Origin of the sequence: Proteus sp. NMG38-2 (genome assembly GCF_020640995.1) — a bacterium.
Taxonomy (GTDB): Bacteria; Pseudomonadota; Gammaproteobacteria; order Enterobacterales; family Enterobacteriaceae; genus Proteus.
Genome location: NZ_CP085481.1, coordinates 1,326,444 through 1,557,129, shown reverse-complemented (window position 1 = coordinate 1,557,129; position 230,686 = coordinate 1,326,444). Strand labels below are relative to the sequence as shown.

203 protein-coding genes, 3 tRNA genes, 6 pseudogenes and 1 other annotated feature (2 of these 213 only partly in view) are annotated in these 230,686 nt (G+C 36.5%); of the genes and pseudogenes, 89 read left to right on the top strand and 123 right to left on the bottom strand.

What is annotated here, in order from left to right; all coding sequences use genetic code 11:
* The 5 genes from LG402_RS07280 to yieE form a co-directional block, all read right to left on the bottom strand.
* Positions 1-432: the beginning of a ligand-gated channel protein gene (locus tag LG402_RS07280; protein WP_166540630.1), read on the bottom strand. Its footprint begins 1,563 nt before the window's first position; only the first 432 of its 1,995 coding nucleotides appear in the window; it begins with the start codon at positions 430-432; the stop codon falls past the left edge of the window.
* Positions 433-598: 166 nt separating this feature from the next.
* Positions 599-1,381, bottom strand: coding sequence for an ABC transporter ATP-binding protein (locus LG402_RS07275; protein ID WP_166540631.1), 783 nt, complete (start codon positions 1,379-1,381; stop codon positions 599-601).
* On the bottom strand, positions 1,381-2,388 hold the full coding sequence (locus tag LG402_RS07270; RefSeq protein ID WP_409076910.1) for a FecCD family ABC transporter permease: 1,008 nt from the start codon (positions 2,386-2,388) through the stop codon (positions 1,381-1,383). The genes LG402_RS07275 and LG402_RS07270 overlap by 1 nt, the downstream gene beginning before the upstream one ends.
* Before the next feature lie 565 nt (positions 2,389-2,953).
* Positions 2,954-4,444, bottom strand: coding sequence for an amino acid permease (locus tag LG402_RS07265; protein ID WP_166540633.1), 1,491 nt, complete (start codon positions 4,442-4,444; stop codon positions 2,954-2,956).
* 118 nt (positions 4,445-4,562) lie between these two features.
* Positions 4,563-5,456, bottom strand: a complete 894-nt coding sequence (yieE, locus tag LG402_RS07260) for a DNA-binding transcriptional regulator YeiE (RefSeq protein ID WP_109408888.1) — start codon at positions 5,454-5,456, stop codon at positions 4,563-4,565.
* A 184-nt stretch (positions 5,457-5,640) separates the two neighbouring features.
* Between yieE and LG402_RS07255 the strand changes: the two genes are divergently transcribed.
* Together LG402_RS07255 and nfo are read left to right on the top strand one after the other, a co-directional pair.
* Entirely contained in the window at positions 5,641-6,735 is a 1,095-nt protein-coding gene (locus tag LG402_RS07255; protein ID WP_227336697.1) for a YeiH family protein, read from the top strand.
* Between the two features lie 168 nt (positions 6,736-6,903).
* Positions 6,904-7,746, top strand: a complete 843-nt coding sequence (nfo, locus tag LG402_RS07250; protein WP_166540635.1) for a deoxyribonuclease IV — start codon at positions 6,904-6,906, stop codon at positions 7,744-7,746.
* 46 nt (positions 7,747-7,792) lie between these two features.
* Here nfo and fruK read toward each other — a convergent pair whose 3' ends face one another.
* Positions 7,793-8,731 (bottom strand): 1-phosphofructokinase, encoded by a 939-nt coding sequence (gene fruK, locus LG402_RS07245; RefSeq protein ID WP_227336696.1) that lies wholly within the window; start codon positions 8,729-8,731, stop codon positions 7,793-7,795.
* A gap of 186 nt (positions 8,732-8,917) precedes the next feature.
* Here fruK and LG402_RS07240 point away from each other — a divergent pair, with 186 nt between their 5' ends.
* The 3 genes from LG402_RS07240 to yeiP all read left to right on the top strand — a co-directional run bounded on the left by LG402_RS07240 (position 8,918) and on the right by yeiP (position 11,577).
* Entirely contained in the window at positions 8,918-9,334 is a 417-nt protein-coding gene (locus LG402_RS07240) for a nucleotide triphosphate diphosphatase NUDT15 (protein WP_109408884.1), read from the top strand.
* A 286-nt stretch (positions 9,335-9,620) separates the two neighbouring features.
* Positions 9,621-10,862, top strand: a complete 1,242-nt coding sequence (gene mtr / locus LG402_RS07235) for a tryptophan permease (RefSeq protein WP_109408883.1) — start codon at positions 9,621-9,623, stop codon at positions 10,860-10,862.
* 142 nt (positions 10,863-11,004) lie between these two features.
* Positions 11,005-11,577, top strand: coding sequence for an elongation factor P-like protein YeiP (gene yeiP, locus LG402_RS07230; protein WP_072069938.1), 573 nt, complete (start codon positions 11,005-11,007; stop codon positions 11,575-11,577).
* A gap of 139 nt (positions 11,578-11,716) precedes the next feature.
* Here the strand turns inward: yeiP and LG402_RS07225 are convergent, their stop codons facing one another.
* Entirely contained in the window at positions 11,717-12,046 is a 330-nt protein-coding gene (locus LG402_RS07225; RefSeq protein WP_109408882.1) for a hypothetical protein, read from the bottom strand.
* 266 nt (positions 12,047-12,312) lie between these two features.
* Positions 12,313-12,624 carry a hypothetical protein gene (locus LG402_RS07220; RefSeq protein ID WP_227336695.1) on the bottom strand — a complete coding sequence of 104 codons (312 nt, stop codon included), beginning with the start codon at positions 12,622-12,624 and terminating at the stop codon, positions 12,313-12,315.
* A 346-nt stretch (positions 12,625-12,970) separates the two neighbouring features.
* Here LG402_RS07220 and LG402_RS07215 point away from each other — a divergent pair, with 346 nt between their 5' ends.
* Complete coding sequence (locus LG402_RS07215) at positions 12,971-13,678, top strand: phosphatase PAP2 family protein (RefSeq protein WP_166540637.1); 708 nt, start codon at positions 12,971-12,973, stop codon at positions 13,676-13,678.
* A 365-nt stretch (positions 13,679-14,043) separates the two neighbouring features.
* Complete coding sequence (gene mepS / locus LG402_RS07210; protein WP_166540638.1) at positions 14,044-14,658, top strand: bifunctional murein DD-endopeptidase/murein LD-carboxypeptidase; 615 nt, start codon at positions 14,044-14,046, stop codon at positions 14,656-14,658.
* 124 nt (positions 14,659-14,782) lie between these two features.
* On the opposite strand, the gene LG402_RS07205 is transcribed toward mepS, so the two are convergent.
* From LG402_RS07205 to rsuA, 3 genes are all read right to left on the bottom strand, one after another.
* Positions 14,783-15,130, bottom strand: coding sequence for a YejG family protein (locus LG402_RS07205; RefSeq protein WP_072069943.1), 348 nt, complete (start codon positions 15,128-15,130; stop codon positions 14,783-14,785).
* 508 nt (positions 15,131-15,638) lie between these two features.
* A complete protein-coding gene (locus LG402_RS07200; protein ID WP_109408879.1) occupies positions 15,639-16,823 on the bottom strand; it encodes a Bcr/CflA family multidrug efflux MFS transporter in 1,185 nt (394 codons plus the stop codon).
* A gap of 37 nt (positions 16,824-16,860) precedes the next feature.
* Positions 16,861-17,565, bottom strand: a complete 705-nt coding sequence (gene rsuA, locus LG402_RS07195) for a 16S rRNA pseudouridine(516) synthase RsuA (protein ID WP_109408878.1) — start codon at positions 17,563-17,565, stop codon at positions 16,861-16,863.
* Positions 17,566-17,758: 193 nt separating this feature from the next.
* Between rsuA and LG402_RS07190 the strand changes: the two genes are divergently transcribed.
* Positions 17,759-19,522, top strand: a complete 1,764-nt coding sequence (locus tag LG402_RS07190; RefSeq protein WP_227336694.1) for a DEAD/DEAH box helicase — start codon at positions 17,759-17,761, stop codon at positions 19,520-19,522.
* A gap of 144 nt (positions 19,523-19,666) precedes the next feature.
* A complete protein-coding gene (gene rplY, locus LG402_RS07185) occupies positions 19,667-19,951 on the top strand; it encodes a 50S ribosomal protein L25 (protein ID WP_006537318.1) in 285 nt (94 codons plus the stop codon).
* 83 nt (positions 19,952-20,034) lie between these two features.
* Here rplY and yejK read toward each other — a convergent pair whose 3' ends face one another.
* Positions 20,035-21,039, bottom strand: a complete 1,005-nt coding sequence (yejK, locus tag LG402_RS07180; protein WP_109408876.1) for a nucleoid-associated protein YejK — start codon at positions 21,037-21,039, stop codon at positions 20,035-20,037.
* 154 nt (positions 21,040-21,193) lie between these two features.
* On the opposite strand from yejK, the gene LG402_RS07175 reads away from it, so the two are divergent.
* From LG402_RS07175 to LG402_RS07160, 4 genes are all read left to right on the top strand, one after another.
* Entirely contained in the window at positions 21,194-21,421 is a 228-nt protein-coding gene (locus LG402_RS07175) for a YejL family protein (RefSeq protein WP_166540640.1), read from the top strand.
* Positions 21,422-21,446: 25 nt separating this feature from the next.
* On the top strand, positions 21,447-23,183 hold the full coding sequence (gene yejM, locus LG402_RS07170) for an LPS biosynthesis-modulating metalloenzyme YejM (RefSeq protein WP_166540641.1): 1,737 nt from the start codon (positions 21,447-21,449) through the stop codon (positions 23,181-23,183).
* An 85-nt stretch (positions 23,184-23,268) separates the two neighbouring features.
* Positions 23,269-23,345: transfer RNA gene (locus LG402_RS07165), tRNA-Pro, on the top strand.
* Between the two features lie 226 nt (positions 23,346-23,571).
* Positions 23,572-23,847, top strand: a complete 276-nt coding sequence (locus tag LG402_RS07160; protein WP_072069949.1) for a hypothetical protein — start codon at positions 23,572-23,574, stop codon at positions 23,845-23,847.
* A gap of 6 nt (positions 23,848-23,853) precedes the next feature.
* Here LG402_RS07160 and LG402_RS07155 read toward each other — a convergent pair whose 3' ends face one another.
* The 4 genes from LG402_RS07155 to LG402_RS07140 all read right to left on the bottom strand — a co-directional run bounded on the left by LG402_RS07155 (position 23,854) and on the right by LG402_RS07140 (position 26,291).
* A complete protein-coding gene (locus LG402_RS07155; protein WP_166540412.1) occupies positions 23,854-24,090 on the bottom strand; it encodes a hypothetical protein in 237 nt (78 codons plus the stop codon).
* Positions 24,078-24,434, bottom strand: coding sequence for a DUF3304 domain-containing protein (locus LG402_RS07150; RefSeq protein ID WP_227336693.1), 357 nt, complete (start codon positions 24,432-24,434; stop codon positions 24,078-24,080). The genes LG402_RS07155 and LG402_RS07150 overlap by 13 nt, the downstream gene beginning before the upstream one ends.
* 304 nt (positions 24,435-24,738) lie before the next feature.
* Entirely contained in the window at positions 24,739-25,212 is a 474-nt protein-coding gene (locus LG402_RS07145) for a hypothetical protein (RefSeq protein WP_227336692.1), read from the bottom strand.
* A gap of 59 nt (positions 25,213-25,271) precedes the next feature.
* On the bottom strand, positions 25,272-26,291 hold the full coding sequence (locus LG402_RS07140) for a terminase small subunit (protein ID WP_227336691.1): 1,020 nt from the start codon (positions 26,289-26,291) through the stop codon (positions 25,272-25,274).
* Between the two features lie 54 nt (positions 26,292-26,345).
* On the opposite strand from LG402_RS07140, the gene LG402_RS07135 reads away from it, so the two are divergent.
* Positions 26,346-26,819, top strand: a complete 474-nt coding sequence (locus LG402_RS07135; protein WP_227336690.1) for a hypothetical protein — start codon at positions 26,346-26,348, stop codon at positions 26,817-26,819.
* A gap of 51 nt (positions 26,820-26,870) precedes the next feature.
* Here the strand turns inward: LG402_RS07135 and LG402_RS22330 are convergent, their stop codons facing one another.
* Together LG402_RS22330 and LG402_RS07125 are read right to left on the bottom strand one after the other, a co-directional pair.
* On the bottom strand, positions 26,871-26,954 hold the full coding sequence (locus tag LG402_RS22330) for a hypothetical protein (RefSeq protein ID WP_413685688.1): 84 nt from the start codon (positions 26,952-26,954) through the stop codon (positions 26,871-26,873).
* Positions 26,955-27,423: 469 nt separating this feature from the next.
* On the bottom strand, positions 27,424-27,882 hold the full coding sequence (locus LG402_RS07125; protein WP_166540416.1) for a hypothetical protein: 459 nt from the start codon (positions 27,880-27,882) through the stop codon (positions 27,424-27,426).
* An 82-nt stretch (positions 27,883-27,964) separates the two neighbouring features.
* On the opposite strand from LG402_RS07125, the gene LG402_RS07120 reads away from it, so the two are divergent.
* Positions 27,965-29,104 (top strand): tyrosine-type recombinase/integrase, encoded by a 1,140-nt coding sequence (locus tag LG402_RS07120; RefSeq protein ID WP_227336688.1) that lies wholly within the window; start codon positions 27,965-27,967, stop codon positions 29,102-29,104.
* Positions 29,105-29,217: 113 nt separating this feature from the next.
* On the opposite strand, the gene LG402_RS07115 is transcribed toward LG402_RS07120, so the two are convergent.
* A complete protein-coding gene (locus LG402_RS07115; protein WP_227336687.1) occupies positions 29,218-29,535 on the bottom strand; it encodes a hypothetical protein in 318 nt (105 codons plus the stop codon).
* A gap of 472 nt (positions 29,536-30,007) precedes the next feature.
* Complete coding sequence (locus LG402_RS07110) at positions 30,008-31,057, bottom strand: hypothetical protein (protein ID WP_166540143.1); 1,050 nt, start codon at positions 31,055-31,057, stop codon at positions 30,008-30,010.
* Positions 31,058-31,517: 460 nt separating this feature from the next.
* Between LG402_RS07110 and LG402_RS07105 the strand changes: the two genes are divergently transcribed.
* Both LG402_RS07105 and LG402_RS07100 read left to right on the top strand, forming a co-directional pair.
* Positions 31,518-31,627: transfer RNA gene (locus tag LG402_RS07105), tRNA-OTHER, on the top strand.
* 621 nt (positions 31,628-32,248) lie between these two features.
* Positions 32,249-32,830 (top strand): hypothetical protein, encoded by a 582-nt coding sequence (locus tag LG402_RS07100; RefSeq protein ID WP_166540142.1) that lies wholly within the window; start codon positions 32,249-32,251, stop codon positions 32,828-32,830.
* Positions 32,831-33,042: 212 nt separating this feature from the next.
* On the opposite strand, the gene LG402_RS07095 is transcribed toward LG402_RS07100, so the two are convergent.
* Positions 33,043-33,399: an MmcQ/YjbR family DNA-binding protein gene (locus tag LG402_RS07095; protein ID WP_109408873.1), complete on the bottom strand. Its 357-nt coding sequence runs from the start codon at positions 33,397-33,399 to the stop codon at positions 33,043-33,045.
* 283 nt (positions 33,400-33,682) lie between these two features.
* Positions 33,683-33,862 (bottom strand): hypothetical protein, encoded by a 180-nt coding sequence (locus LG402_RS07090; RefSeq protein ID WP_109408872.1) that lies wholly within the window; start codon positions 33,860-33,862, stop codon positions 33,683-33,685.
* Between the two features lie 158 nt (positions 33,863-34,020).
* Here LG402_RS07090 and LG402_RS07085 point away from each other — a divergent pair, with 158 nt between their 5' ends.
* Positions 34,021-34,542, top strand: a complete 522-nt coding sequence (locus LG402_RS07085; RefSeq protein ID WP_227336686.1) for a DUF1543 domain-containing protein — start codon at positions 34,021-34,023, stop codon at positions 34,540-34,542.
* Positions 34,543-34,690: 148 nt separating this feature from the next.
* On the opposite strand, the gene LG402_RS07080 is transcribed toward LG402_RS07085, so the two are convergent.
* Complete coding sequence (locus LG402_RS07080; protein ID WP_109408870.1) at positions 34,691-34,870, bottom strand: hypothetical protein; 180 nt, start codon at positions 34,868-34,870, stop codon at positions 34,691-34,693.
* 260 nt (positions 34,871-35,130) lie between these two features.
* Positions 35,131-36,066, bottom strand: a complete 936-nt coding sequence (locus tag LG402_RS07075) for a 5'-nucleotidase (RefSeq protein ID WP_227336685.1) — start codon at positions 36,064-36,066, stop codon at positions 35,131-35,133.
* 767 nt (positions 36,067-36,833) lie between these two features.
* Between LG402_RS07075 and LG402_RS07070 the strand changes: the two genes are divergently transcribed.
* Positions 36,834-37,073, top strand: coding sequence for a hypothetical protein (locus tag LG402_RS07070; protein ID WP_227336684.1), 240 nt, complete (start codon positions 36,834-36,836; stop codon positions 37,071-37,073).
* Complete coding sequence (locus LG402_RS07065) at positions 37,042-38,259, top strand: SMI1/KNR4 family protein (RefSeq protein WP_413685687.1); 1,218 nt, start codon at positions 37,042-37,044, stop codon at positions 38,257-38,259. The genes LG402_RS07070 and LG402_RS07065 overlap by 32 nt, the downstream gene beginning before the upstream one ends.
* 618 nt (positions 38,260-38,877) lie before the next feature.
* On the opposite strand, the gene LG402_RS07060 is transcribed toward LG402_RS07065, so the two are convergent.
* Positions 38,878-39,630: a class I SAM-dependent methyltransferase gene (locus LG402_RS07060; protein ID WP_227336682.1), complete on the bottom strand. Its 753-nt coding sequence runs from the start codon at positions 39,628-39,630 to the stop codon at positions 38,878-38,880.
* 522 nt (positions 39,631-40,152) lie between these two features.
* On the opposite strand from LG402_RS07060, the gene LG402_RS07055 reads away from it, so the two are divergent.
* A complete protein-coding gene (locus LG402_RS07055) occupies positions 40,153-40,461 on the top strand; it encodes a type 1 fimbrial protein (RefSeq protein ID WP_166540139.1) in 309 nt (102 codons plus the stop codon).
* A gap of 444 nt (positions 40,462-40,905) precedes the next feature.
* Here the strand turns inward: LG402_RS07055 and lpxL are convergent, their stop codons facing one another.
* The 4 genes from lpxL to LG402_RS07035 all read right to left on the bottom strand — a co-directional run bounded on the left by lpxL (position 40,906) and on the right by LG402_RS07035 (position 44,698).
* Positions 40,906-41,835, bottom strand: a complete 930-nt coding sequence (gene lpxL / locus LG402_RS07050) for an LpxL/LpxP family Kdo(2)-lipid IV(A) lauroyl/palmitoleoyl acyltransferase (RefSeq protein ID WP_227336681.1) — start codon at positions 41,833-41,835, stop codon at positions 40,906-40,908.
* Between the two features lie 456 nt (positions 41,836-42,291).
* The gene (gene cspA, locus LG402_RS07045) at positions 42,292-42,504 is read right to left on the bottom strand and encodes an RNA chaperone/antiterminator CspA (RefSeq protein ID WP_166540137.1); all 213 of its coding nucleotides are present in this window, start codon (positions 42,502-42,504) and stop codon (positions 42,292-42,294) included.
* Between the two features lie 425 nt (positions 42,505-42,929).
* Entirely contained in the window at positions 42,930-43,787 is an 858-nt protein-coding gene (locus tag LG402_RS07040; RefSeq protein WP_227336680.1) for an alpha/beta fold hydrolase, read from the bottom strand.
* Between the two features lie 578 nt (positions 43,788-44,365).
* A complete protein-coding gene (locus LG402_RS07035) occupies positions 44,366-44,698 on the bottom strand; it encodes an MliC family protein (protein WP_166540135.1) in 333 nt (110 codons plus the stop codon).
* A gap of 375 nt (positions 44,699-45,073) precedes the next feature.
* Between LG402_RS07035 and LG402_RS07030 the strand changes: the two genes are divergently transcribed.
* Positions 45,074-45,970: an AraC family transcriptional regulator gene (locus LG402_RS07030; RefSeq protein WP_227336679.1), complete on the top strand. Its 897-nt coding sequence runs from the start codon at positions 45,074-45,076 to the stop codon at positions 45,968-45,970.
* Between the two features lie 73 nt (positions 45,971-46,043).
* Here LG402_RS07030 and LG402_RS07025 read toward each other — a convergent pair whose 3' ends face one another.
* Positions 46,044-47,540, bottom strand: a complete 1,497-nt coding sequence (locus LG402_RS07025; protein ID WP_166540133.1) for a C69 family dipeptidase — start codon at positions 47,538-47,540, stop codon at positions 46,044-46,046.
* A gap of 441 nt (positions 47,541-47,981) precedes the next feature.
* Between LG402_RS07025 and LG402_RS07020 the strand changes: the two genes are divergently transcribed.
* The gene (locus tag LG402_RS07020; RefSeq protein WP_227336678.1) at positions 47,982-48,914 is read left to right on the top strand and encodes a LysR family transcriptional regulator; all 933 of its coding nucleotides are present in this window, start codon (positions 47,982-47,984) and stop codon (positions 48,912-48,914) included.
* Positions 48,915-48,965: 51 nt separating this feature from the next.
* On the opposite strand, the gene LG402_RS07015 is transcribed toward LG402_RS07020, so the two are convergent.
* From LG402_RS07015 to cbpA, 3 genes are all read right to left on the bottom strand, one after another.
* On the bottom strand, positions 48,966-50,240 hold the full coding sequence (locus tag LG402_RS07015) for an amidohydrolase (protein WP_166540131.1): 1,275 nt from the start codon (positions 50,238-50,240) through the stop codon (positions 48,966-48,968).
* A gap of 251 nt (positions 50,241-50,491) precedes the next feature.
* On the bottom strand, positions 50,492-50,800 hold the full coding sequence (cbpM, locus tag LG402_RS07010; protein ID WP_109408858.1) for a chaperone modulator CbpM: 309 nt from the start codon (positions 50,798-50,800) through the stop codon (positions 50,492-50,494).
* Positions 50,800-51,744, bottom strand: coding sequence for a curved DNA-binding protein (gene cbpA, locus LG402_RS07005; protein ID WP_109408857.1), 945 nt, complete (start codon positions 51,742-51,744; stop codon positions 50,800-50,802). The genes cbpM and cbpA overlap by 1 nt, the downstream gene beginning before the upstream one ends.
* Positions 51,745-52,109: 365 nt before the next feature.
* On the opposite strand from cbpA, the gene LG402_RS07000 reads away from it, so the two are divergent.
* Positions 52,110-52,442: a DUF1971 domain-containing protein gene (locus LG402_RS07000; protein WP_109408856.1), complete on the top strand. Its 333-nt coding sequence runs from the start codon at positions 52,110-52,112 to the stop codon at positions 52,440-52,442.
* A 7-nt stretch (positions 52,443-52,449) separates the two neighbouring features.
* A complete protein-coding gene (locus LG402_RS06995) occupies positions 52,450-52,788 on the top strand; it encodes a DUF1869 domain-containing protein (protein WP_166540129.1) in 339 nt (112 codons plus the stop codon).
* 68 nt (positions 52,789-52,856) lie between these two features.
* Here the strand turns inward: LG402_RS06995 and LG402_RS06990 are convergent, their stop codons facing one another.
* Complete coding sequence (locus tag LG402_RS06990; protein ID WP_166540147.1) at positions 52,857-53,729, bottom strand: LysR family transcriptional regulator; 873 nt, start codon at positions 53,727-53,729, stop codon at positions 52,857-52,859.
* 100 nt (positions 53,730-53,829) lie between these two features.
* Here LG402_RS06990 and LG402_RS06985 point away from each other — a divergent pair, with 100 nt between their 5' ends.
* Complete coding sequence (locus LG402_RS06985) at positions 53,830-54,282, top strand: multidrug/biocide efflux PACE transporter (RefSeq protein WP_227336677.1); 453 nt, start codon at positions 53,830-53,832, stop codon at positions 54,280-54,282.
* A 61-nt stretch (positions 54,283-54,343) separates the two neighbouring features.
* Here LG402_RS06985 and LG402_RS06980 read toward each other — a convergent pair whose 3' ends face one another.
* From LG402_RS06980 to LG402_RS06960, 5 genes are read right to left on the bottom strand one after another with little or no spacing between them, the layout of a single operon-like run.
* The gene (locus LG402_RS06980; protein ID WP_109408852.1) at positions 54,344-54,886 is read right to left on the bottom strand and encodes a fimbrial protein; all 543 of its coding nucleotides are present in this window, start codon (positions 54,884-54,886) and stop codon (positions 54,344-54,346) included.
* A 13-nt stretch (positions 54,887-54,899) separates the two neighbouring features.
* A complete protein-coding gene (locus LG402_RS06975) occupies positions 54,900-55,952 on the bottom strand; it encodes a fimbrial protein (RefSeq protein WP_162557001.1) in 1,053 nt (350 codons plus the stop codon).
* Positions 55,953-55,970: 18 nt separating this feature from the next.
* A complete protein-coding gene (locus tag LG402_RS06970) occupies positions 55,971-58,505 on the bottom strand; it encodes a fimbria/pilus outer membrane usher protein (protein WP_227336676.1) in 2,535 nt (844 codons plus the stop codon).
* A 58-nt stretch (positions 58,506-58,563) separates the two neighbouring features.
* Entirely contained in the window at positions 58,564-59,250 is a 687-nt protein-coding gene (locus LG402_RS06965; protein WP_166540124.1) for a molecular chaperone, read from the bottom strand.
* Positions 59,251-59,309: 59 nt separating this feature from the next.
* Positions 59,310-59,861: a fimbrial protein gene (locus LG402_RS06960; RefSeq protein WP_166540123.1), complete on the bottom strand. Its 552-nt coding sequence runs from the start codon at positions 59,859-59,861 to the stop codon at positions 59,310-59,312.
* A gap of 1,482 nt (positions 59,862-61,343) precedes the next feature.
* On the opposite strand from LG402_RS06960, the gene LG402_RS06955 reads away from it, so the two are divergent.
* From LG402_RS06955 to LG402_RS22325, 5 genes are all read left to right on the top strand, one after another.
* The gene (locus LG402_RS06955) at positions 61,344-62,543 is read left to right on the top strand and encodes a ribokinase (RefSeq protein ID WP_166540122.1); all 1,200 of its coding nucleotides are present in this window, start codon (positions 61,344-61,346) and stop codon (positions 62,541-62,543) included.
* 53 nt (positions 62,544-62,596) lie between these two features.
* Positions 62,597-63,784, top strand: a complete 1,188-nt coding sequence (locus tag LG402_RS06950; protein ID WP_166540121.1) for a NupC/NupG family nucleoside CNT transporter — start codon at positions 62,597-62,599, stop codon at positions 63,782-63,784.
* A 75-nt stretch (positions 63,785-63,859) separates the two neighbouring features.
* Positions 63,860-64,792, top strand: a complete 933-nt coding sequence (locus LG402_RS06945; protein WP_166540120.1) for a nucleoside hydrolase — start codon at positions 63,860-63,862, stop codon at positions 64,790-64,792.
* 248 nt (positions 64,793-65,040) lie between these two features.
* The gene (locus LG402_RS06940) at positions 65,041-65,490 is read left to right on the top strand and encodes a hypothetical protein (protein ID WP_227336675.1); all 450 of its coding nucleotides are present in this window, start codon (positions 65,041-65,043) and stop codon (positions 65,488-65,490) included.
* Positions 65,491-65,744: 254 nt separating this feature from the next.
* A complete protein-coding gene (locus LG402_RS22325) occupies positions 65,745-66,080 on the top strand; it encodes a colicin E1 family microcin immunity protein (RefSeq protein WP_166540118.1) in 336 nt (111 codons plus the stop codon).
* 301 nt (positions 66,081-66,381) lie between these two features.
* Here the strand turns inward: LG402_RS22325 and LG402_RS06930 are convergent, their stop codons facing one another.
* From LG402_RS06930 to LG402_RS06890, 10 genes and pseudogenes are all read right to left on the bottom strand, one after another.
* A complete protein-coding gene (locus LG402_RS06930) occupies positions 66,382-66,624 on the bottom strand; it encodes a hypothetical protein (RefSeq protein ID WP_227336674.1) in 243 nt (80 codons plus the stop codon).
* Positions 66,625-66,644: 20 nt separating this feature from the next.
* On the bottom strand, positions 66,645-67,205 hold the full coding sequence (locus LG402_RS06925) for a DUF4123 domain-containing protein (protein WP_227336673.1): 561 nt from the start codon (positions 67,203-67,205) through the stop codon (positions 66,645-66,647).
* A 2-nt stretch (positions 67,206-67,207) separates the two neighbouring features.
* Positions 67,208-67,708, bottom strand: a complete 501-nt coding sequence (locus LG402_RS06920) for a DUF2345 domain-containing protein (protein WP_413685629.1) — start codon at positions 67,706-67,708, stop codon at positions 67,208-67,210.
* Positions 67,709-67,740: 32 nt separating this feature from the next.
* A complete protein-coding gene (locus LG402_RS22320) occupies positions 67,741-67,989 on the bottom strand; it encodes a type VI secretion system Vgr family protein (protein ID WP_413685628.1) in 249 nt (82 codons plus the stop codon).
* A gap of 40 nt (positions 67,990-68,029) precedes the next feature.
* On the bottom strand, positions 68,030-69,016 hold the full coding sequence (locus tag LG402_RS06915) for a type VI immunity family protein (protein ID WP_227336672.1): 987 nt from the start codon (positions 69,014-69,016) through the stop codon (positions 68,030-68,032).
* A 35-nt stretch (positions 69,017-69,051) separates the two neighbouring features.
* On the bottom strand, positions 69,052-69,474 hold the full coding sequence (locus tag LG402_RS22315; RefSeq protein ID WP_413685627.1) for a hypothetical protein: 423 nt from the start codon (positions 69,472-69,474) through the stop codon (positions 69,052-69,054).
* Between the two features lies 1 nt (position 69,475).
* A pseudogene (locus LG402_RS06905) lies at positions 69,476-69,740 on the bottom strand (PAAR domain-containing protein).
* Between the two features lie 28 nt (positions 69,741-69,768).
* Positions 69,769-70,002 carry a hypothetical protein gene (locus LG402_RS06900; RefSeq protein WP_227336671.1) on the bottom strand — a complete coding sequence of 78 codons (234 nt, stop codon included), beginning with the start codon at positions 70,000-70,002 and terminating at the stop codon, positions 69,769-69,771.
* A gap of 636 nt (positions 70,003-70,638) precedes the next feature.
* Positions 70,639-71,007 (bottom strand): hypothetical protein, encoded by a 369-nt coding sequence (locus LG402_RS06895; protein ID WP_166540115.1) that lies wholly within the window; start codon positions 71,005-71,007, stop codon positions 70,639-70,641.
* Complete coding sequence (locus tag LG402_RS06890; protein ID WP_227336670.1) at positions 71,004-72,041, bottom strand: glucosaminidase domain-containing protein; 1,038 nt, start codon at positions 72,039-72,041, stop codon at positions 71,004-71,006. Before LG402_RS06890 ends, LG402_RS06895 begins: the two co-directional genes overlap by 4 nt.
* 211 nt (positions 72,042-72,252) lie before the next feature.
* Here LG402_RS06890 and LG402_RS06885 point away from each other — a divergent pair.
* A pseudogene (locus LG402_RS06885) lies at positions 72,253-73,364 on the top strand (IS3 family transposase).
* A 16-nt stretch (positions 73,365-73,380) separates the two neighbouring features.
* Here LG402_RS06885 and LG402_RS06880 read toward each other — a convergent pair.
* Together LG402_RS06880 and eamB are read right to left on the bottom strand one after the other, a co-directional pair.
* Positions 73,381-73,485 (bottom strand): annotated as a pseudogene (locus LG402_RS06880) (Arm DNA-binding domain-containing protein); the annotation flags it as partial.
* Between the two features lie 396 nt (positions 73,486-73,881).
* Positions 73,882-74,469 carry a cysteine/O-acetylserine transporter gene (gene eamB / locus LG402_RS06875; RefSeq protein WP_166539061.1) on the bottom strand — a complete coding sequence of 196 codons (588 nt, stop codon included), beginning with the start codon at positions 74,467-74,469 and terminating at the stop codon, positions 73,882-73,884.
* Positions 74,470-74,574: 105 nt separating this feature from the next.
* Here eamB and LG402_RS06870 point away from each other — a divergent pair, with 105 nt between their 5' ends.
* On the top strand, positions 74,575-75,459 hold the full coding sequence (locus LG402_RS06870) for a LysR family transcriptional regulator (protein WP_227336669.1): 885 nt from the start codon (positions 74,575-74,577) through the stop codon (positions 75,457-75,459).
* 190 nt (positions 75,460-75,649) lie between these two features.
* Here LG402_RS06870 and LG402_RS06865 read toward each other — a convergent pair whose 3' ends face one another.
* From LG402_RS06865 to LG402_RS06850, 4 genes and pseudogenes are all read right to left on the bottom strand, one after another.
* On the bottom strand, positions 75,650-76,015 hold the full coding sequence (locus tag LG402_RS06865; protein WP_227336668.1) for a hypothetical protein: 366 nt from the start codon (positions 76,013-76,015) through the stop codon (positions 75,650-75,652).
* A 570-nt stretch (positions 76,016-76,585) separates the two neighbouring features.
* A pseudogene (locus tag LG402_RS06860) lies at positions 76,586-77,754 on the bottom strand (IS3 family transposase).
* A 70-nt stretch (positions 77,755-77,824) separates the two neighbouring features.
* Positions 77,825-78,366: pseudogene (locus LG402_RS06855) on the bottom strand (tyrosine-type recombinase/integrase); the annotation flags it as partial.
* 164 nt (positions 78,367-78,530) lie between these two features.
* Positions 78,531-78,618, bottom strand: a tRNA-Ser gene (locus LG402_RS06850).
* A 182-nt stretch (positions 78,619-78,800) separates the two neighbouring features.
* On the opposite strand from LG402_RS06850, the gene tusE reads away from it, so the two are divergent.
* Positions 78,801-79,130 carry a sulfurtransferase TusE gene (tusE, locus tag LG402_RS06845; RefSeq protein ID WP_109408833.1) on the top strand — a complete coding sequence of 110 codons (330 nt, stop codon included), beginning with the start codon at positions 78,801-78,803 and terminating at the stop codon, positions 79,128-79,130.
* 37 nt (positions 79,131-79,167) lie between these two features.
* Here tusE and LG402_RS06840 read toward each other — a convergent pair whose 3' ends face one another.
* Complete coding sequence (locus tag LG402_RS06840; RefSeq protein ID WP_166539571.1) at positions 79,168-79,449, bottom strand: acylphosphatase; 282 nt, start codon at positions 79,447-79,449, stop codon at positions 79,168-79,170.
* A gap of 197 nt (positions 79,450-79,646) precedes the next feature.
* Between LG402_RS06840 and hspQ the strand changes: the two genes are divergently transcribed.
* Positions 79,647-79,967 carry a heat shock protein HspQ gene (gene hspQ, locus LG402_RS06835; protein WP_006537351.1) on the top strand — a complete coding sequence of 107 codons (321 nt, stop codon included), beginning with the start codon at positions 79,647-79,649 and terminating at the stop codon, positions 79,965-79,967.
* A 79-nt stretch (positions 79,968-80,046) separates the two neighbouring features.
* Here the strand turns inward: hspQ and LG402_RS06830 are convergent, their stop codons facing one another.
* Positions 80,047-80,460 (bottom strand): CoA-binding protein, encoded by a 414-nt coding sequence (locus LG402_RS06830; RefSeq protein ID WP_109408831.1) that lies wholly within the window; start codon positions 80,458-80,460, stop codon positions 80,047-80,049.
* Between the two features lie 137 nt (positions 80,461-80,597).
* Between LG402_RS06830 and LG402_RS06825 the strand changes: the two genes are divergently transcribed.
* Entirely contained in the window at positions 80,598-81,056 is a 459-nt protein-coding gene (locus LG402_RS06825) for a methylglyoxal synthase (RefSeq protein WP_072069639.1), read from the top strand.
* Positions 81,057-81,058: 2 nt separating this feature from the next.
* On the opposite strand, the gene helD is transcribed toward LG402_RS06825, so the two are convergent.
* Positions 81,059-83,110: a DNA helicase IV gene (gene helD / locus LG402_RS06820; protein ID WP_166539570.1), complete on the bottom strand. Its 2,052-nt coding sequence runs from the start codon at positions 83,108-83,110 to the stop codon at positions 81,059-81,061.
* Positions 83,111-83,224: 114 nt separating this feature from the next.
* Here helD and yccS point away from each other — a divergent pair, with 114 nt between their 5' ends.
* A complete protein-coding gene (yccS, locus tag LG402_RS06815) occupies positions 83,225-85,393 on the top strand; it encodes a YccS family putative transporter (RefSeq protein WP_166539569.1) in 2,169 nt (722 codons plus the stop codon).
* Between the two features lie 75 nt (positions 85,394-85,468).
* On the opposite strand, the gene LG402_RS06810 is transcribed toward yccS, so the two are convergent.
* Complete coding sequence (locus LG402_RS06810; RefSeq protein ID WP_109408828.1) at positions 85,469-86,077, bottom strand: TfoX/Sxy family DNA transformation protein; 609 nt, start codon at positions 86,075-86,077, stop codon at positions 85,469-85,471.
* 231 nt (positions 86,078-86,308) lie between these two features.
* Between LG402_RS06810 and sulA the strand changes: the two genes are divergently transcribed.
* Complete coding sequence (gene sulA / locus LG402_RS06805; RefSeq protein ID WP_166539568.1) at positions 86,309-86,860, top strand: SOS-induced cell division inhibitor SulA; 552 nt, start codon at positions 86,309-86,311, stop codon at positions 86,858-86,860.
* A 349-nt stretch (positions 86,861-87,209) separates the two neighbouring features.
* Positions 87,210-88,301: a porin OmpA gene (gene ompA, locus LG402_RS06800; protein WP_227336667.1), complete on the top strand. Its 1,092-nt coding sequence runs from the start codon at positions 87,210-87,212 to the stop codon at positions 88,299-88,301.
* Positions 88,302-88,483: 182 nt separating this feature from the next.
* Here the strand turns inward: ompA and matP are convergent, their stop codons facing one another.
* Positions 88,484-88,945, bottom strand: coding sequence for a macrodomain Ter protein MatP (gene matP, locus LG402_RS06795; RefSeq protein ID WP_072069645.1), 462 nt, complete (start codon positions 88,943-88,945; stop codon positions 88,484-88,486).
* A 364-nt stretch (positions 88,946-89,309) separates the two neighbouring features.
* Between matP and LG402_RS06790 the strand changes: the two genes are divergently transcribed.
* Positions 89,310-91,052 carry an AAA family ATPase gene (locus tag LG402_RS06790; RefSeq protein WP_227336666.1) on the top strand — a complete coding sequence of 581 codons (1,743 nt, stop codon included), beginning with the start codon at positions 89,310-89,312 and terminating at the stop codon, positions 91,050-91,052.
* A gap of 83 nt (positions 91,053-91,135) precedes the next feature.
* Complete coding sequence (fabA, locus tag LG402_RS06785) at positions 91,136-91,654, top strand: bifunctional 3-hydroxydecanoyl-ACP dehydratase/trans-2-decenoyl-ACP isomerase (protein WP_023581351.1); 519 nt, start codon at positions 91,136-91,138, stop codon at positions 91,652-91,654.
* A 117-nt stretch (positions 91,655-91,771) separates the two neighbouring features.
* Here fabA and LG402_RS06780 read toward each other — a convergent pair whose 3' ends face one another.
* The 8 genes from LG402_RS06780 to rlmKL all read right to left on the bottom strand — a co-directional run bounded on the left by LG402_RS06780 (position 91,772) and on the right by rlmKL (position 101,930).
* Positions 91,772-92,263 (bottom strand): hypothetical protein, encoded by a 492-nt coding sequence (locus LG402_RS06780; RefSeq protein ID WP_227336665.1) that lies wholly within the window; start codon positions 92,261-92,263, stop codon positions 91,772-91,774.
* A gap of 860 nt (positions 92,264-93,123) precedes the next feature.
* The gene (rmf, locus tag LG402_RS06775) at positions 93,124-93,294 is read right to left on the bottom strand and encodes a ribosome modulation factor (protein WP_023581348.1); all 171 of its coding nucleotides are present in this window, start codon (positions 93,292-93,294) and stop codon (positions 93,124-93,126) included.
* A 474-nt stretch (positions 93,295-93,768) separates the two neighbouring features.
* Positions 93,769-94,182 carry an ASCH domain-containing protein gene (locus LG402_RS06770; protein WP_166539564.1) on the bottom strand — a complete coding sequence of 138 codons (414 nt, stop codon included), beginning with the start codon at positions 94,180-94,182 and terminating at the stop codon, positions 93,769-93,771.
* A 99-nt stretch (positions 94,183-94,281) separates the two neighbouring features.
* Positions 94,282-94,854, bottom strand: a complete 573-nt coding sequence (pqiC, locus tag LG402_RS06765) for a membrane integrity-associated transporter subunit PqiC (RefSeq protein WP_227336664.1) — start codon at positions 94,852-94,854, stop codon at positions 94,282-94,284.
* Positions 94,854-96,506, bottom strand: coding sequence for an intermembrane transport protein PqiB (pqiB, locus tag LG402_RS06760; protein ID WP_227336663.1), 1,653 nt, complete (start codon positions 96,504-96,506; stop codon positions 94,854-94,856). The genes pqiC and pqiB overlap by 1 nt, the downstream gene beginning before the upstream one ends.
* On the bottom strand, positions 96,499-97,788 hold the full coding sequence (gene pqiA / locus LG402_RS06755) for a membrane integrity-associated transporter subunit PqiA (RefSeq protein ID WP_227336662.1): 1,290 nt from the start codon (positions 97,786-97,788) through the stop codon (positions 96,499-96,501). The genes pqiB and pqiA overlap by 8 nt, the downstream gene beginning before the upstream one ends.
* An 89-nt stretch (positions 97,789-97,877) precedes the next feature.
* A complete protein-coding gene (locus LG402_RS06750) occupies positions 97,878-99,809 on the bottom strand; it encodes an ABC transporter ATP-binding protein (RefSeq protein ID WP_166539561.1) in 1,932 nt (643 codons plus the stop codon).
* A gap of 6 nt (positions 99,810-99,815) precedes the next feature.
* Complete coding sequence (rlmKL, locus tag LG402_RS06745) at positions 99,816-101,930, bottom strand: bifunctional 23S rRNA (guanine(2069)-N(7))-methyltransferase RlmK/23S rRNA (guanine(2445)-N(2))-methyltransferase RlmL (protein WP_227336661.1); 2,115 nt, start codon at positions 101,928-101,930, stop codon at positions 99,816-99,818.
* Positions 101,931-102,037: 107 nt separating this feature from the next.
* On the opposite strand from rlmKL, the gene LG402_RS06740 reads away from it, so the two are divergent.
* Positions 102,038-103,186 carry a YcbX family protein gene (locus LG402_RS06740; RefSeq protein ID WP_227336660.1) on the top strand — a complete coding sequence of 383 codons (1,149 nt, stop codon included), beginning with the start codon at positions 102,038-102,040 and terminating at the stop codon, positions 103,184-103,186.
* 329 nt (positions 103,187-103,515) lie between these two features.
* On the opposite strand, the gene LG402_RS06735 is transcribed toward LG402_RS06740, so the two are convergent.
* From LG402_RS06735 to pepN, 6 genes and pseudogenes are all read right to left on the bottom strand, one after another.
* Complete coding sequence (locus LG402_RS06735) at positions 103,516-103,773, bottom strand: colicin E3-like toxin immunity protein (RefSeq protein ID WP_166539558.1); 258 nt, start codon at positions 103,771-103,773, stop codon at positions 103,516-103,518.
* 13 nt (positions 103,774-103,786) lie between these two features.
* Positions 103,787-104,098 (bottom strand): annotated as a pseudogene (locus LG402_RS22310) (colicin E3/pyocin S6 family cytotoxin); the annotation flags it as partial.
* 477 nt (positions 104,099-104,575) lie between these two features.
* On the bottom strand, positions 104,576-105,112 hold the full coding sequence (locus LG402_RS06725; protein WP_227336659.1) for a hypothetical protein: 537 nt from the start codon (positions 105,110-105,112) through the stop codon (positions 104,576-104,578).
* 598 nt (positions 105,113-105,710) lie between these two features.
* The gene (locus LG402_RS06720; protein WP_166539555.1) at positions 105,711-106,262 is read right to left on the bottom strand and encodes a cell division protein ZapC; all 552 of its coding nucleotides are present in this window, start codon (positions 106,260-106,262) and stop codon (positions 105,711-105,713) included.
* Positions 106,263-106,480: 218 nt separating this feature from the next.
* Positions 106,481-107,491, bottom strand: coding sequence for a quinone-dependent dihydroorotate dehydrogenase (gene pyrD, locus LG402_RS06715; RefSeq protein WP_227336658.1), 1,011 nt, complete (start codon positions 107,489-107,491; stop codon positions 106,481-106,483).
* A 204-nt stretch (positions 107,492-107,695) separates the two neighbouring features.
* Positions 107,696-110,311, bottom strand: coding sequence for an aminopeptidase N (pepN, locus tag LG402_RS06710; protein WP_227336657.1), 2,616 nt, complete (start codon positions 110,309-110,311; stop codon positions 107,696-107,698).
* Positions 110,312-110,652: 341 nt separating this feature from the next.
* Here pepN and pncB point away from each other — a divergent pair, with 341 nt between their 5' ends.
* From pncB to LG402_RS06690, 4 genes are all read left to right on the top strand, one after another.
* Complete coding sequence (gene pncB, locus LG402_RS06705) at positions 110,653-111,867, top strand: nicotinate phosphoribosyltransferase (RefSeq protein WP_227336656.1); 1,215 nt, start codon at positions 110,653-110,655, stop codon at positions 111,865-111,867.
* Positions 111,868-112,124: 257 nt separating this feature from the next.
* Complete coding sequence (gene asnS, locus LG402_RS06700; protein ID WP_166539626.1) at positions 112,125-113,525, top strand: asparagine--tRNA ligase; 1,401 nt, start codon at positions 112,125-112,127, stop codon at positions 113,523-113,525.
* Positions 113,526-113,865: 340 nt separating this feature from the next.
* Positions 113,866-115,017 (top strand): porin, encoded by a 1,152-nt coding sequence (locus tag LG402_RS06695; RefSeq protein ID WP_282186885.1) that lies wholly within the window; start codon positions 113,866-113,868, stop codon positions 115,015-115,017.
* A gap of 448 nt (positions 115,018-115,465) precedes the next feature.
* Positions 115,466-116,656, top strand: a complete 1,191-nt coding sequence (locus LG402_RS06690) for an amino acid aminotransferase (protein ID WP_227336655.1) — start codon at positions 115,466-115,468, stop codon at positions 116,654-116,656.
* 150 nt (positions 116,657-116,806) lie between these two features.
* On the opposite strand, the gene LG402_RS06685 is transcribed toward LG402_RS06690, so the two are convergent.
* From LG402_RS06685 to cmoM, 8 genes are all read right to left on the bottom strand, one after another.
* Positions 116,807-117,457 (bottom strand): MBL fold metallo-hydrolase, encoded by a 651-nt coding sequence (locus LG402_RS06685; RefSeq protein WP_072069661.1) that lies wholly within the window; start codon positions 117,455-117,457, stop codon positions 116,807-116,809.
* A gap of 37 nt (positions 117,458-117,494) precedes the next feature.
* Entirely contained in the window at positions 117,495-118,043 is a 549-nt protein-coding gene (locus LG402_RS06680; protein ID WP_072062789.1) for a YcbK family protein, read from the bottom strand.
* A 329-nt stretch (positions 118,044-118,372) separates the two neighbouring features.
* Entirely contained in the window at positions 118,373-120,100 is a 1,728-nt protein-coding gene (gene ldtD, locus LG402_RS06675) for a L,D-transpeptidase (RefSeq protein WP_227336654.1), read from the bottom strand.
* Between the two features lie 352 nt (positions 120,101-120,452).
* A complete protein-coding gene (aphA, locus tag LG402_RS06670) occupies positions 120,453-121,166 on the bottom strand; it encodes an acid phosphatase AphA (protein WP_109408805.1) in 714 nt (237 codons plus the stop codon).
* A gap of 225 nt (positions 121,167-121,391) precedes the next feature.
* A complete protein-coding gene (gene mukB, locus LG402_RS06665) occupies positions 121,392-125,852 on the bottom strand; it encodes a chromosome partition protein MukB (RefSeq protein WP_227336653.1) in 4,461 nt (1,486 codons plus the stop codon).
* The gene (gene mukE / locus LG402_RS06660) at positions 125,849-126,580 is read right to left on the bottom strand and encodes a chromosome partition protein MukE (protein ID WP_166539631.1); all 732 of its coding nucleotides are present in this window, start codon (positions 126,578-126,580) and stop codon (positions 125,849-125,851) included. The genes mukB and mukE overlap by 4 nt, the downstream gene beginning before the upstream one ends.
* Positions 126,561-127,883, bottom strand: a complete 1,323-nt coding sequence (gene mukF / locus LG402_RS06655) for a chromosome partition protein MukF (protein WP_072069667.1) — start codon at positions 127,881-127,883, stop codon at positions 126,561-126,563. Before mukF ends, mukE begins: the two co-directional genes overlap by 20 nt.
* A gap of 9 nt (positions 127,884-127,892) precedes the next feature.
* A complete protein-coding gene (cmoM, locus tag LG402_RS06650; protein ID WP_166539632.1) occupies positions 127,893-128,666 on the bottom strand; it encodes a tRNA uridine 5-oxyacetic acid(34) methyltransferase CmoM in 774 nt (257 codons plus the stop codon).
* 375 nt (positions 128,667-129,041) lie between these two features.
* On the opposite strand from cmoM, the gene elyC reads away from it, so the two are divergent.
* Positions 129,042-129,872, top strand: a complete 831-nt coding sequence (gene elyC / locus LG402_RS06645; RefSeq protein WP_166539633.1) for an envelope biogenesis factor ElyC — start codon at positions 129,042-129,044, stop codon at positions 129,870-129,872.
* An 80-nt stretch (positions 129,873-129,952) separates the two neighbouring features.
* Here elyC and kdsB read toward each other — a convergent pair whose 3' ends face one another.
* The 11 genes from kdsB to serC form a co-directional block, all read right to left on the bottom strand.
* Positions 129,953-130,714 carry a 3-deoxy-manno-octulosonate cytidylyltransferase gene (gene kdsB / locus LG402_RS06640; RefSeq protein ID WP_099074994.1) on the bottom strand — a complete coding sequence of 254 codons (762 nt, stop codon included), beginning with the start codon at positions 130,712-130,714 and terminating at the stop codon, positions 129,953-129,955.
* A 4-nt stretch (positions 130,715-130,718) separates the two neighbouring features.
* Positions 130,719-130,898, bottom strand: a complete 180-nt coding sequence (locus LG402_RS06635; protein WP_004244593.1) for a Trm112 family protein — start codon at positions 130,896-130,898, stop codon at positions 130,719-130,721.
* 415 nt (positions 130,899-131,313) lie between these two features.
* Positions 131,314-131,529: a cold-shock protein gene (locus tag LG402_RS06630; RefSeq protein WP_023581324.1), complete on the bottom strand. Its 216-nt coding sequence runs from the start codon at positions 131,527-131,529 to the stop codon at positions 131,314-131,316.
* A 522-nt stretch (positions 131,530-132,051) separates the two neighbouring features.
* Positions 132,052-133,041: a tetraacyldisaccharide 4'-kinase gene (lpxK, locus tag LG402_RS06625; RefSeq protein WP_166539634.1), complete on the bottom strand. Its 990-nt coding sequence runs from the start codon at positions 133,039-133,041 to the stop codon at positions 132,052-132,054.
* On the bottom strand, positions 133,038-134,783 hold the full coding sequence (gene msbA, locus LG402_RS06620; RefSeq protein ID WP_109408799.1) for a lipid A ABC transporter ATP-binding protein/permease MsbA: 1,746 nt from the start codon (positions 134,781-134,783) through the stop codon (positions 133,038-133,040). Before msbA ends, lpxK begins: the two co-directional genes overlap by 4 nt.
* A 36-nt stretch (positions 134,784-134,819) precedes the next feature.
* On the bottom strand, positions 134,820-137,078 hold the full coding sequence (locus LG402_RS06615; RefSeq protein ID WP_227336652.1) for a DNA internalization-related competence protein ComEC/Rec2: 2,259 nt from the start codon (positions 137,076-137,078) through the stop codon (positions 134,820-134,822).
* A 531-nt stretch (positions 137,079-137,609) separates the two neighbouring features.
* Complete coding sequence (gene ihfB, locus LG402_RS06610) at positions 137,610-137,897, bottom strand: integration host factor subunit beta (RefSeq protein WP_006537420.1); 288 nt, start codon at positions 137,895-137,897, stop codon at positions 137,610-137,612.
* A gap of 63 nt (positions 137,898-137,960) precedes the next feature.
* The gene (rpsA, locus tag LG402_RS06605; RefSeq protein WP_036938108.1) at positions 137,961-139,634 is read right to left on the bottom strand and encodes a 30S ribosomal protein S1; all 1,674 of its coding nucleotides are present in this window, start codon (positions 139,632-139,634) and stop codon (positions 137,961-137,963) included.
* Between the two features lie 173 nt (positions 139,635-139,807).
* Complete coding sequence (gene cmk, locus LG402_RS06600; RefSeq protein ID WP_109408797.1) at positions 139,808-140,494, bottom strand: (d)CMP kinase; 687 nt, start codon at positions 140,492-140,494, stop codon at positions 139,808-139,810.
* A gap of 313 nt (positions 140,495-140,807) precedes the next feature.
* Positions 140,808-142,094, bottom strand: a complete 1,287-nt coding sequence (aroA, locus tag LG402_RS06595; RefSeq protein WP_227336651.1) for a 3-phosphoshikimate 1-carboxyvinyltransferase — start codon at positions 142,092-142,094, stop codon at positions 140,808-140,810.
* A 193-nt stretch (positions 142,095-142,287) separates the two neighbouring features.
* Positions 142,288-143,376 (bottom strand): 3-phosphoserine/phosphohydroxythreonine transaminase, encoded by a 1,089-nt coding sequence (gene serC / locus LG402_RS06590; protein WP_166539638.1) that lies wholly within the window; start codon positions 143,374-143,376, stop codon positions 142,288-142,290.
* A 136-nt stretch (positions 143,377-143,512) separates the two neighbouring features.
* Here serC and LG402_RS06585 point away from each other — a divergent pair, with 136 nt between their 5' ends.
* Positions 143,513-144,943, top strand: a complete 1,431-nt coding sequence (locus LG402_RS06585) for an MFS transporter (protein WP_227336650.1) — start codon at positions 143,513-143,515, stop codon at positions 144,941-144,943.
* Between the two features lie 68 nt (positions 144,944-145,011).
* Here LG402_RS06585 and ansB read toward each other — a convergent pair whose 3' ends face one another.
* A complete protein-coding gene (gene ansB, locus LG402_RS06580) occupies positions 145,012-146,049 on the bottom strand; it encodes an L-asparaginase 2 (protein WP_227336649.1) in 1,038 nt (345 codons plus the stop codon).
* Positions 146,050-146,278: 229 nt separating this feature from the next.
* On the opposite strand from ansB, the gene ycaO reads away from it, so the two are divergent.
* From ycaO to pflA, 4 genes are all read left to right on the top strand, one after another.
* Positions 146,279-148,036 carry a 30S ribosomal protein S12 methylthiotransferase accessory factor YcaO gene (gene ycaO / locus LG402_RS06575; RefSeq protein ID WP_227336648.1) on the top strand — a complete coding sequence of 586 codons (1,758 nt, stop codon included), beginning with the start codon at positions 146,279-146,281 and terminating at the stop codon, positions 148,034-148,036.
* Positions 148,037-148,708: 672 nt separating this feature from the next.
* Entirely contained in the window at positions 148,709-149,563 is an 855-nt protein-coding gene (focA, locus tag LG402_RS06570) for a formate transporter FocA (RefSeq protein WP_109408791.1), read from the top strand.
* A 54-nt stretch (positions 149,564-149,617) separates the two neighbouring features.
* Positions 149,618-151,900: a formate C-acetyltransferase gene (pflB, locus tag LG402_RS06565; RefSeq protein WP_166539641.1), complete on the top strand. Its 2,283-nt coding sequence runs from the start codon at positions 149,618-149,620 to the stop codon at positions 151,898-151,900.
* 109 nt (positions 151,901-152,009) lie between these two features.
* Entirely contained in the window at positions 152,010-152,750 is a 741-nt protein-coding gene (pflA, locus tag LG402_RS06560) for a pyruvate formate lyase 1-activating protein (protein ID WP_036938126.1), read from the top strand.
* A gap of 69 nt (positions 152,751-152,819) precedes the next feature.
* On the opposite strand, the gene LG402_RS06555 is transcribed toward pflA, so the two are convergent.
* Complete coding sequence (locus LG402_RS06555; protein WP_227336647.1) at positions 152,820-153,656, bottom strand: HNH endonuclease signature motif containing protein; 837 nt, start codon at positions 153,654-153,656, stop codon at positions 152,820-152,822.
* Positions 153,657-153,897: 241 nt separating this feature from the next.
* On the opposite strand from LG402_RS06555, the gene LG402_RS06550 reads away from it, so the two are divergent.
* Positions 153,898-154,785, top strand: coding sequence for a BPSS1780 family membrane protein (locus tag LG402_RS06550; RefSeq protein WP_166539643.1), 888 nt, complete (start codon positions 153,898-153,900; stop codon positions 154,783-154,785).
* 83 nt (positions 154,786-154,868) lie between these two features.
* On the opposite strand, the gene allD is transcribed toward LG402_RS06550, so the two are convergent.
* The 9 genes from allD to lrp form a co-directional block, all read right to left on the bottom strand.
* Complete coding sequence (allD, locus tag LG402_RS06545) at positions 154,869-155,918, bottom strand: ureidoglycolate dehydrogenase (protein WP_166539644.1); 1,050 nt, start codon at positions 155,916-155,918, stop codon at positions 154,869-154,871.
* 263 nt (positions 155,919-156,181) lie between these two features.
* A complete protein-coding gene (locus LG402_RS06540) occupies positions 156,182-157,006 on the bottom strand; it encodes a MetQ/NlpA family ABC transporter substrate-binding protein (protein WP_227336646.1) in 825 nt (274 codons plus the stop codon).
* Positions 157,007-157,055: 49 nt separating this feature from the next.
* Entirely contained in the window at positions 157,056-157,742 is a 687-nt protein-coding gene (locus tag LG402_RS06535) for a methionine ABC transporter permease (protein ID WP_227336645.1), read from the bottom strand.
* Between the two features lies 1 nt (position 157,743).
* Positions 157,744-158,775, bottom strand: coding sequence for a methionine ABC transporter ATP-binding protein (locus tag LG402_RS06530; RefSeq protein ID WP_227336644.1), 1,032 nt, complete (start codon positions 158,773-158,775; stop codon positions 157,744-157,746).
* 259 nt (positions 158,776-159,034) lie between these two features.
* Positions 159,035-160,324 (bottom strand): serine--tRNA ligase, encoded by a 1,290-nt coding sequence (gene serS, locus LG402_RS06525; protein WP_227336643.1) that lies wholly within the window; start codon positions 160,322-160,324, stop codon positions 159,035-159,037.
* A 118-nt stretch (positions 160,325-160,442) separates the two neighbouring features.
* Positions 160,443-161,792: a replication-associated recombination protein A gene (locus LG402_RS06520; RefSeq protein ID WP_227336945.1), complete on the bottom strand. Its 1,350-nt coding sequence runs from the start codon at positions 161,790-161,792 to the stop codon at positions 160,443-160,445.
* 7 nt (positions 161,793-161,799) lie between these two features.
* The gene (lolA, locus tag LG402_RS06515) at positions 161,800-162,408 is read right to left on the bottom strand and encodes an outer membrane lipoprotein chaperone LolA (RefSeq protein WP_227336642.1); all 609 of its coding nucleotides are present in this window, start codon (positions 162,406-162,408) and stop codon (positions 161,800-161,802) included.
* Between the two features lie 112 nt (positions 162,409-162,520).
* Positions 162,521-166,297 carry a DNA translocase FtsK 4TM domain-containing protein gene (locus LG402_RS06510; RefSeq protein ID WP_227336641.1) on the bottom strand — a complete coding sequence of 1,259 codons (3,777 nt, stop codon included), beginning with the start codon at positions 166,295-166,297 and terminating at the stop codon, positions 162,521-162,523.
* A 133-nt stretch (positions 166,298-166,430) separates the two neighbouring features.
* Complete coding sequence (lrp, locus tag LG402_RS06505; protein WP_004244566.1) at positions 166,431-166,925, bottom strand: leucine-responsive transcriptional regulator Lrp; 495 nt, start codon at positions 166,923-166,925, stop codon at positions 166,431-166,433.
* Between the two features lie 543 nt (positions 166,926-167,468).
* On the opposite strand from lrp, the gene trxB reads away from it, so the two are divergent.
* From trxB to infA, 5 genes are all read left to right on the top strand, one after another.
* A complete protein-coding gene (trxB, locus tag LG402_RS06500) occupies positions 167,469-168,428 on the top strand; it encodes a thioredoxin-disulfide reductase (RefSeq protein ID WP_227336640.1) in 960 nt (319 codons plus the stop codon).
* A gap of 141 nt (positions 168,429-168,569) precedes the next feature.
* Positions 168,570-170,339 carry a heme ABC transporter permease/ATP-binding protein CydD gene (cydD, locus tag LG402_RS06495; RefSeq protein WP_227336639.1) on the top strand — a complete coding sequence of 590 codons (1,770 nt, stop codon included), beginning with the start codon at positions 168,570-168,572 and terminating at the stop codon, positions 170,337-170,339.
* 2 nt (positions 170,340-170,341) lie between these two features.
* Positions 170,342-172,093, top strand: a complete 1,752-nt coding sequence (gene cydC / locus LG402_RS06490; RefSeq protein WP_227336638.1) for a heme ABC transporter ATP-binding protein/permease CydC — start codon at positions 170,342-170,344, stop codon at positions 172,091-172,093.
* 1 nt (position 172,094) lies between these two features.
* A complete protein-coding gene (gene aat / locus LG402_RS06485) occupies positions 172,095-172,787 on the top strand; it encodes a leucyl/phenylalanyl-tRNA--protein transferase (protein ID WP_227336637.1) in 693 nt (230 codons plus the stop codon).
* Between the two features lie 341 nt (positions 172,788-173,128).
* Positions 173,129-173,347, top strand: a complete 219-nt coding sequence (gene infA, locus LG402_RS06480; protein ID WP_004244560.1) for a translation initiation factor IF-1 — start codon at positions 173,129-173,131, stop codon at positions 173,345-173,347.
* Between the two features lie 123 nt (positions 173,348-173,470).
* Here infA and clpA read toward each other — a convergent pair whose 3' ends face one another.
* Positions 173,471-175,762, bottom strand: a complete 2,292-nt coding sequence (gene clpA / locus LG402_RS06475) for an ATP-dependent Clp protease ATP-binding subunit ClpA (RefSeq protein ID WP_166539652.1) — start codon at positions 175,760-175,762, stop codon at positions 173,471-173,473.
* Positions 175,763-175,792: 30 nt separating this feature from the next.
* On the bottom strand, positions 175,793-176,107 hold the full coding sequence (gene clpS, locus LG402_RS06470; RefSeq protein ID WP_036938154.1) for an ATP-dependent Clp protease adapter ClpS: 315 nt from the start codon (positions 176,105-176,107) through the stop codon (positions 175,793-175,795).
* Positions 176,108-176,395: 288 nt separating this feature from the next.
* Between clpS and cspD the strand changes: the two genes are divergently transcribed.
* Entirely contained in the window at positions 176,396-176,605 is a 210-nt protein-coding gene (gene cspD / locus LG402_RS06465) for a cold shock domain-containing protein CspD (RefSeq protein WP_072062820.1), read from the top strand.
* Positions 176,606-176,740: 135 nt separating this feature from the next.
* On the opposite strand, the gene macB is transcribed toward cspD, so the two are convergent.
* From macB to LG402_RS06445, 4 genes are all read right to left on the bottom strand, one after another.
* On the bottom strand, positions 176,741-178,687 hold the full coding sequence (macB, locus tag LG402_RS06460) for a macrolide ABC transporter ATP-binding protein/permease MacB (RefSeq protein ID WP_227336636.1): 1,947 nt from the start codon (positions 178,685-178,687) through the stop codon (positions 176,741-176,743).
* Positions 178,687-179,733, bottom strand: coding sequence for a macrolide transporter subunit MacA (gene macA / locus LG402_RS06455; protein ID WP_227336944.1), 1,047 nt, complete (start codon positions 179,731-179,733; stop codon positions 178,687-178,689). The genes macB and macA overlap by 1 nt, the downstream gene beginning before the upstream one ends.
* A 39-nt stretch (positions 179,734-179,772) precedes the next feature.
* Positions 179,773-180,983 (bottom strand): IS3 family transposase gene (locus LG402_RS06450; RefSeq protein WP_227335837.1). Its coding sequence is split into 2 segments (ribosomal slippage): positions 179,773-180,641 and positions 180,641-180,983, totalling 1,212 coding nucleotides; the frame shifts between segments, so codons are not numbered across the junction.
* Between the two features lie 233 nt (positions 180,984-181,216).
* Positions 181,217-182,893 (bottom strand): ATP-dependent nuclease, encoded by a 1,677-nt coding sequence (locus LG402_RS06445; protein ID WP_166539655.1) that lies wholly within the window; start codon positions 182,891-182,893, stop codon positions 181,217-181,219.
* A gap of 337 nt (positions 182,894-183,230) precedes the next feature.
* Between LG402_RS06445 and LG402_RS06440 the strand changes: the two genes are divergently transcribed.
* The 6 genes from LG402_RS06440 (at position 183,231) to artM (ending at position 188,623) form a co-directional block, all read left to right on the top strand.
* Positions 183,231-184,133, top strand: a complete 903-nt coding sequence (locus tag LG402_RS06440; protein WP_072062825.1) for a lysine exporter LysO family protein — start codon at positions 183,231-183,233, stop codon at positions 184,131-184,133.
* A gap of 52 nt (positions 184,134-184,185) precedes the next feature.
* Positions 184,186-185,643, top strand: coding sequence for a DUF2867 domain-containing protein (locus LG402_RS06435; protein ID WP_166539656.1), 1,458 nt, complete (start codon positions 184,186-184,188; stop codon positions 185,641-185,643).
* Positions 185,644-185,755: 112 nt separating this feature from the next.
* A complete protein-coding gene (gene artP / locus LG402_RS06430; RefSeq protein ID WP_166539657.1) occupies positions 185,756-186,484 on the top strand; it encodes an arginine ABC transporter ATP-binding protein ArtP in 729 nt (242 codons plus the stop codon).
* Positions 186,485-186,498: 14 nt separating this feature from the next.
* Entirely contained in the window at positions 186,499-187,233 is a 735-nt protein-coding gene (gene artJ, locus LG402_RS06425) for an arginine ABC transporter substrate-binding protein (RefSeq protein WP_023581291.1), read from the top strand.
* 17 nt (positions 187,234-187,250) lie between these two features.
* Positions 187,251-187,955 (top strand): arginine ABC transporter permease ArtQ, encoded by a 705-nt coding sequence (gene artQ, locus LG402_RS06420; RefSeq protein ID WP_072069696.1) that lies wholly within the window; start codon positions 187,251-187,253, stop codon positions 187,953-187,955.
* Positions 187,955-188,623, top strand: coding sequence for an arginine ABC transporter permease ArtM (artM, locus tag LG402_RS06415; RefSeq protein ID WP_109408775.1), 669 nt, complete (start codon positions 187,955-187,957; stop codon positions 188,621-188,623). The genes artQ and artM overlap by 1 nt, the downstream gene beginning before the upstream one ends.
* Before the next feature lie 92 nt (positions 188,624-188,715).
* Here the strand turns inward: artM and LG402_RS06410 are convergent, their stop codons facing one another.
* The 4 genes from LG402_RS06410 to LG402_RS06395 all read right to left on the bottom strand — a co-directional run bounded on the left by LG402_RS06410 (position 188,716) and on the right by LG402_RS06395 (position 192,172).
* Positions 188,716-189,915, bottom strand: coding sequence for a multidrug effflux MFS transporter (locus tag LG402_RS06410; protein ID WP_166539658.1), 1,200 nt, complete (start codon positions 189,913-189,915; stop codon positions 188,716-188,718).
* A 106-nt stretch (positions 189,916-190,021) separates the two neighbouring features.
* Positions 190,022-191,155: a 23S rRNA (uracil(747)-C(5))-methyltransferase RlmC gene (gene rlmC, locus LG402_RS06405; RefSeq protein ID WP_166539659.1), complete on the bottom strand. Its 1,134-nt coding sequence runs from the start codon at positions 191,153-191,155 to the stop codon at positions 190,022-190,024.
* Positions 191,156-191,185: 30 nt separating this feature from the next.
* Positions 191,186-191,701, bottom strand: coding sequence for a YbjN domain-containing protein (locus tag LG402_RS06400; RefSeq protein WP_227336635.1), 516 nt, complete (start codon positions 191,699-191,701; stop codon positions 191,186-191,188).
* Between the two features lie 168 nt (positions 191,702-191,869).
* Positions 191,870-192,172: a YbjC family protein gene (locus tag LG402_RS06395; RefSeq protein WP_109410069.1), complete on the bottom strand. Its 303-nt coding sequence runs from the start codon at positions 192,170-192,172 to the stop codon at positions 191,870-191,872.
* Positions 192,173-192,343: 171 nt separating this feature from the next.
* Between LG402_RS06395 and LG402_RS06390 the strand changes: the two genes are divergently transcribed.
* Complete coding sequence (locus LG402_RS06390; RefSeq protein ID WP_088493321.1) at positions 192,344-192,607, top strand: GrxA family glutaredoxin; 264 nt, start codon at positions 192,344-192,346, stop codon at positions 192,605-192,607.
* Positions 192,608-192,861: 254 nt separating this feature from the next.
* Here the strand turns inward: LG402_RS06390 and LG402_RS06385 are convergent, their stop codons facing one another.
* Positions 192,862-193,287, bottom strand: coding sequence for a secondary thiamine-phosphate synthase enzyme YjbQ (locus LG402_RS06385; RefSeq protein WP_227336634.1), 426 nt, complete (start codon positions 193,285-193,287; stop codon positions 192,862-192,864).
* Between the two features lie 237 nt (positions 193,288-193,524).
* Here LG402_RS06385 and ybjG point away from each other — a divergent pair, with 237 nt between their 5' ends.
* The 4 genes from ybjG to LG402_RS06365 all read left to right on the top strand — a co-directional run bounded on the left by ybjG (position 193,525) and on the right by LG402_RS06365 (position 199,900).
* Entirely contained in the window at positions 193,525-194,136 is a 612-nt protein-coding gene (ybjG, locus tag LG402_RS06380; RefSeq protein ID WP_166539661.1) for an undecaprenyl-diphosphate phosphatase, read from the top strand.
* 909 nt (positions 194,137-195,045) lie between these two features.
* A complete protein-coding gene (locus tag LG402_RS06375; protein ID WP_227336633.1) occupies positions 195,046-196,362 on the top strand; it encodes an HAAAP family serine/threonine permease in 1,317 nt (438 codons plus the stop codon).
* Between the two features lie 125 nt (positions 196,363-196,487).
* A complete protein-coding gene (locus LG402_RS06370; RefSeq protein ID WP_166539663.1) occupies positions 196,488-197,852 on the top strand; it encodes an L-serine ammonia-lyase in 1,365 nt (454 codons plus the stop codon).
* 377 nt (positions 197,853-198,229) lie between these two features.
* Positions 198,230-199,900 carry a formate--tetrahydrofolate ligase gene (locus LG402_RS06365; RefSeq protein WP_227336632.1) on the top strand — a complete coding sequence of 557 codons (1,671 nt, stop codon included), beginning with the start codon at positions 198,230-198,232 and terminating at the stop codon, positions 199,898-199,900.
* A 148-nt stretch (positions 199,901-200,048) separates the two neighbouring features.
* Here LG402_RS06365 and LG402_RS06360 read toward each other — a convergent pair whose 3' ends face one another.
* Entirely contained in the window at positions 200,049-201,251 is a 1,203-nt protein-coding gene (locus tag LG402_RS06360; protein ID WP_109410075.1) for a serine hydrolase, read from the bottom strand.
* 157 nt (positions 201,252-201,408) lie between these two features.
* On the opposite strand from LG402_RS06360, the gene LG402_RS06355 reads away from it, so the two are divergent.
* Positions 201,409-202,029: a glutathione S-transferase family protein gene (locus LG402_RS06355; RefSeq protein ID WP_166539074.1), complete on the top strand. Its 621-nt coding sequence runs from the start codon at positions 201,409-201,411 to the stop codon at positions 202,027-202,029.
* Here the strand turns inward: LG402_RS06355 and LG402_RS06350 are convergent.
* Entirely contained in the window at positions 202,026-202,847 is an 822-nt protein-coding gene (locus LG402_RS06350) for an SDR family oxidoreductase (RefSeq protein WP_072069707.1), read from the bottom strand. The genes LG402_RS06355 and LG402_RS06350 overlap by 4 nt on opposite strands.
* 356 nt (positions 202,848-203,203) lie before the next feature.
* Positions 203,204-203,334, top strand: a sequence feature (His leader region).
* 44 nt (positions 203,335-203,378) lie between these two features.
* On the opposite strand from LG402_RS06350, the gene hisG reads away from it, so the two are divergent.
* From hisG to hisIE, 8 genes are read left to right on the top strand one after another with little or no spacing between them, the layout of a single operon-like run.
* Positions 203,379-204,278: an ATP phosphoribosyltransferase gene (gene hisG / locus LG402_RS06345; protein WP_227336631.1), complete on the top strand. Its 900-nt coding sequence runs from the start codon at positions 203,379-203,381 to the stop codon at positions 204,276-204,278.
* Between the two features lie 6 nt (positions 204,279-204,284).
* The gene (gene hisD, locus LG402_RS06340) at positions 204,285-205,613 is read left to right on the top strand and encodes a histidinol dehydrogenase (RefSeq protein WP_227336630.1); all 1,329 of its coding nucleotides are present in this window, start codon (positions 204,285-204,287) and stop codon (positions 205,611-205,613) included.
* Positions 205,603-206,685, top strand: a complete 1,083-nt coding sequence (gene hisC / locus LG402_RS06335; protein ID WP_227336629.1) for a histidinol-phosphate transaminase — start codon at positions 205,603-205,605, stop codon at positions 206,683-206,685. Before hisD ends, hisC begins: the two co-directional genes overlap by 11 nt.
* Before the next feature lie 45 nt (positions 206,686-206,730).
* On the top strand, positions 206,731-207,798 hold the full coding sequence (hisB, locus tag LG402_RS06330) for a bifunctional histidinol-phosphatase/imidazoleglycerol-phosphate dehydratase HisB (RefSeq protein WP_227336628.1): 1,068 nt from the start codon (positions 206,731-206,733) through the stop codon (positions 207,796-207,798).
* Positions 207,798-208,388 carry an imidazole glycerol phosphate synthase subunit HisH gene (gene hisH / locus LG402_RS06325; RefSeq protein ID WP_109410081.1) on the top strand — a complete coding sequence of 197 codons (591 nt, stop codon included), beginning with the start codon at positions 207,798-207,800 and terminating at the stop codon, positions 208,386-208,388. The genes hisB and hisH overlap by 1 nt, the downstream gene beginning before the upstream one ends.
* A gap of 6 nt (positions 208,389-208,394) precedes the next feature.
* Complete coding sequence (gene hisA, locus LG402_RS06320) at positions 208,395-209,132, top strand: 1-(5-phosphoribosyl)-5-[(5-phosphoribosylamino)methylideneamino]imidazole-4-carboxamide isomerase (RefSeq protein ID WP_109410082.1); 738 nt, start codon at positions 208,395-208,397, stop codon at positions 209,130-209,132.
* Positions 209,114-209,887: an imidazole glycerol phosphate synthase subunit HisF gene (hisF, locus tag LG402_RS06315; RefSeq protein WP_109410083.1), complete on the top strand. Its 774-nt coding sequence runs from the start codon at positions 209,114-209,116 to the stop codon at positions 209,885-209,887. The genes hisA and hisF overlap by 19 nt, the downstream gene beginning before the upstream one ends.
* Positions 209,887-210,504: a bifunctional phosphoribosyl-AMP cyclohydrolase/phosphoribosyl-ATP diphosphatase HisIE gene (gene hisIE / locus LG402_RS06310; RefSeq protein WP_413685624.1), complete on the top strand. Its 618-nt coding sequence runs from the start codon at positions 209,887-209,889 to the stop codon at positions 210,502-210,504. The genes hisF and hisIE overlap by 1 nt, the downstream gene beginning before the upstream one ends.
* Before the next feature lie 148 nt (positions 210,505-210,652).
* Here hisIE and yiaY read toward each other — a convergent pair whose 3' ends face one another.
* Positions 210,653-211,804 (bottom strand): L-threonine dehydrogenase, encoded by a 1,152-nt coding sequence (gene yiaY / locus LG402_RS06305; protein WP_166539071.1) that lies wholly within the window; start codon positions 211,802-211,804, stop codon positions 210,653-210,655.
* A 312-nt stretch (positions 211,805-212,116) separates the two neighbouring features.
* Between yiaY and LG402_RS06300 the strand changes: the two genes are divergently transcribed.
* The 6 genes from LG402_RS06300 (at position 212,117) to LG402_RS06275 (ending at position 219,429) form a co-directional block, all read left to right on the top strand.
* Positions 212,117-212,611: a YbaK/prolyl-tRNA synthetase associated domain-containing protein gene (locus LG402_RS06300; protein WP_166539070.1), complete on the top strand. Its 495-nt coding sequence runs from the start codon at positions 212,117-212,119 to the stop codon at positions 212,609-212,611.
* A 430-nt stretch (positions 212,612-213,041) separates the two neighbouring features.
* Positions 213,042-214,391 carry a dicarboxylate/amino acid:cation symporter gene (locus tag LG402_RS06295; RefSeq protein ID WP_227336627.1) on the top strand — a complete coding sequence of 450 codons (1,350 nt, stop codon included), beginning with the start codon at positions 213,042-213,044 and terminating at the stop codon, positions 214,389-214,391.
* A 178-nt stretch (positions 214,392-214,569) separates the two neighbouring features.
* The gene (locus tag LG402_RS06290) at positions 214,570-214,935 is read left to right on the top strand and encodes a hypothetical protein (protein WP_227336626.1); all 366 of its coding nucleotides are present in this window, start codon (positions 214,570-214,572) and stop codon (positions 214,933-214,935) included.
* Between the two features lie 385 nt (positions 214,936-215,320).
* A complete protein-coding gene (locus LG402_RS06285; protein WP_208105077.1) occupies positions 215,321-216,673 on the top strand; it encodes a dicarboxylate/amino acid:cation symporter in 1,353 nt (450 codons plus the stop codon).
* Positions 216,674-217,032: 359 nt separating this feature from the next.
* Complete coding sequence (locus LG402_RS06280; RefSeq protein WP_227336625.1) at positions 217,033-217,194, top strand: hypothetical protein; 162 nt, start codon at positions 217,033-217,035, stop codon at positions 217,192-217,194.
* A 198-nt stretch (positions 217,195-217,392) separates the two neighbouring features.
* Positions 217,393-219,429: a S8 family serine peptidase gene (locus LG402_RS06275; RefSeq protein ID WP_227336624.1), complete on the top strand. Its 2,037-nt coding sequence runs from the start codon at positions 217,393-217,395 to the stop codon at positions 219,427-219,429.
* Positions 219,430-219,563: 134 nt separating this feature from the next.
* On the opposite strand, the gene nfsB is transcribed toward LG402_RS06275, so the two are convergent.
* Positions 219,564-220,217 carry an oxygen-insensitive NAD(P)H nitroreductase gene (nfsB, locus tag LG402_RS06270; RefSeq protein WP_227336623.1) on the bottom strand — a complete coding sequence of 218 codons (654 nt, stop codon included), beginning with the start codon at positions 220,215-220,217 and terminating at the stop codon, positions 219,564-219,566.
* Between the two features lie 98 nt (positions 220,218-220,315).
* Here nfsB and LG402_RS06265 point away from each other — a divergent pair, with 98 nt between their 5' ends.
* Both LG402_RS06265 and LG402_RS06260 read left to right on the top strand, forming a co-directional pair.
* Positions 220,316-220,684 (top strand): winged helix-turn-helix transcriptional regulator, encoded by a 369-nt coding sequence (locus LG402_RS06265; protein ID WP_109410089.1) that lies wholly within the window; start codon positions 220,316-220,318, stop codon positions 220,682-220,684.
* Between the two features lie 480 nt (positions 220,685-221,164).
* Positions 221,165-221,779, top strand: coding sequence for a fimbrial protein (locus LG402_RS06260; protein ID WP_166539064.1), 615 nt, complete (start codon positions 221,165-221,167; stop codon positions 221,777-221,779).
* A gap of 80 nt (positions 221,780-221,859) precedes the next feature.
* Here LG402_RS06260 and gndA read toward each other — a convergent pair whose 3' ends face one another.
* The gene (gene gndA, locus LG402_RS06255; protein ID WP_023581264.1) at positions 221,860-223,266 is read right to left on the bottom strand and encodes an NADP-dependent phosphogluconate dehydrogenase; all 1,407 of its coding nucleotides are present in this window, start codon (positions 223,264-223,266) and stop codon (positions 221,860-221,862) included.
* Between the two features lie 244 nt (positions 223,267-223,510).
* Here gndA and LG402_RS06250 point away from each other — a divergent pair, with 244 nt between their 5' ends.
* Together LG402_RS06250 and LG402_RS06245 are read left to right on the top strand one after the other, a co-directional pair.
* Positions 223,511-225,091, top strand: a complete 1,581-nt coding sequence (locus LG402_RS06250) for a TerC family protein (RefSeq protein ID WP_088493342.1) — start codon at positions 223,511-223,513, stop codon at positions 225,089-225,091.
* 76 nt (positions 225,092-225,167) lie between these two features.
* Entirely contained in the window at positions 225,168-225,467 is a 300-nt protein-coding gene (locus LG402_RS06245; RefSeq protein ID WP_109410092.1) for a hypothetical protein, read from the top strand.
* Positions 225,468-225,618: 151 nt separating this feature from the next.
* Here LG402_RS06245 and LG402_RS06240 read toward each other — a convergent pair whose 3' ends face one another.
* From LG402_RS06240 to LG402_RS06230, 3 genes are all read right to left on the bottom strand, one after another.
* Positions 225,619-226,563 carry a DUF6708 domain-containing protein gene (locus LG402_RS06240; RefSeq protein WP_227336622.1) on the bottom strand — a complete coding sequence of 315 codons (945 nt, stop codon included), beginning with the start codon at positions 226,561-226,563 and terminating at the stop codon, positions 225,619-225,621.
* A gap of 29 nt (positions 226,564-226,592) precedes the next feature.
* Complete coding sequence (locus LG402_RS06235; RefSeq protein ID WP_227336621.1) at positions 226,593-229,688, bottom strand: ImcF-related family protein; 3,096 nt, start codon at positions 229,686-229,688, stop codon at positions 226,593-226,595.
* Between the two features lie 337 nt (positions 229,689-230,025).
* On the bottom strand, positions 230,026-230,686 hold the 3' portion of the coding sequence (locus tag LG402_RS06230) for a hypothetical protein (RefSeq protein WP_227336620.1). The gene runs 518 nt beyond the window's last position; the window shows 661 of its 1,179 coding nt (coding positions 519-1,179); its start codon lies beyond the right edge, outside the window — the gene reads right to left on this strand; its stop codon occupies positions 230,026-230,028.

Genomic DNA, 230,686 nt, shown 5'->3' with positions numbered 1-230,686 from the left:
AGACATTGAGCCACGTACAATTTCAATACGTTCAATGGCAGGTAAAGGCGGTAACCAACCTTGTTCAATACCCGAGTTATCACTATTAGGACGCGTTTCACGCGAGGCAATACGCTTACCATCAACCAAGATCATGGTATATTTTGCATCCATACCACGAATACTGATATCAGAACTACTTCCACCGCCTGTCACTAATACGCCAGGAACATCTTTTAGCGCATCAGTTACATCACGATAAGACTTAGTTTCTAATTGTTCACGAGTAACAACAGAAACCGATGCAGGCGCATCTTCAACGGTTTGTTTAAACCCAGAAGCAGTTGTAACAAGTAGTTTTTCTACATTTTCAGCTGTTGCAGTCATAACAAAACTAGATGCAATTGCAGCAACAACACTAAGCGCGATTTTATTTTTATTTAACACTACCATTCCCGATTCTCCAAGAATATATATTCTTTACGTTTTATATAGATGGACAGATCGACAATTGCTCAGAAATTAGGGTAATAATTTAATTACCCTTGGTTATTTTAATATTATTTTTATATCCCTATTTACTGCATCCCTATATTTATTTCTTTTCTCTTTTGCTTCTCTATATTTTATCCACTAAACCATCAATAATAATTTGAGGTATTCCTTGTGAACAATATTCCAATCTACCTTGAACACCGTAAACATCAGCAAGGCTTTGTGCTGTAATAACTTTATCTGGCGCACCTTGCGCAATTAATTGCCCTTGTTTTAACATTAATACATGTTCGCCATGTCGTAAGGCGATATTAATATCGTGGACAACAACAACAGTAATAATATTTCTACGGTGTGTCTCTTTAGCGACTAAATCCATTACATGATATTGGTAATTAAGATCTAATGCGCTCAACGGCTCGTCCAATAATAATAAAGAGGGTTGTCTAATCAATGATTGGGCGAGCCCAACTAATTGTTTTTGGCCACCCGACAACTCATCTAAATAACGTAACGCTAAATGCTCAATACCTAATTGACGTAATAGGTGCATTACCTGAGCTTCACTATGTTCATTATGTAATCCACCGGAAGCACGCTGCGCCACAATAATGGATTCTAAAACATGTAAATGAACACCCGCAGGCAATGTTTGTGGTAAATAGACGACATTTTGAGCTCGTTGTGCGAAATTCATCGAAGCTAGATCATTTCCATCTAAACTGACAACACCTGATGATTTATTTAATCCAGCTAATGCTCTTAATAATGTTGATTTTCCACTCCCATTTGGCCCCAATAGTACGGTAACCTTTCCTTTAGGTAATGGCTCAACATCAAGTGCCTTAATGATGAGATGTTTAGCATAGCCAGCACTAAAATCTTGAATTTTTAATCCTTCAATCATTAGATATTCCCTCTATGACGTAAAATCATGCTGAGGAAAAATGGCACACCCACCAGCGATGTCACGATACCAACAGGAATAATAACACCAGGTATTAAATTTTTAGATGCAATCGACGCCAATGATAAAACTAAAGCACCGATTAATGCGCTTGCTGGTAAATAGAAACGATGATCTTCACCAAACATCATACGGGCAATATGAGGTGCAACTAACCCAATAAAAGCAATAGGTCCAACAAAAGCAACAGCCAGTGCCGTTAAAATACTGATCCGTAACAATGAGCCTAATCTTAAGCGTTTTACATCAATACCAAAGCTAATCGCCCTGTCTTCACCTAATCGCAATGCGGTTAGTTTCCATGAACTTAGCCATGAAATCACCATAATGACAGCAAAAGCCCCAGCCATAACACCAAGTTTTACCCATGTTGCACGCGCTAAACTTCCCATTGTCCAGAAAACAAGTCCTTGAAGAGTGTCTTCTGTCGCAATAAATTGCATCATTGAAACCAATGCGTTGAAAGTAAACACCATGGCAATACCAAAAAGTACAACACCAGATGTCGGAACACGAGTCCAACGTGTAATTCCATCCAATAACAAGGCTGATAACAACGCAAAAAGAAATGCATTGGCTGAAATAAACCATTGATCAGGAATTCCGGGAATACCAATACCGAGCACAATAGCTAATGCCGCACCAAATGATGCCGCATTTGATAAACCTAATGTAAATGGGCTTGCTAAAGGGTTATTTAAAATAGTCTGCATTTCTGCACCAGCTAACCCTAACGACATACCTACCACCACCGCCATTAAGGCATAAGGTAAGCGAATATCCCATACAATCACTCTTGAACCTGCATCAACAAGCTCAGGCTGAAACAGTGTTGTTAATAATTTATCTAGCGATAAACCTGAAGGCCCCATGGTGAAATCTAACACCACCGAACCACAAATAATTAAAACAATCACACCTAACCATAACATGCGCTTACTCATCATTTTCCGATAATGTACTTTTACATTATCGGATGTGCTTTTTGCTTGTTCTTCTGCGGTAAGTCGCTCTGACATAATGCTCATATCAATTGTTGTACCTAGTCTTTTTTTACGTTCTTCTGCTCTTACCTGCGTTTACGTTGGCAAAAGCATACCGTACAACTCATCAGATGCTTTTTATTGCTATGAAGCAAATTATCAATCTGGGACAATTTATCTAACAAAGAAATGAGTCGCTAAATTATTATACGGTGAAACATATTCGCTGTGTAAATTATTACAATGCGATAGGCTATTGATCTGTAATACTGAGAGATAAGAGGACTAATTATTATCAGGCTCATTACATTTAGCATAATATTTACAATCAATAGCGCTGTTATTTTATTAGTTCACAAATTAAATACGCGCTAACAATAAAGCAAATAATAATAATTATCAATACGATTGCTAATATAATTGAAGCTTTTGTATATTTTTTATAATGATTAGATTGGAAAATAAAAAAACGCCCGCTTTAATGTGATTTAGATCACAAAGCGGGCGTCTCAATATACTGAATTATCGGTTATTTTTTATTCGCAATATGTGTTGGAAATTCCATTTCGTTATAACGAATAAAACGAGTTTTCTTCACAATTTTATAAGTAAACCAGATTAACAAAAATAATGGGATACCAATATACGTTGCAATAGCACCATACCAATCAATTGTATCTTCCAAAAACGCTTGGTAATTTTGACCTAATGTAATAATTAGGCACAGTACAAAGGCAAAAATTGGACCAATTGGGAAGAAACCAGAGCGATAAGGTAAATCATTTAAATCACGCCCTTGTGCTACATAACCTTTACGGAAACGATAATGACTAATTGCAATGCCTAACCATGCAATAAAACCCGTCATTCCTGACGTGTTTAATAACCACAAGTAGACAGTTTGGTTTCCATACATTGAGCTTAAGAAACACAGGCCCGCAACAACAGTTGTTGCATAAAGTGCATTACGTGGCACACCATTTTTAGACAATTTGCCAAAACATTTTGGTGCTTTGCCTTCTCTTGCCAGTGTAAATAGCATCCGAGTTGAGGCATACATGCCTGAGTTACCCGCAGAAAGAACCGCCGTTAAAATGACAGCATTCATAATTGCTGCTGCAGACAGTAATCCAGCATTTTTAAAGACTAACGTGAATGGGCTAACGCTGATATCGCCAACATCATTACGTAATAAACTTGGATCAGTATAAGGAATAATTAAGCTAATAATTAGAATAGCAAAGATATAGAACAGCAAAATACGCCAGAAAACTTTACGCACAGCCTTTGGAATATTTTTAGCTGGATCTTTAGATTCTCCCGCCGCGATACCAATTAATTCTGTACCTTGGAATGAGAAACCAACAATCATTGCGACACCAATCATAGCTGCAAATCCACCTGCAAAAGGTGCATCTCCAATTTCCCAGTTATGCCAGCCTGCGTTTTCAGCCCCTTTCATAATACCAGTGATCATCGCAATACCCACAATAATAAAGATAATCACAGTGGAAACTTTGATCAAAGAGAACCAATATTCAGCCTCACCAAATCCTTTTACAGAGATATAGTTAAGCAAGAATATAACGCAAAGGAATAGAGCACTCCAGATCCAACCATCAACATCAGGGAACCAATAGAGCATCACTAATTGTGCAGCAACAAGGTCAACAGCAATAGTAACTGCCCAGTTGTACCAATAGTTCCAACCTAATGCGAAACCAAAGCCTTCTTCTACATACTTAGAACCGTAAGTTGAGAAAGAGCCGGATACGGGCATAAATGCGGCTAACTCACCAAGGCTTGTCATTAGAAAATAGACCATCAGCCCAATTAAAGCATAAGAGAGTAATGCCCCACCTGGCCCTGCTTGAGCAACAGTAGCCCCCGATGCGACAAAAAGTCCTGTACCAATTGAACCACCAATAGCGATCATCGCTAAATGTCGCGCCTTTAATTCTCGGCGCAAAGTCTGCTGTACTGCGCCCGACTTAGCAGTACTTTTTTGTTGTTCTGACATAACATTCCACTTTTATATTCACTTTTCTGACGAGGATTGTAGCAAATCTGTCGTTCGTGAATAGCAAGGATCCATGATTATAAGATACCTTCATAATCGGGCGTCAATTATTAGCAATTTATGAAAAATTGCCGATTAAGTGTTCAGCATTACAATATGTCAGCAATTTTTTCAGTGCATCAGAGACATGTTTTTGGCGATGATAAACCAGATATAAGGTACGTTGTAATGCCAATCCTTCTACTTTTATCTCTTTTAATGAACCGTTATTAATCTGTTCCTCAATAACTCGACGAGATAAACAACTGATACCCATTTCATACATAACTGCGTGTTTTATCGCTTCTGAATTACCTAATTCCATTTCAATGCGATAGCCTGGTAAAGAAGCAAAAAGAAGATGATTAAGAACATCTCGAGTCCCTGAACCATTTTCTCGCAAGATCCAAGGTGCTGATTGTAAATCAGCTAAAGTCACTTTTGCTGCTTTAGCTAAAGGATGATCTGGTGAGCAAAAAATAACCATTTCATCTAGGAGCCATTTTTGACTAATTAACTCAGAACTTTGACAAGCACCTTCAATTAATCCCAAATCAACCCTGAATTCACTCACGAGTTTAACGACTTCTTCTGTATTACCAATGCTCATTTCTAATGGAATATCAGGATAATTACGATGAAAATTACCCAGCATTTTTGGAAGAATGTAATTACCTATTGTGGTACTTGCAGCAATACGTAAGGCACCATTTCCTGCTTGAAATAGTTGTTCAACTTCGATTGCACGTTCAAGTAAAGATAATGCTCTGGGATAAAGTAATCGACCATGTTCATTCGTAACAAGGCGTTTTCCCACCCTATCAAAAAGCTGTACCCCTAATTGGCTTTCTAGATCAGTTAAAGAAGCACTGACAGCAGATTGAGATAGAGCAAGCTGTTGTGATGCTTGCGTTGTAGAACCACTTTTGAGAACTTCAGTAAAGACTTCCAGTTGCCGCAACGTAATTCGCATGTCCATTCCACCTTTGAGCCATCATTGTAATAACATACTATCCACAAACCAGTAACATACCAAGTACATTTAAGAAAATACACACATATTACTTTTACTGGTTATTATTATAAAAATAATGAGTTTAATAAATAAGATTGATTGTTATATGCTTATGCAAAATTCATATAAGCAAGGTTTTTCTATGTCAGAGCAAAGTCAACCTATTACATTGGCGAAAAAATGTTTTACTCCAGTCTATCGCTGGCTTCCTGGTTTATTACTAACAGGTGTATTAACTGCGCTTGCTATTTATGTTGGTGATATTCCTTGGTTTTCTAGTATGGGGTTAGGCGCATTAACGCTGGCGATCTTATTCGGCATTATTATTGGTAATACGCTTTATCCTGTTGCAAAACCTTATAGTGATGACGGTGTCAAATTCGCCAAACACTATTTATTACGCACCGGTATTATTTTGTATGGTTTCAGACTGACGTTTCAGCAAATTGCCGATGTGGGTGCAACGGGTTTAATTATAGATGCAATTATGCTGACATCGACGTTTCTTATTGCAATGTGGATTGGTCGAAAATATTTCGGCTTAGATGAACAAACAGTGATCTTAATTGGTGCGGGTAGCAGTATTTGTGGTGCGGCGGCTGTTATGGCGACAGAGCCGGTTGTTAAAGCACAAGCAAGCCAAGTAGCTGTTGCGGTATCTACTGTTGTGATTTTTGGGACTATTGGTATTTTCCTTTATCCTTGGTTCTATCACTTAAATGCATTTGCTGGCTGGTTACCATTTACAGAAGAAACCTTTGGTATTTTTTCAGGTTCAACCATCCATGAAGTAGCTCAAGTCGTTGCCGTAGGACACTCAATTAGCCCTGACGCTGAAAATGCAGCCGTTATTAGTAAAATGATCCGCGTAATGATGTTGGCACCATTCTTAATTATTCTTTCAACTTATTTAAGTAAAAAGAAAAGCAAGGCAAACAATGGCGCACAAGTAGCTGAAAAAAGCCCAATCACTATTCCTTGGTTTGCCGTATTTTTTATTTTAATGGCTGGCTTTAACTCTTTAAATTTAATTCCAGCGTCTATTGTTAGTTACATTGTTACTATCGATACCATTCTATTAGCAATGGCAATGGTGGCATTAGGTTTAACAACACATATTAGCGCTATCCGACAAGCAGGCGTCAAACCGTTATTGTTAGCTTTATTCTTATTCTTCTGGTTAACCCTTGGTGGTGTGATAATTAATATCTTTATTCAAACTGTGTTGATGCCTTAATAGGAATATCGATAAAAATTCATCCCCTTTAAAATTTCGCCTTGAGAAGTTCTTTTCATTATTGCGCAACTATTCTTAGTTGCGCTTTTTTGCTTTTATCACCTCAATATTATGTTATATGCTGTATGTTTGTTATCATGGTGTAAAATAAATCTAAGGAGAGAAATAATGAAATTTGTTGGCGCACATGTCAGTGCTGCTGGTGGTGTTGATCAGGCGGTATTACGCGCACATGAAATCAAAGCCACTGCGTTTGCTCTTTTTACTAAAAACCAGCGCCAGTGGAAAGCCGCACCATTATCCACAGAAGTCATTGATAAATTTAAAAAGAACTGTGAACTTTATGGTTATGGCCCTTCTCAAATTTTACCCCATGACAGTTATCTAATTAATTTAGGCCATCCTGAAGAAGAAGCGCTTGAAAAATCAAGAGACGCATTTCTAGATGAAATGCAACGTTGCGAACAACTTGGCATTGAATTACTTAATTTTCATCCTGGTAGCCACTTAAATAAAATTGATGTTGATAAGTGCTTACAAAAAATAGCTCAGTCAATCAACATCACTTTAGAAAAAACAAAAAATGTTACTGCCGTTATTGAAAATACAGCTGGCCAAGGCACTAATTTGGGTTATCGTTTCGAACATCTTGCGGCGATTATTGACGGTGTTGAAGATAAATCTCGCGTTGGTGTTTGTATTGATACTTGTCACACCTTCGCTGCTGGTTATGATTTAAGAACCCATGAAGAGTGTGAAAAAACCTTTGCAGAATTTGAAAAAATCGTCGGCTTTCAATACTTAAAAGCGATGCACTTAAATGATGCTAAAAGTGAACTAGCAAGTCGAGTTGACCGTCACCATAGCTTAGGCGAAGGTAATATTGGTAAAGTACCTTTTAGCTATATTATGCAGGATAAGCGTTTTGATGGTATTCCACTAATTTTAGAAACAATTAATCCTGATATTTGGCCTGATGAAATTGCCTGGTTAAAATCACAACAAACCTAAATTTGGTATTCTTTGCGGTTTATCTCAAAATAAACCGCAAAGAGCATTATTTAATTGGTGTTAACTCAATTTTAGTCATCATCTGAGCAAGTTGACTTCTATCTTTAATTCCAACATCAGGCTGACTCACAGATAACGCAGAGATGGCCGTTGCTAAACGTAGCGTATGTTCACTAGTTTGGCTCATCAATAAACCGTAAACTAATCCCGCAACCATAGAATCACCAGCTCCCACAGTGCTTACGACATCACAATACGGTGGTTTAGCTAGCCAAGCACCTGAAGCATTTACCCATAATGCCCCCCTTTCTCCTAATGAAATAACAACATGTGCAATGCCCTTATCCCTCAATTGATGCGCTGCTTTAATAATATCTGTCATTTCAGTCAGTGAATGTCCAACCCAGGCTTCTAACTCCCTATGATTCGGTTTTATTAACCAAGGTGCGGCTTTTAATCCCGCCACTAATGCATCACGACTACTATCAAAAATAATACAAGGGCACAACTGCCTTAATTTAATCATCCACTGTGTAAAAGCTTCAGGATCAACACCATTCGGTAGGCTGCCACTAACAACCACCATATCAAAATGCCCCAGCCAATTAAGTGAGTCTACTGCAAAGCGTTGCCAATCTTGTGGTGATACTGTAAACCCTGAAAAATTAAAATCAGTAACCTGCCCTTTTCCTTCCGTCAATTTCACATTAATACGTGTACGGCCAGATACCAGATAAAAACGGTTAGCCATCCCATTTTCACTAAAAAAATGCTGAAACTCTTCTTGATTTTCGCGTCCCATAAATCCGCTGACGGTAATATCTATCCCCAAATCACGCAAGACTTTCGCGACATTATTACCTTTCCCTGCGGGATTAAGTCCAGCTGTTCGGACTAAATTAACACCACCTACGTCAATCGCTGAACAAGTACCAACAAGATCATAGGCAGGATTTAAAGTGATCGTAGCGACACGGCGACTCATGTCTTTACTCTCCAATCGTTTTTATTATGAATATTTAGGGGCTATATATAGCACTAATTAACCTTTAATTCAGTGAAATTGCATCAGTTCTCCTTGACTCTTACTCTTCGCCAAGGACAATAACGCTCATAAAAAATGACTTAGCTATCCGTTATCAATAACTATATAAAAAATAAGGAGCCTAGAATGTCAGTTGTGGTCGGTGTTGGCGTGATTATTGTAAATGAAAAAGGTGAAGTGTTATTAGGAAAACGCTGTGGCACACACGCACCTTATTGGTCAATTTTTGGTGGTCATGTCGATGATGGTGAAACTTTTGAACAATGCGCCATTCGCGAAATAAAAGAAGAAATTGGCATTACTATTACATCACCTAAAGTAATTGGTATTAGTAATAACTTAGAAACTTACCAATTAGAAGGTAAACACACAGTTTCTATTTGCATGATTGCACAATACCAAGGCGATGAGCCCAAATTAATGGAGCCAGACAAATGTTCTGAGATCCGCTGGTGTTCACCGAATGATTTACCTGAACCTCATTTTGAAGCCAGCCGTAATTCCATTACATTATGGAAAAACAAACAGTTTTACCAAGGCTAATTTTCTCCTATCACTTTCATTATTCTGAATAATTTTTGTTCAGAATAATGGTTTCAACGTTTAATCTTGCTTAAAAAACCACTTATTTAACTCTCAATTTCTTTATCATTTCTGATAATGCTTACACTAATCTATTGATTTATATGATCGCCCCCTTCTACTGTATTATTTTTACTCACTTTTTTCTTTTATAAAGCACAATAACCTCTATTTACACTCTGAATACAAACGTGTATTCTTTACACCATCAAGCTAGTACATTGAGTCAATTTAATAAGGACATCTTATGTCAGAAGTCACATCAATAACAAAGCGTCCATCCATACTTGGTGGCGCAATGATCATTGCAGGCACCGCTGTCGGTGCTGGCATGTTTTCCATTCCGATTGTGACTTCCGGTGTCTGGTTTACCGGGTCTATTTTTTTGTTAATTTATACTTGGTTTTGCCTATTTATGTCGGGATTAATGATCTTAGAAGTGAATCTTCATTATCCTCTAGGTTCAAGTTTTCACACCATCACCAAAGATCTATTAGGAAAAGGCTGGAGCACTATTAATGGGCTTTCCATTGCGTTTGTTCTTTATATTTTAACTTACGCTTATATTTCTGCGGGTAGCTCCATTATCGTACAAAATTTTGCAGGCATCATCAGTGTATCGCAAGCTATTGCGGGCTTAGTCTTTGCATTAATTGTTGCCTTCTTTGTTTGGTTATCAACACGTGCAGTGGATAGATTAAGCACCATTTTAATTGGCGGTATGGTAATTGCTTTTGTATTAGCCATTGGTGGATTATTTACAGAAGTAAAAATGCCTGTGTTATTTAATACAAATGAAAGTAATGCGAGTTACTTGCCTTATGCTTTAGCTGCACTCCCTTACTTACTGACCTCATTTGGTTATCATGGCAATATTCCAGGCTTAGTAACGTATTACCGTAAAGATGGCAAAGCCGTCATGAAAAGCTTGTTGATTGGTACACTGATTTCACTGGCAATTTATATTTTATGGCAGTTTGTTGTACAAGGTAATATTCCTCGTGAAGGATTCAAGCAAGTCATTGCTGATGGTGGGAATATTGGTAATTTATTAGCACAAATGCGTTCAACAACTGCCAATGCGACTGTATCACTGTTACTAGATTTGTTCTCTTATATGGCATTAGCAAGCTCATTCTTAGGTGTTTCATTAGGATTATTCGATTACTTAGCGGATTTCTTTAAATTTTCCAATACAGGAAGTGGTCGATTTAAATCTGCACTTGTGACGTTTATACCACCGACTATTTTAGCTATTATTTTCCCTGATGGTTTCTTATATGCCATTGGATTTGCAGGACTCGCAGCAACTATTTGGGCTGCAATTATTCCAGCCTTAATGGCAAAAGCCAGTCGCCAACGTCATCAAGGTCAGAGCTTTAAGGCTCCAGGTGGTATGTTTATGATTGGATTTGTTATTTTGTTTGGCATCATCAATGCTAGCGCACATATTTTAGCAAACTTTAATCTTCTTCCTATCTACCGCTAATCACTTCACTAAAAGCCAGCATTGCTGGCTTTATTTTTTCATCAAATCTTATAAAAAAATTACGTGAATAACTTGCCAAGTTTCTGCACTGCGAGTAATTTTGTCGCCATTATCATCAATGTTATTTAATGGAAGGTTTTATATGGCAAAAGCCAATGAAATTAAGCGTGGTATGGCTGTTAGTTATAACAACAAATTATTACTGGTAAAAGATATCGATATTCAAGCACCAAGTGCTCGAGGCGCAAGTACTCTGTATAAAATGCGTTTTACCGATATCCGTACAGGCCAAAAAGTAGAAGAACGTTTTAAAGGCGATGATATGGTTGATACCATCAACTTAACTCGCCGTGCTGTTAGCTTTTCTTACATTGATGGTGATGAGTATATCTTTATGGACAACGAAGATTACACTCCTTATACCTTCAAAAAAGATCAAATCGAAGATGAATTACTGTTTATTCCTGAAGAAGGCTTAGCGGGAATGCAAGTATTAACAATGGATGGTCAGGTTTTAGCATTAGAGCTGCCACAAACTGTTGATATGGAAATTGTTGAAACTGTTCCAGGTATTAAAGGTGCATCAGCAAGTGCGCGTACTAAACCGGCAACATTACCAACAGGATTAGTTATTCAGGTTCCTGAGTATCTTTCTACTGGCGATAAAGTGCGTATCCATATTGCAGAACGTCGCTATATGGGACGAGCTGACTAATCAATAGTCAAAACATCTACTCATTAGCGTATTGCTAATGTTGCTCTAAATAGGTCAGATAATCGTAAGAAACCCAATGTGACAAACGATTATTTGACTTGTTTATCTTTGTTACTTTTATCTACACCCCATTGATGCTTTAAAAGTATTGAACGTCAATAACGCCATTTTTTTGCGTATCATCCATCCAACGGATCTCTGCTTGGCCCATATCTTGAGGCAAAATAATCATTTGTTGGGATTTATCAAAAGAAGCAGGAACAATGGATTGAGTAGATGTAAACACTTTGTTGTGTTTGTAACACTGGTATTCAGCTTTATCTAATGTGAAATTCATTTCACACGCAGGATCAACAATCGCACCCCGCAGATAAATCTGACCTGTTGTTTGCATGGGATCAGATGCCCAAGCTAATGATATCGAACTGGAAACGAGAAGACTGCATACTACGGTCAGATATTTTCTCATAACGACCTCACTTCTTGTTTGCGCTAGCAGGTATGAGGATCACACCCACCCGACATATTTTCATCATAGCAATAAAATATGACATTCATATAGACATAAGAAGAATATTTGATGTCTATCAAATATAAGTGTTCGATGTTTATAAATAAGAAATCAACGTTGATCAAACTTAAGTCAAATATTTGTACCTTTAATAACTGTTTTATAAAAGCATTAAAATTTTATTTAATTAATACAATTATTGTTATTATTCTAATCTTATGCGATTAATTATAAACAATATTCATTATAGCTAAATTGTCATTAATCCACTTAATATCCATAGAACCTTTGTTGTTAATCAATTTCGAGCTGAATTGCTTATTCCTTTCTAACTTATATTGAGACTCTTGCATTTCACTACCATTCCAACACTTTGTTTTAAAAGTATTTTTATCTGTATCCATTAAACAATTGCCCTCAACAATCGCACCAACAAAAGTGATTGTTCCGGAGCCTATAACTTTATTTTCCTTACCAAATGAAGGTGCGCTTAATAATAAAGACAAGCACATAGATGTAATATAAAGCTTCTTCAAAACTAATCTCCTCTGATTATTGGGCGTAGAAATCTGACAAGCCAATATGTTATTAAAGTCATAACTAATATCGGCTTGTTACTTTATTTATTTAATTTTTATCTTTAATTAAAGAATAGAAAAAAATTATAAGACGCTCAAATTAAGACTACCAAGAAAAAACACTCTAAATTTAAGTTAAGTAAGAATGAACAGAGATAACAAAAACGAAACGAATAGATAACATTTATCTAAGCAATAAATTGCAAAGATATATTTTTTTATTTTGACTATAGTCCTATAATCAAACTTAAACTTATTGTGATCTAGATCACCAAAAACATGTGAAATTTGTCATTTGATTACTATGAAACTTTCTAATTTTTACCAAAAAGCCGTCGCTATTTTTCTACTTAACCTAGTGGGCCTCATTATTTTCCTCTCTTGGTATCTTCCTGCACAACATGGATTTTGGCTATCAATAGACACCCATATTTTTTATTATTTTAATCAACATATTTTACCTGATACTTTTTTCGCAACTTTTGTGGCTTACGTTAATAATAGAAAATTTGATTTAGTCATTTTGTTAGCTATGGGCGCACTTTATTACAATACTTTTCGTCAAAAAGATTATAAAGGTAAACGCCATCTTATAATTGTAGGATTAGTGATGGTGATCAGCGCTGTACTGATTAATCAAATTGGACAAAATATTCCAATAGAAAGACCTAGCCCAACACTTTATTTTCAAGATGCACATAGAGTGGGTGTTGTAACTGGCATTCCAACAAAAGATGCCTCTGGTGACAGCTTCCCAGGCGATCATGGCTTAATGTTACTTATCTTTTGTAGCTTTATATTACGTTATCTTTCATTCCGTGCTTTCTTATGGGCACTACTTATTACCGTTGTGTTCGCATTACCACGAGTAATGGCTGGTGCGCATTGGGCTTCTGATATATTAGTGGGTTCTATTTCTTTAACTCTAATCACAACAAGTTGGTTATTAATCACACCATTATCAGATGTTATTGTCAGACAATTAGAAAAATATCTTCCATTTAAAAAATAAAAGAAAAAACACCTCTGATTAATTAAAAAAGAATAAGTGCAAACATAATGGCACTTATTCTTTTGGTCATTTTTTGACATTTAAATGATATTATGATGACAAAATGAGATCTATTTTAAGTATTAGCACTTTATTATCTAATGTTTTGTAAATTAAACCTCATTTCTCTCGCCATTTAACGCCTATTTCTGTACACTTTTCTGGTTTCCTCATTATTTATTGTTTAATGTGGATATTTACGTGCTTTAGAGCACGTTTTTCGCGAAATAGGGTTGCCAGAGTTAAATTACACTATATTCTCTGGTTATTTGGTGAATAATTCAGGTGCGCTTCTGCACGTAAGGATGTAAGGGAAATCTGTCACAATGAGAACAAAACCGTATATGAGAATGCTTAAGCTCATACCGGCGTTCATTGTTGTAGCTACGCTATCGGCCTGTAGCTCACAGAACGCAAATTCACGCTTAGCGAATTCAAGCACTACCCCACTTAATACATCATCAAGCACTTCTATTTCCCAAGCATCTCAAGATGAATTTGAATCATTGGTGAAGAATCTCGATATAAAATCTAAGATACTTGACCAATATGCAGACTGGAAAGGCGTCGCTTATCGCTTAGGCGGAGATACTAAAAAAGGCATCGACTGCTCTGCCTTTGTACAAAGAACCTTCCTTGACCAATTCGGTGTAGAACTACCTCGCTCAACCTCAGACCAACAATTCTCAGGTACTCAGGTTAACAAATCAAAATTACAAGCAGGTGATTTAGTTCTATTTAAAACAGGCCGCACTATGCGCCATGTTGGTATTTATATTGGAAATGATAAATTTGTACACGCATCCACCAGCAATGGTGTGACAGTGTCAGAAATGTCTAATATTTACTGGAATAAGCGTTTTTATGCGGCAAGACGTGTTATAGAAAACAATGATGCAACCCTTGCTGAGAACAACTTTTCAAAAAGTGTATTAAGATAATTTATTCCCTTATATCTTATTGCAAATAAAAAGCCTCATTATCAAATAATGAGGCTTTTTTGTGTTCTTTCGTCATTTTGTAAATCACACAATCATCACGTCAGTTTTATAACAATAGGTAATGTTATAAATAAGAATACGCTGTTGGAAATGGTTCAGCAATGGCAACACCTGCATTCTTTAAGCAACACAGCGCAGCACATTCATCATCACTACATAAAAAAAGACATGGCACGCCATCCCACTCAATCACAACGCTATCAATATGGAGATTACTCAGATACTGACGCAAATTCTGTATTGCTTCATCCAGTGTCATACCATCATGACTTAATAATTTTAAGCCAATCAGTGTATTTTGCTTTCCAGCATCATTTTCAGGCAGTATCTCTACTCTTGTACCTGCAAAGCCTGCTAGCCACCGATAACTCAGCGGCAGCTTATGAACTACCGAAAGTTGTACATTATCCACAAATCAATCCTGTTTCATCAACACGTTAATTTAATACATCATCAATACGAGTTTGAACTGACTTGCTCACACGTCATATTAAAACCTTGCTAATCATAAAACATAATTATTACAATTATTTTACAAAAAAAGCGAAGAGACGTATCAAACCATTTATTTAGCTTAGCGTTTGTACGTATTCATTTCTACGATGATTAATCTCTTCAATTATTCTTTCATTTTTTTAACATTTTATCAACTATATAAAATATTACGCATTCAAGTAAAACAATTCATCAATTTTTATCACTATGTTTCATACCAACAAAACAATAATAGATGATTATTAAAATAAATTTTACTTAATTTAACAAAACAACAACATTGAGTATTGATTCAAATCAAAAAAGCACACTAATTTGAAACGATTCATGAAGTACAGTAGAGGAAAATGTGGTCTGTTCAGGGGAAGTAAAGGAGAAAAAGGAGAAGCACGCTATAAATTTCTCTTATTTATAGCGTGATATTCTTATTTGTAACGGCGCGCAAGTAAAATAAAGCCCATAGCAAATAGCACACAAAAAGCCATAGCACTTACCATTGGCCATTCTGATTTTGCTGGGAACATAGCAATAGCCGTTCCAACTAAAGCTCCAACACCAAAGCGTACAGTTCCTGCCAAAGAAGAAACCGTTCCAGCCATATGTGGATAATCATCAAGAATAACAGCCATGGCGTTTGATGTGATCATTGCAATACCACCAACATACATCGCTACTCCCACAACGAGATAATAGAAATGTAAATTAAGGGCAACAACTAATAATAGAAAGATCCCCATAATACATTGAATGGTTAGCCCTAAACGCAACATCTTCAACGCACCAAATCGGCGAACATATCGCCCATTTATGCTTGTCATGACAATTAAAAAGATAATATTAAAACCAAAGTACAAGCCAAATTGATCGAATGGAATACCGTGTAATTCGATATAAACAAAAGGCCCTGCACTCAGAAATGAGAACATACCGGCAAAAGAAAAACCTGACGCCAGAATATAACAAAGAACACGACGAGTTCTAAACAAACTAATAAATTGGCTAAATGTTACTCTTAGGCTAAAGCGCTGACGGCGCTCTTTGGGTAAGGTTTCAGGAATATAAAATGCAATTAATGCACCCGCAATTACTGCGGCTATCGCAATACTCCAAAAAATAGCATGCCATGAAAACCAATTCATCACCCAAGCACCTAGTAATGGTGCTAATAAAGGTGCAATCGTCATCACCAATGCAACGAAAGACATACTTCTAGAGAAATCATCTCTAGAGAACATATCTCTCATTAATGCATTAATAACCACACTCGCAGCAGCTGCCGCAAAGCCATGGAGAAAACGCATACCAATTAGCATATCAATAGATTCAGATAATGCACATGCACTAGAGGCAAAAGCAAAAACAATCACACCGCCCAAAATGACAGGCTTACGTCCCAAACTATCCGCCATAGGACCATAAACGAGTTGCCCAATAGCAAAACCAAAAATATAGATACTTAATGTCATTTGCACTTTACCGCTAGGCACACCAAAATCTTGTGCAATAGTAGGTAAGCTTGGCAAATACATATCTATAGCCAATGGCATAAGCATGGAAATAAGTCCCAATATTAAAATGAGACTAAGGTACGACGAACGTTGCTGTTGCACGCAGATAAACTCCCAAAGACGACAGGACAGATAATAATTATTGAGGTAAGTGAATGCTGTTGATCTCTTCTTCTGTTAATGGACGATATTCGCCCTCAGCTAAAGTTTCATCTAATGTAATATCCCCAATACGCTCACGATGTAATGCGCTGACATGATTACCCACAGCAGCAAACATACGTTTTACTTGATGATATTTGCCTTCACTAATTGTGAGTTTCACTTCTGTAGGTGTAATAATTTCTAATTTAGCGGGTTTAGTCAGATCTTTTTCGCCATTCAGTTGCACACCTTTTTGGAACTGTTCAGCAACACCTTCAGCAATTGGCTCTTCCAGTGTGACATGATACGTTTTTTCGCAATGATGTTTTGGCGCTGTAATGCGATGTGACCACTGACCATTATCAGTCAATAATACAAGCCCCGTTGTATCAATATCTAAACGTCCAGCGGCATGTAATTTATATGCCAGAGGCTCATCAATAAAATAAAGGATAGTTGGATTAACTGGATCATCTGTTGAACACACATAGCCAATAGGCTTATTCAACATAAAATAACGAGGCCCTAAAATCTGGGTTAACACATTGCCGTTATAAGCTACTTCTTGTTCTGGTGCTATTTTGGTGGAACCGCTTTTTACCATTTCACCGTCAATTGTTACAAGCCCTGCTCTTAACTCACGAAGTATCAAGCTACGGCTAATCCCCAATTGCTGGGATAAAAATTTATCTAATCGCATGAATTTCTCTGAAAAATGGATGAATACCATCTGATATGAGGTATCTATTAAAAATGAATATTAACAATAAAACAACTAATTAATTTATAAATAAATTATTACATCCTTTACTTATCAAACACCACTTACCTTATTCGCGCTATCTATAAAAAAATGCTACGCTGACGCCCTGTTTGATTTCTTATGTAGAGTTATGGCATTTACACTCAGACCTTATCAACTTGACGCTGTTAACGCGACAATCTCTTATTTTCGTCAACACGATACACCCGCGGTGATAGTCTTACCCACCGGTGCAGGAAAAAGTTTAGTTATCGCAGAACTTGCTAAAAGAGCGCGAGGACGTGTCTTAGTCTTGGCACACGTAAAAGAATTAGTTGAACAGAACCATAACAAATATGAAGCTTATGGTCTATCCGCAGATATTTATGCCGCAGGCTTACAACAAAAAGAAAGTAGCGGAAAAGTTGTTTTTGGTAGCGTGCAATCTGTTGCGCGTAATTTATCACAATTTAATGATACGTTTTCGCTTCTTATAATCGATGAATGCCATCGTATTAGTTTGTCTAAAGATAGCCAATATCAACAAGTTATTAAACAATTACAATCCATTAATCCCAAATTACGGATCTTGGGATTAACTGCAACACCTTATCGTTTACCTACGGGTTGGATTTATCAATATCATTATCACGGAATGATTAGAGGTGATGAAGAGTGTTTTTTCCGTGATTGTATTTATGAATTGCCTTTACGTTATATGATAAGCAATCATTTTCTAGTACCCCCAACTCGATTAGATATGCCTATTTTGCAATATGACTTTAGCCAAGTCCGAACAAGTCAAAATGGAATATTTAATGAAGAAGATCTTAATCGTGAAATAAAAAGACAAAAACGTATTACTCCCCATATTGTTTCACAGATTATTGAATATGCAGAAAACTGCCGTGGTGTCATGATATTTGCAGCCACCGTTGAACATGCAAAAGAAATTCTTTCTCTTTTGCCTCAAGATGAAGCGGCATTAGTAAGCGCGGATACGCCTTCTCATGAACGAGATACGCTGATTTTTCGTTTTAAACAGCAACAGTTACGTTATATGGTCAATGTTGCGGTGCTAACAACAGGCTTTGATGCACCGCATGTTGATTTAATCGCCATTTTACGCCCAACAGAATCAGTCAGCTTATATCAACAAATTGTAGGACGTGGGTTAAGATTATTTGCAGGAAAAACCGAATGTCTGATTTTAGATTATGCGGGTAATCCTCATGATCTTTATCTTCCTGAGGTTGGCACTAAAAAACCCAACCCTAATAGCAAACCCGTGCAAGTATTCTGCCCTATTTGCCAATTTGCTAATACTTTCTGGGGAATAGTCGATGCTGATGGCGATATTATTGAACATTATGGTCGGCGTTGCCAAGGCTGGGAACTCAATGAACATGGACAAAAACAGCAGTGTGAATTCCGCTTCCGCTTTAAATTATGCCCTCATTGTAATGAAGAAAATGATATTGCAGCACGTCGTTGTGTTCACTGTAATGAAATATTAGTTGATCCTGATGATATGCTTAAAGCCGCATTAAAGCTAAAAGGAGCACTTGTTTTGCGCTGTGGTGGCATGCAATTTCAATCTGGAAATGATGCTAAAGGAGAATGGTTAGACATCAATTATTACGATGAAGAAGGCACTTCAGTATCAGAGCGTTTTCGCTTAACCACCCCTGCTCAACGTAAAGTATTTGAGTTGAAGTTTCTACGTGAACACCAGCGAGCGCCCGGAGTTCCTTTTATTTGGCATAATGCTAACGATATTATTAAGCAGTTCGATTTATTACGTCATCCTGATTTTATTGTCGCTCATAAAGGTAAAAAAGAGCATTTTTGGAAGATAAGAAATAAGATTTTTGACTATACAGGACGCTATCGAAAAGCAGATACCTTGTATTAATCTGGATTTATATTTGCTGTTAGTGGACTTTTTCGTTAAAATGCGCTCCGCTTTATCTATTTTTAGATAAACCAAATCTCGAGCTTGTTGCTGGGTCGCCTGTAACAAGTATGTATTTTCTTTCTTTTTCATAAGAGAAAAAAGATGTTAACTATTAATGCAACTGTACGTAAAGAGCAGGGTAAGGGTGCGAGCCGCCGCCTGCGTGTGGCTAACCGTTTTCCTGCTATCGTTTATGGCGGAAATGAAGAGCCAATCGCTATCGATTTAGATCACAACGAAGTAATCAACCAAGAACACAAATCTGAATTCTATTCTGATTTCGTTAACCTGGTAATCGATGGTAAAGAAACTAAAGTTAAAGTTAAAGCAGTGCAACGTCACGAGTATAAGCCAAAAATTACTCATATTGACTTCCTGCGCGCTTAATAAGCCACCCTTCGAGCTTTATTTTTCGGGACGCCGAGCATGTAACGCCACTTAATGTGGCGTTATTTGTTTCTACTAGGTAATTATTTTTCTGATGCTCTACGCTGTAATTGATCACGTAAATTAGGTGGAGTACCTTTGATCGTGAGTGTATCTGTTGCAGGATCCCAGAATATTCTTTCACCCAATAATTTCGCATCAAAGTTAACAGTTAATCCACCGCCACTACCAGAATATTTCATTAATTGACGTAAGGTACTGCGATCAGCTGGAAAAGTATCAGCTAATTCATAGCCCTTCTCTTCGGTAAATTGAACAAAGTTTTGATCACCCAAAGATGGTAACTCTTCAGCAAGCTCGGTTAAGGCAATTTCTTCACCAGATTGTAATTGCTCATTACAGTAGCTATATACTTGTTCGCGACAAGTCTGACGTGCTTGCTTATCCATTTCGGAAGCTTCACAAAAGTCATCAACAGCTTGTAATAAACCTTTGTTTTGAACTTTAGCGTTTAAACCTTCTTGAGCACCTAAAAAGTCCATAAAAAAGTCAGAGACTTTGCGTCCTACTCGACCTTTTAAGAAAGTTAAATAGCGCAGAGAATCTGGAGCCGTTTCCCATTCAGTTAAATCAATACGAGCAATAATATCTGCATGAGGAATATCTAGATAACGTGTTGATGAAACATCAAGACTGTCATTCACCCACATGCTATTGCAGCTACTCAATACAGCAATTAAAAGATAATCCACCGCCAAATAACGATAATGACAAAAGAGAACGGTTCCCCCTTCTGCAAAGGGGTATTTAGCTAATTCATCTTTTAATCTCACTGTGGCTGCACGCGAAAAACCTAAAAAGTTTTCTTCACCTTTGCGCTGTAAACGTAATGCTTGCGCTAATTCACTTTCTTCATTAAACAGACCATAAGCTTTATTTTTTGCACTGTAGACACGATGCAACTCTTCAATCATTTCCTGAACAACAGGTTCAATCTCTAATACTGAATCGCGTAACACAACTTCTAATGTCTGCTCATCTCGCTTGATAAGCTGATGTAAGACTAACTGACTAATATCTAGACTCATGGTCGTCCTCTTTATTTCTTCACTTTCTCATGCGCGTATTCAAACACTCCCCACTTTCAGTATCAAGGGAAAATTAATTAATTTAATAGCGGAAAAAGACCCAACAATACGGTAATATATAGCGTTTTATTCATTTAGTAGGAATTCTGATTTTATGCCACAAAAATCCCGTTATAGTGATGAACAAGTTGAGCAGTTATTAGCAGAACTTGTCAGCGTTCTTGAAAAACATCATACTCCTACAGATCTTTCTTTGATGGTGTTGGGGAACATGGTGACAAACTTAGTTAATACAAGTATTGCCCCTGCTCAACGGATGCTGATTGCTGATTCTTTTGTTCACGCATTGCGTGCTTCAATTGATGAAGGCAATATTCACTAATAAACATAGAAAATTATTTATAGACATGGTAACGAGACCTCAGTCCTATCGTGAAAAAGTATCCCAAATGATCAGTTGGGGTCACTGGTTTGCGCTATTTAATATTATTCTAAGCTTATTGCTCGGAAGCCGTTACCTGTTTATTTCAGATTGGCCTGCAACTTTCGCGGGTCGTTTTTACGCAATTGTAAGTTGGATGGGACACTTTAGTTTTATTGTTTTTGCTATCTATATTCTTGTCCTTTTTCCACTTACCTTTGTAGTCGTATCTCAACGGCTACTTAGAGTGATCTCTTGTGCTCTCGCCAGTGCTGGACTCACAATCCTTATCTTTGATATGGCTGTTTACCAACAATTTCAGCTTCATCTGACTCAACTTGTTTGGGATCTAGTCATTAATCCAGATGAAGGTGAAATGGCTCGTGAATGGCAACTTATTTTTATTGGCATTCCTATTATCTTTCTTATTGAGATGCTTTTTGCAACATGGAGTTGGCAAAAATTACGCAGTTTAAACCGTCAGCGATGGGGTAAACCATTAGCTGGTGTTTTTATTACTTGTTTTGTCTTATCTCACTCTATGTCAATTTGGGCTGATGCTAATTTTTATCGCCCGATTACAATGCAACGCGCCAATTTGCCATTATCCTACCCGATGACTGCACGTAAGTTCCTTGAACGCCATGGTTTTATTAATCAATCAGAATATGAACAACGAGTGATCAGTGAAGGTAACCCAGCCGCACAAGGTATTACCTACCCTCTTGCACCATTGATTTACTCAAAAGAAACGTATTCTTATAATCTATTAGTTATCGTTGTTGATGGTTTAGGTAATGAGGAAGTTCCTGAATTACCAAGCTTGCAAGAGTTTGCACAAAATAATCTCAATTTTACCCATCATTATTCATCAGGTATTGATAACGATACGGCATTGTTTGGTTTATTTTATGGTATCTCACCTTCTTATTTAGATAGTGTATTGAGTAGCAGAAAAAACTCCGCACTATTTGATGCTTTAAGTTATCGAAACTATCAATTAGCAATGTTCTCAACAAATGGTTTTCAGACACCATTGTTTAAACAAGCTGTGCTATCAGATTTTTCTATTCCAACATCACGCAGTGGTAATAACGATGCCACCATTGATAGCTGGCGCAATTGGCTAATAAAAGACAACCAAACAACACCTTGGTTCTCTTTCTTACAAATTGATGGTCACACCAATAAAACGTCTCAACGTATGACATTAAATCAACAATTAGAGCGCGTTTTTAATACATTGCAAGAAACCAAAGTACTCGATAATACCGTTGTAGTTGTCACTTCTAGCTATCATCAAGACAGTGATAAAAAACAAAACAACCAATGGCTTTCTGATAAAACCACCTTTAACTTAAGCCAATCACAAGTGCCTCTAATGGTACACTGGCCAAACATGAAACCACAGTCGATTGATAAAATGACTAGCCATCAAGATATCATGACAACCTTAATGCAACATGTTTTACGTGTGATTAGCCCTGCGGATAACTATTCACAAGGTGAGGATTTATTTGCAAGCACTCGTAATCATCCATGGATTTTCACCGGTGATGACGAAACATTTGTGGTCTTTTTACAAGATAATACGTTGTTGATAGATAAACATGGCCGATATGCTTTATTTGATAAATCAGGAAAAGAAATTAGCTCTGCAAAACCTGACTTAAAATTATTATTACAAGTTCTTGCCGAACAAAAACGCTTTATCGAACGCTAGCGCAATTCGTGATGTATAAAATTACGTCACTTAATTAGCAAAGGGTTGCTTTAGCAGTCAAAAACAGTAATATACAGGGCACAAACGGCATGTAGCGCAGCCTGGTAGCGCACCGTCATGGGGTGTCGGGGGTCGTAGGTTCAAATCCTATCATGCCGACCAAAATTCTTTAGAAAAACCAACCGCTTAAGGTTGGTTTTTTTATGTCTGAAATTTACGAGGGGTAAAATAGGGGTAAAACTGGGGTAAAACTACAATGGATTATCACTAAAAATCCCTCACTTATCTCTGTATTACCACATGCATAAATTTGCAATTTTAAACTTGCTATCCTACCCATTACCTTATATAAATTACTGTATAAAAACACAGTTAAATAGGTGATACCATGATTAAACTTGAAATCAATAATGCTGAATATATTGCTCAGTTAGAAGAGGCTCGTTTATCTGCAGATAACCCTTATGGCTATCTGTTTATGGATATTATCTTTTCTGATCCAATGTTTGATGAAAGCACGTTTAAAATGAAAGATGTTAGACGGGAGCCAATGAGGACGTATATGACGGAGGATGTAGCAAGGGATTTATTTGAGAAATTGAAAACGCATTTCAATCATCAAAATATGGTACCGACATCAAAAAATATAAAGAATCTTATGTAGTTTTAGTTATTTGAAATCATCTTTCTCGCTAATATGTAAACTTATACAGCACGAATTTTTTAATTCTCGGTGACTGTCGCGCCGATATTGAAATTCTTCTCGTCCTATTTTTTCGATATTTTCAATTAACTGCTCTTTTGTCAGTTCTAACCGCCCCTTGAACGGGAGTTCAGGAAGAACCCAGCAAGGATCACCTTCAGTTTGAACTTGATCTTTTTTAGGGGCAATAATCATTGAGGACATTGTATAGGCTCCGGTTGGTCAAAGGGGTCTTTAATTGGATGATCAGGGTGTTCAATGCCATGGCACGTGGCGGTGATTTTCACTTGTTGGCAGGGTAAGAAGTGGACTTGCAATCCACAGGAATCTTCATATTCTGGGATAGTCACGGTGGTCTGATATTGTCGGTAATTGGCTTCCTGTTTTTTTATAAAATCTTTAAATGCAGGGTCTCCAACTCCAGGCATATCTTTAGGGTATGGGTCAGGATTAACTTCCCACTTTACATTGACTTGCATATTGGGTTGCCATATTTCAGGTAGCATGACACAGCAAGTGAATCCCCCCCGTTCGCCCCCGATAACCATTAACCGAAAACCAATTGATATTCGTGTCTACGACATGGTTATACCCCAATAAATTCCCCCCGACATAGGCGATATTGTCTTTCTGTTTATCGTTAGGAGAACATCCTAAAAGAAAGAGTGGAGTAATGAAAACAGCTAAATTAAATGCTCTCATATACCGTTCCTGTCTATTGAAAATAGAACCAGTATTGTACACTTAAGGTAAATTATCCATTCCTAAATGAGAATAATAGGAGTGACATTATTAGTTCTTATAAGGAACCATTATGTTAAATAGAACGATAATTGGTACAATTTATACTGTTTACAGACCAGGATATAATTGCCCTTCATCAACAAAATAAACCTGCATTAAATACCATCGCCCATCCTGAAAAATTAAATAATATTCATAAATAGGAGAGTAACCATCAGGTACAATATATTGCGTTGTGACAACAGTGATATTGTTAGTGCTCTTTACTACCGACAATATTTTTTCTTTTTTAGGGTCATGACTTGATTCAGAACCAAACGCAATGGGTTCTCCTACAAAATCAGGTAAGGTGTATTTAGTTAATAGCCTACGCCACGCCTTATCTGCTAACTCCGTATACTCATCAGGCTTCGAACCCATTAGGCTAAATGCGTAGTCATTCCATTCCATGTAATCTTGTTGAAATTGTCTAACCAAAATTTCAGGTGACTCATTAGACATGGCAACAGATTGATTCATAAATAATTCACCTAAAAGAAGAACAGTAAATAAATACAATGCATAAAATCGATATTTAGACATATTCCCTACCTACTCGATGCAATATTTAAATATGTTGTTATATCACACTGACTAAAATCTTACTGCTTTGATTTTACTCTTAATTGCATAAGTTGCTCGAAACTTAGGTGGCTTAAATCAATTCCTGTTGTTTGAATAGGCCCACCATCAGCACCCGTTAATTCTGTCTTATTCTTTAGCATACCTAAATGCTGTGCAACCATCTTAAGCGCTTCATCTTGATTACGGGTAATAACCTCAATACCGAACTTACCCTCTTTTACCCCTGCAAATAACCGACGGGCTGAGCCTGTTAAATCACGCGTATCATGAAAATGCGCACGACCAATACCAACACCGTTACAATGAGGGCAATCGGGGTTTGGATCTAATGTTTCATCGTAACCGTAGCCACCCACATCTTGAGGTGGCAGTTTATTGGCTGTGAGCGCTTTTTTAGTAGCGTCTTCAAACTCTATCGAATCACGCCATTGGTAATTGAATCCAAATCCCCAGCAATGACGACAACATAATCGACGGTATTCGGTCAACTCGTTAACGTCTGCCGTTGCGATATCCCACCATATTTTTAATACGGCATCTTGGGTTATCTCTGTTCTGCGTTCCCGTTCGGCTAATGCGTCAGTGATTGCTCTTGAAACCTTAGCATTTCTTAGCATGCGAGTAGCATTTACATAAGCTGTATTTCCTTCGCCTTTATAACCGGCTCGCTTATATGCTCCTGTTCGATTTAAGTCGATAAGGTATTCACTAACAAATTTAACCTGTTGTTCAGTTAGCCCGTAATTGCGCAGACTAAAGGTGTTTTCATCATCATGCGCATTACTTGATTCATTACTCTGCGCATCGGGTATATCACTATTGCGCATTGGCGCTTTTGCGCATTCTTTTTTCTGCGCAGTGCGCAATTTCTTGTGCGCTGTTTTTTGCGCATTCTGCGCACTGGATATTTTGATGTATCGTCGTGCTGTTGAATATTTCAGTCCTTGCGATTCGCACCACTCTTTAGGGGATATTCCTGTTATAGCATGTTCGGCGAGGAACTGTTGTTGTAGCATCCCCCAATCCGGTTTTGCCATTGTGTTTATCTCCTTAGCCTATTAAAAAGCCCATTCGTTAAAATAGGCTTTGTGATGAGTTATATTGACTTGCTAAACGTTAATTTAAGGAATGTATTAATAAAGATTAGTAAAATAATTGAACCAATAAATAGATATGCCGAAAAATTAAATGAATTTTTTGATGAAGTACCATCAATTAGTAAAAGAATTAGTATCATAGTATCAAACTTAGTAGCTTATACAGTGGTAAATGGTTTAATTCTCCTTATAGCAATCAGGGCATCATGTAAATATCCTAAGCTACAAGTTAACCCATATGATATAAGTGCTATTCTTATCGCTATGCTATTTTTTTTCTTTATCAATGATGTCTTTACTAATCACTTTCCGATAAAACCCAAAAAAAATGAGAAATTTACTTTAAAATTAGTTTTCATATATATATGTTTTGCTCTAGGTTCAATGCTTATCACATGGTTATATGTTGCTTCTATTTATCAGCCATTAATCTCAATGCCTGATAGTATTTTTGAATGCACATCATAAATTAATAATCAACGTTACACTCTGTTCTCACATACTCCTGCAACCCTTTAATCACTTGCTCTGACTGTGCAATTCGCTCTCAGAGTAACCAATAATTTCTGATAGCGGTGTCAGTAGGTCGGGCGGTGGTTGCATCATCCACGCCGGAGGTGGTAACGCCTTCGGATTTTGGACAGTTGGCTTTGATATACACCCGCTCAGGATGAACACCCTGCATATTCTTTTCACTACGTTTACTAAACACATATTTCGACATTACTTATTTACTCCAAGTTTATTTTTAATAAATATAAATATCGTATCGAGAACACGACTTAGTTTTTTAGTTCCAAGAAAACCAATCATAGCCCCACAAAATTCAGCTAATGATGTCCATGAATCAGACAACCCCATATAATGAAGCTCTAAATCAAACGCACGAATAGCACCAACAGTTAAAGCAACACATCACAGCCTCCGCAAATGATTGCCTAGTTGTGTTTCCCTCTCGACGTTCGCGGATAAACGCATTCTTTCTGCCGTTTACGTTGTTCTGCTTTACGTTCTGCTACTGTTTTTGCTATTGGTCTTGCCTCTCTTAGTAGTACAACTACTCACAAACAATTTAATCACTAAAGTTAAATTCAAATAAAAGGGACCCATGCTTGGAATGAATCACAAAATTATCCCAGCGTATTGCATACCAAATTGGCGGGATCATATTCACTCTATATATTGAAGAACCTATAGTGTATGGCTGAATTAAATCTCTGAAACCAACGACTAAATTCTTTAGTAAATCCGAATGCTTTGTAGCAATACCAAGTTGAAAAAACCATTCTTCCACTATTTTAATCATATCGTTTTCACTGATTTGCTCTAACGAAACATTCCAATGCTCAATGGGATATTCATCGCTATGACGAATAATTACTGACTGAACCGAGCTAAGTAACGTCGCTTTTTCTTCCACATAAGTGCACTCATAGTCAGGGGCAACATTTGGCTCTCTATTCAGTGACTCAACAGCGCATAAGTAGCCATTGATTTTTTCAACATCCAACAAAACAAGTTCTTTCGACATCAGTTTACATTTCATTTTTCATCACTTTTATTTTACCTATATATCAATTGCATATAATAAACTCATCCAATAATTTAGGCATTTGCCTGACTTCCTATATTACGATTCATCTAAAAAACAATATCGTTTAACGCTAACTAACGATATTCGCAAATGTATTGGTGCAGATAAAGCAAAAGCTATCGCAATAGCCAGAGAATACAACAATATTATGCGACCAGAAAAATGTGTTTCTGTTAACTCATTAATTATTGACTCGGGAGGGCAATATGGTGAAGCCCTTCCCTTCTCTGAGCATTTAGATAAATTGTTTTCTCGGATCATCAATGATGAACAACCATCTAAAAGCACGTTGAATGACTGGACTAACGACCTAGAAAGAGTGAAATCCTTTTTTAAGGATATTCCATCAAATGAAATATCTTTGGAACACGTTAATGGATTTATTAATGAATACCATTCTGAAGCTTCTGCCAATGTACAAAATCGAAAAGTAGGTTTTTTAAAGAAGATTTTCAGTTATGCGATAGATGAATCTCTTATGTTCGATAATCCAGCAGAACGTAAGAAAATGAAAAGAGTCGATGGGAAAAAACGTAGAAGATTATCTTATGATGACTTTCTTAAAATTCGAGCATCCGCAGAGCCTTGGTTAAAAACAGCAATGGATCTCGCATTACAGACAACGCAAGCAAGGCTCGAAGTATCACGAATAAAATACAATATCAAAGCCCCTAAAGAAGGAATATGTGGGTGTGTTTGGTATGAAGAGCCAAAAAATGGGATATATGGAATGATCTATATCCATAGGCAGAAAGTACAATACAAAGAAGCTTCTCACGTTGCTATTCCTATAGGAAAGGCGTTAAAAGAAATTATTGATAATAGCCGTGACAATGTGGCAAGCCCTTATATTGTGCATAGACTACCTACTCGCATCCCAAATAAAGTGAGTAAAGAGGTTAATCATCCAACACAAGTCGCACCTGATTACCTTAGTCGTGCATTTTCAGCATTACGTGATCGAGTGGGTGTTGCCAGTCATTTGCCTTTAGATGAAAGACCAACCTTCCATGAAATAAGAGCATTGGCAGCCTTTATGTTTAAACAACGCGGTTTTGATCCACAAGCTCGAATGGCCCATAGTGATGCAGAGTCGACAAAGATTTATACAGAAAACCATGTACAATGGGTTGAAATGCCACATTGTGAAATTGCTTAATTATATTAATACAAATTTTATCTGAAATTGCTGTGGCACAGGGCCAATTCTAATTTGACAGATTGCTCTGTGCCAGTAACAGACTATTATAATTTATGCGATTCAGGCAAGACTTACTTTTTTTGGGCAAAAGTATTTATATATTCAATCGTAATATCGATATTGGACGATGTTGCTTGTAACTCTGCACGAACATCCTGATTTGAGAGGCAGTCTTTCGAATATAGTAAACTGTCAAATATCTGAGTTGGGAATAAGGTAATTTTAGGATCTTCAATCACATTAGCAATACTAATCATATCTTGTGGATGTTTTAATATTGTATTCTTGTCTTTAATTTTATTTTCATCAAATAGGGCTTGATTACTGTGCCATGCAACTGACTTAAGTCCGAAAAGGCATTCTAGGTTTACTGTTGAAATACCTCTCAATGGAATTCTTGATGATCTTATAAATTCATACACCCCGTCATCAAGTAAAATAGCAGAAAAATTTGATATCCCTTGGCCTGTTTTGATCGGAGTAATATGAGGTCTTTTGGCAAGAGCAGTATCGAAGTAATCCGGCTTCCTAGAGAAAAGTTCTATTTGAGCAGGTACATTTGATACACGACTGTCTTCAGGTTGGATGAAACGATAGGCAGAACCTCCCGTATTACTGCCTCTGTATACTTTTCCCTCATAACCATGTTCTGAGATATAATCCCATAAATGACCATAAAATTCGTCATTTGTACTTTCAGTTATAAGAACTATATCGAGATCAACAGTTGGTCTGAAGCTGGCGCCAATATTTTCAAAGTTTAATGCACATGCATTACACCGATAAGAATATAATCATCGGTGTATTGCTGCATATACTCGGTTAAAAAATTTTCACCTTCCATACTGAATTCCTTTTTTATTAATCTTTAAGATTAGAGTACACTTGCTCTTCAAGTTCAACATATGATGACTTCACCCTCAAATCGGCTGTGTTTAACCTCGAAAAAAGAAGAAAAACTTTATTCAACGCATCATTTTGAATGGCTGGCTGGTAAGGAAAAATTTGAAGCATAGCAAAGCCTTCAATATGAGAATGGTAATACTCAGCATCATTTAGCACATTAAGTATTTTAAAAAAATAGTCGCCTTTCATCGTCGCGGGTGTTATAGGCCTCATATATCTGTCTTTGTCCGTTAAACACCTTCCCAAAAAAGGTCTGGATGGTGAGCCTAGAAGAGTATACCGAGATAGAGCTGATTCCCCTGAAAGAAAAACTTTTTCAGTTTTAAGTGTTTCATGTCTGACAGGGACAAATCCTGTAGAGAGAGGAGAAATTCGGTGCCGATAATGGTTCCAAACTTTTTTCCGCGATTCTATAAACTGAAAATGCGAACTGCGTCCATATGAAGTTTCAGATATTAATTTATGAGATAAAAGTTCTTTAACAGCTCGAGAAAAAGCCATTTTTGATACTTCAAGTAACTCCAAAATATCAAAGCTGTTAAAACCATCATCAAAATAGCCAGAAAGATAGTAAGCCAATAGGTATGAAGGAATAATACCATAGCTACTTTCGGTATCGACCCAACGATCGGGAATAGCGAGTTTCGTTTCACTCTGAAGCATCAAAGACGGCATTGAAATATACCGTCCAGGAATGATTAACCCATTTTTTAGTTGTTTTGATATGTTTTTTAACTCAAAAGTTAGTTCTGATGTCACTATAATTAATGATAAGTCTGACTTTGCCTCTAGTCTTCTGAGATGTACAAAATTATTAGACACCAGTAGCTCAGGATCTTTTGTCGTCAACGCCATAAACTCTCTGTCATCGATATTTACGATACTTAAAGTAGCGCTTTTTCTTAGTTGAAATGGAAGATATTCATCCATTCCCTGTAAAATTTTCGTATTGACCAGAAATGATGACTCAATATATTTAAGTGCATCAGCTAACAAACTCTTCATCTCATCACCTCGGTAATGTCTTTGCTAAGAGTAACGCATATGCGTTACTAAAGAAAAGAACTAGGGATCCGAATTAAATTTCATTGTTTTTATTGATTATTTTATTTAGCAAGGAACTTTTTGTCCATTGTCGAATAATCGAATTTTAATTAATGCGTTACTCAATTTTTCTTGTCCAGTTCATGGAAAAATCACCATTGGGAACAGTGTTAGGGTTATAGGTGACTTTGACCGACTATCCAAAGTTAATGACACTATTTTGCTTGTAGAGTATTAAGTTGTACACGATAACATAATCATAAGTATTTATGTCAGTTCTTCGCTCAGATCAGATCGCAAGTTTAAATTATATTCTACCTATGAAACCTGTTAGCTCAAACCTGAGCTAACAGGTATGAGTATAGTGGTAAAACCCCCTTAACTCATTGATTCTTATAATGCATATTTTGTATATTAGGCACTGTATGTAATCACATGCAAATGCATTATTTATATTTACAATCAAAGTGTTAGATAACTTAAAATCGGTTTCATGGGGGGGCGTAGGTTCAAATCCTATCATGCCGACCAACAATATTTAAGAAAACCAACCGCTTAAGGTTGGTTTTTTTATACCTAAAATTTGCTACTGGTAAAACTTTGGTAAAACTGGGGTAAAACTCCCATCAGATTTACCCGAGTTACAGCTCAATTCTCGCCCTGTTTCTATGCTATAATTTCGCTTAAATCATTAACTAAATTTATGTAATAAAGATTTTGCTGGCGAACTAAAAAAATGAAATTAAATGGCCGATATGATTATTTAAGAGAAAAAACCAGAAACACTTGATGCGTAATATAAAAAGCTTTTATTGGTTAAAGAAGTAATATCTTTTTTATTGTGCTAATCAAACCATAAGCTCCATAAAATAATACAGGCAATAATATGAAAAAATAATCTGCATACTTAGCGTTATCACATTAAGTATATTTTTGAATAGTCGTATATTCTTCTCGTTGGATAAATCAAATACGGCCTCATATAAAATAAACCAGCTTAGTTAGCAAAAATCACTTCACTGTATCGAAGATCTAATAAAACTAAATGCGGTAAATAATAATACTCAATGTAACCGACTAAGTGATATAATCACTCAGCTATCATTAACGATATCTAATTGATATCCTGTTGTTTTTATAATGGATAGAAATATGAATAACAAAAAAGAAAACAAAAAGTTGTTAACATTTATATCTCCATTATTATCTTTGACGATATCACTCTATCTGAGCATATCTACATTTGGCTATAATAATATTATTTGGCTAGTTATTTCTTCTGTTATTTTTTTTATCGGTATTGTTGTATTTGTATCTTCTTTAGAAATTTCTATAAAAATTATTTATTTTAAACAACTATCTTTTTTATATACTAATAAATTTGTTATTTTGATCTTTACTTCAATGAGTTTTATAGCAACCGCCATAGTGTTGACAATTATATTCCATGAAGAAAATGTACCTTATAATTTTTTTAATAGTGTGGAATTTGTTGCTTTTCTTATTGCTTATTTTTCTTTTCTCTTAATATCTATTTTTGTTTCTTACGTATATTGTATGATTAATAATAACAAAAAATTCTTTTTACTTTCTCTGTTTTTGTTATTGATAATGTTGAATTTTAAAAAAAATGATATTAATTTTTTAATATTTAATTCACTTATTTTCTTTATTATATTCTTGGGGGCAGTAACTATTATTATGATAAGAAAGGCTTTTTCTAATCATGATTAAATCATGATTCTCCAACAAGCTATCATTATATACTCACCGATTTTTACATTCTCAGAAGCTTGCTCAGATAGAAAATGTAAGCACATTTGAAATAACTAACGTTAGATGAAAATCAGAAAAGAGGTATATGATAGAAGATATGACAATAGCTTAACTCATATTGTTAGAAAGTGTTTAAAAGTTGAGTAAGCTATATTAATAAAATTATTAATTTATTGTGTTAAATTATAGCTTTCAGCAATCAAAGATTTTAACTCGCTATCATCAAATTCAGATGAGAGGCTAATAGAAACCCAATGCTCTTTATTCATATGGTAAGCTGGATACACTCCTTTTTTCAATCGTAATGATCCCGTTAAATTTGGCATAACTTTTAAATTTATGATATCGACTATATCGCTACTACCATTATCAAATAATTTGCTTTCTAGAACATCCATTATAGCTGCGAACCACTTCGAATTACTATTATGCCTAAAAACTATATAATTAGGATATTTAATCCATAAATACTCAGGCTCTACATTATAGTTTTCTTTAATATAATTAATTAATTCTTTTCTATTCATTACAGCCTCATCTCATAGATTATCTGAATATAAATATAGCTCCGTATGCCTTAAGATCCCATTACTTTTTTTCTTTTTTATCGCTCATCTACCCTATACTCTCTTTTATTTTTACTATTTTTATAGAATTATTATTCAATACCCTCAATTACAATAATAATGCATACCTTACTTTTATACAGGAAATTTGAAAAAACTTCTGATTAATATTGCCATATTTTATATTTTTGTATATAAAAAGGCCACTTAGGTGGCCCAAGAAGTAATCATTTATTTTAACAGATTAAAAATTTCCTTTACTACGTTGTTGCTCAATATAAATATTCTGATTAGTTTTAATACTATTTAATGTGCTATCAGAATATGGATCTTCTTTATGACTTTTACTTTCTTGAGATTCTATTGCTCCCGTTGATGAACAAGCAGAAATAAAAAAAACACTCAAAAGCATAAGTAATCTCATATCTACCCCAAATAATATTTTAAATTAATAGCAAATGCTTAGAGTAAAAATGAATAATTTAGTTCATAAAATCAATCATCTTCATTTTTTACACTTGCTCTCAACATGGTTATATAATAAATTATATATCGATAAAAACACAAAAAATGGAAGCAATAATGAAATTGTTTATGTTCTATGTTGGTGGCAATGCGGGTAAGTCAAATATCGAAGTTCACGATATTCAATTTGTTGCAGCAGAAAAGCCTATAGATGCTTGGCCTGCATTAAGAGATGCATGGTTTGGTGACAAAGATAAAGTACATATTGATGGTTATACTGAAATCACTTGGGTTGATGGATTTGATATTAGCCTCAGTCTTAGCAATAAGACTAGCAACAATAACAATAAGTTATACTTTGTTAATGTAGGTGGTTATCATCCATCAAGCCTAGCTGAACTACACGAATTTGATTTATTTGTTGCACAATCAGCAAATGAGGCTAAAGAAAAAGCCATCACAACGCTTTTAGTCGATAGCCAGCAACAACATAAAGATAATTTAAAAGATGTTGATGATTGCATTTTATTAAGCAAAATCGGTGATTACTACATTCACCTAATACCAAATAATTCAGGTGAACATTTCAAACCTTTATGGCAAGGTTATCAACCGATTGGTATTGAGAAAAGTCAATAATGATTTTTACTGCGCTACAAATTTTGAGCGTAGTAATTTTCTCGAATTATGCAATCATCAACTCATTTTTAAATATCAATTAACCACATATTAAATAATATTGATATTTTATTTAAAATGACTTTATATTAATTGCTTATTGCTTTTATTATTTAAAATTCATTAACTTTTTAAAATAAAACCCTTTTTTAGTTTTGGGGAATTTATTTCCATTATATATTTTTCGTTCATAATCTCGGCCCGCATAGCGATTATCACCATAAAATTGACCATATAATGCAGTTTTAGGGCATACATCATCAGAAAAAAATCTATGATTATTATCCATTTCAATTTTCCTTATTTAATTTAAATTAGTTAGATACCTCTTAATATAAAATATCTATAAATCGTTATTAATTTATAATATATATAAATCATCCAACACCATACTACTTCTATAAAAATAGATCCAATTTTACACTTATTTTTATTTAGAAAAAATAAATAAAACAATATAAATAGAATATTTCAAATAAAGGCCACATTAGACAAAATAAAAAAATAGGGTATGATATAAATATCACACACCTTTTTTACTATAATAAATTATTTATTATCTATCTCTTTGTTCGCTATCCCAAATGGGATATGTACAGAAGGAAGCTCAGACGAGGATTTTAAATGTAATTTTTGATCATCAAAGAATATATGTGGTTTTAAAATCTTTAACACATTCGCCTTCTCTACTCCTCCCATAAAAAAGGCTTCATTAACAGAAATTCCCCACGCTCTCATGGTATTAATAACTCGCTTATGAGACGGCGCATTTCGTGCAGTAACAATGGAAATCTTAAGTAATGGAACATAACTAGGATCTTGCTTTACTTTTTCTAATTCTAGTTTTTGAATATCTGAAATACGCAGTAGAAATTTCTTTAACGGCCCTGGGTTATGAGGAGTATCAACCATTTTGGCTTCATGAAGATGAAATAGTGATAATTCTCCCGAAGTTTTGTAAATAACCTCGGCTTCATCATCAGCGATAACGCCATCAAAGTCGAAAGCAATTCTTAATTCATCTGCATTATCATCATTAATATGACCTGCTAATATTTGTCCTGCGGGATAATTAGCTTTAATTGCTTGTATAACATCATCATGATCTGCTGATAAAAATAATTCAATATCAAAGGCTGGAATATAAATATGAGGTGATTTTCCTTGAAGAAACACAGCCCTGGTGATCCCTAGCTCATAATGCTCAATAGAATTCATCACTCTTAATCCTGTATCAGGATCATTTCTAGATAATAAAATGACTTCAACCAAGGGATCATCAATCCTGATATTATTTAGTTTTAAAAGTCGGCTAATAAACGGAAATGCAACACCTTTATTTAATGGAATATCTTGCATTTCTCGCTGATATTTTCGATAAGACTCCTCACCTTCAGTACGAAATATATTATCTGACTCTTCTAAATCAAATAGCGCACTAGAAGATAGCCCTATGACTAATCTTTTTGTTAAATCATATGCCATTGCGTCAATTCCTTATTAGAGCTTTTTATTATTTATACTATCATTTTTTTAATAGCCCTGAGATAAGAAAATCGGCACATAAAGTATGAATATGGCAATGTCACAATCTTACCAAGAATTTATTCTCTCCCTAAACACGCAAATGATATTGATTATCATTTGCATTTAAGTATTATCACTATTATGCTAGTGGTTATTACAAGTAAGGAGAAGACTCATGGTTAAAAAAACAATACATTTACGATCTCGACACGCTAAGGATTTAATCAATAAAATAAAAAAAATGAAAAGCATTGAGAATACGATAAATACTAAGTCAGAAAAAAGTGATCTCATTGTTATAATTGACAAATTACCAACTTTAGTTTCTATCAACTAAATTATTTTGTTGGTTTTTTAGTGTGAATAAATAGTGACCATAATCTTATTGGGGTTGACATATTAAATGATAATGATTATCTTTTAGCTTGTGAATAGTTGAGTATTTTACTTGGTTTTTCACAACGACATTGCTCACATTGCTTCTAGTATTTATTGACCAACTCTCCTAGCGTTGGTCTTTTTTTTACCTATCGTATATTTATTCTTATTGCACAATAAATAAAAAAACTATTACCTAAAAATACTATTTTAGTATTAAATATAAAATAGTTTATAGTGTAACTTCAGTAAGAAAATCATTTTATATTTGGTTTTCTATCCACCATAACGGATTGTTAAACAAACATTTTAGATTTAAACCATATCATCAATAGGGACTTTAATTTATGGGTTTTATTTCATCTCTCTTTGAAAAAGAGAACAAATTGACACCGTTACAGCAATGGGAACAAATAAATAAGAAATATGCAGATAATCCTATTGAGCGTATCCGTGAAAAATTAATACTTGTTGCGATTGTTGATCACGAGCACAAAGAATTTGGCGCTAATAGCCATAACTATCAATTAAACCCACCACTCTCTATAGAAAAAGCTGATCAGTTACAAAAAAAAAGCTGGATGTAAATTTCCACAGGACTATATCAACTTTATCACTCGAATTGGTCATGGTGGTACAGGTTCTTATGGTGGTGCAGGCCCTTATTATGGGCTCTACGCTTTTGATGACGCGATAGCTAGACATGATATAAAAAACTATGCACTACCCTGCTTACTTAACCCTAATATGGATATTGAGGAATGGAAAGCATTATGTCATGTACCTGATGATTGTAGTGATGAAGAATTTGATAATATTTACGATAGACTCCACCAAGGTACACTCTATTTAGGAACCTGTGGTTGTGAATACGATCTTTTATTAGTGTTGAATGGTGATTATAAAGGTCATATTTTATATACATCTGATTGGGTAAATTCAGATACTCCCTACACATTTTCTTATGAGACATCATTTACACAATGGTATGAACGTTGGTTAGATGAAGTTATTTTAGGCTATGACACAAGTTGGTTTGGTCATCGTATGGGAGGTAATGAAGAAATTTTAGTTTGTCTTGCCAACGATAATGATGATATTACTAAAAAAGTCAATGCTATCAACTCATTAACAAAACTACCTGAATTATCAAATAGGAGTCTGTATTTTTTAGAGCAGCAACTACGAGCCGAAAATATTGAGTTATATAAAGCATCTTTAAATGTCTTAGCAACCTATTTTAAAAAACACGCTTTACCTCATATTCAACGAGCACTAATTGCTCCATATGATGAAAAAACAGATATTGCTATTTCTATTATTTACTTCAAGTATAAAGAGCAGTATGCACAGTTTAAAGAAAGTCTTATTTCTATTCTTAAAGTAACCAATCACGAAGATACATTGCGTTTTATCGGCTACATTTTAACAGAACTAAATACTATTTTTGTTGAGGACTTTCAGCCTTTCTTTACTCATCAAAATGTAGAAATCATAAGAAGTGCTATTTATGCAGCCTCTCATGATGCTAATTTAAAACATAAAATTTCAGCATTTTTTGAACTAACTATCTCTGATAACGCAGAGATCAGCTTAGGCGCAATTCAGGCATTATCTAGTTCAAATTATATCAATAGTGAGCTATTGGATTATTTAAAAAAAGCTTGGAAAATGTATCCTAAAGAAAAAAATCCTTATATTCGTAATAATATCTCTTCTTATATCGCAAAGGTATATCCATCAAACAATATGATTGATGTAAAACAATGGTAGTTAATGGATAGACACCCTATTATCTTCTTGTATCTATTCTAATCAGGTAATAATCAATTATTGTCATTGCCTGATTTTTACCCAATATAATTATAAATACGTATTTTTGTTGTTCTAAAAATTAAGAAATTTATCAATACTCTCAGATAAATGTATATAAATTTTATTGTTAAATTAACATGATTATTAGTTATATGCTCCAATCCAATGTTCCCAATAAATTAAAAATCAATTAAAAACAATTAATTACATTATAAAAACATCAAGTAACTATGATTTTTTCAAGAAATACTTTTAATATCACACTTATTTTCATTATTTTTTTTAAAAGTTTGTTACAGATTGATATCTTTTTTTCCCTTACTATTGGTTTCAGTATTTCATCACTGATAGATATTTAATTTTCCCCCGCCTAGTGCGGGGATTTTTTTATCTTAAGAACTCACTTTAATACTGACAAATAAAATCACTATTTCTTTCAAATTTAATGTTCTCTTGTCTTCTTTTTTCATTCATAGCAAAGACAACATTTGATCTTTTCAAAAAAGCAGAAAAACTACTAATGACATTAAAAAGGCCATAATGTTATGGCCTTATTGTCAATATCCTATTTTCTTTTTATTTATAAGCTTCAAAAGTAATAATTTCTGTTTCGTTATTTGGTTCGCACAAATATTGATAATCTCCAGAAATTGTTATTTTGCCAAAGCCAATAGATTCAAGGAGCCGTCTAAATTCATACACACCAAACCATTTCAATTTAAACACTTCCCATTCACTTTCAATTATTTTTCCATTTCTCCATTTATCATAACGGTGATGAGATACTGTTAATTGATTAATATAATCTATTTCGGCATTTACTATCTGTAAGGTAATTAAATCCCCTTCCGGCGTTTCGAATTGTCGACTAGAACATTGGCCTTTAGTAAAGGTATGCGCCAAACTAATGTCAATTAACAAACGTCCATCTGGATTTAATGCGTTATAACATTGCTGAAGTGACTGTAGTGCTTTTGTTTCGCTATCTAACAATAAGAAAGTTCCTGTCGGAATAATTATTGCATCAACGCGTGTCTCAACTTGGAATGTCAACAAATTATCTTTAGTCACTTTATCTTGAGAATATCCATTACTTCTTAAATTTTCCATACAGAAATAAAGCATCTCATCTGAAAGATCAAACCCTTCTACATTAAATCCAGCCTTTAATAAAGGGATTAAAATACGCCCAGTTCCCACAGCAGGTTCTAAAATTTTACCATTAACATCCTTAAGACGTTCTTGATAATATTCTACGTCACCAAAACTACATCCTATAGGTTTATCTATTTGGTAAACTTGGGCTGATAACGAATGATAACTCTGCATAAATATTCTATTCTCTTTTTATTATTTATTTTTAATGATAATAAAGTGATAAATTAAAATATCAATACTCAACTAAATAGAAATCATCAAGTAAAGATATAATTTTTACTTTTATAGTAACTTTGTGGAAATATTTTGACAAATTTATTGTCATCTTGAAATAGCTTAAATTATTAATTTTTTGTTTTGACAACAAAATGTATCATAAAAAAATTAAGTAACATAACTTATGTTAAATAAAGTTAACTTATTAATGAAAATAAAGATAATTTTATCAAGTTAATATTATTCAAATGGTTACGTAAGCCATTTCTAATTTTAATTATTATTCTATTATTGAAGCATTCAAAAATTCATTCATAAATATTTATATAGTTGTCATTAACCATCAAATTTTTTTACAGATTGATATATTTTTTTTCTTTAATATTCCTTCCATCATTCAGAACGAAAAACACAGATCTTTCACAAAAGAGATCAATTACTAAATTTGACCAATAAAATAATATTAAGGAATATAAAATGAAAAAGAATCTTATTATCGTAGCTTGTTTAACACTTTTATTATCAGCTCCCACCCTTGCAAATAATAAGGTTATTGGTTCAGGAACAATTACCTTTACAGGCTCTATAGTAGAAGGTAATTGTATGATTGATTCTATCGGAAATATATTTAAAACAAACTGCTGGAATGGTGTTGAAATGGAAGAAATACAGCATAAAATTGAACCAAATAAAATGTTCAATACTAAATTAAATGAAAATAAAGGTTCAATGAATATAAATTGGATTGGTGAAAACTTAGCTATAATGGATATAATATATAATTAAAATTAACATTTTCTCTAATCCTATATTTTAAATAGATATTAATCTCTGAATATTTTGGATAAATTATTTATCATTAAATAATGAGTATATATTTTTCGAGCATTAGAAGTTATTACTATATTTATATAAATGGTATTTTTCTATTATGGTCATAATATATTAAGCAGGTATAGTTAACTTATATACCTGCTAACTCTATTCTTTTTTTTATCTTCTTTTTTCTTATCTTTTTATTTTCCATTCTATCCCTTTTGTTTGCATTTTCATTAATCCATACAAACGTAAGGGTTGACAAGTCAATTGATAATGATTATCTTTTAACTTGTGAATAGTTGAGTGTTTTGCTCAACTTTTTACAACGACATTGCTCACATTGCTTCCAGTATTTACTGTGACCAACACATTATGTGTTGGTCTTTTTTTATTTACTCATTTATAAATAGACTAGTGATAGAAACTCGTTTCACCTGCTGGTCGTGTTTTAAATCGTCTATGGGCCCATAAGTATTGTTCTGGTGCCCTCATGATTTCTGTTTCAATCAACTTATTCATTCTATCTGTATCGTTTTGAATATTATCGCTAGGGTAATTAACCAACTCCTCACCAATAATCAAACTGTATTGTTTACCTTTTTTATTTTCGTTTCTAACCAGCGTTACAGTCAAAGAAGGTGCTCCTGATAATTTGGCTAATATTGCAACGCCTTTTGAAGTTGATGTTTTTTCGACACAAAAGAAAGGTGAAAAAGTGGTTCCTTTCAAACCAAAATCCTGATCAGGAGCAAACCAAATTGCCTTTCCTTTTTTTAACTCCATAACCATAAATTTTAAATTACGTCTATCTATCATCCCTTTATCAGAACGACATCTCGCTTTAGTTTGGATATATTCCATCGCTTTATTGTTATGCGGTCTATACATGGCATTAACTGAGAAGCAAAGCCCCATAATACGCCCACCCAACTCTAGCGACATTGAATGTATGCCGATTAATAAAATCCCTGCATTTTTCTCATTAGCATTTGTGAAATTGGATATTCCCTGCACTTCAAAAAAGTTTTTTAATCGGCGATCACTCCAAAACCAAGCCATTCCTGTTTCAAATAAAGCCACACCAAGTGAAGATAAATTATCCATGACGAGTTTATTTATTTCATGTTGATCTTTATCAGGAAAACATAGCTCTAAATTTCGCTTTATTATAGAAACTCTTCTTTTTACAAAAAAACGAGATAATAACCCTAAACGTTTACCCAAGAAAAGTAACCAAGAATAAGGTAGTTGTACTAATAGAAAAAGAATAAAAACACCAAACCAAGTTAAAAAATATTTTGGGTGTAACAGATGCAATGAAAAAAAATTTTTAGCGTACACTAGTTTGTCCTTTGAGAACTAAAAGCTTTTAAGCCACATTGAATTAGACAGCATTTTTTTTAGATAAGTCATTAAATATTAATTTTATATTTTTCTTTAAATTATTTTTTATGATTTATCTGATATCTTTCTATTCTAATGAAGTTTTTTTCTTTCTTTTCATTGAGAAAGCAATATCTTACTATCTTTATTTCAGCATTATAGGAATTTTATTATTATTTAAACTATTTTTTTGCTAAAAAAGTTAATCATTAAAGCAAATTTTTTAATAATTAAAATTATTTATTTTAAACATTTACATAACCTTAATAAGGTTGTTTTAAATCTATATTACTATATAAAAAATAAAATAATGAGGTTTTTTAATACAAAAAACCTCACCGAGGTGAGGTTTTTATTGGTCTTATCAGTATTAATACTGCGTTAAGCAATATTTACTGCAATAATGACTCAATATTACAGAGCGATTACGTTCGCTGCTGCAGGACCTTTAGCGCCACTTTCGATAGAAAATGAAACTTCTTGGCCTTCTTTTAGAGATTTGAAGCTTTCGCTTTGGATAGCTGAAAAGTGTACGAATACGTCTTTGCTACCATCTTTAGGAGTGATAAAACCGAAGCCTTTATCATCGTTAAACCATTTTACTGTACCAGTCATTGTATTAGACATAAGATTTCCTTTAATTAATTATTTTGCCATAAGGCATTGTTTGCGGTTTGATTTCGGATTTTACTTATGGTCACTATTTGAAGGAATTCGCAACGAAGAGGTATCATGGATAACGCTAAACGGTGAACTACTTAAAACTGCACTAACATAAATAGGTCTGTACTTCCAAACCAGTGGCGCTATTAAGTCATATAATTCGGTTTATAGCAAATTATTTTCAAATTTATTTTTAAAAAAATATCAAAACGACAATTTAGAAAATAATTATAATATAAGAACAATTATCCACTCAATCAAAGTCCATATTTATATTTGTATTTTTCAGTGAATCTGAAGTAAATCGATTAAATATAACTTAAAACAGTAGATACTGTTATTTTTTTAAATAAACAATATCTACTCCATCAATAATATAGTATTTAATTTTAGTCAATTAATGCTAATAAAATATCTTCAGTTTTTGTCCACAGAAGTGATCCACCTTCTTCTGTCCATAAATATCGTTGTGCATTAGGAAAACGTTGAAACAACAATGCTCCAAAATCAGGAGAATGAACGGTACTCGTATCTTTCATGCCATACCATAATGTTGTTGGCGTTTTTATGTCTTCAGGTGAAAAACCCCATGGCTGCATAGCAATAAGAAGATCTTGAGTATATCCCTCATTACCTTGTTTAAAAGCTTCTGTCATACATTCTTGATAAACTGGAAGAAAATCTATCGATTGATAAACAGCTAAATCAACATCTGCACTGTAATTTAAAATAAAGTTCATTAACCAATTAGCTGATATATTTTGCTTAATCCAAGAAGCTAATACATCAGGAGCACTAACCGCCTGCTGTTGCATATTAGCAACTTCTTCTGTGAGTTGATTTCGTGTATCAGGATAATCAAATTGATCTTGTCCCGCGACAACAACTAATTTGTCTACATGACAATAAAAACAAAGTGCCATAGCAAATACAGCCCCTTGAGAAAATCCCATTACATCAAAGTTTTTAATATTAAGATGTTCGAGTAAAAATAAAATATCTTGAGAAAAAGATTTTAGCGTTTTATGAGGATCGAACGTTGAATCACCTAATCCTGGACGAGTTGGAGTAATTAAACGGATATTAAGCTTATTTAGATATTCAACATCCAAACCTAATAGACCACTCATACCTGCACCAGTACAAAATACTACTGGTTTACCTTGTTCTGGTCCAGACTCATACCACGCTAGAATTCTATTATCAGGTAACACTACATTATATTTTCTTGAGTTTTTAACTTTCATTAGATTTATTCTCTTATTAATTTTTTAATATCACAACATCCACCATATTAAATAGTGGTGTATTATTTTCTAAATTTAACTTTTAAGAACTAATATGAGACTAGCTAAGGATAAGATTTCATATAAACTCACAATAAATTTTCTAGTAGTATTAATGATAAAAAATGAATAATCTTTATGTTTATTTTAAACAGTATAACTAAAATGTACCCATTCGTTAAGTGCTTATTGGTACTGTTATCACTGCTTAAGTACAATATCGCAATGGGTTCACCTCTTCAGGATGATTGTAAACACGTTAATTTAATTCAATAATTTCTCTCTACTATTTATTAAATATAAAAAATAGTTTATTTTTTCTTTTTTAAATTAACAGTAAAAGCACCGATATATTTAATATCACTGAGATTATTATAGTTATATAAATATATTTATTATCTTTTCATTTTTAAAAACCACTAAATTGATAATAAATATATTAAAGCTCATTGTATAGTATGGGAATGTTTTATATTCAACCTGATTATTTAAATAAAAGGGAAGTTATACTTCCCTTTATTTTTAATGCTATAACGAAGCTATTTTACTAATTCACACGTACGCCCTTTATCTTCAGCGACACGTCCATTAATAGCATCATCTTCTGAAATGGTAGCAAGGTTAAATTCATCTTGCCCTTTTCCCCATATTTGGAAATTTTCACCAACATAGCGTGCACCACTCGCAGCAACAGCCTCTTGTAAAACAATAATTTCATCGTTGTAGTACATAACAGCGAGCTGTTCATTCGGAAAAGAAACTCTAATTTTCTGACCTTCACAATTATAAGTATCCGTTTTAGCGGCTAAAGCGGGGGCTGCCATTAACGATGATACTAAAGCAATAGCCGAAATAGAAAATAACTTATTCATCATATCTCCTAAAATAACCAATGAATTTCACTAATACAATAAAGCTAGGCACTTTCTTTTAAAGACAAAATAGGATACTTCCGTATTTGATGAAAACAAAAATATCTATCTTTATTTTAATAAAACCTTAATTTTAATAAAAACATCAATCATTGATTAATGACTTCAACAATTGTTTTTTTATTTAAAATCAAATTTAATTCAAATAATTTGCAATACATAACTTTACATTAATACTCGCCTATTTTACTTTATTCAATGCAACTACCACTATACGATATGCTATTATCCTAGCACCTATATATTTATTGTAGTTCAATAAATTAAATCGATCTTATTGAAAAATATCGATAGAGAAAAATAATAGGAATATTCATGCTCCAAGAGAATGTTGTTAAAGATATCATTGTTTGGATCGAGCAGAATCTTGATTCACGTTTATCATTAGATATCGTTGCTGAAAAATCAGGCTATACAAAGTGGCACTTTCAGCGCTTATTTAAAGCATATACAGGAATATCTTTAGGAAAATACATACTCGCCCGACGTTTATCTTGTGGTGCTTATGCCTTACGTATAACACGTTGCAGTCTGCTAGATATTTCACTGAAATATCGGTTTGACTCCCAGCAAACCTTTTGTCGTGCATTTAAAAAACAATTTAATATCACCCCTTCTGAGTATAGAAAAAAACCAGGTTGGGATATTAGTGAGCTTATTTTTCCAGCACTAGAAACTGTTGAGCTAAGTGCCAAATATGAAGTCGTTACCTTCCCTTCTCTAAAATTAGCCGGCATGTCTCACCAGTATAACAAACCCATTTCAACGTGGAATTCAGACAAGAAAAAATTCAGAAAAGAGTTTTGGCGTAAATTTTTGAAAGATGTACATACAATACCGACTGAGTTATATGCAATGCACAGAGCATCTGCAAGCACATTAGATGACACCATGTACATTTATAACACCGCAGTTGATAAAGAAAAGCTATCAACGGCATCTAATGTCTCAGCAATGTCACAATTAGAATTACCCAGCGGTAATTACCTAGAAATTACTTTTCATATGGATGAAATTTTAGATTCATTAACGGGTTATGATGACATTATTTATACGGTATATACTAAAGTATTACCAAAAATGAATTTATTACGTAGACCTGGCCCTGATATTGAACGATATACACTAAAAGAGCCTGTGAGTTACGATAAATTACTTGATCAAAGTGGGCAATATTTGCAAAAAATTAGCTACTATATTCCTGTTATTTAATCGCCTATTATTAAAAAGATCCCAACAACTTGGGATCTTTTGTCTAGATTGTATTTAAAGCAACATTTCTCTATTAGTCTTTTTTAGACTTATTAGCAAAGAAAATATCATCTTGAATATCTTTTGTTTTTATAGTAAATAATTCATTTGTTAAATTTTCGGTCAATAACTCAGCACTCGCCATCACTCGTAAATTAAATTCATTTAACATTTTATCTGCACCCGCTTTATTGGTTTTAACCATAGCAAGATATTTAGCTTCCATTTCTTTTTGCTCTAGTGCTGTTTTTTCTTCCCATTCTTGGTAGGCTTTTTTTACTATTGGTGCAAGTTTTGGATAGTCTGTCATCACTAATGTTTGTAATTTACGATATTTCCAATAAATAGAATCGCTATCTGCTTTATTTGTACCTATTCCATAATGTTGAGGATAAGCTTTTAGTCCACTGTAATATGGAACAAATGCAGTTAAATCCGCCATCCCCAACCCAACATAAGTTATTTCACCTATTTCTTGAGGAAGCTCTGGACGAACTTGCATTACATGTGCTTCATAAGTTCTAAATACACTAATTGGGCGCCATGGCTCTTTACCATTTAATCCATTGGTATAAGGATCATGTTTGGTTCCTTCAAAGTGGTTACGCAACATAGTCTTCGCTTCTTCAATAGACACTTTTTTTTCTGGTGTTAATAAAGGGGCAAAATTGCGCCCATCATCAACTGCTTGCTTTAACGATGGATTAAATTGTTGCTGAATGATCCATACTCTAGGGTCATTGTAGGTACGATCTCGCTCATCATCACGGGTATACGCTTTAGAAAAGTTAAATGCTCCCTCTTTTTCAGGATTATAAAGCCCTTTTTCAATCGCAAATTCCACTAAATTTTTAGAGCCTAATATATCTTCACTGTTGATATCATAAGCTTGTAGTCTGCCTTGATTACCTGTCGCAAAATATTTGTCTTTAGGCAATCTTTGTGCAATCCAATGATGTCCTGTTCCTGTTTCTAAATACCAAAGTTCATTTTTATCAACAACAGCAACTCCAAATCCTTCTCCAGCCCCTTGTGTTTCAATAATACTTCCTAATAATTCGATTGCTTCACGCGCTGTTTTTGCTCTTGAAAGTAGCACATCAGGAATATCATCTTCAGTTATTCCTGTATCTTCAACATAAGGATCAAAAGAAAGTGCTTTGGGTGAAGCAAAAATAGACTCGGTGCCACTAACGCCAACCCCCAGCTCGTTAAACCCTGTTGCGCCATGTAGCTGTGTTTTCCAATTTGGAACAGTAGTATAACGTAATGCATTTTTTGGTAATGGGTACGTAAAGTTATTAGCGCCGTTGTGTTCTTTTGTACTGTAAGTTCCTATTTGATTTGATTTAGCAGGATGAATAACAAAATGTTGCGCTTTTAATGCATCGCTATCTGCGCTACGAGCAATAATTAAAGAGCCATCATTTGTTGCCTCACTTCCAGCTAATAATGTGGTACAGGCCAAAGCAGATGAAACTAATGCAATATTAATTGATAAGGCAATAATACCTTTTTTGAAAAAAGACATAAAACTCCCCATTTGCTTGTTATTTATAATTTGTATATCAATTAAATACCTTAAGAAATAAAAAACCAGATAGATAATTGGACGTAGAATATTAACAATGAAAAAGAGCCCATTACCGTGATTTATATCTCAATGGTCATTATATTTTGAAATAAAAAATTAATTAAATGTATCATATTAATATCAATGGGATTTATCTATGGACATATTTAAATATAAATAAGATAAAGTATTGTTATTAATTTCATTAGAAATGTAATCTAAGCTAATTTTATTTATAATAAGAGTTTATTATATTAAATATAATAATAATACATTAAATGCAATAGTAATCTGTGTTAATAAAAAAACACTAATGCTTCCTTCATAACTATTATTTAATAATTATCCTATTAACGGTATAATCGTATATAAGATAAACAGACTAAAGTAAAAAACACGATGGCAGTTAATATAAAAAGAACCTCTTGGTCAGGAGGGTGGGCTACATTGCGCGACCTTGAAATTATACAAACGGTGATCGACTATGGGAGTGTGACTAATGCTGCAGAGCAACTAGGTATTTCTCAACCCGCAGTAAGCCAAACATTAAATCAGATAGAAAAGCGTTGTGGTAAACAATTATTCACTCGTGAAAATAACAAACTTATACCTAACTCTGATGCACTATTACTCTACGAAGAAATCACCAACATAGCCGCATCTTTCAGTCGACTAAGCCATTTTCATCACCAAGAAAAAAAACGAAGTCTACGCATTTTAGTTCCCCCAACACTAGCTTATGGATTTATAAATAAAATCACTGCTCTTTTTATTAAAAAACATCAAGTTAATGTTCATTTAGAAATATCTAGAAGTGAACAGTTATTGTCTTTAATTGCAAAAGAACAAGCCGATATTGCCATTACTGACAATATGACAATTAATAGTAATTATAATTTGACACAAATACCAATGAGAGAAACTCAAATTATTTGTGCTATGCCTAAATCGCATAAACTATGTACAAAAAATACGCTCACATTAGATGATTTACATGATCAACCTTTTATTGCATTAGTTAAAAGCAATATTGGCCGTACCGTTATTGACAGAATGCTTCATAAATCAAACTCTAAACCTAATATTATTGCTGAAGTCTCAGATCAAGAAACAGCAATAACATTTGTAAAAAATGAATTAGGAATAAGTTTAATTAATTCATTTCCTATTATTGAAACTGAAGGTGTTATTTATAAGAAAATTACGCCAACAATTAAGAGCAATATTTGTTTCTTTACATCGAAAAAAACAGAACATGAAACTCAACTCTATATTGAGTTTATCCAAGAGAATCAACCAAAAAACTCATTATTTTCAATATCCATTAAATAGTTATTAAGGTCTCATTCTATGCAACATCAGCAAATAGAAGAGACCTTTCTATTATTTACGTATATTAAGAATAGATAAAACACCTTCAGTAAAAAGTGTTAAACCAATGGAGAGCGCCTCTTCATCGATATCAAATTTTTCTTTATGATGCCCGTCTCTTTGATCTGCACCTACTAAAAAGAATATCGCTTTTCCACCTTTTTCTTGTACTCTTCTTACCATCAGTGAGACATCTTCACTCCCCCCCAAAGGTAATGTGACATTTAATAATTCTGGATGTGTATCGATAATCCCTTGCATGAGGTTTATCATTTCAAGATCATTTCTAAAATTTGTTGCCTCACCAGTAATTTCTATTTTCGTTTCCAAGTGATAAGAAGATGCGATACCAGCAGTATATTTTTTGATATTATCAAATAAATATTTTGTTATTTCAGCATCTTGTCCACGTACTTCCAGTTGCATCTTCGCCGAGCTAGGAATAAGGCTACGATCTTCACCTGCAATTAAAGTTCCAACATTTACTCTCGTCATGCCTTTACCATGCCTTGGTGTTGCTAATATTTCATTAGCTAAAAAACAGGCTCCAGTTAATGCATTATTTCCTTTTTCTGGCTCATCGACAGCATTAGCTACTTTTCCTTTTAAAGAAATATCTAATTTAGTTGTACAAAGGAAATCAAAAGGATCGAGTGCAATTTCACCTTTTTTTAAATTACATCCAATATGCATTCCCATAAAGTAATCAGTATCATCCAAAATCCCACTGTCGCTTATTGCTCTAGCACCTCTCACCCCTTCTTCTGCAGGTTGAAATATTAATTTGTATTTTCCACTTAAAATGTGAATATTTTGTTTTAACCAATGTGCTAAACCAAGCCCTATTGCAGTATGTCCATCATGACCACAAGCATGCATTAATCCAGAACGACACGAAGCAAAACCCTGCTTATTAGGTAGATGATTTTCATCATTTGATTCTTGAACATAAACACAATCAATATCAAAACGAAAAGTGAATGTAGGACCAGGTATTTTTGTATCAATAATAGCCATACATCCTGTAAGACCATTCATTTCGGCTAATAACTCAGTACTGATCCCTTTTTCTTTGGCAATTTTGATTGCTTCTTTTACGAGTTTTTCATCTCGACCTAAAATACTTTCTTGGCAAAGAATATGAGGCCCAGCTTTAACCTCAACCCCCATGTCACGCAATAACGTAATTATCGTGCCCGTTGTCACAAACTCGGTCCAACCAATTTCTGGAAATTGGTGAAAAGTCCTACGCCACTCTATTAATTTATTTATTTGGATCGGCTGCATTGTTTTTCCCTTATAAAAAGTAAACCTCAATTAACAAACAAGAAAAATATATAATCAATAAATTATAAGAATCATAATCTAATAGTTATGTGCGTAGATGTGATCTCATCGCCATTTTGCTCATTTTTAAAGCATGGCTATTTTATGATTTTGTTTAAATAAGAACGTGGAAAATAGCGAGTAAAATCAATTAATAAGGAATAAAAGATAGCCACTAAAGTCATATTTGTGTTTAGTGGCTATTGTATTGATCATGATTCATCTATAAATCGCATTAATTGCTGGCGTAATTGCTTGTTTTCTTGTTTTAACTGCTCATTTTCATCTAATAAGGTTAGAGCGATAGCAATGCCATGCCAATCTAATGCGAGCTCTTTATGAAGTTTTAACGCACGATGTGTCACCACAAGGGCATTATCATCGAAAAACCATTCTTGAGTTTCAATTTCTAATGGCTCAATCACGCCAAGTGCAACAAACTCTTTAAGTTCATCATTTGATATTCCAGTGTGATGGCAAAATTCAGTGACAGTAAATATAGTTGTTGTTAACTGACCCATTATTTATTCTCCCAGTCTTTACGTGGATTATAATCGGTCTGGCTATCTGCAATTTGTTGCCATAATTCGCGTGTTTTTTCATCCGATTTAGGTGGCATTACAATTTTTAAAATTGCATATAAATCGCCACTAGCCTTTTTGCTAACTAATCCTTTTCCTTTAATACGTAATTTTTGCCCTGCTTGGCTTCCTGCAGGAATAGTTAATAAGATTTTCTCTTTTATTGTAGGTATAGGAATTTTTGCACCTAATGCCGCTTCCCAAGGTGCAACTGGAACCACTATTTCTAAATCATGGCCTTTAATATCAAACAAAGGATGAGGTGCAATACGAATTGTTAGCCATAAATCACCATTTTCCCCACCATTTTCACCTAGTGTTCCCTGACCTTTTAAGCGAATACGCTGTCCATCAATAACACCTGCAGGAATTTTAATATTTAATGTTTTAGGAATTTCTTTTTCTACGATCCCAAAAACATTATAAACCGGTAAATGGTAACTAATTGTGCGTTTATGTTCTTCTTGTGATTCTTCTAAAAACACAGCTAATTCTAGTTCTAAATCGTGTCCACGTTGTTTAAAGGACTGAGAATTCTGCTGTTCTTCAAATGGAGAACGTCGGCCAAAAAATGATGCATAAATGTCATCAAAATCTTCTTGGCTAAAGCTTTGTTGATTTTTTGTATTCGAATCTTGTTGTGTAAATTGCTTAAACTTAGGATCGTTACGATGTGCCCAAAGCTCATCATATTCAGCTCTTCGTTGCTCATCTCCTAATATTTCCCATGCTTGAGCAATTTCTTTAAAACGCTCTTCAGCATTCGGCTCTTTACTTACATCAGGGTGATATTTTTTAGCTAAACGGCGATAAGCCGTTTTAATCGTTTTAGTATCATCAGTAGGTTTAACACCCATTATGGCGTAGTAATCCTTTAATTCCATAGTGATATCTCAATTATGTTAAATAATGAATTAAATATTAATCCCCTAGGCTTGATTAATTATAGAACAAAGAAATTATGTTAGTGAGTAAACGTCGAGAATAACACCTGAAAAATGACTAAAAAACGACCTTTAAATAAAAAATAATTTAAATTTTAAAAAATAATTTAACCAAATAAAACAAGATATTAATAAGCTTTGAGCTTTATTGTCACTTTTTTTCATAAAATTGCATTTGAAATACCTTATTAGAAGAGGTAGATTTTATTCAACAGCACAATAGCTTATTACATTATCAGCAATAATTTTTCTTCTTAACTAAGATAAAAATAGAAAAATTAATCTCTTCATTTTAGGGAGGTAAAATGGAACGAATTATTATTCCCACTCACTATATCCATGTACGCTCAACACCACTTTGGACCAAAGACACAGCCCCAAAATCAATTTGGGAAAGGCATTTAGATAAAGGTACTCGCCAAGGGGTTTATCCTAAGCTGTCTGTTATGCAAGGAATGATTATTTATTACGCATATGCAGATGAAATTAGCCCAGAACCAACAGAAACATTAGTGATTAATGCTGGTGAATTTGGTGTATTCCCGCCAGAGACATGGCACAAAATAGAAGCAAAAACTGAAGATACTGTTTTTAATGTCGATTTTTATGTCGATCCTAAAATACTTGCCGAAGGTTAATAATAATATGGAAAATGAAAATAAAGGCTATTTATTAGAATTGATTAATGCCTATGGCCAAGAAAAATCTCAAAAAATATTTCTAAATCCTAAAATTTTATATATCCCAGAAATTGCGACGAAAGAAGTTTCACTTTTAGTTAATGAGCTAAAAAATAAGGTAAATATTGAATCACAAGAACTCACCTTAGTATTAACAAACAAAAATAACGGTGTTTCTGTTGATAAAGATAGTTTTTTAACTGATTTATTAGATGCTGATATGTCCAGTTTAATGGTGAAAGATCTTATCAATATTGTACGTGGTTATGATATGGATGAAGAAACAAATGTTTGTGGCTGGTGAACTCACGTTGTGAAAGGAATATATCACCTTCACTATACCTATTGATAATGAAGGTGATTGATTAATACCTAGAGAGAAAATTGAAGATCATTTTTTAAGAGCCTATCTATCATCCAATATCCCGCTTTTCCTGGTGGCTTGCTTCTTGACCACACCAAATCAATGTCTATTTTCTTGGGGAATTGGTCATAATCTAGACTGACTAACAAATCATGTCCAAATTGCTCAACTAACCATGTGGGTAATATTGCCCATCCCATTTCTTGCTCAGCCATTTCTAGTAATAATAAATAATTAGGGGCTAGCCAGTTTTTCTCACTATTAATAGCAAATTGAGCCCTACTGCTTAGTCTTAATTGACGATGCATTGTTAAATGTTGGTAGTTGATTTTATTTTCTTTTACAAGTGGATGCGTTTTATGTGCATATAATCCTAACTTACCACTCACAGGCAAACGAGCGAAAGCAATATCAGCAGGATATTCTACTCGTGATTCCATCATACCAATATGCGCCTGATTATTTTGTAGCATATTAATCACATCATCATTTTCTGCAACAAGAAACTCAAATTCAAGATGTGGGAATTCTTTATCTAGAATTTTCAAGAGTTGCTCTGAATAAGGTGGTTGATACATATCAGAGAATACACAACTTAAACGAGGTTCCATTTCAGGCGATAGTTCTATTCTTAATGCCTGTAGTCGTTCATCAGCCGACAATATATCTTCGACCAAGCTCAACACTTTTTGTCCTGCAAAAGTCAGTGTTGACTCTCGCCCTTTTCGCTCAAATAGTTCAAACCCCATATCATCTTCGAATCCAGCGATGGTACTACTGACCGTAGATTGGCTTTTATTTAATTTTCGTGCTGCTGCAGAAAATGATTTTAATGAAGCGGCTTCAACAAATGTACGCAAAGTTTCTATAGAATAGTTCATTGTGGTATCGGTTTTTTCGATGGCTCCTATTTTGTATATATACAAAATATCACCAATAATTGCACTCGTTTTTTGTTAAATAATTAATTTGAGGTGAGATATGAGCCAATATCAAAAAACATTTACTGAGCGCGTTTTTCACGCTGTTACATTTGAAGCGATTGCTATTGCCATAACGGCACCGCTTAGTGCATGGCTTTTGGAACGCTCAATTTTTCAGATGGGTACGGTTGCTATTGTCTTATCCACATTAGCTATGTTATTGAATCTTTTTTATAACATGATCTTTGATCGTTATTGGCCTTTATCAAAAGGCTCAAGACCAACAAAAATACGGATTATACATGCAATTGGTTTTGAATTTAGCTTTGTGATTATAGGATTACCAATACTGGCACTTTTATTAAATATGTCATTATGGAATGCATTTTTATTAGAAATTGGTTTTTTTGTCTTTTTCCTTTTTTATACTTATGCATTTAATCTTAGCTACGATAAATTACGTGAAAGTTGGTTTAATCGTAAAGAAAAACCTATTATTGCACGTAACTAATAACAACTATCTTAAGTACTTAATAAATTATTATTAAGTGCTTTCTTTGGTATTATTAAATTTAATCATACGTAAAAGTAAAATCGACTTTACCATTTGCTTCACCTTCTTTTACTCTATCATTACTATAACGAATATAACGAGCATAAAAGGGTAAAACATACGCCGTTTCTTTTTTAACATCAAAAGCAACGGCTGTCTTTTCGCCAATATTGATGGGATTTTCTTCTTTATCTAATATTTGAATACCTGCACCATCTGCTGAAGATGCACCTTGAGTTAGCATTAATATATTATCGTGCCCTGAGACTGTCACACCATCAAAACGAATTGAAATATTTAATTTAGGATCACAATCTTTTAGTTCAATGGTAAAAGGAATAGCTTGGCTTGCACTACCAACCGTTGGAAAAGTGTTATGAATAGTTATATATTGCTGATCTCCAGTTAAAGAAAGCACCTTTTGATAATTAGCAACTTGGCAAGTACCTTCTTTTATATGTCCTTGCAGGTTAATCACGACTTCATCTGCGGTTGCATTTCCAATAAATAAGGCATTCATCAATAAGATAATGGTTTTATAATTATTTTTTATATACATCATTCCTATCGCCTTATTATTGATATGAAAAAGTTAACGTAACAGAAGCATTCGCATCACCAGCGACTACAGTATTATTTGTTTTTACATATTTAAATAGTAATGTCAGAGGAACTATTTGATTATTCGATGTTGTTATATCGTTTATTCTAAATTGATTTTTATTTCCTTCACTCTCACTTTTAGGCCCTAATGATTGTAATGTATTATTAAAGAAAACTTGGTACCCAACACCTTTTGCTGTTGTTGCTGAATTTGGTGATTTAAGTGAGATAATATTAGTTTCATTTCCGATATTATTATTATCACTAATGGTGACAAAAGGAGCTACATCCTTTTCACAGATTAAACTAATATTAGCCGTTTTACCGGCCTCTAAGTTTTCACCAATTGATAATCTTGAAAAAGTTTGTCGAGTATAGGAACCCATTTGTAATGTTTGAGTTCCCGTTTGAACACGACAAGAACGTGCTTTAAATTCCATTGTAACGGGATTTAATCTAATTGTTGCTGTTTCAATTAATTGCCCATATCTATAACAATTTACTTTGGCTAATTCTTGGGCTGGTAAGGTAACAATTCCATTCGGAAAACGACCTGGTATTTTCACAAGTGCGAATTTTACAGTTGCCCCCATCCCTGAATCATCGCTCCCTCCTCCAGTATAAGGAAAAACTTGAGTTTCTTTGTTTGAGATTATAGGTAGCCATTTTAATTTATTGTTATTTGAAACGGCCATTATCCACCCAACACCTGAATGTGTAGTTTTAAACACGTCGTAATTTTCGCGCTCATATCTTGTTTGAGTACCACTCACGTCCCTAACAGAATATATTGTTTCCTTATCTAATCTATTATCTGTATCAAGACAAAAATAAGCTTGTGTTCGTTCAGTATCCCACTTTCCTGTAATTAATTTTCCATTTGCTATAGCACTGTCAGATGCAATATTGTTTATAGGCCCAACTGATAGCATTAAATCAATGCTTTTTGAAGCTGCATCCACTATATTAGGATAATAATTAATTATAAATAGAGTTAAAAAAAACAATGCATTATTAGATTTCATATTATTCACCATTAATTGTTATAAGCACTGTGCACTCACTTGCTGTATCCCTTTATTTTCAGAGATATCATTTAAATAATATTGTGCGTAGCATTGTTGTTCTTTTTTATTTCCCCATTTTATATAAAGTTGACCTTTTTCAGGCAACCCACTGATATAAAGAACACCATTATCTCCAACAATACTTGTATTATTTATTTGTGTATCTTTGAGATCATTATTAACTAATGTTGCAATCGCACCAAATGGGATTGGCTTTTCTTTAAAAGTAAGTAAAATTAATGCCTTAAACCCTTTTTTAATTTCAAAATCTGCTAATACCACTGCTCCTTTAGTTGGAATAACAGTTTTATTATTTCCAACAATTTCAATATTTTCTTCTAATGTAGAAATATCTAATGTCACGCTATTACGCACATAAGGTGAAACATAAGGAATAATAGCGTACCCTCGGCTATCAGTGGCGACACTATTCACATTTTGAACTTTGACATATTTAGCATTAGGCGCCCTAACTAATGCTAAAGTTTCTCCTAATGGTTGCGACAAAGTGATCCCATATGGATGTAAAACAATTCCCCCTTGAGCACCATAATCTACCCGTTGATAATGAGAACCATAGCTATATCCTGCATTAATATTTCCATAGGCACCATTATAGGAAACTTGCGCATTGCCACTGGCATTTTGATCTTGATTACCATAACTCTGGCTAATAGCATAATTGAGTTTTCTATTTTCTAATGCATCACCACTCATGCCTACTTGTAAATTATATCTACCACCTTGGGCTAAATTCATATTTGACGTTAAATAAGTTGTATTTTTAGGATACCAATTTGATAAAGGTATATTTATGCTAAATGCAATTTGGTGGTCATTATCTGAATCAGGCATACTGCTATAGTTATAATTTAATCCATATGAAATATTTTTAATATTTGTATTATAACCAGCATTTATATTACGCTCGATCCCGGAACGTCCCCAATAATCTTGCTGATAAGTACTAAAATAAATATTGCCATAATGACTTAAAGATTGGTTTAAATTAGCTTGAATACGTGAGCGTTTATTATAATTTATATCACTAATATTATTTGCTTCACTAAACGTATAAAAACCATGTGTAGAATAACGATAACCAGCTAGCGTAACTGTCGTACCACTTTGCAACATACTTTTTGAATATTGAAATCGATAGGATTGACCTGAATCTCTAGTGTTATTTCTATTATTATTGTCATTGTTGTGGACGATATTAGCATGAGTAATATCTGTCGAAATTGCGCCTAACTCACCCAAATTAAGGCCAATACCTATTGCTGATGCGGTATATTTTTCTGCTAAAATTTGCCCACCATAAACAGTAATGTCTAAAGGTAGCCCATACATTGCCGTTGCTTGCGCAAAATAAGGCTCTCTAGAATTTAGATTAGAATCAAATTTACCACTGCTAAAAGAATATTTTAAACTTCCTTCACGTTGCATAATTGCTAGTGAAGAAAAAGGCACTACAAAATCACGTTTACTTCCATCCGCCTCTTCAATTGTGACATCTAAATTCCCACTATAAGACGTTGGATACAGATCGTTTATTTCAAATGCACCGGCTGCGACATAAGTTTGATAGATAATATAATTATTTTGCCGGATCGTAACCTGAGCATTACTTTTAGCAATACCTCGAACAATAGGTGCAAACCCTTTTTGACTGAGAGGTAACATACTTTCATCTGACTCAAGTAAAACTCCTCGATAAGAAAAACTATCAAATATTTCACCCGAGCTATTAACATCTCCTACAGTAAATAATGATTTAAATGGTTCAATTTGATGGCTCAGATAAGTTTGAATATTATTCCATTTATTATCTTTATTACTATGGTTATAAGTTGAATAGTTTCTCAAACGCCAACCGTTAAAATTTAATCCACTACGTAAATTTAAAAATTGATCATTGGTATGTTCTTTATCCAAATTATCTATCCATGTATTAGAACCTGAATAGCTATAATTTAATAATAAAGCAGGTAATCCTTCATTCCATAATTTTGAACTAACTTCGCCCCTCACTGCCTTATCTATATAAATTTGAGGAATACTGATATCGAGTTTTTGTTGTGAAAAATTAAATTTAATACTAGAGTCAGGGATCACTGCGGCAAGATTAGTGATTTCTGCATTATCAGATAATTTTTTTAGATCCGATTTATCTAGTACTTTAACCCCCCAAGCAACCAATTGTTCCTTTACAAAAACGGGATAAATATTGTTATCATTCTCGTTTAACAAAAAAGATATTAGCTCACTACCTACTTTTTCATTATTAATATAGATATCAACAATATAATCACCAGGAAGTTGCCCTCCCGGTTTAGAGAATTGCGCTAATGTTTGCAAATCTGCAATATTTTGATTGGTACCATAACTTAATGCTGTTGGATCAAAATAATCATCAGAAAATGATTTTTCAATATAAGATAAAGAAATAATAGCCGAAATAAGCAAATAAAATCTGCATTGTCTGTATCTATTATTATTCTTTTTCATCATTTTTCTCATAAAATAACGTGATCTATCTAAAAATTAAAATCATTTAAATTTATTTTTAATTTTTCATTAGTTCAGTTACTCCTCCGTAACTATTTACAGCATTCCAAGTTATTTTTCCATTGGTACCTTGTGGTAAATTCCAATTATAAGTACTTTTTGGTGCTAACATTTCAGGTCTATCGAATTTATAATCACCTACTGATAATGTAGATAATGTCACATAATAAGGTGTAGGATTTTCAATATGTAATTTATTGTTGATTATCGATATTTTTAATTCTTTAAATGCTAAATCAAAATCTTCTCTAGAGAGACCATTAGGAATATAAAATAATTTAATACGACTATTAATTGAGATTAATAGTGTATTTTTAGCATTGGGATCAGATGCTGGTATTGCTTTTACATTAAGCCAAAAAACTGATTGCTTATCTTTTGCCAATTCCACTTTATTTTTCATATACACAATTTTAAGTGTATTTGATTGCTCTGCATCTAAACGAAAAAGTGGAGGCGTTGTAATAAATAAAGGATCTACTGAAGGTGCATCTGATTTCTCATCACCTATCCATGATTGAATAAGATAAGGATTTGAATCTGGATTTTGTACTGTGATTGTCGCTTCATGGCTACCTTCAGTATAAATAACGCGTGTAGATTCAAGCACAACACTCGCTTGGGATAGATTAAAAAAAGCCCCAAAAGTAAATAATATTAAAACTGATTTTATTTTTTTTAGCATAATTAGCCTTTATAAAGCGATGTCATACCCCTTGATAAATCAAAGGGTATGTACTGTTTTTAAAGATAGTTAATATTAAATGTTGCAGTTGATGAAACTTCATCAGCAGTTAATGTGCCGCTTGATTTAATACGTTTAAACGAAGCGTAAACGGTTGTATCCCCTTTAGTTTCAGTTAAAGTCACAGGGATTTGTGTTGATGCGGGAATGATTTGTGAGGTTTGAGCATTATCGGTAAATAATGCAACACCTATATCTGTTTTTGAAATTTCATTGCTGCCAGTCACAATATAAGTATGACCATCAGCATTTGTATTATTAGATGTAAATTCAATATTAACGGCATTATTTTTCGCAGGACAATCAGATAACGATATTTTGATTGGTTTGGTTGTTGTTAAATCATTTGTTGCAGCTAATGCAGTTACGCTATAACTACCTAAATCAACCGCTGCCGTATTATTACCATTTTCAAATTGAACATTACACGTAGTATCAACAAATTTACCAGTGAAATTTATTGTACCATCAGCTGCAAATGTTGATGCAGATAAACCTAATAATGACGTTGTGGCCGCTAATAGAACTAGCTTGCGTTTAAGTTGGAACATATTGACCTCATTGATATAAAGATAATTAGCCTATTTAAACCTTGTATTTACACAAATAAAGAGTATTAATTTAATTAAAACCATATCAAAGAAGAAATAGCGTGTTAAAAAGCTATTCTTTTAATATTGTCATCTTAAATTAAGATTAATAATAAATTAGCCATTTTAATTTCTCAACTAAATCTTAATCAATAGTCAGATAAAGAATAAATACAATATAAAATATAAAAATAAGAAACTAATGTGATGATTAAAATAAAAAGAAAAACAATATCAGAATTATAATCCAAGCAATTTTTAAAGTTTCATTAAAAATAGAAATAAATCACAAAATACACAAAAAAAGAATATCAAAAAAAGACTATTATTAGTACAAAAATGATTTAATTATTATTTATATATTCGTTCTGTGATAAACATCAAAAATAGCATTTCTTTATTTAGTATCAATATAAATTGTAGATCTTATAAAAAATCGTTACCCAATATAAGAGTAAAGAACTTAATCAATGAGCTCTATCTTTTATAAAACAATCAATAATTAAAGTTAGTTACAAATAAAACATTTAAGGTTTTCGGCTATTGACAAAATATGTAGCTACATTTGATAAAATATCATTTAAGATAATAACATTAGGTAAGTAAAAGTGCTCTTAAACAGGATAATAGCAATAACTTAAGCTTACTCACAAATACGGTATGAATTTCTTATTATTCAGATAGTAATAATATATTTAATGACTATCGTCATGCTAACATGCTTCAAATTATCTCAATAATAAATTAGACTTATAAAAGCTTTATAAATAATAAAGGTATTCCTTTTTAGAATAAAATATAATACTCAGCCTAAAGGATTAATGATGGTATTTTTTATCAGTTATATGATACTCGCTATATTTTTGATTGCAGTGCTAGCTCATTGGTCTTTTTCTGCATTATTTCCTAAGGCTCCTTCTACAACACTTTCATGCCTTTTAGTCAGAACACTTATTGGCGTCTTACTTGTTATCGCTGATATTTGTTTGATTTTCATCTTACTAAGCCAATTACTTTGATTTGATTAAGTTTTATATGAAAATACTATCGATATTATTTCTAAACTGAATATTCTCAATTTCAGGTAACGAATAGATGTTAGACAATGGCAATAACACTAATATATCTTTATTGGTATTCTTTTTACGTTTTAGTGGATACCAAAAGCTATCAATGTCCTATCCATTCTCCAGATACCCAATCATTTCAATGATGACAAAATCAAAAATCAGTAAATAATTTTCAATTATTTCATTACGATTTTAGATAATCATCCAACGTAAGCAAACTACGTTATCCACATATTTTCCTTAAAATTTATCTAAACGGACAGATAACTGTCCAATTACGAGCAAAAAATGTGACTACTCAAGCAGAATAAACTTAATTAACCTCTATTATCTTAACAAATGGTAAAACATTTTTTAACAAACGAGGAGTGATATGAAAAAAAAGAGTAGTATTGCATTTATCAGAAAAAAATTAGTGAAAGATAATTCTATCTATGTAAAAGAGCTCAGTGCTCTACTTCATGTATCGGAAAGAACCGTAAGAAGATACATAGATGAATTACAGTTATTAGGTATAGCAACTAAATTTCATGGTGGAGTGAGATTACAAAAAATTGAATTAGAACCAATAATAAATAGAACTATTGATGAAACCAGAGTGCTTCAAATTGATTGCGAAGAACAAGGTAAAGATAAAAAAACTGCAGATAAATGCTCATTATATATTTTAGGATCTTTCAATTTAGATGTTGTCACAGAAGTTGAAAGATTTCCTTTTGTCGGAGAGACAATCAAAGCAATCTCCACAAACTTTTTCCCTGGTGGAAAAGGTGCTAATCAAGCGGTTGCGGCAGCTGAATTAAATGATCATGTGCATTTTTTTGTTAAAGTAGGCGACGATTCATTTGGCACTACCGCAGAGAAATATTTTGGTACTACAAAGATAAATTCATATACCTTAATTAAAGATGCCAATACAAAGACCGGGAATGCATTAGTTATGGTTGAGAATACCACTGGTAACAATAGTATTATTATTGATCTAGGGGCTAATGCAACAATCACTAAAGCTGAAATTCTTTCAGATATTAATAATCTACAATCTGCAAAGATTTTTCTTACTCAATTAGAAAATAATATAGATGCGACCAAGTTTGCGATTGAAATAGCAAAAAAATCGGGATGTTATGTCATTCTTAACCCAGCGCCCTATTCAGATCAAATTGTCTCACATTTGTCATCTATTGATTTATTAATACCAAATGGAACAGAAGCAGAATTAATATCAAACATTAAAATTGATAGCGTTATTTCAGCACAGGAAGCCATAAAAGCAATACACAACTTAGGTGTTAAAGAAATAGTAATGACACTTGGTGACAGTGGTGCTCTTTATTTCAATGGTAGCACTATGAAATATTACAAAGCGATGAGTGCATCTGTAGTTGATACAAGTGGTGCTGGTGATGCATTCACTGGTGCTTTAGCTGCAAAATTAATAGAAGGTAAAAATATGGATGAAGCAATTAAGTTTTCTATTGCTTATGCATCATTGGCCGTTGAAAAAAAGGGTGCATCATCAATGCCATCTAGAACAAGTGTTGATGCCAGATTAAAAAAAGAGCGTATGTAAGGGAAGTGCATAAATAACCCACCCCGTTAATAAATTATATAATCGAGGTCGTTATGAAATATTTAATTTTCATTATTAGCCTTCTCTTAATTTTTATAGTGGCATCTTCAATTAGTTTTAATGCTAATAAAATAAAAAGAAAATTTATTCCTATTCTTATTCTTTTATTAATAGAGGCCACCGTTGCTTTTATACTTCTACACACATCTATTGGGATCACAATTCTTAACACGACAAATATAGGTATAGAATATTTAGTACATCATGCAAATAAAGGAATTGATTTTGTATTTGGAGATATAAGCACAAAAACACCTATTGTGTTCGTTATTGTTGCTCTAATGCCTTTAGTATTTATTTGTTCAATTATTGGGATATTAAAATATTTTGGTATTCTACGTTTGATTATTCTTACTATCGGGTACCTTATTAATAAAATAGCCAAAGTAGGTAAACTTGAATCTTTTTCAGCAGTTAGTGCTGTCATTGTAGGTATGATGGCCGTATATGTTTCGATTAAAGAATACATACCCAATTTAACAAAACCACAAATGTACACAATAGCTGCATGCTCGTTATCTACTGTCGATATCGCAATATTGGGTGCTTACACTCAAATGTTATCACCTCAGTTTGTTTTTATTGGTGTTTGCCTAAACTTTTTTAGTACTTTCGTTATTGTTTCCATTATTAACCCTAACGATCCTATTGAGATATCTAACAATTTTTCTGGCCCTAAAAATGAACATCATAGTTTTTTTGAAGTACTAACAGAGCATATGCTCGATGGTTTTAAATTAATTCTAGCAATAGTTCCAATGCTTCTTGGCTTTATTGCTCTAATTAGCATGTTGAATGATATTTTTTTACACCTCATAGGAATAAGTTTCCAAGGTCTTCTTGGTTATATTTTCTCTCCTATTGCATTTGTGCTTGGCGTCCCTTGGCAGGACAGTATTGAATTCGGGCAAATTATTGCTACAAAAATTTTAACGAATGAATTTGTTGCAATGATTGACTATATCAAATTGGATAATCTGAGCCCAAGAACAGAAGCCATTATCTCTGTATTCCTAATTTCGTTCGCAAATTTTGGTTCAGTCGGAATGATTATTGCTTGTGTCGCCAGTATCAGTAAAGAACATGGAAAAATGATAGCGGCGAATAGTTTTAGACTGATCGTGGGTTCAACGTTGGTGAGTTGCTTATCTGCAACGATGGTCGGTATTTTTATTAACTAATATTTATTTTATGAGTCATCTTTTTAATTCTAGTTGTTATTCAATGTGTTATGTAAGTTATCAAAGGAGAAGTATATGACTAAAATTATTATAGATTGTGATCCGGGTGTAGATGACGCCATTGCTATTTTACTGGCATTGGCATCACCAGAAATAAAAGTGCTAGGGATCACAACAGTATCTGGAAATGTAGAGTTAGATAAAGTTCATGAGAATGCACGTAATATTCTTTCATTTGTGTCACGGCCTGATATTCCTTTAGCCAAAGGATGTGAACGACCTTTGATAGCACGTCGGGGAAGCAAAACACAAGTACACGGCAATAACGGCCTTGCTGGAGTGATGTTACCAAAATCTAATTACACTTATCCTGATATACATGCTGTCGATTTTATTATTGATACTGTGATGTCTAATCCTAAAGAAGTCACCCTTTGCCCGACAGCACCACTTACCAATATCGCCATGGCAATGCTAAAAGAACCAAGGCTTAAGGATAATGTGAAAGATATTGTTCTAATGGGAGGGGCTGCATTTTGTAATGGGAATATAACACCAGCAGCCGAATTCAATTTTTATGTCGATCCACACGCGGCACATATTGTTTTTGATACAGCAGAACACATTACTATGTTGGGATTGGATGTCACACATAAAGCTGATATTCGAGCAGGTTTATGCCAGTCGTTAGAGCAAGGTAATGTTATTGCTAGAACAGCAGCAAAAATGTCTCGTGGATATGCTGCATTTGATCCCTTCTTACATGATCCCTGTGTAATAGGTTATCTAATCCGCCCAGATATTTTCACCGGTATAAATGGGCATATTGATATTGAATATGAATCACGCAAACTTTTTGGTTTAAGTTTTGCGACAGTCCATGATCCTCTAAGACCACCTAAAAATAATAGCAATTTAAATGAATGTCGTATGAATACAATGATAATCACCGATGTTCAATCAGAGAAATTAATGTCGCTGATATCTGAACGGATTTTATCTTTGTAAATGGAATCAAGAAAAATACAGAGAAGTATAGCTTCTCTGTATCAATCTTTATTGTTTTTTTAAAAATTAAGGTTATTTTCTCTCAACAACAATTAATATTATATTGGAAATTAAACAAGAAATATCCTAATAGTCACTCCGTGCTATGTTTAAAAATAAATAAATCTATTATGATGACTAATCTCATAGTAATAGATGTTGGTGTTTATATAATTATTTATATATAACAATACATTAGGATTAAAAACATGGCTAATTATAAGAAGTTAATAGCTTTAATCGTTATATTATTTACCTGTATAATAGGGAGCGCACATGCAGAGCAACGCCCTGATGTGGCAGATAATGTCATTGCCTATAAAGGTCAACAAGGAGTGATTGTTTGGACTCTACGTATTGGTGATCGTAATGCTAATGAAGCATTAGTACAGATCGAAGGTATTGACCATGACTGGAATTTAAAAATTCAGAAGATGCAGGTTGAAAAAACAAGTCGAGATACTCGGTATTCAATAAATATTAATGGAAACAAATTTGTTGCTCTAATTATTGAGAATAAATGCTGTGGTAACCTTTATATACCAGGAGAATCTCAGCCTATATCAGTAAATTATTCTGAAGGAATATCCCATGAAGGTAATGCACAAGCATTTCTCACTGATTATCTTCAAGCTAAAAATAATGAAATCAATAAATAAGTCTTTAAATTTATTTTGATATTAAATAGGTGAGTTTTATTGATTACTTTCTCACCTATAAAATAGAACGAAGAAAACAGCCCTGAAATACTAATGACTACCCATAAAAAATAGGTGAGATAATTATTTAATCCAGATAATTTAGAATGGATAATCAGTTAATTTAGCCAAAATAAAAACAATAAAAAATTGAAAATAAGAATAGTTATTATTATAATTATTCTTTATAGAATGCAATTTATTAGGATCTGGATATGACTAAAAAATATTATATTAACAATATGTTTTGGGGCTATTTTATGATGTTCGTGATGATTTATCTTAATTATAACGACCACACTATTGAAAGTCTGTTAATGCTTCTTTTAAGCATACCTAGCGCAATTTTTTTTCCTTTCTCAAAAATGATCACTGAAAAATTCGTATTAAAATATACAACAAAAAAATTCTGGAATACTGGATTGTTTATAAATACTCCTGCTAAGCATGGTGGAATAGCTCTATATCACTTACTTTGTTTTATATTTTCAATTCCATTTAGCGCTATATATCTAGCCTTGCATTTCATAAAAAACAGGACAACCAGTTAAAAACAATATCCCTATTATCCTACGTATTAAAAACTGAATGTACTATTAATGCTTTTCAACCAAATTATCATTAACCAAAGCCCCAATTCTTGAGATGATGAGAATATATCCTAAAATACCAACATACCTAATTAAACTAAAGATAAAACCTATCAGTGCCCCCAGCTATATCAGTTATGGCATTAATCAAAAAACCATAAGAATTTGGATAAAAATATGCATCTAACCTACTATTTACTATTAAATCGCTAGATGATTCACTAATAAAAAGTACTAGGAATGCATTGTTTTATATTCATAACTAACTACCTGATCTTACTTTTTCATAATCGAAAAGAACGCGTTGCAAACTGAACTTGCCTTGGTTAATCAGCTCTAATTTGGAGGCCACAAAATCAGAAGTTAAAATCAATTTTTGACCATCAAGGTAAAGCAATGCATAGAGTTTTTTGTCAGCCCCATTCAGCATACCGGCTCCATCCGCTTTCTGTAATGCCTGTATAACTTTCTGCCGCTGAATGCACGGCGGAAAATGCTGGCTCATTGGCATCTGTTGCCATTGAGCTAAAACGCTTTTGACTTCTGGATCATCATCAATTTGCTACCAAGTCGATTCATCCAAATACACCGTTCTATCATGGGTTTTTGGCTGCGCTTTAGTGCGATATCAGTCGGTTGCCAGCCCGACAATGTCTGGTGCCACCACGTGGTTGTGCCCGAAAACAGGTAGTAGTGCCAATCTTCTTTCTGGCAACGGGCTAACACAGGCATCACCGCATGAATATAAAACCGGCTCACTATCGTTTCGAGATCGGGTTTTACTATGGTGCATCCCCACGCCAATTGCATAGCCAAGGGTTTGAGCGCTAATGATGAAAAAATGACGATCGCAACTTGCGGAAACCGCGCCATTTCAGCGGCTAACTCCGCGTTGTTTTTCACCTGATACAGCCAGGGTCCCACCCATTTGGCTTCAATTAACTGAGGGTGCTGATAAAGGGAATACAGCGAACGGGGATTTTTTTGCTGAAAAGGCGCAGTGGTCTGTTCTGCAAACGCCCCGCCCTCGATTAACAGGTAAATATTTTTCTGTGATTGATTTGCCGATTGAACTAAATTTTCCATGGCTAAAATTTCCTAAGGTCTACACGGTTATCATTACCTGTTATGGCATTAAGTAAACACGGAATACAAATCGGCAAAGACACTGCCGGAAATTGTGCCATCTTCATCGGTAAAGTATTGGGCCCTGCGGTGGCCATCTTCGGCACCTTGCGCAAATAATCCCCCGAAGTGCCGTACTCAATTTTACCATTTTCCAGTTTGAGATAACTGCCGCCACCGTTTAGGATAATGCGTTTTTTGCCGGTAAAATTGATATCTGCCCCTGAGGTGATAGTCTGCTTTTGTTCACTGAAGATACCTAAGCGGTTATTTTGCGCTTGAATACTCAACGGCCCTTCTCCTGCTACCACACCCAATTTCCCTGTACGCGCAAACAGCCCTAACTTATCGCCCGCAGATGCCGTCATATTGCCGATAACGCCCACACTAATATCACCGTCAGCATTGATGGACAGGTTTTCACTGGCCACCAGTTGTAAATGCTCACCACTGGTAAATGCCATTCCTTGTGGCGCGGAAAATAATAGGCTCTGGTTTAACGGCTCCAAACGTTGCTGTAACAGTTGTCTTTGGCTTTCAATATCCGCTTGCAGGGCCTTGCTTGTTTGGCGGCAATGTTGAGTTGCTCGCGCTGCTGTAGAAGATGAGCGATTTCTTTGAGTGCGGCATCCATATCCACTACCTCACCTTGCGCTTTTGGCTGTTCATCGGCACTGATAAACAGCCCTTTACCCGCGCGAATACCGCCCCATTCATTGATAAGAATAAAAAGCAAAAATGCCACATTGAGCGTGGCACTTGGGGAGTTATTTTTGTATCGCTATTCAGTCATACAAATTATTCTGGACTGTCCAATTTTCACCTTCCGCATCAAATCGCTCTTGCCACTCTTTAGTCAAACGCTCATCAAGCCGAATTTCGCCAGAAATTGAGCCCAAATGAAATGACTTAAACGACGGCGTTCTAATTGGTTTTAAGACGTGATTAACTTTGACATACAATTTAGGGTACGGATCACGCTCTACCCAACCCAATTCAGGCCACTCACCCGCTTTAATCACAATCCCACCTTGGTAAGGTAATAAATGAATATCATCATTCATAAATTGTTGCTTCAGATAGACTTCACCGCCGATTTTATTAACCCACTCGTCAGATAAAATCGTGTACCAGTTAATCGAACGGATACCTTCACGTAGTCCTCTATCAGTAACAGAAGTAGTAACATCGATTCCATTAAAATGACGGGCAATATCACATTCGATAAATTGATACATATTATCGTTATAAAGTTGTTGTGTTCCTAAGCCAGCCACACCATGCATCGGTTTCAAAACATTACAAAAATCTAAAATTAACTGTTCGAATTTATTAGCATTTTCATCTGCCAATTCGGTTATTGGCAAAAAAAAGCGAATATATGAAACACGACGATGAACATGTTCATACCAACCTGCTGGTGAAAAAGCATTTACCTGATAGTTACTCACAAAATCTCTATAATATTCTGAACACCACTGTAACTCTGCCGCATCATCCTTCAGATCTGCCAACCGTTTTATGCGAGTTAATTTATCCTTTATAACAAACTTTTCTGGTTTATTAACATCATCAATAAACCCCCATTTTAATTTATCACCAAATTCATCAATGAAACGTTCAACCGCATTGACTAGCGCTTCACGCTTTTCCGGTCGCCAGCATTCATCAATATAAAAAAGCGCAGTTAATCCTACTTGAACGATATTCCGCTCCATATCTTTGTCACTACCATAAGTGAACTCCCAACTTGCTTCTTCGAATTTTTTCAAAAAATGTCACTTCTTTTTGTGTATCATTTTCCATATTAGTCATCCCAATAAATATATTCTTGGCGCTGTTTCGTTTCATCAAGTAAAAAGTGCATTGATGATTGTGCGCCAACAGGCGAGGTTTGGCTTTCTTCTTTGGCGACTAAATCAAAAGAGGTGGCTACACTAGCTGCGATAGCGGCTTTTCGACTAATAGCGACAAAGTCGACTACATTTGCAGAAACCTGCTGCATCTTATACGCCATCCGCCGTACTCCGAATACTAAACCCCAACTACAAATAGGCAATCCCACCGCCGTAAACCAAAAAATAAATCCGGTTCGTTCTGTTTTCCAAAACCATAAGGTCAACGCAAACCCCATAAATAAGATAATCAATAAAGCGACTAACCAGCGACGTGTATTAGGACGAAACACTTTTGGAGCGGCAGGAGGAATAGTATTGAGCCAAACAGGCATATCAACCAACCTTGGCGGGAGAGAAGGAACTGATTAAGGTACAGCCACAACCGCATTTGTGTCCCTGAAAAGCCACAGGAATACCGTTATCGAGGTAGTTAGGATTGCCTTCAATGATGGTGGTCGGACCGTGCCTTTTTTTTCGGGCAAGAAACCTGATCGCCTTTACGTGCCACCCCAATGCCCCCGAATTTCATGGTATCAGACCCCGTTAGCACGGTTCCCCCATGGGTAGTTTTATCCCCTTTACGAATAATTTGTTGCATGGTTTTAGTCCTTTGAGAATTCAGCTGATTAATAGCCTATTTCTTCAATAAGCAGTAAGTTCGTTTGTGTCTTCATTTCTTCAAATAAATAGGTTGATGACTCCATTTCTTTTTCCGCAACTATATTAACTCTCTTGTCAGTCATCCATTGATAATCGAAGCTTTCACCGCCTTTCGTTTTACTCTTGATTAGATAGCTTAGATTTTTAGTGGGGAATTTATTTTTAAGTCCTGCATGTCGATAATCATCGAGGTTTGTCAATGTTATATAAGCTTGTGATAGGGTTTAGCTAGGAAAATAACAGGTATATTCTAAAGTACCGTCATATTCCTTCCCTTCGTCTAATTGTCGGCAATAGGATGAAAATGTTGCACTCTTTGATTGAAGTTGCTTTGTTTCAACATTATGATTACTGGCAAATGCTTGTAGTGGAAAATTTAATATAAAAAGAATCCGGATGAGTCTTTTAACGATAAGGCAATGATTTTTTGTCTCCATACTTAATTAGCTTATTTTAATTATTTGATATTGGTTATATTTAATTACGTCATGAATTACAATATAAGCCTTTACTCAACTATAGATAATTCACCAATAGAGAATGAACAATATAATTTTTTATTATAATTAACCACCCCCCCGATATATACTAATGAGCTATTTACATTGAATTCTACTTTTAAGTCATCGATGTGACTCCTCACTAAATACTCATCAGGAAGCATTGCTATAACTAAACCTGAACTAATATCTAAGTATAATTAGAATTTACCTGAACACTAAATACGCAATTGCAATATTTCTTCGTGTATCCTAAAATGAGCGACAGTAATACAATTCCAAAAATTAGTTTCTTTCCTTGAAGTAGTTAATTAAATTATAGGTATATTGAATATGTTATTTATTTTTATCAGAAGGCCCTATCCCTGTTCCTGTAGGAGTCAACCGATTTGACTCTATCCAACCTTCGATAGTTTTACCTTTTTTATCTAGGTACATTATAAAAGTAAAGTCACTATAGTCAAAATAAGCGTTAGCAAGATCACCTTCGATTAAGAATAATTTATTTATTTTACAGTTAAAATCAGGAGCAGTATAAAAATAGGCTTTTCCCTTACCAATAACTTTATAACCAGATTGAGAACTATCAATTAAAACTTTTTCTTTATCCGATATAGAATCAAATTTTTGGCATAAACTCTCATCAGCTAAAATTTTAGTGGAAAATATAATCAAAGCGACTAATAGTGTGAGTTTTATTTTCATAATAAGTTTTGACTCCTCATAATAGAAATTAGTGTTTTAGCATAATTTGGATCTGTAGCATAGCCTGCTTTTTGTAAGCCATTAGCCCACTCAATTGGATCTTGAGTATTAAATAAAAAGTGATACCTTTTATTTTTAATGAAAAAATTTTCTCTTCCTTTTATACTTTCTTCATAAGATGAATACGCTTGAAACTTATCAATAATCTTTATTCTTTTTCCATCAATAACCTCATGTGTATACACCTCAACATAATTAGGATCACCGTGAGCCTTAATGCCGAATATATTATAGCTATATTTTCCCGTATTTATGTCTGCAGGAACAGATTTACCATATCCAGTTTCTAAAATAGCTTGTGCTGTTGTTATTGCCGCTGGAATATTAGATGTTTTTTCATTTATTTTTGCTTGTTCAAAAACATACTCAACAAATTTTTTACCTGTGATTTTTCCTATAACTATATTTTCCTGAATAAATTGGCCCAAAAACACCAGCGGATGCGTATGCCACACATTCGGACCTAATTTTTCGTTAGTTACATCCTGCATCCAAACCATGCTATCAAGGAACTCTTCGCTGTAAGAGCGCCATAATGGAGCTTCTTCACTTAGTATATTTAAAAATTTTTGCCAAACACTATCACTTTTCTTGTAATACCAATCACTTGGATGTTTGACGATGGCTTTATTCACGAGATGGGAGAACATCGGGTTATGAAAAGCGCGACGGTATTCTTCAGGATTGTAGTGTTCCGTTGCACTGCCTTTAATTTTATTGATTAAACGTTGATAATTATGGGCAATAATCCCTTTTTCAGGACGGGGCGACACTTTGGCTTCCGCCAAAATAATATCAAATATGGCACTGATATAAGTGGCTTTGGGTTTAATGTACCCGTTTAAATAATCAAACGTTGTTGTTTCACTGGTTAAGGCTCTAAAACCTATTTTATCTAAATCATAACGAGACAGAAAAAGCGCATGTTGGGTAATATTTTTGTATTCTGCTTGTTTTGTTTCATCAGCTTGCACTTCTTCAACACGCTTTATCAGTGGGCCGATTTTATCTTTATCCGTGTCACTGATATCAATCTGTTTGGGAAAATAGCCTAGATGCTCGGGTAAAAAATAATATTTTTGCTGTTGTTTGTCTGTTTCTATTTTTAATTCACTTAATTTTGATCTGCTTTAATCAAACAGGACACTTTAATAATGGAATATAATCCAATTATTGAGGTGTTAAATGAAAAAACGAACAAATAGATTTTATACCACTGAGTTTAAGCAAGAAGCGGTCGCATTAGTCACCGAGCAAGGTTATAGCGTTCCAAAAGCGGCAGCTTCTTTAGGGATCGCCGATAAATTACTTTATAACTGGAAAGCAAAATTCGACGCTGAGCTATTAAGGCTTCGAAAGGAAAACAAAGAACTTAGGATGGAGAAAGAGATCCTAAAAAAAGCCAGCGCCCTCCTGCTAAAGGAAACCAAGTAGCGTTTAAAACAATTAAGCAATTATCTTCACAGTTTCCCGTACTGAATCTCTGCAAATTAATGAAAATAAGCCGTTCTGCCTATTACGCTTGGCTCAAACGCCCTGTAAAACTGATCACAGCAGAACAACTTAGCCTGTACCGTAGAGCCAAAGTTATCTTTGAACAGAGTCGAAATAGCTTAGGTTATAGAACGTTACGTAAACGGTTATGCAAAGAGGGCTTTAGCGCGAGTGCGTATGGCGTTCAAAAGCTAATGGCTCAGCTGGGTCCAGTCGTCACTCAACGCGTTGCTTACAAAGTCACCACAAAGCGCAAACACTGTGATGCAGTAGCCGATAATTTGCTAAATCAAAATTTTAATCCTCATGCGTCTAACGAAGTTTGGGCGGGTGATGTGACCTATTTAAAAACAGGCGAAGGCTGGATGTATTTAGCCATCGTGATGGACTTATATTCTCGCCGTATTGTGGGTTGATACATCGATAAACGAATGACGTCAAATTTAGTCAGTAAAGCTTTGATGAAGGCGTATAACTTACGCCAGCCCGAAAAAGGCCTAGTCTTTCATAGTGATAGGGGGTCACAATATACGAGTAAGCGCTATCGTCACTTACTGACAAGTTATGGTATTCGAGCAAGTATGGGCGATGTTGGAGTCTGTTGGGATAACGCCGTTGTTGAACGATTTTTTGGTAGCTTAAAGCACGATTGGGTACTGAAAATCCCACAGCCGACTCGGAAACAGATGAAAGAAGATGTTACCGCGTATATGCGCTATTACAACCTAGAAAGGCTTCATACTGCCAACGGTGATCTGCCACCCATTGAGTATGAACAAAATTCCTTAAGAAAAGTGTCCTGATTTAGTTGCGCAGAACAGACCCATTAGGTTCAACAATTAAAGACAGTCCGTTGCCATCACCCAGTGAATAGACTTTTTCGCGTGGTTTGGCTTTTTTAATCGCTATGTCCGTTAGCTTCATAAATCACCAATTTTGTATAGGAAATTTGTATAGGGTAATTCTATACAAAAAACTATACAACAAATGATAGAGCTTTCAAGAGACGTTAGGAAACTTCAGGAGACAATGATTTGATTGGATTGCTTGATTTTACTGGGAGGGAGGAGAGAACCATACACATCAATCAACATGATAATAATAAACAATTATTTTAATAATAACTTTATAGATACCCCCAAATGTACCCCCTAATATTTTTGTCATGCCTATTTTGAGATGGTTTTTATACTCCGTAGAAACCTTGTGATTTCAAATGACATAATTGCATAAATATCATCAATTAATAATTTTATTGCAAATAATGAAACATTCAAAATCTACATCCCTGTAAATTTTTATTCGATAAAAACCTATCCTTTAAATTACAATCTTAATTGCACAATAAACAAGCAAAGCACTAAGTATGTAATTAATCACTTTGCCATGCTTGGAAAAAACAATTTGCAAGTAATGTCCTGCAAGCGCCCATGCTAGATTTCCAGCGATGCCAATCACAGACAAAATAATGCTCATACCAAAAATAACCAATATATTATTAGAATATGGCAATGCGAATGTTGAAATTGCTGTTATTCCATACAAAATAATTTTCACATTGACAAATTGTAGCCAAAAACTCATCCAAAAACTGATAGGCTTAGTCTCTGCTTTAGATGTTGACGTTTGGCTTTTAGCGATTTTCCATGCCAGCCATAAAATATAGGCAGCGCCAATCCACTTTAGCCACCCCATAAAAATTGGCAGAACTGTTACTAAAGATAATGTAAAAACTGCGCATAAAACCATAATTACAAAAAAACCCAAACTCATTCCCGATAAAACACTAATACTTCGACGAAATCCATATTGAGTAACCGAACTCATTGCAAGGATATTGTTAGGTCCTGGTGTAAACGCTGTTATTAATGTGTATGTTAAAAATGAACTTATAAGCATTGCTATCATCAACTTTCTCCTAAAAAAATGACTCTAGCGCATTTATTAACTTTAAAAAATTGAATGTTTTGATACTATGAATTCGATATTTTCGATTGATATTAGGCTGGTGATATGGACTTGCGGCGACTCATTACATTTAAAACTATCGTTGAGGAAGGTTCTTTTATTCGAGCCTCACGTAAACTTTTTTGCACTCAATCAACTATTACATTTCATATTCAACAGCTTGAACAAGAATTATCAACCAAGCTGTTTGAAAAAATTGGGCGACAAGTAACCTTAACCACTGAAGGCAAAAATATACTACCTCATGTGTATGAACTTATTCGTGTAATGGATTGTATTCGCCAAACAGCACAACATAATGCTGAGCCAAATGGTGATTTACGAGTTGTAACAGGGGAAACATTATTAGCATATAAAATGCCTGTTATTTTAGAGCGCTTTAAACAACAAGCCCCAAAAGTTCGCTTATCCTTACAATCATTAAATTGCTATGTTATCCGTGATGCTTTGTTGGCTGATGAGGCTGATTTGGGTATTTTTTACCGTGTCGGAAATGATAGCGCTTTAACTATGGAAGATTTAGGCTCTCACCGCTTAGTTCTTGTCGCTTCTCCCAATCTTGGTGAAATGGATTTTATATCTCCTAACCAGCATTTACCTGTTAGCTTTGTTATCAATGAACCCCAGTGTATTTTTCGACAATTGTTTGAAACCACAATGCGACAGCGTAACATTACCCTTGAAAACACTATAGAATTATGGAGTATTGAGAGTATTAAACGTTGCGTATCTAGTAATCTAGGCATCTCATATTTGCCATATTTCACTGTTGAAAACGAGTTGCGTTCTGGTGAGCTAAAAGAATTGCCCTTTAACGACTCATTTTTAAGAATAACGGCATTATGTGCTCATCACTCTAAAAAAGTAATAAGCCCAGCCATGAAGGTTTTCATTGAGTGCGTAAAAGAATGTTTCCCAATAGAAGAATGAGTTAAACAAAATAGGATGATTAGGCTGGTGGACTATTCGAACTGCCCCGATATTTTTTGGGTTAGCTGAACCACATATCTTTAAGAGTTTTAGTTGCAAACTAGTCTAATAATATTGGGTTAGTTTAAAGAGGTGAAATAGCCTGTTTAGATTTCCCAACTTCAAATCGGCTTATTGATACTAAGTTTTACTAAGTAGTAACTAGCTGCGCCCCTGTTAGCTGATAACTATTAAACCACTCATAGCGACCTATAGCCGTGACTTTGTTTCCTTTCTGGCAGGCCATAAGCTCCAGCGCGTTAATATCGAATGCCACTATCTTTAATGGGTACGGGCTACGTTTGTCACTCTCCGCCTGAATGGTCATCGTGGCCATAATTTTACCTGTGGCTGTTTTCACTCGCTCAGGGGCTTTTATTACCGTTCCTGATGTGGTGATCCTGATTGATTTTGCTTTTCTCATTTCTGGTTTATTCATCTTGATACCATCACAATATAAGCCATCGGTTAAAATAAAATGCTGATGGGACTCTGGAATATTAGGTAATAATTCCAATTTCTATGGGTGATCTAAACGTTAATTTATCCATGATGATACGGGATAATCCTGTATGTAAGTATAACCTGTTGATTATACTTAACTCTGTCACAAAACCAGATTAATGCTCATTGGTCATCGTTTCAGTGACCAATGGTAAGAGGTGGCAATACATTGTTTTTATTATTAACGGTCAAATTGACCGCCTGAAACCTTATATCAACCTTATGGTTAATACCTTACCGTAACCTTACCGTTATCGGCTTAGCCCTCCCCGTAACATCCCCGTCTAACCTTGCCGTAATCTTGCCGTTCAATCACATTATATGGACCGCAATAGGACCGTTATTTTAGCTTTGGTTATTCATGTTCAGAGTAGATAAACTATTGATTTACTCGGTAACGCATATTTGCGTCACGGTAACTTATTGATATTTATTCAGAGGACAAAATTGTCCTGTGGGTATCGCAATGCTTATTTGCATTGTGGTTACTTTTGGTGGTTACCAAAGTGGTTACTTTTATCTCATGGCCATTATTAGAATATTGCCAGCCAGTGACGAGCCTCCAATTTCAGAGCTGTAGTGGTCAACTAAAACTGGCCATCATTTTAGAGTTTTTCCAGTATCTCTTTTCGGATTCGTTTGGTGATAATCCTCCGTTATATTCGTGAGGTCTGTGTACGCTGTAATACCTGACAATATAGTCCGTTATTGCATGGACAGCATCACTAAAACTTATGTAGCCAGTCATGGGTACCCACTCGTTCTTCAGGCTTCTAAAGAAGCGCTCCATTGGACTATTATCCCAGCAGTTTCCGCGTCTACTCATACTTTGTTTGATCCGATATCTCCATAGTAACTGCCGAAACTGATTACTTGTATAGTGGCTACCCTGATCACTGTGGAACATCATCCCTGCTGGTTTATCCCGAGTTTCCCACGCCATTTTCAGCGCTTTGATGGTCAATCGACTGTCCGGAGAGAACGACATTGCCCAGCCCACCGGTTTTCTGGCGAACAAATCGAGAACAACGGCGAGATACGCCCAGCGTTGGCCTGTCCAGATATAGGTGACATCGCCACACCACATTTGATTGGGCTCAGTCACTGCAAATTGACGTTCGAGATGATTCGATATAGCAATATGTTCTTGTCCGCCACGTTTGTAGCGGTGTTTCGGTTGTTGACAACTTACAAGGCCGAGCTATTTCATGAGCCTACCAGCAAGCCAACGCCCCATTGGGAAGCCCTTGAACGTTGCCATTATGGCAATACTCCTTGCCCCAGCAGAGCCATGGCTGATGTTGTGTAGTTCCTGAACTTGACTGCGCAATACGGTGCGTCTTCTATCAGGCTGAATAGGATGGGCATTCCAGTATTTATAACTGCTGCGATGAACCCCGAATACATGGCAGAGAGTGGTTACGGGATAACGCGTCCTGAGCTTTCCGATTAACGTAAATTGTTCAGGGAGTCTGACATCAAGAGCGCGGTAGCCTTTTTTAATATTTCATTTTCCATTTCAATACGTTGAAGTTTCTTTTTGAGTTCACGTATTTCAATTTGCTCTGGCGTGATGGGAGAGGCTTTCGGCGTTTTGCCAGCCCGTTCATCGCGCAACTGTTTTACCCATCGGGTCATAGTGGAAAGACCGATATTCATGGCTTTAGCTGCATCAGCAACAGTGTAGTTCTGATCAACAACTAACTGAGCAGATTCATGTTTAAATTCTGCACTGAAATTTCGTTTTTTCATTAAGGCACCTTTATTGTTTGAGGTAAGCATATCACCTCTATTCAGGTGGCCAAATTTATTAAACCACTACAGTAATAATGGCGTACTTCCATACCTCGCCACAACGTTGACGCACTTTCTTTAGCTTCTCGGTTGCTCCGCGCTTTTCCATAATAGAAAGCACTTCGAGTAATTCCATTGGTTTGATTTCGGCAATCGGGCGATTACCTATATAAGGAAGACGTCTTTTTCGAATGCGTCCATCATGTCATCACGATAACTAACAGACCAGCGATCCTTTCTTCCCTCATACCATTCAAGGGCGATATTTTTAAAGGTGTTTACACTGTCAATCTTTGAGGCTTGCTTTTGTTCTTTGCGTTGTTGGTTTGGGTCAATTCCATCCGCCAGCAATCTCTTTGCATCGTCACGCTTTCTTCTGGCATCAGCTAGTGTAACGGTTGGATAAATTCCAATAGCTAAAAGTTTCTCTTTGCCATCGATTCGGTATTTTAACCGCCAATACTTTCCGCCATTAGTTTTAACCAATAGATACAGTCCACCACCATCAGATAGTTTGTAGTCTTTTTCTTTAGGCTTGCTGGAATCAATTTGCTTAACGGTTAGCTTCATTTAGGGGTACTCAAATCATGGGGTATAAATGTACCCCCATATGTACCACCTAAAGGGGGTAGTTTTCAATAGACGATAGTAGACGTTGGAATAATGGAATTTTGTTGGATTGCTTGATTTTACTGGGATAAGGAGACTTCAGGAGACGCTAGGAGATGATGAAATGGCGGAGGAGGAGAGATTCGAACTCTCGGATGGTTTCCCATCGGCGGTTTTCAAGACCGCTGCCTTCAGCCGCTCGGCCACCCCTCCGCAATGGGGAGCAATATAAACATCTAGGCTTATATTGTAAAGGTCTTATTGTACTGTTTGATGTAAAATTAAACGCATTACAAGTCAATGGCTTAATTAATCAACGATTTATGGGTTCTGCTTGGGTATTTTCCTTATTTTTGCTAAATTAACGCTATTATTTTTGATTGGTCATAAAGCACATGTTTGTATTTAACGGAAAAGAAATCGAGACAGATAGTCACGGTTATCTAAAAAATAGCAATGAGTGGAGTGAAGATATGGTTCCAACATTAGCTGAAATAGAAGAAATTGAACTAACAGAGCAACATTGGGAAATTATCCGCTTTGTTCGCCAATTTTATTTAGAATTTAATACCTCCCCTGCTATTCGTATGCTGGTAAAAGCTCTTGCGCAAAAATATGGCGAAGAAAAAGGCAATAGTCGTTACCTTTATCGTCTATTTCCTAAAGGCCCAGCGAAGCAGGCCACAAAACTGGCTGGTTTGCCTAAACCCGTTAAATGTATTTAAAATATTAGCTTCTAATAATAAATAACTAAAAACCACACTACTCACAATGGCGGATTGAGAAATCTGTCATTGATTCATATTCACAAGATGTAGCAGACCAAAATGTAATTTTGGCGCCTCTAGGGCCACCAGCTTCTAACCAATTTTCAAATTCTTTAAGCACACCTTCCTTTGCAAACGCTCTTACGCCCACACTGCCGTCATCACGATTCCAAACATAACCTGTTATTGGTTGTTTCTTCATCCATTGATAAGTAAAAAAACGAAACCCAACGCCCTGAACATGCCCTTGAATAATATATTCTCTACCCATTTTCATATGCTCTCCTGATAATGTTGTTAAAATAAAAATTCTACTCAGGTTATTGTCTTTTCTTTATACAATAGATAATCTGATTTTGTGAGGTTCTTTATTCATAATGAAAGCAAAGGATTATATTTTTTTCAAATCCTTGAAATTTCACTTTGTGCCCTCATATATATAACCAATAAGCAAGGCTATATGGAGGTGATACTATGATGACCGCCAGCAAATTTGGGATAGGACAGCAAGTTAGACATAAATTACTCGGCTACTTAGGCGTTGTTGTCGATGTGGATGCTGAATATTCCCTTGATCAGCCTAATGAGGATGATATTGCATCTAATGTGACCTTGCGAGCAGCACCTTGGTACCATGTTGTGATGGAAGATGATGAAGGACAACCCGTTCATACTTATCTTGCTGAAGCGCAGATAACTTATGAAGTTTCAGATGAACACTTAGATAATGACTCATTGGATGAGCTATCGCAGTCAATTCGTAGCCAATTACAGGCTCCACGATTACGAAATTAACCGAATAATCTAAATAAGCCGTGATCTGAATAAATATGATAATCGCCGAATTTGTTTTCGGCGATTTTATTTTAATTTTTTACCAAGGAAGGCCATGCGCTTCGATTTCTTTTTTAGGACAACGATCCATAACCACTCGTAACCCTGCTTTTTCTGCTAACTCTTTGGCATCTTCATTAATCACATCAATTTGTAACCATAAGACTTTGGCATTAATTTCAATCGCTTCTTTTGCGATCTCTAATGCAGCAGATGATTGACGGAAAACATCAACCATATCAATCGAGACAGGAATATCTTTTAATGAGGTATAACATTGTTGACCTAACAATGTTTGTCCAGACATACCTGGGTTTACAGGAATAACATCATAACCTTGTTCTAATAAGAATTTCATGACTTTATAGCTTGGGCGATCTTCTTTGCTACTCGCACCAACAAGTGCAATTGTTTTGACACTTCTTAAAATGTCATAAATGTCTGAGTCCACCATTTATATACTCCGTTCATCATGAAGATTGAAAATATTATGATACATCATAGTATCTTGATCCGTTCATAGCTTGTAAGATAAAAAAAAGGTATTTTGACAGCTGGAACAATAACTATATTTATTTTTAAAGGTATCAAATGGAACAAATTGACCGCACGCTCTTAAAAGAAAAAAATATCGCGCTTGTTGCCCATGATCACTGCAAAAGCTCATTACTTGAATGGGTTCAAAATAATCGTGAACAACTGTCTCTACATAAGTTATTTGCTACAGGAACCACAGGAAATTTAATTAACCACCACACCGGCCTAAGTGTTACTCAAATGCTAAGTGGTCCAATGGGCGGTGACCAACAAATAGGTGCAATGATCGCTGAAAAGAAAATCGATATTATGATTTTCTTTTGGGATCCATTGAACGCCGTTCCCCACGACCCGGATGTTAAAGCCCTTCTACGCTTAGCAACGGTATGGAATATTCCGGTTGCCACCAATCGTGCAACCGCAAACTTTTTAATTTCATCGCCTCTGTTTTCACAAGAATCTACAATTAAAATTCCTGATTACGAAGGTTATTTAAAAGAAAGATTAAAATAATTCTAAGGTTTTCGCTGTATAGGAACACCTTGAGATTTTAGCTCCGAAACAAAACAAGATGGCTGTTGTTTATTAAATAATAGCCATACTTGTTTTTTTGCTCTTGTTAATGCCACATACATTAAACGGCGTTCTTCCGCATTAGGATAATCTTCAACTTTTGGTAATAACGCTAATTCAATAATTGATTCCCTTGCAGGTGCTGGGAAAGCATCTTTGCCTTCTTGCAAACCTAAAATAATAACGTAATCAGCTTGTTGCCCCTTCGATGCATGAAAAGTCATAAATTCTAAATTTAATTTAGGCCACCGTGTCTTAGCTTTTTTTAATAGTTCAGGTTTTAAATAATGATAACGGGCGAGTAAAAGGATCGTTTCATCGTCACCAACATAACCACTCATTTTATTTAATAGATTTTCAAGTTGATCATCTGATAGTAAAACAACCGCTTTTTTATTGCCTTTAACTAGACTATTTAAAGGCTTAGATAATTGCATCGGATTTTGTTGAATAAACGTATTAGCAACATCACCAATTGTGTCATTAAAACGGTAGGTCGTATCTAATGCACATTCGGCGCCTTCTCCAAATGAATGATGAAAAGAGGTCGTTAATAATAATTCAGCACCACTAAAACGGTAAATAGCCTGCCAATCATCACCCACAGCAAATAAAGACGTTTGTTTATTTTGCTGCTTTAATGCTGTTAATAGTGATGCTCTAAGTGGCGAAATATCTTGAAATTCATCAACAAGTATATGTTTCCATGGGCTAATAAAACGTCCTTTTTCAATAAGATTGATAGCTTGATGTAATAAACCGGAAAAATCTATCGCGTCTTCTTCTTTTAATGCCATCTTCCATGCTTTTAATAAAGGCGATAATAATTTTAAATATTTTTTGAATGCATCTGTATATTCAGGTTGTACACTTTCAATTAGTGATTTTTGACTACCGCCTTGCATTCTTAATAAGCCAATCCAACGCTCTAACCTTACAGCAACTTGATTTTCTAATTTTCTATCATACCAAAATTCACCTTCTGGAATATCCCAATCAAGCTCTTGAGATAACCATTCACGCCATCCCTTTGCTTGCGCTTTTTTCTGCTGACATTGATTTCGCCATTCGCCTAATAATAACGCTCTTCTTTTTTCACTATTTATTTCAAGTTCACTAATTTTAGGTTGTTTTTTTGTCGCTTGTTGAATAATAGATAATGCTAATGCATGAAATGTTTTCGCCATAATATCGGCATTTAAACGCGCTGAAATACGCTCATTCATTTCTTGCGCCGCTTTACGCCCAAATGCCAATAACAAAATTTGCTCTGCTTGTGCTAAATTTCGGCGTAATAACCATCCTACTCTTGCGACTAGTACAGATGTTTTACCACTTCCGGCCCCGGCTAAGACTAAAATATTCTCTTCACCATTAATAACCGCACGACATTGTGATCCATTGAGTGGAGATGATTCAATTGTATTAAAAAACTCCGCATGCTCATTTAGCATTTGTGTTATCCACGCAGAATTTTCTTTATTAATAAGTAATTCACCTTGTTTTAACCACTCTAAACATTGCTGATAAAGTACTTGGCAATTATCAAATTGGGTAAGGCGTTCAAGTGGAAGTGGAATAGCCGATAAGCTTTCTTTTATAGATTGTTGAATTTCACTAAGCTTAGATTGTTTTATCCATTTATTGGATTGCATAATTTCAGTAATATTATGGAGTTGCTTCTCAAGAACTTGAGCACTGATTTCACTCATTTCTTGACTCCACATTTGCCATGTTTGGAATAGATATCGATAGAACTGCTGAGTTTCCTCCCAGTCTGTTCCATGTAATCGAACCACTTTATCTTCCGGCAATAAAAATTCTAATTCACCCCACACAATCCCTTTTTTACAGTAAATATTAATCAATTCATTAAAAGGAATTAAATACTGATGTTTTTCACCACTGACTTCAATACCTGCATTTAACAATTTGACTCTATTATAAGGATGCTGTGCTAAACGTTGTCCCATCGGAGTGGATTTCAGTTCCATACGTAATTCCTGCAATAAATAACAAATAGTCTGTTGTTAAGCTCTTTTTAATCGGTGATAAACCCTATATTCTAAGAGGTAATTATCTTCATCTTGTTTATTTAAGGGCTTTTTGTGTTCACTTTGCTAAATGGCGCCCGCCGATTTATCTATAATAGCCACTTTCTCTATTATATTCGCATAATAATCGCACTTACAGGAACGACTTTGTTTCCTTGGGTGTTAGGTCAAGAGCCTAAATACACCATTCCGCTGACTTTAGGTGTGGTCGCAGCCGCATTAACGGACTTAGATGACAGACTTGTCGGGCGTTTAAAAAACCTGGTCATTACCTTATGCTGTTTTCTTCTTGCATCAGCATCAATAGGATTGCTTTATCCCTACCCTATTTTATTCTTTTGTGGTCTAGCAATTTCAACTTGGGGATTTATTTTATTAGGCGCGCTAGGACAACGCTACGCTACCATTGCTTTTGGTGCTTTATTAATTGCCATCTACACTATGCTCGGTATGCCTATTTTCCCTATTTGGTATGAACAACCTATTTTGCTGTTGTTAGGCGCTATTTGGTACAACTCGTTAACCTTAGTTGGTCACTTATTGTTTCCTATTCGCCCTGTGCAAGATAATTTAACTCGTTGCTACCAGCAACTCGCAACATACCTCGAGGCAAAAGCAACTTTATTTGATCCTGATATTGAAGATGACTATCAACACTCACTTTATAGTTTAGCTATGGCAAACAGTCAGCTTATTGACACAATGAATCAAACTAAAGTCACGTTATTAAGCCGACTAAAAGGTGATAGAGGTCAGCGCAGTAGTCGCTTTACACTTCATTACTATTTTGTAGCTCAAGATATTCATGAAAGAGCCAGTTCATCTCATGTCCAGTATCAATTATTGAGTAATGAATTGCGCCACAGTGATGTGCTTTTTCGTTTTCAACGTTTACTTTCTATGCAGGCTCGGGCTTGTGAACAAGTTGCACAATCAATTCTTTGGCATAAAAAATATCAGCATAATCCCGCCCTCGAGCGTTCCATTAATTATTTAGAAAATGCCCTCAATCATTTAAAAAATACAACCACAGAACCGCAATTAATGACTCCTTTGAATAATTTATTGCAAAACCTTCAAGGGATTGATGCGCTTTTACGCAGTATTAGCACAGAGCAGTACCAAATATCCCATGACCAAAAAGAAGAAACACAACTTTCCGATGATGGTTTAACCGGATGGCGAGATATCGCATTAAGAATAAAAGAACATCTTACTCCTAAATCAGCACTTTTTAGACATGCAGTTAGAATGTCACTCGTGCTTTGTATTGGTTATGCAATTATTCAATTTTTCCAATTAGACAGAGGCTATTGGATACTATTAACCAGCTTGTTTGTGTGCCAGCCTAACTACAATGCAACACGTAGACGCTTAACATTACGTGTAAGTGGCACCATTATTGGTATTTTAATCGGTTTCCCTATTTTATATTTTGTACCCTCTATTGAAGGACAACTGGTATTAATCGTTATCACCGGCACGCTCTTTTTTGCATTTAGAACGATACAATATGCACATGCCACGCTATTTATTACATTATTAGTTCTGCTAAGTTTTAATTTACTTGGTGAAGGCTACGATGTCGCTCTTCCTCGAATTATTGATACCTTAATTGGTTGTGCTATTGCATGGTTTGCGGTCAGTTTTATCTGGCCTGATTGGAAGTTCCGCCAATTACCTTTTGTTATTCAAAAAACAATGACAAATAACTGCTATTACCTTGATGCTATTCTTATTCAATATTACCAAGGAAAAGATAATAGCTTAGATTATCGAATTGCTCGCCGTAATGCTCATAGTAGCGATGGTGAACTCGCTTCACTTATCTCGAATATGTCATCAGAGCCAAAAAGTTATCAAGCCTCCCAAGAGGTCGCTTTCCAGTTACTCTGTTTGAATCACACCTTACTTAGCTATATTTCAGCACTTGGTGTTCATCGTTCTAAAATCGAAGATGAAACAATACTTACGTTGCTGAATGATACTGTTTGTTATATCGACGCTGCTTTGCGTCACAAAACAGCGCAGGATAAAGCATTTAAACAACCTCATATCGAGTTAATTGAACGGATCAATTCATTACCTAATGCTGATGATGGGCGAATTCAATTAGTTGTTACTCAGATTCGATTATTACTAGATTTACTCCCTCAAATCATTAACTGCATTCAAATAATTGAGCAAGGAGAAACAAATAAAGCACTTGAATCACAGCGTTAGTGTTAATGCCTAATCGACGTTATTTTCTCTAATTTCATATGAGGACTAGAGAAAATAACTGTCGTTAGGTTTATTTTATTGAAAAGACAATTCATTATACCAATCTAATAGTTCTGCTTTTAGTTGGTTGGGTAACACGGAACGATGACATCCCATTATTGCACCCGCTAATGAAAGTAAAATCTCACTATTTTTTAAATTATGGCTGCGCATTAATTTCAAATAACAGGCTTTGGCACCAATAAGTCGTAACTCTTCAACTTTATTAACCCCAATTTGGCTTAGCCTTTTCTCTAATATGACACCTAAATTAGGTAAATCTTTTATTCGGCATGGCCTTTTCCGTTGGCCTAAATACTCTTGCATGCTGTAGTGATATGACAAATCAATATATTGATCTAATTTTTGCTGATTTTCCCATAAAGAATCCATGATTTTATAATAACGTAACGTTATTGGTTTTCCTTTTTTCAGATAAATATAGGCTTCCATTTTTGTTGCCTTATAAAGCGTCTCTAAAAAATCGCTTCCTTTTAAATAAAGTTGATTATCAGACGTGATAGCAAACATAACGTCATCAATCATTAAGCTAACACCACCAAATTGAGACTTTGTTGTTAACTCTCCATATTTCGCAATGCGCGATAGCAAATGAGCCTTCCGTTGCTCAGGTAAAAATGACATTAAAACTCCAACATAAACATTGATGTGAATTTTTTATCTTTGAATTCAAAAACATGCATATGAAACTTACCATAGAAACAATAAAGAATTTACTTTTTATTGCCAATAGTTAACAGCTTGAAAATAGAGATTTACATAAAATTTGAGAGGAACTTTCAAAAAATTGAGCTTGATTTAAGCGAAATTTAGAGATACTGTATATTCATACAGTACATATAGGCAGAGGTAAACATGAAAATCTCAACATCATCTCCGACAAGACAAAACACCATTCTCCAAGAGATCTCGAATGAGGTATTACCTCTATCTATCCCTTCAGCAATGGTTACTACGGAAAGTAATAATAAACAAGGCATGGTAAGTGAACTTCTCTACCAAAATCCGCTCGTTATTAATCACATCCTTTTGCCATTACTAAAACAGTATAGCCATGAATCACGTTGGTTATTGTGGTTAAGCCCACAACAAAAACTCAATCGTTCTTGGTTGAAAAACGTAGGATTACCTCTTGATAAAATAATCCAATTAAATCATGCAAATAGAATAAATACGGTTGATTTGATGGAAAAAGCATTAATGAGTGGAAATTACAGTGTCGTTCTAGCTTGGTTACCAGAAATATCGCCAGAAGAGATGAAAAGATTAGAATCTGCTGCAAGCAAAGGTAAAAGCTTGGGGTTTATCATGCGTCAACAAATTAATACAAATATCCATTTAGAAAGTACTAATGCATCTAAACGACATTTGAATTCCGTAAAAATTCATTCAATTCACTACCATTAGTGAAATTTAAGAGTTTTCCTAATACTCAGAACACCTCGATATCATTTAAGATAAGTCAAAAGTATTTATAACCTAAATCATATAGTTACAATAAATTTAACAAAAATACAGAATCTTACCCATTGTGGAATTAGGCAGATCTTTTTAAAATTTTAAGTCGAATTTTAAAGGATTACTTGTAACTTTTTAAGTTCATTGTAGACTTTATGTCGTTAAGGTTATGCTTTAAATCCCATTTTTTGGGATCATCATTTGATGAAAGTATTGGATTCCTAACAATAATTTAACCAAGGGCAAATAATAAGGCTTAAAGCCAAATGCCTAACTTGGATGATAACGAGGCGTAAAAATGAAAAAGACAGCTATCGCATTAGCAGTGGCAGTGGCAGCTTTCGCAACTGCAGCGCAAGCAGCTCCAAAAGACAATACCTGGTATACTGGTGGTAAATTAGGTTGGTCTCAATACCAAGGTACTAGCAACCATTTTGAAGGTACTTCTATCGGTAATGGTAACACTCACCGTGACCAATTAGGTGCAGGTGCATTTGCTGGTTATCAGTACAACCAATACTTAGGTTTTGAACTGGGTTATGATTGGTTAGGTCGTATGACTTATAAAGGTTCATATGACAATGGTGCGTTCCGTGCTCAAGGTGTCCAATTAACCACTAAATTAAGTTATCCAGTAATGGAAGACTTAGACGTTTATACCCGTTTAGGTGGTATGGTATGGCGTGCAGATTCTTCTGCAACTAAAAACGCTACTTCTTTATCTCCAAAACAAGATCGTTTCTCTAATAACGATACTGGCGTTTCTCCAGTATTCGCATTAGGTACTGAATACGCGATCACTCCAAACATCGCTACTCGTGTTGAATATCAGTGGATCAACAACATTGGTGATAAAGGTACTCTGAATGCGCGTCCAGACAACGGCATGCTGAGTGTTGGTGTTGCTTACCGTTTCAACCAAGAAACTCCAGCTCCAGTTGTAGCTCCAGCTCCAGTTGTAGCTCCAGCTCCAGTTGTTGAGAACAAAACCTTTACTCTGCGTTCAGACGTTCTGTTCAACTTCAACAAATCTACTCTGAAAGCTGAAGGTCAAGAAGCTCTGAATGGTCTGTACAATGAACTGGCTAACATCGACCCAACTCAAGGTCGTGTAGTCGTTATTGGTTACACTGACCGTATCGGTTCTCAAAACTACAACCTGCCTCTGTCAGAAAAACGTGCTCAATCTGTAGTTGATTACCTGGTATCTAAAGGTATCCCTGCAAACAGCATCTCTGCAGAAGGTCGTGGTAAAGAAAATCCAGTTACTGGCAACACATGTGACAACGTTAAAGCTCGTTCAGCTCTGATCGATTGCTTAGCGCCAGACCGTCGTGTTGAAATCGAAATCCAAGGTACAACTGAAGTTGTTGTTCAACCTGGTAAATAATTCAGATAGTAGAATAATCTACTGTTAATGAATTCAAAACCCTGCCACTGGCAGGGTTTTCTTTATGGGAAGAAAAAATATACAAATTAAGAATATAGAGGCAAAGATTGAATAAATAAAAAGGGGTATGAAGTGTCACAATAAAAAAGGGTATTGTTAATACAGATAAAAAATAATATCGATTACTTTTCTTTATCTCGTTCTAATAACTCAATTAATCCATCTTTTAAACTATGTACTTTTAAAGCGTATTGCTCTTTTCGTTCAGCATCTTCAATTAATTGTACTATTGTTTCTGATAATGTTATTCCTCGGCGTTGTGATAAAGCCGATAAGCGCTGCCAAACTTTAAATGTTAAATCTATCGATTTTTTTCGTGTATGTTGATGCTCTGCATTAAAATACCGCTTTCTACGAGCACGAATAGTTTGTTTCATTTTATTGGATAGATCAGGATTCATATGCAAATCTATCCACTCTAAAACTTTTAATGGCTGTGATTCTATCAGTAATAATTGCTCGACAACCTCATCAGCCGCACTTTTTTCAATATAGCGGGTAATTAACTCACCTTCACGATGTTTTTTGACGAGATATGCCCACTTCCAGCCACATTCTAGATTCTCTAATTGTTGATATTTCATACAAATCCCCGTGACAACGTAACTATATACTAGCATATCAACAATTTTACAAAAATACTGCCACTGAACCGAAATTTTTTGCCTATTTTATAAGCAAGGATGTTTTGGATAATCTTTTTTTATCAATTAATAACAAGCCTTGATAAGGGATAGTTTTCTGAGCACGTTATGATAGAATCGAGCGTCGCTATAATAAAACCTAATGGCTGATTTGTTAGCTCATTATTATAAGGTCGTAGCGATACATATTCCCTGCCTATGCAGTTGATGACAGTTAAAGAACCGTCTTATTGCAGGATAGATACCCACTTATAGTGGTATCTAATAAATCTCTTTTCACTAACCAATAATAAAAACGGTAACCTTGAAAAACAACGAATTAGAATGGCAGGCGTTACGTCCTGATTACGCCTCCTACCAGACTTTCTTTCAAACAGCATCTCAATTACCTGCATCTCTACTTCGTGAGGTTCAGCCTCGCCTGTACGAAAGCCTACAATGGCTAAATAATGCAGATTCAGGCCAATTTATGCTGTTAAAAGCCGATGATTCTACCGCTTACTTTGATATGTTGACAGACACATTAACGCAATCAGAGATCAAAACCTATCCGGTTATTGGTGCCTATCAAGCAGAATCAAATAAAATCTATTGGCAAGAAAATGTACAAGGTGCATTTTCATCATCAGAATCCATTACTTGTTGCCAGTGGATAGAACCCGAACAACTCTTTGGCTCTTTCTATTGTCATAAAGATAATGTCACTGTCAGCCCAGGTTTATTACATAAAGTTAATGGTGGAATTCTCGTTCTCTCCATTAAATCTTTATTAGCTCAACCATTAATGTGGTTTCGTCTGAAAAAAATGGTTGAAGAGCAACGCTTTGAATGGCTTGTTTGGAATGATAATCAATCATTGCCTTTGCCCATTGAAAGTATGCCTCTCAATCTGCGAGTGATTTTAGTTGGCGATAGACTAAGTCTTGAAGAGCTAGAATTTATGGAGCCAGAATTAAGTAACGTAGCTTTATATGGCGAATATGAATACGATATGTATTTAGAAGACGAAACAACACTTTCGCAATGGTGTGGTTTTGTAAATGCATTGTGCCAAAAATACCGTCTCCCTTCTTTATCAGCAGATGCTTGGGAAGTGTTATTAACACAAGCAGCAAGGCAACATGAAGATCAGTTGATCTTGAGCTTAGATTTAGAATGGATCTTACGTCAACTCCGTTACGCAATGCGCTTTAATCATGATGCTTATCTAAATGCAGACGCACTAAAAAAAGCAGAAGAAAATCGCTTATGGCGACATAGTTATCTATTAGAGCGTAGTCGTGATGAAATTTTGCAAGATCAGGTAATGATACAAACAGAAGGTGAAGCCGTTGGCCAAATCAATGGGCTTTCTGTCTTAGATTATCCTGGTTATCCTGATTTAATTGGTGAACCTACTCGTATAACTTGTGTTGCCCATATTGGTGATGGTGAGTTTACTGATGTTGAACGTAAAGCTGAGCTTGGCGGTAATCTTCATGCTAAAGGAATGATGATCATGCAAGCTTACTTAAACTCAGAATTACGTTTAGACCAACCACAACCATTTAGTACCTCTATTGTTTTTGAGCAGTCTTATGGTGAGGTGGATGGTGATAGCGCTTCTCTGGCTGAACTGTGTGCATTAATTAGTACACTTGCACTGCAACCAATAGATCAACAAATTGCGGTAACGGGCGCAGTTGATCAATTTGGTCAGGTTCAGCCTATTGGTGGCGTAAACCAAAAAATCGAAGGTTTCTTTGATATTTGCCAGCAAAGAGGATTAACAGGATCACAAGGTGTAATTATTCCTCTCGCGAATATTCGTCATCTAGTACTAAATGAAAATGTTCAACAAGCCGTCAAAGAAGAGAAATTTCATATTTGGCCTGTAACACATATCGCTGAAGCCATAACATTACTGACTCGTCAGCCATATTATGAAGAGCAATGCGAGCCAGAACAATCTGATGCACACTTGTTAGCTGTGATCCATGACCGTATAACACTTGCAAATAATCAAGATAGACCTAAGTTACCTTGGTTCTTACGCCTATTCAGATAATTCTATTTCAAGTGATCGGAGTTGTTCAGCGTACAAGTGTAAGCTATTCTGTTATCTTACATTTGATAAAGGCTATATAGACAATGGTTGATAAACGCGAATCTTATTCTAAAGAAGACCTCATTGCTTCAGGCCGTGGTGAATTATTTGGCCAAGATGGCCCACCACTGCCGTCTGGTAATATGCTAATGATGGATCGCATCATTAAAATGACTGAAGATGGCGGCACCCATAATAAAGGCTTTATCGAAGCAGAATTCGATATCAAGCCCGACTTATGGTTCTTTGATTGCCATTTCGTCAATGATCCTGTGATGCCGGGTTGCTTAGGCCTTGATGCCATGTGGCAACTTGTTGGCTTTTATCTTGGCTGGCTTGGCGGCGAAGGAAAAGGCCGTGCTCTTGGTGTAGGTGAAGTTAAATTCACTGGACAAATATTACCAACTGCAAAAAAAGTTACCTATAAAATTGATTTCAAACGTGTTATCAATCGTAAACTGATTATGGGTATTGCCGACGGTGAAGTGTATGTTGATGGTAAGCTGATTTATGAAGCAAAAGATTTAAAAGTTGGCTTATTTAAAGATACAACTGCATTCTAAGATCGATAATTCCAAAAGTTTATTATAAAAATACCGTGTAATATACAATACACGGTATTTTTTTATCTGTACTAATAATGTATTTATTCTATTTATAAAAAACAGATCATATTTAATTTAGTTTTTATCAATACATTGCGTCGATTGCTTATTTTGTAAATACTGAAAATAGTCTTTAATTCTAGAAGAGAAAAATAGGCTATATGTAAGATAAACAAGCAATCCTACTAAAAATAAGCTCCCTAATATTTCACCTGAACTTACTGCTTGATGACTACCATTTGTATTATCAAATGCGTTTTGGATACCTATTGCTATGACAATAGTCATAGGAAGCATTGATATACACCAGAATATTTTCAGCATTATTGGTGCTATTTCTTTCTTCATAAAAATAACAAAAAGTGTAATAACATATAAACTAACGAGAGAAGAAGTTTGTATCATACTCCACACGATAGAAAGAGAAGCTACAAAATCAAGATCAACACTACTTCTTATAAATGCACCTATTAAAATAGAAATATTAGGTAATGAAGATATTAATTGCTGTAGTGTGAAGAAAATAAAAGCAATTAATATTATCCATAATGATATTGGTTTTTTCATTAAAACCTTCCTTGTAATTAAAAGTCGCTATAATAAATTAATCAATGTATAGTGTCACCACATTAGTAAATAATTCTTATATGTGAAGATAAATTTAAGTTAAGTGATAATCCCTATCCCAAATAAATATCACACTTAAAAATTATATCGACTTAGAATAAATAACATTAAGGAATAATCGTATGGAGATGATTATAAGCGCACTCGCAGAGCTTTTTAGTTTTCTTGTTGAGCTTACCTTTTTTCTTTGCAAAGTAATTGGCTATCGACTCACGATTTTATTGATTATATTTATTTGTATGTATGCAAATCAATTTGATATAAAATGGCTTTTAGGTTTTATTACAACCTCATTGTGTTTATATAGCCCCAATATATATAAGTTATTTAAAAAATCAAAAAACAAATTAAATTAATCTTTATAAAAAATTATTTTAAGGAAAATAAGTGATTACTAAAGGAAAAGTATCTAAAAAACACGCTGACTTTATGTTTTATTGTGGCATATTTTTGATATTAACATCTCTTATAACTTGGTTTACTTCGGAAAGAATTGATTGGCTATATAATTCTGTCAATTCAATACTTGCTATTTTTTTTACTATTTATGGGTTTCGTTTACGTAAGAAAATATGTACAACCGAATAAAAAAATAATGCCAGTATGATGTAAAAAGGCTCGCAGAATATGCAAGCCTTTTTGTATTCAATTTATAACTACTGTTTGTTATTTATACTCAAATTGTCCTGTATTCAATGTGAGCACAGAAATATATATAAATAACCCTTAATTTTTTTCGTCGGCAAAATTTAGTGATTATATTTAATATCACCATTGTTTATTTTACTACGACGGGTTATTTATTTTACCAGACTTGGGCGATCTTCCATGGCTTGTCGCCAACCTCCCAGCCAATGTGAACGCGCATCAATCGCGAAATAAGGACAAAGCTCTTTTGAACGGCCTTGCATACCAGCTTGATAACCTTTCGATAATGCTCTTGCTAAACGATCTCGTTTCTGTCTTTTCATGTCTAGACAACCCTCACGTTCTAAGTTTAAGCGGAAAGATAATGATTGTTTTTTCAACAACCACTATAAATTGATACGCTTTATTGAGCATTTAAGCAAGTAAAGAAGTTAATACAAATGTCATATTTGTGAAGCCGAGCTAAATTTAACTTTAGTAACACTTGTTATCATTAACTTTATTTAATTAATATTTGTAGGGTTATTTTAGGATTTAAAATAGTCAGAATAAGTATTTAGTTAAAATATTGATTTAATGTAACTTTTAGTTATGTGAGATAATAATATTATTTTTTGTCTTAGATAATCAACAAATTAAATAAACAAAAATAATCTTTATTTTTAAAGTAATGTCAATATAAGCCATTATTAACCAATATAATTTTTTGCTCTTTTTTTACTTATTTGTAGAAAAGCTTATTAAAATTACCTTATTGTTATTAAGGAATTAGCCATTTTGGAAGGTAAAATAAGCTATTAATACCTCTTACATACTTCTATTAATTCAAACTCTTCAAATACCAACTCCATATCTTCTGAAAAACGACCTTCACGAGTAAAGAAGGTTTTATGCCCATCTTGCCAATATGCCAAACTTAAATCCCCTTCCCCCTCTTTTTTGGCCTGTTCTTCTGTGACTTCATTAAAACGGATTAACTGCAAAGAACGCGTGCGAATAACACAAACAGGCTCATTTTGACTATTTAAAATAATGCTATATCCACCAATAGCAGGAATAGCACTGTCACTAAAAAAACCGCTTAATGAGCTACACGTTGCCGTTTTTTTTCCTTCTACCACCAACACTACAAGTTCATCAGCTAACTGAGCATTATCACCAAATGACCAGCTGATTGCAGAGGGATATTTCTTTTTAAGCATTTCTAACATATAGCTTCCTTTTTTATTTTTTTGATAAACAAAACCCAATATTCAACTTAAATACGATTTAAGAGAATATTGGGTTTGAATAGATGTAGGCTAAGTCAGTTAGTATTGAGCTTGAATTGTTGTCGCAATACCAGAAACAATTTGCTCCCAGCCTTGTCCTAATGTACGGACTAAAGCAGGATAACCATCTTCGGTTTGTGTTAACACAAGAGAGAATGGCTGACTAATCACTTTGCTATTTTCAGTATAAATCCAATCACCAGAAATGATCACTTGCCCATCATAACGACCTTGAAAGTAATTAACTGTAACTGTTAATTTTGCTAAGTTATCTTCAATCGGTTGGTTAGCAACAACGGTTCCTGGCAATGCTTTTGTTAAACCTGAAATGAGGTTCTGTTGTAATTGCTGATCAAGTGGATTTATCCATAAATGCTGATTTGCTACGGTATAGTTAATATCTGTTGTTTGATAAACAATACCAGCATTAACCAGCATATTGGACAAACGGATCGGCTGAACCCAGATTTGAGGCTTTTTCGCTGACTGTGTTGTCGTGACTTGTGCTGATACCCCTGTTTGGTAAATATCAGGTAACTGATAATAGGTTTTCTCAGGTTGGCTTGAACATGCCGTTAGCATCAAAACAAATATCCCAATGATGTATCTCATTATTTTTCAGCCCTCTTTGGTTCTGGATCTTTACCATCCTTCGCCTCAAAAATTAATGCATTACTTTTATTGTTCAATGTTTTCAATAAAGGCTGCATTTCTCTTAATACCTGATCAAGCTGCTGCATATTATCGATCATTTTTCCGTATGCCGGAGAGCCCGGTTGGAATCCTTGCATACTACGATTGATCTCTTTCAATGACTGCTGAATATCATTAGGAAGATTTCTAAATTCATCACTGCCAATCATGGCATTTAATGCTTTCAGTGTTTCTTTTGCCTCAGTTACTGCTTTTTGGCTTTCAGATAAAGTCGCTGTCATCTCTTTAAGCATCGGTTCAACAGGAAGATTGTTGATCTTATCAAGTGATGTCATCACTTTTTGCTGAATTTGCGCTAAGCCTGAGCTAACAGTAGGTATTTGTTGGAAGCCAGCAACCTCTTGAGATCCTTCCCATTTTGTTTCGTCTGAATAGAAATCAAGATCAATATACAGAGCGCCCGTTAAAAGATTTCCTGATTTTAATGAAGCTCTTAGGCCATTATTAGAAGCTGAAGAGATCTCTTTAACGAAATCAAAACTTTCACCAACATCATTGGCAAAACGTTCTGGTTCAACATGGATAAGCACTGGAATACGAAAATCTTTATCAAGCGATTGTTGCATTCCTTTTGTGTAATAAGGTACTTGCACAACAGTCCCCATTCGAATTCCTCGGAATTCAACCGGTGCTCCAGCTTGTAACCCTCTTACTGAATCAGAGAAAAACATGATGTAACTGCGATAATCGGTATATAACGAGTTTTGAATACTCTTTTCATTATCGTAGAGTTTAAATTCTGTTTTAGGTGCAATTTGTTCACCAGGCAACCAACCTGCTGGTACATCAAAACTCACGCCACCACTAAAGAGTGTAGAAAGTGACGCCATTTCAACACGCACGCCAGATGAAGACATATCAAAAGCAATTCCTGAATCTTTCCAGAAACGAACATTGGATGTCACCATTTTGTCGTAAGGCGCTTTAATGAAAAGCTGATAATGCATGTCTCGGCTATCAATGTTAAATTCGCTGGTTTCTACAGAGCCAACTTGATAGCCTCTGAATAAAACAGGATCTCCCGCATTTAACTGCCCTGCTCTTTCGCTCACCAAGTTGATGCGAATACCTTTTGCATCAGGTGAAGCAAGAGGAGGTGCATCAAGAAGATTAAACTCACTTTTCTCTTTACCAGTTAAACCTGGTTGTAATTCAATATAGGCACCTGAAAGCAAGGTACCTAAACCTGTCACCCCTTCTTTACCTATTTGTGGCCTTACAACCCAAAAAGCTGTATCTGACCGTAATAGCTCATTCATACCTGTATCTAGGCGCGCATTAATAATAACGCGACTAAAATTGCTATCGAGAGTGACACTTTCAACTAAGCCAATATCAACACTACGACTTTTGATTTTTGTTTTACCCGCTTCAATGCCCTCAGCATTATAAGTAATTAAGGTAACTTCTGGACCTTGATGGCTGAAATGATAATAAAGTATCCATGCACCAATCAATAAGGTGACAAGCGGTATGATCCAAACTGGAGACCAGCTTTTTAGTTTGTTAATTTTTGCTTCTGTTAAAGCAGTTTCATTCTTTTCAGTCACCCTTAGGCTCCTTAATCATCGGTTTATCATCATCAGCTGTACATTTATCCCACGTCAACCGAGGATCAAACATCATTGCAGAGAACATCGTTAATACAACAACCACTGCAAATAGCACTACACCAAAATCTGGGTAGATGCTCATCAGACGTCCCATTCTGACTAATGAAGCTAAAACAGCGATAACGAAGACGTCAATCATTGACCAACGCCCCACATATTCAACAACTTCATAGAGAAAATGCATTCTAGCAGGATCTCTTTTACCTTTGGATTTGTGTGCATCCCAACAAAGCCAAGCTATTGCTATCATTTTCAAACTTGGCACCATAATACTGGCAATAAATATCACCATCGCAACAGGATAAGAGCCATCTTCCCATAACAAAATCACCCCAGCCATAATAGTAGAGTAAATATTATTACCTAGCGATTCAGTCACCATAATGGGCAATAAATTTGCAGGGATATAAAGAATAAGTGATGTAATCAACAGTGAGACTGTCCATTGCAAGCTTTTCGGTCTTCTTGCATGTCCTTTAACTTCACAACGACTACATTCATATTGCGTTGCGGGTAAAATCGCGGTGCATGAACGACATAATCTTACCCCTTGTTTTAATCCTGATTTACCTGATTCAATACTAGGATAATCAGGGCGTGGCTCTAACTTTTCCCATAGTGTATGTCTATCAAGGCACTGAAAAGCGCGGATTTGAAATAAACAATACAAAACATAAGGTAAAAAACTTAACCCTAAACCAATATCACCATAAGCCATTAATTTTACAAAACTGACTAAAATTCCCGCGAGAAAAATCTCAGCCATACACCATGATTTGAGTTGAAATAAAATACGAGATAACCAGATTTGTAATTTTCTAGGTAGTTTAATTGGGGTACACAGTAATAGAATAGCCACCATACAAAAAGCAGGCACAATTTGAACAAAGAGTAAGAAAAAAGCCCCCAATTCAATGTAGTTTTCACTAAACATCACTCTTGGGATCTGCATCAATGTTACGTTATTAGCAATACCAGCAACTTCCATACTGACAAACGTAAACTGACTTGCCATCAGTAACATAAATAATGCACTGATTGCCAATGCGACAGGTTGATAAAAAGGCTGGCGCCAACGTGCCGTTAGCACTGTGTGACAACGAGGGCATGTTGCTTTGGTTCCTTGCATTAATTCAGGAACACTGACCACCAGATCGCACTGAGGACATAATATTTGCTCATGCTTATGTTCATGACGATGTTGTTGACCAGAACACACAGTGACACCTCTTATTTTTTAATGATCAATAAAAGAATATTTAATCCAGAAAGTGAAACGGGGCAAATGCCCCGTTTTCGGCTGGCGATTTATTCACCGCTTTGCATCAGTTCTAATTCTTGCCATCTATCAAAAGCGGTCTCAAGCTCTTGTTCTTTATCCGCAAGTGTTTTCAGAACTTTTTCAGTTTCCTCATGGGGACGAGTAAAAAAGTCTGGAGCACTCACTTCTTCTTGTAATGCGCTTAACTGTGTTTCTAAAGTTTCTAGCTTAGCGGGTAGTTGTTCAAGTTCACGCGCTAAATGATAACTTAACTTGTTGCCATTACGAGTGTTCTTTTTAGCGCTATCTTTAGTTTTAGCTTCTTTTTCAGCTTTTTCTGGCGCATTACGTGATTTATTTTGTTCACTTCTCAGTGAAACTGTTTGTGCTCTTTGTTGCTGAGCATCGTAATATCCGCCAACGTAGCTGTTAATAACACCATCGCCTTCAAAGATCCAACACTCAGTAACACTATTATCAACAAATTCACGGTCATGGCTAACTAGTAAAACAGTGCCTTGGTACGCATCAACTAGCTCTTCTAATAACTCCAATGTTTCAACATCGAGATCATTGGTTGGCTCATCGAGAATAAGCAAGTTACTTGGTTTTAAGAATAAACGTGCCAGCAATAGACGGTTTCTCTCACCGCCTGAAAGTGCGCGAACAGGTGTCATCGCACGTTTAGGTGGGAATAAAAAGTCTTGTAAATAACCAAGCACATGGCGAGGACGACCATTTACCATCACCTCTTGCTTACCTTCAGCAAGGTTATCCATCACAGTTTTATCAGGATCAAGTGCCGCACGGTGCTGATCAAAGTAAGCAACTTCAAGCTTAGTACCACAATGAACTCGCCCACTGTCTGCTTTTAAATCGCCTAGCATAAGTTTTAATAATGTGGTTTTACCGCAGCCATTTGGCCCCACCAGCGCGATTTTATCGCCACGTTGTACTTTGGCAGAGAAATCACGAACTAACTTGCGAGTTCCAATGCTATAATTAACATCTTCTAACTCGAATACGATTTTACCAGAACGAGTTGCTTCTTCGACCTGCATACGTGCACTGCCTAACACCTCACGGCGTTCATTACGTTCAACACGTAATGCTTTTAAAGCACGTACACGGCCTTCATTACGAGTGCGCCGTGCTTTAATCCCTTGACGTATCCAAGTTTCTTCTTGTGCTAATTTGCGATCAAATTCTGCATTTTGTTGCTCTTCAACACGCAATGCTTCTTCTTTACTTTCAAGATATTTATCGTAATTTCCTGGCCATGAAGAAAGTTTTCCACGATCAAGATCGATAATACGGGTTGCCATATTACGGATAAATGAACGGTCATGGGAAATAAATACGATACTTCCTTGGAAATCTTTTAAGAATTTTTCAAGCCAAAGGATCGTTTCAATATCAAGGTGGTTTGTTGGTTCATCTAAAAATAACACTCTTGGTGCGCTAACTAATGCACGCCCTAATGCAGCTTTTCTTAACCACCCTCCCGATAAAGAAGAAAGTTCAGCCTCACCATCTAAACCCAGTTTCTCTAGCACTTCTGCAATTCGGCTATCAAGTAACCATAAGTTACGGCTATCAAGTACTTCTTGCAACTCTGCCATTTTATTGAGATTTTTATCAGAAGGATCTGTCTCAATCAATTTAGAAATATGATGATAATCTGTTAGATATTTAGCATCTTCTTCAACACCTTCAGCAACAAAATCAAAGATAGTGCCTTCAATATCTCTTGGGGGATCTTGCTGTAAGCGAGCGGTTACAAGATCTTGCTCATAAACAACTTGACCATCATCTAAAGGTTGTTCTTTAGATAACACTCTTAATAGAGTTGATTTTCCTGCACCATTGCGCCCGACTAAGCAAACGCGTTCATTTTCTTCAATAAATAAATCGGTGCTATCTAATAGAGGAGCATCACTGAAAGATAAATAAGCCCCTGTCAAACTAATTAACGGCATTGTAAATTATTCCTCACCAGCATGAGTTAACAGCCAGCAATTGTGGATTTGGCGGTTACGCGCAAAGTCTTGTGATAATGTTTTCTGTGTTATCTCTTTTGCGGATAATCCTATTTTTGCTAACTCTTCATGTTCCATTTTGAACCCACGTTTGTTATTTGAGAACATGATCGTGCCACCTTTTCTCAACAAACGTTTTAGATGTTTCATCAATTCAATATGATCGCGCTGAACATCAAAGGTATTTTCCATACGCTTTGAGTTAGAAAACGTAGGTGGATCGATAAAAATCACATCAAATTGTTCATTGCTTTGCATTAACCATTGTAAACAATCAGCCTGCATTAAACGATGTTGTCTACCTGATAGGCCATTTGCTTGGAAGTTTTTCTCAGCCCATTCAAGGTAGGTACGTGACATATCAACTGTCGTCGTACTTTTTGCACCACCAATCCCAGCGTGTACAGATGCAGTACCGGTATAAGCAAAGAGGTTTAAGAAATCTTTTCCTTTACTCATTTCACCCAGCATTTTTCGTGCAATACGGTGATCTAAAAACAGTCCTGTATCGAGGTAATCCGTAAGATTTACCCAGAATTTTGCACCAAACTCATTAACTAAAAAGAAATCACCCTTCTCTGCCATTTTTTCATACTGTAATTTACCTTTTTGGCGTTGACGGGTTTTTAAAATCAGTTGATCAGAACGTAATGCTAATACTTCCATCGTAGCGCTAATAACATCAAACAAACGTTGGCGTGCTTTATGTTCATTAACTGTTTTAGGTGGTGCATATTCTTGAATAATCACTTTTTCGCCATAACGGTCTACAGCAACATTATATTCAGGTAAATCAGCATCGTATAAGCGATAGCATTCAATTTGCTGTTGTTTTGCCCATTTCGCGAGTTTTTTCTCATTTTTACGCAAACGGTTTGCAAAATCTTCAGCAAGCCCAGTATTAATCGTTGATGGAGTATCAGAAAGTAAATAGTTTTTCTGTACACAATCAAGAGGGCCATTTTTTGCTTTGAACTCACGTTCTGCACGTAATTGAATACAACTCAATAATTCAGGTGACGCACTAAATAGCGATAATCGCCAACCCGGGAAGTGTGCCTTTATAGCTCTTCCTAATTGACTATGCAGTGCAATTAGTGCTGGCTCACTTTCTAAACGTTCACCATAAGGCGGGTTACTAATAATTGTTCCTTTTACTTCCGCTGACACAGGATTAGTTAGTTTTGCCGCATCACCATGAGCAAAGGTAATTAAATCAGCAACATCAGCTCTACGCGCATTAGCTCTAGCCATATCCAACACGCGTTTATCAACATCAAAACCATAAAAACGGGAGACTGTATTCTTTTTGCCTTCACGAAAACGCGCAAAAGCCTCATGAGTAACTTCTTTCCACAATGTTTCATCATGACCTAACCAATGACGAAAACCCCAATGCACTCGGTTTAATGCTGGAGCACAGTCTGTCGCCATCATGGCAGCTTCGATTAGTAATGTTCCTGAGCCACACATTGGGTCAATTAATGGTGTATCGGTTTTCCAACCAGAACGCATAATAATCGCAGCCGCTAAATTTTCTTTTAAAGGTGCTTGCCCAGTTAAATCACGATAACCACGTTGATGTAAGCCATCACCACTTAAGTCTAAAGAGAGTGATGCTTTTTCTTTATGAAGATGAATAGTTAAGCGAATATCAGGAGATTGCTTAGCCACATCAGGACGTTGCCCTATTTTGCGTTGAAATGAGTCAACGATGGCATCTTTTGCTTTTAATGCACCATATTGACTATTACGAATAATGTCATTAGTACCATTAAAATGGATAGCAAAGGTCTGATTAACAGTAAAAATTTCACTCCAATCAATTGCCTGCACACCAAGATATAAGTCTAGATCGCTATAAACATTGAATTCATTTAACGGCAACATAATACGTGACGCTAAACGACTCCAAAGTAAAGACTGATACATGGTTTTATCATCAGCACGAAAATAAACACCGCCTTGTGTTATCTGGCAAGCCTGAGCACCAAGGTGTTCAAGTTCAGATTTTAATAGTTCTTCCAGACCTCGGCCTGTGCTGGCAAACAGAGAGCGCATAGTATTGTTACCACCTAAAATAAAATTGTTGGGCATTATAGCTAATTGTATTACGTTGTCATAAAGTTACTGGCTATAAAAAATAATAATGTCTTTTGGGAGCACCGATGATCAACGTTTCACGCCTTTATATACACCCAGTTAAATCAATGAAGGGAATTCGACTTTCTCATGCATTTGCTCGTGAGAGCGGATTCACGTTTGATCGTGATTTTATGATAACTACCCCAGAAGGGACGTTTATCACGGCACGAAAATTTCCCGTTTTGCTGTGTTTTATTCCCACTCTCATGGCAAATGGTATTTATATTCAAGCACCTGATGGTGAGGGTATTGCTATCACCTATCAAGATTTTGAGACCACATTGCAACCGACAGAAGTTTGGGGCAACCATTTTACCGCGTATGTGGCTCCAGATGAAATAAATCAGTGGTTCAGTCGTTATTTAAAAATGGATGTTCAACTTCGTTGGACTGGCGAAAAATCGACACGTCGAGTGAAAAAAAATCCAGAAACCGCTGTTTCTTTCGCTGATGGTTACCCTTACTTATTAATTAATGAAGCCTCATTTCAATACTTACAACAACGCTGCCCCGCTTCAATTAATATTGAGCAATTTCGAGGTAATATCCTCATAACAGGTGCAAAGCCTTTTGAAGAAGATACTTGGCAGACTATTCGTGTTGGCTCTGTTGTGATGGATCTGATGAAACCTTGTAGCCGTTGCATCATGACCACAATTAGTATTGATAAAGGCGTTAAACATCCTAACACAGAACCACTTGCAACACTGCAAACATTCCGTAGTGATGAAACAGGTGATGTCGATTTTGGTCAAAATGTCATCATTCGCCAAACTGGTATTATTCGTGTAGGAGATACTGTTGAAGTATTAGCTTATAAAGAAGTAAAACAGTATCTTGTAACAGCAGCTGTTGAAACACCATCAGCGCCCGTCATTGAAAACACACAGGAACAGACTGTCAGCATTGAATTTAACGGTGAGGTTTTTGAAGGTAATAACCAAGAAGTCCTGTTAGAACAGCTTGAAAATAATGGTTATACCATTCCTTATAGTTGCCGAGCTGGCCTTTGTGGCTCTTGTGTTATCCAATTGGATGAAGGTGATGTTAATGCATTAAAAGCTGGCGCAATTAAACGCTCAGGTAAAATCTTAGCCTGTAGCTGTATTCCTAATGGTAATGTGAAACTTTCGCTTAAAGATAATAAAAATCAAATTGATATGAACAAATAAATTAAATAAAAAACTAAATATAAACACAGTTATGTATGATATATATCGTTATCGGTAAACATTAAATTGATTAATTTTACCTCACTCATATATAACTGAGTTTATTGAATTCTTAGGCCAAGTAAGCTTCCCCAATATTCATTGCATTATCAGTCGTTATGGTTTGCCAGAAAAGCATTACCTTATTAAGTATAAAAATAATGGAAAGGATTTTATTGGGGATGAGTGAGTTAAACTCATTTCTTGCTAGCACGGGTCATGCACAATAAAAAAAACTCTGTTAAGAGACTTTTAAAATGAAATAAACAAATATTATATACGCTTACCCATTACCACTTATCACGGTAATCAAAAGAAATTTGGTAAAGATACTTATTCAATTCAATTTTATGTGTAACATGCTTTTGAATAGCTTTGACCCAACCTTCGTGCAAATCAAAAACTCCATTATTAATTATATTTTCGTCTTTCGGGTCAATTGTTTCATCAATCAGGAAGTCATCATCACCAAAATCTTTTGAGTATTCCTCTCCTATCATTTCTTCTGTTTTTTTATCAAACCACTGAGTATGTAATTTCAATCCCATAATCTCATCTTCCTTATAGATATTTTTTGATATTGCGTTTAGGATCAGCGGGTTTTAACTGGTTACCTGTTTTTGGGTCAAATGCCCCAATATGCTGGCCATCACTGGCGCGATATCCTTCCAGCTCACCGTGCGGTGAATCCCATTCATAAATTCTTCGCCCCTTATCCCCTTTCCAGCGATTGCGTTTACCTGCTCCTCCTTGTTTAGGTGTTTTACCTTGGACAGGTTTAAGAATACCCAATCCTTTAATATCTTCAGTTCTTGGTGCTGGATGATAACTATGACCTCGCTCTTTTACGCCTTGGCGGGGTTTATCTTTCTTCCCTGTCGATAAATAAATTGGTTTTATTCCCAATTCCCATGGAAACACCAAAATTATAGGCTCTTTCAGCGTGGATTGCTTTTTCTCACTTTCAGTAAAGAATGTTGGTGGCTGTAAAGGTAAGTTATTAAATCTAGGTATATCGAATACCTTACCTGATAGATATTTATGCCTTTCAGGTTGAGGTAAAGCCGTACCCGTTAATATCGCTACACTACCAATCTGAACTATTCTTTCTTGTTTCTCATTTGGTAAAGTATAAGCAAAAATACCTTTTTCAACTGTTTTTCTCGCTTCAACTACACGAGTTTTAACGGGTGCATCCGTTCTTACTAATTCAATTTGTTTCGTCCCATTAACTACCTGTTCGATTACAGTAGCTGAGGTATTAATTATCCCTTTTTGCTTTGCAATATCTCTCAACTGTGCTTCTTTAGGGATGTTTAATTTCAGCCCTGCCACAGTAAGTGCGGTTTCTTAGTTTTTAGGATACTCTTGGTAAATAACGGCAGGATATCTATCACACCCTACCCCAACGGGAGGAGAATACAGCATAAGGCCAGCACCTAAACCTAATGCACGCCCTAAAATAGCCCCTAAAGTTTCTGTCGCGGACGTTGCACTTGTCGTTGTTATTGCAGGAGTGAATATAGCGACCGGAGCTAATGTGGCTTTATTGATACTCTTTCCTGGTATTAACGTAGACTGTGCAGATATTATTGCTGTCTTTAACTCAGCAGGAACACTGATTTGCTGCTTAGATGGCGAAGTAAATATTTGAACAATAGAATCATATGATTCAACCGCTTTCTTTAAACTACCACTCATCAGCCCTGCATACGGTAAATAACGCTGAGAATAAATTTTTATTGCTTTGGGTATATCACCTTCCCTGAAAGCATCCATCATCTCTTTGCAATGCTTATCCTTTGTTAAAAATGGACAGTCCATTTTTGCGCATACAGGGCAAATGTTACGTCTCATTACTTCGATCGGTTTGACTCGTTCACTCATATAAATTCCTTTTTATATTCAATCATGCAATGACAGTAGTGATCTAATATGAGCAACACACCATTATTTGACCATTCTGTTTTTTGATACGAGATTTATAAATTTTTTACCCATGACCTCCATTTGACATTAAGCACACCATAAGGAAATTTCTCTTAATTAAAGATAATATTTAATGTAGCCATGTAACTCATTGGCTAATCATATTCTCTTTCTATAAAGAAGTGTTTTTAAAGCGTCTATCTTAGTTCTGCCATACAGCTCAGGTAAAATCTTAGCCTGTAGCTGTATTCCTAACGGTAATGTGAAACTTTCACTTAATAAAAAATAACACTTATCTTTATCACAAATTAAAAGAAGGTAATTTGTCCTTACCTTCTTTTTTATTTTAAATAAAATAGTTTATTTAATAAGAATTATCTTATTAAGACCTAAGTAATGAATATTGATAAACTCATTTTATTTGTTTCTAGAAATATATTGTAAGAAAAAATAATAGAGATTTGATTTTAGGAAGCGTTGTTTAAGGTGAATTTGTTTTTGGAATGTTAAATTAATGAGTAATAATAAAAAGAGTAAGTCCTTTTTACTCTTTTTGTTAAATAACTTTTTCGTACAAAAATGATCCTGACTCCGACTCTTTATGGTAATTGCTTAACCTGTCATTCATAATTTTTATTGGGTCACAAAAATTAAGTGTTCTATCGAATAACGTTAATTGCGGTTGCGCTAATAAACATAAACAAGCTTGAGTACCCACTTCTGCCACTAAAAAAAGGGCTGTTTCATTACCTTCTTTTAATGAAGCCTCTACCACTTGAGATAAATAAGGGTTGATTTGATTATTGTTAACTTCAAAATACCAACTCTTAGGCATCAGTGGCTTTAAAAAGCGATGGGCTATTAATGCATTTAAAGCTAATTCAGCTCTTGATTCTGATGGCATATCAATTTGGCGGATCTGCTCATCGTATCCATAATAAAGAGCTGCATCATCGACGGTAAAAGATGCTGATTGGCAAGCACTCTCACTTAACATTTTGCTTGGAAAGCGAGAACGAAAAACCATGCCATTGGCTAAATCAAGCATTAATCTTTGTTGCTCAACATCAAAATACCAACGCCAGCGATCATCGGGTTTTATTATCACTAATTAATCCCCCTTCGATTCATTACCTGTTTTATACTCTGACAAATAATCAAAATTAAATGACATAAATAAAATATTTAATATCACCTAACAAAAACAGGATTCATTTTACTATTAATTAAGCACAATCAGTGCAATTTAATAAAAAATAACCAACTAGGGGCAATATAAACGAGTTAAGGGCAGAAGAAAAGCCCTTAACTCATTATAAAATGTATTTAGATATGATTAATTATAGATTTGATAAGTGCAGGACCTTGATAAATGAATCCTGAATAGACTTGAATGAGAGAAGCACCAGCATCCATTTTCTCTCTTGCTGCAGTTAATGAATCAATTCCACCTACACCAATAATAGGTAATACGCCTTTTAATTCTTCATTTAATTGGCGAATTATTTGTGTGCTTTTTGATTGTACCGGACGACCACTTAATCCCCCAGCTTCATTACAGTGATCTAATCCACTGACTAATGACTTATCTAATGTGGTATTTGTCGCAATAATACCATCAATATGATGACGAACTAAGCTATCTGCAACTTGAATTAATTCTTCATGTGTTAAATCAGGTGCAATTTTAACCGCGACAGGAACATATTTTTGATATTTTCCCTGTAACTCTAATTGTTTATTTTTAATTGCTGATAGCAGATCGTCTAATGCTTCACCGTATTGTAGAGTACGCAAACCGGGGGTATTTGGTGATGATATATTGATTGCGATATAACCGGCATGAGCATAGACTTTTTCCATACAAATCAGATAATCATCTTTACCTTGCTCTACTGGAGTATCTTTATTTTTACCGATATTAATACCCAGTACGCCACCATAACGAGATTGTTTTACATTTTCAATTAAGTTATCGACGCCAAGGTTATTAAAGCCCATTCGGTTAATTAAGCCTTCAGCTTCCACTAAGCGGAATAAACGAGGTTTATCATTTCCCACTTGAGGACGTGGTGTCACTGTACCTACTTCAATAAAACCAAATCCCATAGCACCCAATGCATCTATACAATCACCGTTCTTATCAAGACCGGCGGCAAGACCAAGTGGATTTTTAAATGAGAGTCCCATACAGGAAACGGGTTTTGAAGGAAGTGACTGCTGAATAAGAAATTGAAATGGGGAATGAGATAAACGTTTTAACTGACGGAAGGTAAAATCATGGGCACGTTCAGGATCTAGCCGAAACAATGCCTTCCTTACTAAGGAATAATACATACGATCTCCATTGAGAATATCGGGTATTAGGAATGATATGTCTACGACAATTTAAGCGTCGAGCATCATATAGATAAAAGCACGAAAAGTAAACGCTTCAATTTCACAATTTGCCATAAAAAATCCCCAGACTATGCTGGGGATCTGATTATCATGCTAATTTTTCGTTACATGTTCACTCATAAAGTGATATTGAGCGCGAGATTAATCAGCTAACGCTTTGGTAATTTTCTCATAGAGATCACCTGATAAATTCTCAAGTGCTTTCAGTTTTAATAACTCTGCACGCATTTTTTCTTGGCGTGTTGCGTCATAACGTTTTAAACGAATAAACGGTTCAATAAGGCGTGAAGCAACTTGTGGATTACGACTATTTAAGTCAGTCAGAATTTCTGTCAATAATAAGTAACCAGAACCATCTTCAGCATGAAAAGCCACTGGATTATTATTCACAAATGCACCGATTAACGCACGAGTACGGTTAGGATTTGCTAGTGTAAAGGAGCGATGAGATAACAGACTACGTACTGTCTGTAACACATCTTTTGCTGGGCTCATGGCTTGTAAGCTAAACCATTTGTCCATCACTAAACCATCTTGATGCCATTTATCATCGAACTCTTGTAATAACGCATCTTTGCAAGGTAACTGCGCCATTACAGCAGCATTAAGTGCGGCTAGAGCATCAGTCATGTTATCGCTGTTGTGATATTGTGCATCGACAAGTTGATTACCTGTTTGCTCATTTTCAACCGCTAAATAACCTAAGCAAACATTACGTAAATCACGCTTTGCAATATCATCATGATTAACACGATAAGCACCAATATGCATAGAATGGTAAACAGCAGAGAATTCATCTGCCATTTCAGTTGCCAGTGTTTTTCGAATAAAGCCAAGTGCTTCATGAATAGCTATTGGATCGATAATACTGAATGATTCACCTGCTTCGACATCTGTTGGTAATGTCAGAATAAGTGCAGCTAATGCAGGATCGATATCTTTATCAAGCAATACTGCGCGGAAAGCATCAATCACCATTTCAGGAAGAATGCAGTTTTCACCTTTTTGAACTCGAGTAACATTTTCTTTTATATAGCGGCCCAACAATGATTGCGCTGCATCCCAACGTGAAAATGCATTACGAGCATATTTCATTAAAAAGGACAATTGCTCATCCGTAAATGGATAATCAAGTTTTACAGGCGCAGAGAACTCACGTAATAAAGATGGGATTGGCTGTTCTGGAACGTCATCAAATACAAATTGTTGTTCTTCACGGACGATATTCAATACATTAGAAATCGCCTGACTTTGTGAACGCAGAGGGATCACATTGCCTTTATGATCATACAATTCAATATCTAATGGAATGTGTAGCACTTGTTTTTCAGCTTGATCAGCTGTTGGTGGTGTCATTTGACTAACAGTTAAGGTGTATTGCTTTTTATTCACATTATAGCTGTCACGCACTGTCAGTTGTGGTGTACCTGATTGGCTATACCAACGACGGAATAAAGTGAGATCCACATTAGAAGCATCTTCCATCGCTTGAATAAAATCGTCACAGGTAGCAGCACTACCGTCGTGACGATGAATATACATTTGAATGCCCGCTTGGAATTGCGCTTCACCTAATAAAGTGTGGATCATTCTGATCACTTCTGAGCCTTTTTCATATACTGTTAAAGTATAGAAGTTGTTCATTTCGATCACACTATCAGGACGAATTGGATGTGCCATTGGGCTTGCATCTTCTGCAAACTGAGCAGTACGCATCACTCGTACATTATTGATCCGGTTAACAGAACGAGAGCCTAAATCTGAACTGAATTCTTGGTCACGGAAAACCGTTAAACCTTCTTTTAGGCTTAACTGGAACCAATCACGACAAGTAATTCGGTTACCTGTCCAGTTATGGAAATATTCATGACCAATAACAGACTCAATGCCTAAATAATCTTTGTCGGTTGCCGTTTCACTTTTTGCTAGCACATATTTAGAGTTAAAGACATTCAGTCCTTTATTCTCCATCGCACCCATATTAAAGAAATCAACAGCGACTATCATATAGATATCGAGATCGTATTCTAAATTAAAGCGAGATTGATCCCATGCCATCGCATTTTTCAATGATGTCATTGCCCAATCTGCACGATCTAAATTACCTTTATCAACAAAAAGCTCTAAAGCAACTTCACGACCACTTTTGGTGATAAAAGTATCTCGTAATACATCAAAATCACCTGCAACAACTGCAAATAAGTAACTTGGTTTTGGATGTGGATCTTCCCATGTTACCCAATGACGTCCATCTTCAAGTTCACCTTGTGCGATACGGTTACCATTAGATAATAAATAAGGATACTGTTTTTTATCTGCAGTAATTGTTGTGGTGTAACGAGCTAACACATCAGGTCTATCTAGATAATAAGTAATATGACGGAAACCTTCAGCTTCGCATTGTGTACACAATGCGTCACCTGACACATACAACCCTTCTAATGCTGTATTGGCTGATGGATTAATTTCGTTGACAATTTTTAATGTAAATTGCTCTGGTAATTGTTCAATGATGAGTTTGCCGTTTTCTTCTTTATAGTGTGTCCAAGCAACATCATTAACTGAAATTGATTTTAATGTTAAATCTTCACCATCTAATACTAATGCTGTCGCATTTGAGTTTAGACGTTTACATTGGCTGATCGCTGTAACCTGAGTGTTTTCTTTATCTAAGATAAAATCAAGATGTAAATCGGTGATTGTGTAGTCAGGGGCTAGATAATCTTTGCGAAATTTCGCGATTCTTTGTTGTGTCATAGAAAAAAACCTTTTAGTTAACACGACTATTTAACGGTTATATTGCCAAAGCTTACTCGTCAAAAATCTGTTTAGCCAGTCGAATATTCAATTGAAAACATTAAAAGTCAACAGAATGTTAATGATTTATTAATACATGTAATCAATTTATTTGGTAAATGATGCTAATATACTCCCAAATTATGTTTAACGTGGTAAACTCATCTAAGTTTTACAGCTTGTTTTTATGTTGCAGAGAAATATTGTCGAATAGTGACGCTTTGTCGCCATATTCGGGTATACTCTCCAACCTTAACGATTTAGCAGACATAAAAACGCTCCGTGAGGATGCTTGACGCGCTATGATTTTAGACGCTACACCGATTATTACATCACTGTTGGATACCGATGCATACAAGCTCCACATGCAACAAGCGGTTTACCATCATTATAGTGATATTCCTGTCGTTGCTGAGTTCCGCTGTCGGAGTGATGAACGTCTAGGTGAATATGCAACAACCTTACGCCATCAAGTTAACATGATGGCAGACTTGTCATTAACGAATGAAGAATTTGACTATCTTCAGAGTCTCCCTTTTTTCAAAAATGACTATCTGCAATGGTTTAAGCATTTCCGCTTTAAGCCAGAACAAGTCCATATTTCAACCACACCTGAAAACCAACTTACCATAAAAATTACAGGCCCTTGGCGTGAAGTTATTTTATGGGAAGTACCTTTGTTGGCTTTAGTGAGTGAAATTGTACATCGTGCTCGTTCACCTCAAATCACACCAGATGACGCAGTTAATCAATTACGTAAATTAATTGATATCTTCTACCGTGATGCGGCTGAACAGCAGATTGACTTAGCCGATTTTAAATTGATGGATTTTGGTACTCGTCGCCGTTTTTCTTATGATGTACAGTGCGCCATTGTGGATGAGCTGAAAAATCATTTCCCTTATCTTATTGGTACAAGTAACTATCATTTAGCAGAACGCATGCAATTAGCCCCTGTGGGTACACAAGCTCATGAGTGGTTTCAGGCGCATCAGCAGATTAGTCCAGAGCTGGCCAATAGCCAGCGAGCAGCTTTACAATCTTGGTTAGATGAATACCCCGATCAATTAGGTATTGCATTAACTGACTGTATTACGATGGATGCTTTTTTGCGTGATTTTGATAAGGACTTTGCAGAGAGTTATCAAGGTTTACGTCACGACTCTGGTGATCCTATTGAATGGGGTGAAAAAGCGATTGCGCATTATGAGAAACTGGGCATCGACCCAATGAGTAAAGTATTAGTCTTTTCTGATAGCCTCGATATTCAAAAGGCATTAGTACTTTATAAACATTTCCATAAACGCATTCGTTTAATCTTTGGTATTGGTACTCGGCTCACTTGTAACATTCCAGAGATAACACCACTTAATATTGTCATTAAGCTGGTGGAGTGTAATGGTAAGCCCGTTGCTAAATTATCAGATAGCCCAGGCAAAACCATTTGCGAAGACGATGATTTTGTTGACAAGCTACGCAAAGCCTTTGATGTTCCACTTGTCAAACAAGCCTGTTAATTAGCTAAAAACCTTCATTAATAAAAGAAAGGGTAATAATTACCCTTTCTTTTGTCATAACCCCTACTTTTATCAATATTTCTCCTATTTTTGTCAATTTATTTTATACAAAAGCTTTTCTCTTCTTTATTGACTCTTTAAACTAAAATTTCCTACTTGTTTCCTGCGCTATTGCAAGTAACATAGAAAAACTGTCCGACAGGGGCAGAGTGAATTAACCAAACAATTATTTTAATTAAACGAAGAGAGATTTATTTATGATCGTTGCGCCTGTAGTCGACGTACTGCAAGGCCGTATCGCGGTTGGCGAAGACGTCACCGTTCGCGGTTGGGTACGTACAAGAAGAGATTCAAAAGCTGGTATCTCATTTCTTACCGTCTATGACGGTTCCTGCTTTAATCCAGTACAGGCCATCATTAATAATAATTTACCGAATTATCAAGATGAAGTGCTGCACTTAACCACAGGTTGTTCTGTGGAAGTCACCGGTAAAATTGTTGAATCTCCGGGCCAGGGACAGAACTTTGAAATTCATGCCACCAATATTATTGTGGTAGGAATGGTCGATGATCCGGAAACTTATCCGATGGCCGCCAAACGTCATAGTATTGAGTACCTGCGTGAAGTTGCTCACCTTCGTCCTCGTACTAACTTAATTGGTGCAGTTGCTCGTGTTCGTCACACATTAGCACAAGCACTACATCGTTTCTTCGATGAACAAGGCTTCTTCTGGGTTTCTACGCCACTGATCACTGCGGCTGATACTGAAGGTGCAGGTGAAATGTTCCGTGTCTCTACACTTGATATGAACAATCTGCCACGCACAGATAAAGGTGAAGTCGATTTCAGTGAAGACTTCTTTGGCCGTGAAGCGTTTTTAACCGTATCAGGTCAATTGAATGGTGAGACTTATGCTTCAGCATTAAGCAAAGTGTATACTTTTGGTCCAACATTCCGTGCTGAAAACTCAAATACCAGTCGTCACCTTGCTGAATTCTGGATGGTTGAGCCTGAAGTGGCATTTGCTGATCTTAACGATATCGCAGCACTTGCCGAAAAAATGCTGAAATACACCTTTGCAGCCGTATTAGCAGAGCGTAAAGATGATATGGAGTTCTTTGCACAACGTGTCGATAAAGACGCTATCTCACGCTTAGAGAACTTTATCACTTCTGATTTTGCTCAAATCGATTATACCGATGCGGTCACTGTGCTTGAAAACTGTGGTGAGAAATTTGAAAACCCAGTTTATTGGGGTGTTGACCTCTCTTCTGAGCATGAGCGTTACCTTGCAGAGAAACACTTTAAAGCACCTGTTGTTGTGAAAAACTACCCGAAAGATATCAAAGCATTCTATATGCGTATGAATGAAGACGGTAAAACAGTTGCAGCAATGGACGTGTTAGCGCCGGGAATTGGTGAAATCATCGGTGGTTCTCAACGTGAAGAACGTTTAGATATGTTTGATAAACGTTTAGAAGAAATGGGAATGAACAAAGAAGACTACTGGTGGTATCGCGACCTGCGTCGTTATGGCACCGTACCTCATTCAGGATTTGGTTTAGGTTTTGAACGTTTAGTTGCTTATGTGACCGGTGTCGCAAACGTTCGTGAAGTTATTCCATTCCCTCGTACACCAAGAAATGCAGATTTTTAATTTAGTGATTAATTAATATTCAACTGGAAATTTGTATTGCTGTTTTATTGTACTAGTTTTACTTAAGTGAAGAAGCCAACCGCAAGGTTGGCTTTTTTTATGCATGGCTGTTATTTAATTCAAAAGTTCCCCAAAATACACACTTTGAAATACATAGTTACAATTTGTTACACTTTTTTCGTTTTTGTAGCAAATTGGGGGTAGATAAAATTTTTTACCAATGGAACACTGTCACCCGACACAGACGACACTTAACTCTCATAAATAGTTCCATAAAAATTAAGAAACTATTTCTGGCAGTGGCAAAGGTGTCTGAATAACACCAATGAGGGTAATAATAATGATGAAGCGCAATCTTCTTGCAGTGGTAATCCCAGCTTTAATGTTTGCTGGTGCAGCAAACGCAGCTGAAATGTATAACAAAGACGGCAACAAAGTAGACATCTACGGTAAAGTTGACGTTCGTCATTACTTCGCTAATAAAGATTCAGGTGAAGACGGTGATGCATCTCGTGCACGTATCGGCTTCAAAGGCGAAACTCAAATCAATAAAGATTTAGTTGGTTTCGGTCGTTTTGAATACGAAGTTAAAACTAACACAACTGAAAGCGAAAACTCTTCAAAAACTCGTTTCGCTTACGCTGGTTTTAAATTTGCTGACTTCGGTTCACTAGACTACGGTCGTAACTACGGTGTAATTTACGACACCAACGCATGGACAGACGTTCTGCCTTTATGGGGCGGTGACTCAATGGCACAAACTGATGTGTTCATGACTGGCCGTACTACTGGCGTTCTGACTTACCGTAACAACAACATGTTTGGTTATGTTGATGGCCTGAGCTTTGCTCTGCAATACCAAGGCAAAAACAACGAAAATACCAACAATGCTCGTGGTAAATACGACCCTAAAAACCCAGACCTACATGATGCTGATGTAAAAGCTAATGGTGATGGTTTTGGTTTCTCTACAGCTTATGACTTAGGCTGGGGCGTAACACTGGGTGGTGGTTATTCTAACTCTGCTCGTACAGCTCCACAACAACACGCTAGCTTAGCTGGTGGTGAGCGTGCTGAAGCATGGAACTTCGGTGGTAAGTTCGAAGCAAACAATGTTTACTTAGCAGCAATGTACGGTGAAACCCGTAACATGACTTACTTTGGTAAGGCTAAAGATGCTTTAATTGCTAACAAAACTCAAAATATCGAGTTAACTGCACAGTATGACTTTAAAGATTTAGGTATCAAACCTTCTTTAGCATATGTCCAATCTAAAGGTAAAGATTTAGGTCGTGATATTGGTGCTACTGGATATGATAACAATCAAGATTTAGTTAAATATATCTCTGTAGGTTCTTTCTACAAATTTAACAAAAACATGACTGCTGTGATTGATTATAAAATCAACCTGTTAGACAAAAATGATTTCACTAAAGATGCTAACGTTGCAACTGACAACGTAGTTGGTTTAGGTCTGACTTATCAGTTCTAATTACCGCTTAGGTAATTAAACAGTCAAGTTAATTGATTTGAAAAGCAACACTTCGGTGTTGCTTTTTTATTTGTCCCCCTACTTCCAATCTTAATCTCTTGTTATTTAGCTCGCTTTTTTCTTCTTATTCTTAATATTTTCTTTCTTTTTATTTTTGCATTGGCAGTGGATCTGTTTATTTATTCACTGAAAAATATTACCACTTCTTTATTTTTAACAATCTAAAAAAGTTTATCATACTAAACAATTATGTCTTTTTAGTGATTATTTTTACATGTTAATGTAATCACAGGATATTCACTTATTTACATCTTGATTTGCTATTTATTCTCACTTAGTTCACAACTTCTTGTTAATTTCTCTACAAACAGTTGGCAAAAAGGCCTCATAGCGTTACTCTTGATACTCATATTTCGGCTTCGTTTTGAGCTTAGGGAACAATTACACTATGTTTGAGAAAATCATTGCTGCACCAGCCGATCCTATTCTGGGTTTAGCTGATAGTTTCCGTTCTGATCCTCGTGAAAACAAAATTAACTTAGGGATTGGTGTTTATAAGGATGAAACAGGTAAAACCCCTGTTTTAACCACTGTTAAGAAAGCAGAAAAATACCTGTTAGAAAACGAAACCACTAAAAATTACCTTCCTATTAGCGGTATCCCTGAATTTGGCAATGTGACCCAAGCACTTTTGTTTGGTGAACAACACCCTATTATCACTGAAAAACGCGCACGTACAGCTCAAGCACCGGGTGGTACAGGTGCTTTACGTATTGCTGCGGATTTTATTGCTCAACAAACCACAGCAAAACGCGTTTGGATTAGTAACCCTACTTGGCCTAACCATAACAACATTTTCCAAACTGCAGGTCTTGAGATCTGCAATTATGATTATTACGATGCAAAAAATCGTGGGTTAGATTTTGAAGGCATGTTAGCAAGCCTTGCTAAAGCTCAAGCGGGTGATGTTGTTCTGTTCCACGGTTGCTGCCATAACCCAAGCGGTATTGATCCAACTGAAGAACAATGGCGTCAATTAGCTGAACTATCAGCAGAAAAAGGCTGGTTACCTGTTTTTGACTTTGCATACCAAGGTTTTGCTCGCGGTCTTCAAGAAGATGCTCAAGGCTTACGTCTCTTTGCAGAAAAAAATCCTGAGCTTATTGTTGCTAGTTCATATTCTAAAAACTTCGGTCTTTACAATGAACGTGTCGGTGCATGCACCATTGTCACCAAAGACAGCGACACTGCTGAAAAAGCCTTTAGCCAAGCAAAAGCAATTATTCGTGCCAACTATTCAAACCCACCAGCACACGGTGCTTCAGTAGTAACAACTATTCTTTCTAATCCAGAGTTAAAAGAAGAATGGATTGAAGAGCTAACAACCATGCGCGAACGTATTCAGCGTATGCGTCAATTGTTAGTGACGACACTACAAGAAAAAGGTGCTAAGCAAGACTTTAGCTTTATTATTGACCAAAATGGTATGTTCTCATTTAGTGGTTTAAATAAAGAGCAAGTTGAGCGTTTACGCGCTGAATACGGTATTTATATCGTAGGCTCAGGTCGTATTAACGTAGCTGGTTTAACTCTTGAGAATATGGTTCCACTATGTGAAGCCATTGTTGCAGTACTCTAATTACCTTATAAAGTGTAATTAAGATAAATACCACGTTATTAATAACGTGGTATTTTTATTTAGATCAATAAAAATATAAATCTCATTTTTTACTGATAAAAAAGCTCTTTATAATAAAGAGCTTTCATATTTATTCGCTTATAGCCACTATTACCAGATTGGCATTTCATCTTGTAAAAACGGATTGTATTGGCGCTCATGACCTAAATTAGACATAGGGCCATGTCCCGGAATAAACAAATAATCATCACCTAAAGGTAAGACTTTATTTTTGATTGATGCAATAAGATCGGCATGGTTTCCACGCGGGAAATCGGTACGACCAATACTTTCTTTAAATAAAACATCACCCATTGAAATAAGTTTATTCTGGTGATTAACAAAAATAATATGTCCTGGTGTATGACCAGGGCAATGTAAAACAGATAACGAAATTGTTTTACCGATTGTCACGGTATCACCCTCATTTAACCAACTATCTGGTGTAAATGATTTTCCACAAGGAAAATTAAACATACGACACTGTTGTTCTAATTCTTCAAGTAGAAAACTATCATCTTTATGTGGCCCATAAACAGGAACATTAAAATGCTCAACAATTTGAGAGGTGCCTGCAATATGATCAAAGTGTCCGTGTGTTAATAATACTTTGGTTAATGTTAATTGGCGGGCTTCGATTTCTGCAATAAGCGTTTCGACATCTCCACCAGGATCAACAATTGCCGCTTCCTTCGTTTCATCACACCAAATAAGGGTGCAATTTTGCATATAGTTTGTCACAGGTACAATGTGATACATCATGAATCACTCCACTCTCTATTAACTAATTCTCAATAGATTACCATGAGCGAACAGGTCCTGTATCAATATGCACAAAATTACTTCTCGGATAATATCCAACACCACCCGCTTTCATTCTTAGCGCCACTTGACGAACTTTTGAAAGTTCTGTGCCTACTAAGCGAAAATCCATTGCTTGTCCGCGAGTATGGTAGCTTTTCTTAGCGACACCACTGCTGCTTTGGCGCAAATTATTATTGGTCACTAAAGAGCGATAACCTGAAATAAGTTCAACGGGTTTATTGTTATTCAGCATTACTTGCAGTAAATAGATTTGGTCAAACAGGGCGGGATCAATTGTTTTAATTTTATTTTGTCGGTAATCTCTAAACAAATGGTTTAGTTTAGCAAGCTCATGTTTATTATAACGTTTTCCATCAAAAAACTCGGCTTTAATAGTTTCACCAGTATTTAAATTATTAAAGCGAAGAATTTTTGGGCGAGGTGTAGCTAATGAAGCAAAAGCATGAGAAGGCAATAAACCTAACCCCACTGCGGCCATACCGAGCCCCAGCCACTTACGGCGGTGTGAATCAATAATATCCATAGTATATGCACTCAAAAAATTATTTTAGGAGGAAGAACCTTTATTATGACAATATTTTTCCCGAATTGTTTCTTATGGTTTGTATAGTATTGTAAATAACAATTCATTTTAATTTATCAGCATTTCAAATCTTATTAATTTAGTTATTTATACTAAAGACTCTTTTTATCATTCTATTTTTAATAGAAATTTTAAAAATATTTTGTATATTTATTACTCTTTCATTTTTCTTATTAAAAAATACAATATATAAAAATATCTCATTGATTTATATATAAATAAAGGGCGACCAATTTAGCCGCCCTTTATTCAATTTATACTTTTTTATATTACAAGTATTTCTTAATATTCTCTAAATAAGGTTGGGCATTTGAAATGCTTTTGTCATAACCATAAATATCTGCACGATATTGAGGTGCATTTTCCTGCGCTACCCATGCGGTTTGATAATATAAATAAACTGGGATACGTTCAGGAATTGGGGCATATTGTGTTGAACCACGTTTTAATGCCGCATCAATTCTATCTTGTTTCCATCCTGCATCACCCAATAAAATTGAAGCAAGCTCAGAGGCTTTATTTACACGAATACAACCTGAACTGATTGCTCTCATGTTTTTTGAGAATAATGAATGATTTGGAGTGTCATGCAGATATATCGCATCTGAATTTGGCATATTAAATTTATAACGCCCTAATGAGTTTGTTGGCCCCGGAGCCTGCCAAATTCGGTAAGGGAAATTATTTGCACTCATATTTTGCCAATCAATATCATACGGATTAATTGGGTAAGCATCATTTCCCCATCCAGAGTAAATGGTATATCCCTTACGGCTAAAGTAGCTAGGATCAGCTTTACCTCTAGGCACAATATCTTTACGTGTCATGCTTGTTGGCACATTCCAAGGTGGATTAACCACTACATTGTTCAGCGCGCTGCTCATAATCGGCGTTTTTCTATCTGGTCTGCCAACAATCACTTTTGAATCAAGAATAAGCTCATTATTGGCATAAAAATAGAGTGAAAAATCAGGAATATTCACCCAAATTCCAGTATCACCTATGGCCGGTGTTAACCGAAGACGTTGAATATTTAATGCCATAATACTGGCACGTTGTGCGGGGGTTATATTCAACCACACTCGCGTTTGTCGCCCTATAACACCATCTGGCTCTAACCCATGAGCCGTTTGAAATAATTTAACAGTCGCAACTAAAGGCGCATCATAAACAGTTGTTGCAATTTCTTGTTCATTTTCTGCTAATTCAGGGATCAGTTTTAAATGGCGCAAAATTTGTCTAAGTGCTAAGACTTCTTCAGAGGATTGATTTGGCTTTAATGATCCTGTTCCTTTCATTTCAGGCCAAACAACCGCACTATGTAATTGCTTGCGCACTTCTTCTTTCATTAAACTGTAATAAGGATGAGAAGGTGCATAAGAAATAACGAAACTGCCTAAAGTGTTATTTTGAATATTTTGTTGTAGATCAACCACGAATTTATCCGATGGTGATGGCAAAGTTTGTGCAGCATTACGATACAGTAAAGATGCACCTGATTTATTCACTTGCTCAACAAAACTGATATAACCAAGAAATGCGTCTGATAAAATAATATCACGCCCTTCTTTTGTTAGCTCTGGTGTTTCTAATTGTACTAACCATTGCCCAAATTGAGGCTGAATACCTGAAATAGCCACTTCTGCAATTTGTTCTTGTAATTGCTGTGCGATTTTTTCATCTTGCCAAATAAGTACGAGGTTATTCGCTTGGTAGACTTTTACCAGTTGAGTTAAATATGATGGTTTATATCCTATTGGGAGCCACGACTGTAACTTTGCTTTTGCCTCTAACTCAGTCACTTGTGGGATATTCATTGCCACGTTGGCGGGTGCTAGCATCGTTTCATTAATGACAGGCACTAATGTCTCAGTTTCTGTTTCGGGTGTAGATAACACAACTGATTCAGTTTCAGTTGCCACAGCGTAATGCCCTGAAAGCAGTGTGCCTATAACAACTGAATATGCGATTGCTCTTTTAATTGGTTGGTGCGCCATAAATCCTCTACCCTCATCCCTTATTATTATTTTGGTATCCTAGAATATTAGATGAGCTTGGAAAAGAGTTTTATAGGAATAAACTAATATTTTTAAAGTTTTATAAACCCTTGATGGGAATTTGATTTTATTTAATCATAAAAAGACTACTTTGCTGTTTTTATATTCACAATATTATTTTATATGGAAAAATAACCAAAGGGTAAAAAACAGACAAATAAAAGTAAGCGTTTTATAGAAATTAAGAATTAAAATTTGCTAAATAAATTTATTTAAATGAAAGGTATTTTTTAGATAGAAAAAAGGCGTAGTTTCCTACGCCTTACAAATAAAGGTAAACAAAGGGTAAAAATTAATATTCTGAATTGATAACGACTTCTTCACCAAACTGACCTGCTTTTGGCAGTGGTTGGTAAGAAGAGTTAGCTGCACGCAGAATACGAATACCACGGATATTCAGTTCATCTGCTGCTGCGATATCGGCATCAGCATCACCGTAGTAAATTTTCAGTTTATGATCACGCATCCAGCTTACTTTATTATTTGCGCCTGGTTGGTCACCCGCGAAAATAACAGGTTGCATTTTATCAGCTGGGATATTTAAACCTTCTTGAACATATTTGGTCACAGTCTCAGTTTTAGTTTGAGTACGACCAGTAATGAAATAAACAGTATCACCACGTTTTAAGTGCATTTGAACAAGATCGATACCGACTTGTTTAGGCATACTGAATTTATCCCACTCGTTATTCATTTTTTCCCAGAACTCTGGGTTTTTCAGATAACTGAAATCATTTGGAGAATATTCTAGTTTACCACGGTAAAAACCTGGGCTTGAGAATAAAACAGTATCATCAATATCAAAACCAACAGCCATTGGTGCTTGACCAGCTAAACTTTTCTCGATTTCTGCAACAGAAACCCAATTAATTGGTTGTTGTTGTGCTAATTGAGCAACAGTAACACCTGGGTTTACAACTTCTGGCATATGAACTTTTGCCATTGCCGCGCCATTTAAACTTAACGCTAAAGCAATTGCACTAAAAGCTAACGTGACTTTACGCATTTTCTTTCCTTTAATTTTTATATTAATCACATACGGCAATAATCATAGACATCACGCTTACATTTAAATGAGATATAGCGCACGTTGTATCATTTAAATTTTCATTTTTTTGTTAATTTACTTTCATTTTTTGATCTATCTAACACTTTGAAAAAAGAAGGCACTATGAGTATATGCCCGTAGCGCCTTCTATTTGCCTATTTGTAGCTGATTACCCAAATAAAATTATTCTGTTATTTCAGCAACATTTGATGATGCAATTTTATCTTTTTCTGCGTGTTGACCAAAACCTTTTAAACCGACAACGTGAACATGTTCAGTACCATTGAACACTTTACGAACGAGTTTATAAGTTGTACCTTTTTCTGGACTGATATTTTCTGGTGCTGCAATGATTAATTGCATATCTAAACGATCACAAAGTTCGAATAGCGTTGCAATAGATTTCGCATCCAAACGTGCAGCTTCATCGAGGAAAAGCAAACGACAAGGGGAAATATCTTTTCCTCTTAAGCGTCGAGATTCTTCTTCCCAACTTTGTACAACCATCACCAAAATTGACATACCAGTACCAATCGCTTCACCGGTTGATAACGCGCCACTTTCCGCTTTTAACCACCCTTCTGGTCCACGATTAACCTCGACATCCATTTCTAAATAATTACGATAATCTAACAGCTCCTCTCCCACTGTTTGTGGCATACGTTGCCCAATATCTACTTGTGGATTTAAGCGTTGATAGAGCTTCGCCATCGCTTCAGAGAAAGTAAGGTTTTGGTTTTTAAATAAGTCTTGGTATTGATTATCTTCTTCTGATAACACATCAAGAAGCACTTGATGGCTTTCACGAATATTGACGTTAAGTCGAACTCCTCGCACTTGGCCAAATGAAACCGCTTGTAAACCTTGGTTTAGCATACGGATACGATTTTGCTCACGCTGAATAGTTTTACGAATAATATTCGCGACACTTCGTGAGCTAATCGCTAATTTCTGTTCACGGCTTGTCAGTTCTTCCGTTAAGCGAGCAAGCTCAATTTCCATCTGTTCAATTGCATCAACGGGATCATCGGTTTTAATAATATCTTGGCGAATTCGCTCTCTTAAATGCTGATATACCGCAATAAAGAACTGAACTTTACGATCAGGATATTTAGCATCTTCAGAACGACGTAATGCATCACGTAAATATTCATTATCAGCAACAGCTTGACGTAATGCACCTAGCGCCTTATCCGACATTGAACGTAATTCATCAGCAGAAAGGTAAGCGAAATCTCGGCGATGTAAACGACGTTCCATACCATTTTCTTTCACCAATCGCATCACTGCACACCAACCCGCTTTTGCACTCACAACATGCTCTCGGATTTGAGTGTAATCACGCTCAAGTTTACGAATTTTTTTGGTCAGATTATCGCGTTCGGCTTCACTCAGTGCGATATCGCGTTCAAGTTGGCTAATACGAGTACGGTTAGCACTAACTGCAGAATAACGTTGATCCCGTAGTTCTTTTGCTCTTACTTCTGCTCCAACATCAATATGTATCCCCGTATCACGCATCTCCTGCTCAAGCTCTCTAAGCAATTCAGATTTAGTATCAAAAGAACTCTTTAATGATGCGAGCACTTGATTAAATTGAGCACATTGTGCTTGTTGTTGGCGATAAAGCTCCCTTGCTGTAGCGCGTTCAGTTTCTGCCATCTCTAAACAGTGGCGTAGTTTCTCATTAAGATCACTATTTTCGCTCACAATCTCAACAGCATCGCTATAACTAAAATGCGCACGACGTTGTACTACTTCCACCAGCAAGAAAGCTTGTTGTTGATAACGTTGTTGCTCTGCTTTTGCTTGTTCGTAGTCTTGCGTTAATTGCTCGTGCTCTTGTGGATCACTTTGCAAAATTGACGCAATAGGCTCTAGGGTTGCGAGTGCTTTTTCATGACGCTGTAAGTGGCGCATAGACTCTTCAGCGGCATACAGCTCTTCACGTAGCTCTTCAACACGGTCAATCAATGTTTCATCCATCAAGATATTCACTTGAGGGATCAGTTTATTAAGCAAATTCAGTGATTCTTTGGCACGAGCATAATGTTGGCGTTGCTGCTGAGTGCTTTCTTCATACTGTGCTAATGCTCTTTCTAGCTCATTACGTCTTTGATTAAGCTGGCGGATATCCGCTTCAGGATCAGCTTCAAAAGCAACTGAAATATGTTGCCCAACAAATTGGCTAAAGGCATGGTGTGCACGTTGAATTTTTTGCACATCAAAAGCTTGCGTTGCATAAAGTTCAGAAAGTTCATCACGTTGACGAGATAATATTTCTAATTGATTTTCACGCGCGGCACGACCAAAAAGTGGGATCTCAGGGTAGCGAGAATAACGCCATTGTCTATCTGAGCTCTTGATAAGAACCGCTTTATCCATCTCTTGTGCATTAAACACACTGTCATCGAAAGATTGAGGATCGCCTTCGATAAAATAGAGATCTTCTGGGCAATCGTCTAATGTTTCTAATTGCGCCTGAACTTGGGATAAGTCCTGTACAACAATAGCATGGCGTGCTGGGCCATATAACGCTGAGAAATAAGGTGCATCATCTAATGTAATATCATCATAAATCTCTGATAATAAAACCCCATTAAAACGCTCTGCTAACGTAATTAACCGTCCATCTTCAGCACCACTTGGCTGACTTAAACGTTCAATTTGCGCTTCAATTTGTTGTTTGCGTGTTGCTGTTTCATCACGTAATACGGTGGCTTCGCGCTCTTTTTCAAGTAACTGTTGCATATATTCTGTTACTTGATGACCCGTTTCAAAAGATTGACGAGTTTGCTCACACAGTTGCGTTAATGCATCTTGTGCCGCAAGCCATGCTGGGGCTTGTTTTTTTAGCTTTTCAATTTGTTGTTTGAGTTGATCCAGCTCTTGGCGCATTTGCATACGATGTTCGCCAGACTCATTAACATAATCGCTAAGCTCTTCAATTTTAGCTTCTAGCTCATCTTGTAAAATTAACAGATCATCTGGCTCCATCAATTTGCCATGATGTTTGTTAAACTCTTCAAGTTGGCGCTGAGCATTGTTTCGCTGATGTAAACGTTGCTCTAATTCTGCTAATTGCATACGAATAGGATGAACCCTATCCGCTTGGTGTCGATGAGAAGACCATTCACGTAATGCCGTTTTTGCAGCATCCCATGCATTTTGACGTTCAACTTCACCTACAATTGAACTCACTAGTTTATAGGCTTGATCAAATTGTGTTTTCGCAGCTTCAGAAACATTGAGTTTCTGCTCCATAGAAAGCAATGAATGAGTAATGGTTTGAATTTTTGCTTGGATCCGTTCAGCCCACTGATCAGCATTACTTTCATCTAAATCAGCAATATCACATTGTGCTTTAGCACGCTCTAAAGCCTGTACAGCTTGGCGATATTGGATAGCGCGTGTTTGTTGTACATCTAATGCTTGCTGATAGTCTGCTAACTGATTTTTCAGTTCATCGACTTCTTCTTCTGCCGATTCTACACGTGCTTCAAGTTCTTCTTTCTTAGACGCGGCTTCTTCAACCACTTCACTTTGTTCTTCTAAGCGAAAAGTTATCTCTTCCACATCGGCAACATAACGGTCAATTTTTTCTTGTTGACGAACCGCATTTTGCACTAAGTTTAATCGGTCACTTGCTGCTTGATAATCCGCTTCAAGATCAGAAGAAAGTGCTTGTTGCTCTTCCAGCTCTTTACCCATTTCAACAAAACGATATGCCTCGTTATTAATGGATTTTCTCTGGCTCCATAATTCACGGCGAACTTCTAAAGCTTCATCAAGATGAACTCGTCGTTCATTGGCATGGCGCATATAGTCAGCTGCAACATAAGATGTCGCTTCTGTAATTAAGTGCTTAAATAAGTCACGATCAGATTGAGTGACACGAATAGCTTCAAGCGTCATTCGGTTTTCACGTAGTGCGCCTTCCATATCTTGGAAAGCTTTTCTGACTCCGCTATTTTCAGGTAGTAAATAATCACGTAGAGAGCGTGTAATCGCACTTGAAATACCACCATACAATGAAGCTTCAATTAAGCGATAAAATTTAGCGCGATCACTCGCTGAACGTAAACGTTTAGGAATAACCCCCAAATCGAACATCACTGCATGGAAGTCAGTAATTGAATTAAATTGTCTGAAAACAACCCCATCAATGGCTTCAACTTTTTCTTTTAATTCATTGAGTGGTAAAACCCTTGCTTGGCGATCTGCAACAGCTTGAGTCAGAATTTCTGTCGGGTTTTCTGCCATCGGCAGCCCTTGGATCATAAAGGGTTTGATATCAACTTTTTTATCGCGACCAGCAATCTGCTGTAAACGCACCCCTACCACAGCACGTAAATGACGTGAGTTGATCACATCTAATACAGCGTAACAGACGCCAGGACGTAACTTCCCATATAAACCTTTATCACGAGAACCACTTGTTGATCCAGCTTCGGTGGTATTACGAAAGTGCAGTAAAGTCAGATCAGGGATCATTGCTGTGATAAATGCGGCCATAGTGGTTGATTTACCAGCACCATTCCCGCCTGATAATGTCGTCACCAATTCATCTAAGTCAAAAGTGCGAGCAAAGAACCCATTCCAGTTGATCAGTGTTAATGAGCGAAATTTTCCACGTTCAATCATTTATTTTCTTCCTCCGCATCATCTTCACCTGATTGTAATTGCTCATCTTCATTTTCTTCATCATCATTTGGTGTCTCTGATCCTGTATCAAGCGCCATCGCTTCACCATCACGGATCATTCGCATTTGAGCTTCCAGTGGTGAATCACCACTGCGCACATCAGCACCAAAGCGGAACACTGATTCTGTTATTGAAAAACGCTGTAAGTCATTTAATAAGAATGAGATCATACCTAAACGACGTAAACGATTCAGAGAGGTTCTCATTTTTTCTTGCAGTTTTTGCAAATCAAGATCAGAACCGGTGGAACGCTGATTCACTAAACGTAATAATTTATTTTCATCTGCTAGCGTTCTTAATTCATCGAATAGCTCTTGAACAGTAAATATACCCTGATTCGCTAATCGCTCTGGGCTAAGATAGAGATAACAAAGAATTTTCCCCACCAGCATATCCATTTCAGACAGTACAGAACGAGGAATAAGCGTAGTTGAGCGAGGACGTAGATAGAAGAAACCTTCTGGAGCTCGGATTAATTCAACATTATAACGCGCATAAAAATCTGACAATTCATCTTGAAAATCCATCAAGAAGGCATGATTATCCAGAGAATCTATACCAATATGTCGACCTGCACGTAACTGGCTATCCAGTTCAGGAAAAAGTGAGTTCGCTAATGCCTGCGCCAACTTTGCTGGCATAAATTGTTCAGTATGTATCGATGACATGCGCTTGTACCTTAGCTCCATATTCGTTAATTTCTGACCATTTTGCAGGTAATCCTGCGAGCTCAGCTTTTGCTACACCTAATCGTACCGCCTGATCAATCACAATACGGGCAACATCAAAATGTTTCTGCTGCGGGTAACGATCAAGGTATTCAACTAATACTGAACTGAGATCTAATGCTCTTTGCTCTAATTTGTAAGAAGCAAGCTCTTGCTCTACCCATTGCGCTATTTGTTCATTCACTTCACTGAACATTTGATATTCGAGTTCTTCAGGTAATTCACCTGTAACTTCTTCATCTCGTAAAGTCAGTTCTTCATCACGCATATCATACAACCTATCTGCATTAGCGTAAGTTAATGCCCATGGGCTGTCGAAATAGTTTTGTACTGATTGACGTAATCGACGAGAGAATATACGGTTTTTATCCATGTCTATCGCAGTACGAATAAATTTATGGACGTGTCTATCATAGCCAATCCATAAATCAATAGATTGCTGACCCCAACTAATAATACGGTCTAGCTTACTTTGTAGCTCAAATACTAACGTATCTATTTGATCAACATGACCTGTATTCATGTTTGCTTCTTGAATACGCAATAGATTGGCTTGAAGTTTATCACCCGCGGCTTCAAGCGTATCTTGTAGCTCTCTTAATGTGCCAGAGGTTTCAGATAACAGTTGTTCACAGCTTGATATAGCAGCTTGCCAGTCTTGATTTAATAATGCCGCAATATCTTCTTTTACTGTATTTTGCTGTTCATCCATAATTCGCTGTGACAAATCAATGCTATCGAAAATTTCTGCAACTGAATATTTCAGTGGCGCAAAAACATTACGATGCCAATGATATTCATCGCCACCATCTTCAGCAGAACTTGCAGCAGAATCGAGTTCTCCCGCTACAATAGATAACTGCATAGATAAACGTAACGATGAAAACTCACGTTGACGAATATAATAATCACTAATTCCAATACCTAACGGCGTTAACCGATATATTGCATTACCTTCTACCAATTCACTGGTAAAACGGTTAAAAAGCCGCTGCTTAACCATATCATTAATGGCATTATTGGCACGAACTTGAATTGATTCTGCGGGTTGTTCAAAGCCTTTACAGACCTCTCTAAAGGCGTCAATTAACTCCCCTTCACTAATTTCACCATCAAGGCGTTCACTGTTTAATACAGCGACTGCCATCAAAAAAGCTAATCTTTCAGGTGGCAGTGAGATTGAGAAATCATTTTTTCTCGCCCAAGACACTAACTCAGGAACGGTCTGGGTAAAATCACTCATAGTACATCCTTAATTTACACGCTTTTGTGCCATGACATGAATGTAACGCCCCAGACTGATATAGGGCTCTTGCCGACAATAACGTTGCTCTAATGCGAGCAACGATGGAAAATCTTTATTTTGCAACTGGCGACTTTGTAAATAATCATGAAAAACACGAACTCCCGTTTTTCCTAATATTGTCATTGAAAATTCTGTCAGCCATTGATAAACATCTTCAGGTTGCAATGGATTTTGAGGCGATAATGATTTTTTTCTTCTTCGAGGAATTTCAGGATTTGCCAGATGAAAATTCCCCAATATCGCATTTCTCATGACAATACCATTCGCATTGTAAAACATCAGCGATAAGATACCATTAGGTAACAACATATCGGTAAGAACATTTACGGCGTCTTTCTGATCCGTGATCCATTCCAATACTGCATGAAATAGAATTAAGTCAACCCCTTCATCTATATGCTCTTTAATCTCTTGAGCTGCACAACAAATAAACGTCATGTTCTCGACAACACCCTCTTCAATCGCAGCCTCTTGTGCACGATTTAGCATCTCTTGTGATAAATCACATAAGATAATTTGGTGTCCTAATTTAGCAAGCTGACGAGAGAAATAACCTTCACCTCCACCTGCATCTAAAATACGCAAACTCCGGCTAGGTAAGAGGGTCAATAATTGTTGTAAATCTTCCCAAATCACCGCTTGACGTATTTTACCCTTTGTTGTGCCATAGATATTGCGGGAGAATTTATCTGCAATATCGTCAAAATTACGATCTGACATTAAAACGCCTCATGATAACAACTTACTACTTGCGCTCTTTGCGTTCTGATAAATTCAAAAATATGAGACACTGTACATAAATAAAGACGGCAATTTTACCAGTGTTCTATGATACTGACTGTTTTCTCTAAAGAAATAAGTCATGAATCAGATTATTCGCAAAGCGCAGTATAAATATAACGCTTATTAATGAAAAAATTAACGTTCAAACGTTTATCGTTTTATAAATAATTAAACGGTTCTTTATTTCTATTGATGAAAACTTAGTGAAACGTTGTTGTGTTAGCTATTTTGACACAACGTCTTGGAATTCCCCTAGTTTTCACTAAGCTTTCGCTATCAATTGCATGTATTTCACTCAATCTAGGATGATTTATGCTGTTTTTGCTCAAAAAATATGTTGCAGGCTTTCTGATGCCCTTGCCTTTGCTCTTATTAATCGCCTTTTTTGCATTAGCACTACTTTGGTTTACTCGTTGGCAAAAAACTGGAAAAAGCCTACTCACTGTTGTTCTTATTTTATTGACGATTTTAGGCATACAGCCTGTTGCTGATACACTATTAATGCCAAGTGAAAAAGAGTATCAAGCTCGTTATGAATTACGAGAAAATTCACAACAAGATGTGAACTATATTGTTGTTTTGGGTGGTGGATTTACTTATAACCCCGATTGGGCACCCAGTTCTAATCTTCTTAACAATAGTCTATTTCGTGTTGCTGAAGGTGTAAGACTCTATTATCGTAATCCTAATGCGATGCTAATTTTTACAGGTGGTGCAGGTGTTAATCAGATAAGTAGTGCTGAGGTAGCGGCTCAGGTAGCACAATCTTTGGGTGTACCTCCTGAAAGGACTATCGCATTATCAACACCGAAAGATACTGAAGAAGAAGCCTATGAAGTTGATAAATTAATTGGTAAGAAACCCTTTTTACTTGTGACGTCCGCTAACCATTTAGCACGCGCTGAACGTTTCTTTTTAGCCAGAGGCATGAAACCTATCGTTGCACCAGCTAATCAATTGGCTATCACTTCACCATTACATCCTTGGGAAAAATATTTCCCTTCAGCGACATATTTTCAGCATAGTGAACGTGCATGGTATGAGTTTTTAGGCTCAATGTGGCAATCAGTTAAACCTGCTGGGCAACCCGCTACTATTTCTGAAAATGAAAGTCATCAATCAGATAAAGAAGAAAACCAGTAATTAGAAATATTTTTGCTTACTGATACAAAAACGGCACTTAATTTAAGTGCCGTTGAAATTGATTTGTGTCCGTTAAAAGATCAGAACTCTTGGTTAAGTGCTCGATATGCAGCTCTGGCTGCAATAAGATCATCTTGAGTGTCAACACCCACACCAGGAACTTCTAATGCTTTTGCAACATGGATTTTTTCGCCATACCACAATACCCGCAGTTGCTCTAACATTTCAATAGATTCTAATGGGCTTGGCTCCCAAGTAATATATCGACGTATAAAGCCAGCGCGATAAGCATAAATCCCAATATGGCGGAGATAATGCTCACCAATTTCATCGTGTGATAAGTTAAAACGGTCTCTTTCCCAAGGAATGGTTGCACGAGAAAAATAAAGTGCGAAACCTTTTGCATCCATAACCACTTTCACTGCATTAGGATTAAACGCTTCTTTTGAATCAACAATAGGCACTGCCAATGTTGCCATTCCTGCACCACAACTTGCTAAATTTTCAGCAACTTGAGTAATAATTGCGGGAGGAATAAGAGGTTCATCACCTTGTACGTTAACGATTATCTCGTCATCTGCAAATTGGTATTTTTCAATGACTTCAGCTAAACGTTCTGTACCCGAATGGTGATCTTCTCGGGTCATACAGGCTTCCCCACCCGCTTTTTCCACAGCGGCAACAACATCTAAGTTATCGGTTGCGACAATGACACGGTTTGCACCAGAACGCATAGCCTGTTCCATAACACGAACAATCATAGGTTTACCGTGAATATCCGCGAGGGGTTTACCCGGTAAGCGGGTCGATGCATATCGACCAGGGATTATGACCGTGAACATGAAGTTACTTTTCCTCTTCTAGTGATAATTCTCTTGCTTCATTCTCCAGAAGAACGGGGATATTGTCACGAACAGGATAAGCTAAATGATCAATTTTGCAGATAAGCTCTGAATTTTCTTTATCAAAGATAAGTTTGCCGTGGCAAACTGGACAAGCAATAATTTCAAGTAAGCGGTGATCCATTTTTTCCCTCTCAAGGGTTAATCATTTTATATAGCAAAAGGATATCATAAGGAAGGATCAGCGTTAATACTCAAAGCCTCTCGTTTAGTGATAATTCGAAAATTATTTTGGTTATTAATAAATTTATTATTTTCTTTTTTACTATAAGCAACAAAAAAGCCACATTAATGTGGCTTTTTATCGTTGAGTCTGCAACATCATTAATAAAGAATTACATTCCACTTTTATTGATAATAATTTAACCTTTTTATTATCTTTATTGCATTCTAATTAACGTTATAACTCTTTTATATTACTTATTCGGTTTGGTAGTAAGCTATTTGACCTTACCTGCCCCAAAATAGGTATAAACGATAATTTAATCTCAGTGTTAAACTATCGTTTCTACTACATCATCAACAAGGTAAAACCTTATTTAAAATCCGATAACATCAGCAGCTTCTAGGCCGGCGGCTGTTCTGATAACAGAAAATTCAACGTCTTGACCTTCTGTTAATGCTTTGTTTTTTGTATTGGCAATCGCTTTTTTATTGACATAAACTTCTTGTTCAATATCTCTTGCAACAATAAGACCATAACCTTTGTTATTGTCGAACCATTTAACGCGACCCATTCTTAATTGTAATGTCATGATAGATAAACTCCTTTTGTTCTTCGTATAGTTTTTATTTTTCTATACTAATGCATCCTACTTTTTATTATGTCTTCTTATATAAAACCCCAATTAAATTCTGAACACATTAATTTAAGTAGTGCATTTTATTATTTAATATAAATGTTCAAAACCGTGATAGCTAAACTTGATGAATATTCTAAGGCTCAATCAATATTTACAGTATCAACATGACAAAAAGATGACATGAGGAAGATATTTTATTGCGCACCTATAAATAAAATAACCGTATATAAGGAGGATTAATAATCACCATTCAAAATAGTTTCTACAATCCATTAGGTGCAAAGCCTATTGCATTCACAGCATAAAAGTATTACGTCTACATTAAAGATCCACAAAATCTCCACACAAGGCTTTTGAGTAGATAGGGTATTGGCGAGTTAAATTGAACTACGACAAAAGCGATATGCGACTGTGGGTAGGTAATCTTTTATGTAACGCTATCCTGATTTCCACTATAAATATCATTGTTTCAGATCAGATACAAGTTTTTTTCGAGCCGTAAATTAAATTGCTGACTTGTTTTAGCACAGATTGGCTATTTAACTCAGCGCTGACTGGCAAATACCACCAATTTTCTTGAGCAAAATGCTGACATTTAACAGCATCTTTTTCTGTCATAATAAGAGTTTCATTGAAAGGTGTTAAATCTTGTAATTCTTTGGCGCTGTAATCACTGTGATCACTAAATGCTTGAGTTGAAATTAATTCAATTCCTTTTTCGCGCAAAGAATTAAAAAAACGAGGAGGATGACCAATGCCAGCTATTGCTACCGCTTTAGCTATCTGTTGAACTGGCTTTTTCTCACCCGTCTTAAGGTTCACTGCAATATCACCCGCTAAAACCATTGCTATCTCATTATCTTGGCTTAAACCACCATTAACAATAATTGCATCGACTGAATGTAAGCGACTCGCACGTTCCCGCATAGGGCCAGCAGGAAGCCACCAGCCATTACCAAATCGACGCTGCCCATCGATAACAACAATTTCATAATCACGCTGTAGTGCATAATGCTGTAAGCCATCATCAGTGATAATCACATCAAGTTCATGTTGTGCTAATAAGGCTTTTACTGCATCTCGTCGAACAGGTGCAACCGCAACAGGTGCACCTGTTCGATGATAAATTAACACAGGCTCATCACCTGCCATTGCAGGTGTGGTCTCTGATGTTAGTAGTAATGGATAATGATCTGATTTCCCGCCATAACCACGGGAAACAATGCCTGGTTTAAATCCTTGCAGTATTAATTGCTCAACAAGCCATATAACAACGGGGGTTTTACCATTGCCACCTGCTGTTAAGTTACCAACAACCACAACAGGAACAGAGGCTTTCCATGATGACAACCATCCTTTTTGATATGCAAAGCGCCTTAATAGAGTAATCGCGCCGTACAACCATGAAAATGGAAGTAAGAGGAGATAAAACCAAGATTTACCAGACCAAATCCGTTCAATCATTTACCAAATTGCATCCTGTGAAGTTGAGCATAAACACCTTTTTGATCGATTAAATCAATGTGTGAGCCACGTTCAACAATTTCACCATCTTCAATAACTAAAATTTCATCCGCTTTTTCAATGGTTGATAATCGGTGAGCAATCACTAAAGAGGTTCTATTTTTTTGCAGTTCATCAAGAGCTGATTGAATAGCACGTTCAGATTCTGTATCAAGTGCCGATGTAGCTTCATCAAGGATAAGAATTGGTGAATCACGTAGTAAAGCCCTCGCTATCGCGATACGTTGACGTTGTCCACCTGAAAGCAGAACACCATTTTCGCCAATTTCGGTATCTAGGCCTTTATCCATTTTATTAATAAAGTCCATTGCATGCGCCATTTTGGCTGCTTTTTCGATATCTTCACGACTGTATTGGTCTTCACAAGCATAAACAATATTATTTGCTACTGTTTCATTAAATAAGTGAACATTTTGAGAAACAAGAGCAACTTGATTACGTAAAGATTTCAACGTGTATTCACGAATATCATGACCATTAATCAATATTTGCCCTTCATTGATGTCATAGAAACGCGTGATCAGATTCGCTATTGTTGACTTACCTGAACCAGAACGTCCCACTAATGCAACAGTTTTTCCTGCTGGAATAGTAAATGACATATTTTTCAAGGCAGGAGTATCTTTTGTCACATACTGGAAAGTCACATTACGGAATTCAATATCACCCGTTGGTTTTTTCAGTTCTAGTTTACCTGTGTCTTTCTCTTGTTCCATATCGAGAATAGCAAATAATGTCTGGCAAGCTGCCATACCTCTTTGGAACTGAGCATTCACATTCGTCAATGATTTCAATGGGCGCATTAATGCAACCATTGATGAGAAAACAACGGTGATTGTACCTGCAGTTAATGTATCCATAATGTCAGGGAAACTAGCCGCGTACAGAACAAATGCTAACGCAAAGGAAGCAATTAATTGAATAATAGGATCTGAAATTGACGATGCAACAACCATACGCATACCTTGGCGACGAATATGGTTACTCACATGATTAAAGCGCTTATTCTCTACTTCTTGACCATTAAAAATAAGTACTTCTTTATGTCCTTTCAGCATCTGTTCAGCGCTAGTTGTTACTTGTCCCATGCTATTTTGAATACGTTTACTAATCGTTCTAAAACGTGTTGATACCAAACGAATAACAATAGCAACAATAGGGGCAATAACAATGAGGATCATGGATAATTGCCAACTATAGTAAAACATCAAGCCAAAGAGCCCGATAATGTAGGCACCTTCACGAACAACTGTAATTAATGCACCTGATGATGAAGACGCAACTTGCTCTGAATCATATGTAATACGAGAAAGCAAAGTTCCTGTTGATTGCTGGTCAAAAAAGCTCACCGGCATTCCCATAATGTGGGAAAACAGTCGGCGACGCATATTCATTACAACTTTCCCAGATACCCAAGAAAGACAGTAACTTGAAATAAAGTTAGATATACCACGCAGAACTATCAGTCCAATAACAGCAATCGGCATCCATTTTAATACGTCATTACTTGCTTTACCAAAACCTTCATCAAGCAGTGGTTTTAATAAAGAAATCATAAATGCATCCACACCCGCATTGATGATTAATGCAATTGCTGCAGCGATCAAACCCGCTTTGAAAATCCGAATCATCGGCCATAAGCGTCGGAATGTTTGCCACGTTGATAGGTCTATATCATTCATATATATTACCAAACTTTTAATAATTAGCCGGTCATTCTACTCGGGAAACGTCAAAACACCAAACCACTGATGATACCAGCGAGGTAAAATATCTCGTCTATAGGTAAATACATCAATATTATCTTGATTAAACTCGATCGAAATCTGCCCACTAATAGAGGTTGTTAGCCAATTAATAGCTTCTTTTTTATAACGAAGATGTACTTTATCAGAAGGTAAACGCCAAAGGCTATAACGAGCAGCAGAAACGAGTGCAAATTTAGGCGACACTGTTTGAATAAACGCCAATGTGGACGATGTTTGGCTACCATGATGAGGAACCTGTAAAATATCAGCGCTTAATTGGCGATTTTTCGACCTTATTAATTGTATTTCCGCCTCTTTTTCAATGTCACCTGTCAACAGTATATTATGTTTACCATCACTTACATTGATCACACATGATTGATTATTTTTAGGTGAGAGAACTTTATTTGGTGGCCATAATGCATCAAACTTAACCCCTTTCCATTGCCATGATTCACCCTGTAAGCAGGGTAAATGTGAAGAATTATCAAAGCTACTACGAAGTGTTAAATTGGGATAAGCCATCATTAAATCATCAATACCTCCCGTATGATCTAAATGGTCATGGCTGATGATTAATGCCACAGGATTAAGCCGATGATATTTTAAATAAGGAATAATGACACTTTTTGCAATTGAACCACCACTTTTCCAGCGTATTCCTGTGTCATAAATAATCGCTTCTCTATCTTTTTCAAGAATAATAGCTAAGCCATGGCCAACATCTAACATAGACATACGCCATTGATAACGTGAGAAAGTTGTGAGTTCACAATATAAAAGAATACCAATAGCAATAAGCAAAATAAAATGATGACGCCACCATGACATTTTTATAATTGCAATAATACCAACACCTAAAAACCCCAATAAAAAAGGAATAGCACCACTATATTGCCAATAAGGTAAAAATAAAGGAGCACACCAAAAAGCAAGATTAATAGAGAGATCAACCCAGTGCCAAATTATTGGTTGTAAAAATGAAAAAAAGGATGTCAATAATCCAAACATTATTAATGGTACTGTAATAAATGAAACAATAGGAACTGCCCATAAATTAACAATAAAACTAAAAAAATTAGCACCACCAAACAAATAGAATTGAAACGGTAATAAAATAATTAGCAATCCAAATTGTAAGTGAATTAGTCTTAAAATAAACCATCGTTTTTGATGATTATATTTAGCTTTTAATGGATACATCCAATACCAAAAAATAATGGCAAATACAGCAGAAAACGAAAGCCAAAAACTGGCTGAAAGTATCGATAGTGGTTCAACAATCAATATAAGGGCAGCGCTCCAAAGAGCCCATTGCCAAGGCAGAAATAATCGGCTTTGCCAATGTAAGATCACCCAAACACTTAATCCGATAACAGCTCTTGTTGCAGGTATTCCCCAGCCCGATAAAGTCGCATAGAATACACCACATCCCCAAGCTATCAACAATGGAAATTGTGTATTTATCCATTTAATGGGAAATAAAAACTGAAGAGCCCTTGCTATAACCCACCCTACAAGTGCAGCTAACCCGATATGCAATCCCGATATAACAATAAGATGTGCAACTCCCGTTTTCATATAAAGATCTTTTCTTTCATGCTCTATATCACGTTTATCACCTAGAACTAACGCAATAATCTCACCTTTATTTTTTGCTGTTTGCCAATAGGTTAAAAGAGAATGAATAAATTGAGTGCGTAGCGAAATATCAGCATGAACGAATGTAGCTAACATCACTTTTCCTGTTAAGGTTTCTTTTTTAGAGACTGCATATTTTTGGCTATCAAATCCACCTTCATTTAAATAGCTGTGTACAGCTTTAAATTGAATTTTAAATTTCCAAAATTGCCCTATTTCGATATTTTTAGGTGGATTTCTCCAATATACGTTGGCGTAAATAGAAGATGAAAAAAATGTCTCTTTGGGAATGGGAATTTTGATAATAATATTACCATCTGATAATTGACGATATTCAACAATATTTGTTTCAAATGACACAATATTATCAACAAGTTGAGTTGTTTTTACCATCAATGAGTATGCGATAAGATTAGAATAAACCCAGAAGAATAAAAACAATGCTAAGAAACGAATTAATGAAAAAGGAATAAGTAATAAAGATATTGCAATAATAATTACAATATAATAAGTCGTTAAACTAAAAAGTGTATGTTGAAATAATAGAGGTAGACAACCTAATAATATTGCTAGAGCGATACTATCCAAACTCAGTGTTGTAAAATAGAATCGTTGATAATATTTTGAATAAAAAAAGTATTGTTTTATTGATAATATTTTTAACCTCAAAATACTTATTATTCCTCTCAATAAAATCATTTTTGCATCCCTTCATAAGTATCTTTAAATATCATGAAGTTATATTTTTATTAAAGGTAGCTCTTTAAAACGTTTTTTCGCGCTTCTTTATAAAAAGAAATTTTTTTATTGTCGTATACATTATATTTTGAGAACAAACTCGAAAAAAACAAAACAAATCAACAATTATGATAATTAAATCAAGAAATAACGTTCAAAGTACAATAAAGTAATACAAAGAAAAGTAAGAAAGAAAATAAAAAAGGAAAATAAAAAAGGAAAATAAATAGATATGGTAAATGAAGTAAAGGAATAACAATCAAAAACTAACCAATGGAAGCAATCAAAAATAATCAACACAAATAAAAGATAATAAAAAACGGCACCGAAGTACCGTTTTTGAGAAAGTTAACTAACATCGTGCCATTTCGACAGGAGTTATTATTCCGTATAAATATTTACACGGTCACGTAACTCTTTACCTGGCTTAAAGTGTGGAACGTATTTACCTTCCAGATCTACTTTATCACCAGTTTTCGGGTTACGACCCGTACGCGGCGCACGGTAGTGTAGAGAAAAACTGCCGAATCCGCGGACTTCGATACGCTCACCATCAGCTAAAGTATCAGCCATATGATCAAGCATTTCTTTTACAGCTTCTTCAACCGTCTTAGCCGAAAGATGAGATTGTAGGCCTGCAAGTCTCTCGATTAACTCAGACTTGGTCATATTACCTCCCTAAACTACCGATAAATAGGCAACGATTAACGTTGCCTCCGTTAATAACTTAAATTATTCGCCTTTAGCTGCTTTGAAAGCTTCAGCCATAGCGTTGTTTGAAAAACCAACTTCTTCTTTGTTGTTTACAGAAGCGATAGCGTCTTTCTCGTCTGCTTCGTCTTTAGCACGAACAGATAAGTTGATAACGCGGTTTTTACGGTCAACGCCAGTGTATTTAGCTTCAACAGCTTCGCCAACATTCAGAACCAGAGTTGCATCTTCAACGCGGTCACGTGAAGCTTCAGAAGCACGCAGGTAACCTTCAACACCGTCAGCTAATTCTACAGTTGCGCCTTTAGCGTCAACAGCAGTTACTTTACCAGAAACAATAGCACCTTTTTTGTGAGCAGACAGGTAATTATTGAATGGATCTTCTGATAATTGTTTAACGCCCAGTGAGATACGTTCACGTTCAGCATCAACTTGCAGAACTACAGCAGCGATTTCGTCGCCTTTTTTGTATTCACGAACTGCTTCTTCACCTGCAACATTCCAAGAAATGTCAGATAAGTGAACCAGACCGTCGATACCGCCGTCTAAACCGATGAAGATACCGAAGTCAGTGATAGACTTGATTTTACCTTCAACACGGTCGTTCTTGTTGTGAGTTTCTGCGAACTGCTGCCATGGGTTAGATTTGCACTGTTTCAGACCCAGTGAAATACGGCGACGTTCTTCATCGATGTCAAGAACCATAACTTCAACAACATCACCAACGTTAACAACTTTAGATGGGTGAATGTTTTTGTTAGTCCAATCCATTTCAGAAACGTGTACCAGACCTTCAACGCCTTCTTCGATTTCTACGAAGCAACCGTAATCAGTCAGATTAGTTACACGACCAGTCAGTCTAGTACCTTCTGGATAACGTTTAGCGATAGCTACCCATGGATCTTCGCCCAGTTGTTTCAGACCTAATGATACGCGAGTACGTTCACGGTCGAATTTCAGGACTTTAACAGTGATTTCGTCGCCAACATTGACAATTTCGCTTGGGTGTTTAACACGTTTCCAAGCCATGTCAGTGATGTGCAGTAAGCCGTCAACACCGCCCAGATCAACGAATGCACCGTAGTCAGTAAGGTTCTTAACGATACCTTTAACTTCCATGCCTTCTTGCAGGTTTTCTAATAACTGATCGCGTTCTGCGCTGTTTTCAGATTCGATAACCGCACGACGAGACACAACAACGTTGTTACGTTTTTGGTCTAATTTGATGACTTTGAACTCAAGCTCTTTGTTTTCCAGATGAGTTGTATCGCGAACTGGGCGAACGTCTACCAGTGAACCTGGTAAGAACGCACGAATGCCGTTCAGTTCAACAGTGAAACCACCTTTAACTTTACCGTTGATGATACCAACAACAGTTTCGTTTTCTTCGTAAGCTTTTTCCAGCATCAGCCACGCTTCGTGACGTTTAGCTTTCTCACGAGACAGAACGGTTTCACCGAAGCCATCTTCAACCGCGTCCAGAGCAACATCAATTTCGTCGCCCACTTGGATTTCTAATTCGCCTTGAGCGTTTTTAAATTGTTCTACAGGGATAGCAGATTCTGATTTCAGACCTGCATCAACCAGAACAACGTCTTTATCGATAGCAACTACAACACCGCGAACGATAGCGCCAGGACGAGTTTCGATTGTTTTTAGGGATTCTTCAAAGAGTTGAGCAAAAGATTCTGTCATGTTAATGATCTTCAAGTAAATTTAATTAACGTCCATTTAGCATCCGGCCGAATGGGGTTGTTTCACATACCTCGTTACATCCTTTGTGACAAGGTCATCGGGCATTGTTGTGTTTTCATTAACACGTCAACCCGATTTTGATAATTACCTAGTATAAACGAAATAAAAATTAATTACGCTGATAATTGCAGATTTTTTTTAGCATAAGTTAACGATTTTTCAATAACTTCGTCGATAGACAAACTTGTAGAATCGAGAATTAATGCATCTTTCGCTGCAACAAGTGGCGCAACAGCGCGATTCCGGTCACGGTGATCGCGTTCTTTTATCTCGGATAAAAGGCGCTCAAAGTTAACATTAAAGCCCTTTTCCTGCAACTGTAACATGCGACGACGTGCTCGTTCCTCTGCGCTGGCTTCAAGAAAAATTTTCACTTGAGCATCAGGGAAAACTATCGTTCCCATATCTCGCCCATCGGCAATAAGACCAGGTTCAGTACGAAATGCTCGCTGGCGACGCAATAATGCTTCTCTTACACGGGGAAAAGTTGCTGCTTGTGAGGCCGTATTCCCAACTGTTTCAGTACGAATTTCATTCGATACATCTTCACCTTCGAGGATAACACTTAAACCATTCTCATTAGGAACAAAACGTACATCTAAATTTGCCGCTAAAGGTACTAATGCATCTTCAGAAGTAATATCAACATGGTGGTGTAAAGCAGCTAATGCCAACACACGATAAATAGCACCAGAGTCAAGTAAGTGCCAGCCAAACGCTTTCGCTAATGCTTGGCATAATGTTCCTTTACCTGCTCCGCTAGGCCCATCAACAGTTATAACAGGGACGATAACCGCCATGAGTTTCTCCTTTTCATGGGCACTGTGTTTCTGTGTTTGATGCTTTTATTACATTGATATAATAGACATTGAATTCAAACAGAGAAAAACAGTATTAATGTATGCGCGTCATTATACGCATACAATGTATAGGAAGAAACAAGCAGATAAAGGCCAAAGAGATTTATTCAATATTATTTTTTATAGATAGGTTATTTTTTAGAAAACTTTGTCTGAACATAATAAAAAATCGGCAATATTGTGCTGTTAGAAGTCCAACACTGCCGATTTAACTGATTTAAATTTGACTTGTTTTTATTAAATACAATGGGTATTAACCATGACGCTGAGAAAGCGTTTCTAACTTATCAAAATAATCTGGGAATGTTTTGGCTGTACAACCTGGATCAAGAATAGTAATAGGTGTATCAGACAATGCCACCAGCGAGAAACACATAGCAATACGATGATCGTTATAAGTTTTGATATTTGCAGTCGTTAACTGCTGTGGTGGAGTGACTTTTAAGTAATCATGCCCTTCTTCTACAATCGCACCTACTTTTTGCAATTCTGCAGCCATTGCTGCCAATCGGTCAGTTTCTTTTACACGCCAGTTATAGATATTACGAATAACAGTATCACCTTTTGCAAACAGCGCTGTAGTAGCAATGGTCATTGCTGCATCAGGAATAGTATTCATATCCATATCGATGCCCTTTAACGAGCCACGTTCACATTCAATATAATCATCACCCCAACGTATTTTTGCTCCCATTTTTTCAAGTACAGAAGCAAAATGAATATCGCCTTGCAAACTATTTTTGCCAATACCTGTCACTCGGACTGTTCCACCTTTAATTGCAGCAGCAGCTAAGAAATAAGATGCTGATGACGCATCTCCTTCTACAAGGTATTTTTCAGGTGATTGATATTGTTGACCGCCTTTCACAACAAATTGTTGATAATTTTGATTTTCAATCTTGCCACCAAAGGTATTAATCAACGCTAAGGTAATATCGATATACGGTTTTGATACTAACTCACCCTTAATTGTAATAGTTGTATCTTGCTCAGCTAATGGCGCTGTCATTAATAAGGCGGTCAAAAATTGGCTTGAAACACTACCATCAACTGCTACATTTCCACCCTTAAAACCGCCACATAAACGAATAGGTGGATAATCTGTTTGTTCGAGATAATCGATACTCGCACCACCTTGGCGCAAAGCGTCAACTAAGTGCCCAATTGGGCGCTCTTTCATTCGTGGTTCACCCGTTAATACAATGTCATGCGAACCTAAACTTAATGCAGCTGCCAATGGACGCATTGCTGTACCAGCATTACCTAAGAAAAGTTCTAATGGTGAATTAGTTTTAAATTCACCACCTAGACCCTCTATATCACAAACTGTATTGTTATTTGATAATTGATACTGCACGCCTAATGCTTTTAATGCATTTAGCATATGACGAATATCATCACTATCTAATAGGTTAGTTAAACGTGTTTTACCTTTAGCTAAAGCGGCTAATAATAACGCACGATTAGAGACACTTTTTGAACCTGGTAAATTAATAGTGCCTTCAATATGAGCAATAGGCTGTAATGTCAACGATTCCATAAACAGGTAAGAACTCCGATAAACAAATAAAATAAGATGGGATGCTGTTTAATCAAAAAATAATAAAACGATTTAGGTACTTATTGTTTTTATTTATTTTTTAGTACTGGGATAATTTGATTGTCATTATCAACATCTTTGGATAAAAGGAAACCTACTTTCACATAGGCTTCCTAGACATATAATGTATGTATTATGCGTGGCGACGCTCAAAATCAGCCATAAAATCAACTAATGCTTGAACACCAGCTAATGGCATTGCGTTATAAATTGATGCACGCATACCACCAGATACACGGTGGCCTTTTAATGCGACTAACCCTTGAGCTTCGGCCTCTTTTAAGAAGACTGAATCTAATTCAGGGGAAGACATTTGGAAAGGTACATTCATTAGTGAGCGATTTTCTGTAGCAACTCGATTGATATAAAAATCGCTATTATCAATTGCACTATAAAGAAGCGCTGCTTTTTCATAGTTACGTTTTGCCATCTCTTGCAAACCACCTTGCTCTTTCAGCCATTTAAAGACCATACCTGATAAATACCAAGCAAAGGTAGGTGGTGTATTAAACATGGAGTCATTTTCAGCAAGCACTGTGTAATCAAACACAGAAGGTGTTTCTTTATGCGCTTTACCTAATAGATCTTCACGAATAATGACAATAGTTAAACCCGCAGGGCCAATATTTTTTTGTGCACCCGCATAGATAACACCAAAACGGCTAACATCTATCGGTTGAGATAAAATAGAAGACGAATAGTCAGCAATAACAATTTTGTTGTCATCAAAATTGGGTTCTTCATGAATGGCAATACCATCAATGGTTTCATTTGGGCAATAATGTACATAAGCGGCATCATTACTTAATTGCCATTCTTTCATTGGCTTAACACCAATTTTGCCATCAACTTCTGTTTTAATTTTAATGATATTTGGCGAACAATATTTTTCAGCTTCTTCGGCTGCACTTTTCGCCCAATAACCACCATCAATATAGTCAGCTGTTGTCTTCTCACCTAACAAGTTGAGAGGTAAAGCCGCAAAGTGACCTCGTGCCCCACCATGGCAAAAAAGAATTTTGTAGTTTTCTGGCACATTGAGAAGATCACGAAGATCTTGCTCTGCCTGATGAGCAACTTCAAGAAACTCTTTACTGCGGTGGCTGATTTCCATGACCGAGCGCCCCAGTTCATGCCAGTTGCATAATTCTAATTCTGCACGACGAAGGACTTCTGCCGGTAACATAGCCGGACCTGCACTAAAGTTATATAACTGACTCATTCAAATTCACCCTATCTGAATATGTTTTTACAAAATGACCTTTATCGGTTGTATCATTCTCGTTAAATTGGCGCAATGATTATTGTGAGCTAACGCATAATACGCAGTGCGTAAAAATAACGGTTAGGAGTGTTTTATGTCGGGGAGTGTAAATAAAAAAGAAGAAGCAAGCTGGGGAATGCTTCTTCATGGAAAAAATAGTCTAAAATCGCTCGCTTTAGCAGGAGGCGTTGCATTACATGCAATTAATGTTTATATCACGATAACAACACTGCCTTCTATTGTCCGAGATATAGGTGGGCTCAATTTATATGCATGGAACACCACTGTTTTTATTCTGGCTTCAATTCTTTCTTCTGCATTAACTTCACGATTGCTGAGTGCATTTGCACCTCGCAATAGTTATCTTTTTGCCACCATTTGCTTTTTATCTGGCTCTGTTATTTGTGCAACAGCACCCTCAATGCAGATATTGCTTTTAGGGCGATTTATTCAAGGGGCTGGCGGAGGAATGTTGCTGGCACTTGCTTACTCGTTAGTTCGAGTCATGTTTCCTCAACCACTTTGGTCCAGAGCCATGGCGTTAATGTCTAGTATGTGGGGAATATCGACACTATTAGGACCCGCACTGGGTGGAATATTTGCTGAATATGATGTTTGGCGTGGCGCATTTTGGTCTATTTTATTTGTAGGTATTCCTTACGCTATTTTATTATTAACTATTCTTCCTACCGAAAATAATGCTGATAATATTGTCGCCAAAGCGCCGTTACCTTCTCAACAGCTTATTTTATTAATGCTCGCTGTATTATCTATTTCTATTGGCAGTCTTTATAACGTTATTTTATATAACACCTTATCCTTTATATTTGCAGTGATCTTTATTTTACTGCTAGTCAATATTGATAAAAGATCAAATGATGGCTTATTTCCTAAAGGAACATTTTCTTTTTCTGCACCATTAGCACCAATATATCTCACCATGGCTTTATTAGGGATCAGTGTGCAAACAGAAGTCTTTGTGCCCTATTTCTTGCAAATTATCCATAATATTACCCCTCTACTTTCGGGTTATTTAGCAGCATTGGTTGGTGCAGGTTGGTCTTTCTCTGCCATTGTGTCTTCATCAAGTAAACAATCTACTGCTCAAAAATTAATGCGTTTTGGTCCAATGATTAACTTTTCAGCCATTGTGATCCTTGGTTTATTTATCTCTAATGTTCTAACCATACCTTATGGGCAAATTATCATTATTTGTATAGCCCTCTTTTTTACAGGTGCTGGAATAGGTATGGCATGGCCTCATTATTTAACTCGTGTATTGCATGTCTCTCAAGGGCAAGAAGCTCAAAAAGCAGCAACTTCTATTACCACTATCCAATTGTTTTCAACAGCTGTTGGAGCCTCTATTTCAGGGACAGTGGTTAATATGGCAGGGTTAACAGATCCGGGTGGCATGATAGGCGCTCAAAATGCTGCACATTGGCTCTTTATTGTTTTTGCAATAACGCCATTAATTGCTTTTTTTACAGCAAGAGTTGTTGTCTCTCGAGCTAAAACAAATTAGCCATTTCACTCTTTAAAAATAACAAAGCCTCATTAATGAGGCCTTGTTATTATTCAAATTCTCTTAAATTAATACTTTTCGAAATTCTCTTGGATTTTCGCAGACTCTTGCGTTTGTATTAAAGATAATTGTAATAATACTCTCGCTTTTTGTGGGTTTAAGCGCTCTGATGCAACAAAGCCATATTTTGCATCATCAACTTCACCATTTTGTGTAGTAAAGCCTACTGGTACACGGCTTGCACGCACAACAACCACACCTTTTTTAGCGCCATCGGCTAAGGTATCAAAAATATCAGTATATAAGTTACCGTTACCAACACCCGCGCTGACAATACCTTTATAGCCATTATCAATAAAGGCTTTTGCTGGTAAATTAGAGGCGTTTGAGTAGTTATAAACAATACCCACTTTTGGTAATTCAGTTAGTTTACTGACATCAAATGCGGGTTTATCAGCACGAGGTAATGCCGCAGTGTAATAATGTACCTTGCCGTTATGTACGTAACCTTGAGCACCGGCATTAACTGGCTGGAATGCTTGTACTTCAGTCGTATTCATTTTCACGACATCTTTACCACTGATAACCGCATTGTTCATAGTGACTAACACACCACGATTTTCAGAAGCTTTATCACTGGCAATCACAACTGCGTTAAAAAGATTTAAAGGACCTTCAGCGCCTAATGCAGTTGCAGGGCGCATTGCACCAACCATAACAACTGGTTTTTTACAGGCTGTTGTTAAATCCAGAAAGTAAGCCGTCTCTTCCATGGTGTCAGTACCATGAGTGATAACAAATCCGTCCGTTTTATCACAATCTGCATTAATTTTATTAGCCAGCTTAAGCCATACTTGGTCATTCATATCTTGAGAACCAATGTTGACGACTTGCTCGCCTTTTAAATTAGCGACTTTTTTAGCCTCAGGTACGGCATTAATTAGCGTATCAATACCTAATTTACCCGCTGTATAGCTTGATGTTGTTGCTGAATCACCACCACCTGCAATGGTACCACCAGTAGCTAAAATGGTGACATTAGGTAAGGCGAAAACAGAACCACTGACTACAGCTAATAGACTGGCAAACAATGTTTTTTTCATCATCGAACTGATCCCTTATGAGTTTATAAATAAATCCAATTATGATGATTTTTAATTATTAATTCCGTGATAAATCGAACGTATTTATTAAAAAAACTCATATGTTAAATAATTTATTAGTTATGAATATGGTTAGTCAGTTCTAAATGAGAGAAATTATTAGTGATTAACAGGGGATTTCAGTATCATGTGCCCCCTAACTATCATCCGCAAAATATTAATGAAACCTGCCATGTCACAAACATTCATTCCTGGCAAAGATGCCGCACTGGAAGATTCTATCGCTAGCTTTCAGAAAAAATTAACCGACTTAGGCTTTAACATTGAAGAAGCTTCATGGTTAAACCCAGTTCCTAATGTCTGGTCTGTTCATATTCGCGATAAAGATTGCCCTTTATGTTTTACTAACGGTAAAGGTGCCAGCAAAAAAGCAGCATTAGCTTCCGCATTAGGCGAATACTTTGAACGTCTTTCAACTAATTATTTCTTCTCTGATTTCTGGCTAGGTGCTGATATTGCAGAAGGTGAATTTGTTCACTATCCAAGTGAAAAATGGTTCCCTCTCACTGAGGATGATTCTGTTCCTACAGGTTTATTAGATGCGCGTTTACGTGAATTTTATGATCCTGAAGGTGAGTTATGTGGTAGTGAATTAGTTGATTTACAATCAAGTAATCATGATCGTGGAATTTGCGCACTACCATTTATTCGTCAATCAGATGAAAAACCTGTTTATATTCCTGTAAATATTATTGCTAACTTGTATGCCTCTAATGGCATGTCTGCGGGTAATACAAAGAATGAAGCTCGTGTCCAAGGACTTTCAGAAGTTTTTGAACGCTATGTGAAAAACCGCATTATCACCGAAAGAATTAGCTTACCTGAAATTCCTAAAGAGGTTTTAGCTCGCTACCCTGCTGTTATTGAAGCGATTAATACCTTAGAGCAAGAAGGTTTCCCAATCTTTAGCTTTGATGCTTCTTTAGGGGGACAATTCCCTGTTATTTGTGTCGTGTTATTTAACCCACAAAATGGAACTTGTTTCGCTTCTTTTGGAGCTCATCCTGATTTTGGTGTAGCTTTAGAGCGTACCGTCACGGAGTTATTACAAGGCCGTAGTCTTAAAGATCTTGATGTTTTCAACCCACCAAGCTTTGATGATGAAGAAGTGGGTGATCACACCAATCTTGAAACACATTTTATTGATTCAAGTGGTTTAATTAGTTGGGATCTATTTAAGAAAGATGCCGATTATACTTTTGCTGATTGGAATTTCAGTGGCACCACTGAAGAAGAGTTCCATACCTTAATGGCGCTGTGCCAGCAGTGTGATGCTGAAGTCTATATTATGGATTACTCACACTTAGGCGTTTATGCGTGTCGTATTTTAGTACCTGGTTTATCCGATATTTACCCTGCAGAAGATCTACAGTTAGCCAATAACATTATGGGTGTACATTGGCGTGATACTATTCTTTCGTTACCAACAAGCGAAGGCACAAAAGAAGAATATTTATCACTTATCGGTCAATTTGATGAAGATGGTCTAGACGACTTTACTCGTATCAGAGAAATGATTGGTATTGCACCAGGTAAAGATAATGGCTGGAGCCATTTGCGAGTGGGTGAATTAAAATCCATGCTTGCACTTGCTGGTGGTGATCTTGATCAAGCGCTTGTCTGGGTTGAATGGACTCAAGATTTCAACGCTTCTTTATTTACGCCAGAACGCCAAAATTATTATCGCTGCTTACACAATCTCTTATTATTACAACAAGAGACTGAACGTGAACCTGTGCAATACATGTATGCATTCTCTCGTATGTATGGAGAAGAAACATTACAAGCAGCCTTAAACGCAATACAAGGTAAACAAGCATTTTATGGTTTACAACCTATCGATGCTGACTTAACAAATTTACCTATTCATCAGTCGTTACTTACTGCTTATGAAAAATTGCAAAAAGCAAAACGTCAATCGAACAAATAAGCCTATTTTATTTAGGATGATTTATTAAATAATCACTAAATTTAACTGAATAATAAGCGCGTATTTAAATTGAAACACTCTATTGAAAAGTAGAGTGTTTTATTTTGCTAAAAATAAATTTTTGACAATTTTGTCAACTTGACAAATATGCCATCCGACAAAATTGTCAAAATATGGCAAAATTGACGATTTAAGATATTTAATACGACACTATAAATATATATTGAACTTTTGCACTAAGAATATAGCTTAAATACAGTTTAAATTGCTATTTGTTTAACCAGTTCTCAAAAATTTAAAAACCTTATTTTTATAATGGTTATATGTCTGGAGTAATCAATCATGATTAACCACAAATAAAGTAATGTTTATATTTATGGAAAAAGTAAATAAGGCGTTAAATTTGATTTTTAATTCTTAACATACGGGGTCTAAATAATACTTTATCTTTACTTTTTACTTTATTTATCCAGCTAGTCTAAAATTTTTTGATAATTTTTAAAAAATTTTTTTATTTTATTAATCAAATGGTTATAGCTAAAATAGCGGGTTTTTACGCACTGAAATCGGGTTTCTAATAAGCGACCATGATCCATATCAATTTTAGAAGTAAGCCCCTTTGCTACTATTATTGCGTGCTATAATTATTCCAACATATAAGAGAGTGTTAGTATGAAAGCTGACAGCCCTTTTAATTTATTATCACCTGCTGATATGGCAAAAGTTGCCGATGATGCATGTTGTTATAAAGCAAATAAACATATTCCAACGACTTACTTATCTGCATTTACTGCGGGAATGTTTATATCAATTGCTTTTGTTTTTTATATTACTGCTACTACAGGCACCGCATCTGTTCCATTTGGGCTGGCTAAATTAGTTGGCGGGATCTGCTTCTCTCTGGGGTTAATGCTCGTCGTCGTTTGTGGCGCGGACTTATTCACCTCAACTGTTCTGACTATTATTCCTAAAGCGACTGGACGTATATCTTGGGGCAAAATGTTTGCTAACTGGATAAATGTCTATCTTGGTAACTTCATTGGCGCACTCTTTTTTGTTGCCTTAATGTGGTTTGCTGGCCAACATATGGCTGCAAATGGGCTTTGGGGGCTAAACGTTTTACAAACTGCACAACATAAAGTTGAACACACTTTTATCGAAGCAGTTTGTTTAGGCATTCTAGCTAACTTAATGGTTTGTCTTGCAGTATGGATGAGCTATGCAGGTCGTACACTCATTGATAAGCTTTTTGCACTGATTTTACCTATAGGTATGTTCGTTGCTAGCGGTTTTGAGCACAGTATCGCTAACATGTTTCTTATTCCTTTAGGTATTGTTATTAAGAATTTTGCACCCGCAGAATTCTGGACTAAAGTAGGTGCATCACCCGAACAATTTTCAAATTTAACGGTATCAAATTTTCTCTCTGATAATTTATTGCCTGTCACTATCGGTAACATTATTGGCGGGGCAGTCCTAGTCGGTCTGGTATACTGGTTAATGCATCTGCGCGGTGACAAACATTAATCCGTGCAGGTATGACTGATTTCTTAAGTTCCATTGTAAAAAGGTAGAAGTATCATGTCTGATTTAAATGAAAAATTTGCTGAAGCATGGAAAGGTTTTTCTGAAGGTGAATGGCAGAACGGTGTTAACGTTCGTGATTTTATCCAAAAAAACTATACTCCATATGAAGGCGACGAATCTTTCCTAGCAGGTTCCACTAAAGCAACTGATACACTTTGGGAACAAGTTATGGAAGGCATCAAAATCGAAAACCGCACACATGCGCCGGTTGATTTTGATACTTCTGTTGCTTCAACTATCACATCACACGATGCGGGTTACATCACTAAAGATTTAGAACAAGTCGTAGGTTTACAGACTGATGCACCTCTGAAACGTGCGATCATCCCATTCGGTGGTATCCGTATGGTTGAAAGTTCTTGCCACGCTTACAACCGTGAGCTGGACCCAGAACTGAAAAAAATCTTTACTGATTATCGTAAAACTCACAACCAAGGCGTTTTCGATGTTTATACTCCAGACATCATGAAATGCCGTAAATCTGGTATCTTAACAGGTTTACCAGATGCTTATGGTCGTGGCCGTATCATCGGTGACTACCGTCGTGTTGCACTGTACGGTATCGACTTCCTGCGTAAAGATAAATTCGCTCAATTCACTTCTTTACAAGAAAGAATGGAAAAAGGCGAAGATCTGGAAATGACTATCCAACTGCGTGAAGAAATCGCAGAGCAGCATGCTGCTTTAGGTCAAATCCAAGAAATGGCTGCAAAATACGGCTACGATATTTCTCGCCCAGCTCAAAACGCAAAAGAAGCAGTACAATGGACTTACTTCGGTTACTTAGCCGCTGTTAAATCTCAAAACGGTGCTGCAATGTCATTTGGTCGTGTATCTACATTCTTAGATATCTACATCCAACGTGATATTGATGCAGGTTTACTGACTGAAGAACAAGCTCAGGAATTAATTGACCACTTAGTCATGAAATTACGTATGGTTCGTTTCTTACGTACTCCTGAATATGATGAGCTGTTCTCTGGTGACCCAATCTGGGCAACAGAATCTTTAGCTGGTATGGGTTTAGATGGCCGTACTATGGTAACTAAGAATACTTTCCGTTTCTTAAATACCCTGTACACAATGGGTCCATCACCAGAACCAAACATGACCATCCTGTGGTCAGAACAACTGCCTATCAACTTTAAAAAATACGCAGCGAAAGTCTCAATCGATACTTCTTCAATCCAGTACGAAAATGATGACTTAATGCGTCCTGACTTCGACAGCGATGACTATGCAATCGCATGTTGTGTTAGCCCAATGGTTGTTGGTAAACAAATGCAGTTCTTCGGTGCTCGTGCAAACTTAGCGAAAACCTTACTGTATACCATCAATGGTGGTGTTGACGAAAAACTGAAAATCCAAGTAGGTCCAAAACATGCTCCAATCAAGGACGAAGTATTAAACTTCGATACCGTGATGAACCAAATGGATCACTTTATGGATTGGTTAGCAACTCAGTACGTCACTGCGCTGAACGTTATCCACTACATGCACGATAAATACAGCTATGAAGCAGCTCTGATGGCACTTCATGATCGTGATGTATATCGTACAATGGCATGTGGTATCGCAGGTCTGTCTGTTGCAGCTGACTCACTGTCTGCAATCAAATATGCAAAAGTTTCTCCAATCCGTGATGAAAACGGCTTAGCGATTGACTTCAAAATTGATGGCGAATACCCACAATTTGGTAACAACGATTCTCGTGTAGATGACATCGCTTGTGACTTAGTTGAACGTTTCATGAAGAAAATTCAGAAACTGCGTACATACCGTAATGCGGTACCTACACAGTCTATCCTGACTATCACTTCAAACGTTGTTTACGGTAAGAAAACAGGTAACACTCCAGACGGTCGTCGTGCAGGCGCGCCATTCGGACCAGGTGCTAACCCAATGCACGGTCGTGACCAAAAAGGTGCTGTTGCTTCACTGACTTCAGTTGCTAAACTGCCATTTGCTTATGCAAAAGACGGTATTTCTTACACCTTCTCAATCGTGCCTAATGCATTAGGTAAAGATGATGATGTTCGTAAAGCGAACCTTGCAGGTCTGATGGATGGTTATTTCCACCACGAAGCCGGCATTGAAGGTGGTCAGCATCTGAACGTTAACGTGATGAACCGTGAAATGCTGTTAGAAGCAATGGAAGATCCTGAGAAATATCCTCAGTTAACTATCCGTGTTTCTGGTTATGCAGTTCGCTTTAACTCACTGACTAAAGAGCAACAGCAAGACGTTATCACCCGTACATTTACACAAACAATGTAATAAAGATAACTATATGCATTTATTTACTGAGAAAGTAGATAAAATCGCTTAGAATAAAGGCCCCTACTTTGGGGCCTTTTTATCTAGACAGTTTTGGAGTAACCCTGTTATGTCCGTACTTGGTCGTATCCACTCATTTGAATCCTGCGGTACTGTTGACGGTCCCGGAATACGTTTCATTGTTTTCTTTCAAGGATGCTTAATGAGATGCCTCTATTGTCACAATCGTGACACATGGGATACTCATGGTGGGCAAATCGTCACAGTTGATGAATTAATGAAAGAGGCGGTTACCTATCGTCATTTTATGAATGCTTCTGGTGGCGGTGTTACTGCTTCTGGTGGCGAAGCGATTTTGCAAGCAGAGTTTGTGCGCGATTGGTTCCGCGCATGTCAAAAAGAAAATATCCATACTTGCTTAGATACTAACGGCTTTGTTCGTCGTTATGATCCCGTTATTGATGAATTAATGGATGCTACTGACTTGGTGATGCTCGACCTAAAACAAGTCAATGATGAAATTCACCAAAAATTAGTGGGCGTATCAAACCAACGCACACTTGAATTTGCCCGTTATTTAGCCAAGCGAGGCCAAAAAACATGGGTTCGTTATGTGGTTGTTCCGGGTTGGTCTGACGATGATGATTCTGCTCATCGTTTAGGCGAATTTATTAAAGATATGAAAAACATCGAAAAAGTAGAGCTACTACCTTACCACGAACTCGGCAAACATAAATGGGTAGCTTTAGGCGAAGAATACAAACTAGATGGTATTCATCCACCGTCAAAAGAGACGATGGAAAATGTTAAATCCATTCTTGAGTCTTACGGCCATAAAGTAATGTATTAAATTCTTCTACTTAGAATTAATTTAAGAAGCAGCGTTTTTAAGCGCTGCTTTTTTGTTTAATGTTTACTATTAGCCATAATGTTTTTCTCGATGGCAATTTGGGCAGAGAGCTTCAGCATTCTCAACCGTATCACCCCCTCCTTGTGATAAAAATATTTTATGATGTACTTCAAGATAAGGTTCTGATTTATACTCTGGGTTATCTTTATTCTGCTTCTCTTTTTGATTAAATGGCGCAGGTTTTTTACAACATTCACAAAACCCTTTTGCTCTATCTAAAACCTCTGCAACAACATCTGGATTACGTGGATAAACCAATACTTCTCTCGAAATATATTCAAGCCTAGCCGGCGCTTTTTTTAATCTTTCCTGACGAGCTTTTTTTGAAGATCCTCTTGATTGCTTAACCGCATCTTCAAATTCTTCATTGAGTTTTTCTAAAGTCCGATCTTTACTTTGAATCTCTGTATTTAAGTTATTATTTAAAACGTCAAGTAAAACCCTAGATACTTTCTCTGAAAGAGGTTTTCTTAATGATTGTCCTTGCTTACAAAAATGACGTTTAAAATTATTCCAATTATAAGGAGTATCTAGCTTAGGTAAGCTTTTACTTAAAACATCCTCATCTAACTCAATAAATTTATTTAAATATTCATCATCAGGTGCTTTAAATTTTAACCTATTAGGTGATTTGGTGTTTTTTTCATCTACATAGTGACCAACAACCTCAAATAATCCGCATAATTTATAATTTTCATTAGTTTTTATTTTTTGAATAATAAAAACTTTATCTCCTTTTTCAATATTATAAAGGTCACCTACTCGAGCACCTGATAATCCATAACCACTTTTATAATCAAAATTCTTCTTATTTTTATCACCATGTAATGCATAATAATATTTCATTTTTATTCCTATTTATTATCGTGCATTCATTTTACTTAAGACACATACCCTCTTATCAAAGAAAAGGCTGCAAATAAGCTATCTAATACTCCTATTGCTATAACAGAATAATATTGCTTTTTTACTATAAGATTATCCTTAACCTATATTAGCTTTAATACAGTTGATTAATAACAAAACAAAAAGATATTATAGAGGGCTTATATTTATAAACAAAGATATCGGGATTAAGGTACAGGAAATGGAACAAGACAACAATTCATCGCAAACAGAGCCGCAAGAGATCTTTACGCCTATTCCTCAAGCACGAGGTGCTTCAGGCGGAGTGCGTTGGTTAGGACTCGGATGGGATTTAATAAAAGAACGTTTTTGGATGTGGATCGGCGTTATTATTATCTACTTTATCGTTAGTCTTATTATATCAACCATTCTTGGATTCATTCCGCTATTGGGTCCAATCATTTCACCTTTTGTTACTACTGTATTAGCCGCTGGTGTCGTGGCAATTGCTCATCAGCAGTATGAGACTCAACGTATTGATGTTGATACTTTATTCTTTGGCTTTTATAACAAACGTTACCTTAGCTTGATGGGCGCATATGGTATTAGTTTCCTAATTTTACTTGTAGGTTTTATTCTTGCATTTATCGTCAGCAGTGCCGCTATGATGGATATTTTTTATGCTATCAATAGCGATTATCCTGAAGAAATCATTGCTGAAATGATGATGGATAACTCGTCTGGATTTATATTATTTTTTGTTATTATCGCTATTTTTGGTGCATTAAGCACTGCAGCCTATTGGTTTGTTCCTGCGCTTGTATTAGTCAATGGTTATAAAGCATTCCCTGCAGTTAAAGCGAGCCTAGCAGCAGTAAAAATAAACTTATCTGGTGGGTTCTTCTTCTTTATTTTACTGTTCTTTATTATTGCTATTAGTGTTATTCCATTTGGTTTAGGTTTACTGATTACTATTCCTCTTTCCTATACAGCAATGTATGGCTCTTATCGTGATATTTTTTATCATCATAATATAGGAAATCAAGGAAATAACGGTGGCATCAATGGAAATGGTGCAATTTCTCTAAATAAAACCGCTGAATCCAATATTGGAAAATTAGTAAGCTAATATTAGCGTTAACAACCTAAATAAAACAGCAGTAGACTGAAGCAATCTCATCTACTGCTTTTTATTAGCTAAAATAAATCTTATTAGCCTGCAAACGGATTTTTATTATCGTAAGACTTATTGTAAAGTGCGTCAGAGATCAAATAGTTATAAATTTCATCAACAATTTCAATGCCTTCTTTTTCGCTTCTTTGTTCTTCTATTTGGCTATTTTCACCAGGATAGAGAACTTTATCTACATTAGGGGCCGGCTTAATCGCATTTAATTCCCCCATAACTTGTGAGATATGCTCTCTAAATAATGTCGCATCAGTAAAGAATGCAGGATTAATTACAATATGTAATTGGCCTAACTCTCGTCCTTGCGTTAAATCATGATACATCGAGCTGACATGTTTACCAAAAGGAAGCCCAAGCAAAATACCTGATAACACATCGACCATCATCATCAAACCATAACCTTTAGGGCCAGCAATGGGCAATAAGCCTTTTACCGCAAAAGGATCTGTCGTAGGTTTTCCGCTTTCATCTACCGCCCAAGTATCAGGAATATCGACATGACGTGAACGCGCATCAAGCACCTTGCCCCATGCCTGTACTGTTGTCGCCATATCGAATGTAATATGTTTATCACCTACGCCTGGAGCAGAAAACGCGATAGGGTTTGTGCCGTAATACACTTCTGAGCCACCAAAAGGAACAACCATAGGATCAGATTGGCAAAGTGAGATACCTATCATTCCTGCTTGTGATGCCTGCTCGACAAAATAAGAAAGTGCGCCACTGTGACCAATTCGTCTTACACCAACGACTGCGACGCCCTTCTCCTGTGCCATTTTAATTGCGCGTTCCATTGCATCTTTCGCGGCAACATGGCCTGCGCCATTATCGCCATCAAATACAGCGCTACAAGGTCCAGTTTCAGTATAAGTAAAATTAGGTGTGGTATTGGTACCACCTTTGCTAATGCGCTCTGCATAATACTCTACACGCACAGCACCATGAGAATGAATGCCTTTACCATCAGCATGGACTAAGACATCAGCCACCGTATCTGCATGGGCTTCATTTAGCCCAGCATGATGTAATTTATTTTTAATTAATTGATGTAACTGCGGTTTAGAAACTATCATAGAATATGCTCTTTTGTAGGGTTCTATTTAAATAGAAACGTCATAAAATAATTAAGGTAAATTCGAGCGATAGGTCTAATTTAACAGCATAAATAGGATCTGCCGTGATCGGTTTAACCAATGAAGGATTGCGTTATATTTTTGTTAAATAGTCATTTCTTTATTAAAAACCTTTTTATAATAGCTCTTGTTATAAACAAAAAAGTGGAACAATTTCTTGCTCCACTGACTATTTGATCACAAACTCTTTGCCACAGATAATATTATGGAACCGGAACAGCTTCGCCCTTAAACGTTTCTAAAATAAATTGTTTGGTTTCTGGAGATCGTAATTGCGTCATTAATTTAGCAATACGTGGGTCATTTTTATCTTCTTCTCTAATCACAACCACATTGGCAAACTTACTGTTTGCGGCAGGCTCGGTATAAATGACTTCTTTGGTTAAATCTAGCCCCGCATTAATAGCAAAGTGTCCATCAATAGAAGCAACATCCGCTTCACCATTTTTATAAATTTGTGGTAATAATGGACCATCATAAGTAAATAGGAATTTAATATTACGAGGGTTTTCTACAATATCATCAATTGTAGAATCATCAGGATCGATGCCTTCACGTAATTTAATTATCCCTTCGTCTTGGAACAGTTTTAATATATGTCCATGCTGTGCCAGATTATTACTACTTATCATTTTTGCACCATTAGGCAAATCCTGTAAGCTTTTATATTTTTGTGAGAAAAAACGATAAGGATGCATATGCACAGCGCCAGCAGAAACTAATTTCCAATCAGGGTGATCCGCTAAGGTTTTATTTAAATAAGGCACATGTTGAAAGAAATTCGCATCTAATTCTTTTTCTGCCAATGCTTGATTAGGAATAATATAGTCATTAAAGACTCGAATATCTAACTCTAATCCTTCTTTTGCCAATTGGGGTTTTATAAACTCAAGGATTTCAGCATGAGGTGTACTTGATGCACCTATAATTAATTTATTTTCTGACTTTTCATCAGTTGGCTTACAAGCAGAGAGCGCGAGGCTAATAAGTAGCAGCGATCCCAGCTTTTTAAATACTGTTAATTTCATTGTTATAACCTTATTTTTAAATTTAATTTTTAATTGAAGTATTTTTTAATTAGCGCTTATCTATATTTCGTACAACACTATCTCCCAATAACTGAATACATAATACAATCAATAAAATCACTAATGTTGCAATCCAAACCACATCAAGATGGCTGCGCTGAAATCCTTCTAAATAAGCTAAATTTCCTAATCCACCGGCACCAATCGCCCCCGCAACAGCCGTTCCTCCAACTAAAGAAATTAATGTCACGGTTAATCCAGAAACCAGCGCAGGGGATGATTCAGGCAATAACACTTTAAATATTAATGTAGGTAAATTAGCTCCCATTGAAAGGCTTGCTTCTATTACACCTTTATCAACTTCACGTAGTGCTAATTCAACCAATCTTGCGTAAAATGCGGCAGCTGAAATCACTAATGCAGGTAGTGCTGCGTTAACACCTAATATGGTTCCCACAATTAATTTAGTAAAAGGAAACAATAATATAATTAAAATAATAAAAGGAACTGCCCTAAAAATGTTTACAATAAATGAAAGTGCTCTATAAATAGAAATCTGCTCTTTATAACCTTCTTTTGCTGTTAAAAATAATGTGACACCAATTAAAATCCCTAATAAGCAAGATAATAAACCCGAAACTAATGTCATATATAAAGTATTTAATGTTTCTTCCCCTAAGACATTGAGCTTTAAATGAGGAAAGTAACTATTAATTAAAATTTGTATTTCATCCATATCACACAACCGCTATATTAAAATCATTGCTCTCAAGGTATTGTATAATTTCATTAGATTTATTATTTAATTGTAAGTAAATAAACCCATTTTCTTGTGAGAAATTTCCTTTTATCAAATTAATAGGTTCATTAAATTTAGAAATCAAATCATAAAGAAAATAATCATATTTTTTACCTTCTTGTAATAATAATCTTATCACTGTGCTTTGTTGTTTTATATTATCAATATCATCATTATTATCTATTACCTGTGTTGATTGAGATAAAAATTGTTGCGTCACTTTATGTTTGGGTTGATTAAATATTTTTAGCACTTCACCTTGTTCTATTATTCTTCCTTGTTCAATAACTGCAACTTTGTTGCATATTGCTTTTACAACCTGCATTTCATGTGTGATCAACACTATCGTAATATTCATTTTTTTATTAATTTCAGCAAGCAATGCTAAAATTGTTTGTGTTGTTTTTGGATCTAATGCAGATGTTGCTTCATCACATAATAAAACATCAGGATTGTTTGCTAGCGCTCTAGCAATACCCACACGTTGCTTTTGTCCACCACTTAATGTTGATGGATATTCATCTGCTTTATCAGCAAGCCCAACCAACGTCATAAGTTCACTCGCTCGCTGAGAACGTTGTTTTTTATCTAAGCCCGAAATTTCGAGTGGAAATTCAATATTTTCTCTAACTGTGCGTGACCATAATAAATTAAAGTGTTGAAAAATCATGCCAATCGAGTGACGAATTTTACGGATCTCACGCTCACTACTGGTAGTAATATTATATTTACCTACAATCACCTCACCTTTGCTAACAGGCTCTAAGCGATTTAATAGTCGGATCAAACTACTTTTCCCAGCACCGCTATAACCAATGATGCCAAAGATATCTCCCTGCTCAATATTCAAATTAATATCATCAACAGCAACAGTTTGCTTTTTCCCTCGCTGATAAATTTTGCTGACATTTTTTAGTGTTATCATTTTAATCAACTCACTCATTAAATGGAAATCTAGACGGCTAAACACCTAGAAATCCAAATTAATGTTAATGAGAGGAATTGTCAAGCAGGGAATGATAATGAAATAAACAAAAATGGCATACCTTAGAATTAAATTATTTCTACTGGTTTTATTATTGAATTTTTAATTTGTAATTGCCTTATAGTCTAGATTTAACTATCACCATAAAATAAATTAATAGTGATAAATATTTATTACAGATAATAAAAAACCCCCTGCCTAAGCAGAGGGTTAAATTATTAATACTCAATTAATTAGAGAATAATTAACCGATATATTCTAAACCGTTCATATAAGGACGTAACACTTCTGGAATTTCAATACGGCCATCAGCCATTTGATAGTTTTCCATGATTGCGACTAAAGTACGACCTACTGCTAAACCAGAACCGTTTAATGTATGAACCAGTTGAGTCTTCTTGTCACCTTTAGAGCGGAAACGTGCTTGCATACGACGTGCTTGGAAATCCCACATATTTGAGCATGAAGATATTTCACGGTATGTGTTTTGAGCAGGAACCCAAACTTCTAAGTCGTAAGTTTTGCGTGAACCAAAACCGATATCACCTGTGCAAAGCACAACTTTACGATATGGCAGATTCAGTAATTGCAACACTTTTTCAGCATGGCCTGTTAGCTCTTCTAATGCTTCCATTGATTTTTCAGGATGAGCAATTTGAACCAGCTCAACTTTATCAAATTGGTGCATACGAATAAGACCACGAGTATCACGACCATAAGAGCCTGCTTCTGAACGGAAACATGGTGTATGAGCCGTCATTTTCAATGGTAAATCGTCTTCTTCGAGAATAACGTCTCTTACCATGTTAGTAACAGGGACTTCTGCTGTTGGAATCAGTGCATATTGGCTTTCTGCTTCTTCTTCTAACGGTTTAGTGTGGAATAAGTCTTCACTAAATTTAGGTAACTGACCTGTACCGTACAGAGTTGCGTGATTAACCAAGTAAGGAACATACATTTCTTGGTAGCCGTGCTCTTCGGTATGCAGATTCAGCATAAATTGTGTGATAGCACGATGTAAACGTGCAATTTGACCTTTCATCACAACAAAACGTGAACCCGTAATTTTCACCGCAGAAGCGAAATCTAAACCATCAGTCAGCTCACCTAAAGTCACATGATCTTTTAATTCAAAATCATAGCTCTTTGGTGTGCCCCAACGAGAAACCTCTACGTTTTCGCTATCATCTTTACCATTTGGCACAGCATCATCTGGCATATTCGGGATAGTTAAAACGTAATCACGGATTTCCGCTTGAAGAACTTCAAGTTCTGCTTTTGCAGCTTCAAGTTTTTCACCTAACAGGTTAACTTCCTGACGAAGTGGCTCAATATCTTCACCACGCGCTTTTGCCGCACCGATGGACTTCGATCGAGAATTACGTTCTGCTTGCAGGGATTCGGTTTCAACCTGTAACACCTTACGGCGTTCTTCTTGTTGACGGATTTTTTCCACATCGAGGGTGAACCCCCTGCGAGCCAGTTTTTCGGCGACCGCGTCTAGCTCATTACGCAGTAGATTTGGATCGAGCATGCTTATCCTGTGCTTATTGATAGATTAATAAAAACCTTCTCTCTTATCTTATAAAAAAGATATCTGAGACAAGGCATAGTTAAGAAATTAATGATAATTTAATAACCTTACCGCATCTTTACATTTTGCGATAGCGTTTTGTAGCACTATTTTGATCTTGTTGAGAAAGCCAGTCTAATTTCTCTGCAACCTTGATCTCTAACCCTCTTTTTACTGGGTAGTAGTACTGCGTATTGGCCATTTCTTTAGGAAAATAAACCTCTCCTGCAGCATACGCATTAGACTCATCATGCGCATAACGATACTCAGCACCAAGCCCCATTTCTTTCATCAGTTTTGTTGGCGCATTACGCAAATGCTCAGGCACATCATAATCAGGTTTACTTTTTGCATCTGCAATAGCTGCTTTAAATGCGGTATAAACCGCATTACTTTTGGGAGCACAAGACAAATACACAATGGCTTGCGCAATCGCGCGCTCACCTTCAGCAGGCCCTACACGCGTAAAACAATCCCATGCAGCAATAGCGACTTGCATTGCACGAGGATCAGCATTACCTACATCTTCTGATGCGATTGCCAATAAACGGCGAGCAACATAAAGTGGATCACCACCTGCTGTTATGATCCTTGCGTACCAATAAAGTGCTGCATCGGGTGCAGATCCTCTTACTGATTTATGCAATGCAGAGATAAGATCGTAAAAGCGATCGCCTTTATTATCGAAACGCGCACTACGCTCACCACTGATTTCAGTGAGTAACGCAGGTGTCAACATGCGTTTTCCTTGGCTATCTACTTCGGCAATATCAGCCATCATTTCAAGTAAATTTAATGAACGACGTGCATCACCATTAACCAATTGTGCAATCATTTTACGAGTATCATTAGGTAAAATGATATTGCGCTCACCTAAGCCACGTTCAGGATCATCCAGTGCTTGTTGTAGCACTAGCTCAATATCTGCTTCGGTTAATGAACGTAATAGATAAACCCTTGCTCTGGATAGCAACGCGGAATTTAATTCAAAAGAGGGATTTTCAGTCGTTGCGCCGATAAAAGTGATCGTACCATCTTCAATATGAGGTAAAAAAGCATCTTGCTGACTTTTATTAAAACGATGAACTTCATCAACAAATAGTATTGTTCTACGCCCAGCATTACGATTTTGGCGCGCAATTTCAATAGACTCTCTGATTTCTTTAATACCCGATGTTACCGCAGATAAACGTTCTATATCAGCTTGTGCATAGCGACCAATAATCTCAGCAAGGGTTGTTTTCCCTGTTCCTGGTGGCCCCCATAAAATCATGGAATGCAATTGCCCCGCCTTAATAGCACGAGGTAATGGCTTACCTTCGGCAAGTAAGTGCGTTTGCCCGATATATTGCTCCAATGTTTCAGGCCGCATTCTTGCAGCCAGAGGTTGGAACTCATTGCGTGAAAAATCGAGTGATAAATTACTCAAAATATCCTCACTGACGTTGGTCATCCACAGTCACACCCGCAGGAGGTGTAAAGCGAAATGCGGATGCATCGATTGGCGCAGCTGTTTGAGCAGTTAATTGATAATTACTCACTTGGCCATCTTGTTCTGTGGCAGCAAATTGCTGGATTTGCCCATTAGGTAACACGGTGATCGTAAAATGTTTTAAGTTATTTTCTACTTTTGGCGTTAGCTCAAAACGGTCACCCGTTTGTTTAACTTCATAATTTTGCCATTCTTTACTGTCGTTACGCGCGATCAACATAAACGGAGTATTGGTTGTAGCACTTTCAAGCCAGCTCGCAGTAACTTGCTCCACAAAGGGATTATAAAACCATAATGTTTTACCATCAGAAATCAGAGTGCTCTCATCAGGTGCAGTCATTTGCCAATTAAACAAATCAGGGCGTTGTACTTTTAAATTTCCTTCCCCTTTTTGAATAAGGGCACCTTCATTGCTAGTGACAGTTTGGCTGAAGTTAGCTTGAAAACTATTTATTTTATTTAATCGTTGTTGCAGATCTTGACGCGCATCAGCCCAAGCGGCTTGGCTACTTATTAATGTCATCGCACACACTGCAAATAATACTTTTTTCATTCTACAAGCCTCGGCATGAGATTACGCCGACATAATGTCGGCGTATAAATTTTAATGATATTGTGCAGGTTATCATGCTATCTCATTAGCTGATAACTGAGTTTTCAAGATATTACATATCAGAAGGTGGTGGTGAAAGTACATCACGGGTATTGTTGTGATTTGGCGTACTGACAATACCTTGCATCTCCATTTGCTCTACAATTCTTGCGGCACGGTTGTAGCCAATTCTAAATTGACGTTGTACACCAGAAATAGAAACACGTTGTTTTTCAACAACAAATGCTACCGCTTGGTCAAATAAAGGATCTAGCTCTTCACTATCGTCATAACCACCACCATTACCACTTTCGCCTTCTTCACCACACTTAGTAATAGCTTCAATATATTGTGGACGACCTCGTGCTTTCCAGTCAGTTGCCACAGCATGTACTTCATCATCGCTAACAAAAGCACCATGAACACGCTCAGGCACAAAACCATTCGGTGCATAAAGCATATCACCCATGCCTAATAATGATTCAGCACCACCTTGGTCTAAAATAGTTCGAGAGTCGATTTTGCTTGAAACGGTAAAGGCAATACGGCTAGGAATATTAGCTTTAATTAAACCAGTAATAATATCAACTGAAGGTCTTTGTGTTGCAAGTACAAGGTGAATACCTGCAGCACGCGCTTTTTGTGCTAAGCGAGCAATCAGCTCTTCCACTTTTTTACCGGCTGTCATCATCAAATCAGCAAATTCATCAACGACAACAACAATATAAGGTTCTTTTCCTAACGTCGGCATTTCCGTTGCCATACTGTCAGTTGATTTCCAGAATGGATCAGGAATAGGACGTGCCATTGCTTCAGCTTCTTTAATTTTTTCGTTATAACCAGCAAGGTTACGCACACCTAATGCTGACATTAGTTTATAACGACGTTCCATTTCAGCCACGCTCCAACGCAGCGCACTTGCGGCATCTTTCATATCTGTAACAACTTCTGTTAGAAGATGTGGAATACCTTCATAAACTGAAAGCTCAAGCATTTTAGGGTCAATCATAATAAAGCGAACATCTTCTGGTTTTGCTTTATAGAGAATGCTGATGATCATCGCATTCACACCGACAGATTTACCTGAACCCGTTGTACCAGCAACAAGTAAGTGAGGCATCTTAGCAAGATTGGCAACAACTGGCTGACCACCGATATCTTTACCTAAAACAACTGTCAGTGGAGAACGGCTATCACGGAATGTATCGCTATCTAACAATTCTCGCATATATACGGTTTGACGTTTTTTGTTAGGTAATTCCAGTCCTACATAAGGTTTCCCCGGAATAACTTCAACAATACGTACCGCAATGGCAGACAATGAACGCGCTAAGTCGCGTGATAAATTTGAAATACGCGCAGCTTTAACACCTGGCGCAAGTTCAAGTTCAAATCGCGTGATAACAGGCCCCGGTGAAATACCAACCACCTTGGCTTTAACACGATAATCATTAAGGCGTGCTTCAATAAGCTTTCCAACACGCTCAAGCTCAAACATATCAACAGGCTCATCTTCTACTGGCGGTGTTGTTAACAGATCCAGAGAAGGCATTGGCGTGGTTGGTTTTTGCAGCGGTCTGTCATTACGCATCAAGAATGGATGAATTAATGATTCTTGCTGCTGTTGCTGTTGCTGTTGCTGTTGCTGTTGCTGTTGCTGTTGCTGTTGCTGTTGCTGTTGCTGTTGCTGTTGCTGTTGCTGTTGCTGTTGCTGTTGCTGTTGCTGTTGCTGTTGCTGTCCAAAATGCTGAGCCATATTGGGCTGTGGTTCAATACGTGATTGCGATGCAGTTTGAGGTGCCGCAGGTGGCGTAACAGGTTCAGAAACAATCGGCGTAAATACTGGCTCTATTGGCTCTTCATCCAATAAATCATCAATAGGTGAGAAAGCTTCTAATGCGGTGAGTTCTCTTTCTAATTCAATTTTTGGGGTGTACTCTTCCTCTTCATCATCACGAGGTGAGATTTGTAAAAACGCATTACTGGTTGGATACTCTACTTTTTTCTCCATTGTTTGCGTTGGTTTTGCTGATTGTGAGGCAAACGAATGTTGAATATGAGGTTGATAACCCGTAGTTGCTTGTAATGAAGATGCTGATGTTGATATTTGAGGTAAAACTTCATCTTCGTCATCATCTAACGAAACCTCATCACCATAACGATCCTGCAATTGTTGCTTAAATTGTGCAGCTAGCTGTTGCTGTTCATAAAGCTCATTCTCATCAAGAACATTGCTATTATCTTCTGCTGAAGAGAATGTATTTGCCGTAACAGTAGGTTCGTCTCGATAATTATCTTGTTGATGATTAAAGGAAGAAAGTGGCGTCTCAATATTCGGCTCATAATGAGAGGCAGATTGCTCAATAACCTCATCAGCTTCGTCGCCATAACGTTCACGTTGCTGTTCAAGAAATTGTTGTCGTAATTGCTGTTCAAAATTCGCTTGCTCTTGGATATCAGCTAATTCATCTTCAGGCTCTGATTGAACAGCTTCTTCACGGCGACGTAGCTCTGCTTCACGTTGCGAAGGAATATGAATACCATAAAGCTCTCGACGAGTAGGCAAACGTACTGGATTTGGTCGTGGCAATTCAGGCCCTAAACCTTGTTTAACTTGTGCTCCGTGGCTTACTAGGGCACTTGTTGCGGCTCCGGCAGTCACCGTTGCGGCTTGTGTTAAGGTATCATCGCTATCTGGCGCCATTGAAAATGTAGGTTCAGCTCGTCCAACAGGCATAAAACTATCTACAGGTTGTGCAATAGGATTATTTTCAACTAATGGCTTCACAGAAGATATGTTCTCTTCTGGAATTGAATAAACAGAATGTTGCGAAGCACTAACTTCTGGCTGAATATCTTTTTTAAGGAAGGCTTCAGGAATATCAAAACGGTAATGTTCCGGTATTTCTTCTGTTATTTCGGACGTATTTTCTACTACAGACTCCGCTATAACAGGTGCAACTGGCGTTAATGATTGAACATGATCGTCGGTATCATTTGTTGCACTGAATGAAGGTAAATTATCTTCTTGTTGCGTTTTAGGCGGTTTCGATGAATCAATATCTTGCTGACGAGCAAGTTCAAGCGCTGAAGGTGCAGAAAATAAGATGTCATCACTCTCTTCTGTTGTTAGTTCTGATGCTTGTTTTTCTGTTTGATTTGAATGCTCAGTAACATCATCAACAAAATCTTGAGTGTTATCATCTTCTTCGTCTTCGTATTCAGCATCGTGTTGGCCTCGATTAGTAATAAAACCCACCGTACCAAGGATAACTGCACCAATTTTTTCGGTGATCGTTAGCCACGACCATCCTGTAAATAATGTAAAACCAACTGCCCAAACAGATAACAGTGCAAGCGTTGCGCCTAATACATTAAACCAAGGTAATAATGCCTTACTAAATAAACTACCAATAACACCGCCTGAACTAAAATTATAGATATCATCAAAATTAAGATCAGCTAATGCACAAGAGGTAAAAACCAGAGCCAAGGCGCCAATCGTGCGAAGTGCAAGGGAGAAAAAATCAGTATATTCGCGATTTTTTTGGTAGCGCAGTGAATTCCAACAACCAAAAACAACCACAATAGGAATAGCATAGGCGAGTAAACCAAATGCTGAAAATAGGATATCAGCTAGCCATGCTCCGATACTGCCACCTAGGTTTTGAATAGGTTCATTCCATGTGGTTTGTGACCAGCTAGGATCAGAGGGATGAAAGCTAAATAAAGAAACCATCAAAAAGACAGCACCAATCCCGATTAAAATGAGAATAGCTTCCCAAACACGACGACGGTTACTTATCTTTGTTAAACGAATATTTTTGTCTTCTGTATATTCCTGGCTCAAAGAGGGCTCTCCAGGTTTAACTTAGGGTTAAATTAAAACGGAACAACGCTGAGATATCTCAGCGTTGAAACTGTATGCATAAACAGGAGTGTACCTAATTTTTTCCTGCTTTGCACCAACCTATTAAGTTGGCTTAGCGAGTTTTGATTACAAGGCGGTTACTTTGTTTAACTTCTTCCATAACCACGTAAGTACGTGTGTCATTAACACCCGGAAGACGTAACAGAGTTTCACCCAGCAATTTACGGTAAGCAGACATATCAGGTACACGAGTTTTCAACAGATAGTCAAAGTCACCAGAAACTAAATGACATTCTTGGATTTCTTCAAGTTTTTGAACAGCCATATTAAATTGTTCAAAAACATCTGGCGCGCCACGGTTTAGTGTGATTTCCACAAATACCAATAATGATGCATCAAGGTAATGAGGGTTTAACAGCGCAGTATACCCAGAAATAAATCCTTGGCGCTCTAAACGACGTACACGCTCTAAACAAGGCGTTGGTGATAAACCAACACGTTTAGATAACTCAACGTTTGAAATACGACCATCTTTTTGGAGCTCATTTAGAATATTCCGGTCTATTCTATCAAGATCTTTACCCGGACGTTTTTTATTATCAATCATCTCTATACTCTCTTTCTCTTTTTCTCTTACTTTATTTTCCTATACCCATACCTGTACACCTTCAGCATCAATGTCGAAACTTCGGTATCAAACGGTCAGAGCAAACTACCAATCTATTTTCTTTTAATGCCAGATAAAACATCTATTTTATCTAAATACTCATTAGCAAATATTGCAAAGTAACTATCTTACACCCTGTCTGTCGAAAAATTGTACCTATAACATCCGAAGATAATTATCTTTAACAATCATGTTTTCGCAAATGTACAGCGGATTGTCAAAGCAAATGAGTAAAAATCAGAACAAGGCGCTATGTTATTCTCTATATACGCAAGATAGTCATCAATTGTAAAGCAAAATGTTTCATGTTGATTCGATGATGTTAGCCCAATATAACTCTATAATTATTAAACTATATTAGTATTAACTATTGCTAAAATAGCTAAAATATTATGTCTATTTCTCGTCATTGGCTTTTTTTAACGTCTTATTTCTCCTACAATCCCCCAATTCGCATCACGCCTAATCAGAGATGAGGTACACATGAGCACCATCAAACATAGCAAACTTATTATTTTAGGTTCAGGCCCTGCGGGTTATACCGCTGCCGTTTATGCTGCAAGAGCAAACTTAGAACCAGTACTGATTACGGGTGTTGAAAAAGGCGGTCAGCTGACAACAACAACAGAAGTCGAAAACTGGCCCGGTGACCCTGAAGGGTTAACAGGCCCAGGCTTAATGGATCGCATGTTTCAGCACGCTGAAAAATTTAATACAGAGATTATCTCTGACCATATTAATAAAGTCGATCTGAAAAACCGCCCTTTCCGCCTATTTGGTGATGAACAAGAATACACCTGCGACGCATTAATTATCGCTACAGGTGCTTCTGCACGTTATATCGGCTTACCTTCAGAAGAATCTTTTAAAGGCCGTGGTGTCTCTGCTTGTGCAACCTGTGACGGTTTCTTCTATCGTAACCAAAAAGTCGCTGTCGTTGGTGGCGGTAACACTGCAGTAGAAGAAGCACTGTATTTAGCCAATATTGCATCCGAAGTTCATCTGATCCACCGCCGTGATTCATTCCGTTCTGAAAAAATCTTAATTAATCGTTTAATGGACAAAGTAAAAAGTGGCAATATTATTTTGCATACTGATCGTACTTTAGACGAAGTTCTTGGCGACGATATGGGTGTAACCAAAGTTCGTTTAAAAGATACTAAGAGCGATAAAACCGAAGAATTAGATGTTATGGGTGTGTTTATTGCCATTGGACATAGCCCTAATACGGCTATTTTTGATGGACAATTAGAATTAGATAACGGTTACATCAAAGTACAATCAGGCACACAGGGTAATGCAACTCAAACCTCAATTGAGGGTGTTTTTGCAGCAGGTGACGTAATGGATCACATTTATCGTCAAGCAATTACCTCTGCAGGAACAGGCTGTATGGCCGCTTTAGATGCAGAACGTTACTTAGACGCACAAAAATCTAACTAAAATCATCACTTCCTTTCAAGGCGCTATTTCAGTAGCGCCTTTTACCATGTAACATACTAGCCTGGTTGCCAAAGCGTATAACTACTTACCCTTGGCCTTTCTGATACTTTGTATCTCACCTGCAGATTTGAATCTTTTCTTATGGATAAAACTAAACAAAATGAATTGGTTCGATGGCTGAAACAGCAAAGTGCTCCAGCCCGTCGATGGCTACGGCTATCAATGATCCTAGGTGTTGTAAGCGGTTTATTAATTATTGCTCAAGCATGGTTATTAGCTGTTTTACTTCAAGCATTTATCATGGATAGTATTAACCGTGATACGCATATACCTACTTTTCTCACTCTTATTGGTATTTTTATCTTACGTGCAGTAGTAATGGCTATACGAGAGCGTGTTGGTTATCGCTGTGGTATGGCAGTTAGGCAACAAATTCGTAAAATTGTCCTTGATAGACTTGAAGAATTAGGCCCTGTTTGGGTTAAAGGCAAACCAGCAGGAAGCTGGGCAACAATTATTCTAGAACAAATTGAAGATATGCAAGATTATTATGCACGTTATCTTCCACAGATGTATCTTTCTGCTATTGTGCCTATTCTTATCCTTATCACCCTATTTCCTGTTAACTGGGTTGCGGGGTTAATTTTATTCTTTACTGCCCCACTGATCCCGCTATTTATGGCATTAGTTGGCTTAGGTGCAGCAGATGCTAACCGTAGAAACTTTCTCGCTTTAGGTCGTTTAAGTGGTAATTTTCTCGATAGATTAAGAGGATTAGACACATTACGGCTATTTAACCGTGGTAATGCCGAAGTAAAACAAATTACTGAAGCAACAGAAGACTTCCGTAAACGCACGATGGAAGTGCTAAGAATGGCGTTCCTGTCTTCTGGCGTATTGGAATTTTTTACCGCTGTTTCTATTGCTGTTGTTGCTGTTTATTTCGGTTTTTCTTACTTAGGTGAACTTAATTTTGGTAGTTATGGTTTGGGTGTTACCCTCTTTTCAGGTTTCTTAGCGCTAATCCTTGCTCCTGAATTTTTTCAACCTTTACGAGATTTAGGTACTTATTATCATGCAAAAGCGCAAGCCGTGGGCGCAGCAGAGTCTCTGGTTGAGTTTTTAGAGGCTGATGGCGAAAAACCACAATTAGCAGGTAATGAGCGTATCAATGCAAACGAAAGTATTGAAATAACGGCACATGAACTAGAGGTTTTATCACATCAAGGCGTAAAATTAGCAGGCCCATTAAGTTTTACAATTAATCCTCAGCAACGTATTGCGATTGTAGGCCAAAGTGGCGCAGGAAAAAGCTCATTATTAAATGCCCTTTTAGGTTTTTTACCTTATCGTGGTTCATTAAAAGTTAATGGTATTGAATTAACTCAGCTTTCACCTGAAGCATGGCGTCAATGTTTAAGTTGGGTGGGACAAAATCCAAATTTACCTGAACAAACTTTACTTGATAATGTACGTTTAAGCGCTCCAAATGCCAGTTCAGAACAAATTAATCTGGCTATTGAAAAAGCCTATGTCAGCGATTTTATTAACGATTTACCTGATGGGTTAGATACAGTAATTGGCGATAGTGCTGCTCGTCTTTCTGTTGGTCAAGCACAACGAATTGCCGTAGCCCGCGCTCTATTATCCCCTTGCCAATTATTATTACTAGATGAACCAGCAGCAAGCCTTGATTCCCATAGCGAACAACGTGTGATGCATGCACTCAATAATGCATCATTAAATCAAACTACGTTGCTTGTCACTCATTTATTGGAAGAAACATTAGGTTACGATCAGATTTGGGTAATGGAAAAAGGTCAAATTATCGAAACGGGCACTTATGCGTTATTAAGCCAGCAACAAGGGGCTTTTGCTCGTCTTCTTGCTCATCGTAAAGAGGAACTTTAATTATGAAAGTATTGCTTCCTTTTCTCGCACTCTATCGTCGCCACTGGTTTATGTTATTGCTAGGTATTATTCTTGCTATCTTAACTTTATTGGCGAGCATTGGCCTTTTAACACTATCAGGTTGGTTTTTAGCAGGTACTTCTCTAGCTGGTTTTGCGGGGATTTATAGCTTTAACTATATGCTACCTGCTGCAGGTGTTCGTGGTGCAGCGATATTTCGTACTGCGGGCCGTTATTTTGAAAGACTCGTTAGTCATGATGCAACATTTCGCGTGTTATCACACTTACGGGTATTCACCTTTGAAAAAATATTGCCTCTTTCTCCTGGTGGAATTGCACGTTTTCGTCAAGGTGAGTTACTTAACCGCTTAGTAGCTGATGTTGAAACATTAGATCACCTTTATATTCGTGTTATCTCACCTATTATTGCCGCTTTTGTCGTCATTATGATGATTATGTTTGGCCTTGGGTTAATTGATGCTCGCTTAGCTAATACATTAGGTGGCATTATGCTCACCTTGCTGATTGTTTTACCTTTTGTGTTCTATTATGCAGGTAAACCTATCGGCCGAGATCTGACTGATTTACGTGGACAATATCGCACTGTACTCACTAGCATGTTACAAGGGCAAGCAGAACTAACTGTTTTTGGTGCGCTACCTCGTTTTAGAGCAAATTTAGCGCAACTTGAAGCCAAGTGGTTACACCGACAAGCACAACAAGCAAACTTAACAGGGTTATCGCAATCATTGATGATCCTCGCCTCAGGGCTGACTGCAACCTTAATTCTATGGTTGGCGGCGGATGGGATAGACCATAGCTTTATGCCTGAAGCCCTAATTGCTTTATTCACATTCTGTGCATTGGCAGCATTTGAGTCTTTAGCCCCTGTTACTGTTGCATTCCAACATTTAGGACAAGTGATGACATCTGCAACACGTATTTCTCATTTAATTGAGCAAAAACCAGATGTCACTTTCCCTGAAAAAGGAGAAGAAAGAAAAAAGAGTGCTTCACTTACCCTACATAATGTGTGCTTTACTTATCCAGCTCAACCGATGCAAGTTATTAATCATGTAGATTTAACGATTGAAGCAGGACAACACATTGCATTGTTAGGAAAAACAGGTTGTGGTAAATCAACACTATTGCAATTAATCAACCGCGCTTTTGATCCAACTCACGGCACAATCTGCTTAAATAATTCATCTATTGCCGATTATGATGAAACGACTTTGCGTTCAATGATGTCTGTTGTTCCTCAGCGTGTTCATGTCTTTAGTCATACCCTAAGAGAAAACTTAGTTATGGCAAAAGAAGAGGCAACAGATGAAGAGCTAGTCTATGCACTTCAACAAGTTGGCCTTGGGCACATTTTGGAAAATGATGAAGGATTAAACGCATGGATGGGCGATGGTGGTAGACAGCTCTCAGGGGGCGAACAGCGACGTTTAGGACTGGCAAGAGCCCTACTCCACAATGCACCTCTTGTATTGCTTGATGAGCCAACAGAGGGCCTTGACGCCGATACAGAACAGCAGATCCTAGCTCTCTTACATCAGCATTGTCAGGGCAAAACTGTATTAATGATCACTCACCGACTTCACGGTTTAGATAAAATGGATAAAATTTGCGTTATGGATGGCGGAAAAATCGTTGAAACAGGCACTCATGCTTCGTTGTTAAAACAACAAGGGCATTATGCTAAATTTCACCAAAGACAGGCACTATTAACTCCGACTCACGAGGCATAATATGCCGTTGTTTCAATTAAACGATAGTGATTTGGATTTTCCAGAGCCTCATTTAGCATTAAAAGAGCCTAATGGATTATTAGCAATAGGGGGAGAAATCTCCCCTTCTCGATTACGTGTTGCATATCAATCAGGTATCTTCCCTTGGTACTTCCCCTACGAAGAACCATTATGGTGGTCACCTGATCCAAGAGCTGTATTACCTGCTGGTGATTTACATATTGGGCGTAGTTTGCGTAAATTTATTCGTCATCATCCGTATAAAATAACCTTAAATCACGCCTTTGCTGCAGTGATAGAGGCCTGTTCTATTCGTGATGAAGGCACCTGGATAGGCCCTGATATTAAAGAGGGTTATGACGCGCTGTATCATCAAGGTGAAGCACATTCTGTTGAAGTATGGGAAGGCGATGAACTCGTAGGTGGATTATACGGGGTCAATATCGGTGCGGTTTTTTGTGGTGAATCGATGTTTAGTCGCAGAGATAACGCTTCTAAATGTGCCTTTATTGCTTTTTATAACCATTTTCTTCGTTATGGGGGTCAACTATTTGATTGTCAGGTGCTAAACTCTCATACTGCCTCGTTAGGTGCCAGTGAGATCTCGCGTGACCATTATTTAAATGCATTATCGCGCTGGAAAAAAGTGATTATTGATAAAAAGTGTTGGTATCAGCAATCGTTGGAATTATAATCACTGCTTGTTTTTGTAAAGCCCTTCTTATTTAAGACAGAATTAAGAATGCCATTCTGTTATTTATGCAAAAAGGTTTATACAAAAATTTTATCTTACACACCCATTATGTGGTTAGGGTGTGTTGCTATTTTATTGTTATAAATACCACAAAATAAAGAATTACGACTTCTGTTATTACTTTTGCTCTAGCTTAGTAAAACGCAAGTCACGGTAAGGATGTTAAGTGCAATAGCAAGGTGAACACCATTGCTATCCGATAACATTCCTTTACATAGGACAATATTTTCGGCATTATCTTGCCGTTTGAAAAATATGGTTATTAAAACTTAGAGGATTAGATGGCCAAAGAAGACAACATTGAAATGCAAGGCACTGTACTGGATACTCTGCCAAACACGATGTTCCGCGTAGAATTAGAAAACGGACACGTCGTTACCGCTCATATCTCAGGAAAAATGCGTAAAAACTATATTCGTATCCTGACAGGCGACAAGGTTACCGTTGAGCTGACCCCATATGACCTGAGCAAAGGCCGTATCATCTTCCGTAGCCGTTGATCCCAATCTGTTCTCACCCGTTATTGTTATATAACGGGTGAAAAAAAAACACCACAGGCAAGGCATTTATTGATGCTCACCTGTGGTGTATGCTTTTATGGCTTAGTAAGTTAACCGCTATCCTTAGATAACGGTATCTTCGTTCTTAGCCAGCTTTTCTTGACTGACAAACTCGTAGCTTAACTTACCTGCTAGTTTATCTAATATGACAGAAACTGAACCACCATTAACAAGAGATCCAAATAAAATTTCGTTAGCTAATGGTTTTTTCAGATTTTCTTGGATCACACGCGCCATCGGTCTTGCGCCCATCGCTTTATCATAGCCTTTATCACACAACCATTGGCGTGCTTCTTGACTAACTTCTAGCGATACCCCTTTATCATCTAGCTGTACTTGTAGCTCAACAATAAATTTATCCACTACCATAGAGATAATTTCAGGTGATAACGCATTAAACCAAATAATGTTATCTAAACGGTTACGGAATTCAGGTGAGAACGCTTTTTTAATTTCCGCCATAGCATCGGTGCTATTATCTTGCTCTGTAAATCCAATCGACTTACGCTGCGTTTCACGCACACCCGCATTAGTCGTCATTACTAAAATAACATTACGGAAATCGGCTTTGCGGCCATTGTTATCTGTTAATGTGCCGTTATCCATGACTTGTAGCAGAATATTGAACACATCTGGATGTGCTTTTTCAATTTCATCAAGCAATACAACAGAATACGGATTTTTGATTACTGCATCGGTTAATAATCCGCCTTGATCAAAACCAACATAACCAGGAGGCGCACCAATTAAACGGCTAACAGTATGTCGTTCCATATATTCAGACATATCAAAGCGCAGTAATTTAACATTCAACGCTTTCGCTAATTGTACAGTAACTTCTGTTTTACCTACCCCAGTTGGGCCAGCAAATAAGAATGAACCTACTGGTTTGTTATCTTGGCCTAAGCCTGCTCGACTCATTTTAATGGCTTCAGATAATGCATGAATTGCAGGATCTTGACCAAATACCAACATTTTTAATTGGTTATCGAGATTTTTCAGTATCGATTTATCACTACTAGATACCGTTTTTTCAGGGATACGTGCAATTTTAGCAACTACTGATTCAATATCAGAAACATTGATCGTTTTTTTGCGTTTACTTGGTGCAATTAAACGTGTTTTTGCACCCGCTTCATCAATAACATCAATGGCTTTATCTGGTAGATGTCTATCTGTAATGTATTTAACGGATAAATCCACCGCGGCCTGAATCGCTTTATTGGTATAACGTACATCGTGGTGCGCTTCATATTTCTGACGCAACCCTTTGATGATTAAAACGGTTTCATCAGCTGAAGGTTCTGTTATATCAATTTTTTGGAAACGACGCGCAAGCGCTCTGTCTTTTTCAAAAATATTACTAAATTCTTGATAAGTCGTAGAACCTATAACTCGAATTCGCCCACCTGATAACAGAGGTTTGATTAAGTTTGCCGCATCTACCTGCCCACCTGATGCAGCACCTGCACCAATAATGGTGTGGATCTCATCAATAAATAAGATGCTTTTCTCATCTTTTTCAAGGGTTTTAAGTAACGCTTTAAAACGTTTTTCGAAATCACCACGATATTTCGTTCCCGCTAATAGCGAACCAATATCTAGTGAGTAAATAGTGTAGCCTTTCATAACGTCAGGAACATCATCTTGCTCAATACGCCATGCAAGCCCTTCTGCAATTGCCGTTTTACCGACGCCTGATTCACCTACTAATAATGGGTTATTTTTGCGACGACGACATAATACTTGAATGGTTCGTTCTAATTCAGCTTGACGCCCAATCAAAGGATCTATTTTACCTTGGCGTGCTAACTGATTAAGGTTAGTTGTAAAATTATCCATATGATCGTCACCTTGAGGCATCTCTTGCTGAGATTGTGCGTTCATATCATTCATGTCAGAAAGATCTTCGTTTTGTTGATCTTCTTTTGAAATACCATGAGAAATAAAATTCACAACATCAAGGCGACTAACGTCATGTTTACGTAATAAGTAAGCTGCGTGAGATTCTTGTTCACTAAAAATAGCCACCAGCACATTAGCGCCAGAGACTTCATTTTTGCCTGATGATTGAACATGAAAAACAGCACGCTGTAATACACGCTGAAAACTCAGCGTTGGTTGTGTTTCTCTGTCTACATTTTCAGGCAAAATAGGGGTTGTTTTACGAATAAAGACTTCAAGTTCTTCGCGTAAGACTGCCAGATCGACTTTACAAGCTTCCAATGCTTCGCGTGCCGATTTATTACTTAATAGCGCCAACAACAGGTGCTCTACAGTCATAAATTCGTGTCTGTTATCACGGGCTTTCGCGAATGCAACATTAAGACTCAGCTCTAATTCGTGATTAAGCATAAGCACCTCCTCCTTAAAAGACTAACCGGATCATGCTTGTTCAAGAGTACATAAAAGTGGGTATTCGTTTTCTCTTGCATACAGATTAACTTGTGCCACTTTCGTTTCAGCAATATCCGCACTATAAACCCCACAAACTCCTTTCCCTTTATGATGAACGTCCAGCATAATTTGTGTTGCTTTTTCCTCACTGAGAAAAAAATACATCGTAAGCACTTCTACAACAAAATCCATGGGGGTGTAATCATCATTATTCAAGATCACCTTATACATTGCTGGTGGCTCATTTACCTGATGAACATCATCCCTTAACGTGGTTTCTGTTAAAAAATCAAACTGACCCATTGTTTTGCATTACTCATAGTTTTGTTAAACGTCACTTTCAATTATGACATTTAGTTTACCATCTCACAGGAAAGTCTGCCTATCAACGCTTTTTTATTCCCTCTTTTTACATCCAAAAAATAACAAAGCGTTAGCTACATCAAAATTTCACCTTATTGAAACACTTTCTGTCCCTTCCACCTCTTGACGACTGAAACAATAAAATAGAGTATGTTTTATGAACAGCTCAGTAAATATACTGAAAGTGATGTTAAACAAATAAATACAAGTATATGAGAGAAGCTAAGTATGGAGACAGGTACAGTAAAGTGGTTCAATAACGCTAAGGGCTTTGGTTTTATTACCCCAGAAAAAGGTGGCGAGGATATTTTTGCCCACTATTCAACAATTAGAATGGAAGGCTACCGCACACTTAAAGCGGGGCAGAAAGTTAATTATAGCACGATAAAAGGGCCTAAAGGTGACCATGCTGACCTTATCATTCCTATCATTGAATAGAAGATACGCACAGTATAGATAAACCTGATAATACCTTTTACCCAATGAAGTCGGGTATTTTCAGTCAGAAAGATACCTTATTCATTCAAATAAAAGCCCTTAATATACTTAAGGGCCTTTATCTTATTGTTTGAATTATTCTCTGGCTAATGCATCAATGGGATTCATTTTTGCAGCACTCCTTGCCGGTAAAAATCCGAAAATAACCCCAATAGCAGTTGAACAAATGAAAGCACTGATTAATGCAATAGGTTGGAATACAAAATGCCAATCCGGTAACATTACGCTTGCAATCATTGCAATACTAAACGAAAGAGCAATTCCTAACACACCCCCTACTAAACAAACCAGAACAGATTCAATGAGAAATTGTTGCATCACGTCACTCGCCCTCGCACCAACCGCCATTCTAATACCAATTTCTCGCGTTCTTTCAGTCACAGAAACCAGCATAATATTCATAACACCAATGCCACCAACCACTAATGAAATAACTGCGACAAGTGTAAGAAATAATTGCATTGTTTGCGTGGTGCTCTCAGCCGCTTTAATAAAACTATCAAGGTTATAAGTGAAAATATCTTTTTTACCATGTCTGATAGTAAGCAAACGGATCATTTGTTGCTCAGCTACACTGGCATCATAACCGTCTATTGCTCTTACCGTAATGCTGTCAAGATATGAGCGATTTAAAATACGACTATTTAACGTACTATAAGGCACCCAAACACGTAATGACTGCCCATTACCAAAAGCTGATTTTTTATCTGCAATAACTCCGACAATCGTAGAAGGAATATTGCGAATAATAATTTGCTCACCAATCACATCTTTCTTAGTTGGGAAAAATCGATGACGAGTATTTTCGTCAATTACAACAACCTGAGCTTGTCGTTGGATCATATCTTGGGTAAATGAGTGACCTTGCGAAAACTTCATGGCATATACAATAAAATAATCTTCACTCACACCCGCAACCGAGGCTGGAGAATCTTGGTTTCCACGGCGTAATCGCGTGCTAAATTGCACTTGTGGTGTGACCGCTTGCACATAAGATTGCTGTTTTAAAGCAAAAACATCTTGTAGCGTTAATGATTGTCTGTCTTCAGGGGAATCACTACCGAAATCTTTCCCTGGATAAATATCGATGGTATTCGAACCAATGGCTTTTATATCAGAAAGCACCATACTTTTTGCAGCATCACCAATGACAATAATCGTCACGACAGAAGCAATTCCTATAATAATGCCGAGCATTGTCAATAATGTACGTACTTTATTGACAACCATGGCACGCCAAGCCATTTCTAGCGCTTGAGTAAAGCGCCCTACAATTTGTCCCAAATAAGAGGAAGTTAAAACAGGTGTCGTTTCTTTTTTAACTTTATGTGTCGTTGTTTGATGACGGTTATCACTAATAATCTTACCGTCTTTTATTTCGATAATTCGCTCGGCTTGTTCTGCAATTAAAGGGTCATGCGTTACGATAATAACTGTATGCCCTTGTTCATTTAATTGCTTCAAAATAGCCATTACTTCTTTACCAGAATGACTGTCTAATGCACCAGTTGGCTCATCAGCAAGAATAACCTCACCACCATTCATCAACGCTCGCGCAATACTTACACGTTGTTGCTGGCCACCAGAAAGTTGATTAGGTCGATAATCAACACGCTCGCCTAATCCTAAACGAGTTAATAATTCACGTGCCCTTTCTTTACGTTGAGTGGCATTTTTATCTGCATAGATGGCTGGAATTTCAACATTCTGCTCTGCACTTAAGTGTGCCATTAAATGATAACGTTGAAAAATAAACCCAAAGTGTTCGCGACGTAATGCAGCAAGTTGATCACCTTCCATTTGTGCAACACTTTGACCTGCAACTTTATATTCACCGCTACTTGGCTTATCCAAACATCCTAAGATATTCATTAAGGTCGATTTACCAGAGCCGGACGCTCCCATAATCGCGACCATTTCACCCGCATTAATCGTTAATGAGACTTTATTGAGAACAACGGTTTCTTCTTCACCATTGCTATATACGCGACTAACCTCATTGAGTTCTAATAATGCCGGCATTATGCATCTCCTGAAGTTTCACCCAGAATAACCTCATCGTTCTCTTTTAATCCGCTGAGGACTTCAGCATAAACATCAGTACGCATACCTATTTTTACTGTGCGTTTTTCTGGCTGACCATCAACTAAAACATCAACATAATATTCATTAATACCCGCATCTTCACCTAAGACAGAAAGCGGTACGAGGAGTACATCTTTCTTATTTTCGATAAGAATTTTAACTTGCGCGGTCATTTGTAAACGTAGTAAATGTTGTTCATTAGGCACTTCGAAACGGGCATAGTAAAAAATAGCATCATTAATTTTTTCAGGCGTTGGCAGAATATCTTTTAACTTGCCACTAAAAGCTTTATCTGGCGCGCCTAGCACTGTAAAAGAAGCATTAAGATCAGGTTTTAAATAAATCACATCTGCTTCAGATACTTCCGCCTTTACTAGCATCGTATCTAAATCTGCTAAAGTTAAAATCGTTGGTGCTTCTTGTGCCGCAATGACGGTTTGACCTTCTAGAGTTTTAATAAACGTCACAATGCCATCCATAGGCGCAGTGATACGTGTATATTGAAGGTTAGTTTTTGCTGTATCTAAGGTCGCTTGATTCTTTTTAATCTGCGCTTCATAGGTGATAATACGTGCTTTTTTAACATCAACATCAGTTTTAGTACGATCAAGCTCATCTTGTGCAATGGCATGTGTACCAATCAGCTTTAACTGACGTTGATATGTAAGTTGCGCTAAACGTAATTCGGCCTGAGCCTGTTGAAGATTTGCTCTAAGCTCATTGTTGGTTTCTTGAGATTCAGTGACTTCGTTTTGCGCTTTTTTAGGATCAATAATCGCTAACAAATCTCCCTTTTTAACCGCATCGCCTTCTTTCACAAACAAAGTTTGTAATTGGCCACTGACTTGCGCACCTACATCAACTTTACGCACAGCATCAAGTTTACCCGTTGCTGTCACTTCTTTTGACAGCTCACCTCGCGTAATGATTTGTGTTTGATATGACGGTACATTTTCTTTCGGCCAAAAAAAATAGGCAACAATAGCAACCGCTGACTAGTCCTGATATAGGTTGACAACTTTTCAGGCATAAAACGCTCGATGTACTTCATCGGGCGTTTTATAGTTTAACGATAAGTGTGGCCGTTTTTCATTATAGAGTTGAATTGATTCTTCTACTAATTTTCTTGCTTGTTCTAGATTACTCGGTTTTATCAGTAGATACTCCATTTTTAATATTCCATTAATTCGTTCTGCTAAGGCATTTTGATAACAATCATACCCATCAGTCATAGAACATTGAATATTATGCTCTTTATGTATCTCCTGATATTCCGAAGAACAATACTGTATCCCTCGATCTGAATGATGGATTAACGAAGTTGTCGAAGTCCGTTTTTTTAACGCCTGAACCAACGATTTCTTCACTGAACTTGTTTTCATATTGTTATCTAAATGATATCCCACGATTTTTCGTGAATACGCATCCGTAATTAAACTTAAATAAGTATCACCTTCATGCGTCGATAAATAGGTAATATCTGCCACCCAAAGCTGTTCTGGTTGTGTGGGGATAAACCCTGACTTAATTAAATTAGGATGCCGATGAAAACGATGATGGCTTAAGGTTGTTCGATGATAAGCCCGTTTATTAGGCACCAGTAACTGATGTTCTTTCAATAAAGAAAATAGCCGATCACGACCAATAACCATCTGTTTTTGCTTTAAAATAAAATGTAATTTACGCCCACCCAGTCGAGGTTGTAAGACTCGTTCAGATTTAACAACATCAATAATGGCCGAATCTGCTTTCTTTCGTTCCTCAGTTCTATCCAGCCTCTTGTAATAAGCCTGTCGGCTGATCTGCATAAAACGGCAAGCAATTGTTACGGTGAGGTTTTTAACCGTTTTTTCTTTAATAACTCGGCTTTGCGCTTTTTTGACAAACGAACTCCAAAGTCTCTATCCATGACTTTAACCACAGCTTCGAAAAAATCGGATTTAAGCCGAGCTTCTTCAAGTTCCTTTTCAAGGATCTTAATGCGTTGTTCCGGCGTTTGTTGTTTAGAAGATTGGGTCATAGCTGAACCTCTATAAAAAGTATCAGGGGTACCGTTTGACCAATCTAACCTACCATGCTTACGAAGCCAAACTAAAACAGTAGAGCATCCTTGTATACCATAGTGATCTTGGGCTTGTTTATAGGTTATTTCGCCTTTTTCAACTTGGTCAACAAGCTGTAATTTAAAAGCGAGAGAATAATCGCGTTGAGTCCGTTTAGTGATTGGTTTCATTACATTCTCCAATTTCAGATTGGAAAAGTGTCAACCTTATTTAGGACGGGTCACGCAATTAAAATAAGGGTGAGCACTTTCCCGCGCTTTTTTAAAGATAAAAAAGCCATACAATATCCTTCCTAAACATAACAATTTAATAAACCATAAGAAACTTTAGCGATGATATTCATCTTCATCGCTAAATAGAATTTACATTGATCCCGTGCGTTTATCTTTCTTGCTATAACGGCCTAATTTGCTTTGCCTCTAGCAAGCCATGCAACACGAGAAAACATACTTTTCAGTATGGAGGGGATGGAGTCTACTCCTCGTTGAGCAGCATTGTTAGCTACCGTTAGTGCGAGATCTGGTTTTGATGAGCGTTGGATAGCTTTAATAATCACACGTCGAGTTGGCCATTTTTCATTATCAGGTACACCTGCAACATCATGATACACATTGCGAAAGCCTTCTTTGTATAAAAAATGTTCCATATCTAAGGCGGGGAGTTTTGTTAATCTATCACGCTCCGCATCATTGCTTTTTGATGCAAAATCTTTAACGGTTGCGGCATATTTCTTACCCGCTTCATCACCATCCACTAAGGTATGCCATTCTATTCCCATATACGTTGCATACTTTAATAATGGCTTAAGTCCACATTGTGCAAATTCAATAACTTTTATTCCTTCGGCTTCAAAGAAATAATTACATTGTCTTGCCAACTCGTTCATTAACCAAATTTCTGTTTCACCTTCAACTAATAACCAGCAACGAGCAAAAAGTGCAGACGGCCTGTTATAACGAATATGAAATGAAATACGTCGTTCTTCATCTGAATGTAATTGCTGATTACCAACACGATAAGCAGCTACTTTGTCAGTATCACGTACTAAACGACACACACTTTCTAATGGTGCTAATGAAAGTAACTCACCTGAATTAGTCGTTGTTATACGTTGTAGTGAAAAAAGATTAAGTAATCCCCAAGCCACCGAAAGCATAATAGGATGTAAACGTGTTTCAGGGTTTTCTACAATAACGATAGGCCTTGCATAAGGATCTAATGCAACGCTACCTCGAGACTGTAATATAGAGGAGAACATTCCTAGGATAATTAATCGAATGCTTCGTTGATTCGGTTTTGCCAACACCTTATTAATATTTTCTAATGCGTGCCAGCCACGTACATGAGGCTCATTGACTTTACGATGACGAGCATGTGATTTAAACAACAATGAACCATGATCAGCAAAATAGTGCCCTAGTAGCTGTTGCATGGCATCTAGCCCTTCACGTAAATCCTCATCTGACAACTCGTCTGGATTTTTAACTAATGCCTTGGTTAACTCACTCATTTTATTATTAAACGCTTCTCGATGAGGGTTATTATGAGGATCGATAACGTCAGAGGTAAGATCACGAACAAAACGCGCATCTTGCAAGCGAAGAACAGGATAAAGCCTAACAATCTCTGCAATAATTTCTTGAGTTTGTCCATTAGGTAAGCGAATTTGCTTTCCTTCTTTATCCAGAAAATAGCGGAATGTTTTTACATTTTTTTGTTCATCTAATTCAGCACTGATGCGGTAATAGATATGTTTTAGTTCATCACCATTTGCAACCCATACAGGCGCTATTTTGTGAAAACGATAAGAACGATGTCGTCCAGGGCGTGATTCAGTAAATGTCAGAATAATTTGTAGCGTTTTTTTACTATTTTCTTCCGGCTCATTCGGCAGACGATGGAAATCATCAGGTGTAAATGCATATTGATAGGTTTCAATACCCAAGCTGAGTGTTAACGCATCAAGTAATGAGCTTTTACCCCACGCATTTTCACCCACTAAGACTGTATTCATATCAAGAGGTAATGAAAGACGATTAAGTCCACGGAATCCAACTATTTCCACTCTTTCTAAATACATAAATTCCCTCGTTAGTTACGACTAAGCTATGTTTTTTATTCTTCCTATCTTAATTTTATGCTTAATCTGCCAATAATCTCACTTAATGAATATTTTCATTAAATCACAGTTAAAGAGTGTCGTAATAAAATTTACTCAACTATTCGATATATACCCAAATCGTTCGCTTTTCAAACAATTAAAGCCACTTATCGGTAAACATGTTAGGCTCATGGCTTCAATAAAAATTTTAGATTTATCTTAGCTTCTGTATCCACAACAACATAAGTAAATGTTATAATGCAGACAACGTTATTAGTTTATTTTATAATTTGAGTGCGCTCAGTAAGGAATAGAAATGTTATCAGGGTTATTGATTATCCTACTTCCGCTTTTTGTAGGGTATTTGATTAAATTAAACAATCGCCCATTACTTCATCTGGCAAATCGCCTACTTAGTGCGATGGTTTACGTTATCCTATTTCTAATGGGCGTCAGTTTAGCCATGTTAGATAATATTGGTGAAAATTTAGTCTCTATTCTTGCTTATGCCAGCGTTTTCTTTTTATGTACCTTTGGGGCAAATTTACTATTTTTATGGCTATTGGATAAAAAAGATCCTTGGCATGTCCCTGCACATAAGCAATCTAAGCCACCATCACGCATAAAAATGGTACTTGAATCGCTGCAATTATGCGGTGTGGTTGTTGTCGGTTTTTTTGTAGGCTTAACGGGTTGGTCAATTTTTCATTATGCATCTCATGCCAGCCAAGGTGCGCTTATCTTCTTGCTGTGGCTAGTAGGATTACAATTGCGTAATAGCGGAATGAGCCCAAAGCAAATTTTAATTAACCGCAGAGGAACAACCGTTGCTGTCGTCATGGGGGTGAGTGCGCTTGCAGGTGGTGCTTTAGCTGCTTATTTACTAGGATTACCGATGAAAATGGGATTAGCCATTGCATCTGGATATGGTTGGTACTCTTTATCTGGGATTGTACTTACCGATGCATTTGGCCCTGTTATTGGTAGTACTGCGTTTTTCAATGACTTAATGCGTGAATTAGCGGCAATTATGCTTATTCCTATCATTGTTAATCGTTATAGAAACACGGCATTAGGGATTTGTGGTTCAACTTCCATGGACTTTACGTTACCTGTTTTACAAAGAAGTGGTGGTGTTGCCATTGTGCCTGCAGCCATTGTGCACGGATTCGTGTTAAGTTTAATCACTCCAATATTAATGGCTTTCTTTACTTCATAGAAAAATCAGTAACAATAGAACAATAACGTTCTCTTTTTACAGTGGATTAACAATGAATCAACAGCGTGTATTAGTACTTGGTGCAAGTGGCCATATTGGTCAAAATCTTATTCCAGCTCTGATAAAACAAGGTCATCAAGTCACTGCGGGAGCGCGCAGAGTTGACTGGATGATGTCTCAAGGTTGGGAAAATACACGCTGTATTTTTGTGGATTTACACAATCCAGAAACCTTAAACAAAATCATGCATGATACTGATATTGTGTACTATCTTGTTCACAGCATGGGCGATGCACATAATTTAGTTGAGCAAGAGCGTAAAGCGGCAATTAATGTTGTGGAAGCATTAGAAGGCACAGAAGTTAAACAAATTATTTTTTTAAGTGCCTTACAACATGAAGATCAGCAATATTCACCTCATCTCATTGCCCGAAAACTCACGGGTGAGGTATTAAGAACAAGCGCGATCCCTGTAACTGAAATTCGTACCTCAATGATTGTCGGCCCTGGCTCTGCCGCCTTTGAAATTATGCGTGATATGGTTTATAACCTCCCTATTCTTACGCCTCCGCGCTGGGTTCGTTCAAAATCGTCCCCTATTGCCTTAAAAAACTTAATTCACTATTTAACAGAAATTATCCATCATCCCACACATCAACATCGTATTTTTGATGCTGGTGGCCCCGAATATATTAGCTATCAGACCCTTTTTGAGCGCTTTATTAAAATCTCAGGTAAAAAACGAGTGCTGATCCCGCTACCTATGCCGGGCAGTCTTATTTCTGCGGGCTTTATCAGTATGATAACGTCTGTGCCAACCTCTATTGCCAAAGAGCTGATCCAAGGGCTTAAATATGATCTTCCTGCCAACGATGAGCCATTACGTAAACTTATTCCTCAATCCCTAATTAAATTTGATGATGCAGTAAAAGAAACACTCGCTGATGAAGAAGCGGCTTTAGATAACCAAGATTGGGGTTACTCTCCTGCTGTTCGTAATCGCTGGAAACCGGGTTATGGTTATTACCCTAAAAATGCAGGTTGTACAGTATCTACACCGGCAAGCGCGGCATCCCTTTGGCATACTGTGCAACAAATCGGTGGAGAACAAGGCTATTTTTATGGTAATGCGCTATGGAAAACCCGCGCCATTATGGATGATATGGTCGGAAATAAAGTGACTTACGGACGCCCTTCTAGAGAAACATTAGAACTTGGCGATATGATTGATGGTTGGCGAGTGATCAAACTAGAGCCAGAAAAACAACTAACCTTATTATTTGGAATGAAAGCTCCCGGTTTAGGTCGCCTTTCTTTTACTATCCATGATAGTGGTAATCTTCGTTCAATCGATGTTCGTGCTTGGTGGCACCCTGCCGGTTTTAGTGGATTACTTTATTGGTTTGCGATGATGCCTGCGCATTTATTTATTTTCAAAGGCATGGCTAAAACCATAAGTAATAACGCTTATGAACTGGATAAAAATTCACCTAAGAGTGAAAAAAAATAGCTGAATTACCCATTTTTACGTAAAAAAACCACTTTATTATGCAGTTTTAGTTGCATAATTATTCTTACCGTTTTATTATTTGAACCAGTTAATGACTATTCAGAAAAAACGCATGAGTATTCAATTAAAAAACATAAATTGTTTCTACGGTTCGCACCAAGCACTCTATGATATTAATCTGGAATGCTCTGCTGGTGAAACAATGGTTCTATTAGGACCAAGTGGTGCAGGTAAGAGCTCACTAATGAGAGTTCTTAATTTATTAGAATTGCCACGTTCAGGCGAATTAGAAATTGCAGGTCTACATTTTGACTTTAACCAACAGCCTAACGCAAAGGCAATTCGTTCATTACGCCAAAATGTGGGCATGGTATTTCAACAATATAATTTATGGCCGCACCTGACGGTTCTTGATAATTTAATTGAAGCACCTTGTCGTGTATTAGGTTTATCAAAACCGCAGGCTAAAGAAAAAGCAATGAAGTTACTTGAACGTTTACGTTTAAGTGATTATGCAGGACGCTTCCCACTACATTTATCGGGTGGACAGCAACAACGTGTTGCCATTGCAAGAGCATTAATGATGGAGCCTCAAGTTCTCTTATTTGATGAACCGACAGCGGCATTAGATCCTGAAATTACAGCTCAAGTTGTTGATATTATTAAAGAGCTTTCTGAAACGGGTATTACACAAGTGATTGTGACCCATGAAGTTGAAATTGCACGCAAAGCCGCGAGCAAAGTTGTATATATGGAAAACGGCCGTATTATAGAGCAAGGTGATAACTATCGTTTCACTGCTCCACAAACGGAAGCTTTTGCTAATTACTTGTCACACTAAATCGGGATCAGACAATGAAAAAAATATTATTTGCAGCACTTCTGACCAGTATTACACTTTCTGCAACTGCGGCTGAGAAAGAGACAATCCGTTTTGCCACTGAAGCAACATATCCGCCATTTGAAATGATTGATGCGAATAACCAAATTGTAGGATTTGATGTTGATCTCGCCAATGCAATGTGTGCAAAAATTAATGCGGATTGTACCTTTACCAATCAGTCTTTTGATAGCTTAATTCCTAGTCTGAAATTCCGTCGTTTTGAAGCATTAATGGCAGGTATTGATATTACCCCTGAGCGTCAAAAACAAGTTGATTTTACGGATTCTTACTATGATAACTCCGCTGTATTTATTACAGTAACAGGTAAAATCTCTGATGTTGCTAGCTTAAAAGGTAAACAAATTGGTGTACAGAATGGGACTACCCATCAGAAATTCATCAATGAGCAACACAAAGAAATGAAAACTGTTCCTTATGACAGTTACCAAAATGCAGTATTAGATCTTAAAAATGGTCGTATTGAAGCTATCTTTGGTGACACTGCAGTTGTAAATGAATGGCTGAAAAAAAATCCTGAATTAGGTATTGTAGGCGATAAAGTTGCAGATCCTAACTATTTTGGTACTGGCCTTGCGATCGCAGTAAGAAAAGGCAATGCTGATTTACAAGATAAATTAAACAAAGCATTAGCTGAAGTAAAAGCTGATGGCACTTATGATGTCATTTATAAAAAATGGTTTGAATAACAATAATAGCTTAATAAATGAATGAAATAACAACTCTAGCAGGTGCGGCCGTTACTACGGTCTCACTTGCTATTTCTGCTCTTATCATTGGATTAGTTCTCGCCATGTTGTTTACAGCATGGGAATCCGCGAGATGGAAAGCCTTTGCTTTCTTAGGAACATGCTGGGTAACACTAATCAGAGGACTACCAGAAATGCTGGTGGTTCTTTTTGTCTATTATGGCACCTTACAAGGTGTCATGATCTTAATGGATGGCATTGAATTAGGTTCTTTCACCTTACAAATAGATTTTGGTGATACTGAATCTCTACCTTTCTATTGTGGTGTTATCGCCCTTTCACTTCTTTATGCTTCTTATGCTTCACAAACATTACGTGGCGCCTTAAAAGCGGTACCAACAGGACAATGGGAAGCCGGCCAAGCGTTAGGTATGGGTCGTATTACTATTTTCTTCCGCTTTATTATGCCTCAAATGTGGCGTCATGCTTTACCTGGTTTAGGTAATCAGTGGTTAGTTTTATTAAAAGATACAGCTTTAGTCTCATTAATCAGTGTTAATGATTTAATGTTACAGACACAAAGTATAGCTAATAGAACTCAAGAGCCTTTTACTTGGTATAGCATTGTTGCACTGATTTATTTAGCCATTACGCTAGTCAGTCAATATATCCTGAAATGGTTAGAAATGAGAACAACTCGATTTGAACGGAGTGCCTCATAATGTGGGATTATATTGTTGATATTTTACCGGGATTACCAACCAGCTTGTCATTAACATTAGTGGCTTTATTGGTAGCCTTTACACTTTCAGTTTTAATGACCTTTATTTTGGCATTAAAAACCCCTGTTATTACTCAAATTGTAAAAGCGTATATCACCTTATTTACCGGTACACCGTTATTAGTGCAGTTTTTCTTAATCTATTATGGCCCTGGACAATTTCCTGTGTTGCAAAAATTCCCTCTGATTTGGGAGTTATTATCAACACCGTGGTTTTGTGCCATGGTCACATTAGCATTAAATAGTGCCGCTTATTCAACCTTACTTTTTTATGGTGCAGTAAGAGCTATTCCTTCAGGACAATGGCAATCTTGCCAAGCATTAGGTATGTCGCCAGTGCAAACAGCAAGAGTAATATTGCCTTATGCATTTAAGCGTGCGCTTTCATCCTATTCAAACGAAGTTGTATTGATATTTAAAAGTACCTCACTCGCCAGTACGATCACATTGCTTGAATTAACAGGTTATAGCCGACAAGTATTTGGTCAAAGTTATGATGTGATGGTCTTTGTTGCCGCAGGTATTATTTATTTAGGCATCAACGGAATACTGACACTTCTAATGAGATTGATTGAGAAAAAAGCCTTAGAGTTTGAACATCGTAATTAAAACGTCTAAACCAAACTGTCGATAAAAAAATACCCCAGATTTTTTTCACTCTGGGGTATTTTTTATGTTGGAATAAACAACAAATACATGTCCTATTTTTGTGTAGCCTGTTTTTCTATTAACGCTTCTTTATGGCTTACTCGATACGCATTCCATGCCAATAAACTCCCAATTAACATGACAACAGCTAACGCTAATTTAGGTTGTACAGGTGATGCCAGTGCAGTTAAACCAAAAGCAGCACCGCCTGCCATTTGAATAAAACCAACTAAAGCAGAGGCAATGCCTGCCGTTTGCGAATATGGCTCAAGTGCATAACTTGTCGCAGGCCCCATAATAAAGGCTAATCCAGCACAAGCACTTGCTACAGGGAGCATATAAATCAGCCAATGGTTTTGTATTCCAGCAGGAATAAACATTAAGCTTAATAACAAACTCACGCAGCCTAATCCCATTAATCCGCCCCCTAAGATCAAACAAATAGGTCTGCCAACACGGTGGATCACACGGTTTGCATAAAAACTGACAAACATTATCCAAAAACCATTTACACCAAAAACAATGGAAAAAATCAGCGGTGATAGTTTCGCATCATTCATCAACACAATAGGGGCAAATGAAACATAAGTTAACGCCATTCCCATTGTGCCTGCATTCACTAAGGCAAAAGTTAAAAAACGTTTACTACATAAAATCTCAAGGTATGTTTTACCTAATTTCTGTTTTGATTGAGCTGTATTTTCAGGTTTAGTTTCAGGCAAGAAGCGAGTGATCAAAACTAGCACAAATACCGAATAGAAAATTAAAAATCCGAAAGGCGCGCGCCATCCCCAATACTCAGCTAATAATCCACCTAATAAAGGTGCAAGCGCAGGAATAATATTTAAGGTACCATTTAAAAAGCCAAAAACACGGGCGGCTTCATTACCATTAAAACAGTCACGAACGCAGGTAAAAGCCACAACGGAGGTACAGCACACTGCTGAAGCTTGTAATAATCGCGAAATAATAAAAAGCGTTGAGTCTGTCGAAATCGTTGCAATGACAGAACCCACAATATAGATAAAGATCCCAGCGATAGCGATAGGTTTACGACCAAACTTATCCACCAAAGGCCCTGATATAAGTTGCCCTATCCCCAACACTAAAATAAATAAAGCGATAGTCGATTGAATAAGGGATTCACTGCTTCCTAAATCTTGAGCAATTGCAGGTATAGTCGGTAAATAGAGATCAATCCCTAATGGCCCTAATAGTACCATCACTAATAACAACGCTTTTAAATTCTGCATAAAATAAAATGCCTATCTAATCAAAAAAGAAAACGCCCGATGTTATCCATCGAGCGTTAAATACTTATTTATACTAACACCCATTACCTATTTTGTAATGAATATCTTAACTATCTTGCAATACCAATAATGTAAGCACTTCATAATGAGCAGTATGAGGAAACATATCAAACAACTGCACTCTATCAATACGATAATGAGAAAGTTGCTGAATATCTTTAGCCATGGTTTGAGCATTACAGCTAGAGTACAGAATAAAGCGAGGTTTCATTTTATTTAGATAACCGCACAATGCCTCACCAATACCTCGCCTTGGCGGATTAACAAGCACTAATTCAGGCACTGACTCTTTAGCTAATGCATAACCGGTTGAATCTAAGGCTTGAAACTCAACATGCTCTAGCCCTAATTCATGAGCAGAGAGACGTGCACATTCTATTGCTTCAGGGCTAATTTCAATTCCTGTCAATTGGGTCAATTTATCTGCGCAATGTAATCCAAAGCCTCCTGATCCACAAAACATATCCCACAAATGTGAGATATTTAATTCTCTTACCCAACGACCTGCCGTAGCATAAAGTGATGAAGCAACCTCTGGATTAGTTTGGAAAAAACCTCTAGGACGAATATGTAATGGAATTTGATTAAAAGATTCATCCAAAAATGCTTTTTCAGTCAGAATAATTTCTTTTTCACCTTCAAGAATAGCCATATGAACAGGTTGAATATTCACAGAGATAACAGCTAATTGAGGCAGTTGTTCTTGTAACCACGGAAGTGCTTTGTGAAGTTGTTCTAATTTTTTTTCTGAGCGCAAAACAAAACGCAACATTATCGTGCCATTGCTTCTGCTTTCAGTTAATAAAATAAACTTAAGTTCACCACGACGACGCTCAATGTCGTAAGGTACTAATCCTGCTCTCGCTATAAATGTTTTTAAAATTGGGAATGTCGGTGCAAAAGAGTCAGGATAAAGAGGGCATTCGCATAAATCGACAGCCACACCCTCTCGTGTTTTTAGACCTAATACAGGTTTTTCAACACTGCCACTGACTACCATTTTTGCTTTATTACGAAATTGCGCTTGCTGGCTTTCAACAGGCGCTAATTTATTAAAAGCATAATCTTCAGGTAGCAATGATAATAAGCTGTGCTGTTTTTTCTTGATTTGTTCAGAATAAGCAAGAGAAAGCCATTCACAAGAATGACAATCACCCGCACTAAAGCGTGCGCATTGCATAAGATTTTGTGACCGTTATGGAGATTAATATTAATGTACAGTATAGGAGGAGTCAGTTGATGAACTACTTATTTCAACTTCTTCTTCATCTTCTTCTTCATTTTCGTTTTCTTGTTTTTCACCATACAAGAAACCATTATTAAAAATTTCACTGACAACTTCAGCCGATTGTTCTTCTGCTTTTTGTAAGAACAGATCAAATTGATTCAGTGAGATCCCCGCAGCAACAGGGAATGATTGGCAGAATACTAACTTAGGTAAGTTTTCATCACTAATTTCTAAAAATGTTTTAATAAACAAAGAACTTGCATTTATTTGGCTTAGATTTGCCATTAAAGGCACTATTGCTGAGGGTTTTAATTCAGCGATAGCGGTAAATACAAGCACATCTTCGAGAATATCAATTTTAGCATCAAATATGCCGCTGATATATTGAAGATGTGGTAAATGTAACGCCTGACAAGAGTCACATTCATAATAAGCAATCTGTAGTTCATCAAGCCAAGATTTTAGCTGATCCAGATCGGGGGTAACAACAGCGTTCATTCAAATAACCTTTACGCGCTAAAGAAAAGAGTGCCTTTGGGCATTAAGGCTATTTTGCCACTTTTTCTATCTTGAAGGCACTAATAAATAGAAAAACTAAGAAAATTAAGCCAATTTACAAATTGGGTTTTCTTAGTTTTTCATGCTTTGTTGAGAAAAAACAGTACGCTATTCTTTGTTATTCTCTTTTTTCTTTTTATTATTCGCGGGATTGTTATCAATACCTAAAAACGTTAAGCGATAAATCGCCCGCCATACAATATGAATAGAAGGTGGGATCATACAGATAACGCCCAGAACAACCAGAGTTAATTGCCCCGTGTAGGTACCTAACCACTGCGGAGAAGTGATATATTGATTGATATATAAGTATGCAACCACTAATAAAATAATCCCCACGATCTCTATGATTATGATGGGTTTTGGCATATCAGACAGTGATTTCATATCCCGTTTAGAAGGCTTTTCCATATTTTCTCCGCTAAATGCTGTATCGCAGTCCTATCTCATTATTCGGCAAATTGGTATAATTTATCACACTAAAAGGCAATAACTGTTTTTGTTTAGCCTAATAAAAGGGCATAGTATCAACCAATAAAGACTATTATGCCTGAATTTTATTTCCTCAATAAGGAGTGTCGTATGTTTGTTGTTATTTTTGGTCGTCCGGGTTGCCCATATTGTGTACGTGCTAAACAACTGGCTGAAACTCTATCTGAAAAACGTGACGATTTTGATTTCCGCTATGTAGATATTCAAGCTGAAGGAATTACAAAAGCTGATTTATCTAAAACCGTCGGTAAAGAAGTTGAAACTGTGCCACAAATTTTCATTGATGAGAAACACATTGGTGGTTGCACAGATTTTGAAGCTTATGCTAAAGAAAATTTAGGCATATACAACTAATTAAAAAAGCGCTAAAACAGCTTAACTTTCAATATGTTTTAGCGCTTTTCCCTTTTTATTTTACTCATTATCTCTTTATATTCCCCTCTTTCCAAAAAATAATCCTACTTTTTTTCATTAGTCAGCGAACTTTCTATCTAACCTGGAGTCTGAATTAGTGCCACTGCTTTTCTTTGATGTCCCCAAATATTGAGGAGCCCGATAGTTTCAACCCCTTTGGTGAAATAACTGTCGGGTTTTTTATTGCCTGCAATCTAATAACACTCGCCTTGCAATGTCACAATAATACGACGACGGCCACCACGATCACGATGTTCCCCAAGATAAATCCCCTGCCAAGTTCCTAAATTAAGTTCACCTTGACTAATAGGGATCGTGACGCTTTGCCCAAGTAAACTACTTTTTATATGGGCTGGCATATCATCACTACCTTCATAAGTGTGAAGATAGTAATCTTCATCCTCTTTAACACTTTGATTAAAGAAACTTTCAAAGTCACTTCGTACTGTCGGGTCGGCATTTTCATTAATCGTTAATGAAGCTGATGTATGTTGAATAAAAAAATGAGCTATTCCAATTTTATATTGTCTTAGTTCGGATAATTCTTGAATCAATGCCTGTGTAATTAAGTGGAACCCTCTCGGCCTTGCGTTGAGTATGATGTTTTTTTGGGGCCACATTTTTATACCTCGTTGAAAATAAGAAAAAAGAACAATGCGAGAGCGATACCATAAGCGAAATACTCTTTTTAAGAGTGCTTTAGCTCAGTTAAATCTAAAACTGACAATTCTTTAAAAAAAGCACAATTAAATAAGAAAAAAACACTTTACCCTTATTACTCCCTCATTTACCCTTAAAAACTTGCGTATTATGTATCATAAACATCGCTTATCAGCACGACATGTATGGAGCCTACTTTGCTGGAACAATTTAATTTAGCCGTATTTTCAATGATGAATGCAACACCTGCGGCATCTCCTTTCGAAATCGGTATGGCGATAATTATTGCTAAGTACCTTGTCTATCTTTTTCCTTTATCTTTAGTGTCCTATTGGTTGTGGGGTAATGAAAAACATCTTAGCCAGCAAAGAACATTAGCCTGCAAAGCCGCAGTATCTTTAGCTATTGCATTGTCTATCTCTTGGTTAATTGGTGCAATTGCTCCGCATGAGCGTCCTTTCGCTGCTAATATTGGTCATAACTTCCTTGATCATGATGCAACACCTTCATTCCCTAGCAACCACGGTACGTTTGTTTTTACCATTGCATTAGCTTATCTGTTTTGGCATAACAGTAAACGTATTGGTTATATCATGCTAGGTTTAGGACTAGCGATTGCTTGGGCTCGTATTTACCTTGGTGTGCATTGGCCAATCGATATGATAGGTGCTTTTATTGTGGCTTTGCTTTCTTGTGGCTTAAGTCAGATGTTCTGGTCTAAGGGCGGAGATATACTCCAAAAATGGGTACAACAGCTTTATCAGCTCTGTTTTGCTTATCCCATTCGTAAAGGTTGGACAAAAGCCTAACCTTTCTTACATTGAAAAAGACCATATTTATTGTGGTCTTTTTTATATTTAACTTAAGTCAATCTCCACGTTGATATATTAATATATAAATAAAAATATCCTCTATTATTATATTATTTGTCCAAAAATAAATATGTTGTTATTTTAATCAAAATGAAGTTTTTATATTCGTTATATAGTAATGTATCAGACTCATTTATTAACAAATTTATTGTCGTAATAATAAACAATATTCTACTTATGATTGAATTGTTGTTATATTTATTTCATAGAATAAAGAAAAATCATTAATAAATAATCGTATTCCCTTATTTTTATATTCTTTTGTCTACTTTTATACATAAATAAAAGAAAATAATTAATTCATATATATCAACAACATGCAAGGTTAATATAATGTTTTAATTGTGAATAAAAATAACCAGATTGATTTAAATCATTTATTTTAGAAGAAATAAAAAAGCCTAAATTTAATCATTAACATATGAATATTTAGATATTTGGCTTTATTTTCAATTCCGATTAAAAATGGAAAAGTATTTCAAAATGTTTTAAAACCCCCTCTAAAAACACAAAATATAAAAAATGTTACATTTTTAGGTTTTTCAGTTATATTTAGCATTTGAGATGGTGATCACGGTAGTTTATCCTGAAAAACACTATATTCTGCACCTCTTAAGTCTGGATATAAACTTATCGAATATTTTTTCAAATTTTAGAAGAGTCTAATTCTTTTGAAATTTAAAGATTTTAGTATGTGGTAATTGAAGATATTGAGATAACACCAGGTACTCAATGCACTCATTTATTCATAATTAAATTTATGTCGTGATTGTTTCTGATAAGAAATAAAATCACGCTCTTATTTTTATTCATTATTTTTTTTACCGCGTTATTTCGGAGAGTATTATGGATACAACCAAAGCTGGTTCTATCGCATCGGGTAACACCCAAGGTGATTACAAAATATGGCGTAAATCAGATACTGTATGGATGTTAGGTTTATATGGTACGGCTATCGGTGCTGGCGTTCTATTTTTACCTATCAACGCAGGGATCGGTGGTTTAATTCCTTTGTTGATCATGTTAGTGCTTGCATTTCCAATGACCTTCTTTGCACACCGTGGTATGTGCCGCTTTGTGTTATCAGGTAAAAACCCAGGTGAAGATATCACTGAAGTTGTTGAAGAACACTTTGGTAAAACAGCAGGTAAACTGATTACTCTGCTCTATTTCTTTGCTATTTATCCTATTTTATTGGTTTATAGTGTTGCTATCACCAATACAGTAGAAAGCTTTATTGTGAACCAAATGCACATGTCTGCACCACCTCGTGCAATTTTATCACTGATACTGATCATCGGTATCATGTCGATCATTCGCTTTGGTGAACAAGCTATCGTTAAAGCAATGAGCGTGTTAGTGTTCCCATTTGTCGTTGTCCTGATGATCTTGGCACTGTATCTGATCCCAGAGTGGAATGGTGCGGTTCTTGATACTCTCTCTTTTGATCACGCAACAACATCAGGTATGGGCCAAGGCCTATTAGTAACTCTATGGTTAGCTATTCCTGTAATGGTGTTCTCTTTTAACCACTCTCCTATCATCTCTGCGTTTGCTGTTGCAAAACGTGAAGAATATGGCGAAAACGCTGAGAAAAAATGTTCACGCATTTTAGCTTATGCGCACATCATGATGGTTATCACTGTAATGTTCTTCGTGTTTAGCTGTGTGTTTAGCTTAACACCAGAAAACTTAGCAGAAGCAAAAGCACAGAACATCAGTATCCTGTCTTACCTTGCTAACCATTTTGAAGCACCAGTTATCGCTTATATTGCTCCATTTATTGCTTTCGTTGCGATTACTAAATCTTTCTTAGGTCACTACTTAGGTGCTCGTGAAGGTTTCAACGGTTTAATCATCAAATCACTGCGTGAAAAAGGTAAAACAATCGAAAAAGATCGTTTAAACAAAATCACTGCACTGTTTATGCTGGTTACAACGTGGATCGTGGCAACGTTAAACCCAAGCATTTTAGGTATGATTGAAACATTAGGTGGTCCAATTATCGCAATGTTACTGTTCCTGATGCCTATGTATGCAATCCGTAAAGTACCAGCAATGAAGAAATACGAAGGCCATATCAGCAACGTATTCGTTGTAATCATGGGCCTTATCGCAATCTCAGCAGTTTTCTATAGCTTAATTAACTCTTTCGTGGGCTAATAAGGCATCTAATGGCTACTTTCATAAAAGGAAGTAGCCATTACAGATTTAGACTTCAAAACTGACACTTATCACTCTAATAATCACACAGTTGCGCCTTTAAATTAATTAGGGAGGCGAATATTATGGTTAGCGTCTTTGATATTTTTAAAATCGGTATCGGTCCTTCAAGTTCACACACTGTAGGCCCAATGAAAGCAGGTAAAGAATTCGTTGATATCCTTGCTGAAAAAAATCTACTTTCTTCTGTTTCCCGCGTTATCGTTGATGTTTATGGCTCTTTATCTTTAACGGGTAAAGGTCACGCAACTGATATTGCTATTATTATGGGATTAGCAGGAAATTTACCCGATACTGTCGATATAGATTCTATTACCCCATTTATAAAACAAGTAGAAGCAACAGGCCGCTTAATGCTAGCAAATGGCATTAAAGAAGTGGATTTCCCTGTTGATGGTGGTATGAATTTTCATAAAAGCAATTTACCCCTCCATGAGAATGGTATGACCATCACCGCTTATAATGGTGAACAGGTTCTATTGAAAAAAACCTATTATTCTATTGGCGGTGGTTTTATTGTTGATGAAGAGCATTTTGGTCAACCTGAAGAAAATACGGTTCAAGTCCCTTATCCTTATCAATATGCGGCTGATTTACGTCGTCATTGTAAAGAAACAGGTCTCTCTTTATCTGCATTAGTGATGCAAAACGAATTAGCATTGCGTAGCAAAGAAGAAATTTCGGCTCATTTAGCTGCTGTTTGGGAAGTAATGAAGTCTGGTATTGAGCGAGGTGTAAATACCGAAGGCTTATTACCAGGACCATTACGTGTACCGCGCCGTGCTTCTGCATTACGTCGTATGTTAGTAACAGAAGATAAAACCACAACCGATCCTATGACTGTTGTTGACTGGATCAATATGTTCGCCCTTGCCGTCAATGAAGAAAATGCGGCTGGTGGACGTGTTGTAACAGCACCGACAAACGGAGCATGTGGCATTATCCCTGCGGTACTTTCTTACTACGATAAATTCATTCGTCCTGTAAATGAAAATTCTTATACTCGCTTTTTCTTAGTCGCAGGTGTTATTGGTTCTCTTTACAAAATGAATGCATCTATCTCGGGTGCTGAAGTGGGTTGCCAAGGCGAAGTGGGTGTTGCTTGTTCAATGGCGGCTGGTGCATTAACTGAGCTTTTAGGCGGTAGCCCAGAGCAAGTTTGTATTGCAGCGGAAATTGCAATGGAGCATAACTTAGGGCTTACCTGCGACCCAGTTGCAGGACAAGTACAAGTTCCTTGTATTGAACGTAATGCTATCGCAGCCGTACAAGCAGTAAACTCATCTCGTATGGCGTTACGTCGTGTCAGCGACCCTCGTATTTGTTTAGATAAAGTCATTGAAACAATGTACGAAACCGGTAAAGACATTAATGCTAAATATCGTGAAACTTCTCAAGGTGGATTAGCGATTAAAATTTCTTGTGACTAAACCTGAGAGTCCAAAATACAGATATTTATAATGGGTAAGGCGCTGATATCAGCGCCTTTTTTATTATCTAAAATCAAGAATGATGCTCTTCCCTTTGAATATCTTTTTTGGATGAGATTAAATTATCATCCTTAGTTAAAATACGGGTAGAAGAAAACTCAATATTGAAAACAGAAATATCACTCAATATAAGTAGCAAAATGTCAAAGATAGGAGTCTGTTACAAAAATTATTTAAAGGGTGTGACGATAAACACGTTATCGAATAGAAAATAATTACAACTTAATCAATCTATTGGCCTTATTTAGATCCTTGGCTACAGTTGATGAGTAAAGATCACTAGAGACATCAAAAGCGGGATAAAAAAGAGAACTAAAATGAAATCAGATATTCAAATCTCCCAAGAAGCACACCTCTTACCAATTCAAGACATTGCTAAAAATTTAAATATTGATCAAGACGATATCGAATTTTATGGCAAATACAAAGCTAAATTTAGCCACAGCATTTGGCCTAAAGTTGCTACAAAAAAAACAGGAAAACTGGTTTTAGTCACCGCAATTAATCCTACCCCTGCAGGTGAAGGTAAAACAACCGTCACCGTTGGATTAGGGCAAGCCCTTAACCATATTGGAAAAAGTGCCATTATCGCATTACGCGAACCCTCATTAGGCCCTTGCTTTGGCATTAAAGGGGGAGCTGCTGGGGGGGGTTATTCTCAAGTTGTGCCAATGGAAGATCTTAATCTTCATTTTACTGGCGATTTTCATGCGATTACATCAGCAAACAACTTACTGGCCGCCATGCTTGATAACTCCATTTATCAAGGTAATCCTTTAAATATCGATCCTAAGAAAATCGTGTTTAAACGTTGTATGGATATGAACGATCGCGCTTTACGAAATATTGTTGTGGGATTGGGTGGCGAGAAAGACGGTATCACAAGAGAAGATAACTTTGTTATTACTGTTGCTTCTGAAATTATGTCAATCCTATGTTTAGCTGAGGATATTCAAGACTTAAAACAAAGACTTTCTCAGATCATTGTTGCTTATTCTTACAATGGCGCCCCTATCACTGCAAACGATTTACAAGCTGTTGGCGCAATGGCCAGTTTGTTAAAAGATGCTATTAACCCTAATCTAGTGCAGACACTCGAAAATACGCCAGCAATTATTCATGGTGGCCCATTCGCTAATATTGCCCATGGTTGTAATAGTGTGAGAGCAACAAAATTGGCTCTTCAACTTGCTGATATCACTATTACAGAAGCGGGTTTTGGTGCTGATTTAGGTGCTGAAAAATTCTTTGATATAAAATGCAGAATAAGTGGATTACACCCAGATTGTGCAGTGATTGTTGTGACTACAAAAGCACTAAAATATAACGGTGGCTTAGGTAAAGGCGAATGGAATAATGAGGATTTAGTTGCGCTTGAAAAAGGTATTGTCAATCTAGAAAAACATATTGAAAACCTTAAAAAATATGGCTTACCTGTGATTGTTTCACTTAATGCCTATGTTACCGATAGTATTGCAGAACATCAGTTTATCGAGCAATTTTGTCTAGATAGGGATTGTCGATTTGCAATTACAAAAGTGTGGGAAAAAGGGGGCGCAGGCGGTATTGAATTAGCGAATCAAGTCATTGATACACTTGAAAATGAACATAGTCAATTCCAATTAATTTATCCTGATAATGCCTCACTTAGTGAAAAAATTAATACTGTCGCAAAAGAGATCTATGGAGCAAATGGTGTGACCTATAGCCAACATGCTCGCAAAATGTTGGAACAAATAGAAAATATGGGTTTCGGTCATTTCCCCGTATGTATGGCAAAAACACAATATTCTCTCTCGGATAATCCCGCTTTATTAGGTCGCCCTACTGATTTTTCGATAAATGTGCGCGAAGTGTATGTTTCTGCTGGTGCTGGCTTTGTTGTCGCACTGACAGGCTCTATCACCACTATGCCTGGACTACCGAAAACGCCAGCGGCCATTGCCGTAGATGTTGATAATCAAGGGAAAATTGATGGACTTATTTAAGTCTCTAAAGTGTGCAATCTCTTTATCTCATTAAATACAAAAAATCCGTAATCATTATTTTAATTACGGATTTTTTTTAAAAACAACAACTAATCTTTCTTTATGGGTGAAATCTCAGTAACGCATTGATAAAACTATTATTGATAAATTAACCAAAAATAGCGTTAAACCAGCCAGATACTGTTTTAACCACAAAATCCCAGATACGACTAAAGAAACCACCTTCTTCAACCGCTTCTTTTACCACTAAAGGACGTTGTTCAATGATTTCATCGTTTAATAAGAAGTTAACTGTACCCACAACCTGATTTTGCGTTAGTGGCGCTTCTAATACTGGATTAGTTAAAGTAAACGAGGCTTTTAAATTTTTCAGTTCACCTTTAGGAATCGTGATTGAAGCATCATTAGCGACACCTAAAGCCACTTCACCTTTATCGCCATACCATACTTTTTGCGTTGTTAGTGGTGTGTTTTCTTTAACCGGTGTTACCGTTTCGAAAAAACGAAAACCCCAGCCTAATAATTTTTCACTTTCAGCAAAACGGATTTTATCTGATGGAGTTCCTAAAACAACCGCAATTAAGCGCATATCACCTTCAGTTGCCGAAGATACAAGATTATATCCAGCACCACTCGTGTGACCTGTTTTCACACCATCAACATTCATATTCTTATTCCACAATAAACGATTGCGGTTTGGCTGACGAATATTGTTGAATGTAAATTCTTTTTCTTTATGTATTTCGTATTCTGAAGGAACATCACGGATCATAGCAGCTGTTAACAGTGCCATATCTTGTGCTGTTGTATATTGCCCGTCAGAATCTAATCCATGGACTGTTTTAAAGTGCGTATTTTTTAAACCCAGGTTGTTAGCATAGGAGTTCATTAAATCCACAAAGGTTTCCTGACTGCCCGCAACATGTTCAGCTAATGCGATACTCGCATCATTACCTGATTGAATGACCATACCACGATTTAAATCAATGACTTTGACCTGATCACCCGGTTTCAAGAACATCAATGATGAACCTTTTAATACCGGATTACCTGTTGCCCACGCATTGCGCCCTACAATCACCATATCGTCTGGCGACATTCGCCCTTCTTTGATGGCTTGTCCAACCACATAGCTACTCATGATTTTGGTCAGACTTGCGGGATCTAAACGCTCATCAGGTTTCTCCGATGCCAAAATTTTTCCGCTATTGTAATCCATTAATACATAAGATTTTGCCTCTATTTGAGGAGGTACAGGATTATTTACCGCAAATGAAGGACTAGAAATAATTAGCAGTAAACCCATTCCCGCGGTAACCTTACCCAGAACAGATGGAATATTTTTTTTCATTACCGATCACCCTTTTATATCAATTTGTTAAAGCTTTCCTACTATATGGCTTTCTGGAATAAGACGCCAACATTGATATATAGAGATTTATCTTATATTCATGTTTAGCGCCCTATAGAGGGAAATTTTATTACTTATCGTGGTTTAGGAGACCTTTATGTTAAAAGTCTGGGGTAGAAAAAACTCATCTAACGTTAAAAAAGTTCTTTGGTGCTTAAAGGAGTTAAATGTTCCTTATGAGCAAATTGATGTTGGAGGCCCATTTGGCGGACTCAATGAAGCAAATTATTTAGCAATGAATCCCAATGCTTCTATCCCAACATTACAAGATGATGACTTTGTGTTATGGGAGTCTAATACCATTATTCGTTATTTATGCTCAAAATATGAGAATAACGCACTCTATCCAATTGATCCTAAACAACGAGCAAATGTAGAAAAATGGATGGATTGGTCAAATGGCAGCCTATTTTCACCCATTCAACAAATGATGATAATGATTGTTCGCACACCTAAAGAGCAACAGAACCCCGAGCTTGTTGAAGCATTAAAAGAAAAGCTTAACAAACTGATAAAAATTGCAGATAACCAACTGGCAAAAACAACTTATTTTGCTGGAGATGAGATCTCTCTTGCTGATATCGCTATCGCACCACTGGTTTATCCATGGCTCGAGGTTTGTAAAGACCGACCTCACTTCCCACATATTGAACGATGGTTTGCACAATTAAGTGAAAGATCTCTTTTCCGTGATATCGTGTTACTGCCTGTAAGTTAATTCATTGGCATTTTGTCGGGATCTGGATAATGGTAATGGAATCCAAGATCTCGACAGATCTCCTGACCGTCAATCTCCCGTATTAACGGCTTCTCTTCATCTGCAAATTCTGGGGGAATAAGATCAAGCTGAGAGGATACTCTTGAGTAAAAATCTTTCTTTTTAGGATGAATTGGGGCACATAAATTATATAAATGACCACCTTCATTTTGTGCAAGCAGTTGTTCAACCGCAAAAATTACATCATCTAAATGGACTAAATTGACACACTGATGCGCGCCTTTTACCTGTTTTTTACCTGATAAAAAACGTCCTGCATGACGACCGGGGCCAACTAACCCAGCCAATCGAAGAATATCAACCGTGGTTAACGGTAAACGATGTAACCAGTTTTCAACTTCAGCTAACATTTTTGCCGATTGTGTTTCTGGCCGAATATCCATTTCTTCTGTGATATTACCTGTTTGATTGCCATATACAGAAGTAGAGCTAATATAAATCACTCTTGTAACATGGCGAGACATTGCACTATCCACTAACGTTTGAATAGCTTCAACATAATCATAACCGCCACCAGCGGCACTTGGTGGCAACGTGATGATCAGTACGTCAGTTTCCATTAAGTAATCAAAATCATCTCTATCACATTCAATTGCGGGTGTTAAATTCACTAAACAGCAATCAACGCCACTCATTCTTGCTGCTTCTACGCCATCTTCGGTGGTTTTAGTCCCTTTAACTTGATAACCTGCATCACGCAACGCAGCGGCAAGTGGTAAACCTAACCAACCTAATCCAACGATGGTTATTCGTTTCATTTTGCTCCCCTACTTAAATGGCTTAGTTAAAGTATGCTATAAAATTTTCATTTCGCCATTACATATAAATACTACTTATATTTCGTTAATTTTTAGCATACCCCCATATACTCGCTCACTTGCCACATTAAGTAAATAAGAGAAATATTAAAATAGCATTAAAAACAAAAGGTTACAAAATAATTAAATTATTATTAAAAAATAGGTTGCTTTTCACTTTGCAAATCATGTAGGTTGAAAGGCAGACAAATTCTGAATGTTGGTTACTAAATACAAATTAATAGTAACGGGCATATCAAATAACAAATAGTGTAATTAGCTAGGAAAATAATTATGTATAGCATTCAACTAAACCACCATCATCACCATCATCCTGACTAGTCTTTCAGGCGATGAGTGCTGGAAGACGTTTAAGAAACGCTTCCGGTGGTCTGAATGCAGACAAACAATAAAAACCCCGGAAGGCAACTTCCGGGGTTTTTTTATAGCTAATTTTTAAACAAAAAATTGAGACAAGGACAGGGTAATATTATGTTAGACAAAACAAGATTAAGAATTGCAATGCAAAAATCAGGTCGTTTAAGTGATGAGTCTCGTGCCCTTTTAGCGCGTTGTGGCATCAAAATTAACTTAAACCAACAACGTCTGATCGCTTATGCGGAAAATATGCCAATCGATATTTTACGTGTAAGAGATGACGATATTCCAGGTCTAGTGATGGACGGCGTGGTTGATTTAGGGATTATTGGTGAAAACGTATTAGAAGAAGAATTATTAAAACGTCGCGCACAAGGCGAAACCCCAAGCTATCTCACGCTACGACGCCTCGATTTTGGTGGTTGCCGTTTATCTCTTGCGACTCCTGTTGATTTCGACTATCAAGGTGTTGAATGCCTAGATAATACACGTATTGCCACCTCTTACCCCAATCTACTAAAACGTTATTTAGACCAAAAAGGCATCAAATTTAAATCATGTCTATTAAATGGCTCTGTTGAAGTCGCTCCTCGTGCAGGTCTTGCTGACTCTATCTGTGACTTAGTTTCTACTGGTGCAACATTAGAAGCTAACGGTCTGAAAGAAGTTGAAGTTATTTACCGTTCAAAAGCGTGTTTGATCCAACGCGACGGAGAAATGGAAACCGACAAACAAGCCCTTATCGACCGTTTACTGACGCGTATTCAAGGTGTCATCCAAGCTCGAGAATCAAAATACATTATGTTACACGCACCAAGTGATTGCCTCGAAGATGTCATTGCGTTACTTCCTGGTGCTGAAAGACCTACTATTCTGCCTCTTGCGGGTGACCAGAATCGCGTTGCAATGCACATGGTCAGCAGTGAAACCCTATTCTGGGAAACCATGGAAAAACTAAAAGCATTAGGTGCGAGTTCAATTCTTGTTTTACCAATTGAAAAAATGATGGAATAAGGTGAAATGATGAAAACGGGTTTTAATACATTAACTTACTGGAATGAATGCACGCAAGAACAGCAACAAGTGCTATTAACTCGCCCTGCTATTTCAGCATCCGGTTCAATTACAGAACAAGTTGCTAGCATCATTTCACAGGTACGCAATGATGGGGATAAAGCGCTTAAAGCACTTAGCCAAAAATTCGATAAGGCAGCGCCGGAAAGTGTATTGGTGCCAAAAACGCAAATTGATGAAGCCACAACAAGACTAAATAACGAAATAAAACAAGCAATAGCACAGGCGATGAATAATATTCGCCGTTTTCATGAAGCTCAAATTCCTAACACTATCAACGTGGAAACTCAACCTGGTGTATTTTGTCAACAAGTAAGCAGACCTATTGATGCTGTAGGACTTTATATTCCTGGAGGTTCGGCTCCATTACTTTCAACCGTAATGATGTTAGGTATCCCAGCGCGTATTGCAGGTTGTCGCAAAGTTATTCTATGCTCGCCCCCTCCTATTGCTGATGAAATTTTATATATTGCTCAACAAATTGGTATTGATGAAATATTCCAAGTGGGTGGCGCGCAGGCGATTGCCGCAATGGCGTTTGGTACAGAATCTATCCCTAAAGTAGATAAAATTTTTGGCCCCGGTAATGCTTATGTTACGGAAGCCAAACGTCAAGTCAGCCAATCGCTACAAGGTGCAGCTATTGATATGCCAGCAGGCCCTTCAGAAGTTTTGGTGATTGCTGATGCAGATGCAAATCCTGCATTCATTGCTGCTGACTTACTGTCGCAAGCAGAGCATGGCCCTGATTCACAAGTCGTATTATTAACCCCAGATGAAACATTAGCCAAAGCCGTTATTGCTGAAACGGAAACACAACTTACTCAATTAAGCCGAGCTGAAATTGCCAAACAAGCTTTAGCTGAAAGTCGAGTCATTATTACTCGCGATCTCGATCAATGTATTGAAATCAGCAATAGCTATGGCCCTGAACACTTGATTATTCAAACTAATGATGCTGATGCACGTGTTGATAGCATTACCAGTGCCGGTTCTGTTTTTCTTGGTGCTTGGTCTCCTGAATCTGCGGGAGATTATGCTTCAGGCACTAATCATGTTCTACCGACTTATGGTTATACCTCAACCTACTCAAGTTTAGGTCTAGCTGACTTTATGAAACGCATGACTGTACAAAAACTCACAGCACAAGGTTTATCTGATTTAGCACAAACTATTGAAATACTAGCGCAAGCTGAACAATTAACCGCTCACAAAAATGCGGTCACACTTCGTGTTAATGCTTTGGCTCAGGGGAAAAATAACGATGAAAAATGAATTTGATATCACCTCACTTGCCCGAAAAAATGTACGTGAGTTAACTCCTTATCAATCTGCTAGACGTTTAGGCGGAAATGGTTCGGTTTGGTTAAATGCAAATGAATACCCTGTTGCACCTGAATTTACTTTTAATGAAAAAAATTTAAACCGTTACCCTGAGTGTCAGCCTGTTAATGTCATTAATCGTTATGCTACATATGCAGGTGTTAATCCAAATCAAGTCTTAGTCAGTCGTGGGGCAGATGAAGCCATTGAACTACTTATTCGTGCGTTTTGCGAACCTGGTAAAGATGCTGTGCTTTATTGTCCTCCCACTTATGGCATGTATAGCGTAAGTGCAGAAACATTTGGTATAGAACAACGTGTTGTCCCTACACTTGCTGATTGGAGCCCCGACGTCAAAGCCATTGCATCAAAACTTGATAATGTAAAACTGATCTATATTTGTAGCCCCAATAACCCAACAGGAAACATTGTTAACCCTTCACTTATTCGTGATGTATTAGAACTCGCTAAAGGCAAAGCTATAGTTGCAGTTGATGAAGCTTATATAGAATTTTGTCCACAAGCATCAATTGTTTCATGGCTTGAAGATTATCCGAATTTAGTCATTTTGCGCACCTTATCGAAAGCATTTGCATTAGCAGGGTTGCGCTGTGGATTTACGCTTGCCAATCCACCAGTCATTGAATTATTACTAAAAGTGATCGCCCCATATCCATTGTCAACACCTGTTGCCGATATTGCAGCACAAGCATTAACTGAGGTAGGTATTGATGTGATGAAGAATCGTGTTGCTGAAATATCACGTAACAGAGCGGTCTTATCTGAAGCGTTAAAAAAATTACCGAATGTCGAGCAGGTTTATAACAGTGAAACCAACTATATTTTAGTGAAATTCACTGATGCTAATCAGGTTTTCCGTACTTTATGGGAGCAAGGGATTATTTTACGCGATCAACAACGTCAATATGGGCTTAATGGTTGCTTGCGTATTTCTATCGGTACTACCGAAGAATGTGATAGCGTGATCAACGCTATAAAAAATATTCAAACTGCAAACGTATAAAAGATAAAACGATAACAACAAAAATCGCAACTGAGGGAGCTTACCATGAGCCAAAAAATTCTTTTTATTGACCGTGATGGCACTTTAATCACCGAGCCACCTACAGATTATCAAGTTGATAGACTCGATAAACTCGCCTTTGAAAATGGCGTGATCCCCGCACTGACCGCGCTACAAAAAGCAGGTTACAAGCTTATTATGATCACTAATCAAGATGGATTAGGTACAGAAAGTTTTCCTCAAGCGGATTTCGATCCTCCACATAATTTGATGATGCAAATTTTGTCATCACAGGGAATAACTTTTGGTGATGTTTTAATTTGTCCTCATAAACCTGAAGATAACTGCCCTTGTCGCAAACCTGAAACAGGGCTTGTGACACAATACTTAGTTGATGGCGCACTCGATAAAGATAACAGCTACGTTATTGGCGATAGACAAACAGATATTCAGTTAGCTGAAAATATGGGTATCAAAGGCTTACTTTATAATTCCAATAAGCTTAATTGGGCGGTCATCACAGAACAACTCACCAAAAAAGATCGCTACGCTCACGTTGAACGTAAGACAAAAGAGACGCAAATTGCTATTGATATCTGGCTTGATCGTGAAGGTGACAGCCAAATCAGCACTGGTGTTGGCTTCTTTGATCATATGCTTGATCAAATTGCCACTCACGGCGGTTTTCGTATGAACATCAATGTACAAGGCGACTTAGTGATTGACGATCACCACACTGTTGAAGACACGGGTCTTGCTTTAGGTGAAGCCCTGCATGAAGCATTGGGTGATAAACGCGGCATTGCTCGTTTTGGTTTTACATTACCGATGGATGAATGCCTTGCAAGCTGTGCATTAGATATTTCAGGTCGCCCACACCTTGAATACAAAGCAGAATTTAAATATCAACGTGTCGGTGATCTAAGTACTGAGATGATAGAACACTTTTTCCGTTCACTCTCTTACACCATGGGTTGCACATTACACCTAAAATCGAAAGGCAAAAACGATCACCACAAAGCAGAAAGCTTATTCAAAGTCTTTGGTCGTACATTACGCCAAGCCATTCGTGTTGAAGGTAATACTTTACCAAGCTCAAAAGGTGTTCTGTGATGAAAGTGGTTATTCTCGATACAGGTTGTGCCAATTTAGCCTCCGTCGCTTATGCCGTTAAGCGACTCGGTTATGATCCCATTATTTCCTATGAAAAAAACGTTGTGCTATCTGCGGATAAACTCTTTTTACCTGGAGTGGGAACGGCTCGCGCAGCAATGGAACAACTGGAAGCACGCGAATTAATTCCTTTAATTAAAGCATTAACACAGCCTGTTTTAGGGATTTGTTTAGGCATGCAAATATTGGCTTCTCTGAGCGAAGAAGGCAAAGGTGTCCCTTTATTAGGGTTAGTTGATGGCACAATTGATAAGTTAGATACAGCTGGTTTACCATTACCTCATATGGGTTGGAATCAAGTATTAGCAAAGCCTGCCCATCCCCTTTTTCGTTCTCTTGATAACGATGCTTGGTTCTATTTTGTTCACAGCTATGGTTTAGCGTTAAATGAATCAACCATTGCCGAAACTGAATACGGCTCTCGTTTTAGTAGCGCAATTCAAAAAGATAATTTTTATGGTGTGCAATTTCACCCAGAGCGCTCAGGAAAAGCTGGAGCCCAACTTATCAAGAATTTTTTGGAGATGTAACGCGTTATGATCATTCCAGCATTAGATTTAATTGACGGAAAAGTCGTTCGCCTTCATCAAGGTGATTATGCAAAACAACGCGATTACGATGATAATCCGCTGACACGCTATCAACAATATGAAAAAGACGGTGCAAAACTCCTTCATTTAGTGGATCTAACAGGTGCAAAAGATCCTTCTGCCCGCCAAATTTCACTGTTAAAAGAGCTTGTTGCTTGTGTGAATATACCAGTACAAGTGGGTGGTGGCATTCGCACTGAAGATGATGTGAAATCATTACTCGATGCAGGGGCAAGCAGAGTTGTTATTGGCTCTACTGCAATCAGTCAGCCCGAAATGGTGAAAACTTGGTTTGAACGTTATGGTGCAGATGCCATTGTGTTAGCCCTTGATGTTCGTATTGATAAACAAGGCAAAAAATGGGTAGCAGTGAGTGGCTGGCAAGAAAATTCCCCTTATACCCTCGAAGAGATCATCGAACTTTATCAAAGTGTCGGATTAAAACATGTGTTGTGTACCGATATTTCTCGTGACGGCACATTGGCAGGCTCTAACGTTGAATTGTATACAGAAATTAGCCAACGTTTTCCTGACATTTTATTTCAAGCTTCTGGTGGTATTGGTAATTTACAAGATATCGCAGCACTTCCAGCATCTGGCGTCACTGGTATTATTGTTGGTCGAGCATTATTAGAAGGCAAATTTACATTAAAAGAGGCGATATCATGTTGGCAAAACGCATAATTCCTTGTCTTGATGTTCGTGATGGACAAGTCGTTAAAGGTGTTCAATTTCGTAATCATGAAATTATTGGAGATATTGTCCCTCTTGCTGAACGTTATGCCAAAGAAGGCGCTGACGAGCTTGTATTTTATGATATTACCGCCTCTTCTGATGGTCGAGTTGTTGATAAAAGCTGGGTGTCACGCGTCGCTGAAGTCATTGATATACCATTTTGTGTTGCTGGTGGCATTCGTTCTGTTGAAGATGCAGGAAAAATTCTCTCTTTTGGGGCAGACAAGATTTCGATCAACTCCCCTGCGCTTTCTGATCCAACATTGATTTCACGCTTGGCAGAACGCTACGGTGTGCAATGTGTTGTCGTAGGTATCGATACTTGGTTTGATGAAAAGACAGGTGAATACCTAGTTTATCAATTCACAGGTGATGAGAAACGCACTCAACAAACACACTGGAAAACACTTGATTGGGTACGTGAAGTTCAAAAGCTAGGCGCAGGTGAAATTGTTTTAAATATGATGAATCAAGATGGTGTAAGACAAGGCTATGACTTGAAACAATTAGCTCAAGTGCGCCAAGTTGCAGATGTACCTCTTATTGCCTCTGGTGGTGCTGGCGAAATGTCACACTTTCTTGATGCCTTCAAATTAGCCAATGTTGATGGCGCACTTGCAGCGTCTGTTTTTCACAAACAAATTATTAACATTAACGAATTAAAACAATATCTTGCAAAAAATGACGTTAAGGTAAGAATATAATGAATAGTGAAACATTAGCGCAATTAGATTGGGAAAAAGTGGATAATCTCATGCCAGTTATTATCCAAAATGCCATTTCAGGTGATGTATTAATGCTAGGCTACATGAATAAAGAAGCGCTAGATATGACACTAAAAAGTGGAAATATCACTTTCTATTCTCGCACTAAGCAACGTTTATGGACAAAAGGTGAAACATCAGGCAACTTTCTCAAGTTAGTCAATATTTATCCTGACTGTGATAATGATACTTTACTTATTTTAGCTAACCCGATTGGACCAACTTGCCATAATGGCACTGAAAGTTGCTTTGCTCCTGCACAAAGCCAGTGGGGATTTCTCTATGAGCTGGAGAATATATTACGTGAGCGTAAAAATGCTTCACCAGATAGCTCGTACACTGCCCGTCTTTACGCCAGCGGTACAAAACGAATAGCTCAAAAAGTTGGAGAAGAAGGTGTAGAAACCGCATTAGCCGCCACAGTTAATGACAGAGAAGAGTTAAGAAACGAAGCCTCTGATTTGCTCTATCACTTAATGGTATTGTTACAAGACCAATCATTATCACTCTCTGATGTCATTGGTTGCCTGCAAGAGCGTCATAAAAAAGCCGAATAATTTCTAGCTAATTAATCCTCTCTAGAGCTACCAAACGAGAAAGTAACATATAAACAAAAAAGCACCTCAACGAGAAATTTTGAGGTGCTTTTATTACTTAGTTAAGACATAAAATAACAAGTATCAATTGTTATTTATGTCTTGAGCATTACATAGCTTGGCGGAATAACTCGATAACATCACTTTCAGTACCCTGAACAGGGTTAGTGATTGCACAAGCATCTTTCAGCGCATTTTCAGCTAATGTTTTGAAATCTTCTTCTTTCACGCCTAATTCTTTTAGACCAGCTGGAATACCCACATCTTTAGCCATTTTACGAATTTCTTCGATACATGCTTGAGCACCTTGCTCATCGCTCATTGCAGAAACATCAACACCCATTGCTTGTGCGATATCTTTTAAGCGACCCGCGGCGGCTTGGATGTTATAAGCTTGAACATGTGGTAATAAAACCGCATTACACACACCATGAGGTAAGTTATAGAAACCACCTAATTGGTGAGCCATAGCATGTACATAACCTAAAGAAGCGTTATTAAATGCCATACCTGCTAAGAATTGAGCGTAAGCCATGTTTTCACGAGCTTGTGCATCACCACCATTATCAACAACTTTACGTAAAGACTCGCTGATCATAGTAACTGCTTTTAATGCACACGCGTCGGTGATTGGGTTTGCAGCGATTGAGACATACGCTTCCACCGCATGAGTTAATGCATCCATACCTGTTGCAGCGGTTAAGCCTTTTGGCATACCAATCATTAATTCTGAGTCATTTACAGATAAGATTGGAGTGACGTTTTTATCAACGATAGCCATTTTGATATGACGCGCTGTATCTGTGATGATACAAAAACGTGTCATTTCTGATGCAGTACCTGCAGTGGTATTGATTGAAATCAGTGGTAATTGAGGTTTAGCTGAACGATCAACACCTTCGTAATCTGCAATTTTTCCACCATTAGAAGCCACTAACGCGATACCTTTAGCGCAATCATGTGGAGAACCACCGCCTAAAGAAATCACACAGTCACATTGATTTTCTTTCAGCAGAGCTAAACCCGCTTCTACGTTCTCAACAGTAGGGTTTGGTGCAGTTCCGTCATAAGTTACGCTAGAAATACCAGCTTCTGTCAGTAACTTACTGACTTTATCAACAACACCCAGTTGATTTAAAATGCTATCAGTGACGATCAACGCTTTATGAAAACCGAAGTCTTTCATTGAACTTACAGCATCAGCAAGGCAACCAGCACCAATTTTATTTACAGAAGGGATATAGAATGTTGAAACTGCCATTATTGACTTCCTTTTTAGTAATTAAATCTACGTTTTAATATGTTCTATTCTTTTTGTTCTTAAATTGATCATCATCAAAATAATGAATAAATATCAATTTGTTTATCATGTTATTACAGGTAATTAAATAAAGAAGCCCAATTACCCTATTAATTCAATAGGATAATACTATTAACATATTATCATTTGTAACAAAATAATTTGAAAAGCTTATCAAAATAATCAAAACCAGCCATAAACATCACAGCAGAATATTTTTTTTAAAGTCGTATAATGACCTTAAATAAATAACTTATTAATCAGGAGTCATTGATGTCTTTGACTATTTTCGAGCAACTTACTGCTTTATTAGATAAAAACCATGCGACTTATCGTGTAATGGAACACCCTACCGCAGGTCGTTCTGAAGAAGTTGCAAAAATTAGAGGAACACAATTAGGACAGGGAGCAAAAGGACTTGTTTGTCATATAAAAGGTAACGGTATTAAACAACATGTTCTTGCGATATTACCCGCCGATAAACAAGCCGATCTATCAAAACTCGCTCATCAAATTGGTGGAACAAGGGCATCTCTAGCAAGCCCTAAAGAAGTTGACGATCTTACCCAATGTGTATTTGGTGCTATTCCTCCCTTTAGTTTTCACCCTGCATTAAAGCTTGTGGCTGACCCTCTACTTTTTGAACGTTTTGATGAACTCGCTTTTAATGCAGGCACATTAGAACGCTCAATTATTCTTAATACACAAGATTACAAACGTATTGCACAACCTGAATTAATTTCTTTTATTCGCGAAGAAAGCGAGTAATAAAAAGAGCTAATTTATTTTTAACAATTACCCTAGCCATTATTCAGTTAAGGGTAATTGTTATCATGATATCGATTCTTATTGTATATATAGATTTACATGCCAAAAGGTAATATTTAGATTATGTGATCAAAAACCTTGCCGATATTTAATACCAATAATAACTTAAAAAGCAGAATTTATCTCACCAATTCCACATTATCTTACCTTTAACGCCAATAAATGTACGAAATAGATTTTTTTACTATTTTTTTCGATTCAGCACTCAATAATTAACTAAATAGATTTTATGTTATTGACCTAAATTACTCATACATTTAAGTTAGCATCAATAAAAATACAATAATGTAAAATTATATTTACATCTCAGTTATTTCTAACATACAAATAAATATATAAATAATGTACCAATAGGTGCAGGGAAATCTTCATGCAAACTTCAACTCAAAAACAACCGCTTTATAAAGTATTATACGTGCAAGTGATTGTTGCCATTTTACTCGGTATCTTACTTGGACATTTTTATCCTGACGTTGGTGAATCTTTTAAACCTCTTGGTGATGGATTTATCAAAATTGTAAAAATGATCATCGCACCAGTTATCTTCTTAACTGTCGTAACGGGTATTGCTGGTATGAATAATATGAAAGCAGTAGGTACAGTTGCGGGTAAATCCATGGCTTACTTCCTGACTTTCTCTACCATTGCATTAATTATTGGTTTAATTGTTGCAAACGTTATTCGCCCAGGTGATGGTCTCAATATTTCCCCAGCCTCATTAGATGCGAGCAAAGTAGAAAGTTATGTAGCAAAAGCGCATGACTCATCAATTGTTGGCTTCTTAATGAATATTATTCCTGACACGGTTATTAGCCCATTAGTTAATGGAAATATCTTACAAGTACTGTTTGTTTCTGTGGTTTTTGGTATTGCCTTAGCGTCTATCGGTACTCGTGGTGAGCCAGTTCTTAAGTTTTTACAAAACTTCTCTGAACCTGTATTCAAAATGGTCGGTATGCTAATGAAATTAGCCCCTATCGGTGCTTTTGGTGCAATGGCCTTTACTATTGGTAAATATGGTATTTCATCAATCAGTAACTTGGTATTACTTGTTCTGACTTTCTATATAACTTCATTATTATTCGTTCTTGTCGTGTTAGGTGCTGTTGCAAAATATAATGGCTTCTCTATTCTCTCTTTAATTAAATATATTAAAGATGAACTTTGGTTAGTATTAGGTACATCTTCTTCGGAAGCTGCTTTACCTAGCTTAATGCGTAAAATGGAAAATGTAGGTTGTAAAAAATCCGTTGTCGGCTTAGTTATTCCAACAGGTTATTCCTTTAACTTAGACGGCACTAACATCTATATGACCATGGCAGCTCTATTTATTGCACAAGCTACTGGTATCGATCTTTCATTAACAGAACAAATTACACTACTTTTAGTTGCAATGATCAGTTCAAAAGGTGCGGCTGGTGTTACTGGTGCAGGCTTTATTACTTTAGCCGCAACCTTATCCGTTGTACCGAGTGTTCCTGTCGCAGGTATGGCATTAATTCTAGGTATTGATCGCTTTATGTCAGAGTGTCGTGCATTAACCAATCTTGTGGGCAATGCTTGCGCTTGCATCGTTGTTGCTCGTTGGGAAAATGCCTTAGATAAAGAAAGAATGAATGATGTCTTTAGTGGCAGAACATCAAGTGAATTTATTGAGGATGCTCCATTAGCTCCTATTGAAATTGAATCTGATAATGCAATTAAAATTCCAGTGAAATAAAGACCATTTTTTATAATCCATAAAAGAGCACATATGTGCTCTTTTATTTTTTATATTCCTTACCACTACGAATAAACACTTATCTTTTTTATAATTTATTTATTATTTTCTCTTTTTCTCATAGATTATTTCCTGCTTATTTTTATAATTTTTTAATTTATAAATTAAGGACAAATTTGTGAATATATTAAAAGATCTGATAAAAAAACAATATTCTCTAAAACTTTTATTTTTCAAATATTGGCTGGGTGGCTCTGCCATAATAATTCTTAGTAGTGTTATTCTTTTTTATACAGCTGTTGTACCACTCATTCAAATTGAAGTATTTTCTTTAAATATCGCTATTTATTTTGTTGCGTTTGCTTTGGCAATAAAAATACTATTTTCTGTAATCACGCTACCTCGTTTTTTTATCTTAGTGAGAGATACTTCAGAGTTTCCCGCAATACTCGCCTTTATTATTGTTCTTTCTGAATGCTTATTTATTTGTTGGTTAGAGTTTATTTATATTGAAGGATTTATCAGTGGTTCATTTTTCCCTTAAAAACAAATGCAATAAAAACAAATAATTGCAAGCCAATTCCTCCTCTACCTCTCACTACCCATATTTTTTACATTTAAATCATTTTATTCACCAAAAATCAAAGCCAAACACACATAATTTTAAAGAAATACAATAAATTAAAACAAACCATAATTTCATTAACTTATTGATTTAAGAAAAATAAATCTCACAAATGGCGATAAATTGAAATTAAATCTAATTTTTTAGATGAAGAGCACAATATTTGATAAAATCAACTTTATTTTATTGACCTGATTTACTCATACCTTTAAGTTACCTGTCACAACAAAATAAATGTAAATAATAATTTACATCATAATTTCTTTTTTATTTAGTCAATATCTTTCAGTTACAGGGAATTTTTATGCAGACTTCATCCCGCAAGCTCCCCTTTTATCGTGTGTTATATATCCAAGTTATTATTGCTATCATTTTCGGTATTCTATTAGGACATTTTTACCCTGATATTGGTGAGTCATTCAAACCTTTGGGTGATGGATTTATCAAAATAGTAAAAATGATCATCGCACCTGTTATCTTTCTAACCGTAGTGACCGGCATTGCTGGTATGAACAATATGAAAGCAGTCGGAAAAGTAGCAGGTAAATCAATGATTTACTTTCTCACATTTTCTACAATTGCACTTGTTATTGGATTAATCACTGCCAATATTATTCGCCCTGGTGACGGTTTAAATATCTCTCCTGAATCATTAGACAGTAGCCGAGTAGAAATGTATGTCACTCAGGCGCACAGCTCTTCTCTTGTTGATTTTTTCATGAATATCATCCCTGATACTATCGTTAGTCCATTAGTTAACGGTAATATCTTACAAGTGCTGTTTGTTTCTGTAGTTTTTGGTCTGGCATTAGCATCAATAGGTTCACGGGGTGAACCTGTATTAAATTTCTTACAGCATCTTTGTGAACCTGTTTTTAAGATGGTTGGTATGCTAATGAAGTTAGCACCTATTGGTGCCTTTGGTGCAATGGCTTTTACGATAGGTAAATATGGGATTTCCTCCATTGGAAATTTAATGTTGTTGGTAATTACTTTTTATTTAACAGCATTACTTTTCGTATTGGTCGTTTTGGGTGCGGTTGCTAAATATAATGGCTTTTCTATTCTCTCTTTAATTAAATACATAAAAGATGAACTTTGGTTAGTATTAGGTACTTCTTCGTCTGAAGCCGCACTACCTACATTAATGAGTAAAATGGAAAAACTGGGTTGTAAAAAATCCGTTGTCGGTTTAGTTATTCCAACTGGTTACTCCTTTAATTTAGATGGCACTAATATCTATATGACCATGGCGGCATTATTTATCGCTCAAGCAACAGGCGTTGATTTGTCATTAACAGAACAAATTACATTACTGTTTGTTGCCATGATCAGCTCAAAAGGTGCAGCAGGTGTTACAGGAGCCGGTTTCATTACTCTTGCAGCAACATTATCGGTTGTTCCTAGTGTTCCCGTTGCGGGTATGGCTTTGATACTAGGTATTGACCGCTTTATGTCAGAATGTCGCGCATTGACCAATCTTGTTGGCAATGCTTGCGCCTGTATTGTTGTTGCTCGCTGGGAAAATGCCTTAGACAAAGAGAGAATGAATGATGTTTTTAGTGGAAGAATATCAATAGAAAACAAGCTAGATACTGATTTAGTATTAGATGAAATAAATGAAAAAACACATTATATAAAAGCATCTGAACAATAGTTTTTATATTTTTTAATAAAAAATAAAAAGAGAGTATTTAAGCACTCTCTTTTTATTAAATAATCGCCATATATTTTTCCGATGATTTGACTGTCATAAGTAAACTTTGTCGTGCTAGTTGGTAATTAACGGATGATGATCCCGCTAAAGAGATCTATCAAAAGATTACACTTGAATATTGGCGATACAATTTTCCTCAATAGTGTGAAGATTAACAAGATATTAATCCTAAACCTGATTTTTAACGCCTATTTTATCAAGTCTAAATAATGTGGTTAGATCAAAGTAAAACTGGCTATCCTAATGAAAAAATTAAGAATATTCACTGCCCTGTGTGAGTCTACCGTGGTGATAATGATATGCTGGTTTCTTTATCTCATTCACAAGAAATCGTTGATAATATTGAACCTGCCTCATTACTGAATGTGCCCTTTATTTCACATGTTGTACATGAAGAAAAGCCTCAATGGCTAGCGAATATTTTTAATGATTTTTTAAACTTTCATTATAAAAATAAATAAAATTTTTATAATTGATGTACTAAACAACACTCTGTTTCCTCATTCATTCTTACCTACCCGTAATTAATAAGTATTTTTACTTAACATATTAAAATTTTACCTTTAAGAACTTTCTTATGTTTTCATCTCGCAAAACAACTGTATATTTGTACAGCTTTATATGGATTTGAAGTTATTTACTAAACAAAGGAATATATTATGAGTAATGAAATTAGTGTATATAAAATGATGAGCAGTTCCCCTTCTATTTATGCAGAAGTGAATGAAAATAGAGGGAAATTTGATCTATCCCTTATGAGTAACAATGAAGTTATTGAAAAAATCAGCGGCATACAGTGCGGACAGACTTTTTATATCAATGCACCAGGAACTTATACCGTACTGGTCAATTATACTGACGGTAAACACACCTCTAATGAGGTCGTTTTTCAGCCATCAGAATTTATGATAGAGAAAGCAGCTCCTTTATTTTCGATGCTAGAAAATAAACTATCCGTACTTTCAGAACCAGTGATTAATGAGAATGATAAATTCTCAGTTCAAATAAAAATAAATAAAGGGAAAAAATCCAAGTTAGATAAATTACTGAAAAAAGAACGTGGATTTTTTGATTTGGAAAAAGTGGTTATTGATTTATCCTCATTTCAAAAAAATCACCCTATTCACAACTTTGAATATTATACTTTAAAAAGTACGCTCTCTGTTAATGATGTAAAAATTGTCGCAGATAAATTAGAAAAAGACAGTGATATTATCTATGTTTCTATCACTCCTGATGAAATCAATTTATTAGAACCTACTAAAAGCGAACAAGAAATTTTTAATGTAAATAATACCACGACTGAAGTAACACCTGATCTTTCTTCTTACCAAAAATATCTTGATGAGCCTCATGGTATGAATGTGCGAAATGCTTGGGCTAGAGGAAATACAGGTCAATTAGCAGTAATTCGACATATTGATTTTGGTGTTAACAGTTTTCATGAAGATCTTCAAAATAAAAATATCACTATTGTTACCAATAATGGTACAACCAAAGAAGAAATTCTTAAAAATTCACATGGTACAGCTTCTGTTGGTGTTATATCAGCTGAAAATAATGGTTTTGGAGTAACTGGCATTGCTCATTCTGCAAAATTATATTCCTATTACATAGCAAATGCTGATCGCGTTTTGGAAGATGCTAGACCTGGTGATATCGTTAGTTTTGAATATGCTAGAATGCATAATGAGAAAATGGTTCCAGGTACTATACTCAAATCCTTTTGGGATAAAATTTATAATTTAACTCAAAAAGGTGTTATCGTACTAAATGTGGCTGGCAATGGTTCAGTTGACTTGTCTCAGAGCTCAAATTTTATCGATTATGGTGACCATGGTGGTATACTGGTAGGTGCTTGCTCACCTAATAATGGAAGAAGGATCAGTTTTTCGAATTATGGTCATTCTACCTCATTAGTAAATTCATGGGGTTCGGAGATAGCAACTACAGGTTACAAAAATCTATACGGCAGAGGTGATGATACGACCACATGGTATAATAATGCATATGGTGGTACTTCAGGCTCAACACCTTTATGTGCTGCGGCTCTTGGATTATTACAATCTCATGCAAAAAGTATGGGCGTTATGTTAACACCGGAGAGTATGAGAGCACTATTAAAAAAATCCAGTTATACTGAAGGAGTAAAAGATGGAATTGGTGTTAGGCCTAATGTTGCTCAATTAATGCATGAATTAGATAAAGAAATTCTGGCTCCACTCGTAAATATAAATCCCTTTTCATATTCATCTAATTATTTAAATCTTAATTCTTCATTTAAAATTGATGAATATAAAATAGAAAATCTTCCATTTTATTACCAATATACTGATCTTAAGCATAATGGTATTATTGCTCATTATCCACAACAAGCTCCATCGGAATTAGAATGGTGGAATCAAGTTATAACAGTAAGTGAAGTTAAAATTCCAATATCTGATAGTAATGGGAATGTATCTGTATTGTATTTAGCAGCACATAAATGGAATGATGCGGGGCGATTCGCTTTAAATACAGCTACAGCACCAGGTAATGATACTGGCGGAAACTTTAGAATACAGTTAAGATATGATCCTGAAAAAAACACTCATTTAAATAAAACAAAATACAGTGGAATTTTCCCTGTCTATATTCAATGTTGGGAACATAAAGAATATAAATTACCTGTTAGAATTAATATCCATATAGAATAATATTAATATCCTGCCGTTCTAATTTAGTTAATAAAAAGGTGCTTGATTTAGCACCTTTTATTATATTTATGGCTAACGCCATAATTAAAAAAACCTCACTTAATTAAGTGAGGTTTAAATTAAAAACTTAAAATCTAAATATCTGTGATAATTTCACTTTGTGGCAATCTTGATTTTGGTAAATTGTAGTTGAAATCATCTTCTTCTCTATAACCTAATGCAACAATTGTCACGGCATGAAGACCTTTATCATTTAAAGAAAATGTTGAATCTATTTTTGATAGATCAAAACCTTCCATTGGAAGAGCATCTATTCCTAACGTTGCCGCACCTAGTAATAGTGATCCCATATTCAAATAAACCTGCTTCTCTATCCAATGAGATAAATCGCCAAGTTGTTTTTCATGTAGATTAACAAAAAATGATCTTGCAAGGTTATTTTGCTCTTTAAATTCGACTGCTGGATACCGTCCTGCTTTATCTTCTAATTCAAGCAAATGAGAGAGATATTCTTCAGTTAATGTATTTCTTGCACACATAACTACAACATGTGAAGCACTTAATATTTTCTCTTTATTGAACTCATATCCACCCTCTGTTGAGCTGGCAATTTTCTGCTTCGCTTCATCCGTTTTTGCGATGATAAAATGCCACGGTTGAGTATTCACACTTGATGGGCTTAGTTGTAATAATGCTTTAATTTGTTCTAATTCTTGCTCAGGGATCACTTTGTTTTTATCAAAATGTTTTGTCGCATAACGTGTTTTCAATATATTTAATAAATTCATTTATTACACCTATTCCAAATAAGACACTTGTATCTGTGCTATTTTAATAATAATTTACCATCTCGCAAGTACGTACAATTTATGTATATAGGGTACAAATGGATACTGTTAAAAAGAATAGATATAACGACTACACCTATGATGGATGCCCGGTTGAAGCCTCTTTAGAGCTGATGGGAGGAAAAGGAAAAGGCATGATCCTTTACCATTTACAGGGAAAAATACTGCGATTTAATGAGCTAAAAAGAAAACTTATTTCAATAACACCTAGAATGCTAACTAAACAGTTACGTGAACTTGAATCTGACGGGCTTATCGAGCGCAAAGTGTATGCTGAAATTCCGCCCAAAGTTGAATATAAACTCAGCGAGGATGGAGAATCACTCTCTCACGTTTTAGCAGCACTACAAAGCTGGGGAGAAGAAAGAGCAATTCCTATATTAAAAAGATCTGCCAATAGAAAATGATAACACTTTCCTTAATTAGAATATTAATTTCTTTAAGAAATTAATATTCTTCTATATTTCTGAGAAAAAACATTTAACATCATTTATAAAATTTAATTTAGGAAAATAATACCCATTAAATGGGTAATTTAAATATAAAATAAAATAAAAACAAGTCTTATAATGATGTAATTTAGATAAATATATTACATAAAAAACGAATACATCTTATTTCTCTATCTTATTATGATAAAAACTTTATTTATATAAAATAAAAACATAATTTATTGATTTTCAATCCTTTAATAATAATTACTCTCTTATAGAAATTCACTATTATTAAGTTGATTTATATAGAAAAAACCAATTTCATTTATTTTAAGATGATATATATATTAGTAAAATAACGTAGTTAATCTGTTATAAAATTATATTCTAGTATTTTTATATAAAAACGTGGCTACTACTTTTATTTATTAATTACTATTTTAGAGAGTTTCTATGAAGAAAACTTTTTTGAGTACATCATTAGCTATCGCATTGAGCTTAACAGTAGGTACAGTATTTGCTGACGATAATACGGGTACTATAAATTTTAATGGTCTATTAACAACAACAACTTGTAAAGTTGATATAGAAGGACAAGGACCTAATGCAACCATTACTTTACCTACAGTAAGTACAAATGTATTAACTCAAGCTGGTCAAGTAACTGGCCGGACTGCATTTAATATGAATCTACACGATTGCGAAAATGTAATTCCTACTATTACTATTTGGAGAATGAATTCAGATTCAAGCGATGTTACTCACAGTCTTGTCTCAGCATTTTTTGAAGCAGGGGTCACCGTTGATCCAGTGACTGGACGACTTAAAAATATGGATACCAGTGCTACAGGTGCTACTTTTGTTAATTTACAATTACTAGATGGTAGTAATAATTTTGCTCCAATTAAAGTTGGTAGTACCTCACAAGTCACTAATACATCTTATGTAGACATTGATTCTGATACATTTTCAGCAACATTACCTTATGCTGTTGAATACTACGCAACAGGTACAACAACTGCTGGTAAAGTTAATAGTAGTGTTGTTTATACTCTGCAATATAAGTAATTGGATATTTATTTTCATTAAATAAAAAAGGTGCTGTATTACCAGCACCCCAAAATATTTTAACTTATTGTTTTTAAAACTTACTCCATCCACTCTGTATGAAATACGCCATCTTTATCAGTACGTTTATATGTATGCGCACCAAAGTAGTCACGTTGAGCTTGGATTAAGTTTGCTGGCAACACTTCTGCACGATAGCTATCGTAGTAAGAAATAGCGGCAGAGAATGTTGGAGTTGGAATACCTGCTTGTACGCCATAACAAACAACATCACGTAAAGCTTGTTGGTAATCGTCAGCGATTTGTTTAAAGTATGGCGCTAACAGCAGATTTGCAATGCTTGCATCTTCATTATAAGCATCTGTAATTTTTTGCAGGAATTGAGCACGAATGATACAACCCGCACGGAAAATCTTCGCGATTTCACCGTAGTTTAAATCCCAGTTATATTCGTCTGATGCGGCTTTCAGTTGTTGGAAACCTTGAGCATAAGAAACGATTTTACCTAAATACAGTGCGCGACGTACATTTTCAATAAAGGCTTTTTTATCGCCAGAGAATGCTTTAGGTGTTGGGCCTGATAATACTTTAGATGCAGCAACACGTTGATCTTTTAATGAAGAGATATAACGAGCAAACACAGACTCAGTGATAAGAGTAACGGGTACACCTAAGTCTAAAGAGCTTTGGCTAGTCCATTTACCTGTACCTTTATTTGCCGCTTCATCAAGAATAACATCTACAAGGTATTTACCTTCGTCATCTTTTTTACGGAAGATATCAGCAGTAATTTCAATCAGGTAGCTACTTAACTCGCCTTTATTCCACTCAGTAAAGGTTTCTGCTAATTCTTCATTAGTTAGACCTAAAGAGTGTTTTAATACTGAATACGCTTCTGCAATCAATTGCATATCGCCATATTCGATACCGTTGTGAACCATTTTCACATAGTGACCCGCGCCATCAGCACCGATATAAGTCACACAAGGTTCACCTTCAGCAACAGCCGCAATTTTTTCAAGGATTGGCGCGACTAATTCGTAAGCTTCTTTTTGTCCACCCGGCATGATTGAAGGGCCTTTTAACGCGCCTTCTTCACCACCAGAAACCCCCGTACCAATGAAGTTAAAACCTTGTGCTGATAATTCACGGTTACGACGAATGGTATCTTTAAAGAAAGTATTTCCGCCATCGATAAGGATATCGCCTTTATCTAAATGCGGTGTCAATGCAGCAATTGTTTTATCCGTTGCTTCACCCGCTTTTACCATTAATAAAATACGGCGCGGTTTTTCTAACGAATCAACAAACTCTTCAATAGAATAATTCGGAACCAGTTTTTTACCTGGATTTTCAGCGATAACTTCGTTGGTTTTATCGCTTGAGCGGTTGTAAATGGATACAGAATAACCACGGCTTTCAATATTTAGCGCAAGGTTACGTCCCATTACTGCCATACCAACCACGCCGATTTGCTGTTTTGACATGAAAATAACTCCCGTCTGAAAATAAACCTGCCAGTATCAATGTACTGACAATTTGTTAACCTGATCACATAGTAACTCACTCTCTCACTTGGTGGTAGTTATTGATGTAATTGGTATCACAATCTTTTAGACAAAATGAAATTATTCCCCTGCGATCGATAATAAATTATTGAAAAATTCCTGCAAATTGCTCATTATTCCCAAGTCGGCATATGCCGTCTTTATAGAAGGTAAAACAAACTGTATGGAATGGATCTTGGATCCGACGATCTGGGTAGGACTTTCCACCCTAATTGTTCTCGAAATCGTACTTGGTATTGATAACCTTGTTTTCATTGCTATTCTGGCAGACAAACTCCCAGCAAAACTAAGAGATAAAGCACGTATAACCGGCTTATTGTGTGCTCTTGTTATGCGAGTTGTGTTGTTATTTAGCCTCTCTTGGCTTATCACTCTGACAAAACCTCTTATTACACTGTTTGATCATCCTTTCAGTGCAAGAGACTTAATTATGCTGCTCGGAGGGATATTCTTGCTGTTCAAAGCCACTATGGAGCTTAATGAACGGCTAGAAGGTAAAGATCACAACGAAGGGAAACAACGTAAAACGACCAGCTTTTGGTCTGTCGTTGCACAAATTATCGTACTGGATGCGGTATTCTCGCTTGACTCAGTGATAACCGCTGTGGGTATGGTTGATCATTTAGGCGTTATGATTGCGGCTGTCACTATTGCAATGTTCTTGATGATCCTTGCAAGTAAGCCTTTAACAAACTTCGTCAATAACCACCCAACCATTGTTATCTTGTGTTTAAGCTTCTTGCTGATGATTGGTTTTGCATTAGTTGCCGAAGGCTTTGGTTACGCCATTCCAAAAGGTTACCTGTATGCAGCGATTGGCTTCTCTATCATGATAGAAGTCTTTAATCAGTTAGCACAATTTAACCGTCGCCGATTCTTATCAGCTTCTCGTTCTTTACGTGAACGAACAGCAGAAGCGGTGTTACGTATTATTAATGGTAAGCCTGAATCATCCGAATTAGATCATCACACATCTGATTTAGTCTCTAATGCTGAAGAGGTATTTGATCCACAAGAGCGCCAAATGATTGTGCGTGTGCTTGGTTTAAGCCAACGTAATGTGAACAGTATCATGACGTCTCGCCATGATGTTGAATATGTAGACTTAAATTCAACACAAGATGATATCCGCCAATTGTTGGAAAAGGACCCCCACTCTCGCTTAGTGATTACTGATGAACAACACAGTGATGAACCTGTTGGTGTGGTTAATATTATTCAATTGTTGAATCAACAATTGCGTAATGAACCTCTAAACTTACGTTTACTGGTCACACAACCGTTGATCTTCCCTGAAGGTTTATCTTTACTACAAGCGTTAGAACAGTTCCGTAGTGCTCACACTCACTTCGCCTTTGTTGTAGATGAATTTGGTTCAGTAGAAGGCGTCGTGACACTGACTGACGTTATGGAAACCATCGCAGGTAACTTACCAGTCAGTTCTGAAGAAAACGATTCTCGTCACGACTTGGTTCAAAATGAAGATGGTTCATGGACAGTTAACGGCTTTACACCACTTGAAGACTTAGTGCTTTATATTCCAATCAAATTGGATGAAAAACGTGAGTATGAAACCTTAGCGGGCTTATTAATGGAGCATTTACAACGTGTTCCAACTGTTGGTGAAAAAATTCTGATTGATGGTATTGAATTTGAGCCATTAGAAGTGAATAACCATCGAATTAATAAAGTTCGAATTGTAGAACCTACACCTGAAGACGAAGAAAACGTTGACGAAGCGTAATCCCTGTCAAATAGCAAAATATCCGCCTTTATGGCGGATATTTTTTATCTGAAGATTGTGTCTACTGGAAAATAATATGTATACCAATGTCAGCGTTAAAATAGTCTGGTTAACCTCTGTTGAAGGAGGAAGGCTATCACCACCTCCTTTAGCTGGTTTTTATTATCCAACCACTCAACTACCTTACAACCCAAATAATTGGAGCCTTGCGATTGAAATCACTCACACACAGAAAAAGTCAGAACATTGGGTAAGTGAGGGTAATATGCAGTTTTTAGTTGAACATGCCCCTCATCATTTATTAGAAGAATTAGAAAAATTTGAAATTTATGAAGGCGCTAAAAAAGTCGCAGATGCCTTTATTCAGTTTAAATAATTATTTTTATACGACTTTTCTTAAGCCGATAAAAAACGGACTTTGATAACAGTTTGAGCTATTCGAAATAAGCAATCATTGAATTAATAAAATTCATATCGTTGAGCAGAAAACTAATAAAAATGTTGATGAAATACAATATAGATGATTTTTAATAAAAAGCTTTCCAGAGATCTTTAGGATTCGTTTTTTCATTTAAGATATAAGGATCATTAGGGTCTATTTTGCACTGCTCTTCTACTTCCTCTGGCCAAATAGGACGGCGACTGGTTAAGATTGCAATATAGCGAGGAATACTAATAATAAAAATAATTGGAGACATCAATGGCATTAAAATTTTCAACATACCTTTAAATAACGTGCTGACATAAAAGAACGTGAATCCATAACTTTCTTTTTTATTGGCTATCGGCAAACAAAATTCAACTTGTTGAATAATATTCTCAGGACCTTCTTCCATATAACGTCGAATAAACTCCCAATGATATTTCAGTAATTCAAAATTACCGGTGGAGGCAGGAAGGCAAAAGGTATCAACAATAGTTTTATTATCATCAGCAAGAATATGCCCACTAATATAATAGTCGTTTTTCATACTTTTAGCGTAATCAAGTCCCGTGGTGAAAAATACTTTCTTCCAAGGTACTGAAATAATAGAACCATCAGTGCGAAAGGCGTAAACCATTTGATTTTTACGATCAAAACGTAATGGGTAGTGTGTCCATGCAAACCACTCTGTTTTCAGTAAAGAGAACATAAAGAGTCCCATTGCAAGGAATAGGGGGGCTAAAACTGATGCCAACAATATTTTACCTGAACTATGATCAAAAAATATAACTGTCAATACAAGCTTTAATGCAAAAATTGAGAATAAAGTAGTAAGTATAGAAGAAAAAAGACTCACAAACCCTTTTGAAGAATAATATTTATCCACCATTTCTAGATAATGAGAATTTATTGCGATCACTTTTATATCAGGAATTAATTCTTCATTGGTTATATCAATACGGCTATTTTGATCAAGTCTACCGGCTATTTCTTCGTTATTTAATAGGCGATTAAGCTTAAATTTTTGTAGTAATCCATAAGAGTCCATTTTAATTATCTCTTTATTTGTTTAAATTTTTAATCTAAAAAGATCTTTTCCGGTAAAATAAAATTGCGTAGTTGCAAGAGTGCGATTGGGCCATCGCCCATTTCAGTTCTTAAGGTATAGTTTAGGGACTGCCCGTTTAAGGTTTTCCAACTGACAGAGTAACTACTGGTGCTGCCGGCATAAGGGGCAATTTGGGCATCTTCCAATAAACGAATAATGCCCCAGACGCCACGATAATCACCATAAATACGTGTCCCTGTATTGGTGGTGATCCAACTGAGTGATGCGCCAGAGGCAACGGTATCAGCTGGCCAAACAAAGCGTTGCCATTGAGGTTGTTGGTTATCATAGATAAGAGATTGTTTATCTATCATTAAGTGGGTTTGCATAATGTCAGGTGATGTACCTGGACGTAACTCAAAATAAAGACGCGCTTCACCATTCGCAAAAACGACATCACCGAGATAGCTTAGTTTATCTAAGGCTTTTAAGAACTCAGGGTTAAAGGTCAAACCTTGTGCATTCGTGGTATCGGGTACCCAGTGCGTACCTTCTTTATGTAAAACACCGTTAAGGTGAGTTTCAAGGAAGCGCTGAATACGACCATTATCAGGGCGTAGATATTGCGCCATTAAAGGTAATGAGATTTCACTTTGCGTATTTTTGAGTGGATAGCGACCACCAAATGCCCTATTCCAATCATTCACAACGGCATTTCGCCATTGAGTGTTGATACCTTGTGAAGTGGGCGCTAATAACTGTTGCCATGCTTGAGACATGGGCTGTACAAGAAGTGTTTGTCCAAAGCCGCGCCACTCTTGCCCAAAGCTTGCCGCGATTAAGCTACCGTAATCTTGCGTTTCTGATAAGTCGACCGTTTTTCCTTCAAAAACACTTCGAGCCAATGCTTGAGACATGGCTTGTGGATCGGGGGCATTAACAACTTGTTGAAGTTTTAAGCGAACTCTAGTCACGCGTGTGAGGTAGGCTTGTAGGCTTAACGCATCACTGTTTTGCGCTGAAGATTGAGGATCGGTAAAGGCCAGTATTGGCGCAAAAACAGGCTCTAGAGGGCCTGTAAATTCAGCTTTTTGACTAATAACCGGCTGTTGTTCTTTGTTTAATAAATCTTTGGCTGAGTTAACAAAAGAGTCTGCTAGTTTTTCTTGTTGACGACCTGTTTTACCTTGATAAGAAAGCGTATTCATTAAGGCAATAATGGGAGATTGTCTGACATCGCTCATTAAGGTGAGTTGATCAATGGTATCGGAGAGACTTTGTGTTTCTCGCCACTGCAAACCATTGAGAAAGCTTAACCAACTGCCTGAAAAATCATTAAAATAACGTTCTGTCAGGTTTTGCTGGAGTTTTTCAGGTGAGATATCAATATCGGTCTCTTTTTGTGTGTCACTTAACACCCAATCTATTTCTTCTCGTCTCTCATATACGGCTTTTTTAATCGCGGGTTCAATCGATTCTTCCCATGCTTTACGCGTAAAAATACCAGGTACTGTATCTGCTGAACTTAATAAGAAACTGACATCGGTATCACCGGTCATATCATCTAACGTCATATCCGCAAAGTTATGCTGCGCTTGTTGTAAGATTTTTTGGTAAAGCGCAGATTCGCCATTACGTTGACCAATTTGGCGAATAAGAATAGTTCGGCTTCCGGCAACTAAAGTTCGATTAGGCTTGATTGTCCATTCATGGTGATAAGGCAATTGAGAGGCATAGAAGGTTAATAATTCAGTGCCTAATGTTTGCCATTCCCCTTCTTTTAATCCGTTATATTCAGGCCAAATGTGTAATACACTTTCAGTGAAGAATGCCGGATCAATACGGGATGGATCGCTCATCATTAAATAGGCTTTTAAGGCTTGATAAGCGGATTGAGCACCTTCAATTCGTTCTGCACTTTCAGGCGGGAACTGCATAAACGCGTGAAGATAATTTTCAAGATGTTGTTGTGTTGAATCGCGTAATAACGGCAACATGGATTGGCTATAAACCGGCCATAGATGACTAAGCAATGCGTTATTACTGCTTAACCCAAAGCGTAGCCAAAATGGAACAGAGGTTTTTTCTCGATGGCTTAATAAACCTAAGGTTTGTTGTAAGCCATATTGTGCCTGTAAGCGGGCAAATTCAGATTGATGATTGTCTGTTGCTAACTGCGCTTGTTGTTGGCTTTGGGTAATTAATTGGCGATTCATAAAATAAGAAACCACCATACCAATCCCCCACAGTGTCATGGCAGTGGCAACGGTATATTGCAAAATACGTTTGGAGTTTAGACCTATAGGTGATGCTTTTAACTGATAGGGTAATTGTGAATTTGCTGCCATTAGTGCTTTCCAATGGGAATTGGATACCCATTGATTATTTTGTGATGAAGTTGCAGACACATTATTGTTAACAGCCGTACTAAAGAGCACACCAGCGAACGGCAACGAGCGATAACCCGATAAAAGCGGTGCCAAAGTATTGGCGAGTTTTTCACATCCTTCATGTTGAAGAAAACGCGCTAATGCTAATAGGTAAGTTTGTGTTGGGTTATGCAAGACAGCTTGTGTGCCTTGTTCCATTAATGCTGGCAAAAGCGTTTTTAAGTCATTGGAAATTATTTCAGACGTCGCTTTTAAAGGGGCTGAATAAAGGATTGTGGGTACTTCATTTGTTGTTATTTCACCGTGATTACTGATATTCCAAAGCCAAATGGGGGCTTGCCAGCGTAATTGACGAAATAGCTGGTGGAAATAACGGCTAGCTGTGTCTGTATTGGTCGGATTTAAGTGATTAAATAAGGAATGACCCAGCGGTTGTTGCGATAAGTTATTTTCTGACACCCAAATAACCGCATCGAGCGGACGACGTCGGCGCAGTTGTTTTAAATCTTGAATTAAATTTTCATCAATACTTTGATGGATATCGCCACCATAGATAAGTAACGTTCCATTGTTTTCTTGCCAGATGTCCGTTGTTAGATTGGGAGTCAGTTTTTCGATAGATGTCGAGGTGCCGATGAGGAGTTGGATTGTTATTTTTCTGCGCCAGAAAGTGCTGTAGTAATTTTTACTATAGTCAATAATATTATTTATAAAGCTGGTATTAGCATAATCCATCTGGACCTGTGACTTGATGTTTTTATTTTCCCCTCTAGCATTACTATAGTTAAACTTCCCAATATATCGGGCAGTTATAAATAAAAATACAATACTAAAAAATACAATAACCATTGTAATTAAAGTTTTTTTTAAAAAAATATTTTCTTGAATAGAATATTTTATTGTGTCAATGGCATTTAGTGAGCATAGCAGGATAAATAAAAAACAAATTACAGCAATAAATAGTAGCAGTATAATTACCCATGTTTTTTTTAAAATATTTCTAAAATAGAAAAAGAAAACCCTCATATCCATACCTTTGCCCTGCTATAATATTAATAAGCTTTAATAAAACTTAGTTTAATGGATTAACAATTAAAATATTTTTTTTATCAATTAATAGTTGTGGAGATTTTTCTTTAATTAATTGAGTTGTAGTGATATAAACATTTACCCAAGGAGATGCATTATGTGTATATCCGATACTACGATTAATATCGTATAATACAGTGTGACGACTAATATCTGATGATAAAATTTTTATTTTTATTTCATTCTCATGATTATCTTGTAAATTTGTTATCCATATATCTTTTAATTTATTTTTATCAAGATCGCTCCATATCGCTACAGTATTAATTTTTTCATTAAATAGGTCGAAAATATTTTTATTTTCAACCAATTCTGGACGATGAATTTTTGCTATCCCCTTAATTGAATGGTAGTTAGAAAAAGAAAATAATTGTGCAGTAGCTACTTCACTATGATAATTAATAGGAGTATCAAAAGAATAAATATTAATTACAAGTAAAAAATCAAATAATTTAGGGCTATCTAACCAATTATCAATTAAATCTATTTTTACCTCTTCTGTATAGCTAACATAATAGGCTCTTTCTATTCTTTGAGCTAATATCTCATCAATCTCTAGTTTTTCATCATCTGAAAAATTAGAATAGTTAGATGATATTATTATATTAAATTTAGCATCATCAGAAATTTGATATATTTTAGAT

Coding starts and splice junctions, on each gene's coding strand:
- LG402_RS07275 (WP_166540631.1), bottom strand. CDS start 1,381: ATGATTGAAGGATTAAAAATTCAAGATTTTAGTGCTGGCTATGCTAAA.
- LG402_RS07270 (WP_409076910.1), bottom strand. CDS start 2,388: ATGATGAGTAAGCGCATGTTATGGTTAGGTGTGATTGTTTTAATTATT.
- LG402_RS07265 (WP_166540633.1), bottom strand. CDS start 4,444: ATGTCAGAACAACAAAAAAGTACTGCTAAGTCGGGCGCAGTACAGCAG.
- yieE (WP_109408888.1), bottom strand. CDS start 5,456: ATGCGAATTACGTTGCGGCAACTGGAAGTCTTTACTGAAGTTCTCAAA.
- LG402_RS07255 (WP_227336697.1), top strand. CDS start 5,641: ATGTCAGAGCAAAGTCAACCTATTACATTGGCGAAAAAATGTTTTACT.
- nfo (WP_166540635.1), top strand. CDS start 6,904: ATGAAATTTGTTGGCGCACATGTCAGTGCTGCTGGTGGTGTTGATCAG.
- fruK (WP_227336696.1), bottom strand. CDS start 8,731: ATGAGTCGCCGTGTCGCTACGATCACTTTAAATCCTGCCTATGATCTT.
- LG402_RS07240 (WP_109408884.1), top strand. CDS start 8,918: ATGTCAGTTGTGGTCGGTGTTGGCGTGATTATTGTAAATGAAAAAGGT.
- mtr (WP_109408883.1), top strand. CDS start 9,621: ATGTCAGAAGTCACATCAATAACAAAGCGTCCATCCATACTTGGTGGC.
- yeiP (WP_072069938.1), top strand. CDS start 11,005: ATGGCAAAAGCCAATGAAATTAAGCGTGGTATGGCTGTTAGTTATAAC.
- LG402_RS07225 (WP_109408882.1), bottom strand. CDS start 12,046: ATGAGAAAATATCTGACCGTAGTATGCAGTCTTCTCGTTTCCAGTTCG.
- LG402_RS07215 (WP_166540637.1), top strand. CDS start 12,971: ATGAAACTTTCTAATTTTTACCAAAAAGCCGTCGCTATTTTTCTACTT.
- mepS (WP_166540638.1), top strand. CDS start 14,044: ATGAGAACAAAACCGTATATGAGAATGCTTAAGCTCATACCGGCGTTC.
- rsuA (WP_109408878.1), bottom strand. CDS start 17,565: ATGCGATTAGATAAATTTTTATCCCAGCAATTGGGGATTAGCCGTAGC.
- LG402_RS07190 (WP_227336694.1), top strand. CDS start 17,759: ATGGCATTTACACTCAGACCTTATCAACTTGACGCTGTTAACGCGACA.
- rplY (WP_006537318.1), top strand. CDS start 19,667: ATGTTAACTATTAATGCAACTGTACGTAAAGAGCAGGGTAAGGGTGCG.
- yejK (WP_109408876.1), bottom strand. CDS start 21,039: ATGAGTCTAGATATTAGTCAGTTAGTCTTACATCAGCTTATCAAGCGA.
- LG402_RS07175 (WP_166540640.1), top strand. CDS start 21,194: ATGCCACAAAAATCCCGTTATAGTGATGAACAAGTTGAGCAGTTATTA.
- yejM (WP_166540641.1), top strand. CDS start 21,447: ATGGTAACGAGACCTCAGTCCTATCGTGAAAAAGTATCCCAAATGATC.
- LG402_RS07160 (WP_072069949.1), top strand. CDS start 23,572: ATGATTAAACTTGAAATCAATAATGCTGAATATATTGCTCAGTTAGAA.
- LG402_RS07155 (WP_166540412.1), bottom strand. CDS start 24,090: ATGTCCTCAATGATTATTGCCCCTAAAAAAGATCAAGTTCAAACTGAA.
- LG402_RS07150 (WP_227336693.1), bottom strand. CDS start 24,434: ATGGTTATCGGGGGCGAACGGGGGGGATTCACTTGCTGTGTCATGCTA.
- LG402_RS07145 (WP_227336692.1), bottom strand. CDS start 25,212: ATGTCTAAATATCGATTTTATGCATTGTATTTATTTACTGTTCTTCTT.
- LG402_RS07140 (WP_227336691.1), bottom strand. CDS start 26,291: ATGGCAAAACCGGATTGGGGGATGCTACAACAACAGTTCCTCGCCGAA.
- LG402_RS07135 (WP_227336690.1), top strand. CDS start 26,346: ATGAGTTATATTGACTTGCTAAACGTTAATTTAAGGAATGTATTAATA.
- LG402_RS22330 (WP_413685688.1), bottom strand. CDS start 26,954: ATGCAACCACCGCCCGACCTACTGACACCGCTATCAGAAATTATTGGT.
- LG402_RS07125 (WP_166540416.1), bottom strand. CDS start 27,882: ATGTCGAAAGAACTTGTTTTGTTGGATGTTGAAAAAATCAATGGCTAC.
- LG402_RS07110 (WP_166540143.1), bottom strand. CDS start 31,057: ATGAAGAGTTTGTTAGCTGATGCACTTAAATATATTGAGTCATCATTT.
- LG402_RS07100 (WP_166540142.1), top strand. CDS start 32,249: ATGAATAACAAAAAAGAAAACAAAAAGTTGTTAACATTTATATCTCCA.
- LG402_RS07095 (WP_109408873.1), bottom strand. CDS start 33,399: ATGAATAGAAAAGAATTAATTAATTATATTAAAGAAAACTATAATGTA.
- LG402_RS07090 (WP_109408872.1), bottom strand. CDS start 33,862: ATGAGATTACTTATGCTTTTGAGTGTTTTTTTTATTTCTGCTTGTTCA.
- LG402_RS07085 (WP_227336686.1), top strand. CDS start 34,021: ATGAAATTGTTTATGTTCTATGTTGGTGGCAATGCGGGTAAGTCAAAT.
- LG402_RS07080 (WP_109408870.1), bottom strand. CDS start 34,870: ATGGATAATAATCATAGATTTTTTTCTGATGATGTATGCCCTAAAACT.
- LG402_RS07075 (WP_227336685.1), bottom strand. CDS start 36,066: ATGGCATATGATTTAACAAAAAGATTAGTCATAGGGCTATCTTCTAGT.
- LG402_RS07070 (WP_227336684.1), top strand. CDS start 36,834: ATGGGTTTTATTTCATCTCTCTTTGAAAAAGAGAACAAATTGACACCG.
- LG402_RS07060 (WP_227336682.1), bottom strand. CDS start 39,630: ATGCAGAGTTATCATTCGTTATCAGCCCAAGTTTACCAAATAGATAAA.
- LG402_RS07055 (WP_166540139.1), top strand. CDS start 40,153: ATGAAAAAGAATCTTATTATCGTAGCTTGTTTAACACTTTTATTATCA.
- cspA (WP_166540137.1), bottom strand. CDS start 42,504: ATGTCTAATACAATGACTGGTACAGTAAAATGGTTTAACGATGATAAA.
- LG402_RS07040 (WP_227336680.1), bottom strand. CDS start 43,787: ATGAAAGTTAAAAACTCAAGAAAATATAATGTAGTGTTACCTGATAAT.
- LG402_RS07035 (WP_166540135.1), bottom strand. CDS start 44,698: ATGAATAAGTTATTTTCTATTTCGGCTATTGCTTTAGTATCATCGTTA.
- LG402_RS07030 (WP_227336679.1), top strand. CDS start 45,074: ATGCTCCAAGAGAATGTTGTTAAAGATATCATTGTTTGGATCGAGCAG.
- LG402_RS07025 (WP_166540133.1), bottom strand. CDS start 47,540: ATGTCTTTTTTCAAAAAAGGTATTATTGCCTTATCAATTAATATTGCA.
- LG402_RS07020 (WP_227336678.1), top strand. CDS start 47,982: ATGGCAGTTAATATAAAAAGAACCTCTTGGTCAGGAGGGTGGGCTACA.
- LG402_RS07015 (WP_166540131.1), bottom strand. CDS start 50,240: ATGCAGCCGATCCAAATAAATAAATTAATAGAGTGGCGTAGGACTTTT.
- cbpM (WP_109408858.1), bottom strand. CDS start 50,800: ATGGGTCAGTTAACAACAACTATATTTACTGTCACTGAATTTTGCCAT.
- cbpA (WP_109408857.1), bottom strand. CDS start 51,744: ATGGAATTAAAGGATTACTACGCCATAATGGGTGTTAAACCTACTGAT.
- LG402_RS07000 (WP_109408856.1), top strand. CDS start 52,110: ATGGAACGAATTATTATTCCCACTCACTATATCCATGTACGCTCAACA.
- LG402_RS06995 (WP_166540129.1), top strand. CDS start 52,450: ATGGAAAATGAAAATAAAGGCTATTTATTAGAATTGATTAATGCCTAT.
- LG402_RS06990 (WP_166540147.1), bottom strand. CDS start 53,729: ATGAACTATTCTATAGAAACTTTGCGTACATTTGTTGAAGCCGCTTCA.
- LG402_RS06985 (WP_227336677.1), top strand. CDS start 53,830: ATGAGCCAATATCAAAAAACATTTACTGAGCGCGTTTTTCACGCTGTT.
- LG402_RS06980 (WP_109408852.1), bottom strand. CDS start 54,886: ATGATGTATATAAAAAATAATTATAAAACCATTATCTTATTGATGAAT.
- LG402_RS06975 (WP_162557001.1), bottom strand. CDS start 55,952: ATGAAATCTAATAATGCATTGTTTTTTTTAACTCTATTTATAATTAAT.
- LG402_RS06970 (WP_227336676.1), bottom strand. CDS start 58,505: ATGAAAAAGAATAATAATAGATACAGACAATGCAGATTTTATTTGCTT.
- LG402_RS06965 (WP_166540124.1), bottom strand. CDS start 59,250: ATGCTAAAAAAAATAAAATCAGTTTTAATATTATTTACTTTTGGGGCT.
- LG402_RS06960 (WP_166540123.1), bottom strand. CDS start 59,861: ATGTTCCAACTTAAACGCAAGCTAGTTCTATTAGCGGCCACAACGTCA.
- LG402_RS06955 (WP_166540122.1), top strand. CDS start 61,344: ATGAAAAAAAAGAGTAGTATTGCATTTATCAGAAAAAAATTAGTGAAA.
- LG402_RS06950 (WP_166540121.1), top strand. CDS start 62,597: ATGAAATATTTAATTTTCATTATTAGCCTTCTCTTAATTTTTATAGTG.
- LG402_RS06945 (WP_166540120.1), top strand. CDS start 63,860: ATGACTAAAATTATTATAGATTGTGATCCGGGTGTAGATGACGCCATT.
- LG402_RS06940 (WP_227336675.1), top strand. CDS start 65,041: ATGGCTAATTATAAGAAGTTAATAGCTTTAATCGTTATATTATTTACC.
- LG402_RS22325 (WP_166540118.1), top strand. CDS start 65,745: ATGACTAAAAAATATTATATTAACAATATGTTTTGGGGCTATTTTATG.
- LG402_RS06930 (WP_227336674.1), bottom strand. CDS start 66,624: ATGAGCCAGCATTTTCCGCCGTGCATTCAGCGGCAGAAAGTTATACAG.
- LG402_RS06925 (WP_227336673.1), bottom strand. CDS start 67,205: ATGGAAAATTTAGTTCAATCGGCAAATCAATCACAGAAAAATATTTAC.
- LG402_RS06920 (WP_413685629.1), bottom strand. CDS start 67,708: ATGGCATTTACCAGTGGTGAGCATTTACAACTGGTGGCCAGTGAAAAC.
- LG402_RS22315 (WP_413685627.1), bottom strand. CDS start 69,474: ATGCCTGTTTGGCTCAATACTATTCCTCCTGCCGCTCCAAAAGTGTTT.
- LG402_RS06895 (WP_166540115.1), bottom strand. CDS start 71,007: ATGAAAATAAAACTCACACTATTAGTCGCTTTGATTATATTTTCCACT.
- eamB (WP_166539061.1), bottom strand. CDS start 74,469: ATGATAGCAATGCTTATAAGTTCATTTTTAACATACACATTAATAACA.
- LG402_RS06870 (WP_227336669.1), top strand. CDS start 74,575: ATGGACTTGCGGCGACTCATTACATTTAAAACTATCGTTGAGGAAGGT.
- tusE (WP_109408833.1), top strand. CDS start 78,801: ATGTTTGTATTTAACGGAAAAGAAATCGAGACAGATAGTCACGGTTAT.
- LG402_RS06840 (WP_166539571.1), bottom strand. CDS start 79,449: ATGAAAATGGGTAGAGAATATATTATTCAAGGGCATGTTCAGGGCGTT.
- hspQ (WP_006537351.1), top strand. CDS start 79,647: ATGATGACCGCCAGCAAATTTGGGATAGGACAGCAAGTTAGACATAAA.
- LG402_RS06830 (WP_109408831.1), bottom strand. CDS start 80,460: ATGGTGGACTCAGACATTTATGACATTTTAAGAAGTGTCAAAACAATT.
- LG402_RS06825 (WP_072069639.1), top strand. CDS start 80,598: ATGGAACAAATTGACCGCACGCTCTTAAAAGAAAAAAATATCGCGCTT.
- helD (WP_166539570.1), bottom strand. CDS start 83,110: ATGGAACTGAAATCCACTCCGATGGGACAACGTTTAGCACAGCATCCT.
- LG402_RS06810 (WP_109408828.1), bottom strand. CDS start 86,077: ATGTCATTTTTACCTGAGCAACGGAAGGCTCATTTGCTATCGCGCATT.
- sulA (WP_166539568.1), top strand. CDS start 86,309: ATGAAAATCTCAACATCATCTCCGACAAGACAAAACACCATTCTCCAA.
- ompA (WP_227336667.1), top strand. CDS start 87,210: ATGAAAAAGACAGCTATCGCATTAGCAGTGGCAGTGGCAGCTTTCGCA.
- matP (WP_072069645.1), bottom strand. CDS start 88,945: ATGAAATATCAACAATTAGAGAATCTAGAATGTGGCTGGAAGTGGGCA.
- fabA (WP_023581351.1), top strand. CDS start 91,136: ATGGTTGATAAACGCGAATCTTATTCTAAAGAAGACCTCATTGCTTCA.
- LG402_RS06780 (WP_227336665.1), bottom strand. CDS start 92,263: ATGAAAAAACCAATATCATTATGGATAATATTAATTGCTTTTATTTTC.
- rmf (WP_023581348.1), bottom strand. CDS start 93,294: ATGAAAAGACAGAAACGAGATCGTTTAGCAAGAGCATTATCGAAAGGT.
- LG402_RS06770 (WP_166539564.1), bottom strand. CDS start 94,182: ATGTTAGAAATGCTTAAAAAGAAATATCCCTCTGCAATCAGCTGGTCA.
- pqiC (WP_227336664.1), bottom strand. CDS start 94,854: ATGAGATACATCATTGGGATATTTGTTTTGATGCTAACGGCATGTTCA.
- LG402_RS06750 (WP_166539561.1), bottom strand. CDS start 99,809: ATGCCGTTAATTAGTTTGACAGGGGCTTATTTATCTTTCAGTGATGCT.
- rlmKL (WP_227336661.1), bottom strand. CDS start 101,930: ATGCGCTCTCTGTTTGCCAGCACAGGCCGAGGTCTGGAAGAACTATTA.
- LG402_RS06740 (WP_227336660.1), top strand. CDS start 102,038: ATGATCAACGTTTCACGCCTTTATATACACCCAGTTAAATCAATGAAG.
- LG402_RS06735 (WP_166539558.1), bottom strand. CDS start 103,773: ATGGGATTGAAATTACATACTCAGTGGTTTGATAAAAAAACAGAAGAA.
- LG402_RS06725 (WP_227336659.1), bottom strand. CDS start 105,112: ATGAGTGAACGAGTCAAACCGATCGAAGTAATGAGACGTAACATTTGC.
- pyrD (WP_227336658.1), bottom strand. CDS start 107,491: ATGTATTATTCCTTAGTAAGGAAGGCATTGTTTCGGCTAGATCCTGAA.
- pepN (WP_227336657.1), bottom strand. CDS start 110,311: ATGACACAACAAAGAATCGCGAAATTTCGCAAAGATTATCTAGCCCCT.
- pncB (WP_227336656.1), top strand. CDS start 110,653: ATGATTTTAGACGCTACACCGATTATTACATCACTGTTGGATACCGAT.
- asnS (WP_166539626.1), top strand. CDS start 112,125: ATGATCGTTGCGCCTGTAGTCGACGTACTGCAAGGCCGTATCGCGGTT.
- LG402_RS06695 (WP_282186885.1), top strand. CDS start 113,866: ATGATGAAGCGCAATCTTCTTGCAGTGGTAATCCCAGCTTTAATGTTT.
- LG402_RS06690 (WP_227336655.1), top strand. CDS start 115,466: ATGTTTGAGAAAATCATTGCTGCACCAGCCGATCCTATTCTGGGTTTA.
- LG402_RS06685 (WP_072069661.1), bottom strand. CDS start 117,457: ATGATGTATCACATTGTACCTGTGACAAACTATATGCAAAATTGCACC.
- LG402_RS06680 (WP_072062789.1), bottom strand. CDS start 118,043: ATGGATATTATTGATTCACACCGCCGTAAGTGGCTGGGGCTCGGTATG.
- ldtD (WP_227336654.1), bottom strand. CDS start 120,100: ATGGCGCACCAACCAATTAAAAGAGCAATCGCATATTCAGTTGTTATA.
- aphA (WP_109408805.1), bottom strand. CDS start 121,166: ATGCGTAAAGTCACGTTAGCTTTTAGTGCAATTGCTTTAGCGTTAAGT.
- mukB (WP_227336653.1), bottom strand. CDS start 125,852: ATGATTGAACGTGGAAAATTTCGCTCATTAACACTGATCAACTGGAAT.
- mukE (WP_166539631.1), bottom strand. CDS start 126,580: ATGTCATCGATACATACTGAACAATTTATGCCAGCAAAGTTGGCGCAG.
- mukF (WP_072069667.1), bottom strand. CDS start 127,883: ATGAGTGATTTTACCCAGACCGTTCCTGAGTTAGTGTCTTGGGCGAGA.
- cmoM (WP_166539632.1), bottom strand. CDS start 128,666: ATGTCAGATCGTAATTTTGACGATATTGCAGATAAATTCTCCCGCAAT.
- elyC (WP_166539633.1), top strand. CDS start 129,042: ATGCTGTTTTTGCTCAAAAAATATGTTGCAGGCTTTCTGATGCCCTTG.
- kdsB (WP_099074994.1), bottom strand. CDS start 130,714: ATGTTCACGGTCATAATCCCTGGTCGATATGCATCGACCCGCTTACCG.
- LG402_RS06635 (WP_004244593.1), bottom strand. CDS start 130,898: ATGGATCACCGCTTACTTGAAATTATTGCTTGTCCAGTTTGCCACGGC.
- LG402_RS06630 (WP_023581324.1), bottom strand. CDS start 131,529: ATGACATTACAATTAAGAATGGGTCGCGTTAAATGGTTCGACAATAAC.
- lpxK (WP_166539634.1), bottom strand. CDS start 133,041: ATGATTGAACGGATTTGGTCTGGTAAATCTTGGTTTTATCTCCTCTTA.
- msbA (WP_109408799.1), bottom strand. CDS start 134,783: ATGAATGATATAGACCTATCAACGTGGCAAACATTCCGACGCTTATGG.
- ihfB (WP_006537420.1), bottom strand. CDS start 137,897: ATGACCAAGTCTGAGTTAATCGAGAGACTTGCAGGCCTACAATCTCAT.
- rpsA (WP_036938108.1), bottom strand. CDS start 139,634: ATGACAGAATCTTTTGCTCAACTCTTTGAAGAATCCCTAAAAACAATC.
- cmk (WP_109408797.1), bottom strand. CDS start 140,494: ATGGCGGTTATCGTCCCTGTTATAACTGTTGATGGGCCTAGCGGAGCA.
- aroA (WP_227336651.1), bottom strand. CDS start 142,094: ATGGAATCGTTGACATTACAGCCTATTGCTCATATTGAAGGCACTATT.
- serC (WP_166539638.1), bottom strand. CDS start 143,376: ATGAGTCAGTTATATAACTTTAGTGCAGGTCCGGCTATGTTACCGGCA.
- LG402_RS06585 (WP_227336650.1), top strand. CDS start 143,513: ATGTCGGGGAGTGTAAATAAAAAAGAAGAAGCAAGCTGGGGAATGCTT.
- ansB (WP_227336649.1), bottom strand. CDS start 146,049: ATGATGAAAAAAACATTGTTTGCCAGTCTATTAGCTGTAGTCAGTGGT.
- ycaO (WP_227336648.1), top strand. CDS start 146,279: ATGTCACAAACATTCATTCCTGGCAAAGATGCCGCACTGGAAGATTCT.
- focA (WP_109408791.1), top strand. CDS start 148,709: ATGAAAGCTGACAGCCCTTTTAATTTATTATCACCTGCTGATATGGCA.
- pflB (WP_166539641.1), top strand. CDS start 149,618: ATGTCTGATTTAAATGAAAAATTTGCTGAAGCATGGAAAGGTTTTTCT.
- pflA (WP_036938126.1), top strand. CDS start 152,010: ATGTCCGTACTTGGTCGTATCCACTCATTTGAATCCTGCGGTACTGTT.
- LG402_RS06555 (WP_227336647.1), bottom strand. CDS start 153,656: ATGAAATATTATTATGCATTACATGGTGATAAAAATAAGAAGAATTTT.
- LG402_RS06550 (WP_166539643.1), top strand. CDS start 153,898: ATGGAACAAGACAACAATTCATCGCAAACAGAGCCGCAAGAGATCTTT.
- allD (WP_166539644.1), bottom strand. CDS start 155,918: ATGATAGTTTCTAAACCGCAGTTACATCAATTAATTAAAAATAAATTA.
- LG402_RS06540 (WP_227336646.1), bottom strand. CDS start 157,006: ATGAAATTAACAGTATTTAAAAAGCTGGGATCGCTGCTACTTATTAGC.
- LG402_RS06535 (WP_227336645.1), bottom strand. CDS start 157,742: ATGGATGAAATACAAATTTTAATTAATAGTTACTTTCCTCATTTAAAG.
- serS (WP_227336643.1), bottom strand. CDS start 160,324: ATGCTCGATCCAAATCTACTGCGTAATGAGCTAGACGCGGTCGCCGAA.
- lolA (WP_227336642.1), bottom strand. CDS start 162,408: ATGAAAAAAGTATTATTTGCAGTGTGTGCGATGACATTAATAAGTAGC.
- lrp (WP_004244566.1), bottom strand. CDS start 166,925: ATGATTGATAATAAAAAACGTCCGGGTAAAGATCTTGATAGAATAGAC.
- trxB (WP_227336640.1), top strand. CDS start 167,469: ATGAGCACCATCAAACATAGCAAACTTATTATTTTAGGTTCAGGCCCT.
- cydD (WP_227336639.1), top strand. CDS start 168,570: ATGGATAAAACTAAACAAAATGAATTGGTTCGATGGCTGAAACAGCAA.
- cydC (WP_227336638.1), top strand. CDS start 170,342: ATGAAAGTATTGCTTCCTTTTCTCGCACTCTATCGTCGCCACTGGTTT.
- aat (WP_227336637.1), top strand. CDS start 172,095: ATGCCGTTGTTTCAATTAAACGATAGTGATTTGGATTTTCCAGAGCCT.
- infA (WP_004244560.1), top strand. CDS start 173,129: ATGGCCAAAGAAGACAACATTGAAATGCAAGGCACTGTACTGGATACT.
- clpA (WP_166539652.1), bottom strand. CDS start 175,762: ATGCTTAATCACGAATTAGAGCTGAGTCTTAATGTTGCATTCGCGAAA.
- clpS (WP_036938154.1), bottom strand. CDS start 176,107: ATGGGTCAGTTTGATTTTTTAACAGAAACCACGTTAAGGGATGATGTT.
- cspD (WP_072062820.1), top strand. CDS start 176,396: ATGGAGACAGGTACAGTAAAGTGGTTCAATAACGCTAAGGGCTTTGGT.
- macB (WP_227336636.1), bottom strand. CDS start 178,687: ATGCCGGCATTATTAGAACTCAATGAGGTTAGTCGCGTATATAGCAAT.
- LG402_RS06445 (WP_166539655.1), bottom strand. CDS start 182,893: ATGTATTTAGAAAGAGTGGAAATAGTTGGATTCCGTGGACTTAATCGT.
- LG402_RS06440 (WP_072062825.1), top strand. CDS start 183,231: ATGTTATCAGGGTTATTGATTATCCTACTTCCGCTTTTTGTAGGGTAT.
- LG402_RS06435 (WP_166539656.1), top strand. CDS start 184,186: ATGAATCAACAGCGTGTATTAGTACTTGGTGCAAGTGGCCATATTGGT.
- artP (WP_166539657.1), top strand. CDS start 185,756: ATGAGTATTCAATTAAAAAACATAAATTGTTTCTACGGTTCGCACCAA.
- artJ (WP_023581291.1), top strand. CDS start 186,499: ATGAAAAAAATATTATTTGCAGCACTTCTGACCAGTATTACACTTTCT.
- artQ (WP_072069696.1), top strand. CDS start 187,251: ATGAATGAAATAACAACTCTAGCAGGTGCGGCCGTTACTACGGTCTCA.
- artM (WP_109408775.1), top strand. CDS start 187,955: ATGTGGGATTATATTGTTGATATTTTACCGGGATTACCAACCAGCTTG.
- LG402_RS06410 (WP_166539658.1), bottom strand. CDS start 189,915: ATGCAGAATTTAAAAGCGTTGTTATTAGTGATGGTACTATTAGGGCCA.
- rlmC (WP_166539659.1), bottom strand. CDS start 191,155: ATGCAATGCGCACGCTTTAGTGCGGGTGATTGTCATTCTTGTGAATGG.
- LG402_RS06400 (WP_227336635.1), bottom strand. CDS start 191,701: ATGAACGCTGTTGTTACCCCCGATCTGGATCAGCTAAAATCTTGGCTT.
- LG402_RS06395 (WP_109410069.1), bottom strand. CDS start 192,172: ATGGAAAAGCCTTCTAAACGGGATATGAAATCACTGTCTGATATGCCA.
- LG402_RS06390 (WP_088493321.1), top strand. CDS start 192,344: ATGTTTGTTGTTATTTTTGGTCGTCCGGGTTGCCCATATTGTGTACGT.
- LG402_RS06385 (WP_227336634.1), bottom strand. CDS start 193,287: ATGTGGCCCCAAAAAAACATCATACTCAACGCAAGGCCGAGAGGGTTC.
- LG402_RS06375 (WP_227336633.1), top strand. CDS start 195,046: ATGGATACAACCAAAGCTGGTTCTATCGCATCGGGTAACACCCAAGGT.
- LG402_RS06370 (WP_166539663.1), top strand. CDS start 196,488: ATGGTTAGCGTCTTTGATATTTTTAAAATCGGTATCGGTCCTTCAAGT.
- LG402_RS06365 (WP_227336632.1), top strand. CDS start 198,230: ATGAAATCAGATATTCAAATCTCCCAAGAAGCACACCTCTTACCAATT.
- LG402_RS06360 (WP_109410075.1), bottom strand. CDS start 201,251: ATGAAAAAAAATATTCCATCTGTTCTGGGTAAGGTTACCGCGGGAATG.
- LG402_RS06355 (WP_166539074.1), top strand. CDS start 201,409: ATGTTAAAAGTCTGGGGTAGAAAAAACTCATCTAACGTTAAAAAAGTT.
- LG402_RS06350 (WP_072069707.1), bottom strand. CDS start 202,847: ATGAAACGAATAACCATCGTTGGATTAGGTTGGTTAGGTTTACCACTT.
- hisG (WP_227336631.1), top strand. CDS start 203,379: ATGTTAGACAAAACAAGATTAAGAATTGCAATGCAAAAATCAGGTCGT.
- hisD (WP_227336630.1), top strand. CDS start 204,285: ATGATGAAAACGGGTTTTAATACATTAACTTACTGGAATGAATGCACG.
- hisC (WP_227336629.1), top strand. CDS start 205,603: ATGAAAAATGAATTTGATATCACCTCACTTGCCCGAAAAAATGTACGT.
- hisB (WP_227336628.1), top strand. CDS start 206,731: ATGAGCCAAAAAATTCTTTTTATTGACCGTGATGGCACTTTAATCACC.
- hisH (WP_109410081.1), top strand. CDS start 207,798: ATGAAAGTGGTTATTCTCGATACAGGTTGTGCCAATTTAGCCTCCGTC.
- hisA (WP_109410082.1), top strand. CDS start 208,395: ATGATCATTCCAGCATTAGATTTAATTGACGGAAAAGTCGTTCGCCTT.
- hisF (WP_109410083.1), top strand. CDS start 209,114: ATGTTGGCAAAACGCATAATTCCTTGTCTTGATGTTCGTGATGGACAA.
- hisIE (WP_413685624.1), top strand. CDS start 209,887: ATGAATAGTGAAACATTAGCGCAATTAGATTGGGAAAAAGTGGATAAT.
- yiaY (WP_166539071.1), bottom strand. CDS start 211,804: ATGGCAGTTTCAACATTCTATATCCCTTCTGTAAATAAAATTGGTGCT.
- LG402_RS06300 (WP_166539070.1), top strand. CDS start 212,117: ATGTCTTTGACTATTTTCGAGCAACTTACTGCTTTATTAGATAAAAAC.
- LG402_RS06295 (WP_227336627.1), top strand. CDS start 213,042: ATGCAAACTTCAACTCAAAAACAACCGCTTTATAAAGTATTATACGTG.
- LG402_RS06285 (WP_208105077.1), top strand. CDS start 215,321: ATGCAGACTTCATCCCGCAAGCTCCCCTTTTATCGTGTGTTATATATC.
- LG402_RS06280 (WP_227336625.1), top strand. CDS start 217,033: ATGCTGGTTTCTTTATCTCATTCACAAGAAATCGTTGATAATATTGAA.
- LG402_RS06275 (WP_227336624.1), top strand. CDS start 217,393: ATGAGTAATGAAATTAGTGTATATAAAATGATGAGCAGTTCCCCTTCT.
- nfsB (WP_227336623.1), bottom strand. CDS start 220,217: ATGAATTTATTAAATATATTGAAAACACGTTATGCGACAAAACATTTT.
- LG402_RS06265 (WP_109410089.1), top strand. CDS start 220,316: ATGGATACTGTTAAAAAGAATAGATATAACGACTACACCTATGATGGA.
- LG402_RS06260 (WP_166539064.1), top strand. CDS start 221,165: ATGAAGAAAACTTTTTTGAGTACATCATTAGCTATCGCATTGAGCTTA.
- gndA (WP_023581264.1), bottom strand. CDS start 223,266: ATGTCAAAACAGCAAATCGGCGTGGTTGGTATGGCAGTAATGGGACGT.
- LG402_RS06250 (WP_088493342.1), top strand. CDS start 223,511: ATGGAATGGATCTTGGATCCGACGATCTGGGTAGGACTTTCCACCCTA.
- LG402_RS06245 (WP_109410092.1), top strand. CDS start 225,168: ATGTATACCAATGTCAGCGTTAAAATAGTCTGGTTAACCTCTGTTGAA.
- LG402_RS06240 (WP_227336622.1), bottom strand. CDS start 226,563: ATGGACTCTTATGGATTACTACAAAAATTTAAGCTTAATCGCCTATTA.
- LG402_RS06235 (WP_227336621.1), bottom strand. CDS start 229,688: ATGGATTATGCTAATACCAGCTTTATAAATAATATTATTGACTATAGT.